This is a genomic window from Pseudovibrio sp. FO-BEG1 (genome assembly GCF_000236645.1).
Taxonomy (GTDB): Bacteria; Pseudomonadota; Alphaproteobacteria; order Rhizobiales; family Stappiaceae; genus Pseudovibrio.
The window spans coordinates 2,069,826-2,299,276 of sequence record NC_016642.1 but is presented as its reverse complement, the minus strand read 5'-3'; the positions used below and the strand labels follow the sequence as shown (position 1 = coordinate 2,299,276).

Below are 229,451 nucleotides of genomic sequence, written 5' to 3'. Positions count from 1 at the left end.
TTGCCTGTAGAAAACACCATTGGGAATTTTGAGAAGGAATGCACTTGCAAAAAAGGGAGCCCGGAGGCCCCCTTTGCAGATCGCTTAATGGGTCATCAGAACCGGGATCTTCATATCATGCAGCACCTTGCGCGTTGCCCCGCCAAACAGGTACTGGGCCAGACGGCTGTGACCATAGCCGCCCATCACCAGCATATCGGCATTGAGGCGGTCAACGGTGCTGAGCAGTGCTTCTGACACGGAACCGGAGACATTGCTCATCACTTCCAGATGAATGTTGACGCCGTGGCGCTCGAAGTAATTGCGAATATCCGTGAGTTCTGAGTGCTTTGGCTCGTCGTGCGGGGTGATCATCACAACGGATACGGTGTCTGCCGCCTGTAGCATGGACATGGAGGCATGCGCTGCGTTGGAGGCAGGACCGGACCCATCCCACGCCACAGCGATGTTCTTGGGTGCGAACGCTTTTTCATATGCATGCGGCACAATAAGTGTCGCGACACCAGTATCAAACACCATCGCCTCAATCATGGCAGAGCGCATGGGTTCCGGCTTGGCGGGATCATCCTGACGGATCACGGTGACGTCGCTCAAACGGCCCAGATGCATCAGCTCGTCAAACGTGCCTCCCAGAGTGATGTTGGTGGTGCGGGTTTCGCCTTCCACGCCAGATCCATCAAAGTGTTTTGCAAATCCTTCCAATGACTTATTGAGTAACTCGGCGGACTGCTCCTGCAAGCGCCGCTCATAGTCAGGTGGCATTGGCCCTGCCGTGCACAAGTAGTAGGAGGTCTCGTAGTTTGGGACCACACCAATCAGATAGGCATCTGTCAGTTTGGAGAGTTCAACGGCAACGCGGGCTGCGACCTGATCGCCAGTTGTGTCGGTAAGGGTGACGACTGTTTTGATAGACATATCTGAACCTCCAATTGACTCACTTCATGAAGCGCAGAATGCGAAAAGCTCCCACCTGTCGGTCGAGTTGCCTGAAATGCCCTTCCCGCCTCATACTGTGATAGTTGGACGCAAACAAACACAAGTAAATTGGGTGCTATACTTAGCTCATACCGAATTATTATAACCCTACGTACGCATTATAACCTTAAGTCAATCTATGGTAGACATAATACCTCAAAACAAAATCACGATAATTACATTTTGAATATTTGAAAGCTGGCACCGCACACCCGCCACAAAGAGCAAAGCGCTCGCGGGTACTCAACACAATCGACATAAATTGAAATTTATCTAGCCCATTGGCTTTGCGTTTCTTTTTCTAAAGCCGAGCATCGTTGTTGAGGGGAATAGAGATTTATCTATATTTCCAAAATGAGCTCGGACGAACCATTTGATCCTGCCATTCCGATCCCCGAACTCGAAAATCTGTTTGATGCGAGCATCCGGGTGTTTTTGCGGAATGGAATAGTAACGGCCACTATGGACGATGTGGCTGAAGCTGTTGGTGTATCTACGAAAACGCTCAATGCTGCGTTTGGGTCGAAGCGGGAGTTGGCGGTCTCTGCGCTGCGGTGGTACTACCTCAAATACAGCCAGCAAATGCAGTCGGTTATGGCGATGCATTCAGATGCGTACTCGGCGCTGCAAGGGGTGCTGATGGAGTTTACCGAGCTGTGCTGTGATGACCTGAAAGCCGAAAAAGGCCTTTTTTGGCCGACACTTGTGGACCTTGGCTACGTCGACGAGAGCCTCTGGGCGGAGTTTCAGAATCTGCAATTTGATTGGGAAGATCAGATCAGAGATAAACTGACTCAGTGTCAGGATGAGCTGAAGAACCCCGAGGACATCGAGATCCTGACCGCCTACTTTATTATGGTTTTCGAGGGCCTCTACGAACTCGTGAAATTCGGCACCCCACGCGAAAAACTCTTTGCATTGATTGAGGTTACGCTGGAAGTGCTGGGTAGCAGAATGAAGACCGGCGGGAAGTAATTCCCCTTTTTCCATCACCAAACCGCAAACAGCCCAATGGAGGCGCCGGTGGCGCCCCCATTTCAGTACACAGTGAGGAGTATATCTTTATTTTGAAGTGGCACTGAGGGCGTTGCCCAGGGCGAACACGGATGCGAACAGCAGGACGATATCTTTCAGCAGGAACTGTCCCGGAATAACAGAGATCGCCAGCACGCCAGTGTCAGGAATGAACACGCCCGGCGTGGAGAAGAAGAAGCTGAAGGTCACCAGGAATGTCGCGATTGCGCCCAGTGCGCCGTAGACCGCGAACTTTGGAGCGAAGAAGCGAGTAGCGAGTAACCCGGCGATGGTCAGCTCAGTAAGTCCGATGAGTTTGGACACAGCTCCTTCGGACAGGAATGTGTAAAGCCATCCAAGAAAGGGAGAATTCTCAACCAGTCCGCGAATTGCTCCAGCCTCATAGGCCGTAAACTTCATTCCGCCAAACCAGAGGAACACGAGAATAAGGGCCGCGAAGATTCCGTTTTTCGCGATGTCTGAGATCAAAGCACCCAGGGCGGCATTGTCTTCTGATTGTGTGGCAGTCGCGTGAGTAAGATCAGTCATATCAACCTCCTGTGTTGAATTTGGCAGTGTGTTGTGGCGGGTCTTGCCAGCCTGTGCGCTTAGGTATATGTATTACGGACCGATGTGTCCATAATGAATTACGGACTGATCGGTAACATTGTTGTGAGCGGGAATAGAGTGATGGCAAGACCTCGGGAATTTGACCCTAAAACTGCGTTGGACAGAATACAGAGAGCTTTTTGGGAAAAAGGCTACCACGGCACCTCCATGCAGGATCTGGAGAGGATAACCGAGCTGAAGAAGCAGTCACTCTACCGGGAATTTGGCAATAAAGACGCCATGTATGCGCGGGCGCTGAAGCTTTACCACGAACGGGACATCACCCATCTGGCACAGGTGATCTGTAAGGCACCGGACGCAAAGCAGCGCTTTGTGGATCTGTTTGAGGCTGTGCTGGAGCCAGTGCGCAATGGCGACCGCAGCGGTTGCTTCCTGTGCAACTCCGCCATTGAACACGCCCATGATGATCCGCAAATCCAGCTGAATGCGCAGGAGGGCATCAAGAGCACGCAAGACCTGTTCAACACCGCCCTCGCCGTCTCCGAGCCTTACAAAGGCGACGAAGCCCTGCGAAAACAAAAGGCCAACCTGCTCGCCGCCGGCTACTTCGGCCTGCGCGTCATGGTCCGCGGTGGCACTCCGCTGGAAGAGCTGGAAGAAACGGTCAGCGTGCTCGTCAGCACGATCTAAGCACAACGGTTTTGCTTAGCAGGCGAAGTAAGGTACGCGTTGCCCCCTCTATAATTTTAGGATTTTCAAATGGCTGGTTATGTTCTTCACCACTACAAAATTATCGACAGGTCCCGCATTGAGGAACTCGGCCCAAGATCCGTGCCAATTCTCGAAAAATATGGCGGTGAGTTGATCGTCGCAAGCCCGATGAAAGCCCTTGCGGATCCGACCCCTTATACGAATATGGTGATGTACAAGTTCGAGAGTTTTGAGGCCGCTCTGACCTTCTATAACTCAGAGGAAATGGTGGAACTCAGAAAGTTCAGCTGCCAGGTCATCGAGGGGTTTGCGACCGTCATTCCGGGTCACTCAGAAACCGAAGGTGTTGTGAAGTCGGGCTATTTCGCCAAAGAGGCCGCAAGCTGATCTTATGCCGCAGATGAAGCCCTGCTTCCCTGCATAAAAAGGCTGGCAAAGCACAGGTCCTCGCCAGCCGGATTTCTCATTAAGTTACAGCCTTATACGGACTGTACCTTGTACAGGAAGTCGTCGATCTGTTCGCGCAGGCCGATTACTTCTTCGCGGACGGAAGACGCTGTTTTGGAGACCAGATCAGAGGACTGGTTGGTCTTTTCAGCCGCTTGCGCCACCAGCACCATGTTTTCAGAAACGTTCTGTGTGCCCGTTGCAGCCTGATGCACGTTCTCGGTGATCTCTGCTGTGGCCGCGCCCTGCTGCTCCACAGAGGCCGCGATGTTGGAAGCGAACTCGTTGACCTGCCGGATGCTGGAAGTAATTTCCTGAATGGCTTCAACAGCATCCTTGGAAGAGCCCTGAATCTCAGCAATCTGCTGGGAGATCTCTTCAGTCGCCTTAGAGGTCTGACTCGCCAGCTCCTTCACTTCCGTTGCCACAACCGCAAAGCCCTTGCCCATCTCACCGGCGCGAGCCGCTTCAATGGTCGCGTTGAGCGCCAGCAGGTTGGTTTGCTCGGCGATGTCCTGAATGAGGTTCACCACCTCGCCAATGCGCTGCGCCGTGCCGTCCAGATCCATCACCTTGGCATTGGTTGCCTGTGCTGCATCGTTGGTCTGTGTGATCACCTTGTTGGTGCGGGCGATCTGCTGTGCAATCTCCTCAATGGAGGTGGAGAGCTCCTCAGAAGCCGAGGCCACAGTCTGCACGTTGGCAGTTGCTTCTTCTGAAGCGGCGGAAGTCGCGGTGGTCTGAACGTTGGTGTTCTCGGCGATGTTCGCCAGCTCTTTGGAGGTCTGCTCCAGCTCGTCAAAGCGGCTATGGATAACACCCAGAGCGGTTTCTGCGGTGCCGGAGAACTCCTCGATCAGCTTGGCCGCTTCCTTCTGGCGGTTGGCTTCACGCTCATGTTCCTTCTCCGCCTCAGACTGCAAGGTCTGGCGTTCTGAAACCGCAGTGACGAACACTTTCAAGGCGTTAGCCATCTGGCCGATTTCATCAGAGCGGTCTGTATACTGGACTTCGTCTTTCACATTGCCATCTGCCAGAGACTGCATCCTATGCGTCAGATTGACGATTGGGCGGGCAATGGAGTTGCCTATGAACCACAGGATGAGACAGCCGATAAGGCCGGAGCTCACTGCTGCAATCAGTGCCATATCGCGGGTGTAGCGCGCGCCTGCGCCCAGCTCATCCGTGGTGACGGACATGCCCGCAAACCAGAACTGATCGGTCGTACCCAGCTGGAATTTCTCCAGAATAAACAAGCGGTCACCGATTTCCTGCACGTTGGCCTTCTCGCGGACGCCATTCATGATGGTCTCGATCACCGGACGTACTTTCTTGCCCAGAACGTCGCGATCACTGTGGCTGACCCAGAGACCGCCTTCACTGACCACGGCCAGACGGCCTGTCTCATAGAAGTGCGCGGCGCTCATTTTCTCCTGCAGCTTGTCGAAATCCACGTCGATCACGACCACGCCAACAGGCTCTCCGCGGGCGTTCAGGATCGGGTCCAGAACGGAAGCGGAGAGGATGGTCTTGCCTTCAACATCAAAGGTGTAAGGCTCTGTTACGAACTGGCTTTTCTGCTGCATGGCCCGGCGCATGCGGCGCTGAACATCCGCACGGCCAATGTCTGCCGTCAGGGACTGGACGCTGCCGTTTTCCATATAGAAGTAAGGAACGAACTGGCCTGTATCAGAGGCGTACTTCTTGCCGATGTAATCCGCGTCCTTGCCTGCAACATCCGGTTGCAGGAAGACGGCGATGCCGAGAATGTCTGTTGTACCGCGCAAAGCTGCTTCGGTCATCTGGGCGATGTTGGTGCGGGATGCTTCTCCGGTGCTGATCTCAGCGCCGTAAGTATTTGCAAGCGTTGTGGAAATAACCTGCGACTCTTTTAAAAGATCCTGCGCAGTGACGGCCAGACCAGAGGCGACCGAGTTGAATAGAGCGCGGCTGTCTTCCTCAGCGGTTTGCATGCTGAGGTATGTCCCGATTGAAATTACGAGGGATGAGGCAACGAGAAGAACCGCTGCGGATGCGCTGACAATGCGATGACTTAGTTTCATTTTTTGCTTCGCCATACTGTAAAATTCAGTATGGGTTCCGCCATCTTCCACTCATATGACGCCGGATTCAACCACCGGAGGTTGATTACCGCTCTCCTTGCGTAAATACAACAATCACTATTATTATAGTTTTGTTAATATTTAACTGGATATTGCCCCACAATACATGTTATAGATAAGCTTAAGTCAGATATTATCTCTGATATAGAACCCATTTATTCGACAGTACTAAAATAAAACTACAACCACTATTAGGGATTATCCATAAGTGCATAATGCATATTTTGGAATTAATCTTTGAAAAAGTCGAATATACAGCAGCAATAGTACCTACATCTTCATCACGAGACCAACTTTCATCGGCCTTACGAAGACGCAGATCCGCGTCATTTGGGACTGGGGGGATAACTGCTGCACGTTCCACCGGCTTCCAAACGGGGATTGAAGGGGGAGTAATGTTTCCGCCCGTTTTTGCGTTGCTATGTTCAGCCACTAAGGCAAACGGAGCGAAGTTTCAAAACTCCACCCCGTTTTATCCAATCAATCCAGCAGGTTAGCCTTACGCAGGCACCTTCTCCTGTTTTGCGTTGTTTTGTGCGTTGCTAAGCGCTGTTTTGCGTCGCTCGCGCAGCTTCAACGCTTTTTCTGCATTGCCCGCACGCACGTGCCCAAACCCGCGAACTTTCACCGGCCAGCTCAGAAGATCATGTGCAGCTTTCTCTCCGGCCTCAGCAAGGTGAGTGCAGACGAGATCCATGTCCGCCTCATATGATGAGCGCAGTTCATTTGCGAGAACGCGCTCCTCATTGTTGCGGAACGGATCAAGGAACGATCCGCGCAGACCACGCAGGCTGGAGAGGAGGGAGAATAACTTCATCATCCACGGCCCGAATTCGGTCTTCACTGGTAGACCGGTCACCCGGTCCTTTCGTGCAAAGGGACCACCGCCGATGTGGAAGCGCACATTCAGATCGCCCTCGAAGCTGTCCGACAGGTTTTGCCTGAACTGCGGCTGAGTGAACAGGCGGGCGACCTCAAACTCGTCCTTATGCGCCAGAAGACGGAAATATTGCGTCGCGGCGGTGCGAAGTATCTGTTCGCCCGCTCCGGCTTTTTTCAGCGCCACCAGCCTCTGACGGTAAAGTTTGCCAAGGCTACCGCTCTGATAGTCTTTCAGGCGGTTCACCCGGTCCTCAATCAGCTCTTCCAGCGGAAGCGGTCGATCCAGCTTCACCACCTGCGCAACCGGTGCCCGTGCTTTGGCAACACGCTCCGGGTCCAGCACCATCAGGCGACCCCAGTTGAAGGCCTCGAAGTTCTTGTCACGCGCAACGCCGTTTAGCTCAATGGCCTGACGGATGGAGCCGAGCGTCACCGGAATGAGGCCACGCTGCCATGCAGCGCCGAACAACATCATGTTTGCCATCACCGCATCACCGCAGAGATCTTTCGCCGCCTGTGTGGTGTCGAAGTAGGCCAGCCGGTCACCAACCGCCTCTTGCAACCGCGCCTGCAGGTTGGGCGTGTTGATGTCCCAGTCCGGGTTCTTGGAAAAGTCGATGGTCGGCACTTCTTCCGTGTTCACCACCACCTGAGCAGAACCCTGGCGCAGGGTTGTCAGCGTCTCGTCACCTGCCGTCACCACCAAGTCGCAGCCAATCACCACATCCGCTTCGCCAACCGCCAGACGGGCGCTTTGCAAGCCATCGGCGGACTTGGCGATGCGCATATGCGTCATCACCGCCCCGTACTTTTGCGCAAGGCCCGTCAGGTCCAGGGTAGAAACACGGCTGCCATCCAGATGCGCGGCCATGGAGAGGATCGCGCCAATGGTGACGACGCCCGTGCCACCAATGCCCGTCACCAGCAGGCCAGTGGAGCCTTCAATCGCAGGCAGGTCTGGCTCCGCCAGAATCTCATCGCCCACGCTCTCCACCTGACGCTCCGCAGGTGTGGTCGCCTTCTTTGGTTCCGCTCCATGAATGGTCACGAAGCTGGGGCAGAAGCCTTCAACGCAGGAGAAATCCTTGTTGCAGCTGGACTGGTTGATCTGCCGTTTGCGACCTAGAGGCGTTTCTAGCGGCTCGATGGAAAGACAGCCCGACTTCTCACCGCAATCACCACAGCCCTCGCAGATCTCCGGGTGAATGTAGGTGCGAACTTTCGGGTCTTTCCACTTGCCGCGCTTGCGCAGGCGGCGGCGCTCTGTGGCGCAGGCCTGATCATAAATCAGCACCGTCACGCCCTGTATCTCGCGCAGATCCCGCTGCACCGCTTCCAGCTCTCGTCTGTGGTGCACCTCAACGCCCGCCGGAATGGACTGGGCTTCCACCCGCTCCACATCCTCTGTCACCACAACCACCTTCTTCACACCCTCATTGAGCGCAGCGGTGATCAGCTGCGGCACGGACTGCTCGCCATCCACCGGCTGTCCGCCGGTCATGGAAACAAAGCCGTTGACCAGCAGTTTGTAGGTCATGGTTGCATCAGCGGCCACGGCCTGTCGCATGGCCAGAAAGCCGGAGTGAAAGTAAGTGCCATCGCCCATGTTGGCGAACACATGCGGTTCATCGGTAAATGGCGCTTGCCCCACCCAGTGCATACCCTCACCGCCCATTTGGGAGGGAGCTTTGGTCTTCACCGGGTCGTTGAAATACGCAATGGTGTGGCAGCCAATACCCGCCAATGCGCGGCTGCCATCGGGCACTTTGGTGGAGGTGTTGTGCGGGCAACCGGAACAGAACGAGGGACGGCGCACCGGCCCCGGTTTCAGCTTGATCGGCACCGGCACTTTGGCCTTCAGCCCGTCGTCCTCCAGAAACTCTGCAATGGCGGAAGCCACCTGATTGGCTGCCAGCACGCCGGAGTTCGGCAGCAAGCCCTTGCCCTGTACCTTCAGCGATATATCCGCATCAAACAGGGTGGATTTCAGCTGCTCCTCAACAACGGGGCGCTTCTCTTCCACCACGAGGATTTTCTTGAGACCCTTCGAGAAGTTCTCGATAATCTTCGGGTCCAGCGGCCACACCATGCCGATCTTGAGAATGCGGATGCGGCGCTTTTCCGTTTCAAGGGACGTCAGCCCCAGCTCGTTCATGGCCTGACGCAGATCGGAGTAAGACTTGCCCGAGGCGATGATGCCCACGTCTGCCTCGTGCGCATCATGGGTGATCTGGTTGATGTTGTTGGCCTGCGCAAAGGCCAACGCACGCGGAATTTTCTCTTCCAGCAACCGCTTTTCCTGCTGCACCGGCAGGTCGATCTCGCGAATCCAGACACCGCCCTGTGGGTCTTTCAAGTCCGGCTTCACCACCTCAATGCGATCCAGATCCACCTCCACGCTGGAGGCGCTCTCCACCACATCGGTCACCAGCTTCATGCCCACCCAGCATCCGCTGTAGCGGCTCATCTCCACCGCCAGAATGCCGTAGTCCAGAATATCCTGCGGGTTGGCGGGGTAGAGCACCGGCATACCCGACGCGATCAGCATATGATCCGACTGGCCTGCCACGGTGGAGGACTTGGCCGCATGGTCATCCCCACACAGCGCCACCACACCGCCCTTGGGGTGCGTGCCGGCAAAGTTGGCATGGCGGAACGCATCGCCAGAACGGTCCACGCCCGGCGTTTTGCCGTACCAGAAGCCGACCACGCCATCCTTGTTGCGCATCTTCATGTTGCCCACGTGCTGTGAGCCCCAGATGGCCGTTGCCGCCAGATCCTCATTCACGCCCGGCTGGAACACGATGCTGTGCTTATCCAGATGCAACTGCGCCCGCCACAGCTCCATGTCGTAACGCCCCAGCGGAGAACCGCGGTAACCGGAGATAAAAGCACCCGTATTTAACCCCGCCAGCTCATCACGCATGCGCTGCTGCAACGGCAAGCGCACCAGCGCCTGATTGCCGGTGAGAAACACAACCCCGCTGGTCTGGGTGTATTTGTCATCCAGCGACGGCGCGTTATGGCGTTTTGACGGGGTCGGCTCGCTGCTTTTTTCTTCAGAAACCATCAGGTTACTCTCACAAATGTCTGGCGTTGCCGCAGGACGGCAGGAATTTATCTGCGAAGAAACGGGCCGATTTTTTGGAAAATTATTTTTGGAGCGTGGCCTACTCGCATTATTACGTAGACCCATACTGCATGAAATATCAGCGGATGTACAATAATCCCTTTGAATACAACAGATAACCAAACCGACCGCCCTGAAGCCTCTGATTTCCTTAGGACTTCAGCACTCCGCTACGGTAGTTTCACCTGAGCGCTGCGCACCTCCCCCAAGCGCAAAAAAATGGAGCCGTAATGGCCCCATTTCTCTTCGGAAACTCAAGCATTTGCTTAGCTGACCGCCTTACTGCGGCAGCAGGACGTCGCCTTTGCCGTTTTGGACGACCAACAGAATGCAGTCTTTTGGGCCGACGCAGGCATCGTCGTGGAACTCTTCACCCGGCTGCATCACGAAGGAGCCAACCGGCAGCACTTCTTTCTTGCCAGCGCGGGTGTGTTCCCACTGGCCCTGAATGGTGACCGCATAATAGGTGTTGGTGTGGCCGTGCTCAACCACGTGGAAACCACCTGGGATCTTCAGATACATACCGTATGGGCCAGTCTCGCGGTCGCCCCACAGCACGGAAAGGTGCAGTGGTGTGTTGCCAAACTGAGTCCACTCAATGTCTTTCAGCTGGGTCATGTGGTCTTCATCTCCCCCAGCAAACGCGGCGGTGGATAGGGCGATAAGGGCGGCGGCGCTAATGGCCTTCAGGGCTGTCTTGAACATGGAAATTCCTCGTAACTCTCTGTTTTTATGAGCGTAAAGCGATGCGCTTTTGATGTGAGACAGAGACTAGCGATTGCCCTGATCCTGCGAAATATGCATAGTTGCAGCGAACAAGGGCGGACATGCATATGAAACTGAGCGCAGACGATCTTCTGGTGATTATGCACCTGACACGCGAACGAACGCTGGAGAACGCAGCTCTCGCGCTTGGCAAGGACACGTCCTCTGTGTTTCGCGGTATCAAGCGCATTGAGGCCAAGGTGGGTGAGCCGCTGTTCACCCGCTCCCGCGCCGGTTTCAAGCCACTGCCGTTGGGTCTGGCGCTGTGTGAACAGGCCGAGCAGATCCACGCAGGCCTTTCTGCAGCTGACGCTTTGCTGGGCGGTGAAGACACCGGGCTTTCTGGCCCGCTGCGGGTGACGACCACGGACCTGCTGCTGCAAAGCGTGATCCACCCTCACCTTGCAGCATTTCGTGAGGCCCACCCCAACCTGCAGCTGGAGTTCAACGTCACCAACAATTTCGAGAACCTGAGCGAGCGCCGCTATGATGTGGCCCTGCGCCCCACCAGCCAACCGCCGGAAGATATGATCGGTATGAGGCTGGGCACCATCGATTACAAGCTGGTGGCTGCGCCGCACTATCTGGATACTTTGGGAGATGGATTGCCGGACTTTCAGGAGCTGACATGGCTGATCCCCGGTGACAGCTTACAGGCGCATCCGGCCACCGAGTGGTTTCGTGAAAAGGTGCCCTCACCGGCCAGCATGCTTCGCTATGACAGCATGGCGATGCTTGCCGGGGGCATCCGCAGTGGTCTGGGCGTCGGCATCTTGCCCGACATACCAACGCTTCTGGATGGCCTGCGAAATGTCGGTGAGCAGCCTGCCATCTATCAGACCGATCTCTGGCTGCTCTACCATCCCTCCAACCGCGGCAATCCAAGGATCACCGCGTTTGATGGATTTGTGCGCGGGGCGCTAGCCGCTTAGGTCAGAGCAGATCTGCGATCAGATTTCTCTTCACGCCCCATCTGCGGCTTTCCAGTGCTTTGCGGCTGTTTTTGGAAAGGTCGCCAGCCAGCACAAACCGGACATCTCTGGTCTTAACATCCTTGGCCGCGAGGCTTCGGGTCACTTTCCAGATAGTCTTGGCGTTGTAAGAGGTCCAGCTCAGGTAGTCGTAGGGCAGCACGATGTTCGCCGTGTTATCAGCCTGATACGCCACCACCACATCATGGTGCACTTCTACCTTCTTGATCTTGCTGCTTTCATGCAGACGGCCCAGCATCTCCACCTGCATCAGCGCAGCAAACGCTTGCGGGCGGGATTTCGCGCCAGAGGCGTGCTTCATGAGAGTATCAATACCTTCAAGGTCTTTCGCCTCTGTGGCGAGGCCGGTGAAGATGGTTTTCTCCGTTGGCGTGAAGTGCGCATTGAGCAAGAACGGTTCTGTGCTTTCCTTGGCAATGCCTGCTTTCGCCAGTCGTTCCCGGTTGATGTCGGCCATCGCTTCCGGATCTTTCAGCAGCGTCTTCTTCGTCAGGCTATCTGCTGTCTTCAGACCGCTGATGATGATGCTGCCCACGCCCGGCACAAAGCCCAATCCCTGATCCACGCCAAACTGACCAGCGGCGTGATAGTTGGCCAGCTCTGTCATTTCATCCCGCAGTGGGGTGAAGTGGGTGTACGGGTCCACCTTCATTTCAAAGGCAATTTTGCGGATGGCATCCGGACGGCCAAAGAAGCCGCTGATGAAGCCGTCTTCTTCCCGCTCAGCCGTTTCCTGCGGCATGTTTCCGCGTGTTTTCACAAAGGTCGCCGCTTTGCCCACGCCCTTGCGCACCGATTTCACCATGCCTTTGGCATTGCCATACACATTCTTGGCGGCGGTGACGGGGGCTGTCACCGTTGTGTAGACCGACTTGATTGGCGTGATAACGGCAGTGCCTGCACTCTTGGCAAAGGCAACTGCCTTGTTTCTTTCACGCAGAACAGCCAGCGCGTTCAGCTCGTGGATATGATCCTCCATGAACTGCCTGCCCTGCACCGTGTAAGCACCATCCTCGGTTTTAATCGCAAAGACCGCGAACCGGCCATTGCTGGGTGCGTCCTCACTGATGGTGTAGGTCTCGCTTTCCAGAGGGACGGAGAGAAGGTCAGCAGCGGCGAAGTATTTCGGCGGCTCCTCCAGCTTGCGAAACGCAGCAGGCATCTGCCCCGTTTGCTCTAACGAAACCTCATTGGTTGCAGCCTGATTGTGAGAGGGACTATCAAACAACCCATGCTTTGACTGATAACTGGAACAAGCAGAAACAGACAAAAACAACAGCAACGTGAACGGCTTTTTTGCAGATAACATAAGAACTCTTTGGCCCGGAGAGAAAGGTATATCAGCAGCAGAATTTCACAAAAACGGTAACGGCACGGTTATGCGGTAAGGTGTTGTAATATATATATTTATTCCGCTATCAACCATAGCCCCTGAAATGCAATTAGGCAGTACTTCAAAAATCGTACCCTCAGTTTCCGAAGCTTTCGCGAAAGAACTGTGCGCTCTAACATTTATCAGCGAAAACTCTGATTTTTTCATCACCTGCTTTCGGCGGTTTTAGAGACACAGCATGGAAATTGAACTGAACAGGTCAGAGCAAAAACATCAGGCCGCTCCCACCTCCTACGAAGCCTTGTCCGGACATGACAAAGCAACTTTGCGTGCGATGATAGAGGACCCGGCAGCGAGCCAGATCATTCCCAAGGGCTTTCCCAAAGATCGTTTCCTGAGCGAGATTTCTCTGCGCGGGTGGGCCAAGGTGGTTGACGTCGAACCTGAGCTAACAGCCAACGGTGCCTTTCGATGCTGGCAAATCACTGAAAAGGGGGCAAAGCGGCTGCCCAATTATCTGGTTGCCATTTCAGCCGCCAGAGTAAACTGCAGAATGCTTGAGAACAGTACAATCTTTCTCGCCGGTTTCGTGGCGAAGTTCTCTCTCTGCTATATCACTCTGCAAGCGCTGTTCGCTGTCTTAGGGTTTGTCGCAGGTAAACTGCAGATAGATCTCACAGGCCCTGCTGAGTATCTTTCTATCGCTGTCACCACAGTATCTCTCTTCGGGGCTCTTTACTTCTCTTCGCGACTTTGGATGTTTAGTGAACCAGAAGACACACGCCTCCAAAACATTGCCTATATTCAGTTCATCAAAGACAAAACCAAGATTATTTTGATCCTACTGGCGGGCTCTTTTCTCGCAGTTCATGGCAGTGTTGAGTTGTTCGCAGTAGTAACCGGTCTGAAAGCCGAGTTTGGCTCCCCGTACCGCTTGCTCATTCAATCAGCACTACTTTGTGTGCTCGCAATGATCTTCTTGCCCGGTATTCTTGATAAGCACCTGAGATACCAAGCAAAGAAACGCGCTGCAGCGCTTTAGCCCCCCCCTCACACCGCCAATATCATCTTCGCGCGGAAGGCCAGTCCGGCCTCTGTAGTGTCCTGATCCAGTTCGGCGCGGGCGCGGAGGACTTGGCCCTGGCGCAGGTCGAGCATCAAGCGGGCGCGTTCCAGGGAGGGGAAGTCGGCGGGCAGGTTGCCCCGCTCTTTTTCCTTCTCAAACCGGGATGCAAGGCGTTCATCCGCTCCGGTGATGGCATCCTGAAGACGCTCGGTGGTGCCTTCCACCTGACCCACTGTGGTTGAAACGCAGTTGCCGAGGAAGCAGCCTTTGCTGCCGCTCTCGTGGTTGCTGGCGTAATCGATGGTGGAGCGCATAAAGGCGATCACGGCCTTTTCGATATCCGGCTCACTCTCAAACGCCACCAGAGGTGCGCAGCCATCATCGTTGGAGTAGCGATCAATCGCCTCCAGATAGAGCTGATGCTTGTCGCCGAACACCGAATACAGGCTGGGGCTGTTGATGCCCATGGCGGAGGTGAGGTCCTTCATGGACGCTCCATCATAGCCTTTTTTCCAGAACACATTGATGGCGGCTTGCAGGGCTTCATCACGATTGAAGTTTCTTGGGCGTCCCATTTATTTTGTATCATCCATTACAAAACGATTGACTCTTGTTTGAAGTCCAGTTTAATAACGTTCATTACAAAACTCAAGGAGGCTTTTGTGAAACATACAGCATTGGCCGCGGGACAGGTGTTTCCGCAGCTGTCCGTCAAGTCTGTTGCGGGTGGTGAGCTGACGCTCGGCACGCCGGGACCAGACTTCGACTGGCAAATGATTGTGGTGTATCGCGGCGCCCACTGCCCGCTTTGCACCCGGTATCTGAAGCAGCTCAACGATATGCTGAGTGAGTTCCACCAGCTGAAGATCGAAGTGCTTGCGGTTTCCGCAGACAATCTGGACCGTGCACAACGCCAGTTGGCTGACGTGCAGCTAGAGTTCCCGGTTGGGTATGATCTGAGCATCGAGCAGATGCAGCAATTGGGCCTTTACATCTCCCAGCCTCGGTCTGCGCAGGAAGCGCCTTCCCCGTTCGCCGAGCCCGGTCTGTTTGTGGTGAATGACAAGCAGGAACTGCAGCTCGTGGACATTTCCAACGCGCCGTTCACTCGGCCAGATCTGACGGCGCTGATTGGTGGATTGGGGTTCATCCGCAACCCGGAGAACAACTATCCAATCCGCGGCACGTTTAAGTAAATCTGAGGCTTTTTGAGCGGTTTTCTGTAACCGTGCACCTCGTAAAACCCACATAACACAACGCCCCATAGGACGATCCAACTCAGCCACCACATGAGCTGAGAACCCTTGATCTCACCCTGATGACCGCGAAAACACGAAGAAAGACAAAGCAATGACTAAGGCGACGCACACAGTGGAAGCAATCCGCGCTGCAATGGACCACCTGATCGACCGCGCCACCAACTACGACATTGATGCGCTGCAGAGCATCTATCACGATGACTTCCACACCACCCTTGTTGCACCGGACAGCACCGTGACCACCTTCAACAAGCAGGAGTTTATCGAGCATTTCCGCAAGCAGGCGGATGCTGGCAAACACCAGCTGAACACGTGGGCCGAGTGGCATGATTTTCATATTCTCGGCGACACAGGCGTGTCCGTTCTCACCCGTAAACACAGCGGTATGAACAATCAGGAAATGAAGCTGCTCTGCAACATCGAATGGCGCTTCGAAGACGGCCGCTGGCAAGTTCTGCGCGAAGCCATCTTCATGCAACCGCTGGACAGCTGATACCGCGCCTTCCCTTCCAATGAGCGACTTAGGGGGCGTCCCCTAAGTCATCCCGTGGCGGAGTTGAGGTTCCTCCGCACTCTGGTCGCGCCGGAGCCTAAAGGCATGCGCTTTTGGTGGCGTCGCATACTCCCTGAACCTCACTGGAGAATTCTTATGAGCAATCGTTTGGCTAACAAGGTTGCCTTCATCACCGGAGGCAATAGTGGAATTGGGCTAGCCACCGCAAAAGCCTTCGCAGCTGAAGGCGCAAACGTCGTCATTCTGGCCCGCACGCAGGCGAAAGTAGATCAGGCCGTCGCCAAAATTGGTAAAAATGCAATGGGCGTTGTCGGTGACGTAGCCGATTTGCCCTCTCTGCGTAAAGCCTTTGAACAGGTCAAAGACGTCTACGGTCGGCTTGATGTTGTCTTCGCCAATGCTGGTGTTGCCCCGGCTACGCCACTGATTGAAACTGGCGCAGAACAGCTGGACCGGGTGTTTGACGTCAACTTCAAAGGCGCCTTCTTCACCGTGCAGTACGCACTGCCACTTCTGGCACCTGAGGCCTCTGTAGTTCTGGTTGGCTCCTGCATCAGTGAGATGGGCACAGCGGGCTACTCAGCCTATGCAGCCTCCAAAGCGGCAGTCCGCTCTCTGGCCCGTACTCTAACGCCGGATCTTTATGAGATTGGTGCACGCATCAACGTGCTCAGCCCCGGCCCTATTGATACGCCAGCGCTTTCTAATGGTGGGCTCACAGATGAGCAGGTGCAGGCCACCAATGAGGCCTTCGGCAACATGCTCCCTACTGGGCGGGTTGGGCAGCCAGAGGAAATGGCAGCCGTCGCCGTGTTCCTTGCCTCTTCAGAATCCTCATTCATGCGCGGCGCTGATGTGCAGGCGGATGGAGGCATGAACCAGATCAGACTGCCTCGCGCCTCCTGATCCCAGACACCATTCTTGCAATCAAAATTTGAAACCAACAGGAGACCCAAATGAACCCGTACACAATGACCCGCCGCAGTGTGATGCTGACTTTGGCCGCCACAGCTGCCAGCACCATGCTGCCGCCAATCAGTTTTGCAGGTGAACTCGCCACCATGAAGCTTGGTGGGTTGGAGCTTTCCACCTTCTCAGATGGTTACTTCAACCTGCCCAACAACTGGTTCGGAAATGCCAATGCTGAGACCCTTGCAGCAGCGGGCGATCCGGTGGTTGTTGGCGCCAATGTGTGGTTGATCCGCACAGGAAAACGGCTGGTACTGGTCGATACGGGATCTGGTGTTGTGTTTGCTGAAACAGACCCGAATGTCGGCAAGCTGGACGCTCTGCTCGCCGCGCAGGGCATCAAGCAGGATGAAATCACAGACATCGTCATCACCCACATGCATGCTGACCATATTGGCGGATTACTGGGTCCAGATGCAGGTGGGTTCTCTAATGCAAAAATCCATATGGCAGAGGCTGAATGGACATTCTGGACAGACCCCGCACTGGCAGAACGCGTTCCGGATGAAATGAAACCCCTCGTCGAAGTCGCCCAGGCGGTCGCAGCCCCAATCAAAGATCGCGTGACGACTTATCAGGGTGAAACAGACCTAGGGGATGGCCTGACACTTGTACCGCTTCCCGGCCATACACCAGGACACAGCGGTCTGCGCATTGCTGGTGGCGGGAAGGAACTCTGGATCATCGGCGATGCCATTATCTCGGAGGTTTTGCAGTTCAGGAACCCCGAGATTACTTACGGCCTCGACATCGATCCACAGCAAGCCGCCAAAACCCGAAAGGAGCTTCTCACCCGCCTTGCAGCAGATGGCGTTCCACTGGCAGCCACACACCTGAGCTACCCCGGCATGGGTCATGTGACTCAGGATGGCGATGGCTTCATCTTCAAACCGCTAAGCTAATTGCAAAGTTTGCGCCTCACTTTTGAGGCCATACCAACCCGCTGGCCCCTGCTCCCCAAGTGGAGGCCAGCGGGCGAGACAGGACGCTTTCACTCAGAAGCGTACTTTTGTGCCGAACTGGAAGACGTTTGACGCAATGCTGAAGCCATCTGCTTTGCTGTCCAGACGGGTATAGCTGGCGTTGAACGCGAGGTTTTCATTCACGAAATACTCGGAGGTCGCGCCGTAGGTGAACTCGTCTTTTTCACCCACATGAGCATAAGCCCCACGTAATCCGACGCCCAGCTTTTTGGTGGGGTAGTAGGTGGAGGCCAGCTCTAGCAGATAGCCGTCATCTTCCCGTTCCTGATCCAGATAACTGACAGCAAACCCAGCATCAAAGAACCGGTCTTCCCCAATCTCCTGAGCGTGGAAGTTGGAGAGGGTGTAGCGCGAGCTGTCACCATTGATGTCATCTTCAGTGCGCATGAAGCTAAGAGATACGATGGACGTCGGCGCAAAGTATTTGCCGACAGAACCGCCATACTGCACGGTTTTGCTATCAAAACTGGTGTCCAGATCTGTTTGCAAATATTTGGCATCAGCAAACCAGCCTGTTTCCTGATGGATGTAATTTCCGCGCAAGGTGAATGCATTCAGATCAAACGCGTCTCCTTTGGGCTTGTACTCGCCCAAACTGTAAGAGGCACTGACACTTGAGTTGCGGCCATAGAAGGCAGCAAGAGCGTATGGCCCCTGCCCGTAGTCCAACGGCGTCAGATAGTACGTCGCGCCGGCCTGTACACGGTAAGAGGTGGAATCTGGCGATACATTCTTGGAGAACTGCGTATCAGTGAAAGCCAGATTGAGGTTTGTCTCAAGGTTTTGAGCGGAGGCAGGCAGGGTGCTAGTTGCGAATAGAGCTGCCACGAGAGAAAGATAGGTTTTCATAGAAGTAACTCGAAAAACTGCAGCCTCCTATCTGAAGAAAGCTGCAGCGCAATTGAAAGTTTAGTTGAGTTTGCCAGCGTCGTAGACAATTTCACCGTCGATGATAGTGAGCAGGCTCTCTGTTTTCTCCAACTCCTCAGCCGGAGCCTCCAGAAGGTTTTGAGAAAGAACCGCAATATCCGCCAGCATACCCGGCTTGATCTGCCCTTTTTCATCCTCTTCCATCTCAGCGAACGCTGCGACTGAGGTGAACGCATCAATCACCTGTGCCCGTGTGATGGACTCATTCGGATCCAGCGGGTGGTTGATGGAGTAAGGGAACGCGGCATATGGGGTTTCAAGACCTTCCGTGCCGAAAGCAAGCGGGATACCAGCATCGATCAGAGAACGCAGTCTGAGGAAGTCGGTATCTTCGCCGTAGCGGATGTTGAAGATATCCTTGAGCACCAGATGATGCGGTTGCTGCACAACGATGATACCCAGCTCGGCAGCGCGTGGGATCAAGTCACCAACAATGCCGTCGCCATGTTCAATGCGCAGGCGCTTTTCAGGCCAACCGGTTTTGCTGACAGCTTCCATATTGTCCATCACGTTTTCCGCACAGCGGTCGCCATGGCAATGAAGCAGCAGTTGGTCGCGCCATTCCTCAGGATTGCTCAGCATCTTCTGCTGTTCAGCATCATCAAAGAAGATGCGTCCTTTCCAACCTGGCTTGTCCGCATAGTCTTTGCGAGTGGCTGCAACGCGCTCCATCGGCGTACCATCCAAAAACCACTTAGTGCCGCTGGCGGTGATGCGATCATTGCCAAACGGGTGCTTGTCGACATTTGCGGACTCGGAGATGTCACGCGCTTCCGGCGTAGTGGTCGGCATACGCATGTAGCGCACGCGGATTGGCGTTTCTGAGGCATTGAGCAGGCATAGGTAACGCTCAGGTGTCACAATCGGCATATCCTGAATGGAGGTTACACCCCATTTCAGCAGCTGCTCTGTTTGCTCCTTCAGCAGCTGGATCATCTGTTCATCAGACAGGTTCAGATCAAGCAGTTTGCGGCGCTACGGCCACTGAACGTACTCGTGGAACTTGCCGGTGATCTTGTCAGAAGCGGCTTCACGAATATGCCAGCCGCCCAGTGGGTCCGGAGCGTTTTCATCAACGCCAAAGATGTTCATGGCATTGGTGTTCATCACCTCACCATGGCTGAACCAGGTGGAGATATAAACCGGATGATTTGGCGCGATTTTATCCAGCGAGAAGCGATCGGCCTTCAAGTCCTCAATCACATCAACACCAGCAAGACCGAGGATCCACGTACCCTCTGGCACGTCATTGGTTGCTTTCTCAACCGCTTCCAGCACCTGCTCCCAGGTTGGCTCCCATGGCAGCTCAATCTGGTGACCAACCGGCGCGTTGGAGAAGGAGTGATAGTGGGCGTCATTCAGGCCCGGCACCACGAACTTGCCCTTCAGATCAATCTGCTGAGTGTTTGGCCCGGCCATTGCCAGAATGTCTTTTGTCGAGCCGACTGCCACAATCCGGTTGTCCTGAATAGCCACGGCCTCTGCATGCGGATTATCCGGCGAAGCGGTGTAGATCTGGCCGTTAGACAAGATCAGGCTTGGCGCTGTGCCGTCCTGTGCAAGCAGGCTGCCAGCTGTACCGATGCTGAGCGCTGTTGCCAAAGCAAGCGGTGCGATTACCTTTCGAGAGTTCATTATCATGTTCTCCATTTTCTTTTTGCTTTCCCTGCCACGACGGACTCCCAAAGGTGTCTGGTCAGTTTTAATTACGACCGTACTCTATTGTGGCATTTTAAGCGTTGTCTTGTGATGTTTCGACAAACACCAAAGATTTGAATTTGTTATCCTGTTGTGATGGCTAGGTTTTATCCGTGATCAGCACGGAGATACTGCTTCACCTGATGGTTCAGCTTGTCACCCTTCTCAAGAAGAATGAGGTTGAAGAGGAAGGCCACAGCAGACAGGGACGCAAAGCTGGCACCAAACCAGATAACCCAGTTGTAGTCTTCGGAATCGATCAGAAGCAGACCGGTTGGCATGAGCGCCGTTGCTCCCAATGCCAGGAGTAAGTGCGCCCAGACACTCAATCTCGCCTGCACGGCACCGCAGGTTCGGTAGTACAAACCAAAGATGCCATTGCTGAGCCAACCCAACAGCAGAAGATGAGCATGGACAGGCATGAACTCGTAGTCCCCTTCCAGCACCATGCCGCCAAGAGCGATACCAAGAACGCTTGAGATGGACGCCAACCCCAGAAAGCATATCGCGATTTTATTCATGTTCTTTCCTATGCGGATTTCTCGGGAATGTGTTGCAGCCTTGCTGTCCAGGGTCACGCTTGATACTAATCAGCAGAGCTGCTTATGAGTACATGTGTACTTAATAATCCTCTCAAAATCAAGTTTGGGCTGTTTGAGCGATGGTTACACGTGGCTAGATATAAAAAACTGGATAAAGACCAACTACTTGACGCGGCTGAAAAAGTGATCCGAGAACGCGGCGGTCATGCGCTTTCCATTCGCTCCGTTGCAGAGATGGCGGGGATTTCCAAAGGCGGCATCCAGTCCAACTTCGGCTCTCGTGATGCCTTGCTGGAAGGCCTGTTTGAGCGCTGGGGCAAAGACTTCGACTGGTACATTGAGAAGGCGCGCAAAGAAATGCCGGAAGGCACCAGCGAACTGAAAGCCTTTCTCCATGGCTCCAGAAACGTTCACCTTGAAAAGAGCGACCGCACGAAAGCACTGCTCATCCTGATGAGCGATTCCGCCGAGTATCGCCGTTTCTCTCAGGACTGGTTGGCCGAACGCATGCGCTTTATTGAGACAGACGCAGAAGACAGCCGAAATCAGCGGTTCTTCTTCGTGCTGAACGAAGCACTTCTGGCCCTCATGTCCATCGGCCTAATCTCCCTGCCCGAGCACCAGTGGGACGAAATCTTCGAAGATCTCGATAAGCTCGTGGGCGACAAAATCAAATAGGCGCGGGCTTCTCTGCGGCCTCTCCCAAGCCCGCCAGCTCACGCCCATATTGCCGGGAACCAATCACTGGCCTAGCATGATTGCCATGTTTTAATGCTGCACGAGCGTTGCGTTTTATTTGAGCAAAGCAATTTTGAAGATGAGAGACGGAATGAAGCAAGTAGATAAATACGACTGGAAAGGGTCCTGGAAGTACCATAGGGAAGAACTTATTTTATGGGCAGTAACTGCGTTATTCTATTATCTTTTTGTAAGCGAAGCAGACCCATCAAAATACAAAAGCATACTGTACTTTATGAGTGTTTTCCTTCCACCTTTTACAGCGGTCCGCATCATATTGTCTGCCAAAATGGGTCGACCGATAGACACTGTTTTCAGAAAATCCAAGAAGGATCATGAATCGGAATAGTCATCCAGCATCACATTGCGCAATGCGGGTTACTTGCCTAGCATCAAGGCTCTTTTTCCAGGCTGCACGAGCGCAGCACTCCATTTGAGCAAGGTATTTTGAAGATGAGTGACACCGGCATTTCACAGCTAACCGAGGCCTATGGCATCATTTTGTTTACGGAGAGGTTTGAGGCCTGCGTGGCGTTTTATAAGCGTACGCTGGGGCTCACAGTGATTGAACGCGCGCAGGAGCTGGTCAGCTTTCAGTTTGGCGGCTACCTGATGGTGGAACGTGGCGGGCATGGCAGTGAGGGGCAGAAGGCACGCAGCCAGAATCCATGCGTTCTGCGGTTCAACATGGATGATATCGACGCGGCCATCAACGTTCTGCGCGCCAAAGGCCTCGATGTGAAAGCACAAGTCTTCGATTGGGGCACTATCGCTTCCTTCACCGACCCGGACGGCAATCTGTGTGAGCTCAAGTCTCCGGCTCTCGTGGGCGCATAGCGCAGCCGCTCCCCGAAAGCGGTGGGCCATCGGGGATGTTTTCCGGCATCAGACAGCGCTTATTTCCAGTAGTTGTTGGCTGCTGCGATGGTGCTGAAGTGTTCGGCGACTGTTTGCGAGGCGGCGATGAGGGCCTCAGAGTCATACTCGTACATGAGGCGCATGGCAGAGCGGACTTCGGCGTCCGGCTGCATGAATTTGATGGCCATACGGGACAGTTTCACGGCGAGAGCATAGCCCTCTTCCGGGGTTGCGGTTTGCAGTGTTGGGAGCCAGTTCTCATCCATAATTCGCATCCTTGTGATTTGGCGATTTTGGAAGAGTCTGTCAGGCCAGAGACAAGCGCAATCTCCCCAATTTCCATTGGGATTTGTTGGAGGGGATCAATCAGTGAAACAGGCAGAAGCACAACGCTCCTGCCCGCTCAAATGTGCTGTTATTTGCCGGAAACCTGCTGATAAACAGTCGGCTGGCCGCCCGATGCTTTTGGCAGGGTGTAAACGGTGTAGTTGGTGTCCGCATCCGGCTCGCCCATGCCCAGAGAGCCCATTGGCATGCCCGGTACGCTCAGGCCCTTGATGTCAGGGCGTTCCGCCAGAACGCGCTTAACCGCTTCAAGTGGCACATGGCCTTCCATCACATAGCCATCCACCACAGCTGTGTGGCAACTCTGCATGTTTTCCGGAACGCCCACCTGACGCTTCACGGTGTCCAGATCTTCCGTATCGCGAACCGTGACGTTGAAGCCAGCATCCTCAAGCGCATCAGACCACTGGGAGCAGCATCCGCAGTAAGGAGATTTGTAGATGGTCAGGTCCTTGTCGCCCTCTGCATGGGCCGCGAAGGAGAATGCACCAGTGGTGAGAGCGGCTGCGAAAACGCCAGCCAGCAGGTTCTTTTTGGAGATCATTATCTATCCAATCCAGATTCTGTTTTTAATTTAGGATGTTACAGAAGGGTGCTGCTTACGCAGCCCATTGGATCGGAGGTCGGTCTATGGAAGATTGGTGCGCCGCCAGCAACCCATTCTGCGCAGGCACGTCTATCGACATGGCAGCGTACGCTGGTGAAGGTGCGGCACCATCTGGCGCAAGAACCATCGCGGCAATACAGGCAACAGCTGCGGCAGTGGCTTCGCTATCTTCCTCACAGCAGCAACATGGCATTTCCTGATTGGTCATCTGAGAAGACTGTTCCGCATGCACCATCACCATCTGCAGGGCATCCGCCGTTTGCTGTGCAGCCAGCGCCGTCGGCATGCTGGAAGCATGGGGCGCCGTTACAAACACAAGCAGCAAAATGGTCAATACGCGAAACATGCCCGCACCCTAGGCACACACTGCGGCAAGATCAAGTTAAACTGCTGTAATCTGATGTCGCAGGCAGACGCTGCGACACTTTGAGCCAATTTGTGCATTTCGCAGAAAAAGCGCTTGACCCCAACTTAACTTGAGGAAGTACCCAGTTGTCATCTCATCACAAGCGGGTGGAGGCTGTTCCCCCAAATCTGGCGCAACTCAGCGCTTTTGCCTCCCCCGAACAGGACTGGAGAAATGACATGAGTGAACCTAAAGCCGCCTACATGGTAGCCAGCAGCTTTATGCCGAAAGGCCATGGCTCAATTGATGCTTACGGTGAAAAAGCCGTTCCGCTTATTGAAGCTGCAGGCGGCGAGTGCATTGTTTTTGGTGGCCCGGACCAGCCATTTGAGCATCTGGAAGGCGTATGGAACACCAACGCACAGCTGACGCTCTTCCGCTTCCCAAGCATGGAAGCCCTCATGACATTCTGGAACTCACCTGAGTACCAGGAAATCAAACACCTCCGCACGGACGTAATCCCGCCGAACTTCACGATCGCCGTGGAATCCAGCATCTAGAAAGATGACAGCGCTCTGCCACCCCCAAGACACGGCAGAGCGCCCACCATCATGCGTGACGCATGGGCAACAGGCTTGCTTTATTTCGCTGAATAGCCGGGTTTTGCAGACAGGGATTAGATCAGCCGATAGTCTTCGAAGATTACTTCAGAGATTTTATCGATGCCCTTTTCACGCGCTATTTTGTTTTATCAGATCAGCCTCACCAGCTTTCAGTTTCCCCGCGCCATGCTGGGCGTGCTGTTTCCTTATCTCGTCACCGTCTACCTTGCCGAAAGTCCGGAGCGGGTCAGCTATGCTATGACAGCTTCCATGCTGCCCAACTTGTTTGTACTGCTGTTTGCTGGTGCTGCCGCTGATCGCCTGAACAAGCGCAGACTGTTGGTTTTGCTGCACATTGCCAATGCTCTGCCGGTATTCGGTTTGGTTTTGCTGTTGCACCTTGGCTGGGTTGGGTTTGAACAGCTGATCCTCTTTGCCCTGATCTCTGGCAGCATGCTGGCTTTCATCCAGCCGACGCTGGACGGCATGCTCAATCACATCTCCTCCCACAGCATCGGGCGCAGTGTAACACTCTCCGTTGGCATGCTCTATCTCGTTACGCTTGCAGGCTTTGCTCTGGCCAGCACGGTTGACTGGATCGGCCTTGTCCCATTACTCGCCGCGTCTGGTGTCCTCTTTCTCACAGGCATCATCACCAGCCTGCGCTTGCCGGACACCTCGACTTTGCCCAAAACAGACAGGCCCAGCATCTTTCATGAGATCCGGGAAGGGATCGGACTGGTGCTATCCTCCAAGACACTAAGATTACCAGTGCTTCTGATGAGCTCCGCAGGGCTTATTCTGGGTGGACCCTACGCCGTTCTGGTGCCACTCATCCTGCGGGATACCTATCAGGCGACTGGGTTTGAATTTGCTCTGGCCTTTGCCACCTTCATGATTGGCGGTGCCTGCTCCAGCGGTTTGCTGCTGAGAGTGGGAGCCATCCGAAACCCGGTGCCTCTGCTCATTGTGGGGTACAGCTTTGGCGGCTTTGCTCTACTATTTTGGGCTATCTCTCCACCTTACTGGGCTTTCCTGGCCAGCATCTTCTTCTGGGGCATTGGCGGTGGCATCTGCCTCAACATGAGCCGCACCATTTTGCAGGAGCAAGCGCCGTCCACCCACAAATCTCGCGTGCTCAGCGTCATGTATCTGGGTGATGAAGGCGGCGCACCTCTCGGCAGCCTGATGACCGGCGCCCTGATTTCCAACTTCACACTCTCCGCCGCCTCTGCCATCCCCGGCACCATGGTTCTCCTCATCTCCCTCCTCCTGCTGCTCGCCCTCAGCCTCCAACGCCGTGGTACGCAGGCAACACAGGATGTGGGTGGATAGGGGCAGCGCAGCATGTGCCTTGACTTCCCGTGCAAACCGCATAGTCTTTGCGGCATTCAAGACGTGAGGAGATAAAGCGATGAACAAGAACAGGACAATCTATTCGACCTGCCCTGTTTCTGTGAAAGTTCATCACCATGCCTTTGTCTATCTCCCTCAACCACATGTCTTGGGCGCTTCCTGACGGCACAGCCCTTTTTTCTGACCTCAACCTTCAATTTGCTCCGCACCGCACCGGCCTGATCGGTCGCAATGGAACGGGCAAAACAACTCTGCTGAACCTTATCAGCGGTGCGCTTACGCCTGTGTCTGGCTCAGTTTCCGTCAACGGCTCCATAGGCCTGCTGAAGCAGCAGCTGCAAAGCGGACCGCAGGAAACAGTGGCGGATCTGTTTGGCATCACCGATGCTCTGCACATTCTGCAAAAGGCAGAAGCGGGCACGGCCAGCATGGAAGAGCTGGCACAGGCTGACTGGACGCTGGAAAGCCGGGTGGAAACAGCCCTTGCCTCAATGGGATTGGAAATCGCAGCGGACCATCCCCTTACAGCCCTTTCCGGCGGTCAAATCACCCGTTGCCGCTTGGCAGCCCTCCAGTTTCACGATGCGGACTTTCTGCTGCTTGATGAACCCACCAACAATCTGGACGCTGATGGGCGGGAGGCTCTCGGGGCTTTTCTTGCCAAGTGGCGTAAAGGCGCGATCATCATCAGCCACGACCGCGCCTTGCTGGAGCAGATGGATTGCATCGTCGAGCTGACCACACTGGGAACTTCCGTTTTTGGTGGCAACTACAGCTTCTACAAGGCGCAGAAAGCACTTGAACTGGCAGCCGCTGAGCAGGATCTAGCATCCGCTGAAAAGCGCATCGGAGAGCTGAACCGCAAGATCCAGAGTGTGGCGGAACGTAAAGCCCGCAAGGATGGCGCCGGCCGCCGGGCCCGTGCCAAGCGTGACCAGCCCAAGATCCTCCTCAATGCCATGCGCAACAAGGCGGAAAACACACTCGGCGAAAACTCCGTTTTGGCAACCCGGTTGCGGGAAGACGCCGAGCAACAATCCAAAGCTGCCCGAGAAAAGATTGAGGTTTTGGAACCCCTCAGCATCACCATCGCCTCCTGCGGCATTGCCAATGGCCAACGGGTGCTGACAGCTGAAAGCCTGAGCATCGGCTACACGGTTGACCGTCCACTGCTGCAGGACTTTTCGATGGTCATCACCGGGCCAGAACGTGTCGCCATCAAAGGTGCCAATGGCTCTGGCAAAACCACCCTGCTGAAAACGCTGGTGGGTAACCTGCCACAGCTCTCTGGTACCAGTCAGCTCGATCCCTCTGCCCGCGTGCTGGATCAACACGTCAGTCTTCTAGACCCGGAGCTTTCAGTGCTGGAGAACTTCCGGCTGTTGAACCCGGAGCAGGATGAAAACACCTGCCGCGCTATCCTCGCCCGCTTTCTCTTCCGCGGAGAGGCCTCAACACAGCAGGTTAAAACCCTCAGCGGCGGCATGATGCTCCGCGCTGGCCTCGCCTGCGTTCTGGGCGCCGCCCAACCACCCAAACTGCTCATCCTGGACGAACCCACCAACCACCTCGACCTCACCGCCATTGAAGCCATAGAATCCGCCCTCACCACCTACAACGGCGCCCTCCTGGTGATCAGCCACGATGCAACGTTTCTGGAGAACATCGGGGTTACGCGAGAGGTGATGCTGGGGGAAACGGTGGGGGTTTAGTCCCAAACGAAAAAGCGGAGGCTCAACACCTCCGCTTTCCAAATGATTAGAACTTGTAGCTCACCGAGCTTTTGAAGTTTATGCCTTTATCTGGCGCAGCCCCGTCAGCGAAGTAAGGCCGGTAGTTTTTGTTGAACAGGTTCTCAATAGATGCCCGGGCTTCCAGCCCTGCGAACCGACCTTCCTGCGGTGTCCATGTCAGGAACACATCGTGGACGGCATAGCCCTTACTCGGACTGTAAAGGCTGGTGTAATTGTCGGGCACTTTAACCTGCTCATCGACGAAACGCCCTTTCCAACCAAACGCAATGTCCGCTTCTGGCACTTTATAGCCAAGGCTGAGGACCAGCTTGGTAGGTGCGACTTCAGACACATATTGATCAATTGACGCATCAACGTCCTTCAACGTTCCATCATGCTTGCCCTGCATTCTGGAGAAAGCAATGCTGCCGAAGAAACGTTCGCTATCGTAATAAAGCTCCGCTTCAAAACCCTGAGTATAGTAACCCGCGAGGTTGCCATAGGTTGGAACCGGATCATCATATTTCTTCGAGTTTTCACTCAGGAGACGGTAGATGTTATCGGAGACATCGTTTCGGTAAACTGCCACACGTGCCTTAACCGTGTCATTTTCAATCAAAACATTTTTGAATGTTGAAGCGACACCGATACGCTTGGCAGAAACACGCTCATTTTGCAGCTGCGTTGCTGTGGCACGGGTGCTGCCAACATCATAAAACTCATCAATCAGCGGCGCGCGCAACTTGTAAGCATAATCCCCGAAGAGTTTAATGTTAGGTGAGAGAGAGTAAACTGCGCTGATGCTTGGAGAGAACCCGAAACGCTCTACAGTGCCGTAATCGTGGTTCATAGCCGTGTTGTTATACTTTGATGCCAGATTGGCTTCACCCTTTGAGTGAATGTAGTCGTAGCGCAGGCCTGGTGTTAGTTCCAGCGCACCATAACCGAGCGTATATTCCCCCCAGGCAGACCAAATTGTCTGCGTCCCACTCGGGATGTTGTAGGGCTGTAGTCGGCCATCATTGTATTCAGGCCGGCCAACATAACTCTTCTTGAAAGCCATGCTGTCACGAATTTCATGACGCAGCTGCACGCCGTATTTCAATGTGTTTTCAAAAATACCCCAGTTGAAAACAGAAGTGTTTTTGAGATCCAACTTGTAGATGGAGTAATCCAACGTGCTGTCGTCACCGCCAACATAAAGGCCAGCACTGTAGTCAGGGTCAGTAACCGGGACGCGGCGTGTGTCGTGCTGCGCAGTTTTGGAGTATGACGCCTCAAACTCCAGATCAATCAGATCACTGTCAGGATTGTACTCATAGGTTCCACTGATTGACGTGTCTTTCATTTCACGATCAACGGCCTGCGTTTTCAGGTACTCATCAAAAGAACCGTACTTGTTCAGAGACCAGTCCGATACTGTGATCAAACCACGTCGAGCAGCCCAGGGTTTATAATCATCACTGTAAGAATGGATTCCGCTCAACTCGAAGAAGTGATCTTCCCGTTCAAGACTCGCCTTAAAGTGCCCGGTCAACAAGTTGCCCGCAGAAAGCGCAAGTTCTTCATCATTACCAGCGACAGAGTAGTCGTCGTTAGATCGATGGGTACCTGCGATCAAAATCTCAAACCCCTGCTCTTCAGAACGAGCATAGGTTGCTGCGGATTTCACCAGTTCATTGCCATTGGAAGCAAAACCGACTTTAGCAAAGGCACCATAAGACAGACCATCACGCAGCATATCTGAAGCAGCTTTTGTGGTCATTTCAACCGAACCACCAAACGCACCATACTTTTCAGGAGAAAAGGTGCCTTTGGTGATATCGATGACCTTCAGCAGTTCAGGGTCAATAAAGACGGAACCCTGCTGGTATTTTTCAAAGGACTTCTGAGCACCATCAATAGTGATTTCAATGTCTTCAGAGTCACCAAAACCCATTATGTTTATGGACTGTCCTTGCACACGACTGTTACCGATCAACTCAATGCCGGGAAGGCTGGAAAGCAAACCGGGGATCGTAGCAGACTGCGTGCGATCAATAAGGTCACTGCTGATCTCAGACTGAGCAATCGTGTCTTTGTTGTCCGTGGAGCCCGTCACCACAATCGGGTCCAGCGTTTCTGCATCTTCGCCGTCTTTTGTTTTACTGATTTGAGCTTGAGCAGAATGCACAGATAGAGAGAGGGTGCAGGCGACAAGCACAAAGGTGCTGCAAGCCTGCTCCATCTTTGGAGAGAACTTCATTATTTTACCGATGTTTATAGAAAGAGGTATTGGCTTGCGGCTGCCCTCTAACTATAAAACATGAGTTATATAATCAAGTTTTATTTTTGGAGTTTTGGATAAATTTTCTTCATCGTTTGCAATGCAAGGAAATCAATTCCCATTTCACCGCACCTACAACTGCATAAGTAGAATCTCAAATCAGCTCGCATTCCTTACCTCACAAATGCTTCACCTGCAGTGTTCCGCCCCAGCGGCTGTTGAGGTAGTCGGCGACGAGGGAGCGGTGGCATTCGTGGGGGAGGTTTTCGGAGCATAGGAGGCAGGCGTCATCGAACATGTCTGCCTTGAACTTGCTCTCCACTTTGCGCTCAGAAAGCAGGCCCATGAACCGGTCTTTGAAGATGGTCCAGTCACCCTTTTCTTTTTTGAAGGCCTTGAACATATCCTGATCCGGCGCCAGCAAGGGCTGATGCTCATAGCCTATGCCGCCAATGGCTTCCAGAAAGAAGGAGAGATCATTGGACTCGGCAAAGCCAGCCAACTGAGAGGTGTTGTTCAGCCGCACATCAATCACCTTCTTCACGCCCGCATCTCGTAGGCGACCGAAGAAGTTTTCTGCGGTGGTTTTGGTGAAGCCGATTGTGGTCAGGTTGCTCATGGTCGTCTCTCGGGCACAAAGTTCTCAGTATGGTTTAGTTCATCAGTAGCACGGGCGCCATGCTGGCGATCAAAAGCAGGGCCATGCCGATATTGAACACGGCAATCCGGTTGCCTTTCGCGAGCAAGTTTCGCAAGGCTGAGCCAGAAAGCGCCCATACGCTGATGCTGGGAATGTTCACCACGGCAAAGACGGCAATGAGCAACAACAGGCTGGTCATGTAGCTCTCTGCGCTGGTGTAGGAAACAGTCACAATCAGCGCAACCGCCCATGCTTTGGGGTTGAGCAACTGAAACAGAGACGCCTGCACAAAGGAGATGGGCTCTGCCATCTTTTCCGTTTCCCCTGACCCAAGCGCACGGCTGCGGCCAATCTTGAGCGCCAGCCACAAAACATAAGTAGCGCAAGCAACCCGTAATGCGGTGTAGAGCACCGGGAACTCAGCAAGCACTTGTCCAAGCCCAACGCCGACGCCAAACACCATGGAGAGAAACCCGAGGCTGATGCCAAACACCAATGGCAAAGACCGGCTGAACCCGAAGTTTGCACCCGAGGCCAGCAGCAGGAAGTTGCCCGGACCAGGTGAAATAGACATAACAAACGCAAAGCCCATCAGGGCGAGGGCACTTTCAAAGCTCATGGAAAACTCCTTTTTGTGACCCAAGCTTTGACAGGTTCGCGCCGCCAACATAATGTCCATGCATCTCTCTTTTTTATTCAAAACGCTCAATTACCATGGAACTGAATAGAAACGACATCCTCTCGGAGATCTTCACCGGACTGCGGATCTCAAGTGATACCTACTTCAGAACGCACTTTGCCGGAGACTTCTCCATCGCTATTCCGACAGAGCAACGACGCATCCGGTTTCACCTTGTCCTGCGTGGGTCCTGCTGGCTTTGCATGGAGGGTGAGCCGCCGGTGTTTCTGGAGGAAGGCGACGTGGCGCTGATCCCCAATGGCGCGGCGCAGATGATCAAATCAGACCCCGTTTTACCTTCGATTGGGCTGGGTGAACTGCTTGCAAGCGGTGCCTTGCGCGATGGGTGCCTGCATGTTGGCGAAGGAGCTGACATCACCTCCCTGCTCTGCGGTTTCTGCCGGTTTGATGAGGAGCTGGATCACCCCATTCTCTCCAGCCTACCCGCCTCTTTGAGGCTTCGCCTACAGGATCTGGGATCTGAGCCTTGGCTGGCTGCAACTCTCAAACTCCTTGCACTGGAAGCTAACTTCAACGGACAAGGATCCAGCGCGATCCTGAACCGGTTGATTGAGACCATCGTCATCCAAAGCACGCGAACACTCAGCGCCCGCCCCAGCGAAGATGCACAGGCTGGGTTCATTGCTGCCTTGGGAGATAAGTCCCTATCCCGCGCCATCACGGAGATCCACCGTGTGCCGGAACAGAACTGGCAAGTCACACATCTTGCAGAAATCGCGGGCATGTCACGGGCCAGCTTTGCCCGCCACTTCATCCGCCACGTTGGCAAGCCTCCCATGGAATACGTTCGCGACTGGCGTCTGATGCGCGCCCGCAGCCTGCTGACCGACACCAACCTCAGCAGCGAAGAAATCGCCACCCGCTGCGGCTACAACTCCCTGCCCTCATTCTCCAAACTCTTCAAAAAACGCTTTGGCATGGGGCCGGGCACGTTTCGGAGGAATGGTGGGAGAACTTAACTCCCAAACCGTACCTGAGCTTCTGAGACCACGAGGTCACGGAACCATTTGTGGGCGGGGGAGGTGCGGTTGCGGATGTGCCAGATGGCGCTGATGCCAACGTCAACGACAGGCACTGGGCATTTACAGGAGGCGAGGCCGGATTTTATGCCGCCGCAGATCAGCTTGCGGGGCATGGTGGCGATCAGGTCTGTGCCCGGCAGTGTGGCAGCAAGGGCGTTGAAGCTAGGGGCGGAGTAAACCGTTTGCCGCTTGTGGCCTAACTCAGCCAAAGCACGGTCGATAAACGTCACTTCATCAGCCGTCACGAGCATATTGGCGTGTGGGGCAGCGACATACTTCTCCAGCGTATCCGGCGCATCGCGGGTGATAGGGTCGTAAAAGACCACGAACTCATCATCAAACAAGGTCTGCGCCACGAACTCATGGGAGTCAGGCGGAGGTAGCGGCGTGAACAGCAGGTCGGCTTCTCCATCCACCAGTGAGGCCACCTCATGACGATGAGACAGACGGCAGCGGAGCGTGACGTTGGGCGCTTCTTTGCGTAGCCGCTTGATGACAGAGGGGATCAGCAGATTATGGTCTTCATCACGGCAATCGATCACGAAACGGTTGGTCGCAGTAGACGGATCAAAGCTGGAAGGCTCTCCAATCAGCGCTAGCGTATGCAGAAGTTCTTCAACCATGGGCATGAGCGCATCCATGCGCTCTGTCGGCACCACATTGCGACCAGCCTTGACGAACAGCGGATCTCCCAAAAGACCGCGCACACGCTCCAAACCATGACTGACGGTGGACTGGTTCACTCCCATCATCTGGGCAGCCTGCGTCACTGATCCGGTTTCATGGATCAACTTCAACATCATCAGAGCGCGGCCATCGAGACCCAAATAATTCATTTTCTGCATAGTTCTCATTAAATTAATGCATTTGAATTCATTAAGCCAGCCCCTCATGTTTCGGCAGAACACACACTCTCACTTTCAAAGGAACAAAAGATGCAGGATAAGAGAGTTTCTGTCGCTGTTGCGTATCACTCCGGTTTTGGTCACACCGAGACCCTGGCAAAATCCGTTGTAAACGGCATCAATGCCATTGAAGGCGCGGATGGCGTTTTGGTGGATGTCACTGGACTGAATAATGATTTCACCATTCTGGACAATGCAGACGCCATCATCTTCGGCTCACCAACCTATCTGGGCTCTGTCAGCGGGCCGTTTAAGATGTTCATGGATGCAACGGGACAGATCTGGATGCACCGCGGATGGCAGAACAAGCTGGCAGCGGGCTTTACGATTTCCGCCTCCCCAGCGGGTGACAAGCAGAGCACCATCATCCAGATGTCCGTTTTTGCTGCTCAGCATGGCATGGTCTGGGTGGGTGCCAACGATGAGCCGGGCAATAACTCCAGCACCAGCACCGCAGATTCCATCAACCGCCTCGGCGCGTATCAGGGCATGATGGCGCAGGCCAACGTGGATGAAGGACCAGAGGTAGCACCGCCGAATGCAGATCACCGCACGGCAGAATCCTTTGGCAAGCGTATTGCTGAAGCTTCCCTGCGCTGGGGCAAGGCACCGGCCACACCTGCGCCAGCACTGGAAGTGACCGTTTAAGCACCCCAATACCAACGTGAAAGTCGTCCCTCCAGCACCACGAGGCAGGAGGGAAAATCAACCCCAAAAACGGCTTTTGCAAACTGGCCCCTCACTCGTTGAGGGGCCTTCTCATCAGGCAGCCTGAAAATCGTGCAGAATCACATTGAAGCCTTCATCAACCGTTGGCGCTTCAAAGTATTTGGTGAACTGCTCAAACTGCTCTTCGCTCACCGTAAACTGATGTTCGCCGGCCTCATTGCGCACCCATAAACGCTCTTTACACACCTCATCAGGCACGGAGAGATAATGCAGCTCGTGGGCCACGTTGGCGGCTTCGAACAAGCTCTTCAGCCATTTGCGATTGCGCACCGTGTTGGCGGGAAAATCCAGCGCAACGGAAACACCATGCTGAAGCAGGCTGACGATGTGCGGACCAATCGCCTGCCGTACGCGGGCGGAATATTTGACATAATCTTCCAGCGATTTCAGCTCATCGGGAAAGAGCGTTGCGTTCCAGTGGTCCTCACTGATCAGCACTGCACGGTGGTCTTTCACCAGATGAGCCAGCAAAGTGGATTTACCAGAGGCAATCTTTCCGCACACCAGAAGCAGCTTTGTTTCCTGAGCAGTCATAATTACCTCCGTAAAATAAAATCAAAACTATAGGGCTATCATACCAAGATTCACCTCAGGTTGCACAATGCGACATAGCACCCCGAACGCGCGTGAGGCGGGCCCAATACCATCACGCAAGCTTGGCCATGCTGCGTTGAATCTCAGAGAGCCATTTCTTACGTTTGCTTTCCTTGCAGAACTTCACGTAAGTCAGGTTAATCCAGTTGCGGTTCTTCACGCCCATCTTCCAGAAAGTGCCGGTCAGCAGAGCTTTCTTGATCGCATTGCCGAAGATCAGGCGATAGGCGATGCTTGGGGTGTTCATGGTGGTAATCATGGTGATACCGCGCAGGCCGGAGAGTTTGCAGAGCATGCGGGTGCCGTGCTCGTTGTAGTCATAGGCAATACCGGGAAAGATCACCTTGTCGATGAACCCTTTGGTGAGCGCAGGCATCAGCTCCCACCAGATTGGGAAGATGAAGATGATATGCTCAGCCCGTTGCAGGCGCTCTTTGTAGTTCTGCACTTGCGGGTCCAGCAACTCTGCGGATTGTTGCGGTTGGGTTCTGGCAGAAACGAAGGCTTTCAGATCTTTCGATCTCATCACCGGATCAAACTCATCCTTGTCCAGATGGATCAGATCCACCTCATGATCATTGCTGAGCAGCCCTTTCATGACAGAACCGAGCACTGCGTTGCAGTAGCTGCCCTCATAAGGGTGATTGAAGACGATTAGGACGCGCATATTTAGCTCCTCTCTTGTTTTTTCGCAAAACTAGACTGGAGCAACAGCAAACCGCGTTATCCTTTGTTAACGCCTTTCATACTTTTTCCGAATGCGGCTGAGAGAAACCGGCGTGACACCCAGATAAGACGCGATGTAGTGCTGAGGCACTGTTTCAAAGAGCTTGGGATTGGACTTCACCAGCTCCTCATAGCGCTTTTGCGGGCTGAACCTGATCGTGTTGAGGAACAGACGCTGGTAGGATGCCAAACGAGCGATGAGAATATCAAAGGTGAGATTGCGGAACTCTGGGTTTTCATCAAGCGCTTTGAAAACGCAATCCTTTTCAACCACCTGAACAACTGTCGGCACCACAGCTTCAATGCCGAACTCACTGGCTTCAGCGTTTAGGAAGCTCTCAAACGACGCGACCATTTCCCCTTCCATGAAGAAGAACAGGGTGACGTCTTCGCCCTCCTCGTCAACGTAATAGAGACGCAGACATCCGGCTTCCACAAAGTGCAATTTCCGGCTCACCTCCCCCTGATCGAGCAGAGAGGCTTTTCGGCCCAACTCAACTCGCGTCACATCCGGGCGTAGGTACTCCATCAACTTATGTTGCAGCTCTTGCATGTTGGTTCCATTGGTCTTTTCGTAATCGGAATAGTGCTATTCCAACGATGCTTCTCGCAGATTGCCAGTCGTTTGACTCACCACTGGTCTTCATTACCAAAAATTCTACGGTCGCCAACTACGTATTTACACTTATTTATGACTGATAGGATTTCCGTCAAAATGCGCGGCGCTGGCGAGTGAAGCAATAGGTGATAGCCAATGGGCCAGCACATGATCGCTATCTTCCTTTGTCGAGGTACAAAAAACAATGGACGACGCTTCTGGTGGTCGACCGTGCACCGGTGAGGTCCTGCAACAGGAGCCTTGCCGATGATAGAGCTTCTTCTTGAGCCAGAGGTTTGGCTAATCTTTCTCACCCTGTTCGGACTAGAGCTGATTTTGGGCGTCGACAACGTCGTATTCATTTCCGTTCTGTGTGAACGCCTTCCCGTGCATCAACGTGCAATTGCCCGAAACCTTGGTATCGGTCTGGCCGTGCTTGCCCGTGTGGGTCTTGTGTTCTCCATCAGCTGGGTGATGTCGCTCACCTACTCACTGTTTCAGGTCAGCACCGTTGATATCAGCGGTCGAGACCTGATCCTGATCAGCGGTGGTGCCTTCCTACTGGCCAAGAGCGTGTCAGAGCTGAAGCACCTTCTGCTGGTGACTGAGACCGATCATGCCCCTCACCTGGCAAACGGTCTGACGGTTGTGCTGCTGCAGATCGTGGCGATGGACGCCGTGTTCTCCATGGACTCGGTGATCACCGCCGTTGGCCTGACGGATGACCTGCCCATCATGGTTGCGGCTATTCTGGCCTCAGCGGTTTTCATGGTGCTGATGGCAGGTGCGATCAACCGGCTGGTGACAAAGCACCCCGGCCTGAAAGCGCTGGCCCTGCTGTTCCTTGTTCTGCTTGGCGGTCTTCTTATGGCAGAAGGCTTCGAGATCCACATCAACAAGGGGTACGTCTACTTTGCGATGGCCTTTGGCTTGCTGTTGGAGATCATACACATTCAGCTGAGCAAGAAGATAAAAGCTGCTCAGGAACGCCGGAAGTCCAACATCCGGTATCTGAACAAGCCTTCAAGACCAGGCCGACTGGAAAACAGGCAAGCAAACCGCTTCGGCAGTTTAGTGAACCTATAGGGTTTGATCAGCATTTCTGCATAGGCAGAGCAGATGGAGACCGATAGAGAAGAAAGCTGCTGCTTTCATCTCAAGAAGAATCGGATCTCTGTCTGTGCTGGAATTACTCGCGATTTGCTTTATCGGTCTGCTCGGCGGTGTCGCCGTTGGCGTACAGGCGCCCATGGGCGGCGTTATGGGCCAACGGATTGGCGGTGCGGCAGCCAGCGTTATCATTCACGCAGGCGGCCTGGTCGCATCACTTGCGCTGCTGTTTGCGCGCAAAGGAGAGCAGATCAGCGAGTGGCGCACCATCCCGTGGTACATGCTGGCCAGCGGTGTCTTTGGCCTCATCCTCTACCTCACTATCACGCAGACCCTGCCGAAACTGGGCGCCACCTCTGCGGTGCTGCTGATCATCGTCGGGCAATTGCTCGCTGGCATGGTGATTGACCACTTTGGCCTTTTTGACCTGCCCATCCGCTCCATCGATCTCTCCCGCCTGCTCGCCGCTGTCCTGCTCATTGTCGGGGCCTACCTGATGGTGCGCTGAACAAAGGAACATCAGAAATGCAAAAAGTCGTCGTAACCGGAAGTTCTGGCCGCATAGGGTGCGCCATTGTCTCTGCTCTCACTCCCTCGTACGACGTTATCGGTGTTGACCGTATCGCCGGTTCTGCCACGAACTGCATCGCCGACATTTCTGATAGCTCCACCATGCAACGCCTCTGCCAGGGGGCTGTCGCGGTAATCCACTCAGCCGCACTGCACGCCCCTCACGTGGGTGCGTTTTCAGAGGAAGAGTTTCATCGCATCAACGTTGAAAGCACGGTCACTTTGGCCAAAGCAGCACGTGCCGAGGGCGTTGAGCGTTTTATCTTTACCAGCACCACAGCGCTTTATGGATATGCGAGTACACCCGCAGACGAAGCAGCCTGGATCACCGAGCAGACTGTTCCGCAACCCCGTACAATCTATCACCGCACCAAGCTGGAGGCTGAGGAGTGTTTGGCACCTTTGGCAAGCTCTGACTTCAAGGTGAGAGCACTGCGTATGTCACGCTGCTTCGGGGAAGAGCCAGCGCTCATGGCGGCTTACAGGCTGCATCGCGGGATCGACAAACGCGATGTCGCCACCGCCCACGTGGCCGCTCTCAGTGATGACGGCAAAAACTTTGACCGCTTCATCATCTCCGGCAAAACACCATTTCGCCCGGAGGATACGCAGGAGCTAAAAACCAACGCACCAGCCGTCATAGCCCGCAGAGCGCCGGAGGTTGTGCAGCTGTTTCAGTCTCATGGTTGGGCGCTTCCCCAATCAATCGACCGCATCTACGACCCCAGCTATGCCAAGCACGTGCTGAACTGGGAAAGCAAGCGCGACAGTTTTGATTTCGCTGCCACGCTCAACTCTGCCTGATCAGCTGTCGCTCAGACCAACACCCGTTCAGACCCTTCTGAGAGATGATAGATGCAGCCCTGCTTGCGGGGGAGTTGAAGCAACTCAAGTTGACTAAGGCCCAGATAAAGCCCACGAAGCACGATGGAAGTGATGCCATGTGTGACCACGATAGCCGGGCCGGTCAGCTCCTCCAGAAAATGCTGCACGCGACCTGAGATCGCCTCATAACTCTCCCCCTGCGGGCTTGCGAAATGCCAGAGACCACTCTCATAGTCCTCGCCTACCCGGCTCTTCACTTCCTGCTTGGTCAGCCCTTCCCAACCACCGAAGTTGATTTCCATCAGCCGGTCATCCAGCTTCTTCTCAATGGCAGAATCCAGCGCGATTTCAGAGGTATGCACTGTGCGCAACTGCGGGCTGACATACGCCGTGGTGAGCAACGCCTCAACACCTGAAAGCAGCTTGTTTTGCAGCTGTGCCTGCTCCCGACCCAGATCTGTGAGCGGTGAATTCTGGTGCCCCTGAAATTTGCCCGCCACGTTCCATTCTGTCTGGCCGTGACGAAGCACAAAGAGTTCCGGATAGTTTGTCAAAGGATCACCCAGTTCAAATCAAATAGACGAAGCCACGGATTGTGACGGCAACTGCCGGATGTGTCCAGTACAAAGCCAGTAAGCGTAAGCCTTGGGCAAGCCTAACTGCTAGTCTTAACTCATAGGGCTCTAGCTCTATGAAACTTCAATTGATTTTGATTAAAACCTGATATAGCAACTGAAAGCGTGCGCCATACCCGCATGACGAGTACTACGAACAAGCGTGTAAGCAAAAATGACAAGTGACAGTACAGCTCACATCGGCTCAGTAGAGGCAGTCGCCGCCACAGTGGCTATTATCGGTGGCAAGTGGAAGCCAATCCTGCTCTACCATCTCGTAACCGGCTCCAAGCGTTTTTCCGAATTGAAGAAGCTGATGCCCGGTGCCTCTGACAGAATGCTCACCCGCTCCCTAAGAGAGCTGGAAGAGCACTTCATCGTGCGCCGTGAGGTGTTTGCCGAAGTGCCGGTGCGCGTGGAATATTCGCTGACCAAAGATGGCATGTCGCTCATTCCGGTGCTCAATGCCCTGAGCGATTGGGGCCAGGCCCGCAATGGCAACAGCGACGAAGCCGCAGAGCCATCCTCCATCTTCGACGCATTGCTTCCAACATTTTCTGGGTAACGACATGAAGATTGCTTTTCTGGACCGCAGCACCATTGGACCAACCGTCCAAATCTCCAAACCATCTTTTGAGCATGAATGGGTGGAATACGACAACACCTCCCCTGACGAGGTGCTGGAGCGGCTGCAAGAGGTTCAGATCTGCATCACCAACAAGGTTCCGCTTTCTGCAGATGTACTAAAACAGCTGCCGGCCCTGAAGCTGGTCTGCATTGCAGCAACTGGCTACGACAAGGTAGACATCGCCACCTGTGATGAGCTGGGCATCGTCGTTTCCAACGTGCGCGGCTACGCGGTCAACACCGTGCCAGAACAGGCCTTCGCGCTGATCTTCGCTCTACGCCGCTCACTGGTTGGCTACCGGCAGGATGTAATCAACGGCGAATGGCAAAAGTCTGGTAAGTTCTGCTTCTTCCATCATCCGATCAAAGATCTGGCTGGCTCCCGCCTCGGCATCATCGGCTCTGGCACACTGGGCAAAGGCACTGCACGCATCGGTGAAGCACTGGGCATGGACGTGGTGTTCGCAGACCGCAAAGGCGCCAGTGAAGTTCGTCCGGGCTATACCGATTGGCAAGAGGTCATCACCACCAGCGATGTCATCTCCCTGCACACACCACTGACACCAGAAACCCGCGGTATGATCTCAACCGCAGAGTTTGAGGCCATGCAGCAAAAGCCGATCCTGATCAACACCTCTCGTGGTGGTCTGGTGGATGAGGCTGCTTTGGTGCAAGCGCTCGACAAACAGCAAATCGCAGCAGCTGGCTTCGACGTTCTGACCACAGAACCGCCCCAAGCCGACAACCCGTTGCTCAGTATTCTTGACCGACCAAATGTGATCGTCACGCCACACGTGGCATGGGCCTCTGAAGAGGCAATGCAGACCCTATGGGATCAGCTGATCTCTCATATGGAGAACTTCCAGAGTGGCAAACCAAGCAACGCAGTTGGGCGCATTGGCAGCTGAGCTTAGCTGGCTGCCATAACAATCCCAATGCCACCAAGTGAGACCAGAATACAGCCTGCGAGTTCGACAGGCGTGATCTTTTCGCGGAAGAACATCCAGGACGCGGCCAGAGTGAAAACCAGTTCAATCTGAGCCAGTGCGCGCACGTAAGCCACCTGCTGCAATGTCATCGCAGTGAACCAGCCAATGGAGCCCGCGATACCCGCCAGCCCTACCAGCCCGGAGAGCCTCCAGTTTCTGATAGCTGCGCGCAGCTCAGCCGGACAGCTCACCGTCATCCAGCTGCCCATGACCGCAGTTTGAAACGCCGTCACACACACCAGTGTAAACGCTGCCTGCAACAAGAATGACTCTGCTTCAACGGAGAGCGAAGCGGTGCGATAGAATGCTGCGGACGCACCAAAGAACGCTGCAGACGCCAACCCGATCAAGGCAGGTTTGCCAATCAACGTGGACAGAACCACCGAGCTTGACGGGCGCTCCTTGCCAAAGCTGATGAACAATACGCCGATAATACCAAGCACAATCGCGCCAATGCCAAGTGGTGTCAGTTGCTCACCCAGCAAGATGAACCCAAACATCGCCGCCTGAACTGGCTCCGTTTTGGAGTAAGCCGTGCCGACTGCAAAGTTGCGGTAGGAGAACAGGTGTACCAGCAAAAACGTTCCGAAGATTTGCGCCAGGCCACCCAAAGCAGCTGCCCAATAGAAGGTCGTCCCCACATCCGGAACTGCTTCGCCAGTGAGTTTGAGGATCACCGCCAGATAAAGCACGGCAATCGGAAAACCGAATCCGAAGCGAATGAAAGTCGCGCCGGTCGTTCCAATTTTGCCTTTCAGATGCTTCTGCAGCGCTGACCGCAGGTTCTGACTAAACGCCGCTGCGATCGTGATCGGAATCCAAAGTTCCATTTTGATAAATCCTCAACTCCACTCCCCAAGCATAGAGGAGACCGGCCTATACTCTCCATAGGTTTCTTGAAGCTGAACAGTTCACGAACTCATGTTCTATTGAGCAAAATAGAACAATTTTTCCGATCACATTTGAGTGTTTGGCACAGGTTGCAATAAATAAAGATAGATTTTACTTTCTAAATATGATCCATTGCAATGCGGGGGGATATTGTAATGAAACTGATCGTATTGGCCTTCTCGAACTTCATCGCATCCATAGCGATGGGCATCGCGCTAACCGTTGTGCCTTGGGAACTTTCGGAGTCTCTTGGGGGTGAGCGTGTCCTTGCTTTCACCGCAACGTATGCCACTGCCATCCTCATCGTTCTTGCCCCCATCTCCGGCAGGATCGTCGACAGATTCTCACGTCGCTCCACGTTGATGATGTGTATTGTGGTGATGGCTGTGGTTCTTCAGATTTCCTCAATCACCTATGGCAATGCGTTTCTGAAGATCGCCAGTTTGAGCGTGTTTTACTTCGCGTCTCAGGTCTTCTTCCTGTTCTTTTACAACGCACTGTCTGCCTTCATTCAGGAGGTGTTTAACGAGCAAGAACGCGGAAAGGTGAACGGCTGGATGCAGGTGGAAATGCAAGCCTCCACATTCGTGGTAGGCCTGCTGATGATCTACGCCGTAAAGAGCAGCGACTTCCAGTTCCTGCTGCAACTGAACAGCGGCCTGATGGTGATATCTGCACTGATGTTCTGCTTCATTCCCTACAAGAAGCAGGAAAGGCCAGCTCGTGCACGTGTCTCACGTCGTGTGTTCCGAACGATCTTGAAGCGGAAAGATCTCATTCTGCTTGGTGTCTGCGATAGCGTTTCTTTTGTATGCGTTATGATGCTCAACATCGTACACCCAATCTACCTCAACGCTGTACTTCAACTAGATGTTTCTGCGCTGGCCAAGCTCTCCATGTCTTATGGTCTGGGAGCTGCACTTTCTGGATTCTTAATTAGCCGTTTTATCACTACTCAGTCAGCCTTAATGGCCATCAGAGTTTGCCTCTCCATCTTCACCGTTGCACTCCTTACCATCAGCATTCTCCCAGCCATGCCAACCATACTTGTTGGTGTCTTTGTGTTGGGTGCTGCTGGATCAGCCAGCCGTGTTGCATTTAAAACATACGTAATGAGCATGGTTGAGAAGGATATTTTTGGCAGTTATCTCTCTGTCATCAGCTCCCTGACGTATATCCAGCGCACCCTGTTTGGCTTCCTGCTCTCCATGCTGATCGTTGGTTTCCCAGCCTCAAACTATTACTGGTTTGTTTTCGCGATCGGATGCTTCGGGCTCATTCTGTTACAAATACATGCCGTGCTTGCATCCACGCAAAAGCTGGAACTGAGTGAAGCGTGAGTTGCCCCTCACTCAACCGATGCCGCTTCATAAGCTTCAAGCTTTTCATGAATGCTTTGCTTGATATCATCGGGAGCAAAGCTGGCATCGAGAGCCATTCGCGAACTTGTAAGAAGGTCTTGTTCAGTCCAGTCGAAGGTGCGTACAACGCGCTCATGCTCTTCCGTCAGGGATACACCCGTCGTCGCGCGAGCGTCTGTGTTGAGGCTGAACTTCACACCAGCTTGTTTCAACTGCACCAGACTGTGGTCTTTCAGTTCTAAGAAGATATCCGTCTGGACATTACAGCTCGGGCAGACCTCCAGATGTATGCCATCTTTCACCAGTTTCTCCAGCACACGTGGGTCTTCTACTGAACGCACGCCGTGGCCGATACGACTGACTCCGAGTTTCTCCAGTGTCTCCAAAACGCTATCAGCACCGCGCGCTTCACCAGCATGGGCGATGGCATTGAGGCCAAGCGTGTTGGCTCGGCGGAACGCAGCAATGTGCTCATCCAGTGGGAAATTGGCTTCATCAGCTGCCAGATCCAACGCGACAACACCTTGTGTCTGATAACGGGCGACAAGATCGGCCACTTCATAGCTCTGTTCTTTGCAGAAATGGCGCAGAGTGCACAGAATCAGTCGGCAATAGATACCCTCCCGCTCACTGCTCTCAAACATCTGAGCAAGCACCGTTTCCACCACCTCTTCAGGCCGCAGACCATTTCGAGTGTGCAAGTGCGGGGCGAAGCGGATCTCTGCATAAAGCACGTTGTCTGCTGCAAGTTGACGGATCAAACCATCGACACTCACCTGCAAGGCCAACCTAGTTTGCATCAGCGCCAAAGCTGGATCGATACACTGCAGAAACTGCACCAGATCCTTGCACTTTTCAGGCGCAACAAACGCTTCTTTGTACTCAGCAAGTCTCATGCCTGGCTTTAGGAGAGAGGCGGTCTTGTAGTCGAGACTGCAGTCGATATGCGTATGCAGCTCCACCTTCGGCATTGAGCGCAACATATTTGTCATTTCAAAGCTTCCTGCAGCATTTGCCAGAAAATGGTTCTGTCAGCGGTCAACGCCACCTGCGTCGTTTTTGGCTCATCATTGCAATGCCTGTCTTTGAGGATCGTCAGGCCACGCGACGGGCCTTCCCCACACACCACTCTGACAGCGCAAGGCTTCACCTCAGTAATCACAGAAGGGTTCAATGCCGCTACCATGGTGATCGGGTCAGGCAAATCAAACCCTTCAACGCCCGAGGTTGAACTACAGAACTCGCGCAATACCTTTTGAGAGTTCACAGCGACCTTTGCTTTAGAGGTTCCGATAGCCAGCAGTTCCTCAGCATCAGTGTTGGAGATCCCAGCGTATTTGCGGGAGATGTCCCACCCCACCATCACCTTGAGAATAGCAGAGCGAAAGACCACATCCGCCGCTTCAGGATCAGCCCAGATGTTGAACTCAGAAACCGGCGTCACGTTGCCATAGCAATCACTGGTGCCGCCCATGATTGTCATTTTGGCAACATTGCAAGCAAACTCCGGGTCTAGTTTCAGCGCTAGAGCGATGTTGGTAAGCGGGCCAAGAGTGACCACCTCCAACTTACCTTGATGTTGGCGCGCAGCTTCTACCAAAACGACGGCTGCTGGGATGCCGGAAAGGTCGGCGCTGCCTAAATCCAGCCCGATATCCCCCATGCCATCCTCACCATGGATATGCTGCGCCGTTTCCAGCGTGCGGCACAACGGGCTTGCAGCGCCCTCGTGGATCAGAATCTCAAACTCACAGAGCCGAGCAGTGTAGGCAGCATTGCGAGAAGACATATGCACCGGCACGTTGCCAGCCACAGTGCTGATACCGGCCACCCGTTCTGGCGCCAGCGACAGGGCAATCATCAGTGCAACAGCATCATCAGATGCGGTATCCGTGTCGATCCAGAGCTTATTCAAGTTCGCCTCCTACTCTTTATGAGTTGAGTATTATGCTGCTATAAATTGCCTGATAATCGAATTTTTGGAGTTATGACTTGAGCTTTAGGAAAGTGAAACTACTTGGACGCCTGCCCTCTCTCCGCGCATTTGAAGCAACGGTGAGATGCGGAAACATAGCTGCAGCAGCCGATGAGCTGTGCGTAACGGAGGGTGCCGTCAGCAAACACATCAAAGCTCTGGAAGCCGAGTTGGGCGCAAAGCTGTTCACCCGCGTCTCTCGCAGAAATTTGCCGACACCCGTTGGAGAAAAGCTGTTTCAGGAAACCCGAGGTGCATTTGCGCTCTTACGGCAGGCGGAGCAGAGCTTTTCTCATGATCTTTCCAGCAAGCCCTTCGTGCTGGCAGCCCCGTCCACGAGCTTGCTACGCGTGATCATTCCAAACGCACATCTCATTCAGGCGGTAATCGGAGACAGACCCTTGCAGTTTGTGGCTGATGACACCCACCGCGGCACAGTGGACGCCTCCTATTCCCTCAGTCTGCGCGTTGAAGAGCTACCGGATGTACCGAATACAGTCTTCAAATTGGCCGATGAAGAGTTTGGTTTGGTGCTCTCTCCACTGCTGCTCTCGCCGGACTGCCCGAACCCAGCAGCAACGCTCACCAATTACAACTGCTTAATCCCTAAAGACCGCCCCCACATCTGGGAGAGTTGGGTGGCTGAAAGCGGCACAACGCTCGCACCTGCGGCCAACACAACGTACTTCGACGAGATGTATCTCGTCCTTCAAGGCGCTGAAGCTGGCCTCGGTCCTACCATTGCCCCGCGCCCCCTTGTGACAGAAGCCATAAAACACAACCGCCTCTGGGCCCCCTTCGGCTTCCAAAAACGCAAAGGCACCTACTTCACCATCGCTCCATTGGAAACAGATTTGGACCCGGACTTCCAACGTGTCAGTGAGGTGCTAAAGGGGATGTTTGCACAAGACTAACGTCTTCGCCTACTCCCCACGTGGGAATCGCTGTGCTTCCTCCAGTATGTTCAGATCCATGTGGTTGCGCATGTAGCGTTCGGAGGCTTTTTGGAGGGGTTGGTAGTCCCAAGGGTAGTAGCCGCCTTCGCGCAGAGCCTCGTAGACCACCCATCGACGGGCCTGACTGGCGCGGACATCGGCATCGAAGCGTTTCAGATCCCAGCGCTCTGCGACCTTCTTTCGGAACTCCTCCGCAATCTCTTGGTATTCAGGATCTTGTGCCAGATTGTGCAGTTCATGCGGGTCGGCTTCCAGATCGAACAACTGGTCCTCATCCAGCAGGCATTTGTTGAACTTCCAGCGATCTTCGCGCAGAGAAACCATAGGCGCATAAGACGCTTCAGCAGCGTACTCCATGGCTACAGGAGAGGTCCGCTGTTTCGCCTGGCCGAGCCCAACTAGAGTTTCTCCAGTCGTCCACGGCATCACCTCCTTCATGCTGATCCCTGCCAGATCGCAAAGGGTTGGACATACATCGATATTGCTGACAGGGGTGGAGATCGGGCCCGGCTGCATCTGAGGTGCGCAGATCATTAAGGGCACACGGGAAGAGCCCTCAAAGAAGGACATTTTGAACCACAGTCCGCGCTCGCCCAGCATATCTCCATGGTCTGAGACGAACAGAATGATTGCCTCCTGCCGCGTGCTTTCCAGCGCGGTCATCACCTCACCGATCTTGTCATCAATATAGGAGATATTGGCGAAGTAAGCCCGGCGTGACCGGCGAATGTCTTCCTCGGTAATGTCATAGGATCGCCAGTCGTTGGCATCGAAGATCCGCTTTGAATGGCTGTCATGCTCTTCATAGGGCATGGCCGGAACTTGCGGCAGCAGATGCTCACAGTCCTCATAGAGATCCCAATATTTCTTGCGCGCCACATAAGGGTCATGCGGATGCGTGAAAGAGACAGTCAGACACCAAGGTCTTTCATCCTTGCCTCGGGCCAGATCATAGACCTTACGTGTGGCGTGATAGGCGACCTCATCGTCATATTCCAGCTGATTGGTAATCTCGGCGACACCTGAGCCTGTCACCGACCCCATGTTGTGGTACCACCAGTCAATCCTCTCACCCGGCTTGCGATAGTCCGGCGTCCAACCGAAATCAGGCGGATAAACATCAGTAGTCAGCCGCTCCTCAAACCCGTGCAGCTGGTCTGGCCCGACAAAGTGCATCTTACCTGCCAGGCACGTCTGGTATCCGGCACGACGGAGGTGATGCGCATAGGTTGGCAGAGATGAGACAAACTCTGCGGCATTGTCATAAACGCCGGTCGCACTCGGCAACTGCCCGGACATGAACGAGGCCCGCCCCGGTGCACAAAGTGGAGAGGCGGTGTAAGCATTCTGGAAGCGGGTTGAGCGCTCCGCCAGTTTTTTAAGGTTCGGCGTGTGAAGCCACTCGGCAGGGCCATCTGGAAACAGGGTCCCATTCAACTGGTCCACCATGAAGATCAGGATATTCGGTTTACTCATAAGATTCCGGCTGCATTGCTGAGAAAGATTGCCGGCACACTTAAACCCATGCGCTCTTATTGCATCACACACTCTTTGAGCTGCGACGAGAACATGTAATAGGCCTTATGCTAAGGGGCTTCGTCAAGGTGGGTATCAGGAGGAGTGAGCTCTCCTATCGCGAGATAAACTCTGGCAACACAGCTTCAGTCAGCCACACGCCATTGTCGGACAGGAAAAATTCGATACCTTTTTGGTGCATTTGCTCTGCATTGATTGTCAGAACAATAGGCTTACCATGTCGTTGACCAACCTTGGTGGCGGTTTCCGTATCTTGAGAAAGGTGTACATGATGACGGGCCTGCGGTTTCAAACCTTGCTCGGAAATAGCAGACCAGTTGCGCTCTGCGGTGCCGTGATAAAGAGTTGCTGGTGGAGCAACTGGTTTCAGCTTCAAATCAACCTGAACTGAGTGCCCCTGATTGGCGCGAATACGGGTTTTGCCATCAGACAACTTAAAGCGCTGCTTATCGCTTTCAATCACGATCTGCTCAATCACTTCAGGTGTCAGGTCAACTTGAGGCCTGGCCTTCTCTATGAGTTCAGCAACACTAGCCCAACCTTCAGGGTCCAGCTGCAGTCCAATTTCCTGCGGTTTGTGCCTCAACACGAAACTGAGAAACTTGCTGATCTCGGTGCTCTTGTTTTTCTTATTCTTTGACATGGCTCTATAACTTCATACTGGCAATATTTTTGAACAATGGCTGCAAGCTAACGCAACACCAGACATTTTCCAAGCCACTCAACTTTCCGGTCTTTTTCTGCAGTTCAGTCCATGGTATTGCCATAGTCCTCTGACTAATCAGCGCTATTCATTGTTTGAGAGTTGAACGACTGCCGCATGCCGTTTCGTCTTGTGACATTGCTGAGAACTGCCCTGCTCATGTGCATCACCTTGATGCTCGTGTTTTCTGTCATGGGTCGTTCCACACCGTCGCATGATTTGAATGCACTTGCGCAGACGACCTATCAGCAGCACCTAGTCGCTGATGCGCATGAACATGATGTGGACCATAGCCACGACGCAGAATTTGCGGATGATCTGCAAATCTCTGGTCATCTGCACGGGCATAACTCCGCTGATCACTCTCATGAAGCACCCGCTGAGCCTGTTTTCACGCGCCTCGTGATTTCAGCAGTGACTGGCATACACATCGCGCAGCCTGTCAAAAGCCTGCGGTTTGATCTTGCCTCACGGTTGGAACGTCCTCCCCGTCCATTCCTTCTGTAGCACTATTCCCATAAACTACAGTTGGATTTTCCATGTACTTACATCTTCAGCGCGCAGGCGCTGAGCGGTGGACGTTAACGCGTCTTCTTCTGCTTTCCTGCATTCTTCTGCTGGTAATCACGTTGCCTGCAGCAGCCCACGGCATTGCGACCGGTGACAAGGGCTACATTCAAGAGATCTCCGGGATCAACATCATCCCCTTCATGTATCTGGGGGCCAAACATATGGTCACGGGGTATGATCACATCCTATTCCTGCTCGGGATCGTGTTCTTCCTCTACAAGACCAAAGACATCGGCGTTTATGTGAGCCTGTTCGCGATTGGCCACTCCACCACGATGCTGCTTGGGGTTTACTTCAACATCGGCATCAACGCCTACATCATCGACGCCATCATCGGCTTTTCGGTGGTCTACAAAGCGCTCGATAACATGGGGGCTTTTCGGGTCTGGTTTAAGTATCAACCCAACACCCGCCTCACCACGCTGGTCTTCGGGTTCTTTCATGGCTTTGGCCTGTCCACCAAGATCCTCGAGTATGAGATCTCGCCGGATGGATTGGTGCCAAACCTACTGGCCTTCAATGTGGGTGTCGAACTGGGCCAGTTACTGGCGCTGAGCGGCATTCTCATCGTTATGGGTTATTGGCGGCGCACGCAGACTTTCTGGCGCTACGCCTACTCCCTGAACACCACCATGATGACAGCAGGCTTTGCGCTGGTTGGATACCAGCTCACGGGCCTCATCCTATCTTTCTAATGTGAGGCACTATGTACAACACAACTCCACCCAAGCATTCTGACCTGCCATCTTCCGCGCAGTTGAAACGCTCCACCATCATTGCTGCTTTGTCTGCCCTTGTCCTTCTTGTCGTGGTGATCTTGCCCTCCGAGTATGGAGTGGACGCCACTGGCATGGGTCGCGTACTTGGCCTGACGGAAATGGGTGAGATCAAAACCCAGCTGGCAGAAGAAAGCGCCGCCGATGCAGCAGTAACAACAGCCTCTGCTCCTTCCACCGTCAATCAACCCGTAGCAGCTGACTCGCCGGAACTGACCAACCGCGTTGATGAGATTGAACGCAAGCTGGCTGAGGTGATGCTGAAGCAACAGCTGCGCGAGCGTGTTTCCACCACGCGTCGTCCCGCCGAAAACACGCCAACAGCTCCGGCACAGGCAGTTGCGACAACTCCCGTCGTTCAGGCTCCCACTCCAGCCCCAACGCCTGCACTCAAAAGCGATCAGGCCACAGTTCAGTTGGAGCCGGGTCAAGGCATTGAGATCAAGCTGGTGATGAAGGCAGGCAAGACAGCAACCTATCGTTGGACAGCCAACGGCAGTGTTTTGAATTACGACACCCACGGTGACGGAGGCGGTCGCTCCATATCCTACGTGAAAGGTCGTGGTGTGCCGCAGGATGAGGGAGAGCTCACGGCTGCATTTGATGGCAACCATGGTTGGTTCTGGCGCAACAGAACTGACAGCCCTGTCACTTTATCTCTGCAAACACGTGGAGAATATGAGTCGTTCAAACGAGTAAAGTAAGCGACTCACCAAGTTGACCTAATCGTCAATTCGGGTGGTTTTTCTGTAGTGCTCCGGCAAAATGCCTGAGAAACTGAAAAATCACCCGGGTTTTCCCCCAAAGCGCACAATATTCGGCGACAATCTGTCATGGGGTTCAATACCTATTACTTGAGGTAATACTGATATATGTGTCGCCAAAGCGCTTTGGTACAAATAATATTGCAACTAACCCGCACATTCCCCTCAGTCATTTTGTGATTTGTCATATGAGCGGATTTTAAATCGTTATAATCTCCTCAAATCACGCAGAAGTGCGCCTGCATCATATACGTATTCCTACTTATTTCATTCCAACGCGTTTCGATGCACTTTCCATTCAAATCTTTTTGCACCCGGTGAAAAGTTTTTCACTTGCAAGGTTTGCCGCCACCCTCGGCAAGCCTCATTCGGGGCCTTACAGCCAGCTATACCCCCTTTTAGCTGGTGCGTAACAACCGAACCACATGAGTAAAAGCGAAGCTCGTTCCCAGCTGTTATATTGCAGCGTTCCCTCCTCCCGGGCTTCGCTTTTTACTCACTCAACATGCGATCGGGAGACCTTTAAGGTGACGAAGCTGCGTCCAGGCGTCATTTTTGGCGAAGAATACAAAACCCTCATTCAGGCAGCACGCGAAGGGCAATACGCTCTTCCAGCAGTAAACGTAGTTGGCACCAACTCAATCAACGCAGTGCTCGAAGCTGCGGCAGCCAACAAATCCGACGTAATCGTACAGCTCTCAAACGGCGGCGCACAGTTCTACGCTGGTGCAGGCATGCCGGATAGCTTCCAGGCCCGTGTTCTTGGCGCAGTGTCTGCAGCCCAACACGTGCACCTGCTGGCAAAACACTACGGTGTTTGCGTTGTTCTGCACACAGACCATGCAAACCGTAAACTGGTGCCTTGGCTGGAAGCGCTTATCTCGCACGGTGAAGACTACTTCCGTGCGAATGGCCGTCCACTCTTTACTTCTCACATGCTGGACCTTTCAGAGGAAACTCTGGAACACAACCTGTCTGAAAGTGAGCGCCTGCTGAAGCGCATGGCTCCACTGCAGATGAGCCTTGAGATTGAACTGGGCTGCACCGGTGGTGAAGAAGATGGCGTTGGTTCTGATGAAGACATCGGAGCAGACAACCCGAAACTGTACACCCAGCCAGAAGATGTGCTGGAAGCGTACGACCGCCTCAACCCACTGGGTCACTTCTCTGTGGCTGCTTCCTTCGGCAACGTGCATGGCGTTTACAAGCCAGGCAATGTGAAGCTGCGCCCTGAGATTCTTCGTGAAAGCCAGAAACTGGTTCGCGAAACCCACAACCTGGGTGAAAACCCACTGCCACTCGTGTTCCACGGTGGTTCCGGCTCTGAAAAAGAGAAAATCGCGGAAAGCCTCGGCTATGGCGTGTTCAAAATGAACATCGACACCGACACGCAGTTCGCATTCTCTGAAAAAGCGGGCGCTTATGTGTTCGAAACGCCAAATGCGTTCAAACACCAGATCGACCCAGAGACCGGCACACCTTATAAGAAGGTCTACGATCCGCGCAAATTGCTGCGGGAAGGTGAACAAGGCATCATCACTCGTTTGACAGAAGCCTTTGACGACCTTCGCAGCGCTGGTAAATCTCTGGCGCAGTAAGAATGACCTCTCCGGCCACACGTTGGGGGTGTGGCCCGGACTTTAATGGAGTACAGGATGAAAGCGCTATTTATTGGCCAGTCCTATATTGACGTGACCTTTTTGTCAGAAACCATGCCGGAAGGTGATGAAAAGGCAATTGCGCAGGATTACGCTGTCAGCTTTGGTGGCAACGCTGTAACTGCAGCCTTCGTCTGCGCAAAACTGGGCATCGCCCCAGATCTGCTGTGCTCCATGGCAGATGATTGGCTGTCCCGCATGTTCCGCGATATGGCGGCCAAGTATTCCATTCCGATCCACGGTGCCAAGGTGAAGGAAAGCTCCCTTTCCTTCATCATGCCAAAAGACGGCAAACGTGCCATCGTACGCTGCCGTGACAACGACTTCCTGCATCCGTTCCCTGAACTGAACCTTGCTGGCTGTCAGGCATTGCACGTGGATGGTCACATCCCACATGCGGCTCTGCACTACGCAAAGCTATGCCGTAAGCACGGTATCCTCACCTCTCTGGATGGTGGTGCCGTTCGTGAGAACACCGAAGAGCTGCTCGACTACATTGATGTAGCGATCGTCTCCGAACTGTTCTGCGAGCAGCTCGGCAAATCACCAGAAGACACCCTTGAATACCTGCGTGCCAAAGGCGTGAAGGTGGGTGGTGTTACACAGGGTGAAGAAGGCCTGCTGTGGTACGAAGACAAGTGCCCAATCAAGCGCTTGCCTGCTCTGAAAGTTCCAAAGGAACGCGTCCTCGACACCAACGGTGCGGGTGATACCTTCCACGGCGCTTATGTGTACGGCTACCTGGCAGATCCTCAAGGTACTTGGGAAGACCATTTCAAACTGGCTCGTGCGGCTTCCGCACACGCCATTCAGTTCCTCGGCAACGAGGCCTCTCTGCCGACCGTTCTTGATCTGGACAACGTGCAGAAAAACTTTCCTGCGGGCGACTAATCTAGACGGCTTTGCCATTGGTGAAGCCATTTAGAGCCAAATAAAAACAATAAGAACGAACAATAACAATAATAGGCCCCACATCGGGCACATGTTCATGTGGCGCTCGCACACTCAAAAAGCCCCGTCTCTCCATGAGGCGGGGTTTTTATTTTCTCGCACGTGCTTTTTCTGAGCAGCGTTATCCCAAGTCGCCTACTGTCAGCTATACCCCCTCGATTCAGGCGGACCATAAACGATGGAAAGTCTTTGAAGGCGTAGATTTCCCGCAAGATGATACCACTGAGATTCAGGAAATCTCGGGCTTCTTATTCCTTAAATACAATAGCCCTAAATAATATTGGCTTTGTTTCACTAATATTCTTCGCCAGATCCTGAGAATATAAGTAAGCACATGATGAAGCCAGCTGATCACGAGCTTCTTTCACACGAACATAAATTGCTTACCACCAACTGCTCGCCTGACGCGACAGAACAATTTCTGCATGCCAACTCAACAGGTTCTGGCGGCAGTATTTAACTCAGTTTCTATTGCTTAAAACAGGGTTTATACTATGACTCATCTTAAATACTCATGTGCATTCATCGCGTTATTGGCGAGTGCAGGCATGGCACACGCGGGCACAATTACCATCACCACTGACGGCAGCGATGTGGTGACCCATTACACGGGCTCTTCAGACAATGCTACTACGGCCTATGATGAGACCACGGAAACCGAAATTGGCGAAAGTGCGAATGTAGACCGTATCTTTGCAAACGAGATCAACGGCAACGCGACAGACATTGCCAACAACAAGCAAATCATCAACGACTTTGAAAAACTGTTCGGCACCGTCCAGACAACAGCCCCAGCAGCGATCTCTGATGCGGTGAAAGACCCGCTGAAAAATGCAACTGGAACGCCGGTTGAAGACGTTCGCGCGATTGAAGGTGCGCTGAAAGACGGAACGACAGCCAAAACCGAATGGAAAGCCTATCTGGATCACGTGGAAGCCAAAGCGGCTGCCGGTGAAAAGATCACCATGGATGCCCCGACAGATCCGGTAGCAGATGACTTCACCAGTGGCGCTCTGCCGGTAGATATGGCCGCAGATCTGGCTGCACTTGGGACCGCTGTTGGTGATTACACCACAGAGCAACAGCCGCATGAAGACTACAGCGTATTCACCACAGCAAATGGTGCCAATGCATCTGGCCGCGCAACGGCTCAGGCGCTGGCGAATGGCGAAGGCCTGGCGAACGGTATTCTGGCTTCTTTCAACGCCGTTGATGCCAAAATCGGCGACATCAGCACACTGCCAAGCGACCTTCAGGCCCCAACGCCTGCAGACACCACAGTGGTATCTGCAGTCACCAAGCTGAACGAAAAAGTCGGTTCACTGGCTGATCTGAACTCAACCTTCACCGGAACAGCACGCAACAGCGTTGTTGCCGCTGTGAACAGCAATGCGGAGCGGATTACTGCTAACAGCGACGCCATCGCTAACAACAGCTCCCGCATCGTCTCATTGGAAGAAGATGTCGATGAACTGCAGGCAGGTGTCGCCATGGCGATCGCAATTGCCAACGCGCCAATCATTCAAGGCGGCTACAACGGCCTCTCCCTCTCAGGCGGCTTTGGTCACTTCAAAGGCAAGTCTGCGGGTTCCATGAAAGCTGCGTTCATGCCGATGGACAACATGGCAATCACCGCTTCTGTCGCAACAGACTTTGATGACAACGTCGCGGCCGGTGCTGGTTTGGGTTTCTCATTCTAATTTAGCAGGAGAGGCAAATGAGCCGACTTCTCACATTTCTCTGTGTCGCCTTCGCCATGGTTTTCCATGGCGGGGGTCTTCTCGCTCCTTCCGCCGCTCAAGCGAAAGAAGAATGGTCCGTGCAATGCAGTAGGCAGCAATGCCAGATGTATGCTGAGATCCGCCTGCAAAACGGAACGCTGTTCAACAACATCGCCTTCCGCAAACTCAGCGCGACTACATATGCTGGAATCGTAAAGCTGCCTTTGGGCATTCACATCCCGAGTGGCATCAACATCGGCATCGATCAGGCTGCTATTATTCAGGCCAAGTTGATCACCTGCAATCCGGATGGCTGCGAAGCTGCCTTTACTGCAAACCAGACGGTCGTCGACTTCCTCAAGCGCGGTGAAAAAATGTCCATCCTCGTGCGCAAGGCAGGCGACAGAAAGCAGTTGGCCCTCAACTACTCTTTGATGGGTTTCACCCGCAACTGGAACGAGTTCCACAAACGCATGGAAATCCTGATGCCGTAGCCGGATGGTCAAATGGATTTCTGAGAGAGAGTAAGCTACTGATAAGCCTAGGACCTGAGGGGAACTAGGCTGCTGTGACATACTCATTCAATACCGATAAATCCATTTCCATTCGCGACGAGACCGAGTTTCAGCGGTTTATTGGGTATGAGCTGGAGTTGTTTCCAGAAGAAGGCACGGCGATTTGTGCGTTGAATATCGACGCGAAGTACGCCAACCGCAGTGGGGTGGTTCATGGAGCAATCGTGACCATGTTGCTGGACAACGCCTGCGGAGCCTCATGCAGTGCCTCTGTCGATCCAACAGGAAAGCAGCCGTTTGTGACGCTGTCTCTGACCGTCAACTTCGTCGCCCCGGCAATCTGCAAGCGGTTGGTGGCCAAAGGCAAAGTGGTTGGTGGCGGCAAATCTACCCTGTTTGCTGAAGCAGAGTTGTTTGATGAGAAGAACCAGCTGATTGCCACGGCAACCGGCCCGTTCAAGCGCGCCCCGCAAAGAGAAGCGCGGCTTGATGATGTGTGAGCGCATGAAGCGGCTCGCCAGAGCCATCAGGACTTAGGGCTCACTCCTTCAAAGAACGTAGTTGTCAGCAACCTCGTGACTTCCTCAATGCTCGCCTCTCCTCTGGCGTTCATATCCCACGCAGTGAAGATGAGCATGTCGTAGGTGTTCATCACCCACCGTGTCGGCATGTCTTTGCGGATGTCACCATCTTGCTTGGCCTGCTCAATGGCCAGAATTGTCTCGTTTTCCATCATCGCATAACGAGGGTCTTTGCTCAGGACGCGTTCCCCTTCCACCCAGAAAGTCGAGAGAAAGCGCAGCTTGTTGGCCAGCGGCATCATTAGTTCCACGGCACGCAGCATGGCTTTTTTGCCGCGGAGGTTTTCGTTCTCCATCGGCATCAACGCGTTGACCAAATCATCAAAACTGACCGCCAGAATTTCCTCAATCAGCGCTTCACGAGAAGCAAAGTGTCTGTAAAGCGTGGCACGGCCAATTCCGGCAATCTCCGCTATTTCCGTGAGAGAAGCCGTTGGATTTACAGGCAGTTCGGCCAATCCAGCTTCAATCAGGGCACTGCGGGACTTAACAGCCCTTTTATCACGCAACAACATTTTTACCCTCATTTTATGAGACACACTTGTCTCACATATAAACATTATGATACACACTCGTCTCATAAATCAAGATCTGTGTGATCACGAGGCGTTCACTCAGCGATAACCGGTCATTTCATAGGCCTTCAACAAACTCTAAAATCTGCCTCATTTAACCTATTGCTCAGGAGCACTGAATGTCCAAGCGGATTGTGTGGTTGTCAGCAGCACTGGTGCTGCTGGGAGCTGTTGGTACCTATGTTCTTTCGCTCGAAGACACAAGTGATGTCGACATTGAAGAAAAAGAAGTTGCGCTGCCGGTTGTCAGCTATGTGACGGCCCAAGCAAACGACAATACCGGCCATATCTCTGTTTTCGCAGAAGTTCGCCCGCGCTGGACTGCTGATCTGAAAGCGCAGGTCTCCGGCAAATTGCTCTCAGTTGCTCCCCAGGCACTGGAAGGCAAGCAGGTTGCCAAAGGCGAAGCCATGGCACAGCTGGAAAAGCACACCTATGAAGCACAGCTGGAAGACGCCAGATACCAGCAGTCCACTGCCGAGTTCAATCTGAAGAAAAAGCAGAACAAGCACATTCTTGCGCTAAAAAACTGGCGTGCTGTGAACCCGCAGGAAGAGCCGCCGGAGATGGCCGTGCATATTCCTGAGTTACGCGTTGCTGAGAAAGCGCTGGAAGCTGCCATTCAGAAGGTGAAAGTCGCTCAGTATGATGTGAACGCGACCACCATCAAAGCTCCATTCAGCGGTTTTGTGACAAAGCGCCATGTCAGCATCGGCCAGAGCATTTCAGTGGGAGATACACTCTTCACCCTGCTCGACGCTGAGCAGCTGGACATCACCGTTTCGCTGGATAAAGACCAGTGGGACCTGCTGGAGAAGGCGTGGCAGGAATTTCCGGCCAAGATCTATAACTCCAGCAAGGAAATGGTTGGCCTTGCCAAAATCCAGCGCGGAGGTGGGTTTCTTGACCCTAAATCCCGCCGGTATCAGCTGTTTCTGGAGGTGGTCAACACACCTGAGACTTCCATTCTGCCAGGTGAGTTCGTCACCGTGGAGCTGCAAAGCCGAACCGTTCAAGACAGCCTGAAGCTGCCAGCAACGGCGCTAACACAGGAAGGCTTCATCTGGTTCCTGAACAACAAAGACGAACTGCAACGTTTTGAAGCTGACGTCATCTTCCGCGATGACACAGACATCATCGTTCATATGCCCGACGTTTTGCGCGATTTAGGTGAAAAACGCGTTGTTCAGTTGCCAATGGCTGCATTCCTGCCGGGTCAGCATGTTGCCCCAACACCAGCGGGGCACTAACCCATGACATGGCTCACAAACTGGTTCATCCGAAATCCGGTCGCTGCCAATCTCATTATGGCGTTCATCCTGCTTGTCGGGGTGTCCTCTCTTATGAACATCCGCATTGAAGGCTTCCCAAAGCTGCCGGCGGATACGGTGACGATCACCACTGTCTTGCCCAATGGCTACACCGAGCAGGTTGATAAGCAGATCACGCGCAAGGTGGAGAAGGCGCTTGAAGGGCTGGCCGGTGTCAAACACATCAGCTCACTCTCGCAGCCGGGGCTCTCGACTGTCTCTGTCAAGAAGACCAGCGACACCAAACTCAGCACACTGCTGGATGACATTCGCCTGAAAGTGGACGGCATCTATAATCTGCCGAAGAAAGCGGAGCGGCCTGTTATTGAAAAAGAGAGCATGGATATGCCTGCCATGTTTGTGCAGGTCTATGGAGATGCTGATTTCAAAACCTTGCAGCGCATTGCACGCCAACTGCGCAACAAGCTGCTGGCCAGCCCGGAAGTGTCCCGCCTGAAACAGTGGGGCCTACAAACTGAGCAGATCAAGATCGGGCTGGAGCCGTACACGCTTGAGCGCCTGAACCTGACGCCTGAGCAGGTGATGAACCGCATCCGCGCGTCATCCCTTTACTTCCCGGGTGGCACTCTGAAGACCGAGGGTGGCTACATCTCTTTGCGCGCTGACAGTCAGGCCTATTATAAAGCCGACTTCGAGCGTATTCCGATCATCGAATGGGAAGATGGTACCACGACAACTCTGGGCGATATCGCCACGGTAGAAGATGCGTTTGCTGACATTGATATGGAAGCCCGCTTCAACGGCAAAGAGTCTGTCGGGCTGGAAGTTCTGATTGGCCGCAAAGACAACCTTATTAATGTCTCTGAGGATGTGAAGAGCATCATCGCGGACTTCCGCAGCACACTGCCAAGCGGTGTAAAGGTGGATGTCTGGGGCAACTCCAGTGATTACATTGAGGATCGTCTCAGCCTTCTCAGCTCCAACGCCCTTCAGGGGCTGGCGCTTGTGCTGCTGATGTTGTCGCTGTTCCTCAACATGAAGCTGGCCTTCTGGGTTGCGATGGGGATCCCGATCTCGCTGGCTGGTGCGTTTGCTGTGGCCACCACGGGCTGGATCGACTACTCGCTCAACGACATCACCACGTTCGGCCTCATCATTGCCCTCGGTATCCTCGTGGATGATGCCGTGGTCGTGGGGGAAAGCGTTTTTGAACAACGTAAGCGCTATGCGAACCCGCTAAAGGGAACGGCTGAAGGCGTCCATAAAGTCGCTGTCGCCACCATCTTCGGTGTGCTGACAACAACGGCGGCCTTCTTCCCGATGCTGCTGATGAAGAGTGAGCTGGGCAAGATCCTCGGCAGCTTCTCCGGCATTGTTATTCTGGCGCTGCTGTTCTCCCTGTTTGAGAGTAAGTTCATTCTGCCAGCACACCTTGCTTACATCTCGTTGGAAGAGAAGAAGCAAAACATCTTCTCCCGGTCCTGGGGCAAGGTGCAGGGTGTGGCGCGTGGCGGCTTGTTCTGGTTCCGCGACACCATCTACTTCCCAACCCTCAAATGGGCGATCCGTCAACGTTATGCTGTTCTGGTCGGCTTCATTGCTGTGGCGGCGCTCGTATTTGGTCTCATGTGGAAGGGTAAGATCCATTCGGTGTTCTTCCCGGAAATTCCGGGACAGTACATCGTGGTGAATATGGAGATGGATCCGCGGGCTCCGTTCAATCTGACACAGAGCAACATCACGCTGATCGAAGACATGGCCCATGCGGTTGATCGGCGGTATGCCGAGGAACAGCCGGACGTGGGTGGCGTCATTCAGAACATCTTCCGCATCGTTTCAGACAGCACCAATGCGACCATTTACGCAGAGCTGCGCCCGTTGAAAGAACGCGGAGATGCAAAAACTGCTGACATTCTTCGCGAATGGCAGGACCGCACCGGTACTTTGGAAGGTGTTTCCAAACTCACCTTCTCGGGCTTTGAAGCGATCGGTGGTGGTTTCAAGATCCGTCTGTTTGGTGAAGACGCAGAACAACTGAAGCTGGCAAGTGCTGAGCTGATGGAACAGCTAGGCAAACGTGCAGGCGTCAGCAATCTGCGTGACACCTTTAAGGCAGGTCAACCAGAACTGCGCCTGACCGTAAAACCTGAAGCACGGCATCTCGGTTTTACCGCTGAGCGGCTCGCCAGTCAGGTTTCCAATCAGTTTGGTGGCGGTGAGGCACAGCGCATCCAACGTGGCAACTCAGAGGTCCGCGTCATTGTCCGGAACACACTGGACGCACGTGACGCCATTGAAGACCTGCTGCAATCCCGCTTGCGCAGTGCAAACGGGGATTGGGTCACCCTGCAATCTGTCGCCAACATCGAGGCACGATATGTGCCCGGGTTCGTGTACCGCAGAAACGGCGATCAGGTCGCCACTATCGAAGCTGACATCAACAAACAGATCGTTGCTCCTGCAGAGCTCGGTCAGGATATCTTCACCTCCGTTGTGCCCCAACTACAACAGAAGTATCCCGGCGTGAAAATTAAGCAGGGTGGCGAACTGGAGGAAATGGGTGAAGTGAAAGGCAACATGAACCGCGCCCTGATCATCACCTGTTTCCTCATCTTTGTCCTGTTGGCGATCCCATTGAAGTCCTACTTCAAGCCGCTGATCATTATGTCTGTGGTGCCATTCGGTGTTGTCGGGGCCATATTGGGCCACGCCATCATCGGCATCCCCTTCAGCATGATGTCCATCTTCGGCTTGTTGGCGCTGATCGGTGTGATCGTCAACGACTCCCTCGTCATGGTCACTCACTACCTTCATCTGCGTGAGGAGGGTGTCGAGCATATCGAGGCGACGGAGCGCAGTGGCATGGATCGCTTCCAGGCGATCTTCCTGACAACGGCGACAACCGTTGCTGGTCTGATGCCGCTGATGAGCGAAACCTCCGAGCAGGCCATGTACCTGATCCCGGCTGCTGTCTCCCTTGCTTACGGGGAGATTTTCGGAACGCTTATTACTTTGATCCTGATTCCAGTACTTGTCGCAATTGCGGAAGATATTCGCGTCTTTTTCTTCGGCAAACGCGATAAGGCATTGGAATATGCGCAAATGGAGCGAAAAGAGGCCCATGAGGCTGAGGAAAAGCAGGCGATTTTAGAAAAATCCCCAAAGAATAACGGAGATATAAAACCTGAGGGTTTCCCTCTGGAAAAAGCTTAAATGAACCTTACGATACGGCCTCCCCTAGCGGAGGCCGTTTTTTGTTAAGGACTTACCCTGCGAAATCTGCTATTTAACCCACTGTGAATCCGCAGAATTTCGCCGCTAAGTATATATTAGCGATTCCTCAAAGGTTAAATCTCACTATATTTGAATATACTAATATAGATTATATATTAGAAATGCATCATGCACTTATATATTGCGGAATATCAAAGAGAAAAAATCTACTAATTCAAAATTGATTGCACTCAATTTGTGCTTTTTACAATTCATCTAGGTTCCTGCGCGTACGAGCGGGCACGTATAACGTAACGGTGTCTGCTCCAATCAATAGCTGCCAAAAGCAGCTGTTAGACCGGAGTACGCAAATGGCTGGCATAAGCCAAAACACCCAGACTACCACTCCAGAAGTGAGCAAAGGTCGCGAGCGCGCAGCATTCTTGTTGCTGGCGGTTGTCCTGGCTCCAGTTCTGATGACTGCAGCGGTTGCCGGATATGGTTTCCTTATCTGGATGTCGCAGATCCTGCTTGGCCCACCATCATTCTAAGAGGTGACAGTGGCCAACCTTTCTCGCAGAGCATTCTTTACCCGTTTAAGCGCTAAACCAGAAGTGGCGAACCCATTTCGTCCGCCATGGACCAGCGAGCAGCGGATTGAAGACAAATGCACCGGTTGCTTTGAATGCGTCAAAGCCTGCCCGGAAGGCATTCTGTTCAGCGATGATAACCGGCCATTTCTGAAACCTGGTGTTGGCGAATGCACATTTTGTGAAGAGTGCGCAAAAGCGTGCCCTGAAGACGGTCTCTTCAACCTTTCAGAAGCACCCTGGAGACTTACAGCAGACTTAAAGCAAGAGGCCTGCTTGCTGCAGAAAGGCGTTTCCTGCCGGACCTGCACTGACTGCTGTGACCCAAGAGCTCTCCGGTTTGACCTGCGCACACCACCAGCAGGACAGATCCAACTGGACGCAGACCAGTGCAGCGGTTGCGGCGCTTGCCTCGTGGCCTGCCCAGTGGATGCCATCAGTTTGAACGACCAAAGCAACACGAGCCAGGAAAGCTTAGCAAATGCGTAATGCAACAGCCGTTGAGCGCGAAGAACCTGCCGGGGTCTGGCACATTTCCAGTGTGCTGATTCAGGCAATCCCGGAAAAACGGGAGCAGGTTTGCGCGGCCATCGAACAGATGCCTTCTGCTGAGATCGCGGATGTGCCTGACACCGAAAAGATTATCGTGACGTTGGAAACCACGAGCGAGCGCGACATCGCCAATGCGCTGACCGAGATCCAGAAAATGGATCACGTGATCACCGCATCACTCATTTTCCATCAGACCGACACCACCGACCTCAATTCAATTGTGATTTCTGATCAGGGTGACATTCAACCCGAGGGGACTTGCTCATGATTAAACTAACAAGACGCGCTGTCATCAAGGCGCAGGCCGTTGCAGCTGCAGCAGCCGCGGCCGGGGCAAGCCTTCCGGCACAAGCGTCTAACCTTGTTACCGACTCCAGCAAAACCGACCTGAAATGGTCTAAAGCTGCTTGTCGTTTCTGCGGCACCGGTTGTTCCATCATGGTGGCAACCAAAGGCGGCCGTGTTGTTGCAACACATGGTGACGCAAAAAGCCCGGTTAACCGCGGTCTGAACTGCGTAAAAGGCTACTTCCTTTCCAAGATCATGTACGGCAAGGACCGTCTTGAGCAGCCATTGCTGCGTAAGAAAGACGGCAAGTACGACAAAGAAGGCGAGTTCACTCCAGTATCCTGGGATGAAGCTTTCGACATCATGGCTGACAAAGCCAAAGAAGCGATCAAAAAGAACGGCCCTTACTCTGTAGGCATGTTCGGCTCAGGCCAGTGGACTGTTTGGGAAGGCTACGCAGCTGCAAAGCTCTGGAAAGCCGGCTTCCGCTCCAACACCATTGACCCGAACGCACGTCACTGCATGGCCTCTGCTGTGGGCGCATTCATGCGTACCTTCGGCATCGATGAGCCAATGGGCTGCTATGACGACTTTGAGAACGCAGACGCATTCGTGCTCTGGGGTTCCAACATGGCAGAAATGCACCCGGTTCTGTGGACCCGTCTGACTGACCGTCGTCTGTCCAACCCGGATGTTAAAGTTGCTGTTCTGTCCACTTACGAACACCGCAGCTTTGACCTTGCTGACATCCCAATGGTCTTCACCCCACAGACCGATCTCGTGATTGCGAACTTCATCGCAAACTACATCATCGAGAACGAAGCCGTGGACATGGACTTCGTCAGCAAGCACACCAACTTCCGTCTTGGCAACCAGGACATCGGTTACGGTCTGCGCCCTGAGCATCCACTGCAGAAAGCTGCGAAAAACGCAGACAAAGCAGGTGGTTCTAAAGAGATCTCCTTCGAAGAGTATGCTGAGTTCGTTAAGCCATACACTCTCGAATACGCTGAGAAGATGTCTGGTGTTCCTGCAAGCCGCTTGCTGGAACTGGCGAAACTTTACGCTGATCCAAACAAGAAGGTTATGTCCCTCTGGACCATGGGTGCGAACCAGCACACACGCGGTGTTTGGGTCAACCAGATGTTCTACAACATCCACCTGCTCACCGGTAAAATTTCCAAGCCAGGTTGCGGTCCATTCTCACTGACTGGTCAGCCATCCGCTTGTGGTACTGCACGTGAAGTTGGTACCTTCGCACACCGTCTGCCAGCAGACATGGTTGTGAAGAACCCTAAACACCGTGAAATTGCAGAGAAAATCTGGAAACTGCCAGAAGGCACAATTCCTGCAAAGCCTGGTTACCACGCTGTTCTGCAGTCCCGTATGCTTAAAGACGGCAAGCTGAACTTCTACTGGACCCAGGTCACCAACAACATGCAGGCTGGCCCGAACGTTGTTGAAGAAATCTACCCAGGTTGGAGAAACCCAGAAAACTTCGTCGTGGTTTCTGATCCATACCCAACCGTTTCTGCAATGGCTGCTGACTTGATCCTCCCAACCGCTATGTGGGTGGAAAAAGAAGGCGCATACGGTAACGCTGAGCGTCGTACCCAGTTCTGGAACCAGCTGGTAAACGCACCGGGTGAAGCAAAGTCTGACCTTTGGCAGACCGTTGAGTTCTCCAAGCGCTTCAAAGTTGAAGACGTTTGGCCTGAAGAACTGCTTGAAAAAGCGCCAGAATACCGCGGTAAGACACTGTTCGACGTCCTGTTCGCAAACGGCCAGGTTGACAAGTTCCCAGTGTCTCAGCTGAACCCTGATTACGAGAACCAGGAAGCAAAAGACTTCGGTTTCTACATTCAGAAAGGCCTGTTCGAAGAATACGCCACATTCGGTCGCGGCAAAGCGCACGATCTGGCAGACTTCGACACATACCATCAGGAGCGCGGTCTGCGCTGGCCTGTCGTAAACGGCAAAGAAACCCAGTGGCGCTTCCGCGAAGGTTCTGACCCGTACGTTGGCAAGGGCAAAGGCTACGAGTTCTACGGTCATAAAGACGGTAAGGCTCGCATCTTCGCACTGCCTTACGAAGCACCACCGGAAATGCCTGATGAAGAGTACGATTTCTGGCTCTGCACCGGTCGTGTGATCGAACACTGGCACACCGGCACCATGACCCAGCGCGTACCTGAGCTGTACAAAGCAGTTCCAGACGCTCTGTGCTACATGCACCCGGATGATGCGAAAGCAAAAGGCCTACGTCGTGGTTCTGAAGTGCGCGTGATCTCCCGCCGTGGCGAAATCACCACCCGCATTGAGACCCGTGGCCGTAACAAGCCGCCAAAAGGCCTCGTGTTTGTACCGTTCTTCGATGCAAGCCAGCTCATCAACAAGGTGACACTGGATGCAACCGATCCACTTTCTAAACAGACCGACTTCAAGAAGTGCGCGGTCAAGATCGTAGCCGTGTGAGGTACGCCATGAAACTTCTGAAACTTGTTGTAGCAAGCCTCTTTGCACTTTCAGTCCTCGGTGGAGCAAGCTCTTTTGCAGCTGACTCCATCAACGAACTGCGCAACGCGGACATCCTGACTCAGGATGCCGCACCGCGTATCCCGAAAGTCGTAAACAGCGACGAACGTCAGGTGCGTAACTACCCTGAGCAGCCACCTCTGATCCCGCACAAGATCGACGGCTACCAGATCGATAAGCGTCTGAACAAATGCATGACCTGCCACAGCCGTAAAGCGATTGAGCAGTCTCAGGCTCCAATGATCTCTATCACGCACTTCATGAACCGTGATAACCAGTTCCTGGCGTCTGTATCCCCTCGCCGCTTCTTCTGCACCCAGTGTCACGTGCCTCAGACCGAATCTAAGCCTTTGGTTGAGAACACATTCGTTGACGTTGATGAAGTGCTCAAAGGCGAAGCTAAGAAGTAGGAGCGCCAGGCATGATTTCAATTATCAAACGGTTCTGGCAGATCATCAGCAAACCTAGTGTCCATTACAGCCTCGGCTTTCTGACACTTGGCGGGTTTGTCGCCGGCATCATCTTCTGGGGTGGTTTCAACACCGCCCTGGAGGTCACCAACACAGAAGAATTCTGTATTGGTTGTCACGAGATGGAAAACACTGTTTATCAGGAACTCAAGACCACCATTCACTATACCAACCGGTCTGGTGTGCGTGCGACTTGCCCTGATTGTCACGTGCCTCATAACTGGACATCCAAGGTTGCCCGTAAGATTCAGGCATCCAAGGAAGTTTACGGTAAAATCTTTGGCACAATCAGCACGCCAGAGAAATTCGAGAGCAAGCGTCTTGAGCTTGCAAGCCATGAATGGGCTCGCTTCAAAGCCAACGACTCCCTCGAGTGCCGTAACTGTCACAGTGAAGAGTCCATGGACTTTACACGTCAGAGTGTGAGGGCTTCTGAACAGCACGAGAAATTCCTCGTAACCGGTGAGAAGACCTGTATCGACTGCCACAAAGGCATCGCACACAAGCTACCTGATCTGAGCCTGCTGAAAGAAGGTCACTAAGAGCACGGTTGTTTGATTGGTTACGGTCAAACACCTCAAACAGCTCTGGCAACAGAACTGGACATCAAAGCGTGAAGTGCAAGTGCACGTGGCGATATCCGGGGCCTGTCACCAGCTCAGATCCAAGAACCCTGCGGTTTGAAACCGCGGGGTTTTTCTTGTTCACACCTATTCCCATATTTTATCAATTAAAATTATAAGAAAATCACTCATCTCAGAATTTTCTGAAAAATACCCCAGAGTCACCTCATTTCCAGCCATTTTGTGAATGTTTACAAATATTAACCTTTGCAAGATCTGCCTGAATTTTTCTTGATAATTTCACCCTAGGGTTACTCCCCATATCCTTAGGGAACCTCCTCAGTTTCACGCAAGTGCTTTTTGACACTCCGGTAAAATACCAGCACCATATGCTTCTGGGAAATCGAGAATATTAGAACATTTAACATCTGCAAGTCATTGATTTTGCGGAACTAATAAACTCGTCTTCAGTTCAGACCGGCAAGCGACACGCCGTGCCTGACAGAATTTGGAACGGGTGACGCGCACGCGAGCTACACCCATCTGAAAGGACATAAGAAGATGAACGCATTGAAGCTTTCCGCTGCTGCCGTGGCCCTCATCGCAGGCATGAGCACCGCTCACGCCGCTAATATCACCGTATCTGACGGCACCGTAACCACCACCGGTGGCTCCGTCACCAGTGGCTCTGCAAGCGGTTCAACAACTGCTGGTCAGACCGGTACAGCAACCGGCATCACTGCAACCATAAGTGATATTAATGAGTCGGACCTCAGCAGTGCTCTTCAGGCGAAGATCAACGACTCCGTTGACGAGTCGGATCTGAGCTCTGCACTTGCAACAAAGATCAACGGCAAAGCTGACCAGAGCGCGCTTAATGCAGAAAAGCTGCGTATCGACGCAAATGCGTCTGCAATCAGCACAAACCTGAGCGATATTGCAACCAACAAAACCGCAATCGCTTCAAACAAAGCTGCACACGAGCTGAATGCAACTAACATCCAAACCAACGTTGACGACATCAAAACCAATGCGAATGCAATTGCAGTCAACCTGGCTTCCATCAACCAGAACACAACCAACATCGCCACCAACACCACCAATATCGCGTCTAATACCTCCCGCATCGGTGTGAATGAGTCAAACATCGCGACAAACACTGCAAACATTTCTTCCAACACCGATCGCATTGGTGTGAACGAGCAGAACATCGCGACAAACACCACCAACATCGCGACAAACGCTGCAAACATCTCTTCCAACACTGATCGCATCGTGTCACTGGAGAACGATGTTGATGAGCTGCGCAGCGGTGTGGCTATGGCAGTTGCAATTGCAAACGCGCCAGTCCTTCAGGGCGGCAAGCATGGCTTCTCCGTATCCGGCGGTTTTGGTCACTTCAAAGGCAAAGGCGCTTCTGCTCTGAAGGTTGCCTTCCTGCCAACCGAAAACATGGCCGTCACTGCATCTGTGGCAACAGACTTCAGCAACAACGTCACTGCTGGCGCTGGTCTGGGCTTCTCCTTCTAACGAGGATGTAGATCATGAAACCGATCTGGACCCTGCTGACAGCTGCGCTTCTCTTTTTCTTTCAGGGTGCAAGCGCGTACAGCACCACTGAGCCTTCCAATGAAGAGGACTGGTCTGTCAAATGCAGCAGCGACTTGTGCGAAGTCTACGCTGAGATCCGGCTTGATAACGGCGCTCTCATCAACTCCATCATGTTTCGCAAACTTGATAAGGATGTTTACGCCGCAATTCTCAAGCTGCCGCTCGGAATTCACATTCCCAGTGGAATCCAGATTGGTATCGATGATGATGCCTTGTTCGACGCAAAGCTGATCACCTGTCAGCCAGACGGGTGCGAGGCCGCCTTCAACGCCAACAAGGCCATCGTCAACTTCCTCAAACGCGGTAAAGCCATGTCCATCGTGGTCACCAAATCCAGCGACCGCAAAAAGCTAGCGCTGAACTACTCCCTGATCGGCTTTACCCGCAGCTGGGATGAGTTCACTAAACGCATGGCAGTGCTGCTGCCGGACGAGACAACTGGCTGATTTTGCCTGCCAAGACCCGTGGTTGAAGCCTTAAGCTTTGAGGTTTATATTGAGGAAGATAGGAATGGGAGGCTCTCGCCCCCCACTCCCGTCGCTAGACGACTTTAATAAGAGCTCGGAAAAGGATGATCAGTCGGTTCCGGGCTCTTGTCATGCTCAGCTTTAGCTTAAGCTTTATTGCAAGGTTCATCTAACGTACCACCTCCTTACCAGGCTTTGCTTCGATCGGAGTGCCTAACTCTCCGATTGCGCGGACTGACACGCACTGCTGCTTCGTAAGGAAGAGGCTGGAAAGAGCCTATCAAGCCGGGAATTTCATCGCGTCCCCCGATCCTCTCCCGCTCAAATTGCTTAGTGCATTCCCCGAGTAGATCTCATCAGCGTTTAACGCTTCCTTTTGCCTAACTTTGCTTGGCATTTGCCCGCTCACCATTGCGCAAACTAAGATTAGTTCAGTACCCGAGCACCAAACCAAAGCGGAGTTACCACCTCATCAGGAAGGTGACGCTATGACCGGCCACAAAGCAAAATCAGCCCATGTCGCAAGCATCGAAGCTTTCTACGCGGAAAAGCTTGCAGACACGAAAGGCAGGAACACCTTTCAGCAGGTTCTTGCGCCGGATTACGATGCTCAGAAGATCTCCGAGGACCTCCTTGGCTCCAGCTTTGGTTGCGGCAACCCACTGGCATTTTCTCAGATTAAAGAGGGAGAGACAGTGCTGGATTTAGGATCTGGTGCAGGGCTTGACCTGATCCTTGCAGCAGAGAAAACCGGGCCATCTGGCAAAGTAATCGGCATCGATGTCAGTGAAGATATGATCGCGCAGGCCAGAAGCAATTGCGACAAGCACGGCCTCCAGAATATCGAACTGCATCAGGGTGTTATAGAAGATCTCCCCTTCCCTGACAGCTCCATAGACTGGATCATCTCAAACTGCGTGATCAACCTATCCGCCGACAAAGCTGCAGTATTTGCAGAAGGTTATCGGGTACTCAAACCCGGTGGGCATCTCATGATTTCTGACATGATTGCAGAGGCTCTGCCTGACTGGATGCATTTGCATCAGGACCTTCTCTCCGCCTGCATTTCAGGCGCCGTGTCAGAGGCAGATTATCTTGAGCTTGCTCATCAGGCTGGGCTCACAGACTTGAAAATACTCGACCGCATGACTTATGAGGATGCTGCGTTGAAGCAGTTGATTGAGGAAGAGTTGCCGATCGCTCTGGATGAACTCTCCAAGCATCTGGATCTTTCCAAAGATGTGATGCTGACCAAGGCCGTGAACGAGCTTTCCGGGAAGGTGAAAACCATCAAGCTCTACGGTTCCAAGCCAACGGCATAACCCGCACTAAGCCCGCCTGCCCAGCACAACGTAATAGCCGACACCCAGCCCCATCAGCCCCAGCGCGATCAAGGCCGCGCCTACGTCATACGCAAAGCAGGAAGTGAGCGCTAAGAGTGAGAGTGCCAGCGTGACATAGGCCGTCCTCTGTCCGCCCGGTGCGTTGTAAGGCCGATGTAAATCAGCATGATTTCGCTTCAGCAAAATATAGCTGACACTTTGCAGCGCATAAGAGAGCGTCGCACCAATAACCGCGATGTTGATCATCAGCTCGCCCTTCCCCGTCAACGAGCAAATGAACCCGATCACGCCGGGAATGATCAGCGCCCAGTGTGGCACTTTTCGCGAGCTGATCGCTGACATGAAGCGTGGCAGATACCCTTCCCGCGACATGGCAAAGACCAGACGGCTGTAACCAAAGATGATGGAGAAGAAGGAGGCAATCAGCCCGGCAAGTCCAACCAGATTGACGAAATCTGCTAGAACAGAATCTTCCCCCAGCACGTGTTTTATTGCATCCACCAGTGGGGCGCCATAATAGCCGACTTCTTCGGAGGTCGCGGCGCCAGGGACAAACACGACAATCAAGAACGCGCTGATCAGCAGAAAGAGCATGGCCCCGATAATCCCACGCGGCAGATCCACAGCAGGGTCTTTGGCTTCCTCAGCTGCCAGCGGTACACCTTCTACAGCCAGAAACAACCACATCGCAAACGGAAACGCCGCCCAAACGGACACCGCATCAAACGCGAGAAGGTTCTGTTGTGCCGGTTCCGTGCTGTCAGCAACCACTAAATTGGCAAGGCTGAAGTGTGGGCCGAGGGTAATCAGAGTGATCGCGATGGCAAGCACCGCAAAGGCCGTCACCACCAGCATGAACCGAAGGGCTTCGCCAACACCAAGCAGATGCACTCCGATGAACAGAAGATAAAACACGGCGTAGACGACAGGTCCATTGATCCCTAGCAGCGCTTCAAGATACTGGCCGATGAAGATCACAATGGCCGCTGGTGCAATGGAGTATTCCAGCAAAACCGCTAGCGCCGTCGCAAAGCCTCCCGTATCGCCCATGACCTTCCGCGATATCCGGTAACCACCTGCAGCACTCGGCAAAGCCGCAGACATCTCCGCAAGGCACAGGACAAGGCAGAAGTACATGAGCCCCATCAGCGCCACGGCGATCAACATGCCGAACCAGCTTGTCACCGCGAACCCAAAGTTCCACCCTGCAAAACTACCCGAAATCACATAGGAAACCCCAAGCGTTGCCAGTAAAAACCAACCCGCTGCTCCTTTTTGAAGCTGAGAAGTCTCACCATCTTTCATAGAGAATGAAGCCTGCCACAAACGCTGAAATCAGCTGAACAGCATCAGCTTACCCCGCCACAACCAATGCCCGACACCCGCCAATTCTCTCGGACTGCACCATTAGCATCAGTTGGCGTATTGTTGACCCTTCTCGTCATTTCTGCATAAATTCCCATTATAGGGAATCTATTATGCATCGCTCTGCCTGTTGGGACGGGCACAAGCTAAGCTTGATGGGATAAACTTTGCACTGGGAGGGGCGAAGAGATGGCTAAGAAAGAGATTGTTCTCATCCATGGCACATGGGGGCATGCCAGCAACTGGGATGAGATGCGCGCAGAGTTGGAAGCACGCGGCTACACCGTGCACACGCCTATTCTGCGATATCATGATCTACCCGTTTGGGAAGGGGCGCTCAAACTCGGCACAGTGCGGCTGCTGGACTATGTGAATGATCTGGTGGACTTCGTGAAAACACTGGATGAGCCGCCAATTATCGGCGGGGTTTCCATGGGTGGCCTATTGGCTCAGCTCGTGGCTGCACGCGTTGAAAACAAAGGCCTTCTGCTGCTTTCGCCCGCACCAGCCTGGGGTATGTTCCCGTTCTACCCATCCATGCTGCGCACGTTTTACAAGCACTTCCTGCAATGGGGCTTCTGGCGCAAACCGCTCTACCCACATTGGGAGGAGTTCCGCTGGTCTGTGGTCAACGAGCAGACTGAGGAGAAGGCGAAAGAGTTCTTCTACTCCCTCAAGCTGGAATCTGGCCGCGCCTACATGGATATGGGCTTCTGGTTCCTTGATCCGCAGCGGTCATCCTGGGTTGATGTGGATGCTATCACCGTCCCTGTCCTCATCATTGGCGGCGCCAAAGACCGCGTCGTCGCCCCACGCATAGCCCGCGTCACCGCCAACCGCTACAAGAAAAACGGTAAGCTTGTGGTTCTGCCGGACTCCGATCACGTGATGATGGTCGGCAAAGAGCTCAAGAACACAATGCGCGAGTTTGATCAATGGGTTGCAGAGAACAACATCGTCCCGCAAATAGAAGAGCTGGAAGAGAACTGATCACACCTCAAGAGGCGGCAAGGTCGGCTAACAGCGTTTTCGCCAATGCCTTGTTTGCCTCGGTCAGAGCTGGCTGGAAGCCGATGTTGGTCATCCAGCCGCCACCGAATGAAAGTGACATGATCTGGAATGCTGTGTGCTCCAAACGGCTTTCGTCTGCTTGCGGTGCGATTTCACGAAGGAAGCCCGCAACGCTTTGGTGGAAGGCATCGTAGATGGATTTCACCGCAGGTCGGATCTGGTCATCATGCAGCGCTTCTGGCAGTAAAGCTGCGACCAGTCGCGTGCTTGGATGTGTGTTGAACTCTGAGCTGAACAGATACTCCAGCAGAATGCCCTGCAGATCGTCACTTTGCTGATCCCGCAGAAAGTCCAGTGCGTTTTCTTCAAAACGGGCAACAATCCGCTCCACCAGTGCCGCCACCAAGGCCTCGCGCTTGCCGACGTAGTGAAGCACCATGCGCCGGTCCATATCCGCCTGTTTGGCAACCACTTCCAGCGTCGCACCGCGCAAGCCATAGGCCTCAATGCATCGCTCAAAAGCATCGAGGATCCGGTTGGTGTTCTCTACCTTTAAGCTCTTACGCCCCACAGCCGCTTCCCATGCCCATCCGCACCTAACATCTTGCTGCACAGCATAAATCAGGAGGACTGATCGGCAAGTGGGCAAAGGGAGGTATTCGGGTAATATCCCTAACTGAACTTAGAGCCGCGTCCAGAACGGCTGGCGTGCTCTTACTTCTTCCAGTCGCGCTCGCAGTTCAGCAGCGAGTTCATCTTGATTTCGAGGTGGTATGCATCGCTCTTCATCCGGGATCTCAAAGAAACATAGCTGGTCTGGTCTCAGGCGTTTGTAAATGTAATCCCAAAGCTGATCATCGCTCATTGTGGCACACTTCAAAGCCAGAAAATGCTGATGCCACGGTGTGATACGAAACCATACTTCATCACACCTAATAGACGTATCTACATCTCGAAGCGCAAAGGCACGCCCTTGATCTTCAACCCATTCGAGTGCCGCAATCATATGATCCGTGATTTCCGGCGTCCAACGGTACATATCCTGCATTTTTTCGGCATAGCCACACTGCACTAACAGCTCCATCGTTGGCACCATTATCGTCGCAACATCAAATGGATCTAGTTCTGAGGAGAGATCCTCTCGATAATCCAGCATACAGCGCAGAAAGATCCGGAAGATTTCGTCTTTCTCTTTTAAGAGCTTTTCTGGATCGACCAGATCGAGGTGCTCTTTGATTTTTTCAAAAGGCACAATGACATTGAACGTGTTGTTGGTGACATCCTGAAGGACATCAAAACGTACCAACAACCAGCAAGCACTCGTGTAAGGTGCTTGACCGTAATCGTATATATCTTCAGCACCATCCTTTGCTTGAGGATCAACGAGAGATTCATGCAAAACGCGAGCAATTTGAAAACATAGGCTGGAGAGTAATTCTGCTTCAGATGCCATCGATCTTCCTCGTAGATACCTACTCCTTATCACACAAAAACCCCGTGGAGGGGATCCACGGGGTCTCTTCGCACTGCCTGATAAGGGGGGTTAATCAGGCAGGAGCTTGAGCTGTTTGGCGGGTACAGACGGAAGCGAGTTCCTCTTGCGCTTGATATTGCGAGAGGAACACCCGGCCAGAGAGCTCATCCAGAAAATGCGAGCGTTGCAGACGATCCATCACCGGGCCTTTCACCTCGGAAAGATGCAGCTGGATACCTGCGTCCTGCAGGCGATGGTTGATGGCTTCCAGAGACTCCAGTGCGCTGAAGTCCACCTCATTCACCGCAGAACATTGCAGCACCACATGCTTGAGGCAGTCATCATCCACCGCGCGGTCATAGATGTAATCCTCCAGAAAACGCGCGTTGGCGAAGTAGAGGCTCTCATCGATGCGGATGGTCAGCAGCTGCGGGCTGGTGAGCACCTCATGCCGATTGATGTTGCGGAAGTGCTCAGTCCCCGGCACCAGCCCAACCTCAGCAATGTGAGGCCGCGAGGTCTTGTAGAGGTAGAGCGCAATAGACAGGATCACACCCGCAGACACACCGGTTTCAACACCAAAGCCAAGCGTCAGCAGAATGGTTGCCGCCACCGCTGAGAAGTCTGACTTGGAGTAGCTCCAGCTGTGCTTGAGGATGCTGAAGTCCACCAAGGACAGCACAGCCACAATGATGGTTGCAGCCAATGTTGCCTTGGGTAGGAAGAAGATGAGAGGCGTGAGAGAAACAGCGGCGATAGCAAGGCCAACCGCAGTGTAAGCACCAGCTGCAGGTGTTTCCGCCCCTGCATCAAAGTTCACCACAGAACGGGCAAACCCGCCGGTTACTGGATAACCACCCGTGAAGGCCGCACCGATGTTGGCAGCGCCGAGGCCGATCAGCTCCTGATCCGGATCGATGCGCTGGCGCTTTTTGGCGGCCAGCGTTTGAGCAACAGAGACGGACTCAACAAAGCCGATGATGGAAATGAGCAGAGCTGGCACAAACAGGGCGCTGATCAGCTCGCTGGAGAAGCTCGGCATGGTCAGCGGTGGCAGGCTTTGGGGCACAGAACCGACGATCTTTACGCCGGACTGGTCGAGCCCAAAAATCCAGACAACAGCGGTTGTCACCACAACGGCGCCCACCGGGCCAGCTTTGGTGAGAACATCCGCAAGACGCGGCTTCAGCCCCATCTCCAGCAACATCGGTTTCATGCCCTTGCGCACCCAGAACAGGAACAGCGTGGCAGACACGCCAATCAGGAGCGTAGCCAGATTAACCTCGCCCAGATGCTCAAAGATGGACACCACAATCTCCACCAGCGTATGCCCCTTGGCATCAACGCCCAGAATATGCTTGAGCTGGCTGCTGGCGATCAGAACACCTGAGGCGGTGATGAATCCTGCGATCACTGGGTGGGAGAGGAAGTTGGCGAGAAAGCCGAGCTTGAACACGCCCATTAGCAGCAGAATGCCGCCAGAAAGCATGGCCAGCGTCAACGCGGCGATGGCGTAACCAGCTGTTCCGCTTTCTGCAATCTGGCCAATGGCAGCAGCAGTCATCAGGGAGACAACGGCCACAGGGCCAACGGCCAAAGCACGGCTGGTGCCGAAGATCGCGTAGAGAATAATCGGAAGGATAGATGCGTAGAGCCCCATTTCCGGCGGCAGACCGGCAAGCAGGGCGTAAGCAAGAGATTGCGGGATCAGCATGATCGTCACAATCACTGCAGCAATCATGTCATTGGAAAAACTGTCTTTATTATAGTTTCTGCCCCAATCGAAAACGGGCAGGTATCGCCGAAAGGCCGAGGAAAACATGGGTCTGCCTTCAAAGTGCTTTTGATTAATCCGGGGAAGTAGCTCCCCCGGATACATGATATTGATTCAGCAAAGGCCGCAATGCGTATTTTAGCTAGCGCTAACTTTCTCGGGCTTGATCATCCATTCCTTGCCGCGCAGCATCGCCCACCAATAGACCGGTGGCAGGATCTGCTCTTTCAGGATCCACGCAGCACGGGTTGGTTTGGTGCCATCCAACAGCCATGTTGGGAAGCTCGGCAGCAAGGTGCCGCCATACCCGAACTCAGCCAGAACGATTTTGCCGCGTTCCACTGTCAGCGGGCAGGAGCCATAGCCGTTGTACTGCGCAGATGATGTCTTGCCTTCCACATCGGCCACAAGGTTTTCTGCAACAATCGGTGCCTGCATGCGCGCAGCCGCAGCTGTCTTTGCATTGGGTGCGTTCATGACATCGCCCAGTGACCAGATGTTGGTGTAGGTCTTGTGGCGCAGGGTTATGTGGTCCACATCCACCCAGCCTGCCGCATCAGCCAGTGGCGATACACGGATGAAATCCGGTGCGGACTGTGGTGGGCAGACGTGGATCATGTCGAAGTCCACCTCCACCCGCTCAACCGGCGTATCCGGCTTGGCCACATCAAACCACGCTTTCTTCGCTGGCCCGTCGATGGCAACCAGATTGTTGAAGAAGTTGAGGTTTGCGCCGTACAGATCGATGTACTTCTCCAGCGCAGGCACGTATTCCTTCACGCCGAACAGAACACCACCAGCATTGTGGAACTGGATGTCGATGTTCTTCAACACACCTTGCTTGCGCCAGTAATCGCCTGAAAGATAAAGCGCCTTCTGCGGAGCACCAGCACATTTGATCGGCATCGGCGGCTGGGTGAAGATCGCACGGCCCTCTTTCATACCGCTGACCAGCTCCCAGGTGTAGGGTGCCAGATCATAGCGGTAGTTGGAGGTTACGCCGTGCTTGCCAAGCGTGGACACAAGACCTTCCACCTTGTGCCAGTCCAGCTTCAGACCGGGGCACACCACAAGGCGATCGTATTTCACGACACGGCAGCCATCCAGAATGACCGCATTGTCCTGCGGTTCAAACGCGGCCACCGCGGATTTGAGCCAGTGCACGCCTCGCGGTATCAGGGAACCCATGGTTTTGGCGGTCTGGGAGGCTTTGAAGACGCCACCGCCAACCATGGTCCAACCCGGCTGATAATAATGAATATCAGCAGGATCAATAACAGCGATATCAAGATCGCTCTTTCGGGATTTCAGGCTAGCTGCCACGGCGATGCCCGCAGCCCCACCACCAACAATCACAACGTCATAGGACGCATCCGCGCGATCTGTCGGGGTTCTGCCGCCATTGGCAATGCGGCGCACAACGCCTGCCATGTCATAGCCAGCAGATTTGGTCGCTGCCAGAATGTCGGCCACGGTCATCGTCTCAGCCTGACTGAGAGACCAAAGGGTGGCACAGCGCGTGCCAGTGCGGCAGTAAGCCAGCACAGGGCGTGGAATTTCATTCATCGCCTTGCCAAAGGCATCGGCATCTTCATCAGACACCTTACCGGAGATCACCGGCAGATAGCGAGTTTCCAAACCCAGCTTTTTCGCCGCTGCTTCAATCTCGTCAAACACCGGCTGGTCTGCACCTTCCCCATCCGGACGGTTACAAACGATACTGCGGAAGCCCAGGTCCGCAATCTTCTGAACGTCTTGCGCAGTGATCTGCGGACAGACAGAAAGTGATGAGCTGATACTTTTGATATGCATGATGTTTCCCCTCCTCACATCATCAGATCAAAGTGCGTTGACTGGCACTTTAAGCATTGGAACACCGTCCTCATCGGTCGGCACTTCACCTGCACGCATGTTCACCTGCAAGGAAGGAATGATCAGTTTCGGCACATCCAGCTGCGCATCACGTTCTGTACGGAACTTGATGAAGTCTTCGCGCGAATGGCCTTTGCCAACATGGATGTTGTGCTCTTTCTCATCACCAACGCTGGTTTCCCATGCGATGTCACGGCCATTGGGGCCGTAGTCGTGGCACATGAACAGACGCATTTCGTCTGGCAGTGTCAGTACTTTCTGAATGCTGTCATAAAGCGTTGCAGCATCCCCGCCCGGGAAGTCCGCACGGGCAGAACCACCATCCGGCATAAACAGGGTGTCACCTGCAAAAGCAGCGTTACCGATCACGTGCACCATACAGGCTGGTGTGTGGCCCGGCGTATGAATGGCAAATGCGGTCATGGTGCCGATCTGATAGCTGTCACCGTCCTTGAACAGCTTGTCAAACTGGCTTCCATCGCGCTGGAATTCAGTTCCTTCATTGAATACCTTGCCAAAGGTGTCCTGAACCACAGTGATGTGCTCACCAATGCCGATCTTACCGCCCAGCTTTTGCTGAATGTAAGGCGCAGCAGAAAGGTGATCTGCATGAACGTGGGTTTCAATCAACCACTCAACTGAGAGGTCGTTGTCCTGCACGTATTTGATAATTTCATCTGCATTGTCATAGGTGATGCGGCCCGCTGCGTAGTTGATATCCATGACGGAATCCACGATGGCAACGGACGACGAGGCAGGGTCTTTCACAACATAGCTGATCGTGTGTGTGGCCGGGTCAAAAAAGGCCTTCACTTCAGGCTCGACAGCCATGTTTACGGGGTAGTTAGTCATAACTTCCTCAATAAGTTAACATGTGCGCAGTGGCGGTCGATGGTACGTGCACCAAAGTTGTTTTCGTGTTCGACCGCCTGCACAGCCGCCTAAGCTTTTCTTATTATAATTTTTTGTCGGAAATCAGTTTGCGATCTCCGCGGGCAAGCTTAAACGCGGCAGGTTTTAATTCCGAAAATGGAGTAGAGCGGGCAAATCCGCACAACGGAAACCAGCAGCATTACGATGCCGACAATGATTGCGCCATAGAAGAAAAGTGGCTGCGCAAACAAAGAAATTGTGGTTGACAGCGGCAGTGCAATCAGCACGACACCGATGATAAAACGAAGAATGCGATCAATAGTTCCAACGTTAGCCGTCATAGTCTCGTCCTCCAGGTACGTGGCTCAACGGATAACGTTTCTTCGCGAAGGCTTCAGTGACGAAGTCACCAAACTCCGCCCCAATCGCTGCCTTTTTGTAGAAGCACCTTAAAAATCAACGCGAAATGCCTACAACTCATAATGCCAGCTGCCCATCCCAGAACAATCCGTAGGTTTCAGAGATCCGTTTTCTGGCTAGCATGGCGGCGAAGGGTGCATGCGCAACGCGCGCTGTGACCCGGAATGTGGGCCAGAAAGCAGTTGGGGTTCCAGTTGACCGAAGTTTCAGTAAAAAACCGCGAGCTTTACGCTCAACTTCATAGATCGAACCCTGGATACGGCACGTCCTCATCTTATCTGATGGACATCATCTTGCCATTAGCTGCAGACGCACAGGCAAAAACTATTCTCGATTATGGCTGCGGGAAAAGCTCGCTTGTTGACGACGTAGCGATGCTTCTTGAAAGCGAACCACATCGCTACGATCCATCCATTCCAGAGTATTCCAACAGTCCTCAGAGTAAGTTCGATCTTGTTCTGAATACCGATGTACTAGAACATGTGCCAGAAAGTGAATTGGATCGTGTTCTTGAGGACATCAGAGCGAAGTCAGACAAAGTTATCTTTCACATCCCAACGCTCTACGCCACAACGCTGCTCCCAGACGGTTCAAACGCTCACTGTACCGTACACCCTGCGCCATGGTGGCTCAACAAACTTGCAGAGCATTTTCCTTATGTTGAAGTCCTTCGGAGTACCACAAACGATCAGCAATTTTATGTCACTTGGCAACTATCTCAAAAAGGACGCCAAGATCTGAAAAGGGCCTATCGTCAACGAAGGCGGGCGAATTCACTCGAAAAGCGCAAACACCTTTTCCGGCTGCTATGGGTAAAGCTCTTTAATAACTTCACTTCGAAGCAACAGCTAAAAGATGATATCGCAGGCAAACGCATCGCTGTTGTCGGGAATGCTCGTTCCTTGAGCCAAAAACAATACGGCTCGGAGATTGACGCACATGACCTTGTTATTAGGCTAAACCGTGGGGCAATCCCTCACACAAGCAGCCATGGCCAGAAACTGTCCTGGGTTGCAAGCTGTATGAGCGTCCCCAAAAGCTTTGTTTACAGCAAGCAGGTGCAGCGGATTATTTGGACGCGCGCGACCAGTCGTTTCTCTCTTCCTCAGTGGCTGACAAAGCATACAGACATCGTCTATCTGATGCAAAAGTCAGAGCTGAAACGTTTCCTTGCCCGTACAACCGGAAAGACAAGTACTGGTTTTATGCTTCTTTGCCTACTGGAAGAGCTTGGCGGATATGATCAGATAGATATTTATGGTTTCGACTTTTTTGAAACTGCAACAAACACCAATCATATCGAGATAGACAAAGCACACCAAGATCATAATTATGAGCTAGAGAAAGAGTATCTCCAAAAGTGGATGGCCCGCGATCCGAGGGTTTCTCTTAAGAGCTAAGCGTCAGATCACGCCTTTGCCAGAACTTCCAGTCCTGAGCGATCGATGATTTCGATGGTGCCGCGGGATTGGGTGATCCAGTCGCGGCGTTGGAATTCTCGCAGTTGGCGGGAGACGACTTCGCGGGCGGTGCCCAGTTCGGCGGCCATTTGCTGGTGGGTGGTGGCGACCTGAGTGCCGCTGCCAGCAAGTTCCAGCAGTTTCTGGGCGAGACGGATATCCATGCGCTGGAAGGCGATTTCCTCAATCACCAGAAACAGGTCCGTGATGCGCTTGGAGTACGCGGAGAACACGAAACGGCGGAAGGTTTCGGATTGGGCAATGAGATCATCAAACACCATGCGCGGAATAGCGACCGCCTGTGTGTCCGTTTCCGCTATGCCTTCTGCGGAGTAATCTTCGTAGGCCAGCAGGCAGGCCGTCGTCAGCACGCAACTTTCGCCTGCATGCACGCGGTAGAGAATGATTTCACGTCCACCTTCAGAAAGTTGTTGGACACGAACGGATCCCGACAGCAAAAGCAGGAGGTTTTCCGGGGCCTTACCGGGGCCAAAGATGACGGTACCAGCGGGAACGGAAACGATGGTGCTGCGGTTGACCAGAATTTCTCTGATGTGATTTTCCAGTTTGGAAAGGCCTTGGAACCGATCGATCCAGTTGGCTGCAGCAGTTGTCATGATCCCCTCCCGAGACGCCCTCAAAAATGCGTGCTTCTTTGGCATAGTGCATAAAAGCGTTTAGCGCAATCGGGGCCTTTGACAGAAGAATAATCTAACGACCGACCTCAGGTAACTACTTTCAGGAATAAATTTTCAAACCGCCTATTCGGGACGCTCGCCAACAACTCCAAGCGCTTCTTCTGCAGAAAGGCGCTCTTCTGGTGAGAGCTTCAGCAGGCCTTTGATCGCACCCTTGATGTTTTCGGGCGTACCGTTCAGCCGTGCTTCCAGCTTTTCATCCAGTTCGGACTGGTCAGTGCTGCTGCCACTGCGGAACTCCTGCAGCTCTGCAATCAGCTCTTGTTGTGCGTTCTTGCCTGCTGCTGCAGCCACCAACACAAGGCCACCTGCCCAGGAATCCACTTTGGAGGAGAGTTCCGCGCCATCAACAAAACGCTCAGGGGGTTGGTTGTTGGGCGTGCCACCAATCTCCAGCTCAAAATGCTGGCCGTCCTCACAATCCGCAGCAACGCCTTCATGCGCCGTTGCACAGTCAAAGCTGGTGATCACCGGCGAGGTGTCTTCATCTTCACGGAACTGGATGGTGTCAGTGCTTAAATCCTGATGGAAGATGTTGCGCTTTTGAAGAAACGCGACGCCAGCAAGCAAGCCACCAGCAAAATCATTCAGCGGCTCTTCATCCATGCCTTTGTCTTCTGGCAGGCGATCATCCAGCGAGCCACCATTCAGCTTCTCGCGAATGACAAAAGGCTCGCCAAACTCGGTGAGGCCAGCGCCTTTCAGCTTCAGGATGTTTTCGCTGCCCGGCGCCTCATCAAACTCACCAAGCGCAGTGAGAATTTTGGCCTCATGCACCAGCAGTTCAGCACCCACAAAGGTTGGCGGAGAATCCGGTCCGGCAGCGTAAGCATTGGGGCGTTTGATCACCGCATTTTCCATATGCGGATAGTCCTGCACCACACCGGAGGCATCGTAGGACAGCACGTTTTCGGCATTGGCCGCACCGCCTGTAATAGGGGGGCTCACCTTACCGGTAACATCCACGGCATGCTCTTCAGAGATGCTGAACATGTTGCCATAAGGTTGTTTGCCACCATTGGTGTTGCCGGGCTGGAAAGCGGTGGGCACAGAGCTTGGCTCAATCACCATGCTGCCATCTGGCTTGCTCTGCACTCTGATTGGGCTGTCATCAGGAGGGGTTTCGCGAGGTTCACCGCGCACGCTGCCGCCCGCTCCGGAAGGATCCGGCGGAAGGTCGATACTGAGCACTTTGGCGACGGCGTTGAGCCACTGGTCATAGTCAGCCATTGTCACCTCCGGGAACTTCACCGGCCTTGCAAACCACTCGAGATCTCCTCTTCTCAGCCTGCCGTGAAGGGAAGTATCGTTGTTCGCCTATGCGCTGAAAAGCAAACAGCCAAAACAGCGTGTAAGCGGACCTACCAAAATCATGAGAATTGCAGCTACTGCTGCTGCTCCTCCGGCTGATCCTCAATCAACGCCAGTGCCTGTTCCGCAGTCATGCGCTCGTTGAGATCCACCTTCAGCAGTCCCTTGATCACCGCCTGAATGTTTGGCGGCACATTGGCGATGCGTTGATCAAGCAAGCCATCATAAAATTCCTGATCCCGCCGACCGTTGCGCTTTCTATAATCCTCAGTTTGCGCAAGAAACTGGTCCCGTCCCTGATTGCCAACTGCCGCCTGCAACAGCATGATCCCGCCGTTCCAGGAGTCAATTTTACCTGTCCTCTGGCCGTTTTCATCATAAACTTCCGGCGGCTGAATATCTGCAGAGCCGCCTCGTTTATAGCCAAAATCACGGCCATTTTCATGATCAGACGCAACACCTTCATGCGCGGAGGCCGTATCAAAGTCACTGATCACCGGTACAGTGCTCTCATTGTCACGAAACAGAATATTGTCCGGCTTCAAATCCTGATGGATGATGTTCCGTTTTTGCAAAAACGCCATGCCAGAGAGGACACCTTTTGCAAAATCATTCAGTTGCGGCTCTTCCAGTCCACGGTCATCAGGAATGCGATTAGACAGCGTGCCACCATTCATTTCTTCCATAATCAGGAATGGTTCGCCAAACTGCGAGATACCTGAGCCGCGATACTCGATGATGTTCTCAGCACCCTTCGCATCCTTAAAATACGAGAGCGCAGTGAGGATCTTGGTCTCATGAACAATCTGATCCGCACCGACAAAGTATAAGGAACCATCGTTCTGCTTCATCGCATGGCACCGCTTGATTACAGAGTCTTCGATATCTGGAAACTTCTGTAGGTAGCCTGTCGCCCCCGAGGCAAATACACTTTGCAGGCGCTCATGCCGGACCCGATTTGGCGGAGTGATCAGCCCTTCGATGTTCATCGAGTGCTGTGTTGGCTCATAAGTCACGTTATCGTGCTGGCCAAACCGGCGTTGACGCCTTGCTTTGATGGTTGCGGGCACAGACCTGTGATCAATCACCATGGTGCCATCATTTTTACGATCCACACGGATCGGGCTGTCCGCCTGTGGCATCTCATTGTAAACGCGAGGCTGATGCTCCCCATCACCCGGCTGCGGATCACGTTGATGCAGCTCGCGATGCTCGGGCAGCTCCAGTTCCTCAAACTCCTCATCCTCCATATCCTCCTGCTCGCCCGCCTCATAAGGTGGCGGAGGATCATAAGGAGGCGGGGCCTCAAACGGGATTTCCGGTTGCCGCAGATCTACACCACGTTGCTCTACACCCCGCTCAATATCGCGCTCATCCTCATCATCTCCAAGCGCCAGAAACTCACCGCGCTCTTCGATGACACGCCCCTGCTGATCATGCGTTGCCCGCTGCTCGATGCCTTCCTCGATGTTTTCCTGCTCTTCATCCTCAACGATGGCCATAAACTCGCCGCGCTCTTCCTCTGGCCCATCGACAATCATAGGCTCGACGTCATTGTCACCCTGAGGCGGGATCTCACCCAGACGAACATTCAGCGCACGCTCCACGGCATCCAGCCATTGCTCTTGCTCTGGCGGCAGGTTTTCCTGATTACCAGCGGGGTTTTGAGGTTGAGCAGGCACGGCGTTCCTCCCACAATCGGTCCTGAGAGACATATTGTGTCATGCTAAGAGAAACGCTTTCCGTTAAGTAATGCTTGTTTGAGTTTAGGTGTAAGCAGGCTTAGCTCAGCCCGCAAAATTGCAGTGTGCCCGTTTACTTTTGCTCAAGACCCATCAGCTTTCCACACCAGCCCCATGGCGCCCTTTGCCGTGGCTGAAAGCTGTTGCACCGGAAACAGTCTCTCCGCTGGAAATCACCGAAAGGCCGCGTCGCATTTCATTTTTGATGGCCTCAGCCTCTGTCATGTCCCACTGCTCAAACATGGAAAGCCGGTCGCTGCGCATGCACATTTGCGGAAACTGCGCGATGTGCGCGGCAAGCTCCTTTGCTTTAGCGAGCGCCTCACCATCTTCCACGAGCCGGTTGACGAGGCCAAAGGCAACCGCTTCTTCCCCACTCACACTGCGCCCTGTCAGGATCATATCTGCGGCACGGGACTGGCCGATCAGGCGAGGAAGACGAATGGTGCCCATATCAATCAGCGGCACTCCAAACCGGCGACAATAGACGCCAAACACTGCCGACTTTCCCGCCACACGCATATCCGCCCAAAGCGCCAGCTCCAGCCCGCCAGCCACCGCATGACCTTCAATGGCCGCAATCACGGGCTTTGAAAGTCGCATGCGGGAGGGACCCATCGGGGCAAAATCGCCCTCTTCTTTCAGGATGTTGAGGTTACCTTCGGAGATCGCTTTCAGGTCAGCGCCTGCACAGAATGTGCCTTCAGATCCAGTGAACACGGCAACGGAAAGGCTATCATCCTGATCAAAACGGGTGAAGGCATCCACCAGCAGCTGCGCCGTCTCTCCATCCACCGCATTGCGCCGCTCGGGTCTATCCAGCGTGATGATCGCCGTCGTCCCCTCAACCTCAAAATGAACTGCCATAATCCCCTCCCCTAAAATGCACGGAGAAGCCTAGCAGAACTTCACAAGCCCCGTCAGCCATTCAAAGGTGGAGTTCTAATCCTTCGGACGATTATGAGGAATTTGCTCTTTGGGTTTTCTTCGGAAAATGCGCCCAAGCACGACATCCAGTGTCTTCTCAAGAGCAAAGAAACCAGCACCTGCTGCCAGTATTATTAGGACAGGAAGGCGCGTGAGGGCGTAGATGCATTCCCCAATAAAGAGGAGCCAACCAAGCACACCTGTAACAATAAGCGTTTTACTCGGTCTCTTCTTTCCGCCATCGCTCTCCACCAGCTCTCCCCCTCTTCACCGCATAAATAATATTTGGCGAGTTAAGAGGAAATTACAAGCATAGGTAGATATGACATGCGATGCAGCGGGTGGTGCTGGGAGAAGTAGCATCTAGGAACTGGTATAGACACTTTTAAACCAAACTGTCTATACCAACCCTTTGTAGAACCCTCGGCGGTTTCAGAACTGCGCTCACCTGAGGCAAGCGCAGTCCAACGCATCTTACAAGCTGAAGGATGCCAGAGCGCTTGGAGAGGTCGCGTTGACCAGAGAGAAGGCCTGCTTAGCGAGCTCAGACTGTGTCAGTTGTGCTTTCTCCCGCGCCTGATCCACGTTCATGTCTTTTTCAACATTTGCGGCAGCCTCAGAGACGGCAGATTCTGCTGGCTGAGACAACCCAGCAATCTTCTCATCGCGGATCGTACCAATCTTGTTGTAAGCCTGATCAAGTGCACCTTGCCAGTTAGTAAAGGCTTCTCCCAGAACACTTACAACGCTCTCAGCATCATCGCCCTCAAGCATCTCGGAGAAATCAAAGGTAAGGATATTTACCCCGGCTAAACCTACATTTTCAGCAGCTTCCCCCTGAAGAACCCAAGTCTGCAAGCCAGTTAAGTCGTTTGGCTCACCATCCGTGCTACCTGGCAGAATATCTACCAGCGCGTTGAGAAGTTCTTCATCCTTGAGAAAGGGATTGGCTGGATTAAACTCGATGCCATTCGCAAGCAGGCCGTTGACGCCTTCCTGAAAATTTTCGAGCTGATCAGCAAGCTCTGAATAGTTTCCATTATTTTCCGCAAGTGATGCGTTCATCGCAGTAAATGCAGCGCGAACTGGAGCAAGCTCAAACTGAAGTTCCGCAGCATGATACTTGAGCGTCATCTCGGCCAGCACATTTCTGGTTTCTTCAGAAATCAGGCTATCCGAAGTTCCTTCACCTATTGCAACAGGCTTAAAGTCAATCCCTGTTGCATTCTCTCGAAGAATCTTGAGGCCCTCCTCCGCATCTTGCTGAACCGCAGAGGAGTTGGGTGTCTGCGTGGGGTTTTGCGCCTCAAAAAGCTGAACAATACTATTATTTAAACCAACAGAATTCATGTTTCTGTCCCTTTCTGAAAACAATGGGACATCTCGGCTAATCCGAGTCTGCAGAATAGCTTCATGCTCTTTCATCGAAAGTCTGCAGCAACCCTGATAACGAAATCCATTTCTAAGAAAACGACGTAATCAAAGGTGCAGGTATTCTATCACAATACATGCATCAATCACATGAATTCTAGTAAGTCATGCAATGCGTTACTTGAGAAAATCGATTCCAGACATACTGTGCCAAGCATTCAGTCACGGTATAGACATTTTCAAATAAGACTATCTATACCAACTCTTTGTAACGTCCTCAGAGCATCAGAACTGTGCTCGCTTGAGGCAAACGCAGTCCAACGCATCTTACAAGCTGAAGGACGCGAGAGCGCTTGGGGAGGTCGCGTTGACCAATGAGAAGACCTGTTTGGCGAGCTCAGTCTGAACGTGCTGTGCTTTCTCCCGCGCCTGCTCCACGTTTATGTCTTTTTCAATTTCCGCAGCAACTTCGGCATCAACAGGCCCCTCTGGCTGGGATAGCAACTCAATCTGAGCATCACGAGCAGAACCGATACTGTCGTAAACGTCCTCAAGCGCAGCGTTCCAGTTGATAAATGCATCTGCTAGAACGCTCACAGCGACATCAGCAGTATCACCAGCCAACAACTCTGAGAAATCAAAGGTGAGAACATTGATCCCTGCCATACCTGCTTCAGTCGCAGCATCCCCATTCAGGACCCAGCTCAGTATGTTCGTCTGATCGTTCGGCTCACCATCTGTGCTACCTGGAAGAATGCTCTCCAGCTTCTCGCGGATTTCATCATTTTCGAGATATGGGTTGTCAGGATTAAACTCGATGCCATCCGCAAGGATTGCCAGAACATTTTCCTGAAACTTAGAAAGCTGGTCAACAAAACCCGAATAGTCACCAGTTCTCTTTGCCATTTCGGCATATGACTTCATCAAAGTAGTCTCAAGGCGGAGAGGCATCAGCTCCATGCTGATCTCAGCAGCATCAAATATAAGCTTCTCTTCTGACCAGTCTCTCTCAAAAATCTCAGCATAAATCTTGTTTGCAGATTCTTCATCTAGGGACGCAGGCTCGAAGGTACCTTTAGCTGCGTCGACCCTAAAGCTCTTGAAGCTTTCATCCGCCTCAAAATAGGCTAAGGCCGAACTTGGGCGCTCAGCAGGCGTTTGTGTCTCAAAAAGCTGAACACTACTATTATTTAAACCAACAGAATTCATGTTTCTGTCCCTTTCTGGAAACAACGGGACATCTCGGCGAATCCGAGTCTGCAGAATAGCCTCATGCTCTTTCACTGAAAGTCTGCAGCAAACCTGATAACGAAACCTATTTCTAAGAAAACAACGCAATCAAAGGTGCAGGTATTCTATCACAATACATGCATTAATCACATGAATTCTCATAAGTCATGCAATGCGTTACTTGAGAAAATCGATTCCAGACATGCTACGCTGAGCATTCAATCACGGTATAGACATTTTCAAATCAAACTGTCTATACTACCCCAATGACAGATCTACCTCTCGCTTATCAAAACCTCGCTGCGGATTACATTCAGAAAACGCATGATGACAGCAGGGCTCTTCGGGGCTCGGTTTATCAGCAAGCGAAGGGGAATGTTGAGAACGTCTTCGTCAAAATGCCCGTGGGTGCCGGACGCAAGAGCCTCTATGTGGGGCCAGCTTTGCAGCCCGAAACACAGGCCAAAGTGGAGCGGATCAAACAGGCCAGCGAGCGTGCCCGTGCACGCCGTAAAGACCTGAGCGTGCTTAACAAAGTTGGCGTGCTTTCCACCCACAGTTATGCCGGGCGCGTGCTGGATGCCATGGCCTATCATGGTTTGTTCCGCAATGGCGCCATTCTGGTGGGCACGCTGGCTTATCAATGCTACCCGCTGCTGTTGGGCTGCACGCTGCCCTCTACTCAACTAGCGACGGACGATGCGGATCTGGTGGCAGCTTCACTGGCGATCAAAGCGGATGAAGGCATCGATATGCTCTCCATCCTGAAGGATGCAGACCCAACGTTTGAGCCTATTCCAGAGTTGGATGGGCGCGCTAAATCCTCACGTTTTCGCTCTGGCATCGGCTTTGTGGTGGATCTGCTCACCCCAACACGCAAGCGCGGCGAAAAGCAACCGCTGGAGCTGCAAGGGTTGGATGCGGGCGCTATGAGCCTGCAGTATCTGGCATGGCTGATCGACGATGCCTCCCCCGCAGCTCTGCCTTATGGCGCAGGCATTCCCGTGTTCGTGCCACGTCCGGCTCGTTACGCCGTGCACAAGCTCATCCTCTCACAAAAGCGGACGCATACAGCAACCAAAGTCACCAAAGATCTGGCACAGGCCAAGGCACTGATTGAGGTGCTGGAACAAGCCTGCCCCGGCCTGATCGGCGACGAACTTCTGGATGCCCAATCTCAGGGCAAACAAGGCTGGAGCGATCCCATCGCCAAAGCCCTCAAAGCCCTCTGGCCAGACGGCTCCTGGCGGGACCGCCCCGAATTTGAAGAGTTTGCCGAGGGTATTTAGCTGCTTCCCAACAACATTCCGGAGGGGCGGAAGACCGGTAGATTTCTTGAAGGGATTGGGAAGACAGGGTATATTAGAGAGACTAGGAGCGGGAAGCCTCAACTCCCCGCCCCAGTTGTTAGGTTAGTTTAATGATGGCCCGGAACCAGAGTACCAGTCTGTTTCGGGCCTTCCTTATTTTGAGTTTCAATTCAAACCTGACCGCCGCCTTCGTTGATCCGGCATTGCTGGTATTAGAGGCTCTCGTCAGTAAGCGGATCTTTGAGACAAAAGCCACTCGGCAACTTCGCTACGCCCAAATCTTTTGGCAGCATCATAAGCTGTCTTCCCTTGTTGGTCTGTCACCAACCGGTCGGCACCTGCCTCAATGAGCGTGCGTACATTGTCTAAAGAACCTGTCTGAGCTGCGAAAAACAACGGGGTTTTGCCGCGTTCTTCGGTTGCATTCACTTTTGCGCCGGCCTTAATGAGGATCCCGATGACTTTGGAGTTTTCTTCGTGACCGGCAGCATAGTGAAGAGCGGTCGTTCTTTTCTCATTGACTCCACCTGATTGGCCAACATTCACATCAACACCGCGGGAAATCAGCTCTTGCACCATAGCAACTGAGCGTTTTCTCCCAGCGATCATCATTGGTGTCCGCCCTGCAGCGTCAGGCTGGTTTACGTCTGCTCCGTAAGCAAGCAAAAGCTTAAAGATGTCGTAATGACCAAACGAAATTGCCCATTGCAGAGCAGTACAGCCAGCAGCATTCGTTTCATTGACAGCACTTCCTGCCACAAGCAGCCGCTCAACTTCTTCAATTTGATTTCTGACAACAGCAGCCATTAGCTCTGAGTTGATCTGGGAAGGCTTTATTTCAGATCGTATATGTTTTTCAGCTTTTTTGGCGCGACCTTCCGGGCTAAACGCTGAAAATGCCCAAAAGGACGCTACGCATCCATTCGGCGTAATCCGTGTCACGACCTTAATGCCAGGAGAAACCTGAACCGTGTACACTCTTGGAGCGTTTGGAGATGGGTTCTCAGCGGACGCCAATTTCAAAACCGTAAACATCGCAAGCGCGCTCACGAGCAAAAATCCAACTACTCGCATTTTCCTGCTTCTTAAAATTATCAAGAAAGATCGCATTTCTCGTAATTAACTGAAGCGTAGATGGAAACTAATCCGAGCGTGCATTCTGGTTTCTCTTACAAAGATAAGTTGCTCCACCTCACCCCGCCTCAGCAACGCTGGCGTGTTTTTGGAGGAAGGCGTGGAGGATTTGGTCGAACTCTTTGGGCTTTTCGATGTAGGCGGTGTGGCCGCAGTTGGGGATGGTGTGGCGCTCGGTGGTGCCGCCGGTTTGCTCATAAAAGTCGAGCGCGTTGGAGGTTTGGGTGACCATGGGCTGCGGCGGGAAGACGGCTTCTCCCGGCCAGCTGGGCAGGAAGCCCAGTTTGCCCAGTGAGCCGAGATCGAACATGGAGGCATCGGAGACCACCAGATCATCTGCCCCATGCACCCACAGCACGGGTGGTTTCACCGGAACCCGGCAGAAACCCAGCGGGTCAGCTTGCCGGTTGGGGGCGAGTGCGTTGATGCTGCCGAAGTTGCCCGGCGCAACGCCCGGCCAGTTGGCGGAGGGGATCACGTCCCCCGGATAGGATTTATCGCCGGTATGCTGGGCGAAAACGGTGGCCATATAGTCGGTGAGCCGCTTGGGCTGAAAGGGTGGTTTCCAGACAAACGTGTTCAGGATGTTGCGCGGAGAAAAGTCGCTGTCTGTGCTGGTATCCTGCGACATCAGCAGCTTCACGAACTCCGGGTTTACTGCTGCCGCGCCACTGCCTGCACCATCTTCAAAGCACGGCGTTCCATCGGCACGAGAGCAGCCGAAACCGTAGGGAGAAGATGGGCTTACCTGAGTGAGAGAAAGCACGCGCTGTGGGTAGTCGGCAAGGAACTGCCAGAGCACACCGCCGCCAAGGGAATGCCCCATCATATGCGCGGCTTTCACGCTCAGCTCATCCATCAGCGCGGCCAGATCATCCGAGAAATCCTTGGTGCCACGGGTGGCATCCACCAGAGCCGCAGGATCAGCGCCGCCATACCCGCGCAGGTCTGGCGCGATGGCGCGGAAGATGTTCGGCAGGCGCAGCATGGTTTCCTCAAACCATGTGGCAGCAGAAAGGTTGCCATGAACGAAGATGATCGGCACGCCATCCTCAGGACCGGAAAACAGAACCCGTGTTTTCAACCGAGCCGATTGAACAGTCTGCGCGTCCAGAAGTGTTGGAATCTCAATCATCTTCACCCCAAATCTTTGCACGCGTCTCGCTCAAAACTCAGATACTGACTGGGTTAAACACGCAGGTATCGCTTAAAGCAGTTTGGTTGCGGCCTCATAAAAGCAAACCGCCTCAAATATTTAAAATTTTAGAAATGATGGAGGGGGGGGATGCGCTGCTGTCAAGCTTATGAGGCGTGCAGACAAAGAGGAGGCTTTGCCTGCACGCACCGCAGAGCCTAATAGGCGTCGTGGTGGCGGACCCATGCCATGGGGTTGCCGGAGGTCGGCTCGTTGCGCCCCATCGGCGTCAGGTCCATTAAGGTGTACGCCGCGTTGGTGCTGTCGAGACCGCGGCTATAGGCGGAGTAGGTGTGATAGATCGTGCCATCCTCCCCTTTCGCAAACACGCTGACGCCCGGCATTTCATCATGAGGCGCTTTTTCCAACTGGCGGAAGTTGTAGATGATGGGCTCGTCTGCGGGCATATCCTCAGGAAAGCCCACATCAAAGTCTCGGTTGAACCCTGTGCCATTTGAGGAGACCCAGGTGAAGTCCCAGTCCATCCGCTCTTTGAATGGCGTGATCATGGACATGGGCGCACTGGAGACCACGGCAAAGGCGATATCCCGAGCGGCCAGATGCGGATCGAGGCCATTGAAGCCATCAGCCCAGAACGAGCAGCTAACGCAGCCCGCCTTCCATTTGGGGCCAAACATGAAGTGATAGATGATGAGTTGCTCGCGCCCCGCAAACAGATCTTCGAGGGATACCTCATCCTTATCACTCTGGAATACATAGGATGTTTCCAGCGGAACCCATGGCAGGGATTGGCGGAGGCGGGTGATCTCATCTTTTTTGCGGGTCAGTTCTTTTTCCTGCTCCAGCAAGGCTTTGCGGGCAGAAAGCCAGTCTTCTCGTGATGCAATCAGTGTCGGTTTCATTGCAGTCATCTCCTGTTAATGCGCTGGTTGCGGAGCTTGCCAATGGGTTGGCATGGTCGCGTCTACACGCGGGTCCTCGTTCAGCCGTGCTTTCCATGCCGCTACAAAGGGGTAGAGATCCGGCGGATAACCGAACCCGAGTGAGGCCATCAGGTCGGGCTTTGTCTCCACCGCCCGCTGGATGAGCCTGACTTCAGGAAACGCGATGGCATCTGCTGCGCTCGGTTCATCACCGCACAGATACGCCCTGCCATCGGAGAGGATGCCTTCCAGATAGCGACACTCTGCATGGGCGAGCTCAGCGGCGGTGTTCAACTGCTTCGCCGCGTCACTGCCTACCTGAGGCAGACTGCCATCTCCGGCAAACACGGGCACAAGCAGCTGCCGGTTGGCTTCACGCAGATAGTCGCAGCATTCCATGGTCAGCTGCCAAATCTCTGCAGCCGCCTCTGGCGAGTGTCCAAACAGCGGCTTTTCAGGATAAGCGCGATCGAGCCAGGCAAGGATCGCGATGGAATCCCGCAGCACACCATGGTCGCTGGTCAGCACGGGCACGGTTGCGCGTGGGTTGAGCACCGTGAATTCCGGTTGCTTATGTTCTTTTTCAGAGGCTTTTAAGTAAATGACGTCAGCAGAAAGTCCTTTAAAGGCGAGACCCAATAAAACCCGCCAGCCACGAGGAGCTCCACTGATCGTGTACAATGATAAAACCATCTTATTTCTCCCGTTTGCTATGGGGAGAAAGATAGACCTGTGGTATTATAGAGCAAGAAGGCAGTTTTTTCGTAGATAGTACGGAAAACAATACTATTGAGGACTTGTCCCCAATGATAATCGCAGAGAAAACAACTGAACCGGAATGCCAACCTACTGAAACTGAAGAGCTTTGCCCGATGCCGGACATCGCTCAGCTCATCGGCGCCAAGTGGAAACTGATTGTCCTGCAAATTTTGATTTTCAAGGGCACCAAGCGCTTCAACGAGCTGCGGCGGATGATTGACGGGGTAACCCAGACCATGCTGACCAGCCAACTTCGTGCCCTGGAGCGGGACGGTTTGGTGTCGCGGAAGATATACGCAGAGGTGCCTCCGCGCGTGGAATACTCCGCAACCGAGCGCGCCATCGCCCTGACAGATATGTTCCACGCCATGCACAAGTGGTGGGTGGAAACCGGAGAGCAGAAGTAAGCGGCGCGGATTACCCGGCTGTAGAAGAGTAATAAACTATCATACTGACAAGCGCTTAAAGCTGCCCAAACCAGCCGGTAGGAGATACCTGCCAGCAAATAAAGTTACATACTGATTGCAGCATATATGCTCTCAATAGCTATTTTTCGAGTATTAAAGATTCATACTGAAGAGCCCGTTGCGGACATCTACGTTGCTTCAGGGCAAACCCAGTCAGAGTAGAAGCTCAACTGAATGTTGATCTCGTTCAGAATGTTGCAAAGTAAGGTAATCATCGCTCGTTGGATACTTCTTGCTTTACTCAAACATCAAGCGTCAAAGATTGCTTGTAACAGTGCCCTGGAACGCTTAGCTTCGCTATTTAGGAGGCTACTTTCAGCAATTCTTATTCTATTAGTTCGTGGGGCCGGGGTTCTATGATTGATGATAAAAAAAAATTACGAGAAGATGCCATTGAGATAGGCGTATACGTCTTGATAATTGCGCTTGTGGTGTTTGCTGTCAGCTTTATATTTTTGCCGATTTTTGATCAGGCCGTAAGTTGGTTGAAGACTGGAACTATACCTGATCGCGATCTTTTCTGGTTTACTGCAAACGTAAGTTGCGCCGCCACAGGCGGTTATGCGCGTGGTTGGGAAGGCATGGATTTGTGTCGTCCAGACTCAATCTATTTTACAGATTGGGTAGGGGTAAATACTATTCTGAATTATGCTTTTGATGTTCACATCGCTATCGTAGCCGTAATTGGTGCAACATTGGTCTTGTGGGTAGCATTTGCTGTGTTTAATACACAATACGAGTAAATGTATAGATCTGCGAAAGATTGCCTACCAAGGTACTCGGATGAATCTATATGCAGACAACATCAATACTTTAGGGAACCAGACGAACGTCTGATTGGACCTTGTGTCAGCAACCACTCTCAATGGCCTGAGTTCTGTACTGCAGCGATTGGCAGCTGAGTCCGCACTTCAGTGGTAAAAGCGCACGATGCTGACAAGCAACTACAGGTCAACAGGCGTCATTCCAGTATGATAGTTTATTACCGAGTATGAATCTTTATTACTCAGTATGGCATTATATTATTCACCGACACCTGCGCCGCTCTTTGCTTTGGCCAGTTCCTGAATTTCCAGCAGCACCTTCACGGCCAGCTTGCGGCTGGTGACGCTCAGCTGCCGCTGCCATGCATCCTCATGGCGAGACCAGCGGAAGGCATGGTTCTTCAGAATGCGGCAGATATCCTCGCTTGGCTGCTCATCAAAAATAAACTGAATGCGATTGATGCGCGGTTGCTCTCTCACCACCAGCCCGGGCACACGAATGCTACTTGGTTCAATCTGTTGCTGTTGTTGCCGAGGGTTGTTCTGGGTCATTGCCTCGATCCTTTTTCAAATGCTTTGCCTCATCTCGCAAAAGCGGGTGTCAGCGGGCAGGCAGGATGGGATGCCCATATGCCCGCTGACGGCCTCTCCGCACCACCCGGCACAGGGGTGTGCTGCTGCGATCAGGTCAATCGGCGTGGGGATGCTGGAGAAGCTCAAGAACCCGGTTGGACCGGAGCTGCAGCTCATCATTGTGGCCAAGAATGGCTTGATTGATGGTCAGCAGCATGTCGTATTCCCGCGTGTGCTCCAGCCTGTTGGTCAGCACGATGTTGAGTGCCTCAACAAGGTTGTTCAGGTGACAGGAGGCAAGCTGCAGGCTTTCCAACTCCTGACAAAATGAGGAGCCTTCCTCTTTCAAAAAGTCCAGTTCCACCATGTACCTACCCCCTATACTTGTCGTTGAGCGGCTACTCCATTTTCTGGTTATGCCGCGAGTGCCTTCGGTATTTTGCAGGAGACACGCCAAACTGACGCGTGAATGCGCTGATGAAATTGTTGTAGTGGCGGTAGCCGATGTGCTGCGCGATTTTGGAGAGCGAGGCATCGCTCTGCTCAATGGTTTTGCGCGCAATCTCCAGCCGCTCATTGCGGTAGACCTCAAACACAGTGCCACCAAAAATTCGCTTGAAGCCGCTGTTCAGGCGTTTTTCGCCAAGGTTCACCTTGTACGCCAGCTCACTCAAAGACAGCGGCGTGCTGAGGCTACCCATCAGCAGCTTGTAGGCCCGTTGCACGCTCGCGACCTCGTATTCATTCAGGTTGCCACTGCTGGACACCTGATTACTGAGAAAGCTGGCCTTCAAGGCAATCAGTTGCAGCACCGCGCCTTCAATAAAAAGGCTGCGCATGGAACCCACCAGCGGGCTGCTGATGACGGAGCGCACCAGCCGCCGCATCTCAGGTGTGGGGCGAAACTCCAGCAGGCTGAACTCCTCGTCCCCCTCTTTCACAAAGGGCAAAAAAGTCGCCGGCAGATCCTTCTCCAACGCGCGCATCAGATACTCCTCCGAAATGGAGTAGGAGAGCATCTGCAGGTCTGTTCCACGGGCAATCTGAAACTTGGTTGTAGACGGTCCGTATTTGACTAGATTCGCTCTGTCGGCACTAAGTGAGAACTGCTCCACACCCGCTACAGTTGCAACCAGTGAACCTTGCAGGAGAAAGTTTCCTGATATTGTACATGCCTTGTTTCTGAAGGAAGTATAGCAAGCGCTAAAATCACGCTTTGGAAGTATTTTGGCAATTCTGACCTGAAGCTCTTGGCTATACTCTATATTACTTATTATCGCGGAAACATTTTCATTATTTACGTATATTGGGGCAGATGCATCAAAATACTTGCGAAAATGTCCGTCATTCAAATAGGACCCTTCTGATTGCATCTAAAATTCCAGTCATAACTATTCCAAAATTAAATTCATTATGCATTTATACCTAGCGCATATTTTTAGTATCAACTAAACAACCTGACTTAACCCCAATATTACCTTTGGGAATATTTTCAGCCTTTACGCATAGAAAAGTGGGGTCAAACGGCAAAAATGGGCAGCCGAACAGGTTCGCAGAAGCCTTAAAGCCCCTTGCGCCCGGCAGATGCCCATTCTCATTATCCTACTTAAAGCTCTGGCGGCTTTGATGTTTTGCGATTGCCACAACCATTTACAGCGGCACGCAAATACCAGAAATCAGGCGAGCTGAACCAGCTGGATCAGGTTTCCGCAGGTATCATCAAATACTGCAAGTTTTACTTCACCAAATGAAGTTGGGGCCTGAACAAAGGTAACGCCAAGATCTTGCAGGCGCTGGTGCTCTTTCTCCAGATCTTCCACGCTGAAAGAGGCCGCTGGAATGCCATCCGCCGCGAGCGCTTTTTTGAAGGGAGGAACCGCCGGATGGCTGCTTGGTTCCAGCAGCAGCTCGATGCTGTTTTCATCTTCTTTGCTGACAACCGTCAGCCAGCGGCTTTCGCCCAGAGGGATGTCGTGTTTTGTCTCAAAACCGAGCTTCTCCGTGTAGAACTCCAGCGCCTTTTGCTGATCATCGACAAAGACGCTTGTGACATAGATCTTCATTCATTCTCTCCAAACCTAGAGAGCCAGCCGAAACGCAACTCCGCCAATGGCTTGGTGTTCAACGAATGCAACTTCGTTGTTCCCTGCCACTCGATGGTGAGTACGCCCGCTGCCTCTAATGCTGAAAGGTGCCGCGAGAAGGCTTGCCTCGTTAAGTCGACACCGTATTCCTGTAAAACCCGAGTATGGATTTCGAAGAGCGATTGCCTGTCACGCCGGGACAATTCGTCAATTATGCGCCGCCGTGTGGGATCGCCAAGTGCTTTGAACAGTGCGTTAAGATGATCATCTGATGCAGTCATACGCCCTTATGCAACAATTACGTTGCATAGCCAAATGCAACTTTTCTGTTGCATAAAGCAGGCGCATCCAGATTCCGCTAGTTCGCTCCGGAACCCGCAGTGTAATTTTCTGGCAAAACCGCCATATTTCGCGATGTCTTAGGCTTTCAAAGCCTGCTGCATTGCGCGGTAGGATTGGGTTTGCAGGGCTTCGGGTGACAGGGAGAAAGTATCCGCCAGATCAGCAATCTCGCGCTCATACTCAGCAAGCTTGTCTGCATCATCTGTCATGATCGCCAGCTCAATAAAGCGACCAAGGCCGGGCACGTCATCGAGGGTCACGTGGAACTTGCCAAGGAAGTAGATATCGCGGTTCTTCTCAAACCGTTCGACTTCCTCAAAGCCCAGAGACACGATCATCTTGTGAGCCTGATCCGCCTCCGGCAGATCCATGGAAACGCAATTGTCCGGCCCCGGACCCTTGCTGATCCAGAGCGCACGGCCTGATGGACGCATGATACGCAGCACGTGTTGCTGATCGTTGTGAGCAAGGCGTCTGTCGGCAAGATCGTAGAAAATATCCTGCTCGGTGTTGCCAAGGGTGAAGGGCACCGCCCCGCGCGCTTCCAGCTGGCTGCGGATCACCTCAAGGTCGGCAACCGCATATTTGCGTTCCACCTCATAGGCTCCAACGAAGTGATCACCCGGATCACACAGCATGCCTTTGGTTTGCAGATCTGTTCCAGTCATCCCACACTCCCTCTGCTCAGGGGAGTATCCTTAAAAAGCAACAGGGGGAGACGCAAGACAGATAAAACACGAGAGCCACCGACACGTGGCTCCCGATGCAGATTTACAGCACAGACGTATACTGCGTGCCAACTCTGTAGCGCTTCATTTCAGCTTCCGTCATCCAATGCACATCTTCTGGCGGGGCGGCTTCCAGCGTGTACCAATAGAACTGCGGATCGATGCCGATGCTCTTGTAGTAGTTGAGGTATTTGTTGTGCTCTTCGTGTGACTTGGGCAGGTCCAGCGCGCTGAACTCATCAGAGGACCACGAATGCACGCCAATGCGCGCGCCCTTCACAACAACACGGGTTTTGCCTGCCAGGAAGAAATCCGTTCCACCAGAGGCGATGATGCCGTTGGAAGGAATTACGGTTGTCAGACCGCGCTCATGCACGATGCGGGCCGCTTCCAGATTGGCATAGTCATCATCAGACCCCGGCACATCCAGCATCACGATGCGCTTGATTTTCGGATACTTTTGCAGCGCCACCAGCAGGTCATCCGGTGTGGAGGTGCTGATCACCCCATTCATCACCAGCTCATCCCCCAGCCGATCAAACCGCGCAATCTCATAGTCATCTTCCACGGACCCACACGCCGCAACCACCAGCACAAGCAGCACTGCAGCAGGCCAACCAACAATCTTCTTCAAGAGCAGCATTCTATTCCTCTTCCTTATCGCCCTTCGTTTTTCACCCCCCACTTCTCACAGGTGCGATGAAGGCCGAGTGATCGGGCAGCGTTGGCTAAAGGCACCAGCATCAATGCGGCTCATTTGATTCAGAATGATCATTCTGATATAAGCTGATTCATGCCAAGAAAAGCCAATATCAGCACACAAGATTTAACCGACCGCGCACTGGAACATTTTTGGAAGAACGGCTTCCACGCCTCCTCCATGGATGATCTGGTGAAATCAACCGGTGCCACCCGTCACGCCATTTACGGCGCATTTGGCGGAAAAAAGCAGATGTTTCTGGCCTGCTTTCAGCGCTATCAGGATCTGGTCGTCTCCCCCGCATTCGTACAGGTGGAAGAGGACGACGCGACACTGGAGCAAGTTGCCAGTTACTTTGAAATTCAGATCACCCGCGCAGAAGAAACCGGCCTACCCGGACCCGGCTGCTTTGTTGCCAACTCCGCCACCGAAGTCGCCCCGCACGACACTGAGGTGCATGCCAAGGTGGACGCACACAACACCCGCCTGAAGCTGGGCTTCCTCAATGCGTTGAACAACGAGAAGCCAGATGTGCCTCCCGAGGAACTGGAGATGCTCGCAGGATTGCTGGTGGTGTTCACCAACGGTCTCTGGTCCACCTCTCGTCTCACCAAAGACGGCAAATTTCTACGCACAAGTGCAAACCAGTTTTTAGAGACAATCAGAACACGGATAACCGCCCCATGACCACGCTTGCCCTTTCAAACCCCAAACGGGCCTTTTGGCTTGCCGTGTTGCTCAACTTCCTCTGGATCAATGCTTCAGAAGTGTTTCGCTATTTTGCTTTTGTGATGCCGCTCATGCGCAGCGCACTGCCGCAAATCCATGATGTCGCGCCAATGAACCTGCCGGTGTTTATGGTGTGGGGCCTGTGGGACACAGTGCTTGTTTTCGCTGCAACCGGCCTCAGTTGGGTGCTGCTCGAGCGGTTCGGCCCAACCAACCGCAACGCACTTTACGCAGGCAGCGCAATCTGGGCCACGGTCTTCGTCATCCTCTGGCTCGGCCTCTGGAACATGAACCTCGCCCCAACCCAAGTCATCCTCATAGCCCTCCCCCTCGCCTGGCTGGAAATGATCATAGCCACCCTCATCGTCAGATGGGCGATGAGACGGGGGTAGTTGGCTGCTGTACATTTCCGCAGTACCCTGCCCGCCGGATTGTGGGAGAGTGTTGAGATGAAACAAATGACGGGGAGTTGTTTGTGTGGGGCGGTTCGGGTTGTGGCGTCTGGGGTGCCGGACAGGGTTGGGGTTTGCCACTGCATGGACTGTCGCAAGCACCATGGTGCAGTGTTTCATGCCTCGGCGATTTATCCGGAAGATGCTGTGAGCGTTGAAGGTGAGACCAGCAGCTATCAGGGCCGCTTCTTCTGCCCACGCTGCGGCTCATCCGTCTATTCCACCAGCGAAGGCGAGGTGGAGGTCCATCTGGGTATTTTGGACGAGCCCAACCAGCTGATCCCAACCTATGAGCTCTGGACCACCCGCCGCGAAAACTGGCTGCCGGAGTTTCCGGTCTCCAAGACCTATGAGAAGGATCGGGTTGAGGACTAAATCTGTTCCTCGCACCCTTCCCGTTCCATGAAGGCTGTCAGGCTGGTGTCTTCGTCGGCGATGAAGTGTTCGCCCGTGACGGTGAGCAGGGCGATGCGGTCGAAGCGGAAGGTGCGGAAGTCTTGGCGCAGTTCGCACCAGGCGGAGAACATCCAGCCGTCGGTCAGGTTCCAGATCACCAGTGGGCGCAGGCGGCGGGTTGAGGTGCTGCCACCTGCATTTGTGTAGGTTATCTCAACCACGTGCTGCTTGCGGATTGCCTCACGCAATACCCCAACATCAGCGGGCGCGCTGTTCTTGCCTTGCAGGCTGTAATAGGGTGCATCGGCCAGTTTGCGTTCTTCCGGCGCTGGCAGGCCTGCCTGAATTTTCGCCCGGACCTCCCGCGCTGCGCTCGCTAAGGCCGGATCGCCGGTATTTTCAACAAAGGCAAGGCCAACGGCTAGCGCATCGATCTGGTCATGGGTAAACGTGGTGTTGGGCAGATCAAACCCCGGCCTCAGCAGGTAACCAACACCGGCCTCCCCCTCAATGGGCATACCCGAGGCCTGCAAATGGGCGATATCGCGGTAGATGGTGCTGATGCTGACTTCAAGATGCTCGGCAAGCTCGTTAGCCCGGCTGACACCACGGGTGCGCATCTCGTTCACCAACCGGAAAAGTCTCTCAGCCCGCCGCATAACTCTCACTCACACCCAAATTCCTGCGCAGGCTACTCTGCCTCCATCGCGTAGAGCATAGCACAGCTTAAGCGCCTCGAAACTATGGACTTTCGAGGCGCAGCTGATGGTGTTGATCAATCCGCAGCGGTGGCTTCAATCTCAAACATCAGCGGGGGAATGGCGAGCCGCGTAACGCCAAGCAATGTCACAGGAGGCGCTGCCTGCACCGGACCAAAGCGGGCACCGAGCAGATCAAAATGCTTCATGGCCTCATCCACGTCGGTGGCGTAAATCCGCAGCTGGGTTATGTTGGCGAGGCCCATCTCCACAGCGCTGAGAACAGTCTCCAGATTATCCAGAGCAAGCGCAATCTGGCTGCGCATATCACCGGGATGCTGTGGGTTTCCCTCACCATCCACGGAGGTCTGGCCTGCGCAGACCACCTGCCGTTTGGTGCCCTCAATCACTTCCGCCTGATTGTACCCCAGCTTCAGCGACCACGCCCATGGATTCACAGCAGTTCTCTTCATAGGATTTTGCTCCCTCATCATGTTGTCAGAGAGCCCCTTAAAACCACAGGCCTCCTCTCACCGTTGTGAGAGGAGAGTTGGATGCTTCACAGTGAACTAAGGCGTATCTTTTCCAGCACGACGCCAATTATTGACGGCAATCTCAATATCTTCGCGAGTACGGCAGTGCCAAATCCGTTGAGTTTTCACTTTTTCCAGATGATCCAGTATCTTGCTTTGAAAGGTGGAACTGTTCCGAAGGCTGCGGAACGCGAACCGATACTGCTGAGCGGGCCAGTCAAAGTTCCCGGCTGGAAGTTCTGCCCGTGTCTTACCAAGGTTATGCCAAGGCCGAACCAACAAGCGCCAAGCCCGCAAAACCAAAGGTGGGTCGAGCCAGATAATGGCATCAGCTTTAGGAAGAGCCTGATCAAGCAGACTTGGGCCGCCCTCAAGTATCCAAGCCTCCTTTGCAATAACCTGCTCCAGATCCTGCTCAATGTCAGCCCTTGGCCGCTGTTGCCAATTACTGGTGAGCTTGATCTTGTCAAAAGAAATCAGCGGAATCTCCGGCCTCGCCGCACTTAGGCGAGCAGCCACAAAGCTTTTGCCAGCGCCATTGGCACCAGTAACGATCAACTTCTGCATCTGACACCACTCGAAGGCAAACAAGCAAGAGCCTAAGCGAGCCCTCCCAAGCGAGCAACGCCACTCATGTAAAACAAGAGACCGAGGTCAGATCACTTTCTTCAAAAGTAGCTTTACAATAATAATCAAGTTACTAAGAAGAAATACAAAATAAAACTATATACTCATTTTGATATTTAACTACACTAAAACTACACAACTGAGTATCTAAATTACCTCCAGATAATATATCGCATATTTAGTGATATGAACTCTGGAGCCCCATATGCCCAAACGTAAGATAACTCCGGCAGAGCAGACATGGGCTCAGAAAGTTTATAGCAGTCTCCAACTTAATTTCCCCGAGGAGCAGACTGATGGCACTGAGCAGGCATCAGAAGGCCTGCTTGACTTTGAGATAAAAGAGGCACTTCAAAGCAAATCTACCGTGACAGCACTTAAGGATGAACTTAATGCCGTTTTCACCCAAGATGTAGCAGGAAAGGTTACTGATCATTTTTTAGCGAAAAGGAGCACTATTCGAACACTGAAATTACTTGAAAAGGCCCTTAAGTCTCCAACTGAGATCTCCGGAAAAACCGTAAAAAAGCAAATGATCTTTTCGACGATGCCAAGGACTTTGGAGCCAGACTAACCATGGAGGTTTTCTTCGAAGGCAAGCCAGTACCAGAAGATCCTATAGAGGCTTCCAGGCAAATCACATCCAAAGTTATGAAATTGGCAGAAGATGCAGATGACGACGGCATTTCAAGTATTACCCGTTCACTCAATGTTCTGAGTAACGCCGACAATCCCGTCCTGAAGGAAGCAGTCGCTCTTTCACTAAAAGACGTTCATACCAACTTCGTGTATCCCAAAGATCAGAGAAGAAAAAACGCAGCACAAGGGGGCGAAGTTCCCCGCACACCTGGCGAAATCACCACGAACTTTCTCTCTCTGCTAAAAAAAGAAATGCAAAATCCGGATCTAGACCAAACAGCATCTATCGCATTGGGCAAAGTTGATGAAGTTGTAAGAAAACAGATTCTTGGCCATCAGCTGTCAGTGCCGGAAACACGGGATTTATTATACAAGTCAGCAAAAGAGCTAAAAGACAACGGCCTTGAGGAACTTGCAGCACGGGCGATAGAATTTTCCGTACAGATGGGAAAATCAGACGAGCAACCCCTGACAAGACTACACGATGCCGTTTACTCAAGGGTACTTGACAGCAACCTGGTTGCAGACCTTGTTCACAATCCCCCGCAGTCAGTTTTAGATGCCGGACACACAGCAAAGCTTGGCACACTCCAAACAGTTTCAGAACAGACACCCCGTGTCCAGCAAGATCTTGCCAAAAATCTTCAGTCGGCTCTGAAGCGCGATAAGAGGTTTTGGATAACTGAATGCCCGCAACTACAAAAACTGGCAGACTGCCCAGCAGAGGACGCATTTAAAAATTTACAAGATTTTCTGAGCGCTCCAACGACCAATGGTTACGAAGCCATCGCTGTCCCAATGTTAACGGTTAAGCTCTGTGTGAACCTTAATAGTATCCTCACCAATCAATGGCCTGAAGACCGCCCTCCAGTAAAAGAGGGAGAACAAGATCTGGTCAGCTTTATACATAAAGCGAACAAAGCTTATCAGTTGTTACAACGAGAATCTAATCGCAGAACAGCGCCAGGACATCTTTTCGGCACCAGTGAAGTATCAGATAAATTGCAGGCTGGAATTACACTCGATTACCAGCCTGGCGCTGTCACCTTTGAAGACGACCAAACTAAAGTCCCAAGCACGCATCCATCCCGACGCAATATCCCGGTGCTGGAAAAACCGTCGCAATCGCAGCTTAAAGCACTAAAACACGGAATACCGGTTGCCAGCGGTGTCTCGGGTTCAACAAACCTGAATCTGTTTTTCTTAAAGCACCTCATGGAGAACAGCGATAATGAGAATACAGTGCCAGACCCGAAAGATTACATGCTCCTCACCACCATGTTCCTGACCTATGACGGCGGACATGCAATTCATGAGGCACTATGGACCGGACAGTACCTGGATGGAGAGTTAGAGCTTAATCTTGGCTTAGAAAAGACCACTCCAGAGGGCGATCCATCTAATCCAACTGACTACGTGTCAGACCTCAATGATTTTATTGGCCTTTATGACGGAACAGAAACGGGCCAGGCTCTGGGGAGAGCAAAAGACCATGCACTCGACGCGACGGTAAATTATTTTGATGAACATAGCTACGCGGCAGAAAACGCCAAAGATAAAGCCTAGAGCACGTTCCATATGATGGGATTCAATGAAATGATAAGAATTCGCTCCGATAGTTATGTCAGAGTATGTAGCTTGAGTGCTAATGAACGCGACACGCTCTAGATCCCAAGGCTATGAGGAGCATCATGAGCAACATCGAAACACTCATAACCAATCTTGGCAAAAAAATTGGATTACCACATCTGAAATTAGATAAGGACGGAACTTGTTCACTTGATATTGAAGAGGAGTTCATCCTTACGATTGCCGCTAATAAACAAGATGAAATGATCTTGTTTGCTCATTTGCCTGATATTGAAACAGATAAGCGCCTGACTGGGTATCAACTCCTGCTTCAGGCCAATTTACTCGGCAAAGGCACCGGCAATGCAGCACTTGCAATGACTGAAGGCGATAACCAACCCGCTCTAAACTCAAGATTTTCAGCCTCAGAACTCGATTTCCAAATGTTTGAGGAAAGACTGGATGAGTTCATAAAACTCGTAAAACTTTGGAGCCTGACTATCAACTCCCTTAATACCTCTCAGCCTTAAAGTGAGGTGGTTCCGTTTGTTTGGACAGGTGAGCGCGTTTTATAAGTGGATCCGCTCCCCGATTACGCAGCAGCTTAAGTTATGCGCTGCGGGTGGTTGTAGTAAGGGCTTTGTCAATTTGTTGAAATTGGCGAGTTGAGTTAAGTGAAAACCACGTTTGATCTTGATGCTTTACCGCGCCTGAAAGACTACCGTTTTCCACGCAGTATCGTCGGCTACACCGTTTGGGCCTGTCATCGATTTGCGTTGAGCCTGCGCGATGTGGAAGCTTTGCGGTCAGGGCTAGCCGCAGCACGCCTCATCCAGCTGGATTGGTGGGCAAGGGACGGTGCCGTAAGAGCAGTATACGCAGCAGTCGCCGGGCAGAGGTTTCAGCAGGGTGCCGCAGCCTTTGCACTCATAAAACCATTGGCAGGCATCGGTGGGCATCACTTCGGTTTCGCGGTGGCCGCAATCCGGGCAAGTCACTGTGCTTTCAAGCATAACTGTTTTGGTCATGGCATCACATCAGGCTGATCAGGTGGTCGTTAATGACGGTTTCATTAAGCACGATAGCCCATGCCAGAGCCGTCACGATGGTGCTCAGCAGTAAATGTGTTTTCAGGCGGGCCACAGAGCCCCGGTGCACAGCAACACCCCACGCCAGCATCAACAACACGGAAGACGCCACCAGCACGAAGTAACTTGCAGCCGCAATCTTGCCGAACACCGCCAACCAGCTGCCGCCAAGCCCGGCCAGCATCAGCGCAATAGGCAGCACACAGCAAGTGGCAACACCCAGCGAGGTGAACGAGCCCGCATAGCTCATTTTGAGAAAGGTCTTCATTAGCAGATCCGTTTGTTCAGTTGAGAAGGTTCTGCCGCAGGCTTATAGATGCTGTAGTGGCTACAGGATCAAGGCGGGAGAGTTCACATGTTCGCGATTGGAGAAGCCTCAAAACGCAGCGGCGTTGCCATTGAAACGATCCGCTACTACGAGCGCGAAGGCATCGTTGCCAAACCAGCCCGCGGGGATAATGGGCGCCGCGCCTACTCCGAAAAGGAAATCGGTCACCTGCGCTTTATCAAACGCTGCCGGGATCTGGGCTTCACCATCAAAGACGCACAGGCGCTGCTCAGCCTCGGCGAGCAGCAGGACGAAAACTGTAAAATCGCTCATGATATGAGCAAAGCACATCTGGAATCTGTGCGTGAAAAAATCGAAAGCCTTCGCCAACTGGAAAAGGCGCTGGAGGAGCTGATGGGAAATTGCGAAAGCGGCAATGTGCAGTGTCCGCTGCTGGAAAATCTACACGCGGACTGACGCGACGGGCTGGCGAGGCTCGCCAAAACACAGCAACGCAGAAAAACGCAAAAGCGCGCAAACCAACGCACATTTCAACGCAAACGAGATATCCCCGTTGGGAGCGGGCGCTAAGCCGTTTCCAGCACTGCCGGGTCAGCCACCACAGCACGCAGCACCAGATCAGACACGCTGCGGGCAATTTCCTCAACGTCCTTGTCGGTTTGCTCGGGACGCGGGGAGTACCAGAAGCATGGGCCGTTCATCAAAATAATGATGGAATGCAAGGTGATGGAGACGGACTGATTGGCGAACACGCCAGCTTCTATGCCCTCTGTCAGCACCGCACGATACAAGTTCTCATAGGAGCGGCGCATTTCAATGATCTGCTCAATCATCTCCTTCTCATGCGGTTTCGCCGACCCACGGAAGAACATGCGCGTGTCTTCGCTGACAACACGGTGATAACTCAGGAATTTGAGAATGCGCAGCACATGGGCAAACGACATGGCGCGCAGCTTCTCCAGTGGGGGAATATCCTGCGCGGCGATTGGGCTAACCCGTTCCATCAGCAGGGAAACTGAGCGCAGGCGCACCGCATAAAGCAGTTCGCCCTTGGAGCGGAAATGGTGGTAGACACGGCCTTTCGTGGACCCCAGAAGACCGGCGATATCATCAATGGAAGCCACATCCGGCCCCATCTTCATGAAGCACTCGGCAGCAGCATCCAATATCTCCTGCTGAGACCGGCTCAAATCTTCAATCATTCCCGAATTCCCTCAAGCCCCGCGCAATCTTTCCTTTAGATACACAGGTTTACAGCATACGCCCAAAGCAAAACCGTAGCACACCTAACAAAATTGTGTACCAGAAAACCCTTTACCAAAAGCACCGGTAACTTGTATAAGTTCAACCTATGATAGATGGAATTGGCTCTTCATTTGCTGGACTTGCACGCCCCGCGTCTTACAACGCGGCCCAGCCTGCACGCGTAAACCAGCAGGAAACAACGCCTTTTTCCATTGAGCATGCGGTTCCGAAGGATTCGGTCACGATCACCAGCGACCTATCCGCCAACCCGGTTGCAGCCTCATCCTCCTCTGAAAAGTCCAAGAACGAAAACGGACAGCTTTCCGAAGGAGAACAGGAGCAGGTTCAAGAGCTTAAGACCCGCGACGCGGAAGTTCGCGCTCACGAGCAAGCCCACGCAGCAGCCGGCGGTGCATTCGCTGGCGCGCCAAGCTACACCGAAACCCGCGGCCCCGACGGCCACAGCTATGCCATTGGCGGCGAAGTCTCAATTGACTCCGCACCTATCTCCGGAGACCCGGAAGCCAGCATCGCAAAGCTGACCACCGTCATCGCAGCAGCCCTCGCACCCGCACAGCCATCCGGTCAGGATCAGGCCGTTGCAGCTCAGGCTCAAACCAACCTGGCACAAGCCTACACCGAGCTTCGTGAGAAGAACCTTGGCGGTGGCGAAGAGCAGAAAGCCAGCGAAGTCAGTGGCTTACAGTCTCTGCTGCAGGTTCAGGAATACCCTGAAACCGCCTCCGACCCATCCGCCCTGCTCCTCAACGCAACACAAGCTTACCAAGCTGCGGCGGTTTAGCGCTATCTGAGCAGTACTCAGTTTATTCCCGTAGTCTTTACACCTCTTGCGCGCAATAACTCCATGAAAACATGATATTTTCTTGGGCGCTTACCTATGCCTGCCAAGCAAAAGTGCATCACTGCCCACTAAAATTTTTTCATAGAGTCACAAGAGAGATAAGTAAAAGTCATTGACACGTATTTTGTACTAGCCTAAGGCGGAAATGCACTTAGCGTCACTAGAGTTTGCTGTGAAACTGACAAAAGCCAAAGCGACTGTATTAGCTGCACTGTTTGTGTTGATGCAGCTTGTTGCACCTCCCGGAATGATGGTTTCCGGAGGAGAGGACGGCTTTGAGATTGTCATCTGCACTGCGCAAGGTATGCAAACCGTACTCCTTGACGAGCATGGCAACGAAATCCAGCAAACTGAAGAGCAGGAAGCCTACGACAATTGCGCGTTCGGCAATGTTGTTGCCAAGGCACTCAGCGCTTCCTCTCACACAGAGTTCGACGCTTCTCCCCTTCCTATTGATGTGGTTACGCTTCCGACAAGTATTGCACTTACGGATACGACCGTGCGCATCGCTGCGCCCAGAGCACCTCCCGTCCAAGCATAATTTGGTTTGTCCCGGCCTTTCTTAGTTTGGCTAATATGCTGACATAAAAGGGCTATTTTCTCAAAGGACATTCTGGCTCCGTCATGCAAACCCATGGCAACCAAAGGCTTTCTGCAGGCTGCTTGCAGAAAAGCCAGTGCCACAATTGCATGCATCGGACCGGCAGGACGATGCTCCTGCCACTCGCTTATCCCCTCAATCTCAGCAGTGGCTGAGGTTGGCTCTGATGGCTCATCAAGCGCAAGGTGCACTCACTTGGCTTTGAAACCAACAACCGTATTGGTCTGCTGGCTCGCAACATGGTTTGTGATCCTGCAGCTTATCGCGCCGCCCGGCATGATGCCGCGCGCCGGTACGGATGGTTTTGAAATCACGATCTGCACATCGCAAGGTCTTCAGCAGATTTTCATCGAGACCTCTGATGAAGACGAAAAGCAAAAAGATAATCAGAACAATATGTTCTGTATGTTTTCATTTGCTTCGCTGAAGTCGCCTGATACTGCTTCTCAGAGCATCTTCGTCCTTGAACCTGCAAAGCCGAAGCGTGTCTTCGCCCCCAACGAGGTGGGGCATTATACAATTCCACGGCGAAGCCATGCTCCGCGAGCGCCTCCGGTCTTTCTCTGATTTTCGCAAGATTACAGACAAAGATTGGAATTGAAATGAACAAGTTCAAACAACTACTTAGCATCAGCGGTATTCTGGCAGCGTCGCTTCCTGCTCTGGTTTCTGGCGTCTCCACAGTGCACGCGGAAGACATCCAGCAGCTGCGCATTGCAGTGAAAAAAGACCGCTACAGCGTGGACCCGAAGAAGTTCAACTTCACCACCCGCCGTCCAGCCGGGCAGATCGTGGAAACTGCTGTAAAGCCAGACGAAAACTTCATTCCGCAGGGCGTTCTGTTTGAAACCTGGGACTACAAAGACGGCGTCTACAGCATCAAACTGCGCGAAGGCATCACGTTCCATGACGGACAAACCTTTGATGCAAAAGCCGCAATCGACGCGTTGAAGCTGTACGATCAGGGCCGCTCTGACTTCCTGCAGATCGATCAGGAGAGCTTTGACCAGACCGGGCCTTATACCTTCACCTTCAAGTCCGAGATCAACTCTTCTCTCGTCATCGAAAACATGACCCACCGTGGAGCCTCCTTGTTCTCCATCCATGGTGACCGCGCAGATAATCCAATCGGAACGGGCCCGTACCTGCTGGACAACTATCAACCAAAGCAATCCATCAGCATGAAGCGCAATGATGCTTACTGGGGTGAGAAGCCAAAGGTTGAGAACATCACCTATCACTTCATTGCTGATGATCAGGTTCGTTTGCTGGCATTGCAGAACAAGGAAGTCGACATCGTAGCCGAGGTGACACCTCAGATGCTGCTGAGCCTGCCAAAGGACGGTTCTGTTGTCGTGCACGAATCCCGTCCGATCCGTTACGTGGCTCTGCTGACAAACCTACACGGCAAGGCGCCTTACGACACGCTGAAAGACAAACGCGTCCGAGAAGCGCTGGCTTACGCCATCAACCGCGAGCAGCTCGCTCAGGTGCTGTTCAACGGCAAAGGTGTTGTTGCAAAAGGCATTTTGCCAAACTGGATGTTTGGTCTTGGCGATGATCACGTCGACGGCTTTGACTACAACATCCAGAAAGCAGAGGCTTTGCTGGATGAAGCTGGCTGGAACAAAGGCAGTGATGGCATGCGCAACAAAGACGGCAAAGCACTGAAGCTGCGCCTTGTTGCGGCGTATCCAAACGTTTCCAGCGTTCGCCCTATGCCAGAGCTTCTAGAGCAGATGTTCCGCACTATCGGCATCGATATTGAGCTGGTTCAGGTAGATGATTCAGGCGTTTACGACGATACCTATCTGGCAACCGGTGAAGCGGATCTGTACATGGAGTTTGCCTCCAACAACAACGCAGACCCAACCTACCTGCTGTACAACCTGTTCCACTCCAAAACCCCGTGGGGCTACCAGTATACCGCACCGGGTGGCAAGCTGGACACCATTCTGGACAATGCCCGTCAAGCGCAGAGCCGCGAAGAAGTCATTGAACTTGTTCGAGAAGCGCACCGCGAAATCGTGCAGACCAAACTGGCTGCTATTCCAATCCTGATGGTGCCGAACTTCAACCTGTCCCGTCCGGGCCTGAAGGTTCCTATGTTCGAGCACGCTGACTGGATCGACTACGGTCAGGTTACTCAGACCAAATAAGAGATGCGCAGCACAGGCCATCGCAATGCGGTGCTCTGTGCTGCCTTTTCACGAAAGATAAGCAAATGAAGCAGTTTGTTTTCAAGCGCACGCTTTCGGGAATACCAACTCTGCTTGGCATGACCCTGATTGGTTTTCTGATCATCGGACTCACCCCCGGCGATCCGATCGAGATGGAACTACGCCGTCTGGGCGTGGCGTTTTCTGCTGAGCAAGTGGATGCCCTGCGCGCAGAGTACGGGCTCGATAAGCCACTGATCCAACGTTATTTTATCTGGCTGATGGATCTCTTCCGTTTGGATCTGGGCACATCCATCGCGTCGGGCCGACCCGTACTGGAGCTGTTTAAAGAGCACTTGCCCATTACAGCAACACTGTCCGTTCTGGCCTTCGTCAGCTCACTGACTCTGTCGCTGGTGCTTGGCACCGTCACGGCTGTTTCGCAGCGCACATCGCTCTCCACCAGCCTTTACGTGCTGACCATGTTTCTGGTCTCCGTGCCATCCTTCTGGCTGGCGCTGTTTCTGCTTGCAGTGTTTGCGTTGGGTCTTGGGTGGTTCAAGCTACTTCAGTTCGGCAATGCGCAGGACCTGATCTTACCCGTTATTACGCTGGCGCTTGGCAATGCCGCTGTGATGAGCCGATTGGTGAGAGAGCGGATCATTGCAGTGATGAGCGAGGATTACATTCGTCTTGCCATCACTAAGGGTCTGTCCCGCCGCGCAATTTTGGGTCGCCATGTGCTGAAATCCATTCTGCCGCCCCTCGTCACCAACTGGGCCATCTCGTTCGGCTCGCTGCTTGGCGGCTCGGTAATTATCGAAAATATCTTCAACTTGCCGGGGCTTGGTCAACTAGCTCTGCAGGCCATCGCAGAGCGGGACTTCGCAATTTTGCAGGCGTATCTGCTGTTTATGGGACTGGTGTTCTTTCTGGCGAACTTCCTAGCAGACCTAACAAATCACTGGCTCATGCCTCAACTCAAGGAGGATGACCATGGCTTACGTTGAGAGTGCTAGATCCCTCCCTCTTTCGCGGGTTACAGACCTCTTCAGAGGCAAAACCACGTTTCTACTGGGCGGTCTCTTCCTATGCGTCTTCATCACTCTCGCTCTGGGTGGAGAAGCTTTTGCCCCACACCCACCCAACCAGATTGACCTGCTTCACCGCCTCAGCGCACCTAACTTGACCTATCCGCTTGGAACAGACCATCTGGGCCGCTGTATCCTCTCCCGCCTGATGGCTGGCACGGCACTTTCTCTAGGCACAGCGCTCACAACAGCCGGGCTTATCCTCGCTATCGCGCTGCCTGTCGGCCTGCTCTCCGCCCTCTGCAAAGGCTGGGTTGATGCGGTTTTGATGCGGATTGCGGATATTTTCCTTGCGTTTCCCATGCTGGTGTTTGCCCTCGCAATCATCGGCTATCTGGGTGCATCTCTGACCTCCGCCGTCATCGGCGTTGCTCTGGCTTGGTGGCCAAGTCTGGCGCGTTTAGTGCGAACCCTCACGCTGGACGCTGCTTCCAAAGAATACGTGCTTGCCTCCCGTCAATGCGGGCAGAAGCCTTTGAGTATCATAGCAAAACACATCCTCCCGCAAATCTTGCCACCTTTGCTCGTGGTCCTCTCGCTGGAGATGGCAGGCCTCCTATTGGTGCTCTCCTCCCTCAGCTTCCTCGGTTTCGGCGCACAGCCACCAGCTGCGGAATGGGGAGCGATGCTCAACGAGGCACGGCCTTTCTTTGCTGAGCGTCCAAGCGTGGTGCTGGCACCCGGCATTGTCATCATCCTCGCCGTTCTCAGCTTCAATCTGGTGGGTGAAGGCATCCGTTTTCAGCTGGACAAGAGGAAACCCTACAGATGGTAGAAACACCCCTTCTTCAGGTCCAAGACCTCAGTATTGCCAATGCTGCCCAGAACAACGAGCCACTGGTTGAAGGCGTGAGCTTTGAGCTTACTGAAAGCCAACGCTTAGGTCTTATAGGCAAATCTGGCTGTGGTAAGTCTCTGACTTGCCACGCAATTACCGGAGCATTGCGAGCTCCTCTTGAAGCAACGAGAGGCTCGATCTGCTTTCAGGGCAAAGACCTGTTGCAGATGCAGCAGGCTGAGAAACAGCGGATCAGAGGCACGGGCATCTTCTGCATCTTCCAAAGCCCCGGCAACGCCTTGCACCCCAGCCTGACCGTTGAGAGACAACTATTGGAAACCGCAGGTAACGTCTCGCTGCTCGGGCAAGACGCCCACAATGCAATCTGTCAGGCATTGGAAGCAGTCTCTCTCCCCAAGCATTGCCTGAAGCAATACCCCAATGCCCTCAGCGGTGGCATGAAGCAGCGGATGATGATGGCTATGGCCTTGATTTTAAAGCCAACCATCCTGATAGCCGATGAACCAACTACCGGCCTTGATGTTATCACCGAGCATGAGACCTTGCAGGCCCTCGATGTTGTCCAACAGGAAACCGGTTCCGCTCTGCTCTTCGTCAGCCACGACCTGCGCATTGTTCGCCAAACCTGTACCTCCGTGCTGGTGATGGATGCCGGCAGGATCGTCGACGCGTGCGATCTAAACCAACCCGTCGCGCCGGACTGCCACCGCGCCACTGCCGAAATCACAAGAGCTATGGAAAGGCTTCAACTATGACCATGGAAGCGAGACATCTCTCCATTGCATATGGCGACAATCAGGTGCTCTCCGAAGTCAGCCTGACCCTGCATCCCTCGCGCGCCACGGGCTTGGTCGGGCGCTCGGGCTGCGGAAAATCTACGCTGGCCAAGGCCATGACAGGGATCATCCTCGCACCGCAAGATGCCCTGTTTCACAACAACCAGATCTTCTTTCCCGACCTCAGCAAAACTGGAAATATCATCCACTACATGTGGCAGGACCCGCTGGCCGCACTCAGCCCATTCCTGAGCGCGCTGGACCTAATTTGTGAGCCACTGAAAGCCATCCATAAGCTGCCTAAAGCTGCGCGGCAAAGGCAGGCCCGTGAGCTGCTCCACATGGTTGGTCTGGAAGATACCTGCGCCGCCAAACGCCCCCACCAGCTTTCTGGCGGACAATGCCAACGCATTGCACTGGCACGCGCTTTGGCCGTGAAGCCCAAGTTTCTGGTGTTGGATGAACCGCTTTCCGCACTGGATCTGGTCACTCAGGAGCAGATCACATCCCTTCTGCGCAAGGTGCGCGCAGAAATGAACATGGGCATCCTCATCATCTCCCACGACCTGCAAACCCTGGCAAAGTTGGCAGACGATATCGCGGTCATGGATGGCGGCAGGATCGTGGAACACAAGGCGACGGAGGAGTTCTTCGCTGCTCCTGAGCATCCGCTTTCTCGCCGGTTTGTCGAGATCTCAAGATATTCCGCCCCAGCAGCTTAGGCATTGAAATTTTTCAATAAACTGTGCTGCCCTGCGACAAAACACTCCGCTAGTCTCTGGCGAAACCTATTTCGCCAGTTTGTATTTTGGATTGAGCATGCCCCTTCTGGAACAGAGTGACATTGAACAGATCAGCCGAGACGCCCAGCTTGGCAAACTCAGAAGGAACAAGGTGCTCTACAACGCTCTCCCACAACGACAGCAGGAGAGCATTCTGCTCGGATCTGGGCTCGTCGGTGTGATGCTGTTCCAGACAAACGACAGGACGCTGCAGCTGGCTTTGGGACGAGCGGATGTCTACAACGTGAACCCCGAAGTGACGGCCCACCGCAAACCACTCGGGTACTGTAAACTCACCTTCTCCAGCATAATCAAAGGCGTAGAGTTACGGCTTGATCTTGCCTCTGGCATCCTCTCAGGCACGTTGGAGCTGGAAGAGGAGGACATCACCCTCACTTGCTTCTGCCACGCTTTAAGCGACAGCATCATCCTTGATGTGAAGCAGGTCGTGACTAGTTCCACACTCACCTATCATCCAATCGAAAACCCGCAGTCCTCCCGCACCCGAAACTCACACCCGCACGACAACGGACCGTTTGAGCCAGCAGACGTTCGGTCCTACGCAGATGATATTGGCGCGTACACAAGCACGACCTATCGTGAGCGTGGTATGAAGGCTGGAGAGGTGATCGTTTCAACTTCCACTCAGCGGCATCACCAAAGCCTCCGGCATTTCTGCTGTATAGAGTACGATCGCTACAACAACGAGCAACTTGCGGAAGCTGCCCGCGCCAACCTTCAGGCAGCACTAAACGAACCCTTTGAAACACAAAGGCAATCCCATGAGGACGAGTGGTCGGAGTACGCCAGCAGAACGCTGATTTCACTGCCGGACGAGGAGCTTGAGTCCTATGTTGATTTCCAGTTCTACAAGCTCCGCTGCCTCACCCGCCCGAATGGTGCGCTGATTGATCTGCAAGGCGTTTGGTTTGATCCGACAACCCCGTGGCCCGGCGTCTGGCACAATCTCAACTCCCAGCTTACCTACTGGATCTGCGCGTATGGCAATCGCTCTGATCTGATGAAACCACTCATTCGCCAGTTAGAGGAACATGAGCATCAACTGGCAAAAATGGGTGGAAAGACAGGGGGTTATAATCTTTACACCGTCACCAATGCGGACTTCTGCCAACCAGGACCAAAACCAACGCCAATCGCACCCTTCACCGAAGGTGCTGGCATTGCGGATGGTACGGCCTACCACACACAAAACGTGCAGGATGCCACGCTTGGGAACTTCCTCTGGCTCGTCCATAACCTGTGGCTCTCAGCCTCATATGAAGACGATCAGGATACGCTTCACACAGTCGTTAAACACTTCTTGAAAAAGGGAATTCAGTTCTACCGGCATCATTTCATCTATTCACCCGATGGTTCAATCCATCTGCCAGAAACGTTCTCGCCAGAATACAAATCTGCCCGCAATTGCAACTATGACCTTGCCGTGCTGAAGTGGGCAATCTCCACCTATCTGGCCCTTGAGCCTGACACAGAAGAAAGGCTGGAATACGCTGAGATTCTAGGGCGATTGGTGGACTATCCCTACTCAGAGGAGACTGGGTATCTGATTGGTCAGGATGTTAGCCTAACTGACGCGCACCGGCATTACAGCCACTTGCTGATGGCCTATCCGTTTTACCTGCGCAATGCGGATCAAGAGGGCGAGAAGGAACGTATTCGCAAGTCTGTCGATCACTGGCAGAGCTTCTCAAAGTCACCTCATGAACCGCACGAGAAGTTGGTTGGCTACTCCTTTACCGGTGCAGCTTCACTCTACGCCGCCATTGGCGAAGGCGACCTTGCCCATGAGTATTTGCGGGCGTTTCTGGATACGGGTGCAGGCGGACGCATGCATCTGACCAACACACAATATTATGAACACGCCGGAGTTGACGCGACCACGGTGGAAGTTCCTCTCACAGGAGCAACGGCGGCCATAGACATGCTACTACAAAGCTGGGGCGGTAAGATCCGCGTGTTCCCGGCAATCCCACAAGGTTGGAAAGATGCCTCATTCTTCAATCTGCCAGCCCACGGCGGGTATCTGGTCAGCGCTGTGCTGCGTGACGGTGTGCTTGCCTTCCTTTCTGTAAAAGCAAAAAAAACGTGCGAGTTTACTTTGCAGTCTAAGTTTCTTCCCGAAGAATTGCGTAACACCAGCATTCATTTGGCGGCAGGTAAAACTTACGCTTGGGCAACACAAAAATTTGATCTTGCTTCTTTCCTTAAAGAAGAACAGTCCAAAATCAGGCTCTCCAAGCAAGGAATCGTAATTCCACCTAAAAAATAGGATATTTATTAAAATATTTTCATAGTAATATTTTGATATACCACTGAGGAACTACTTATTCTCATCCCGTAAACATTGCAATGCGTCGAGATTCCCGATCTCACGCAATAAATATTTCATGGCTGGATCATTGAGGAGTGAGCCGCCGTGAGATGGGGGGAGAATTTGATGAAGAGCGTTACACTCACGTCGATTGCTGCTTTGACGCTGCCGTTTTTGGCCGCCAATAGCTGGGCCTATAATGAGGCGCCAATGCTCAAGCAGCTGGTCGAAGCCGGCCAATTGCCACCGGTTGAAGAGCGCCTGCCGAAAAATCCACGCGTCATCCCGGTCTACGACAGCATCGGCACCTATGGCGGTGTCCTAAAGCGTGCCTTCAAAGGCCCAAGCGACCGCTGGGGACCAACCAAGCTCATGGAAGAGCGTGTGGTGGAAACCTACATGGACGGCGAGAAGAACCTGTCTCTGGTTCCGGGCTGGATCGGCGAATACTCCGTGAGTGAAGACGCCCGCGAGTTCACCTTCAAAATCCGCGAAGGCCTGCGCTGGTCTGATGGCGCTCCTGTCACCACTCGTGACGTGCGCTTCTGGTATGAGGACGTGTTCCTCAACGAAGACCTGATGCCATCCATCAAGGCGCTGTACACCTCCAACGGTGTGCCAATGAAGTTATCTTTCGCCGACGATTACACATTCACCGTTTCCTTTGAGAAGCCATACCCGCTGTTCCTGACCGTTCTGGCTAAGGAGAGCACCGGTCGTCCGGGTCTTGATCGTCCGGGCTTCATCGAGCCGTTCCACTACCTCAAAGACTATCACCCAACTTACGCTGATCCAGCCAAGCTGGACGCGGCCATTTCCAAGCATGGCGCTAAGAAATGGACTGATCTTTGGGATTCCAAAGGCCAGATTCAGGCATGGTGGTTCAACCCGGATATGCCGGTCCTGACCGCATGGCGCGTGAAAACACCGCCACCATCTGACACTGTGGTGATGGAGCGCAACCCTTACTATTACGGTGTCGATGCAGAAGGAAATCAGCTTCCTTACATTGACCAGATCGAGCACCGCCTGTTCCAGGACCCGGAAGCCATCAACTTCATGGCCATTCAGGGCGAAATCGACCTTCAGAACCGCCACATCAACGTGGCCGACTTCACGCTCCTCAAAGAGAACGAAGCCAAGGGCGACTACACCATTGAGAAATGGACCAAAGCACTGACTTGGACCATTATGCCGAACCTGAACTCAGCTGATGCAACCAAACAGGCTTTGTTTGAGGACATTCGCTTCCGCGAAGCGCTTAACGTCTCCGTGGATCGCGAAACCATCAACGAGCTGGCGTTCTCCGGCCTTGGTGAAGCCCGTCAGGCCTCTCCGATCTCTGGTTCTCCATTCTACGATGAAGCCGCTGAAAGCCGCTGGACAGAGTATGATCCAGAGCGGGCTGCTGTTTTGCTCGACGAGATCGGCCTGACAGAACGCGATTCCGATGGATTCCGTCTGATGCCGGATGGCCGCCGCCTCAGCTTCGTGCTGGAAACCCGCTGGGACATTCAGGGCGAGCTACTGGAAGTGGTGCGAACTTACTGGCAGGACATGGGCATCGAGGTTCTGGTCCGCATTATCGACCGGACTTTGTTCCAGCAGCATGTTGAAACCGCAGACTTCGACATGATCCTTGACACGTTCGATCGCTCTTCCGTCATCACCGCTGATCCGGTTCGTTTCCTGGGCCGCGGCGGCTTTGCGCAGAACTACTTCAACTGGTGGTACTCCAACGGCAAGTCCGGTGAAGAGCCACCGAAGGATCACGCAATCCGCGATGTTTGGGCGGCTTGGGATTCAGCACAGACTGCAACAAGTCTGGAAGAAGCAAATGCCTATGCAAAACAGATGGTTGACGTTCACACTAAGAACGTTTGGCACATTGGACTGGTGGGCGAAACACCAGCAATCTACGTGCGCAAGAACAATCTGAAGAACTTCCCTGCGGGGTTTGTCCATGACGACGCGCTACGCGGCGTTGGCCTCGCATACCCGCAGCAGCTCTACTTTGAGAAGTAAGCACCTCAACTGAGCTCTGCGTAACATGCCCGCCTAACCCGAATTAGGCGGGCATTGTTGTTTTGAGAGACGCCCTCACGCCTTTTCAGGCTTCCAGTCCGGTTGAGTTTCAAAAATCGCCGTGGTTTCTGGCAGAGTGTCCCAATGCTGCTTGTCGCGGTTGAAGATGACGACTTGCACTTCCAGATCTTCAGCGTTGTCCATGGATCCGAGTGGCAACGTCATGTGATCTGGCGCGTTAGTGTTGCGGCCATAGATTGGGCTTCCGCAGTTTGGGCAGAACGCTTTGGTGACCTGCGAACCGTTGGCGGAGGTGTAGACATATTCTCCCAGGTCGCCGGAGATGTTTACCTGATCCACACGGAACATAGCGCCGACTGAATGGCCGGTTCCGCTGGTTCTGCGGCACTCTTCACAGTGGCACTGCGCGGTGACCACCGGGTCGCCATCAATCTTGTAAGATACCGCCCCACACATACAACGCCCGGATCGTTTCATTGCTTACTCCACCAGTTCGCCAATCACCTCACAGGCCATGGTGGCGATGAGAGGAACGGCTTTGCGCATCATATCAGCAGCTTCGGGATTCGAGGCATTGCCCGCTTCTGCACGCGCCACAACCCCTTGAATAATAGCCGCTAATCGGAACATGGAGAACGCCAGATAGAACTCCCAGTTCTCAATTTCGTTGAGCCCTCGACGCATACAGTACTGGCGCACGTACTCCTCTTCAAGCGGAATGCCGAGCGCAACGCGGTCCAGTCCAGCAAGGCCGCGCAGGCCTTTGAAGGACGGCAAGCGCCACTGCATGCACTGATAGGCAAGGTCGGCCAGCGGATGGCCAAGAGTGGAGAGTTCCCAATCCAGCACTGCAACAATGCGTGGTTCTGTGGGATGGAAGATCAGGTTGTCGAGCCGGTAATCCCCGTGAACCAGAGAGGAAGAACCATCATCTTCCACCATATTGGCTTCCAGCCACTCCATCAGGCGGTTCATGGCTGGAATGCTGACGGTCTCGGAAGCCTTGTACTGCTTAATCCAGCGCCCCGTTTGCCGCGCGAAGTAGTTGCCCGGCTTGCCGTAGTCCATCAAACCAACAGCATTGGGAGAAACGTCATGCAGCGCTGCAAGCACGCGGTTCATCTCCGCAAAGATCGCCATACGCTCTTCGTTTGAACACTCTGGCAATGCCGGGTCCCAGAAGATACGCCCCTCAACGTATTCCATAACGAAGAACATGGTACCAATTGGAGAATCATCCTCCGACAGATGATAGACCCTGGGCACCGGCACATCACTGTCTGCCAGCGCGGCCATCACCTGATACTCACGATCCACCATATGTGCGGACTTCAGCAGGTTTCCCGGAGGCTTGGCGCGCATGACGTAAGTCTTGTCGGAGGTCACCAGTTTGTAGGTCGGATTGGATTGCCCGCCCGGAAACTTCTCAATTTCCAGAAGCTCACCAAACTCCGGCACGTGTTGCTGCAGATAAGCCTGAAGCGCTGGTTTTTCCAATGTATGCAAGGCGTTCGTCATGGGCTCCCCTCCTCCATGAAACATCCACTAGCCTGACGGTCCTCCGTCCCGTGAACAGTCAGGCTCTCACTTTGCTCTGTATCAGGCGTTGGCCATTGCCTTCACCAGCTTGGCAACACCCTCCATGGCGCTATTGACTGGCTCCGCATCCGTGCGATCTGCAATCCGGCCCCAGTTGGCAGCGATTGCCTCTGGTGTGCGATCACCCTCCGCCAGATGAATGCCTTGCGTTTCCACCATTTCAGCCAGTGTGTAGGTGCCAGCAGCAGCTACAAGCACTTTGCGGGTTGGCGCAGCCTGAGAGCACAGGAACACAACAGCGGGTGTGATGTTTTCTGGCGCCAGCATCTTCAGCGTGCCAGCATCCATGATGGTTTCGGTCATACGCGTGCCCGCAGACGGTGCGATGCAGTTTACGTGAATGTTGCTCTTTGCACCTTCAAGGCCGAGCGTGTTCATCATGCCCCACAGGCCTGCTTTTGCCGCGCCGTAGTTCGCCTGACCGAAGTTGCCATAGATACCAGATGGAGAGGTGGTCATGATGATACGACCATAGCCTTGCTCTTTCATCACGTTCCAGACAGCCTTGGTGCAGAGTGCCGCACCATTGAGGTGCACATCTACCACCTTGTTCCAATTGGCCATTTCCATTTTGGCAAAGGACTTATCGCGCAGAATGCCAGCGTTGTTGATGAGAATGTCAACGCGGCCAAAGGCTTCAATAGCTTCTGCCACCATCGCATTGACCGCAGCTTCATCAGTTACATCTGCAGCATTCGCTATTGCTCTGCCACCAGCTGCCTTGATCTCTTCAACAACCGTCTCCGCCGCTGTTGCGGAAGAGCCGGAGCCATCAACCGAGCCGCCCAGATCGTTCACCACCACGGCAGCACCGCGCGCAGCAAGCTCCAACGCGTACAAACGGCCAAGCCCACCGCCGGCACCTGTGATTATCGCTACCTGACCGGCAAAATTCATCGTGTCCTGCGTCATGCAGCTACCTCCTCAAAAAACGTCATTGTCAGCCATTGTGCGACCAACGCAGGGCTTTCGACACCCTCAATCTCAATTGAAAGACCAAACTCCTGGAGGATCTGTCCATCTCCCTTGCGGGTCAGACCATCCAGAGTGAAACGTCCCCGAATGCGTTTACCAGTGGCGACGGGATGCAAAAAGCGGATTTTATTGAAACCATAGTTGATGCCCATGGTCCGCCCTTTCACATCCGGCAGAGATTCGATGGCAAACTTGCTGGCGAGCGAAAGCGTAAGGAACCCATGGGCGATGGTGCCTCCAAAAGGCGTTTCCGCCTTAGCACGCTCGGGATCCATATGGATGAACTGCTCATCAAACGTCAGTTTGCCGAAGGTGGAGATCATCTCCTGATCCACTTCCACCCAGTCAGACAAGCCAATCTGCTGGCCAACACGGGCCTCTAGTTCTTCTACTGTCAGTTCCACAGGGCTTCTCCCTATCCAAACAGGTTTGTGCCAGTGGCAACGTGAATGCCGCCATCCAGTGGGATCACCTCACCCGTGACGTAAGATCCGCCCTTGCCACACAGGAACAGTGTTGCACCTGCAATATCGTCCGGGTGGCCGATGCGCCCAAGAGGAACACCTTTGCCGACATGAGCCGCTTTCTCGTCCGTATCCGTCGCAAACGCTGTCATGTTGGATTGGAACGGCCCCGGTGCGAAGCCATTGAACGTAATGTGCTCATGCGCCAGCTCCTTGGCGAGAATACGCGTCAGCTGGTGCACTGCGGCTTTAGACGCGGAGTAAGAATAAGCGCCGTCCCCGATTGGGGTGGAACCCATTACGGAACCGAGATTGATCACACGAGCCGGATCTTCCGGACGCCCGCTGGCTTTCAGTTCTGGCAGCAACGTTTGGGTCAAATGGAACAGGCCCGCCACGTTCACATCCATCACCCGTTTCCACGCGAAGTATGGGAAAGAGCCCAGTGGCTCGCCCCAGGTGATGCCAGCGTTGTTGACCAGAATGTCCAGCTTCGGGCTCCGCTCACGCACTGCCTCAGCCAGTGCAAGCACACCTTCCTCAGAGCCCACATCCCCCTGAAATGCTTCAACAGATCCGGCAGCTTCCGGATTGTTGGCTTTCAGGTTTGCATTGATTTTTTCCGCGGTTGTCTCAACCACATCCAGCTTGCGAGAGCAGATGAAGACGCGTGCTCCGCCTTCTGCCAGCGCTGTTGCAACCATGCGGCCAATGCCAGTGCCACCGCCTGTCACCAGCGCCGTTTTGCCAGCAACACCAAACAGTTCCTCAAGATATCCCATGAAGACACCCTACCTCCCATAGTGTTCTTCGAGCTGCCACCGCATCTCCTGTGACCTGACTGTAGCGCATCCTCAACCGAAAACCGGTACCCATTATTTAGGGGGATGCAACCTTAAACCAATGGTCAAGCGTGCTCCTCGCCGCGTGCAGTTGACAACATACTCACTAGTATGTTTCCGTATATCAAGAGTTGTAAAGCAAAATTTTTAGCAGATATCTTTTGTCTCTCCAGCCTTGGATCCTGATTGTGCGTGGGAGCTCATGATCACACATCCTATTGATATTAAGCGGATTTTTCCCGCAGCGGCGAAGGGATAAAAGAGCTCAAATGTCTTGGGAGGGTCATTGATGAGCGACACTTTATTAGCCGAACGTCCAGCTATGGACCTTGGGGTGAGCACACGTGTGGCACCGCTGATTGAACAAGTGCGCGCCATGGTTCGCGATGAAATCATGCCCCTTGAAGATGAGTTTCACGATGAGATTCCCGTGGGCGACCGCTGGCAGCATACTCCGCGGCAGACAGAGATTCTGGAAGGCCTGAAGGCAAGCGCACGCGCCAAAGGCCTCTGGAATTTCTGGCTGACGGACTCTGAGCGTGGTTATGGCCTCAGCACCGTTGAATACGCTTATCTGGCAGAAGAGATGGGCAAGTCCCCCCTCGCACCAGAGGTGTTCAACTGCAACGCTCCAGACACCGGCAATATGGAAGTGTTTGAGCGCTATGGTTCTGACGCCATGAAGGAAACATGGCTTAAACGCATGCTCAACGGCGAAATCCGCTCTGCCTATCTGATGACAGAGCCGGATCACGGCTCCTCTGACGCCACCAACATCCGCATGTCCTGCGTGCGTGATGGCGATCATTATGTGCTGAACGGCGAGAAATGGTGGTCTTCCGGTGCGGGCGATCCACGCTGTGCTGTTTACATCACCATGGTTTACACCCCAACAGACGGAAACAAGCACCAGCAGCATTCCATGATCGTGGTGGACGCCAACACGCCGGGCATCACCAAGCTGCGCCCGATGCAGGTGTTTGGGCATGACCATGCACCACACGGTCACCTGCATTTGCGGTTTGAGGATGTGCGTGTACCGGTTGAGAACCTGCTTCTGGAAGAAGGACGCGGGTTTGAAGTTGCACAAAATCGCCTTGGGCCGGGCCGCATCCACCACTGTATGCGTGCAATTGGGCAGGCAGAACAAGCACTTGAGCTGATGTGTAAGCGCTCTATCAATCGCGAGGCCTTCGGTAAGCAGCTTTACAAGCTGGGTGCCAACTTCGACATCATCGCTGAATGCCGTATGGAAATTGAGCAGGCCCGCCTCCTCTGCCTGAAAGCCGCATGGATGATGGATAATGCGTCTGCCCGTGAAGCTGCGTTCTGGATCAGCCAGATCAAGGTGGTCGCGCCGCGAATGTCTCTGAAGGTCACTGACGAAGCCATGCAGATGTTTGGCGGTCAGGGCATTTCGCAGGACACCCCATTGGCAAACAACTGGATGAACCTGCGAACCTTACGCTTTGCAGATGGACCGGATGCCGTGCACCGCAACTTCATTGGCCGCTCCGAGCTGCGCAAACACACTCAGGAAAAAATCTGATACGGCAGGAGAGCCAAGGCTCTCCTTTTCTTTGCATCTGCACTCCAAAACAGGGAGAACGCAATGACATCACTTGATGAATTCCGCATGGAAACAAGGGCTTGGCTGGAAGAGAACTGCCCTCAGGACATGCGAAAAGCTGTCACCACCGAAGAAGACATCTGTTGGGGTGGCCGCAACTGGACCTTCAAATCTGAAGCGCAAAAGAAGTGGCTGGAGCGAATGGCCGAGCGCGGCTGGACCGTGCCAAGCTGGCCGAAAGAATACGGCGGAGGCGGTCTGAGCGGAGATGAAGTCAAGATCCTCAAGGAAGAGATGAAGCGCATCGACGCCATGTCTCCGCTGGAAAGCTTCGGCATCTGGATGCTTGGCCCTGCATTGCTGAAATACGGCTCCCACGAGCAGAAACTGCAGCACTTACCCAAGATCGCCCGCGGTGAAATCCGTTGGTGTCAGGGCTACTCCGAACCGGGTTCAGGCTCCGATCTTGCCTCCGTCCAAACCAAGGGCGTGGACATGGGCGATCACTTCCTCGTCTCCGGCCAGAAGATCTGGACGTCCTACGCTGACAAAGCTGACTGGATTTTTGCGCTGGTGCGTACAGAACCAGATGCGAAGAAGCACAAGGGCATCTCGTTCCTGCTGTTTGATATGACCAGCGAGGGTGTTTCCACCAAGCCGATCCGTTTGATTTCCGGCAGTTCTCCGTTCTGCGAAACCTTCTTCGATGAAGTGAAGGTGCCTATGGAGAACGTGGTCGACGAGCGCGGCAACGGCTGGACAATCGCCAAGTACTTGCTGACACACGAACGTGAGATGGTCAGCAATCTGGATGCGATCTTTGGCGGTTCTGCGGGGCTGTATGAAACCGCCGTGGAATCGATTGGTCTGGATGAAACAGGCCGATTGGATGATCCGCTGCTTCGTGCAGATATTGGCGACTTCCTCATCGATGAGATGGCTCTGACCGCACATCTGGCTGCTGCAAAGGACTTTCACCGCGCTGGCAACCAGCTGGGCGCTCGTTCTGCGGAGCTAAAGTATCTTGGCACCGAACTGAACAAACGCCGCCAGAGCCTCGTTGTACAGGCTGGAGGGCTGGAAGCGCTGTCTGGGCCAGAAGAGAACAACGGCATCGGCAATCAGTCAGCTTCTTGGCTACGCTCCAAGGGCAACAGCATTGAGGGCGGTACCTCCGAGATCATGCTTTCCATCATTTCAAAGGCAGTTCTGCGTCTGCCATCACTGGGTTAAGGAGAGAAAACATGGAACTTTTCAGCTCTGAAGAAACCCTTTTGAAGGACTCCGCCGCTGGCTTCATGTCAGAAAACGCTCCAGTACAGGCGCTGCGTGATCTGCGTGACCAGAAAGAAGCCCTCGGCTTCAATCAGGAGCTCCATAAAACTCTGGCCGAGATGGGATGGTTCGGCATGCTTCTGCCGGAAGACGCTGGTGGCTATGATTTCGGTCACCGTGCAGCTGGCCTTGTGGCGGAAGAAATGGGCCGCAACCTCACCGCATCTCCGTTCCTCTCAACCGCTGTTTTGAGCGCAATAGCCCTGCGTCAGGCAGGAGGCGAGCATCTGAGCGAATGGGGGCCGAAGATCGCGGCTGGCGAAGCTGTCATGGCTCTGGCAATTGATGAAGGCGCAAAACACAACCCTTCTCGCATCAAGGCAACTGCAGAACCAGATGGGAACGGCTTCATCCTCAACGCCAGAAAACGCGCAGTGTTTGATGGTTACAATGCAGATCGCCTGATCGTAGTTGCAAAGAGCGGAGATGAGACTGCCCTCTTCCTCGTCGATCCAAGCGCTGCTGAAGTAGAAGTTGAGCGCAATGCCATGCTGGACAGCCGCAATGCGGCGAACATTCAGATCACCAACCTGCATCTGGACGGCAAGGATCTGCTTTGCCCGCTCGACAAAGGTGCCGAGGTGCTGGAAGCCACGCTCCAGTCTGGCCGAGCAATCTCTGCCTCAGAACAACTTGGAGTTGCCAGAGAGGTTGCAGAGCGCACAACAGCTTATCTGAATGAGCGCAAGCAATTTGGTGTTCCAATCGGCATGTTTCAGGCACTTCAGCACAGAATGGCCGACCTTTACTGCCAGATCGAAGAAACAGCATCTCTCATCTCTGCCGCGCTTAGATCGATAGATACAACCTCAGATAGTGCAGAGGAGCTCACTCGAGCAGCAAAAGCCAAGGTTGCTAAGGTTTCACGACTGGCGACAGAAGAAGCGGTGCAGATGCATGGTGGAATCGGTATGACCGATGAAGTTGATGTCGGATTGTTTATGAAACGCGACCGAGTGTTAACAGAGATGCTCGGTGATAGCGCTCACCATATAGACTTTCTGCTAAAAAGACGGGGTCTTTAACTGAATAATCCGTATTTCTACTTGTGATTATTTCTAAAGTAACTTCATAATCGCAGTTATCTGGTCCACCCCTTTGGATCAGCGAGAGCCAGTCCGCAACAGCATTGCCCGGTGTTGCAGACTGGCTCTCTCTTTTTTGGCTAACCAAATCAACTCTTCAGATCTTCATTCCAGGCATGTTGAGAGAGGATGTATTTCCCCCATCCACGGCCAATGCCTGCCCCGTAATGAAGCTGGCATCCTTACTGGCAAGAAATGCAATTGTCGCTGCAACTTCAGCAGGATCGCCGTGTCGACGCAGCTCTGCGCGAGAGCCGAGCTTGTCCTCTTTGCCCACACTGCGGGCGTGATCAAACACCGGTTTTGTCATGCCGGTTTCGATGAGACCGGGACAAACCGCATTCACACGCACCCCATGTTCACCAAAATCACAGGCCGATGTCATCGTGAAATTGATGAGCGCCGCTTTGGATGCGCTATAGGCATTTCCGCCTGCGCCAGCGCGAATCCCCGCAACCGACGCAGTATTCACAATTGAACCACGACCAGAAGCTTTGAGCTGTTCGCGGGTGTACTTGGTGAATAGCATCGCACCCAGTACATTCACCTCGTAAACCTTGAGCCAGTCGCCGAAGTCTTCATGGCTACCGCCCCAAGAACCTTCGCAGATAACGCCGGCATTGTTGCAAAGAATGCTGATGCCGCCAAAGGTGTTCTCAACGGCCTCCACGCAGGTTTCAACGGCCCCCTCATCAGCTACATCCACGACGTAAATGCGCGCCCGGCAGCCTTCAGGAAGCAGTGAGGCGGTTTCATCCAGCCCTTCCTCGTTACGGTCCACTAATGCAACAGCAGCACCTTCTTCGGCCAGCCGAATGGCGGTTGCACGCCCGATGCCGCTGCCTGCACCTGTGATCAGCGCTGTTTCTCCTGCAAATCTGGGTTGCATCGTCAAGTCCTCCCCGTTTCCAGAACAACTTTGCCAACCACGCGCCTTTCCATCAAGTCTCGAAGCGCCTGAGGCGCTTCTTCAAGCGAATAGCTCTTACTAACAGTTGGCTTGAGTTTGCCCTCCTGCAGCCATTTAAACAGCTCTGAGAAGTTATTCTGATCGTTCGATGGCTCTCTCATACGGAACGCGCCCCAGAACACTCCCATGACCGAGCACCCTTTGAGCAAAGGCAGGTTGGTCGGGATCGAAGGGATATCGCCAGCAGCAAAGCCTACAACCAGTGCGCGACCGTTCCAGGCTGTCGATCTCAGCGCCTGTTCAAAAAGATCACCACCAACCGGATCATAAACCACATCAACGCCTGCCTTGCCGACAATCTCTTTCAGGCGCTCCCTCAGATCCTGCGTGGAGTAGTTGATCAGCTCATCCGCCCCAGCTTTGCGCGCTGCTTCCAGCTTTTCAGCAGAACTGGCGGCTGCAATCACTTTGGCACCCATAATCTTGCCAATTTCAACCGCTGTCAGTCCAACACCACCGCCAGCACCAAGTACAAGCAGCGTCTCTCCCGGCTGCAACTGAGCCCGTTGCTTCAGAGCGTGCATAGATGTGCCGTATGTCATCGTAAAGCCAGCAGCGACTTGCGCTGACATGGTTTCCGGCCGCTTCATAACAGCAGATGCATCCACCACAACCTCTTCGGCATATCCGCCCTGCTGCAGCAGAAGCGCCATGACGGGGTCACCAGGCGCGAAGTCCGTCACACCTTCACCAACCACTTCAATTCTACCGGCGACCTCCCCGCCTGGCACGAATGGCATTGGTGGCTTGATTTGATACTTACCCGCAATAACCAGTGTATCCGGAAAGTTGACGCCAGCAGCTTCCACTACGATCCGCACTTGTCCTTTCTTTGGCTCTTTGCGTTCAACATCTTCAACACGCAACGCTTCCGGTGGACCGTATTCCGAACAGACAACAGCACGCATGATTTCCCTCCCAAATCAGAACATACTCATGAGTATGTTACGGAAACGCAGTGAGCGCAACCACAACGCTAGTGTAACTCCCCTCCCCTGCACTCAAGACGCACCAAATTTGAGCAAGCAGCTTCGTAATCAGGAAACCACGGTTTGCGGAAGCTCCCTGCTCTCTCATCATCCGTTTACACGCTCTGGCGAGAATAGGTCAGTTAAGCACGTGCAGAGCATGGAAAGACCTGATGGCTGAACAGGATAAGCCCAATCTTGCTGATGAGTTCAAACGCCTGGAAAGCTCACCTGAAGGGCTGACAGGTTCCACCGCATCCAACAGGCTGAAACTGTACGGCCCCAATGCGCTGGAAGAGAAGAAAACCAGCAAGCTGGTCCAACTGCTGCTGACGTTCTGGGGGCCAATCCCGTGGCTCATCGAAATCGCAGCGATCCTTTCCGCAATCATTGAGCACTGGGCCGATTTCACCATCATCCTGTTCATGCTGGTTCTGAACTCCGGCATCGAGTTCGTTCAAAGCAGCAAAGCCGCCGATGCACTGGCAGCGCTGAAATCATCCATGGCGTTGAAAGCACGCGTGAAGCGAGATGGGAAGTGGGCTGACATTCCCGCAACCGACATTGTGCCCGGCGACATCATCAATCTGGAAAACGGAGACATCATTCCCGCTGACTGCATTTTGGAGAGTGGGCCGTACCTTGCTGTCGATCAGGCTGCACTCACAGGCGAGTCTCTTCCAGTCGACAAACAAGTAGGGGATGTGGCTTATTCAGGATCCATCATCAAACAAGGCACAATGCAGGCGCTGGTGACAGCGACGGGTGGCAATACATTCTTCGGCAACACAGCCAAGCTCGTTCAGTCCGCTGGTAACATCTCGCACTTCCAGAAAAGTGTTCTTGGCATCGGCAAGTTCCTTATTCTCGGTACGGCTTTGCTTGCTGCGCTCATCATCGTCAAACAACTCTATCTTCAACAAAGCATTCTCGACATCATCGAGCTGGTGCTCGTGCTGGTCATCGCCTCAATCCCCGTCGCCATGCCAGCCGTACTTTCTGTCACCATGGCCCTTGGTGCACTCACTCTTTCCAAAAAGAAAGCCATCGTCTCTCATCTGCAGGCCATTGAAGAACTCGCAGGCGTGAATGTGCTGTGCTCAGACAAAACGGGGACACTCACCAAGAACGAACTCACTTTGGGCGAGCCGGTTCTGTTTGATGCTGCGAGTGAAAAAGAACTGGTGGTGATGGCTGCGCTGGCCTCCAGCACAATCGAGAAGGACGTGATCGACCACCTGATTGTCAGCAAGGCAGAGCGGGGCATTCTGGAACTCTACAAGCAGAACACCTTCACACCGTTTGATCCTGTCAGCAAGAGAACCGAGGCAGGCGTCTCAGGACCACGCGGGGCATTCAAAGTGATCAAAGGTGCTCCTCAAGTGGTGATCGATCTCTGTGCCAACGCACCTGAAGAAAAGGCTGCGGCCAGCAAAGCCGTGCATGAGTTCGCAGCGAAGGGACTACGCGCACTCGGTATCGCCAAAACCAACGAGCAACACGAGCTGCGACTGCTGGGCATTCTCTCACTCTACGATCCGCCACGCGATGACTCCAAAGCGGTGATTGAAGAAACCCAGAATGCGGGCATCACCGTGAAGATGGTGACAGGTGATGATGTTGCCATCGGCAGGGAGATTGCAGGACAGCTGGGTCTGGGCACATCACTGGAAAGCGCAAGCCAGGTCTTTTCCGAAAACAAGGACATGGACAATCTGCCGGCCAACATCCGCGAGGAGATCGTCAACGCAGACGGCTTTGCCCGTGTCTTCCCGGAACACAAATACGGCATCGTAAAAGCGCTCCAGCAATCCGGCGACTACGTTGCCATGACAGGAGACGGCGTAAACGATGCTCCCGCTTTAAAGCAGGCCGACGTGGGCATAGCTGTTTCAGGCGCAACAGATGCTGCCCGTTCCGCAGCTGATCTGATCCTCACGCTGCCGGGTCTTTCCATCATTACAGACGCGGTGATCGAAGCACGCAAGATCTTCGCGCGCATGATCAGCTACGTGGACTACCGCGTGGCGATGACTATCAACCTGATGGTGTTCGTTTCCGCCAGCGTGCTGTTGCTGGAAGAGGTGCCTTTGACAGCCATCATGATTGTTATGCTGGCACTCCTCGATGACATTCCGATCATCACCATTGCCTACGACAACACCGAGGCCGCACCTGCACCGATGGAATGGCAACTCGGAAACATGTTGCGTACGGCAACTGTGCTCGGACTCATATCCGTTGTCGAGAATTTTATCCTCATGATGGCCGCGCGGCATTGGCTGGATGTACCAGCTGCAGAATTGCAGAGCGTCATGTTCCTGCAGCTGGTTGTGGCAGGACATTTGCTCCTGTTCGTCTGCAGGCATGATCACTGGTTCTGGCAAGCACCACGCCCATCCGCTAAATTGCTCATGGCAATTATCACGACACAGTTGCTCGCAGTTGTCATCTGTCGATCTGGCTTTCTCGTTCCCGCAATCAGTTGGGAGTTGATCGGCATTGTCTGGGCTCAGGCGATCCTCTGGATGTTCGTTCTGAACGTTGCCCGAAAGCTCTGCCGCTAAAAGATGTAAGGGGTACTCTTTCGCTCCTCCAGCAGACAGATTAGATATAGAGCATTGTCAGCAACCGGAGTTGGCGCGTGCCGAGCTTACCCCTTCCCTTTTTCACCGCACTGTTTCTGTGTTTCATCCTGCTTCGCCTTGTTGCCGGGTATGGACGCAAACTGCCACCAATGCTTCTGGTGACGATCTGCCTCTATGCTCTGCAATCCGTTCTTCTTGGCATCAAGTGGGGCATGGGTGGATTGCCATCATGGTCAACCGCTGGATTGGCACTTCTGCTTCCCCCAACGACCTGGCTTTCCTTTCTGCAACTCACCAACCGGTTTTCTAGAAAGGCCATTGGCTGGACAGCAGGTGCAACAGCGGCTTCTTTTGGCGTTCTTGTAGTAGCGCCTAACTTCAACATTCCCAGTCTGATCGACTTAACCAGTGTTGCCGTCTATCTCGGATATGGTGCGCTCTTCTTCAGGTCAGCAACCGTGAAGCAATGGGAGTGGACCAGCCATCTGCCGCTCGACCAGATGTTCCCGGCACGCCAAGCCCAGCTCATCGCCGGCGCAGTGTTCTCAACCTCAGCTCTTGTCGATCTGGCTGTCGCCTCTGATTTCGCCCTGAACCGAGGCAGCCATGCTGCGACCATTGTGGGTACCGCGAACCTAGTGATGCTGGTTGCGCTGATCACACTTGTGGTTCTGATGAGCCGGAAGCCATCCGTCGCGCAGCAACCCGTAGTGCAGATTGAAGCGGAGAAGGTCTCGGCCACACCGGAGCAAGTTGAGCTGGTGGACGCGCTAGACCAACTGATGCGGAGTGAAAATCTCTATCGTGATGAGAACCTGTCTCTCGACAAGCTGGCTCGGAAACTGCGTGTCCCAGCCCGGCAGATTTCGACAGCTGTCAACACAGTGCGGGAGATCAACCTGCCTCAATATACCAACGGGTTTCGTGTGGCGGAGGCCTGTCTTCTTCTGGAGACGACAGACACTCCGATCACCGCAATCATTTATGAAGTTGGCTTCACCACCAAGTCCAACTTCAATCGCGAATTCCAACGTGTGACGGGAAAGAGCCCAAGCACCTGGCGGAAAGAGAGCAGGACTTCTGGTGTCACTGAGCCAGCCTAAAAGATCTCTCGCAAGATATCTGTGGCGTGCCTCCAACCACGCATGACACCTACGTTGGAGATCAGCTTTTCGACATTGATGCGGATGTTCTCTTTAGGAACATCCGCCGGGAATTTGAGATAGACAGCTGCCATCTCACCATCTAGATTGAAGCTGGAAACATCTCCCTTGAAGTAGATTACAGACTTATCGGCAGAGACTGAAAACTCTCCAAACCGACCCACAAAGTCACCCGCCAACTTATCCATTTCAACGCTGACATCCATAGGTCTCGGCAGTCTCAAAACTGCTGAGGGGTCACACCAACCGAGGAGCCAGGAGCCTCTTCGTTTGAAGTGAATGTCCAAGCTACCATCTTCTTGATGGGTCGCTTCAGCCGTCAGATCACATCCACGGGCATCGCTGGTTTCGAGTTGGATCTGCCCCTCTGAACTGCTTGCTCCGTTAATCCGAAGTCCCAAATTGCTACCTGTAATTCTGACTTTTTCTACCTGCTGAGACGAGAGCGTCTGAGTGCTTTCGCTTCCCGTTGAGACCGTCGCGTATGCCGCGACTGCTATCACTGCGATCGCTATAAGTATCTTTGTGCCGTTGCTGGTTGCCATCTGCAAACTCCTTGATTTCCTGCTGAAACCATGGAAGTTCGGAAGATAGGTCGCGACCTAGATCTTGAAATAGGACCTAAAACACGTCCTGAAACACCATCAAGGACCTACTCATTCCTTGATGAGCAGAGGCGCAGCAGTCTCTTTGATGGTTGGAGGAAATGGGCAGGCGTGACGAGCCTCCCGATCCAAATGAGCGCAAATCAGCTCCGTCGTTGCAAGTAGTTTTTGCGTTTCCGCGTTATACATTTCATGCAGGATATAGAGCGTCTTCTCATGAATATCCGTCAGCCCGGACCTGCAAAAAAGGAGATCTCCAGCCAAAGCTTCCGCGTGGTATTTCGTGGTTTGCTGTACCGCTGCCATGCCCCGATTATGCTCTCTGAAGTATGCTGAAGTTAGCCCGACAAGAGAGAACAGATGCCAGTTGGCTTCGTCAAATTTCTCCGTGTACCACTGCACATTCATGTGCCCCATGTGGTCCAACTGATAGGGATAGACGACGCCTCGATAGGTCTCGATCATGGTAATTTCCAGTGGTGACGGAGCAGAAAAATCACTCCTTCACCCACTCCCAAGCCTTGTCCAGATTTGCCATATCGAAGTGCTTTTCGCCTATGCCAAGCATCGCTGCGAAGGGACTATCCATCGCCACAAGCCACTCCCAGATCTTTCGATCAGAGACAATTGCAATCCGGTGAAAGCTCTTTGCATGGGTCATCGCCCACTTCAAATCTTCGTATCCAGCCTCGATACCCCAGTGAGCTTTTTCATTCAAAATCACCAGAACGCTGACCTTGGCATGCTTGTCCAGCACCTCTTCTACCTGAGAAATCAGGTTCAATTCTTCGGTGATATCGACCTTTCCATCGACCTCAAACCCGAGCACATTCTCAGAACTTTCAGGAAGTTTTGTGATCATTCTGGCACCTCTTTCGTTGGCCGGAATAGTACTCGAACTCCACCTTCTATCCTGTTTCAGAGGCCTCGTAGTTTCGAGATAATTTGGAAATCACCTGCCAACTGAAAAGTTGACAGCTGTCCACTTTTATAAAAGTGTAACGGTTTCACCACGTCTGTCAGGTCTGAGACAGTTGATTACAATTGAAATTTGAAACCGAAAGCTGCACTCCCCATTGTAGTGATGCCTAATATACACCAAGGAGATCACTATGTTTCATCAGGCTGGAATGCACGGATTCCACTTCTTCCCGTTCCCAATCGTACTCATACTATTGCTCATAACCGGCTTTCTGATCGCACGTTCCTATGGCTACTTTGGCTGTTCAAGCCCAGCAAAAACGACCGAACCTGAGCAACCAAAATCGTCAAATTCCGAAGCACTGGACATCCTAAGTAGACGTTTCGCGAAGGGTGAAATTGATGAAGAAGAGTACCAAAAGCGGTCTCAGGTCCTTCGTCTAAACCTGTAGATTGATGGTTCATCGGCGCTCAGAGCTGCTAAATCAGAGCGCCGTTCTCTCTGTTTTGCATCATGTTGTCAGCTGACAACTCATGGTCAGGGTGTCTCAGAAAGATGGAACAGCCACTGTAAGAACCATTGTTGGCTGCAACAGATGAGGCCTTTCTCGATCTCATTCCGTCTTCAGGCTTCTTGCCCAACAGTCATTCAGAAGCTGCTTGTCTGCAGGTTCCGCACTATCACCTTCCCCAAGACAGCAAAGCACGCTCCCTAGGCGGTGGTATTTGCAACAATGTTTGCATCAGGATCGCCACAACTCTTGTTAAAGTGTAATCACTCAGAACTGCCAAAATGGAACCAATATTGTACGGAGTTGTGCTTCCATCTATCAGCGCATAGAAAACCAACGTTGTTTCAGAGGGTTGAACTGTCACTCGATGATTACCGCAGTCGCAGTTTAATATCACTTACCGGGCTCGACGACATTTCGTTACATCTGATTCCTTGCTGAAAATGTTGGACTGGGCCAGTGTTTGAACAAGGTTGAAAGCGGACACCGCAGTCGCAATCGACCGCACACTGCTGATCTCCCACGTAACCCCAACACCGCGAAATCAGCAGTGTGCACCACCACTTACTGCAAAACCACTCGGGCTATCATGTCTTACCTTCGCGCACTTTGGAACTCGCCGTATACATTCTGGTTTATTCTAGCTCTGCCAGGACTTCCCATCATTGGCGGGCTACTTCGTGAAGGCGAAAAACTGGAGCACCTGCTCCATCCTTCCGGAGAATTTGCAGCGCGTTTTCTCATACTCAGCTTGATGATCACCCCACTGATGTTCCTGACAAATGGGCAACGTTGGGTGCGTTGGCTGCTGGCACGGCGTCGTTACATTGGTGTTGCCGCTGGCTGTTACGCCGCGCTTCACCTTGCCATCTATCTTCTCGACAAAGGTTCACTTGGCCCCATCCTTGAAGATCTCGTCAAAATCGGCATCTGGACGGGCTGGCTTGCCTCACTAATATTCATTCCTTTGACGATCACGAGCAATGACTGGTCCATCTCCAAATTCGGCAGAAGTTGGAAGAGCCTTCAAAAACTAGCTTATCCAGCCGCGGCGTTAGTGCTGGCTCACTGGATCCTGTTGGACTTTAAAATCGGCCCGGCTCTGGTCCATTTCACGCCACTCATTTTGCTGCAGGCTTATAGATACGTGCACGTCACCAATAAGAGAAAAGAGAGAAAACTCACCGCCCACGCTTAATCCCAAGCAAGCACCAAACTCACCCACCTTCTTGCCTCAGAAGGTGGGTTTTCTTTGCTCTCCTTTTGTAGTGAGGACAGCCTCTCCTTTCAGAGGTAATCTAACGCAATGGAGGAGGGACCATTTATGACAGAAACAGATTTTCCAAAGATTGAGAGCGCAAGCCTTAAGCATCCAACAGCACTAAACCTTTCATTACCAGACCCACTACCCGATGACATTCAAGAGCTTTTCGGGAAATGCCAAAGCAAGCTCGGGCTAATTCCAAACGTATTGATCGCCTTTGCACACCGACCAGACAAACTCCGTGCTTTTTCTCAGATGTACAATCAGCTGATGCTTGGGGAGTCCGGCGTCTCCAAACTAGAGAGGGAGATGATTGCGGTGACCGTGTCTTCCATCAACTCCTGTTGGTACTGTCAAGTTGCTCATGGAGCTGCTGTTCGTGAGTACTCCAACAAACCTGAACTGGGGGAAGCGATGGTGATGAACTATCGCTATGCCGATCTTACCGAGAAGCAACGGATCATGCTCGACTTCGCAACCAAGGTGGCAAAGTCCTCCTCAGAGATAGGGGAGGGGGATCGCCAGCAACTTCGCGATGCAGGTTTCAGCGACGAAGACATCTGGGACATTTGTGAGGTCGCGGCATTCTTCTCCATGTCCAATCGCATGGCCTCTGCAACGGGTATGCAACCAAATCCTGAATATCACTCAACTGCCCGTTAAGGCGAGTAGGGGAGGGGCTCCATAGCTGTCAACTTGGCGCAGAAAAAGTTGACAGCTGTCAACACAGAAACCTCTTGCCAAGCATCCAATGCGAGAGTATATCGTTTATCGACGATATACGGAATCAACGATGACAGATACCACCTGTGTAACCGAATTTGCACCTACTTCTCTGAATGAAGAGGAAGAAGAAAAACTAGCCTTGCAAGCGAAAGCGCTAGCACACCCGGCGCGCGTTCGCCTTCTCAAGATCATGGCAGCTCAACCAGGTTGCGTCGGTGGTGATCTCGTCAACTCTATCGGACTCGCACAATCGACCGTGTCCGAACATCTTCGAATTCTTAAGGATGCAGGCTTCATACTGGCAGAGGTCCAGCGTCCGCGCGTTTGCTACTCAGTCAACCGAGCCGAACTGAAAAGCTTCAACTACCTTTTTGAGAGCAACTTTAAGATCTAAAATTTGCCAGAGTACATCGTCTATCGACGATAGACAGGAGAAATTATGGGTACTTTCGAACGCTACCTCTCAGTCTGGGTAGGTCTTGCGATGGCACTGGGAGTAGGGGCGGGGCTCATTCAACCGGGTCTGTTTCAGACGATCGGGGATCTACAGGTAGGTGGCATCAACCTTGTCATCGCCATTCTCATCTGGTTGATGATCTACCCAATGATGGTACAGGTCGAATTCACTGAAGTTCGCAATTGCTTCGTGAAACCAAAAGGCCTGATCGTAACGCTTGCCATGAACTGGCTGGTCAAGCCGTTTACTATGGCAGCACTGTCCGTGCTGTTCATGCGTCATCTGTTTGCACCGTTCATCCCAGCTGAACTTGCTGATCAGTACATCGCCGGTATGATCTTGCTTGGCGTCGCACCGTGTACCGCTATGGTGTTTGTCTGGTCTTATCTTACAAAGGGTAATGCAAGTTACACCGTTGCGCAGGTCGCGACCAATGACTTGATCATGATCTTCGCATTTGCACCGATCGCGGCGTTCTTGCTGGATGTGTCAAACATCATCGTACCGTGGGATGTTCTGCTCGTTTCAACCGCACTCTTTGTTGCGCTACCATTGGGGGCAGGGTGGTTGACCCGCATCGCGCTTAAAGACAAAGAGCACCTTTCTTCTTTCAGCGCTGGCATGAAACCATTCTCTATCGCAGGTCTGGTTGGAACCGTGTTCATTCTGTTCGGCCTTCAGGCCAACAACATCATCGCGTCTCCAGCAGACATCGTGTTGATTGCGATCCCACTGTTGATCCAGACCGTGCTGATTTTCTACGTGACTTACTTCTGGATGAGGAAATGGCGTCAGCCGCATAATGTTGCAGCACCGGGTGCAATGATCGGCGCTTCCAACTTCTTTGAGTTGGCGGTCGCTGTAGCAATCAGCCTGTTCGGTGTCACATCAGGTGCAGCCCTGGCAACGATTGTTGGTGTACTGGTTGAAGTTCCGGTGATGCTGGCTCTGGTTTCCTACGCCAATCGAACTCGCGGGCAGTTCTTCAATGAAGGACAGAACTCTACGACAACCGCACATTCAAACACGTAAGTTTAAAGGGCAGGGGGGTGATCTCCTGCCTTTTGCCTCTCTTGGAATCTGAATTTTCTCTGAGTATGCTCATTATCTATTGGATCAATTATTTTATGAGCTACTTATGCATCCCAACAATATTCCCGTCCTCACCAACGGTGTCTCCGTTTTTCTTCTCGATTTAGATGAAAAAAATCCGCAGGTCCTGCTTATGCGCCGGGCCGATACGCTGCTTGGTGCGTGGTGTCAGGTCGCTGGTAAAATCGAGCCGAATGAAAGCGGTTGGGAAGCCGCACTGCGGGAAGTGAAAGAGGAGACTGGCGTGCTCCTTGATGAGCTCTGGTCTGCAGATCTCTGCGAGGAATTCTATGTTCCGGAAAAGAACATCATCCAGAAACTTCCCGTGTTCGTTTCCTTCATTTCCAGCGAAACGCCAATCACCATCAATGAAGAGCACGATGCCTATCAGTGGTTTTCATTCGACGATGCTATGGAGCTGTTCAGCTTTCCCGGTCAGCGCCGCATTCTTGAATATCTACACGCAGAGTTCATAGCGCGAAAAGCTAGCCCTCATCTTCGGATCGACTTATCTGGACGACGGGATACAGAAGCGAACGGTATTGAAGAAACAGCAGATTGAATAGAGCCAGGATTACCGCTCTTGGCATTATTAGGATCCAAAGTTACTCTGGCTTTTTGAATGTTTTCGAAGAACCATTATGTCAAAAGTTCCTATCTTCTGTAATGCCGCGGCTGTGTTCCTGATTGACAAGATTATTGAAGAACCTCAGGTTCTGCTATTGCGCCGCACCAAACCACCTGTTCATACCTGGAGCCCGATTTCTGGAGGCATTGAAAGAGATGAAACAGCCTGGCAAGCCATGATCCGCGAAGCACAAGAAGAGACCGGCATAATTCTCGAGGACCTCTGGTCTGCTGATGCAGATATCCGCTTTTACGTTCCTGAACAGAACAGGTTCTCCATTCTTCCAGTCTTTGTCTCACATGTCTCGCGTAATACCCCTGTCACTCTCAACGAAGAACACGATGCATTCCAGTGGTTCTCGTTTCCCGAGGCAAAAGCACTTGTTAGTTTTCCGGGCCAGCGCCAAATGTTGGATCTGATCGAAGACGAGTTCATCAACCGCACCCCAACGCCCCACCTGCGGATCAATCTGTCGACGCCGCAGGAAACAAAAGCTCCCGATCTTTACGCGAGAGCCAGCCCGTAAAGTGATTTGTGCAGGGCGAGTTTACCGTCTTTTGCCCGGTCAACACAGGCGCGGAAGTAACCAGCTGGTCTGGAGATGCCTTCCGGATCGCGCAGGGTCTTTTCAACGGTGACCACCAAAACAGCGGCGGCCATTTTCTCGCCCAGTGTCAGGATCGCCTGTTTCCAGCCATCCTCCGACAAACCGATGGCCAATCGCAACTGTTCGGCGCTTTGCAGCAAGTCGAACCAACTGGAGAAGGGCATACCCAGAATTTCCTGGGTTTGTGCCGTTGCACTGTCGATCAAACCAATGGAAATAGCCGATAAATGCTCACTTAAACCGTTATCCATCTGGGTTTCTTGCTGAGATTGCAGTTGAGCTGTACCGCTGGATTTGGCAGAGAATTTGCTTGATTGGTCTTTTTCAAGAGCAATATTCTGAGCTTCGTTAGAAGCGAAGTTAGTGTTTGAGTAGCCATCGTAAGATGGCTGCCGTTGTTTACTATTTATGAGAGTTAGAGGGGTTGTAATATTATAAGGGGTGACAACAATGTCATGGTCGCCTGACATTTCAGTAGTTTCATCTGAATTATCAGCTGTTTGAGTCTCCCCTACTTGTGCCGCAGCCAGATCACCAATCACAACTTCATAGAGCTCAGAAATCTTTTCCGCGCGCTCCACAACCATCATTGGCGTGTCCATGAGTACTGTCAGTTCCTGAAAATAGATCTCACAATCCACTCCATCGCTCTGACCAGTACGGCAAGCATCAACAATTGCACGGGACAACCGGTTCACGGTCCGCTTCGCTTCTTGCTCAGCACGCAGTCTTGCCTGGAAGGCGTCTCCAATCTGCTTGATTTCCGCAACGCGCTGGCGTGCCGGTGAAAAGTCAAAACCATACCCGCGATCGATCTCGCCACTTGCATCATTGCGGTAGATGAAGCGTCGGCCCGTGGAACTGTCACGATAGGCAAGGATACCCGCTTCAACCAACCGCTTGAGCGCGCGGATCACAGTACGGGTCGAACGGCACACATACTCTGCCAGCTTTTCGTTAGAGATTGCCACCAGCGGCCGGCGGTCCTGTTTCCAGTCATCAGCTCGTGTCAGACCGATCAGGATATCCAGAATATGATAGGCAGTTCCGTCAATCCCCATGGCTGGGGCTGCCTTTTTAAGAGTGATTGCCACCTCGGCCTTTGTTGTTTTGACGATGTCATTCGCCATAGCCAGTCGCTGGCTTTCCAACATGCCGGGTGTCATTTTGCGGAAGGACGCAACACCGGTGCTTTGCATAGCAAACCCATTCACCGAGGGAAAACCCAAGGTGTTATCCAAGTAAGATTGGGGATTGAGCGCCCGAAAAAGCAAAAATGCGCCACAAAGGGTTTCAAGAAAGCATTGCTTACTTGATTCGCAGGGTGCGTTCGTCGTAGGATGATCGTGCTAAAGATGGTCCACGACGAGTATTATTACTCTCTTGGGCGACGATTTTGGGGCCTTGCTGATTGCCGTCAGCAGGGCCTTTCGTCATTCAGGGGCTACACCATCAGGCATCCTCCCCCTTCGTCTCTTCATACTTGGCAATCAACCCCGGCAGTTCCTTCAGCAAAAACGAGCTGAAATCGCTCTGCGTTTTGCTATCAACGGAAAACACGGTTGCTTTGCCTGTGTGCTTGACCAGCACATGCTTGTTTCCAAGCCATTCAGAACTATTTGCTTTGCGCGTATGCGCTGCGACCGGGATTTCCCCCGCAGACTGAGCAGAGCTTGCTTCTGTCTCAGCAGGTGTTTCCTGCAATAACTGCAGCACTTCGCTGAAGCGTTCATCACTGTGCAGCTCAGTGAAGGAATCCAGAGCAAACAGTGAGGTCACTGCCTTCTCGTGGTTTGATGCCAGTCTTCCATCTTCAAAGAAGCTGGCCATCTCCTCCCACCTAGGGCGGCCGATCTTCGGAGCAGGACCGATCACGCGCAAAAACTCCTCAGGCATGGTTGCCGCCAGCTTGCGAAGTTTGGAAACGAGTGACTTGTCTTTGCCGATCGCTTTCACAATCAGCGTCTGCGGATAATCCTGGGCCAGACGATAAACGAAGAGACAGGTTTCAATGAAACTCAGGTCTTTACGCTCATGGTTTTCCTGACCCTGAGCAACCAGCAGCTCTTCATCGGAAAGCTCTTTGATCACACCGCGGACAGGTTTGCCCAACGCGCGACAGGCCTTCCAACGACGGTGGCCGTAAGCGATCTGATAGACACCGCTTTCACCAGGGGCAGGGCGCACCAGAATAGGCACCTGCTGTCCGGTTTCAGCAATGGATTCTTTAAGCGCTTCAAAGGCAGGGTCAAACGCAACTTCCATGCGGTCTGCCACAAAAGAAGGCTGAACCTGTTCCGGATCCAGCTCAACCACGTTCACAGAAGACGCCATTTGTGTGTTCAGCGTTTTCAGCTCTTCACGCAGCCTGTCGCGTTCGTCCTTGATCAGATTGATCTCGGCAGCGCCAATAGCTCCGGAAGACAAGCGCGGGCGCGGGGCTGTTGCATCTGCAACCATGCCTGCCATGCCGCCGCCTGAAAACAGCGTATCGAGTGCGTTTTTCCGGTCCTTAGCTTTGTTCATAGTGGTCGTCCCCAAGAGCCACGGAGGAGATCTTCAATTTCCCGGTTCACGGAATCCATGGATTCAAGCGCACGCTTCAGCGTTTCGCGGCCAATGGCTCCCGGCTCCAGCTCATAAAGCGATTTCTTTTCAAGGCCCGCATTGGCAACCGCAGTGGATTCCAACGCCGGCGCAGTCAGCACATCCTCACCAAACAAGGCGCGGAGCAAGCCAACAACGCGGGTTTGCGGGCTGTCGTTTGGATTGTGGCGCGTCACGAGGAACCGCATCCAATCCAGGTTCATTTCGCCGCCATTGTTCTCAATCACTGCCATCAGATCAGAGCTCATGCCAAGGAACTGGTTACAGCTCGCAAGATCCAGCATCTGCGGGTGCAGCGTGATGAGCAATCCGGTGGATGCAAACAGAGCCCCCAGAGTGAGGAAGCCAAGCTGTGGCGGACAGTCGATTACTACAACATCATAGCGATCATCAACTTCAGCTAGGACATTGCGAATACGGCGGAAAAAGATGTTCTCGCCTGTAGAGGCACCGGATGCGATCGCTGTTGGCACAATGTGCTCAAACTCAGCCAGCTCAAGGTTGGCCGGGATAAGATCCAGATTGTCAAAATAGGTTGGGCGCACCACTTCGTTCAACGAACGGCGACCTTCATCATAACGCAGGGCGCCAAACAAGGTGCAGTTCGGCTCAACGTCAAACTCTGGCTGCACACCAAACATGGCAGAAAGAGAGGCCTGCGGATCAAGGTCAATCGCGAGCACGCGATAGCCGCGCAAGGCCAGATAATGCGCCAAGTGGGTGCTGGTGGTGGTTTTTGCTGAGCCGCCTTTAAAGTTGGCGCAGGAAATCACCTGCAGCTTCTCGCCTTCACGGCGGTGCGGCAGGATATTGACCGCTTCATCGCCTTTTTTGCGCGCAGCCAGCACTTCGCGGATCGCGTTGATTTGCTCCAGCGTATAACTGCGACGGCCATTGGCGAGGCGGGTCGGGGTAGGGCCTTCTCCATCCAGATCCAACTGGCGGATTGTGCTTTCAGAAACCCCGATAAGACGTGCAACGTCGACGGAAGAAAAGGCGCGCAGAGCTTTGTGTGCTTCAGGCGGATAAAGTTCTTGCCTTAAGCGGTGCAGCTGGCCAGAAAGGAGCTGAGAATAACGGGAGATCTTCTCAGACGGAGTTTCCTCGCGCAAAAGAGTGTTGTTGCCGTATTCCACTTCGTTTAGCCCTCAAACGGTTCTAGTCATCTACAAACGGAAAGTGCGCCCATATGGCCCGTGTTTGCGTCGAAAGGGTAACTGACCTGTAGTTCAGTTCAATCCCTTTTTGGTTAACTCCCGTTAACTCCTGTGACCATTCACCGGATTACCGATAATTTCATCAGTAATTTCAATAGGATGGACTTATGCAGAGGCGTCAAAACGATGCGTGCATAAAATCGACGAAACAACCATTCTATTTCTGAAGAAACATATTCGCCCCTCAGATCACTCCGACTCACACTCCCTCCCGTTGATTCTCTTGTTCTGAACACGAGATATAACACCGCTCACAGCAGGGGGGATAAGTTTGCGCAGCTGAGGTGATAAACTGAGCTCATAGCTGAAAGAAAACGGCCCCAGCAACTGGACAATGTTTTGGAAGAAGGTCAAATTCCATAGTCATTTACTGCTAATTTTTAGAACGTTGAATTGCCTATGAATATTCCTGAGCTCAAACCACACTACACATTTCCCAAGCTAACAACCAATGCAAGCGACAAGGCGTTCGCGTTTGAAGCAAAGCGGGCTGCCATGGGACCTTACATCGTTTCGCGTTGGGGCTGGGACGAAGACTTTCAGTGGCAGATGCACTTACAACGCTATGACGAGAAACCTTTTTTCGAAATTAGAAAAGAAGGTGACCGCCTTGGAACAGTATCCTTCCAGATTTTGACTGATCACGCGACATTTGGTGAGTTCTATCTGTTTCCTGATTTTCAAAGGCAGGGGATTGGATCAAAAATACTGGCACACTGCCTGGCGGTTGCTGACAAATTGCAGCTGCCAGTAAGGCTGGAGCATTTGCATTGGAATCCTGTCGGCTCCCTCTATCGCCGACATGGTTTTAGAGAAACGGGGCAATCAGAAATACATTGCTTTATGGAACGCCCTGCGAAGGTCTGTTCATGAATGAATTTCTCAAGCAGATGCATGCGAAAACTGATCTCTCACCCGATTCCACAATTTGAACTCAGTTGGCGCGCCTACCAACTTGCATCGTAGCAGAAGCAAGGTCAGGAAGTGATAAACTGAGCAATCTATCACCTTTTACAGGGTGGATTGAGCAAGCATTTGTGAGATTTGAGCGGAGTTGCGGCTAATAGTTTCTCCCGTTTATATGGCGGGAAGAAAACCAGCAGAGTATAGTTGAGAATATTTTATTAAAATAGCGGATAAACTCTACTTCAACGCAACGAACTCTAAGTAAGTCCGATTCATATGCTGCATGAATAAGAAAGCACATGAAAAATTTTGCAAAAATAATCGATAATCTAGCATCTTTTTCCATCAAACGAGCTCGTTTTATTGGAAAGTTATGTCAGACCTACGCAATTTCATTGCTTTTATAGTTCAGATATTGTTTTACAATTGAGGGAACAAACTGGCCAGATCATATTGCAATTTAACTTGGCCGGATAACAAAGCTGAAGACCTAGTTTCCATAGCTAAGAAGAGAAACGCCAAATTGCATAGATAATAATTGTAAGGCAGATAACTTTGAAAATAGAGGATACCTTAGAAAGAGCCGTAACATCGGTCACTGCACAAAACGTCCCGTCATCCGCCTCTCTAATAGACAGGGCCTATGCGCACCTGCGGGCGGCAATCCTGTCTGGCCAATTGGAGCCGGGCAGTAAGCTGCGCATTCGCGAGATGTGCAGCACTTTTGATGTTGGACCAACACCTGTACGAGAAGCGCTTTCCCGTCTGGTTTCTCAGGGACTTGTTGCCACTCAATCGCACAAGGGATTTTATATTCCAGAACTTTCTCAAAAAGAGTTTCAGGATATCGTTGAGCAGCGCCGCCTTTTGGAAAGCGCGACGGTGAGAACCGCCGTTGAAAAGGGCGACGCACAATGGCGTGACCGCGTGCTGGACGCTTACCATGCATTGCAGGAGATTGAACGCACGTGGCAGGCATCACGGCGTGATTTCTGGAATGAGTGGGAAGAAGCCAACCGCGTGTTTCATATGACGCTGGTGGAAGGTGCCGGCTCCAGTTGGGCAAGCCGTTTCCTTCACATGCTTCATGACCAGTGCACCCGCTACCGCGCAGCCATGCGCCGTGCCGGTTTCATCTCTGAAGGCGTACAGGACGATCACACTCAGCTGATCACCGCTGTGCGGACAGGAGATGGAGCTCTGGCTGAACAGACGATCAAAGCACATATTGATCGCCTACCAGCATTGTGCATGCCATCTTAACACATTGATTTACAAAATTTATTGCCGGTGAGAGGCTTAGTCTCCCACCGCAATAGCTGCAGCGGCTTTCAGCGCGATCTTTGCAGGTGAGCGCAAACGCAGCCAGGTTTGGTGTGCATCCGCCTCCGCTGTCACATCCGCATATCCCATCGCTTCATAAAACTTCAAAGCGGACTGATTGATCCGGTCCACCTTCAGCTCATGCGCGCAGCCGTAGTGCTCCAGCAGAAACTGCAGGGCCTGACGACCAAAGCCACGTTTGTGGTGGGTGTAGCGGATGTAGAGGGAATGCAGGAAGTGCTCCGGCGTGTAATAGCCGATGAAGCCGACGATCTCACCCTCGCACCTTAACACCCAGACATCTTCGTCTTCAATCAGGCTCTGAAACTGATCTGCATGGATGAAGCGTGTGTGGTCGTAGGCAAAGGTGCGGCTTGCCACGTCTGCGTATAGCGCGGCAAGCTCATTATGTTCTTCAGCGGTGTAGGGCGAAATCTGCAGCACAGGCACCCGTTTATTGACCGTCGAGGCACTCTGGCGGCAGAACGTCGGTTTTATTCTGAGAATCCAGGAAATGATCAAAGCTGTGATCGCCCGGCTGGCCCTCAACCTGCTCATAAGCAGCGCGGGATTGGGACACCATGGCTTCCTGGAACTTCATGCGCTCTGATGACAGCGGCATGGCTTTCAGATGATCGGTCTGGTTCTGAGACAGCTCCGCAATAAAGCCGGTGTAAGAGCCTTTCTGCTTCACACCTTTCAGGATCTGCGCAGATGGCGTCATGTCCGGATTATCCAGCTTCTCAGCCTGTGCGTTGACCGCATCGGTGTGGCCGGTGCAACCGTAGACGTCGTCCATGATCTCAGCGGTCACGCGCATTTCGTCGAGCACCTTGTGGCCCGCAGCGCGGAGCTCCAGACCACCATCGCCATAAGCTGGCAACACCAGATTCGGCAGACGACCCTGCCACGCCACCATGCGCTGCTGATCGTTGAGCGCCTGCTGTTCAGCAGAGGTGATACAGGCGGAAGGTGCCAGCGTCATGTGGGTGAGGAATGCGTTGAGGAAGTGCGCCTGCTGCTCACAAATGCCGATTGGATTCAACGGGTTAATGTCAAGAGAACGCAGTTCGATGTACTCAACGCCACGGCGACAGAGCGCAGCAATCGGGCGTTCACCTTCTTCCGTGTTGCGTTTCGGACGTGCAGAACCATACAGCTCGTTCTCAAGCTGCAGCTGGTGCGTGTTAATCTGCTTGTAGTCACCCTCTTCAGCAACACCAATCTGCTCGTACTGGCGCACGGATGTGGCCAAAGCGCCGCGCAGGCCTTCGATGTAATCGCAAAGGGAGTTGTAGTGAATGTCCAGCTCGCTCTGCACCACGCTGGTGTAACCCAGATCGCTCATGCGCAGAGAGGTGGCGTATTCACCGAAATAGGTGTCGTCGCCCAGCATAGACAGGGTTGGATGAGCGGATGGCAGGTAGCTCTTATCAACCGCAGGGGAGGCGCCAAACAGATACAGCATCAGCCAGCCATGGCGCTGCAGGTTACGGATCAGACCCAGATATCCTGCACTGCGGAAGTCCTGAAGGCTGCTGCCGGAGGTACACTGCTCGTGGAACGCATGCCACAAACCATCGGAGATGGAGAAGTTGTAGTGAATACCAGAGATCGTCTGCATCCGCTTGCCATAGCGATGCGCCAATCCCTTACGGTAAAGTGTCTTGATCTGCGCGGCGTTGGAGCTGCCGTACTCAGCGATGCGAATGGTCTCATCACTGGTAATTGCCGGCGGCATGGAGGCGTTCCACAGGTACTCACCTGCTTCCGTCTTGCGCGCAGCAAAGGCCTGCAGTTCTTTCAGGAACTCGAGGCTTTCCTTAACTGAGTGCGCAGCAGGGGTGATGAACTCCAGCTGAGCTTCAGAGAAATCTGTCGTGATGAACTTGTGCGTTAGCGTCTTGCCCAGAGCGTCCGGGTGGTCACGCAATGACATAAAGCCATCTCTGCCAACACGCAGAGCTTCTTTTTCGATCCCCACGCGGAGTTCTGCAAGACCTTTGCGAACAGCGCTATTTTCCAACAGCTTCAGCGTGGCTTCACCTAATTTTGTCATTCTCGTTCCGTTAATCTGCGCAAAACGGTTATATGGGCTCAAAATATCCTAGCAAACCGCAGGGCTTACTCTCTGACATAGATACTTTGTAAATTCATGGATGCAAGAGTACAAAACCTGTCGAATTTTCCTTAGTGTTTTATGCGCAACTCCTATCATTAATGCGTGAACCAAGATCAATTCGAGAATAAAATTAAACTGAGAAAATGAAGAAATTCACTGCCTGACGTTCAACACATCAGCAATATGTATTCCTGAACACCCCTCAATAATCAAAAAATATATACTTAATAGGGACTGCGGAACACTCAGCCCTAAACTGCTGATTTTGCCTAAAAAGTCCTGACTACTCTTCAGACAAGAAGATACATAGGCTCGAACAACAAGCAGACATACCCCGAAATACAGTGCTCTGAGCTGATAAAAAACACGGCATTTACTCAGTCAGCTCACAAAGTTCGTGTGCATTTTGAACACTCTAACGGATATTTCGAACGCCGTGCGTTCTCTGGGGAAGCTTAAATCCTTCCGTGTAACCAGTACTCAGCTTCTACTGTTTGCAAAGTTTAAGCTGAACACATCTCAAGAGCATCGGCCTCACATAGGCCCTCTCAAGCAGCCTCATTCCATCAAGCATATTTGGAGGAAACCGCAGGTCTGCCTGCAAAATCTTCAGTGGATCGCGTTTGGGATAACTTCGCCCCTTTCGGCTCACCACCAGCTGCTCCTCACCATTCCTGAGGCAATCGGCAAAATAGCCTCAGCAAATCTGATGGATGTCTTCGCAAACTGCGGATCGTTAGGGTCTTCACAACGACCTGATGAGGACACTGATTTGCAAAGCAAGCTCTCCCTGTGCGTTCTCGCCTTCACGCTTCCCGTTCTGGCCAGTTGCGTTTCTGATGAAGAGCGCATCCCGCAGGCGTATTCTCCTACCGTGGAGATTCCGCAGGGAGCCACGCTGATCACCGTCAACACCACACCAGATGGCGCCTTCTGCTATTTGCAGGGCTATCGGTCTTCTATCTTCGTGAAGCACACGCCCGGACCGATGGTTGTGCCTGCCGGGTTTGAAAACAAAAACCTCATCTGCGAGCTGAAAGGCTTCAAGACAACGCGTGGTGCTGTATTGCCCGGCCCACCACCGCCGGATGGAGACAAGATCATCATCCAGCGCGTGTTCATTCCGGTGGGTGTGAATGATCCCAACTCCAGCCCCGCAGGTGCCATCGTACCGGATGGCTTCGTCGGCACCTATCGCCGCTAACCCAGCACTGCTTCATACCGGGCTTTGAAGTTGGAGCTAAGATAGTTCATCAGCTCCCGCACCCGGTGGAGCTGGTGCCGTGTTGGCGGGCTCACCAACCACAGCGGGGTTGTTTGCTTCCAGCCGGAAAGCATTTCCGTCAGCTCTCCGCGCTTGATCGGCGCATCGGTGTAAACATCTGCAAGCCGCGCAATACCAAGGCCCGCAACAGCAGCCTGACACATGACGCGGCCATTGGAGATCTGAAAGCCTTTCTCCGCCTGCACCACGATGCGTTCCTGGCCTCGCGTGAAGATCCATTCCTGCACGCTGCCAGAGATAAATGGCAGGCCTTTCAGATCAGACGGGTGCCGGATTTTGGAGTGAGCTGCTACAAAAGAAGGGGAGGCCACATAGCGGGTGGTGATGGTGTGCAGTTTGCGGGCGATCAAGGTGCTGTCCTCCAGATCTCCCATGCGCAGCACAAGGTCGAAATCCGTCTCCAGCAAATCCTCCCGGATACTGGAGAAATCCAGCTTCACTTCGATCCCCGGATTGGCCTGCTGATACTCAATCACCAGCGGTGCGATGAGCTCCTCCCCAATCAACCCGCCAACGGCATTCATGCGGATTGGTCCAGTCAGACTGTCCGTCGCCTGCGACGCCAGATCAGAGGCATCCTCAATCTGCTTCACACCCGCACGGCACATTTCGTAGTAGCGTTCACCGATCTCTGTCAGGCGCAGTTTACGGGTGGTGCGGTAGAGCAGCTGAACGTCCAGGTGTTCCTCCAACTGGCTGACCTGCTGACTTAAACTCGCTTTTGAAAGACCTGTTTCATCAGAAGCTAAGGTAAAACTGCCATGTTCCGCCACGGCCAGAAACGAGCGCAGACCATTCCAGTAGATATTGTTCATTTCAGCCTAACAATTATTTTGAATTACCCTCATTTATCAGCATGATCATTTTTGTACAATCGCCGCAACACAACGCAAGTCCATCTTGCTCAAGAAAAAGCTAACTAGGCAGGAAAACAAAATGACAAAGCCACTTATCATTATCACTGGCGCAAGTTCCGGCATTGGTGCAGCGATTGCGAAGTCTTTCAGCGCAGCTGGCCATCCTCTTCTTCTGCTGGCACGTCGCGTTGAGCAGATGGAAGCTCTGGGTCTTCCAAACACTCTGTGCCGCGGCGTTGACGTCACTGATCGTGATCAGCTGATCGCTGCTGTTAAAGAAGCTGAAGACAAGTTTGGTCCGGCAGACGCTATCGTCAACAACGCTGGCTGCATGCTGCTGGGTGATCTGTCTGTGCAGGATCCTTCTGAATGGGATCGGATGATCGACCTGAACGTGAAGGGTGTTCTGAATGGCATCCACGCTGTTCTGCCAGGCATGAAAGCACGTAAGGGCGGTTCCATCATCAACGTCAGCTCCATCGCTGGCCGCAAAACCTTCCCAGCACACGCAGCATACTGCGGCACCAAATTCGCAGTTCACGCCATCAGCGAAAACCTGCGTGAAGAAGTGGCCGCGGACAACGTGCGTGTCATGACCATCGCTCCAGGTGCTGTGCAGACTGAGCTGCTGTCCCACACCACTTCTCAGGAAATCATTGATGGTTACGAGCAGTGGAAGAAAGAAATGGGCGGCGTGCTGGACCCACAGAACGTAGCAGACACCGTGCTGTTCGTTTACCAGCAGCCACAGAACGTCAACATCCGCGAAGTTCTGCTCGCAGCAACTGGTCAGCCTGCATAAGGTTGAGTTAGACAGTTTAAGCAAGAAGCCGGCTCATCCCCCAGAGCCGGCTTTTTTTTTGCGATAACGATGCTTGTTAGGCCAGTTCAGCAATCTTCTGATTGGCTTTGCTCAGGCCCGCTTCAGCGGCTTGTGGCCCCATAGCCAGCCCTTTCGCATAGATGAACTCAATATCTGTGATGCCCATCAGACCCAGAGCGGATTTGAGGTAAGCCGTTGCCAGATCATGGGCAGTGCCAAGGAAGTTTCCTCCTTGCGTGATCGCCACATAACACTTTTTGCCTTCCAGCAAGCCAACCGGGCCGGTTTCTGTAAACTGAAAGGTCTGCCCTGCGCGGGTCACGTAGTCGATCCATGACTTGAGCGTGGACGGGATCATCAGATTGTACATTGGCGCGCCAAGCACAATGAAGTCGGCCTCCTTCAGCTCAGAAACCAACGTATCAGACAGCGCCAGGGCCGCTTGTTGTGCGGGCGTAACAGCAGCGCTTGGATCATAAAAGCATTGAAAAAGGCTGTGTTCCAGATGCGGGATCGGATCTTTGCTCAGCTCGCGTTTGATGTGCCGCATGCCCGCAAAACGAGAGAGCAGGCTTTCTGCCATTTTATCGGAAAGCTGCGAGGATTGAGAGTCTGTTTCCAGCATACTTGTGTTGATCTGCAACAGAGTTTTCATGTGCTTAGTCTCTTTCAAAAAATCAGGAGCGCTCCATCTCGTCATGGAGGCATGCCCATTGATTAATTTCATTTGCAGATGATACAAAGTTAGTTACTACCGCTTTTATCAATAGATTGGATGCAGCTTGCCAAGCATCGAGCAACTGAAAATGTTCATCGCCGCCGCTGAATCCGGCAGTTTTTCTGCGGCGGGGAGAACACTGGGCAAAGGCCAGTCAGCCGTAAGCACGGGGATCGTGAATCTGGAGGTGGATCTGGGGTTCGAGCTTTTCGATCGCACCACCCGCAAGCCTCAACTCACCGAAAACGGTGAACGCATGCTGACCTACGCCCGCGCGGTGCTGATGCAGGTCGAGAACATGACCACCGCAGCCGACAGCATCTTTTCAGGCGAAGAAACCAGTGTTCGGGTCATGCTGGATGATGCATTGATGCTGCCCTCGCTCAGTCAGGCTCTGATTGAGTTTGGCGAGAAGTTTCCGGCAACGCGGATCGATCTGCTCTCTGGTGTCAGTCCGGACATCCCCGGCATAGTGGCACAAGATCAGGCGGATATCGGACTGATGTTCTCTGGCGGCAGCGTGCAAAAAGGGGTGGAGCAGGTTTTCATCGGTAATCTGCCGTTTGTCTCCGTTTGCGTGCCTAACCATCCGCTCACCAAGTTGACCGAGATTGGCGCAAATGAGCTGCTGTCTCATCGCCAACTTCTGCTGCGTAGTCCGCAAGGCAGCGTGCTTGCTCAGTTTCCGGAGCTTTCAACTCAAGTCTGGCACGCAACCAGCTTCCACGCTCTTCGCGAACTGGTGATGCAAGGGGTTGGCTGGGCGTATCTTCCAGAACATCTGGTGAGCACAGCCATTGCTTCCGGCCAGTTGGCACGCCTGAACTTGCGGTTTGAGCACAAGCTCTGGAGCCCCCCAGTAGAATGTATCAAGCTCAAACACGCCCGCATGGGCCCTGCCGTTTCATGGCTGTTTGACAGTATCAAGAACGTATTGTCTTGAGTGTCGCGCTTACTGGTTCTCTAACTCAACTGTTTCCTGCTTGGTCAGATGACGTGCGATGGATTGAAACAGGGCGATTGATTTCATCTTCACCATCTCCTTATCCCGCTGATAGGACGGATAGGTGGAGGTTTTGGCGATCACCACGTTGCGGGCAGGGTTGATGTAGAGGAACTGTCCGTGAATGCCGATGGCGGTGAAGTCACCATGATCAGATTCAAGCGGCAGCCACCACTGGTACTTATAGCCAAGCGGAGAGGGGCTCTGCGGATTATCATAGCCCGGCATCAGGCGCGGTTCATCCGGCGTCACTGAAGTTTTGATCCACTCTTCTGAAACGATACGCTCACCCTTGTGGTTGGTACCGCCTCTGGCCAGCACCATGCCAACCCGCAGCATATCACGCAGGCGAATGTTCACCCCGCCGAAGACCACTGGTTGACCGGCCTGATCCACCATAAGTTCGGCAGAGGATTCAGCTCCTATTTTGGACCAGAGCTTTTCGTTGAACCATTCCTGATAGGGCTTGCCTGTCGCCCCGCGTAGCACCCAGCCGACCACATGGGTATCGATAGAGGAGTAGCGGTTGTACGTTCCCGGCTCCAGCTCCCGTGGAACATCCTTAGTGAACTCATCCTGCGAGCCAAGCAGGATCGCAACGACGGACTGCACGATATCGGAGTTTAGATCAGCGTAGTTCTCATTCCAGCGCACACCGGAGGACATCTCCAGCACATCTTTCAAGCGTACGCCATCATAGGCTGTGCCCTTCAGCTCCGGCACATACTTGACCACCTGATCCTCAACGCTGTCGATATAGCCTTCATCCATCGCCACACCCACAAGGATCGAGGCCATGGACTTGGAAACGGACATCTGGATCGCATGAGTCTCAGCTGAGTTGCCGCGATCATAGTACTCATGGATCAGCTTACCATTGTGCATGATGGCAAGGCCGGTGGTGTGGGAATCCAAAATGTAGTCCGCTGTCGAAGCCGCTTCGCCTTTGTACATAAAGGTCGCCGGCATCGGAGACGCCTGATACTGCCGCGGCAGCTGATAGGTCTCTTCTGGCGCTTCAACGGAGATGCTCGGATATTCAACGTAAAGAGAGCGGAACTTCTGATCGATGTTCTCAGGTTTAAATGCATCCGCATAGGCCATCACGGCACGGATCTCTGCAATGTCCTGTCGGAAGTAAAATGCGCCAGCAGCAAGCAGCACGACAACAGCCAGAACACCCCAGCCAATCTTCTTTAACATGATGTCCCCCCAAGATCGCGGTGAGAGGTTAACCCCTCCAGAGCGAGCCCAAAGCTTACGCATGGGTTAAAGACTTGTAAAGCGAGGAAGCTGCAACAAAAAAGCGATGTATTACCCAATTAAACGCAATTAAAACATAAGAACTCACATAGTCTTTGCCGGTCTCCTGTTTAATGGTTGCAGCCTTCATTTTCTCCGATTGGTGGGAGTATTTGTCATGCAGTCAAAAACAACAGTCTCTCTTATTGCACTGAGTTTCCTTGTGATTTCATCCGGCGCCGGTTTTACGCAGATTAATAACTTCGCTGAGGACCCAACCGCCAACGCGGATGCCAACCCGCTGAAGTCCGAATACCCTGACATCATCAGCCCGGTCTCCGATTGCCCTGGCATTGCTGAGAAATACCAATCCGGCGGCGCTGGCGCTGATCCGCTCGGTTATCCGCCCAACTTCGGTTTCGGCGATATGTCCGCCGCTGATCAGGAAGCCTGCATCAAGGAAATCAATAAGGACGGTAACATCAACGAGAAGCAGGAAACGGAAGAAGAAAACAACATCCTGCAGAACTAACTCATTGTTATTGCAAAGGAAGGAAGATCTCGACAAGGAGGTCTTCTGGCGCTGTATTCGTCGGGCTGTTCAGAAAAACCTCATAGCACGGCTGGTCCGCCGCCTCTTCTCCCGAGGTTGGTAGCCAAACACCGTAAAGATAATGAAACGCGCCTCTCAGCCCGGCATACGGGCCTTTGTGCTTTAACACCGCACAACGACCACTGGGGATAACCAGAGGCTCAAGCCCTTCCGTATTCGCAAAGTTCTGCGGAACAACGGCCCCCACATGGGAGCGTAACTCATCCAGCGGCACAATAGAGGGATCATCATAATAGATCCCGACAATCGGCCCACACTTGCGGATAACACCCCGCGACGACAACATCGCCGCCAGCTTGCTGAACACCACCCCCATCTCAAAGTACGACCCACGATGAAACAATGCCTGCAGGCTTCGTTCCGGAACCTCTTTGATTTCAACGGGATGCATGGAAAAGATGCTCTCTTTTTCCGTTTCCAGCGTTGGCGCAGCATACTTGCTTTCACGAAACTGCCCCGGCGCCATGCCATACTCACCTTTAAACGCACGGGAAAAACTCTGCGCACTGGGGTAACCGTATTGCTCGGCAATCTCTGTAATCGGTTGTTTTGATTGAATAAGATCCAACGCAGCCCGGTTCAGCCTGATCCGCCGAATAGAGGTCGCCAGCGTTTCTCCCCGCATGCTTTGAAACACCCGGTGCCAGTGAAACCGCGACATGCAGGCAACATCTGCCAGAGCGTCCAGACTCAGATCCCCATCCAGATTGTTGTAGATGTACTCAAGAACGCGCAGCATCCTCTTTTCATAGGCTGCTTTGTTCTGCTCCGGTTTCACTCTCAACGTCCCCCGTCAGTCGCCGTTAACTCCCTTACATCACAGAGGGACTGAACATATCTTGCTATTTTATCCCCGAAACATGCATGTAACTCCGACTCGCTCGCAAAACCACGTGATCGATATCCCGCGAGACAACTTGAGTATTTTCACCTATTGCTGCAATTGGCCTGCAGCTCACCTTACACGCTTTCTTCTTAAAACTGACAGTTCTTTGAGCCTGGACGGTGACTTAGTCACTTTCACGAGCAAATTTCTGAAATTTTACTTATAAAACGGTTGCTTTTGGGACCTTGGCTCGGATAAAGCGAAGGCAACAATTGGCCAAGTATCGGGCTCTGGCCTAATCAAAACAATCTAAGGATTGCACATGACCGACGCAGCGTTGGCCCCAGCTCCTGTGCTTGATCAGGAAGCTAAAACCGAATTTCCTATCCCAGCAAACGTTTTTGCTGAGAAAGTAGTGTCCGTACAGCACTACACCGACCGCCTGTTCAAATTCCGCATCACGCGCCCAGCTTCTTTCCGTTTCCGTTCTGGCGAGTTCGTCATGATCGGCCTGCCAAACGCTGAAAAGCCGGTTTTCCGCGCTTACTCCGTGGCAAGCCCTTCCTGGGACGAAGAGCTGGAGTTCTTCTCCATTAAAGTGCCAAACGGTCCACTGACCGAGCACCTGCAGAAGATTCAGCCGGGCGACACTGTTCTTATGCGCAAAAAGCCAACCGGTACTCTTGTGAATGATGCCCTGATCCCAGGTAAGCGTCTTTACATGTTCTCCACCGGCACCGGCGTTGCGCCTTTCGCTTCTCTGATCCGTGATCCGGAAACCTATGAGAAGTTTGAAGAAGTTATCCTGACCCAGACCTGCCGCGAAGTGAACGAACTCACCTACGCGAAAGAACTGGTTGAAGAAGTGATTAACGATCCGCTCGTTGGTGAACTTGCTGCTGGCAAACTGCGCCTGCACACTGCAGCAACCCGTGAGCCCTATCCATGTCAGGAGCGCATCACGACTCTCATCGAGAATGGTAAGCTCTTTGAAGACCTGGGTGTTCCGCGTCTTGATCCGGCAGTTGACCGTGGCATGATCTGTGGTTCCATGGAAATGATCAACGACACCAAGGCGATCCTCGAAAAACATGGCCTTGAAGAAGGTTCCAACGCGTCTCCTTCCACCTTTGTGGTTGAGCGCGCATTTGTCGGTTAATCCTTCGACACATCTGATTTTGAGAAGCCCGCTGTCATTTCAGCGGGCTTTTCTTTTGCCTGTACGTCGAAACTCAAGCGTCTTCTGGCACTTTCATCGCATTCTCCAGCACCTGATTGAAGCGGTGTAGCGCGCCTTCAAATCGGCCAAAGGTCAGATACTCGTTGGCACCGCTGGCAAAACCTTGCTGAATTTCTTCACCTAACTCGAAGTCTTCCTTCAAGGTAGTGATCGTGATCGCCTGATTGCGCATCCAATGTTTCTGCATTTCTTCCGTTTGCGGAGCTGAGATCGGAACCAATGTTGCTAACCGAACACGAGTGCGGTCCACCGCAAGCGGTTCCAGGTGAACCCAGACCACATGATCCTGCTGGACAAGCAATTGAGTTCCAGGGAAGATTGAATAAATGATATTGGCATGCTCGCGGATGTTCCATGTCTCTCGCGGTTGATCGCACAGCTCAAACAGAGTGATGCGCGGCAGAACGGACCGCATGTTGTCTCCCAGCATCTGATAGCTGGAGAGATTATCCGGAAAATAGGGGCCGATGGTTTTGCGGTGGGCAACCCGGAAATGATATGCCTCGATCCCACCTTCAATGAGCGTCTTCCAATTGGCTGCTATTTCAAAGGTTTCTTCGACAGCAATCCTATGATCCGCCAAATCAAGCCAGTTCAAGTCTTCACTGAGAGGAGCAAGTGAGTTCTGGATTTCTCCTAGATCTGAACTGGAACTATCGGCGATCACCCACACAAAACCATAGGCTTCATGAACCGGCAGTTCTTTCAGAGCATGCTGGGATCGATCCAGATCCGGAAAGCCTTGGCTCTCCTGAGGAACGGCGATCAGCTCTCCCTGATTTGACCATGTCCACGCATGGTAAGGGCAGGAGAACCGCTTTTTGCAGCCAGCTTCATCCCGTACCAGCTTGGCACCCCTGTGACGACATACATTGAGGAACGCGTGCGCCTGACCATCCGCATCACGCACTAAAAGAACTGGCAGGCCTGACACAGTTCGGCTCAGGAACGCATTGTTCTCAGCAAGTTCGAAGGATTGAACAGCCGCTACTGGTTTGCTGCGAAACAAACCTTTCATTTCATCCGCAAACCGATCCGGGCAACTGTAACGCTCTATTGGCGATCGCGTGACATCCTCATCCAGAAACTTGCTGTTTTCAGCATCCAACCCAAGCAGCTCTGCAATCAGGCCAATTTCCTCATCCCGCGTCATGGCACTCTCCTCACTTACCAATCGGTAAGTATAAACTTACCACTTGGTAAGTTGTCAAGTTCAGGCTATACGAAGAGGATAGGGAGAGTGATTTGGATCAGCACACCGACAACCCAAAAACACGTTACATCTCAACAGCCACCAGTGTTTTTGCGGAAAAGGGATACAACGCGGCAAGCCTAGCAGACGTTGCAAATCAGCTTGGCGTAACAAAGCAAGCACTGCTGCATTTCTTCGGCTCCAAAGCAGCGCTCTATGAAGAAGTGCTGAAAGCCCTTTCGAACCGTTTGCTGTCTTCCATTCAAAACGTAGAAGGGGCATCACCGGAAGAACAGCTGCGCAGCTTCTTTCTGCAACTCTCTACCGCATCTCTTGAAAAGCCTGCAGATACCCAACTGGTTCTTCGCGCGCTTTTAGACGCGCAAGTGTCCAGCGAGAGTTGGCCATTAAAGCCATTCCTCGATGCATTGGGAGCTTTGGCGCATAAGACGAAACGGTGGTCTCAAGCCTCTGACGCCGAGCTATTCTGCTGGATTTATCAGCTCATTGGCTCAATCCAACATTTCGCGATCTCACAAGTCACGCTCAAAGGAATGTATGGCGCTGAGGCATTCGACGTGCTGCGAGAGACACACTCGGCTCAGCTTCGTGCAGCTCTCGCAGATTTGGAGAAAGATCCAGGCTAACTGTTAAGTTCAAGCTGTTCGTGGATCTGCGCAATCTCATCTTTCCATTTCACCTGAAGGTGAGGCGACTGCCTGTTTGGGCGTCGTGCAAGATCTGCTTCCATCAGCTCTTCCAGCTCAATCAACCGCTCAAGCAACTCATCTTCAGAGGAAGCGGCCTCAGCCGCAACCAACTCTTCGCGCTCTAGCTTTACAGGCGCTTCTTGTTCGGCGGTAACCTTGATTGGCTTCACCTGAGTTTCTGCAATCAGCGCGTAGGCAGCATCCACATCGTTGACTTCCTGCAATCGACCGTTTTGAACCACCCAGAACCGGTTACAAGTCGCTTCCACCAGATGGCGATCATGCGAGACAAGCAGGAATGAACCGCCAAACGATTGAAGCTGATGGGAAAGTTCATTGCGGCCGTAAAGATCAAGGTGGTTGGTTGGTTCATCCAGCATCATCAGGTTGGCTTGCACTTGAGACAGCGAAACAAGCAACAAGCGCGCACGCTCCCCACCACTGAGTTTTGAAACCTTCTGCTGCAACTGATTGTACTTGAAACCAGCCGCAATAATGGTCTTCTCACAATCTGGCACACGCAGGTCTACACCAAGTGCTTCACCAACAGCCACCATCCCCTCAACGAGATTGGACTCACCCGGTAACTGTTGAAGCGTTTGATCATAAAACGCAATCCGGCAGCGCGGATGAACGCGAACCTCGCCGTCATCGCTCTGTCGCTTCTCCCAACAGCAGCGCAGCAGGCTGGACTTACCGGTTCCGTTTGCACCCATCACGGCGATCCGGTCTCCCGGTCGAACAGCGATATCATCGATACGATAGAGGAATACGTCAGCCACTGGCGGCGTCACATCCAGATCTTTCAGCTGTACCAGCCGATCGGCTTGAATGGTCTCACCAGCAATGGACAGGTTCCATGGATAGGCCTCAACGGCCTCCGTCTGGTCGCCCTTCATGCGGTCAACCATCTTCTCCATGGACTTTGCCTTGCGCGACAAGTCTTCGTTGTCGAAGGTGCGGCCCCATTCTGCAATGCGTTTGGCACTTGCTTCGACCCGCTTGATCTCCTTATCCTCAGCCTCACGCCGCGCAATCCGCGCTTTTGTCAGAACCTCATGTTCTTCAAGGGCTTTTGTGCAAGGCAGATCAAACGCGTGGAGCTTGCGGTCTTGAAGGATCCACGTGCGATTGGTGACAGAATCCAGCAGTGTGGCATCGTGCGAAATCATCAGGAAGCTGCCCTTCCAGGATTTCAGGAAGCTCTCCAGCCACATAATTGTCGGCAGATCCAGATGGTTGCTTGGCTCATCGAGAAGCAGCAGGTTGGGCTCGGTCATCAACGCACGAGCCAACATCAGACGCGTCATCTGCCCACCGCTGAGATCTTTACAGAGCACTTCAGACTGATGGGGCTCAAACCCCATTTCCGGCAGGATCACCTCCACCTTCCAATCCATCCAGTCCCGCTTGTCATTTGGCAGGGCATCGCGCACAGCTTCAGCAAGGCTGAGGTCTAATAGATGCTTAGGAAGATGCTGCTCCACGCAGGAAACGACAGCAGCGCGGGAGACAGAAATACTGCCTTCGCTCGGCTCGCCACGGCCAGCAAGGATGTTCAGAAACGTAGACTTGCCACAACCGTTGTGCCCGACAAGACCGATGCGATCACCCGCATTCAGTCCGAAGGAAAGGTTCTCAAACAGCACACGTTCAGGCGACTGCTGCCACAGGCCACTGCCGGTTATCAATGGATTGCCACTGGACTTCGCCACAGGACCGTGCCTCCCAACACACAAACAAACACTCAGAAAGGGATTAGAGAAAAACCGCAGGGCTTCCAAGAGCACACGAGGTGTAATGCAGCAAGGGCACCTCAACTTACGAGAGCACAGAGGTTTTCACGTCACACATTTCGATGAAAAACAGTGAAAATCCCTTGAATAACCGAGGCAAACACGGGGATTTCCCTCACATGCATATTGCAGGAATAATCTACATTACAGCAAAGCATATCAGCGCATTCGCGTTGAACGTTCCCCGAAATGAAAGACCTGAACCTGAGATGACGACTTCTGCTCACCTGCCTGCATCCAACTGGAACATGGGTATGCTTTTCTGCGTAGCTGCTTGTGTCTTTGCACTGACCACCACAATTGGCCTTGCTTATCTTGTAAACCCGAACCCAACTTCAAAATTGCACCTGGCAAAGTCAGAGGTTTCTCATTGCAGCGTGGCTGGTGCCATTGCGGTGATGGGCTCACGCGGTGAATGGAACTGCCTCGCGGCCCAATAAGGTGCTGAAAGAGCTCGTTATTTTGTGTTTTGCTCTTTCATCTCGTTGTAGGCTTTTGTGAAACCCGTGGCAGAGAAGTTGATACCGACCTTCTTGCCAGCTCGGGACATCATGATAAAGCGCCCTTGCTCCGTTGCCGCTTTCATAGCCTTGATGAAGGCATCTTCTGTCTTACCTTCGATAATACAACCCTGCGCGGTACAGCGAGTGACACGGGCAACGGCCTGATAATCTCCCACATTTACGCCAACGCCCGGCGCAAGCAGAAAGTCCAGCGGCAGTACGTACTGCACGATGTCAGCATTGTCTTTCGGATTATGGCTGAGCGTCATCTGCATTATGGTTTGGCCGCTTTCGTTATGCACCACGCGCTGCTTGATCTGGCAGCTCATGCCATTCACTGCGGGGTCATAACACTCCAACATCCAATCCCCATGCTGCTGTCTGCTGACTTTAGGGCTGCTTTGAACAGCAGCCTCCGATTTTGCGGCAGTTTGAGCAGTGCCTGATGTGGGCTCAAGAATTGCAACAGCTCCCATCGCAAGAGCTGCAATTGTACAAATGGGAAAACCGAAAATCTTCATTTCAATATCTTGCTTACAACTATAACGATAGGACTGAGTTATCTATCTCACCATTCCAAATCTGTTGCAATATTGGAGATTTGCAGGAGAGTTCTCGTGTAGTGGCTCCTTGCTTTTCAAAGGAATTTAGTATGACCAAGTCCGGAAAAATTAATTACATCGAGCTTCCAGCTGCTGATCTGGAAGCCGCAAAAGCGTTTTATGGCAATGCATTAGGTTGGAAGTTTGAGGACTACGGACCAGAGTATGCCGCATTCAACGATGGCGACTTTGATGGCGGCTTCTACAAGGCCGATATGTCATCTTCAGCTGCAAGCGGTGCGGCTCTTGTTGTGCTCTATGCAGAAGATCTGGAAGGATTGCAGGCAAAGCTTGAAAAAAACGGCGCCAAGATCTGCCGTAAGATCTTTTCCTTCCCAGGTGGACGCCGGTTCCATTTTCTTGATCCAAACAACAACGAGCTGGCTGTCTGGTCTGACAAGTAAGAAGAGAGCACTCAGCTCTCCCCTTCAAAGTACTACACTTGCTGCACTCTGAGCAGAAACTGCTCTGTTTGCTTGTTCAGTTGATCGATATGCTCTGAGATATCGTCAGCACTACGTTGCAGCTCTTCTGCCTGCGTGCGGGTTTCGCCCGCCGCATTAGCAACCATCTCAAAGTTTGCCGTTGCAGCCTCTGTTCCCTGAGCAGAGGCTTGCGAGCTACGGCTGATTTCTTCTGTCGAAGACTGCTGTTGCTCAACCGAGCAGCTGATCGCCGTCATGTAGCTGACAACTTGCTCAACCTCCTCACCAATCCGCTCCAGCGAAGCAACGTTGCTTTCTGTGCGGCTGGAAGCCGAGAGCACGTGCGCTTCCAGCTCCTCAGCAGCTTTTTCCGTCTGCTCCGCCAGATCCTTCACCTCTGTGGCCACCACGGCAAAGCCAGCTCCATGAGCGCCCGCACGTGCCGCTTCTATGGTCGCGTTCAGCGCCAGCAACTTCGTCTTGTTTGAGATGCCTTTGATTTGCTCCAAAAACTCGCTGACATCCAAGTTCAGCTTTTGCAGCACGACAGCATCTTCCTGACAGTTAGCCGCCGTTGCCTTTGTGTTGCCAACGAAGCTCACGGTACGGTTGACCTGATCGCGGATCTCCTGAATAGAAGCCGTCAGCTCCTCAGACGCTGCCGCCACACTTTGCACGCTGGCTGAAGCCTGCTGTGCGCCTGTGGTGGCTGAGATCGCACCTTCCTCGGAGTTCTGCGCAAACTGGCGGAAGGAGAGGGCGGTGCCGCGCATTCTTTCAGCTAGGCTGTTCAGCACACCGACGGCACTGGAGTATGTGTTGCGGAAGTCCTCCACGGCGTTCATAACAAGCTTCTCACGTTCAAGATTAGCTTCGTAGTTCTCGCGCGTTTCAGCTTCCATTTGCTGTTGCTGCTCAGCTTGGTCCCGGAACTTGGTCAACGCACGGGAGACGTCACCCAGCTCGTCCTGTGAGTTGTTGTAGACACTCTCAAAATTCAGATTGCCGCTGGATAGCTTCAGCAGGCTGGAACACAGCCAATCTACAGCCGCAGCGACACGTTTACCCAGCAAAAGCCCTATGATCAGGGAACCAAACAGCAGAGGTCCGAGGATCAGGAGGGGTTTCGAAATCGCCTCTTCCAGGTTCATGAACAGTTTGCTTTTCTGCACGCCTGTGCCGATCACCCATTCCCACTCCGGGAAACTCTCAACATAGCTGAGCTTTGGGTTCGCCTCCCCATGCTCGTTGATGTAGTTGTAGGTGACATAACCGCTGCCGTTTTGCTTGGCAGCATCCACCATCTCCAGAACAAACGGCTTTCCGTCTCCATCCTTGGTGTTGCGTTGGTTCGCGCCAAGGAACGAGGCATTGAACGGGTGCATGACGCCGTCGTAGTCATAGCTGAAAATGAAGACGTATTCTTTGCCGTCGTAACGCAGCGCTTTGAGAGCTGCTGATGCCGCAGCCTGAGCCTCCTCACGGGTAAGCGTGCCGTCTACCTCACGTTTATAATACTGCCGAGTAATTGAATTTGCTGCAGTAATAATCGACGTCAGTTCACGGTTCTTAGCCGTGAGCAAGCTCTGGTAAAGCACATAGGATTGAAACGCTGTACCGATTAAGAAACATAGAAATAAGATTCCAAGAGCACCCCAAATTCTCGCCCTAAGGGTGCGTGGCACAAAAGAGGCCATCGCTAGCTCCGCCCAATATCAATAATCACATTTGAAATTACATCTCTGATATTGTTTGGTAATTAACGAAATAGACGCAGCCGAAATGCCGTAATTTGCTTTATATATTCCCGCTTACCCCATTCAGATATATTAGTTAAATTTCTAATAGATTTATTAATTATGTTGAGAGAACCTTCAATCAGCATTTTCTAATAAATAAAATACTTTAAAACCCATGCATAAATTCAGATGTGTGTTATGAGAGTGGGAATGAAATAGTTTTCTTCAGGCTTTGGGTGAAGTAGTGAAAACCCTTTATGCTTGAAACGATGCACCCACAACTAAAACTATTCTAATGATAATTTACACGTAAAAGTTGTTGATAAATTGATTGAGCAAGCGGGCCCTCAGCAAATCCTTCTCCAGCTAACCATCGGACTGCTCTGAAGGCTTACCTCTATTATTTGTGGGGGTGATTTTGGGGATTCACCCTGCTCAGCGAATAAGCGTAGCTTCCAAGCGCAATCCAGATTTTCAGGAGATTCGCGTGCGGACCGCCAAACCATCAGAAATTGGTTCTTTCAGCCCCCTTATTTCGAAAGGAGCATCTGTCGGAGTTCTTGTTGCATCTGCAGCTTTACTCGCCGCATGCCAATCCAACGTATTTGGGCCGGATCCTTCCAAACCACCTTCCGACGCCTATGTGGTTTCCATTGAAACCAAGCCGGCAGGCGCACAGTGCGTTCTAGATGGCTTTGCAGAAAATCTGCACGTGAAGAGCCCCGGCCAACTGGTTATTCCTGAGGAATACAAAGACGCACAGATCGTGTGTACCAAAGAAGGTCACGAAGAAGTTCGTGACGACTGGTATCCCGGCTCAGACGTAGAAATGCCGGCTGTCTCCTGGGTAAGAACACTTCCGAAAAAGAAATAGTCGGCAATCCAATTAACATTTGTGGGCGCTTAAGCGCTGACTTCTGCGGAGATCGTGTTAGAGGACGCGATTTTCTCTGCTTTCTGCACCCGTGCGCCAAGAACCACCAGAACCAGCGCGATCCCGCCAAACACGCAGAATGCGAAGGACAGCGGCAGCAGGGTCTGATCATAAAAACGACCAACCAACACAGAAAGAATGAGCGCGATAAACGTGGTCGACGCACCAATCAGCGTGGCAGCCAAGCCAGCGATATGGCCAAGAGGCTCCATAGACATGGCGTTGAGATTGCCGTTCAACATTGGCTGACAGAAGAACGCAAAAGACAGATAGGTCATGAACAGCCACAGAGCAGGAGTGCTATCGACAAAAAGCAGATACAGTGCAAAGGCAAGGCTGGCGACAATCTGGATGCCAAGCGCGGCGCGACACATATTCTGCAATCCAATGCGACGCACGATGCGACCATTCACGATGGATGCCATACCGAACACCACTGCAATTCCGGAGAAGTACAGCGGGAAAGTCTCATGCACGTCGTAGATGTCAGCAAACATCGGCTGCGCAGTGCTGAGATAAGTCATCATGGTGCCGAACACGAAGCCAGAGGCAGCTGTATAAAGCAGGGTCGCCTTGTGGCTGACGACTTCCTCTAGGCCTTGCCAAAGCACTTTCGGCGTAATCGTGCGGCGGTTCTCCGGCTTTAGCGTTTCAGGCTGGCGAACTGCGAGCCAGATACATCCAACAGAAGCCATGATCAGCATGATAACAAAGATCGCACGCCATCCCGCAGCAAACAGAATACCCTGACCGATCAACGGTGCTAATGTTGGCACAATAATAAACACAGCTGTTACGAAGGACAGGATACGGGCCATCTCCGCGCCAACATACTTGTCGCGGATAATCGCCATCACCACTGTCCGGTGTGCACTGGCTCCAATACCTTGCAGCAGCCTTCCAAACAACATCATGGGAAGAGATGTTGCCGTGGCTGCGAGAACAGCTCCAAGCGCAAACACCACTGAGCCTGCATAAACAGCAGGTTTGCGACCAAAGCGGTCTGATACCGGACCAAAGAAAAACTGCCCGACGCTGAGCCCAAGAAACAGCGCAGAAATAATGAACTGAACGTTGTTTGAGTTTTCAAGCTGCAGATCTTCTCCGATGACCGTAAAAGCAGGCAGCACTGCATCAATAGAGAGTGCAGTCAGGCTGGTCAGCGTGGCCATGAGGGCAACAAATTCGACCGTTCCCAGGCTCGCACCTGCGGTTTTCGGAGAGTCCGACATCTGGATATTCCTGTTTCATCCCGGCTATTTTGCAGGTTCAGTCTAAAACCCAGAGCACAGGACCTACCGTGATCACGGCATAATCTGTGGGAGCAATATCTCTCACCTATCAGGCAACAAATATGAAATCAAGAAATGAGATGAGTTGAAACCAATGAACCGCTTTGACGTGTTCCAGCTGAATTTTCGGTTAGGGGCATTGGCACGTTCTGCAAAACCTTAAGAAGACACTAGGATTCTTGATGCTATTACTCTCCCATATTTTGGGGGCATCATGATTTTGATTGAGCGATTTCGAGGCGCACTTCTCACTGCAGTGCTGGGTGGGCTGGTCTTTACACTTCTGGCAGCTATTGCGTTTCGGTTGCTAGGCGAACAACCAGAAAGCAACTCCTATGCTTTGTTAGCGGAGGCATTCTTGCAGGGCCGGTTTGATGCTGCACGTTGTTTTGATCTGGATTGCGCACTCTTTGAAGAAAAGATCTTCGTTATTTTTCCGCCTGTTCCTGCGCTAATCGCACTGCCGTTTGTAGCTATCTTTGGTGTCAGCTTTCATCATTTCATTGCACTAGGCATTCTGTGTTTCGTCATAACCGGGTTGGTTTGGTGGCAGATCACTCGGCAATATCAGGCGGACTATCGTCTTGCTCTTCTGCTAGTTGCTGCCTTCCTGTTTGCGACACCGCTGCAGTATGTGGTGCTTCGGTCTGACGGGGTCTGGTTCTTCGCTCAAGCGGTCGCGGCCATGTTGACGTCACTTGCCATCTGGTCTGCGCTGGTGAAGCGGAACGCGTGGTTGGTTGGCTTGTTCATTGGCCTTGCATTCCTGACGCGGCAGATGAGTATCCTTTACATGCCGTTCTTCTTTGTCCTGATGACCCCACCTGACAGATCCATCTTTGCGGTTAACTCAGAGAGCATCAAGCGATTGCTCAAACTGGCTATTTTCCCGGCCATCGCTATCGGCATTTACTTCGCTTACAACTACGCGCGCTTCGGCGATCCAATGCAGACGGGCTATGCCTATATTTTCCCGCCGGAGTGGGATGCGCTTGGAGATCCTGCTGCGGAATGGATCGAGGACAGGGTCCAGGAGCTTGGCCTATTCCATAGAGATTATCTGCTCTTCAACCTGATGCACTTTTTCGTACAAGGGCCTGACATAGAGTTCTCGGGTAAATACCTGACCGAGATGAGTGGTTTTGGAGACAAAGGCATCGCACTCTTTATCGGTGCGCCATTCCTGCTTTATTTCTTTCTGGCCAAATGGGATCGGGAGTATCTCTTTGCAGCACTCACAATTGCACTTATCGCTGGTGTGACACTGTTCTATCACTCCAACGGCTTCTCGCAGTATTCCGTCCAGCGCTACGTGTTGGATTGGCTACCACTTATGATGCTGTTTGTGGTGAGAACCGTTCAACGCGACAATCTTGGTATCTTTGCACTTCTGGTGGTGCAGGCACTGTTCCTGAACGTGGCCATGCAAGCACTGGCTTTTGTCGCCAACGCCTAACGGAAGGTGATCACCTTGTGACCAAGGTAGTTGGTGACAGCGCCAACAGCGATCGCAAAACCATGGGCAAGCGCTTGAGCAATAAAGAGAGGGAGTGCTGTTCGCAGCACTTCATTCAAGCCAACTGATAATCCAAGCACGATTACAGCAGAGAACAGGTTCACTCCTAGAAAGATGAGAGCCTGCCGTCTGACGCTCTCAGGCTTCTCTGCCCTGACAAACACAAAGTGCTTATAGAGTGTGTAACCAACGCTCATGCCGATGAAGTAAGCCAGCAGGACTGCCAGCCAGAACGGTAGAAAGACGGAAAGGCCAATCCGCAATAGCCAGTTCACGAAGGCAGCAAAACCGCCTGCAAACAGAAAGCGGACGATCTGGCGAAACTCTGGGTTCGTGTCATAGGAGGATTTGAGCGCCGCAAGGCGTGCAGCAACCATCAGAGCAAGTAGCCTCCAAACCAAGCGCTTATAAACATCAAACCGAGAACACCTCCAAGCATCAGACTTTGCCGATCTTTCAAAGCAAAGACCACCGGATCGTCATTCAGTTCCAATCGCTGGCATATAAGCCAGACACGCCCCAGCCAGAGGAACAGGATCGGCGGCATACCCCATAAAAGGACAGGTGCTGAATAGAAGTCGGCGCTGAATGCCTCATTAGTCAGATAAAGCACCATAACCAGCGTCGCCGCCAATCCACTCGCCGCACCAAGAGCCAGCAGAACAGGGAGATCCTTATTCTGATACCCCCGACCAGACATTTCACCATTGGTGCCAGCCTCCACATGGCGGCCCAGCTCAGTGTGTCTCTTTGCCAGTGACAACGAGAGGAACAGGTACATGGAGAAGACAAAGAGCCAGGGGGAGGGTGGAACATCAACGAGCGTAACACCAATGCCAAGCCGCATGGTGAAGAGCATTGCGAGGACTGCTGTATCAAGAAGAGGCACGCGCTTCAAATAGAACGAGTAAGCAACCGTTGAGACGAGATAACAGAAGCATCCCAACACGACGAATGGCCCCAAAGCAGCAGCGATACCGAAGCTCAGGAGCAGTCCGACTGGAATGGCGAATATAGCGTGGGCGATCTTCAACTTGCCAGACGCCAAAGGTCGGGACTTTTTGCTCCAATGCTGACGATCAGCTTCGAGGTCCCAAAGATCGTTAAGCAAGTAAGTCGAGCTGGCCAAAATGCCGAGCGCGACAAAGCCAAGGAAAGCACTTCCCCAGGCTGCTGGGTTCAGAGCCTGTCCCCCCAAGATGAGAGGAATGAAAAGCAGCGAATTCTTTGCCCATTGGTGAAGGCGCAGGCTTTTCAGAAAGGGCTGCCAGAAACCATCTGGCCGGGCGAAAGTCGTTTCAACCGCACCACACTCCTCAGCCTTTTGAGAGAACGAGCTGGAGGGATGGACAATCAGCGACTGTACTGCCTTCTTAAACACGGGAAGATCCGAGAGACTATCACCTGCGTATGCAAAGCCTTCTGGAAAACGGGTCTTAAGATAATCCGCCTTGTTTTCCGCCTTCAGATTGATCTTGCCATTGCTTGCATGCACTTCTTCGACAAAGCCGAGTCGATCAGCAATTGCGAGCGCTAATAGCTCATCAGCTGCCGTCGCCATGTGAACCTTACGCCCTTTTGCCGCTTCCGCCCGCGCGTAGGCAACAACATCCTCATTCAAGGGGAGATTATCGATTTTTAAATCTACCCGGATCGCCAGCTGTTGCTTAACATAGGCTCTCCCACGGAAAAGCCACTGCAAAACGATGAATAAATTCAATGGGTTTGATTTTAGGAACAGAATGAGCGCTTCGAAAAAGCAATCTGTTCTTATCAGCGTGTGATCAAGATCTAATATGAGCGGAGGTTGTAATTCAGGATCCGCTGCCCTGTGAACTCTCTGAATTTCTTCCATATGCCCCACCCGAAGACTCTGCCCTACAAAGAGTATGGGTTATGAATACCTAACTAATTACTCGCAATTTTGGTTAATAGTCATTCTGATTGATTCAGATATTTTTCTTTGGAAATTTTATTGGTCGCAAAACTACCTAAAAAGCTTTGAAAAGCTAGGAATGTGCAAGCTTCCTAGCCTATCGTTCTAACTAGATTTCCCCCAGGATATGATGCAGCGGGCATTTCTTGCGAAGAATACAATTGAATAAGATAAAAACTACGTTAGAGTGCGTACCGGGATATGCGTATCTGCCAGCAGCGAGGGGAACTGAGCATAAAGCCACTCGTGGGGAGCTGCTAAACGGCGAAATAATTTCTATTTTGCGTTGCTCTCAGGAAAATATGCAATTTTTTGGGTTTGCCCTTCAATTGAGGTGAACTCCAGATCCTATTGAGAAATGTATCCAAGTCGGCGCTGTTGGGGAACAGGCGACCGATGTAGTGAGGAGATTCCTAGATGAAATTCAGCAAAAGCTCTCTTTTGGCGAGCGTAGTAGGCACCGCATTGCTCTCTACCTCTGCATTTGCTGCGGGTGTTCATCCAGAAACAGGCGAGAAGCTCGCTGACGACCAGACTTTCACTTACCGTATTCTTGACGAGCACTCTTCTTTTGACCCACAGGTCAACGAAGACGTATCCGGCTCCGAGATTGCACGTAACCTGTTTGAAGGTCTGTACAACCAGGATAACCTCGGCAACCTGGTACCAGGTGTTGCACTGAGCCACACCGTTTCTGATGACAAGCTGACATACACCTTCAAACTGCGCGACAACGCAAAGTGGTCTGATGGTAAGCCTGTAACAGCTGGCGACTTCGTATTCGCATGGCGCCGCCTTGCAAGCCCAGAACTGGCTTCTCCGTACCAGTGGTACGCTGAGCTGATGTCTGTAGAAAATGCTGATGCAATCGTTAAAGGCGAAATGAAGCCTGAAGAGCTGGGCATCAAAGCTATCGACGATCACACTCTCGAAGTTAAGCTGACCAAACCTTTGCCTTACTTCGCAGCAATGACCACTCACTCCAGCACTTTCCCATCCCCTTCCTGGGCGATCGAAGCACATGGTGCTGAGTGGACAAAGCCAGAGAATATCGTTTCCAACGGTGCATACAAGCTCGTGAAGCACGTTCCGCAGGAAACTGCTATCATGGAACGTAACACCAACTACTGGGACAACGACGCGACCATCATCGACAAGGTTGAAACCCTTGTAATCAACGATGAAAACATCGCTCTGACCCGTTACTTGGCAGGTGAAACCGACCGTACTGAAGTTCCAGCTGGTCAGTTCCCACGTCTTCAGAAAGAGTACCCAGATCAGGCAGTGGTCTTCCCACGTCTCTGCTCTTACTACTACACCTTCAACCTGTCCGATTCCGGTCCGGAAGAGTTCAAGGACGTTCGTGTACGTAAGGCTCTGGCATACGCTCTTGACCGTCGCGTAATCACCGACGCTGTACTTCAGGGTGGTCAGTTCCAGGCTTACACCTTCACTCCTGCAGTAACCGCTGGCTTCGACGTACCAAAAGTTGACTTTGCTGGTTGGTCTCAGGCTGAGCGTGATGCAAAAGCTAAAGAACTGATGGAAGCTGCTGGCTTTACCAAAGACAACCCACTTGAGTTCGATCTGGTGTACAACACTTCTGAAGGTCATAAGAAAATCGCTATCGCGATGACCCAGATGTGGAAGCAGAAGCTCGGCGTTAAAGTCAACATGAACAACATGGAATGGAAGACATTCCTGAATGAGCGTGGCAACCAGAACTTCGAGCTTGCTCGTGGCGCATGGTGCGGTGACTACAACGAAGCTTCTACCTTCCTTGATCTGATGGACTCCGAGTCCGGCTACAACGACGGTAAGTTTGTTAACGCAGAAGTTGACGAACTGCTGGAAGGCGCGAAGTCTGCAGCTGATCCTCAGCCAAACTACACCCGTGTAGAAGAGATCATGGCAGCTGAAATGCCAATCATTCCGATCTACCACTACACCAACGTTTACATGATGAACGCACAGTTGAAGAACTGGCCAATCAAAAACGCTGAGCAGAACTGGTACGCGAAAAACCTCTACAAGGTTGCGAAGTAATTCAGCAATCAAGAACACCGGTGTTTCTGACACCGGTGTTTTTGCATGTTTTTGTTGCTGAAACACCCGTTCTTCATACGAGACACTAATAACAATGCTCAGCTACATCCTACGAAGAGTGGCGATTGCAATTCCTACATTGCTGCTGCTCATAGTCATCTCATTCCTGCTCATGCATGCGGCACCCGGCGGCCCATTCACATCCGAGCGCCCGCTCCCACCTGCGGTTCTTGCAAACATTGAGGCCAAGTACGGCCTTAACAATCCAATATACGTTCAGATCATCAACTATATTGGTGGAATCATTACGGAATTCGACTTCGGCCCATCCTTTAAGTACAAGGACCGGAGCGTGAACGACATCATTGCAAATGGCTTCCCGGTCACTTTGACCTACGGCTTCCTGTCATTCGCTGTGGCTGTCCTTGTTGGAGGCGCGCTTGGTATCGCAGCAGCGCTCAAACAGAACAGCTGGCTTGACTACTTTGCAGTTGGTGTTTCTATCGGCGCACAGGTACTGCCTAACTTCGTTATGGCACCAATCCTCGTTCTCACCTTCACCCTGTGGCTTGGCTGGTTGCCAGGCGGTGGCTGGAACGACGGCCAGTGGAACCACTTGATCCTGCCTGTGATCGCGCTTTCGACCAGTTATATGGCATCTGTCGCCCGTTTGACCCGCTCTTCCATGCTGGAAGTGCTGCACACAAACTTCATTCGCACAGCGATGGCGAAAGGCCTGCCGTACAGGGTTATCATCTTCAAGCACGCCCTCAAGCCTGCTCTGCTGCCAGTCATGTCCTATCTCGGTCCTGCGTTCGTTTCCATGATCACAGGTTCCGTTATCATCGACATGTACTTCTCCACTGGTGGTATTGGTCAGTTCTACGTGAACTCCGCACTCAACCGAGACTATGCAGTGATGATGGGTATCACCATCCTCGTTGGCGGTCTCACCATTCTCTTCAATCTCATTGTCGACATCCTGTATGCATGGGTCGACCCGAAGATTAGATACTGAGGGCTGAGCACATGATGGTAGATGTTCAAAAAATGGAGCAGCTGGCAGAGAATCTGGCTGCTCAGGATGAAGTGCAAGGTCGTTCGCTCTTCGCAGATGCGCGCCGCCGCTTCCTCAAAAACAAAGCTGCTCTTGTCAGCCTGATCATTCTCATTGGCGTTCTCGCGTTTTCCACCTTCGGTCATTTGATCGCCGCGTGGTCTAACGAAGAAATCGACTGGGGTGTTCTGGGTCAGATTGCAGAGCTTGGTGCTCCAAGCATTGAAAACGGCCACTATTTTGGTGCTGACGAACTTGGCCGTGATCTGTTCGCGCGTGTTGTTCAGGGTACCCAGATCTCTCTGATGGTTGGCGTTATCGGCGCTTTGATCGCAGTGGTCGTTGGTACTCTTTATGGCGCGATCGCTGGCTACACTGGCGGCAAGGTCGACAACGTGATGATGCGTATCGTCGATATTCTGCAGTCCATCCCTTACATGTTCGTTCTGATCCTTCTGCTGGTTGTGTTCGGACGTTCCATCTTCATGCTCTTCGTGGGTATCGGCCTGATTTCCTGGCTGGACATGTCCCGTATTGCACGCGGTCAGACCCTGACGCTGAAGAACAAGGAGTTCGTGGAAGCTGCTATCGCGACAGGCGTAAAGCCAATCACGATCGTTCTTCGTCACATCGTACCGAACCTGCTGGGTGTTGTTGTTGTGTACGCGACTCTTCTGGTTCCACAGATGATCCTGACCGAGAGCTTCATTTCCTTCCTTGGTCTGGGTGTTCAGGAGCCGAACACCAGCTGGGGTGCATTGATCGCTGAAGGCGCGGGAACCATGCAGTATGGCACTTTGTGGCAGCTGGCATTCCCAATGTTCTTCTTCATCATCACTCTGTTCAGCTTTTTCTTTATCGGCGACGGTCTGCGCGATGCGCTTGACCCTAAAGACCGGTAGGAGGTGAAAACGTGGCACTTCTGGATATCCAAAACCTACGGATCACCTACGACACTCCTGACGGATTGGTAGAAGCCGTAAGAAACGTAAACCTGACGATCGACAAGGGCGAAACTCTTGCGATCGTGGGTGAATCTGGATCTGGTAAAAGCCAGACCGCCTTCGCGACTATGGGGCTTCTGCCGCACAACGCGCAGGTTTCCGGATCAATCAAGTATCAGGGACAGGAAGTTATTGGCCTTTCTCATGAGGAGATGAACAAGCTTCGCTCCAATGAGATCGCCATGATCTTTCAGGATCCGATGACCTCCCTGAACCCTTACCTGCGTATTTCAGACCAGATGGCTGAGACGCTGATCTACAACTCGCCAGACGGCAAGCGCATGAAGAAAAAAGATGCGATTGCTGAATGTGTGCGTATGCTGGAAGCGGTGAAGATCCCGAATGCGAAGAACCGCATTCACCTTTACCCGCACGAGTTCTCCGGTGGTATGCGCCAGCGTGTGATGATCGCGATGTCTCTGCTCTGCCGTCCGAAGCTGCTGATTGCGGATGAGCCGACAACGGCACTCGACGTGACTGTTCAGGCGCGCATCATGGATCTTCTGGTGGAACTTCAGGAAGAGTTCCACATGGCGATTGTTCTGATCACCCATAACCTTGGCATCGTGGCAGGCTCCTGTGAGCGCACCATGGTGATGTACAAGGGTGAGGTGATGGAGCAAGGCTCTACCGTTGATATCTTCGGCAAGCCAAGCCATCCATACACCAAGGGTCTGCTGAGTGCTGTTCCTCGTCTGGATCAGGACGAGGACCGCTTGATGACGCTGGACCGCAGCTTTGAATCCCAAATGGCGGAGGGCTAATTTTGAGCACGAAAGAGCCAATCTTATCCGTTCGCGACATGCGGGTGGAATTCAAAATCAAGAAGCAAAACGCTCTGCCTTGGCATCAGCCAGACATTCTGCGCGCGGTTAAAGGTGTTTCCTTTGATCTGGCAGAAGGTGAAACCCTCGGTATCGTGGGTGAATCCGGCTGTGGTAAGTCAACACTCGCCCGTGCGATCATTCGCATGATCCCGTCTCAGGGCGGCGAAGTGTTCTGGCAGGGCCGCGACCTGATGAAGATGAACGAGAAGGAACTGCTGGGTATCCGTAAGGAAATCCAGATGATCTTCCAGGATCCTCTCGCGTCTTTGAACCCACGTTTGACAGCCGGCCAGATCATTGCTGAACCGCTGAAGACACACTTCCCACAAACCTCAAAGGACGAAGTTAAAAAACGCGTTCGTGAGCTTATGGAGAAGGTGGGTCTGTCTGCCCGCATGATCAACCGCTATCCGCATGAGTTCTCTGGCGGTCAGTGTCAGCGTATCGGTATCGCCCGTGCGTTGATCACCAACCCGAAGATGATCATCTGTGATGAGCCGGTGTCTGCGCTCGATGTGTCTGTTCAGGCGCAGGTGGTGAACCTGCTGATGGATCTGCAGCAAGAACTGGGTCTGTCCCTGCTGTTTATTGCGCACGACCTCAGCGTGGTGAAGCACATCAGTAACCGCATCATGGTTCTGGAGTTCGGTGACATCGCAGAAATCGGCGATGCGCACGATGTGATCCACAACCCGCAGAGCCCTTACACCAAAGAGCTCATCAACGCGGTACCGATCCCGGATCCAATTGCGGAGCGTAAGCGCATTGCAGAGCGCCGCGCGGCGGAAGCAAACGCCTAAAACACAATTATGTATCAATGATACAACAGACGGCGGAGCAAAGGCTCCGCCGTTTTTTTATGCTTTGCAATTGAAAAGACACGCTGCCAAAGTGCAGCTCCATTCCATTTCTCTGCCCCTCAAGGCCATCATTATGCGCGAAATACATAAAGGCTCCTGCCTGTGCGGGACCGTTCAGTTTGAGATTCAAGCCACTTTCAAGAAGTTCTTCTTTTGCCATTGCAGCCATTGCCGAAAGGGAACCGGTTCAGCTCATGGTTCAAATCTCTTTGCATTCGATGCTGATTTCACCTGCAGCGCTGGGGAAGAAGCTATTAAGTCCTACAATGTACCGTCCAGCCGCCATCGCAGAAGTTTCTGCGAGAGCTGCGGCTCTCCGGTTCCAACATATGACCGCGAGAACAGCTTTATCGTCGTTCCGGCAGGATCCTTAGACACACCGGTGTCAGCGGAACCAACAGCGCACATCTTCATGGGCAGCAAAGCCAACTGGGATGAGAAGCTGGAAGACGTGGCCAAGTTCGACGAGTTACCCAAGTAGCCTCAGGCTTTCTTCGTGGCCTGTTCCACTTGCAGGCCGCGCTGTTTCCAGTCCATCCAGAACTTCAGGCCCATACCCACCAGCAATCCCCAGAACGCGGCCCCGATGCCGAAGAAGGACAGGCCTGATGCGGTGATCAGGAACGTCAGGATCGCGGGCTCTCTGGCTTCAGCCTCTTTCAGCATGCCTTGTACCGAGACGGTCAACGTACCAATCAGCGCCAATCCAGCCACGCCGCCAATCAGAATGCGCGGTGCTAGTTCGACAACTCCAACGAAACCGGCTGAAAACACGCCAAACACAATATAGACAACGCCAGCGACTACTGCGGACCAGTAGCGCTTGGCCGGATCTTTGTGCGCATCTTCATTGGCGCAGATCGCAGCTGTAATGGCCGCCAGACTGATCCCGTGTCCTCCAAACGGTGCGCTGAGGACGGAGCCTACGCCAGTCCAACTGAACAACGGGCCAGGAACCGGCTGATAGCCAAAGGACCGTAGGATGGAGACGCCGGGAATATTCTGCGAAGCCATGGTCACGATGTAAATCGGGATGCCAATGCCGATGAGCGCTGCCCAGGAAAACTCTGGCATAACGAAAACAGGGGCCTGAACCACCTCCAGCGATCCAAGAGCCGAAGTATCCGCATGGAAGTACAGCACCACAAGAAATGCCAGCAAAGCTGCCGGAACCGCGAGAAGCTTGTTGATCTGGCCGGCGATAAACCATGCAATCACAACGGGCAGGGCAAGAGCAGGGATCTCGGCGATGGCCTCGAACGGAACCAGACACAGCGGCAGGATAACGCCTGCCAGCATCGCCTGTGCAAGCGTGACCGGGATAAGCCCTACAATGCGCCCCAGAGGCTTCCAGAGACCTGTGATGACCACAAGCACGCCAGCAAATACGAACGCCCCCACAGCCGCCGCAAAACCGCCCTCAGGCAACCCTGAGGTCGCCAGCAGAGCTGCACTTGGCGTGGACCATGCCACAGAGATCGGAATACGCTTCCAAAGGCTGAAGACGATACCACACAGGCCCATGGCGATTGCGAGCGCCATCAATCCTGACGTCGCTTGCTCAGCAGTGGCGCCAACACCGCTCAGACCGTGCAAAACAATAGCAAAAGAACTGGCAAAACCAACGAATGCGGAGAGGATGCCAGCGCTGGTGGCGCTAGCCGAAAAGGAGGAATTCATTAGAGCCCTGCAACATAGTGTTGGCGTGAACCTCTCAAGATTGGGGAACAGAGAAGTCACGCGAGGCGTGAGGAAATCTACGTACAATGCTAACAGCCATGCCGCTGTGAGCAAGTCTTCAACCAGCACATTTATTTGAAATTTGCTCAACAAAAGCGTGCAGAGCAGCATCTCTTTGAAAACACTCCCAATTATCGGTGGAGGTTTTTCAATATTTACCTCGCAAGGCAGGCTGATAGGCTTTTCCCAACTCTGACAATATTGCGGATTGGCCTCATGTTCTCACTTGATGATCGGCGCAGAATTCTTGTGACAGGTGGATCCGGTTTTCTCGGCTCCTATCTCAGTGAGAAGCTTTTGGAAGCAGGGCATGAAGTGCTGTGTCTGGACAACTTCTTCACTGGCACCCGCATGAATGTGGAGCACCTGCTGGACCACAAGCGGTTTGAGCTTCTGCGCCACGATGTGTGTCAGCCGCTGTTTGTGGAGGTTGACGAGATCTATAACCTCGCCTGCCCGGCCTCTCCCGTGCATTACCAATTTGACCCTGTGCAGACCACCAAGACCAGTGTGCTTGGTGCGATCAACATGCTGGGGCTTGCTAAGCGGGTGAAAGCCAAGATCCTGCAGGCCTCGACCTCAGAAATTTACGGTGACCCGCAGGTTCATCCGCAGCCAGAAGAGTACTGGGGGAATGTGAACCCCATCGGCGTACGCTCTTGTTATGACGAGGGAAAACGTTGCGCCGAGACGCTATTTTACGATTATTACCGGCAAAACAACATCAACATCCGGGTGATGCGCATCTTCAATACTTACGGACCGCGCATGCACCCCAATGATGGGCGCGTGGTGTCCAACTTCATCATGCAAGCGCTGATGAACAAGCCGATCACGCTTTACGGCGATGGCATGCAAACCCGGTCCTTCTGCTATCGCGATGATCTGGTAGATGGCATGATCAAGCTGATGAACGCGCCGGATCATATCTCCATGCCGATCAATATTGGTAATCCCAAGGAGTTCACCATCAAGCAGCTTGCTGAGCTTGTGCTGGAGCTAACCGGGTCCAAGTCCCGGATCATCAGAGAGCCACTTCCTCAGGATGATCCGCTCCAGCGCAAACCTGATATCACCCGCGCCAGAGATTATCTGGGGTGGCGGCCAACCACAGAACTGCGGGAGGGGCTGGGCAAGACGATCCACTACTTTGAGCAGCTTCTCTCCAAGCATGGAGAAGCCGAGGCCGTGAAGCTGATCCCAGCCGAGTAGAAGGCATTACCAGTCCATTGGATGGTGATCGCTGAAGAAGCCACCGTTTGGTCCGGCTTCCGGCAGCGTCGCCAACCAAATAGCTGTTTCAGCGCCTTGTTCAGGTGTGCGTGTCGCTGCGCTGCCGCCCATGCGGGTTTGCACCCAGCCGGGACACATGGAGTTGATCTTGACGCAAGACGGCAGTTCGCGGGAAAGCGCTAGTGTCAACGCGTTCAGCGCGGCTTTGGCAACGCCGTAAGCGCCGGGTCCGCCTAGTCCTTCTGCGAATGAGCCCCATTCAGAGCTCATATTTACAATCCGTCCGTATTGCCGGTCGATCATGGAGGGCGCTGCGCGTCGTATCATGTGATAGGGACCATGCACCATCACCTGCATGCTCTGTTCAAACTGGCGCGGATTTTCAAGCATAGGCTCTTCGTAAAGCACACCAGCGTTGTTCACCAGAACGTCGATAACCCCAATATCGTCATAGGCTTGTTCAATAGAGCGCAGGTCGGCCACATCCAGCTGCACATGCCCACAGCCGATCTCTTTGGCCGCTTCAGCACCTGCTTCTGCGTTGCGCGAGCCGATGATGACCTCAAGGCCTTCTTTCTTCAATCCTTTCGCGATGGCATACCCAATGCCTCTGTTACCACCGGTAATCAACGCACGTCTGGCCATCTGGCACCTCTGCTGCAGTTCTTGTTTGGCGTCACTTAATTTAGAAAGTGATTCATTTTTATATTATCATCAAGGTTCACTGGTTGGGAAGCTATCCGGCTCTTTTCCCTCTTCAATGTCATAGGCAAAGCGGAAGGGTTCAGGATTAAAGTACTCACGGTAATACTGAATTTTGCCATGGGGCACGTGGAACAAACCGCCATAGATCTGATTGTACTCCCGCCCAGTCGTCAGAATCTCCACTTCTCCAGTAAACTCCGCAAACACCCATTCCGGCGACATCATGGGGTAGAACTTGAGGTTGGAGGTGAAATCCGCTTCTCCCGCATTCTCCGGCCAAGCGCTGTAGTGTTTGATGAGGTTGTTCTTACCTTCCACCACATCAGGAAAACCATCGGGTGAGTAAGGCATATCCTGCACGGCTTTTTCTGACCAAACGTCTGCCAGTGCGTCCATATCCTTGTTTTCCAGGGCCTTTAAAAACCGAACAACAGCAGCCTGTGCCTTGCGGCGTTTTACGAACGGAGGAGGGTGACCTTTTGCGCGGTCTTTCGCTGCCTCTACAATGTCTCCATTGCCGTTTTCTGTTTTCAAAACAAAGCGTTGCTTGAAGATGCGCCAGTGGTTGCTGCGTTTGTGCAAGCGGAACTGGTAGAGGCCTTCCACCTCCCAAACCTTCTCACCCAGATAAAGCTGCCCAACCACAGAGCAAGTGGTGATCGCGATGCCTTCCTCAATGCGTACGTTGAAGTCAGCAAGGGAATGACGAACAAGATCGAAACCCGGCAGCAAACCAGCCCAGTCCATCAGCTGCTGCTCCCGTGTCTTCTTATGCGCGGTGCCGCCGAACAAGGAGCTGTAATCCATCTCCACATGATCACTGTAGAGCGTGGCAAGGCTCTCATAATCCCCCCGATCAAAACAGTTGACCACGCCTTCAATAACCGAGGTTATGGCGGCGACATCCTTGGCCAGTTCAAGTTCGGAGGGGTCACTCATGGAAGATCCTGCTCACATCGTTGAAAGGAAGTGCTCGGCTACAGCTTCCAATGCGCGATCAATGGGTTGGGCCTTATCGTAGAAGTCAAACTGCGTCACATCCTCAAACCAAAGCGTCGTCGCTCTGTCGCCCATCCGCCGTGCAAACTCCCTTGCGCCTTTCGGGATGGCCGCTGCCTCGCTGTGCACGATCAGGGTTGGCTGGTTCTGCTTCTCAGCAGTGTGCACACCATCAAACGTCAGCCATGCTTCCCAGGAGGCCAGGTTGAATTTGTTATCGAATTCAGGGATCAGGCCGCGATCTTCCTCGGTGTAGTACTCCACATCGAACATCAGTGCCGTGTCATCCACTTTGCTGGCTGCTACGATGTAGCGAGGTTCTTCGTGGGTCAGAGCATCCCGACCGACCTTGAGCAATTCGCTGACGCCTTCCGCGCCACCGTAAACCTCTGAAACAATTTCGGAATTATGCAGCCACGGCGCGACCAAGGCCAGCGAATGCACGTGCCTGTTTCCGCCAGTAGCTGCACTCATATACCCCGCAGATGCACAGATGCCGAGGCCGCAGATCCTGTCGGGGTCCACATCCGGACAGCGGCCCATGAAGTCGATCGCCGCGCGGATGTCGTCCGTTTTGCGGGCCGGGTCCTCCAGATATTTGGTCTTGCCATCATGAGCGGAAAGCCCCCAGCCGCGGAAGTCAAAAGCAAGCGCTACAAACCCGCGCATGGCCAGTTCTGAGGCATAAAGTCCGGACATTTGCTCCTTCACGGAAGTCCATGCGCCCGTCACCACAACGCCGGGAAGTTTGCCAAAAGGTGGTCGTTTCTTAGGAAGATAGAGATCCCCGTGCAGCTTCTCGCCGTGGCACTCAAACTCCACCTGCCGCACTTCCACCTTGTCCAGATTGCTCTCAAGTTTCTTCCGCTCAGGCATGTATCGATCCTTGGTTCTGCGCACCGTTATTGGCGCATAAGATCGCCCGTTGACTGGAAAAATGCCTTTAACAGGCAACATGGGCTTGTCCGCATCGTAAAAACGTGACTGCAGAGACAAAGCAAAATCGCTTAAACTCCTAGCAGACAGAAGGAAGACGCTGGGTAATGACCGCAATACATTGATTGTAGATTAGAATTATCTAAATTATATATTGCTTTCTTAGCCGGCTACTCCCATATATGCCCTGTTGCAAAGGCGAGGCCCGAGATGAACGAGAAAGTTGCACATTGGAACGCGGTGTATGATGCCCGCCAGGAAGAGCAGCTGACATGGTATGAAAACCAGCCAACGCTGTCTTATCAACTCGTTATCAGCTATCTCAAGCTGGGCCAGAGCTTTATTGATGTGGGCGGTGGCGCCTCCAAGCTGACGAGCATTTTGCATGCCGCAGGCTATGGCCCGCTTGCAGTTCTGGACATCTCCTCAGTGGTGCTGGAAGCCGGGAAAGAGCGTCTGGGCGGCGTGGCCGATGATGTGGAGTGGATCGCAGCAGACGTTACCAAGTGGTCGCCAGAGAGCACCTATCAGGTTTGGCATGACCGTGCGGTCTTTCACTTCCTCACCAACGAACAGGACCAAAAAGCCTATATAGATGCGTTGGTTAAGTCCGTTCCTGTTGGTGGTATTGCCATCATTTCCACCTTTGCCGAAGATGGACCGGAGAAGTGTTCCGGCCTTCCTGTGCAGCGCTATTCTTCCCAGTCCCTAAACGAGAAACTGGAAGCACTTGCGCCGGGTGTTTTTGAGCAGATTGCAACGCAGGAACACACCCATATTACGCCGAAGAAAAACCAGCAAAAATTCCAGACAAGCGTGTTCAAGCGCGTAGCGTAATATGTAAAAGACCGACTTGAGCACTACGTAACTCATTATTAAAACAGCCGAATTCAGCAAGCGCTCGATCTTTATCAGAATTCATAGATGCCGATTTACCATCATCTTGGCAAAGTGTTGTTCCATCATGGGTTTCTAATCAGACTGCTTGCTCACACACAAAAGTAGCAGGCGTAGACGTGGAAAAGAGGCAGGTTATGAGTGACACGGACAGCACCCATGCAGGGTATTCAGAGAACTCTCCAGCCCCAGTCTCCAAGTCAGCAATTCTGGAAGCCGCAATCTGCTGCTTTGAAAAATTCGGTTATTTTGAAACCACTTACGCAGATATCGCAGCCAACGCCGGCCTGAAGGTTAAGGACGTCACGAGCATCTTTCCAACCAAGGATGAAGTGCTCGCGGAGTACATCACCACCTATGAAGACGACCTGCGCATGCAGCTGGAGGGGCATGAAGACCCTGATGCCACACAGCTGCAACAGATCTACTACATCTGCAAGACATCGCTGATTTTCCTGCGAACTCATAAGGTTATCACCGCGATCTGGTTTGAGTTCTATCGCCACAACGTGGCCAAGGTGGTTCTGCGCCGGTTCTTCGGGCAGATCAAAGCCCGCCTTGCCAAGCTGGTGCGAGAAGGCATTGAGCAGGGAACCATCAAGAAGAAGAACGAGCAGGATGTGGTGGAAGCCATCATCGCGCTTGTGGAAGGTACGCTGATCATTTCGCGGTTGGAGGAGTCTACTGACTTTGAGCAGCGCTTCGACAACTCGTGGGCGATCATGGAAGAGGGGCTGCGGGCATAACTGCGCCCCGGCCCAAGCCATCAGCACGCACAACCTCAGGCTTATCCCCGCCTGACATTTCCCGTCATGAAGTCAATGTGAAGAGACGTCATCAGGGATAATGCGAAGGGTACTAGACGACCGGTCTATTTTTAATTAAAACACTCCTTATGAAGATGAAGAAGAGTGAAGCCACCCGTCAACACATCTTGGAAACCGGTCGTAAGTTGATAGCAGAGCAGGGTTTTTCCAGCATGGGCCTGAGCGTACTGCTGAAAACTGCCGGAGTTCCGAAAGGCTCGTTTTATCATTACTTCGAATCCAAAGAGCACTTCGGTTGCGTATTGGTTCAGCAATACCTAGATGAGTATATGAAGGGCTTGGACGCGCTGTTTGAAACAGACGCGCTGAACATGCGAGAAAAGCTGTTCCAGTACTGGCACCTCTGGGAGAACTACCAGCATTCAGAGGATGCATCCAAGCACTGCTTGATCGTGAAGCTGAGCGCCGAGATCGCAGACATTTCTGAAGATATGAGAGAACTGCTGGCCCGAATGACCGCACAAGTCGAACGGCGTCTTGGAGACGTTATCGAAGCGGGTGTTCAGGAAGGATCCATCGCTCCAAAACTGAATGCAAGAATGACAGCACAGATGCTCTACCAGATGTGGCTGGGTGCCAGCCTCATCGGGAAGGTCACAAGAGAAAAAACACCACTCCAGAAAGCACTGGAGGTCACTGAAATCATGCTGCCTGCTGCATAACGCCATCAACCCGTAAGAACCAAACGCCAGTCCAAAATCTAAGGTGAAGATATGAAAGTCTTCTATGAATCAGACACTAAAGCAGAGAACGGACGCTCCGGTAGCCCGACGTTGAGCGACGAAGCTGCGAAAATTCGAGTGACCCCGCCAGGAGTGGAGGGGCCAGGTGTAACGCCGGAGGAGCTCTTTGCCGTGGGCTATGCCTCCTGCTTTGAACACTCCCTGAAAATGGTCTCCGGCCATAAGGAATATCCGCTCAACACCGTCGAGGTGCGTGCCGAAGGCAATGTCATCGAGAAGGACGAAGGCGGTTTTGTGCTAGACATTGATCTGCATCTTGAGTTCTCCGGTCTCACCCGTGAGCAGGCTGAGGATGTGATCCACACAGCCCATACGCTTTGCCCGTACTCCAACGCCATTTGTGGCAATGTGGATGTGCGCGTGTTCACCAAATTGAACTCATAAAATCAATAAAAACAAAGCATTACTATCATTAATTGAGGAACCTGAAATGCCGCAGAATACAGAAGTAAACCGCCAGATTGTGCTGGCGGAACGTCCTGTCGGGGCTCCGACATCTCAGAATTTCCGCCTGGAAGATGCTGCGATCCCAACGCAGGGTGAGGGCGAGATGCTGCTGCGTACGGTTTATCTCTCGCTCGACCCTTACATGCGTGGCCGCATGAGTGATGCCAAATCCTATGCTGACCCGGTGGAGATTGGCGCTCCAATGGTGGGCGGCACTGTGTCTGTGGTGGTGAAATCCAACCTGAAGGGCTTTGCAGAAGGCGACTGGGTGGTGAGCCTGGGTGGTTGGCAGGACTACTCAATTTCCAATGGCGAGATGGTGTTCAACCTCGGCAAAGAGCCAGCAATGCCATCGTGGGCGCTTGGCATTATGGGCATGCCGGGCTTCACAGCCTATGCAGGTCTTCTGGAAATCGGCGAACCGAAAGAGGGTGAAACCATTGCTGTTGCAGCAGCAACCGGCCCTGTTGGCGCAACCGTTGGCCAGATCGGCAAGATCAAGGGCTGCCGTGTTGTTGGCATCGCGGGCGGCGCTGAAAAGTGCAAGCACGCCGTAGACAATCTGGGCTTTGATGTTTGCCTCGACCGCAACTCCCCGACCTTTGCGCAGGACCTGAAAGACGCGTGCCCGGACGGAATTGACGTTTATTTTGAAAACGTTGGCGGTGCTGTGTTTGATGCGGTTCTGCCGCTGCTCAACCCACATGCACGTATTCCGCTGTGCGGCCTGATCTCCCAGTACAACGCAACAAGCCTGCCGGATGGTCCGGACCGGATCGGCATGCTGATGGGCACTTTGCTGGTCAAAAAGATCCGCATGCAGGGCTTCATCATCTTCGACAGTTTCCCAAATCTTTACCCTAAGTTCGCAGCGGATATGCAGCAGTGGATCGCGCAGGGTAAAGTGAAGTACCGCGAGCAAATGGTAGATGGTTTGGAGAATGCCCCGGACGCATTCATGGGCCTCCTCGAAGGGAAGAACTTCGGCAAAGTTGTCGTAAAAGTCGGCGACTAACCTCTAAACAAGAACAACAAAAACAACACCAACATCAGTGCCTTCGGGCACTGGTGACTACTCCCCCTATGCCTGCTGAAAGGTAGATCACAATGAACGTGCTAATGGTCCTCACATCCCACGACAAGCTGGGCAACACAGGCGAGAAAACCGGCTTCTGGCTGGAAGAACTCGCGGCACCTTATTACGTCTTCAAAGACGCTGGCGCGACAATCACTCTGGCCTCTCCTGCAGGTGGCCAGCCACCGCTGGACCCAAAAAGCGACCTGCCAGACTTCCAGACACCGGCTACCGATCGCTTCAAGGCAGACAGCGCCGCCAATGAAGCTCTGGCAAACACTGTGAAGCTGGAGAGCGTTTCCGCTGATGCATTTGATGCCGTATTCTATCCGGGCGGTCACGGCCCGCTTTGGGATCTGGTGGACAATGCTGCCTCTATCTCATTGATTGAACAGTTGAACTCAGCGAGCAAACCCGTTGGTGTCGTCTGTCATGCGTCCGCTGCTCTGGTCAACGTCAAGGCTGCGGATGGCTCTGCACTGGTGAAAGGCAAAAAGGTCACCGGCTTTTCCAACACGGAAGAAGACGCTGTTCAACTGACTGATGTTGTACCACTGCTGGTGGAAGATGCCTTGCAGGAAAAAGGCGCACTCTACGAGAAAGGCCCAGACTGGGGTTCCTTCATTCTGGAAGATGGCAATCTCATCTCCGGTCAGAACCCGGCGTCCTCAGAAGCCGCTGCCAACGCCGTTCTGGCCCGCCTGCGCTAACACAGCAAACCTACAAAGTTCCAAAGCCGGTGCAGACTTATGCTCTGCATCGGCTTTTTTTATGCCGCTTTCAGGAGGGGTATAAAGTTCGCCATTTCTCTTTGCGTTGTTATGTGCGTTGGTTTGCGTTCTTTTGGGTTTTTGTGCGTTCCTATGTGAAATCAGAGCTGATCACGCGGTCTGCATTACTCCCAGCAGAACTTTGACCACGGCCTCCATTTTTTCCGAGTAGTCTTGCGCGTCTGAGCAGGAGACAAACACCCCCTTGGCCGCCATCACCAACACCATGGTTGTCTTCGCCGGGGTAGGGGAGAGATGCCTGCTTTCGATGAATTTTTCTAAGCGTTGCTCGAAGCGGTCGATGGGCGTTTCCATGCTGGAAGCCATCAGCTGCATGCCGCCTTCCAGTATCTCGGTCCCATGTGGTGATTGACGCACCATGGGCACATGATCACCACCCCAACGGTCAAACGCTTCCAGCACAGAATCTAGCGGCACCTCTGCTGGCGCGTTATCCAACACGGCAATCGCGGTGTCGTTCACCTCGGTCATATACTCCAGCAGCGCCCAGTCGCGCACCCGGTCCTTGGTCTTGAACCGGTTGTACAGCGTCTGCCGAGTGCACCCGACAGCCTCTGCCAGATTACCCATGGTCGCTTTCTGAATCCCGTAGTGACTGAGCAGCTCGACCACGGGCTTGTAGTTGATCATCGATGCCATTTGACTCTTTTTACATTTTTTATATAACTTGTCAAAATTGAGTGACAAGAATCTTTGGTCGGATGCGTCCGGTTAAGGGAAAAGGAGAGTACCCATGAAACGCTACCGTGTCGGTTATATCGCAATGCCCGGGTTCAACGAATCCGAACTTGGCGAAATGCAGGCTGTTCTGGGCTGTCATCCACTCAACCGAAGCTCAATCATCGCGCCTTCCAAAACACCTGTAACCGGCCAACATGGCATGACCCTTGTGCCCAATGCCGACTTTCAGGACCGCACCCCGCTGGATGTGTTGGTCATTCCTGATATTCCTGAGGCAGCTCAGGATGATCCGGCACTTCATGCCTTTCTGACAGATCAATGCGCCCGTGTTTCGCACGTTGTGGCATCCAGTGGCGGTGTCGTTGCCCTTGCCAAGGCGGATGTGTTGGAGAGTAAAGCGGCAACAGCGGATGATCATGGTACTGCACTGCTGGCAGAATACGGCGCAAAGCCGGTGTTTGAGCGCAGAGCTATGGTGGATGGCAAGTTCCACACCGCAGGCCATTCCACCGGCATGATCGAAGCCGCCTTCATGGTGCTGGAGAAACTACGCGGCACCCGCTTTGCCAGATTTGCAGAGCTGACACTGGAATACGATCCCCACTGCCAGTACACCGCCCACACGCCAAGCAGGCTGGTGGATCTGGCAGATTGCGATGCTCCAACCATCGCAATGGCACTGCCCTCAGGTTGTTATTTGCCAGACTACCTGGGGGCGGTGGAGGTGTTGAGTGCGTTCCCCAACTCAACACTTCATGTGGTCTCCCATGATAAAACACCGGTGCAATGTCTTCTTGGTCCAAAGGTGGTGCCAACCACCAGCTTTGAAGACTGCCCACAAGTTGATTTTGTCATCATGGGCGCTACACAACCGTTTCTGCTGAAAGATAAGCAGTTATTGGATTTTATCCGTCGGCAGGAGCCAAATGCCAAAGGCATGATCTCCGTATGTGCAGGCACGCTGGTTTATGCCACTGCTGGTCTGCTGAACGGCAGAACCGCCACCTCCAACTATCACCACACCCCGCTGCTGGATAAGCTGGGCGCCAAATCAAGCGGCACCGAAGTGGCTTATGACGGCAAGTTCTACAGCGCAGGCCCGGCCATCGGCTCCTATGAGGTGGCCTTGAGAGCGGTGCAGGATGTTTATGGCAAAGACGTTGCCCACCACATTGAACAACAGGTACTGCAATTCGCGCCCAATCCGGTGTTCAACGTGGGTTCACCTGAAAAGGCTGGCAAACTCATGGCGCTCTTTGGCAAGTACCTGTTTTCTCCCTCACTACCGCTCTACCTCGCCACAGGCCGCAAAGGAGCCAAATACGTCGCCTCAAAGACATAAGCCGAAGCTGAGAGCCAATAAAAACAATTGATTAGCTTCTGACGGTTCCCCCTTCGCAAGAAGCAAACAGCGCGCAGTTGGCCTGACTGAGGACTGCGTGCCTGAGCCTTCCTGTGCCGTTTCTCTGTCAGAGCACACCATTCACACTGAAAGTAACTCTATGAAAAAGCTTAGTTTATCCCTCCTCTCACTCACCATGATCGCCGCTTCCTCCGGCGCTTTTGCGCACGCAACGCTGGAACAGAAAGAGGCGGAGGTCGGCAGCACCTACAAGGGCGTGATCCGCATTGGCCACGGCTGCGACGGCCAGCCAACACTCAAGGTACGCGTTGAAATTCCTGAAGGCGTGGTGTCCGTCAAACCGATGCCCAAAGCGGGATGGAAACTGGAAACCCAAACCGGCCCGTATGCCAAGAGCTACGAATACTACGGCAGAACCCTCAAGGAAGGCGTCAGGCAGATCACCTGGACCGGCACTCTGCAGCACGAGCACTACGACGAGTTCGTCTTCCGCGGCAAACTGCACAAAACGCTGGCTCCCGGCCAAACGCTCTACTTCAAAACCACACAGGAATGCGCTGATGGCGAGAACGCATGGGTCGAAATCCCAGCCGAGGGCCAGAACAGCCACGACCTGAAACGCCCAGCCCCCGGCGTGCACCTGACCAAACCCTCCGAACATTCCCACTAAACCGGTAGGCTTTCATAGCCGGACCACACCGCTGGCGGAACAGGCCCGGGCAGTCGCGTTTAGCCTTTCCCCAGCCGCATGCTGGAGCCCCAAGCCAAGCTCCAGCATGCAATCTGTTTGTAGTGATCAGAACTTGTAGGACATGCGGCCGAAGAAGGCTGTGTCAGTTGTGTCTTCGCCGTACTCGCCAAGGACGCCAACAGATGCCCCGAAGTTGCCTTTGGTGTAGTCCAGTGAGGCTGAAACGCGGGCCAGTGTCTGGTCCACGTCATTGGTCACGTATACGACACCGTTTGCGCCGGACCGCAGGATATCTTCAAAGCCACCATCACCGAGGATCTGACGCAGGCCAGCGCGAACGTTGGCCTTCAACTCACCCTCTTCGAACTCGTAGGTGCCCGTCCAGCCAAGGGACGCATCCACGGAGAACTGGTGGTTGCTGACCGCATCATAGCGAACATCCGGTGCGTTCTGATTATCTACAGAGAATGCCCCACGGGAGTGCCAGAGATGGCTGAGGCCAACTTCCGGTGTGAAGGTGTTGTTGCCATGCTCCCAGATGTATTGTGCTGCGACACGGGTCAGCAGGTTCTGACTGGTGTAGCTTTCTTTGGCTTGAACAGAGCTGTCCTTGTAGGTGTTGCTTGTGTGATAGAAGGTGCTTTGCGCACTAAAGAGCACACCATCCATACGGTACGCGCCCTGAACGCCAAACCCGTAGGTGTTCACGCTCTCCTTGGCCTGATCATAAACACCATCAAACTCCAGCGCGCTGTGTCCATAAAAAGCGTTGGCGCCGATAATCAGTTCAGGAGAAATGACACGGTTGTAGCCCGTCAGAACGCCAGTTGTGTGGGCAGAGTAACCAAGCTCCTCAAAACCGTTGCTCTGGTAAAGATGCAGAGGAGCTGCGTAAAACACACCGTACTGCTCAACCGGCTGTTTCACACCTGCCATATCCGCAACAGCCTTTGCAGCGTCTGATGTCGGCTGTCCGTCATAGGAAAGCAGCAGGCCTTCACTCTCGGCAGCTTCCTGCCCAAGCATCAGATCATTCAGCAACCGTGCACCAACGCGCTGCGTCGCATCAATCACGCCGCGCTGCTGCTGCGCAACCAACTGTGGGCTGGAAACCTTCGGCGCGTATCTGAAGATGATCTGCTGATCCTTGGTGTTCCAGCTACTCTCCACCGCTTCAGCACTCCAACCATAGCCAACAATGCCATCTGCATTGAGCGCGGTGAACTGCTGTACGTCCTTACCGGCAACAAGATCCGGCACTACATAGGCCTCATTGACCTTTGTGCTGTTGGAATGATGGACGTGAAGTGTCGCACTGTCGAAGGTCACCTTGGCCGGATCATCAGCTTGAATGGTACCGCCGAAGTTTTCCTCCATATCGTCCTGGAAGAGAATACCGTAGGAGGTCACAGTCAACGCATTGGATCCGGCATGCACCTGATAGGTTTCAGACCCCGCACCACCGGTCGCCGATGCCAGGATCAAACCGCTGTTGTCGAGCGTTGCGTCACCCTTGAGCACCACACCATACGCAATGGCTTTGTCCTGAACACCATTTGCAGTGCCAGCAACCGCCTTTACATCAATGAGGTTTGAGTTGGTAAAATCACCTTCGATGCCGTAGCGCGTTGTGCCTTCGACATAGCCGATACCGAAAGCGCGTGCGCCACCATTGGCTTGAGCAGCATCACCGCTCTCAGCCTTACCGCCAGTGGCACGCACAAAAATGGTTCCGGTGTTCGCTTCGGCATCTCCTTTGACCCCGACAGCAAGGCCTTCTGCATTGGCGGTCTTATTCGCTTGCGTTTTTGCTGACTTTCCAACCGCCAGCGCTTCGATCAGCCCCTTATTCTCACCGCCAAGCGAGCCATCAAGACCCGTTACATCTGCGTAGCCATAAGCTGGGCCACCAACAGAACTCGCGGTTCCACCAGTACCGAGTGCCCTGACAACACCCAGATTATCGGGCTGCTCACCTGCGCCAGTATCTCTGATGCCAAGGTAGACACCGATAGCCTCTGCTGAGGCACTGGCACTGCCTGAACCGTGCGCTATTGCGGTTCCGCCTCGAGTCTCAGCGAAAACGGTTCCTGTATTAGAACCCTCAATGCGGCCAAAGAGGCCCATGACACGAGTATAGGAAGATGCGTTCCCGCTCCCTTTAGCTTCAGCTGTGCCGCCATATCCGAGGGCAATCAGAGAGCCTGAGTTCTCTCCTTCCACCCCATTGTTGACGGCATACACATTTGCCGTGGCCTCAGCTGAAAGTGCTCCTTTAGCCGTTGCTTTTCCGGCAACACCGCGTGCATATACAGTGCCACTATTGCTGCCTCTTATGTAATTATTGACGCCCACAGCACTGGCAATTGCATCAGCCCCGTCGCCGGTGGTTCCATCACTCTCTGCAGTTCCAGCAAGCGCTTCAATACGGATGACACCTGAGTTGGTGCCTTGGAGCGTATTTTCAACGCCAAACGCAGTTGCGTTCGCATTCGCACGAAGACCAGAAGCGGCTCCGGCACGCGCGATTACATCAATCTCACCCGAATTTTCGCCATTCAGGTTAGCTTTTGTGCCGGACGCGATCGCAGATGCATCGACATATCCGTTTTCCGAGGTTGCTTTTGCACCTTCTCCGGCAGCCCTCACAAAAATGAGGCCGCTGTTCGCTCCAATGTACCCCTTTACACCAGCTGCAAGTGTTGCCGAGTTCGCGGTTCCGTTGCCAACAGTCTCAGACTGACCGGCGCTTGCAAACACATTTATCCGGCCCGTATTCTCAGCCTGTAGGTTTCCCTGAACGCCAAAGGCATCAGCTGCGGCATTGGCTTCTCCTCCAGCGGATTTTGCCGTGACAGTTCGGTTGTCAGCATCGACAAGAATAGAACCGCTATTCGCATCAATGGAACCATTCACACCGACTGCCAGCGCCTTAGAGTTTGCAGTGGCACTGCCATCGGTTTTTGACAGGCCAGCTCTTGCGACCACATCAATCAAACCGGTGTTGCTTGTCTGAAGGTCTCCATAAAGGCCATAGGCATCAGCCGCTGCCTTGGCTTCTCCACTTGCTGTGATCGCACTGGCATTTCTGTTGTCGGCAAGAACAAGAATGGAACCACTGTTCGCGTCCGCATACCCTTTCACACCAATGGCCAGGGCATATACATCAACATTTCCTGCGCTTTCAGAGGTGGCCTGCCCACCTTTTGAAATAATGTCGATCAGGCCCTTATTCTCGCCTTCCAGATCTTCATCAATGCCCGTAATGTCAGCATCTGCGTAGGCGATGCCTGTGCCTGTTTTCGCGGTTCCGGCGTAGCCTTCTGCTTTGATGGTACCTACGTTGTCGCTCTTAATACTGAGGTAGGTGCCAAAACCTTCGACGCTTGCATCTGCATTGCCGCTGCCAAGAGCTGTGGCAGTACCCGCCTGAGCAAAACTGGAGAGTGTCCCCAGATTGTCGCCTATCAGTCGGTCATCAATGGCCTTCACATTCACCTTTACACTGGCTTTACCACTACCCGATGTGACGGCATTTTGACTGGTGCCTTTGACAGAAATTGCTCCGAGATTGTCCTTTTCCAGAGTGCCTTCAACACCATCAATTGTAATCGCAGCGGTTGCACCTGAATTTGCACCGGTACTGCTATCCGCACTTCCGCCGCGGACATCAACCGAGATATTGCCCGTATTGTCTCCGGTGATATCGTAGCGAACACCGCGTATTGTTACTTCCGCTGTCGCTCCTGCACCGGAGGCTTCACCGCCAACGACTTCGACCTGCAGTTCCCCTGAGTAGTTAGAAAGAGGTCCTGTGATGACCTGAGTATTCAGAGATGCATCATTGGGAGCGCTGTTGGGTACGGTAATATTCACCGTCTGCGCCGCGGCTGGTACGACCAAAACACTGCTTAAAACGAGCGCGCATACGGAAACACTGCTCAAACTGCGAGATTTAAAAGTCACGGCCCCACCCCAACTGTAATTATTCGTATTTTTATCGATAATTATAGTTGCAGGCGTCACACATCAAGGCGGACGCTTGGTCATCCACGCTTATATTAGATATTGCGTATAGTAGGATGTACTTGAATAAACTACCACTCAGGGTTTTGTCGCAGATCGTCATTCGCGCGAAAACACGTCCAAAACCTTGACATTTGGCGCTATAATCATAATATAATGACATATGGCACTTCCAGTGTTTTGTTGGTTGGATGAGAGGGACAATGCCTAGTCTTCGAAAGATTGAGCAGCCTTTAGCGCCTGGTGGACCTAAGTTCACGGAGGAAGAGGTCCATGCCATGCAGCGGGCCGTGATCAACCTGTTTGATCGCTGGCAGTTGACTGATGAGCAAGCCACCTTGTTGCTGGGCGACATTGCCAAGCGTACCTATCAACGCTGGAAGACCAAGCATTATGGCCGCGTGAGTGTTGACCTTGCCGCGCGCCTTTCCAACCTTCTCGGCATTCATAAAGCCCTGCGTTTGTTGTTCAGCGATCCGAACCGCGGATATGGCTGGGTGAAGCGGCCTAACACGGATTTCGGCGGAAAAACTGCTCTTGAGATTATGCTGGGCGGGCAATTGACTGATTTGATGCGCGTGCGCAGATATCTTGATGCGCAGCGAGGCAACTGGTGACCACGTTAACTCTGGTGGAGACGGACCTGAAAGCTCCAGAAACACATGTCAGTTGGCCCCAATATTATCGTCTGGTCAACTCGGCTTACCCACCCATAGATTTGTTTGAAGACATTGCTGATCCGGCAGACTGGGAGTTGCTGGCCGCTGCTGAAAGCCGCACAAACCCACGCCTAGCAGTGACCATAGGCAATCTGGATCTTGTGCCCGTAGAGCGCCGTGTGAGTGGGACTGGCGCGTCTTACCTGATGGCTCCGTTCACCCATGCTTCTCCAGACAGAGCAGGGCGCTTTCATGATGGAACCTATGGCGCGTTTTACGCAGCCAAGTCCTTTGAAACTGCGCTCTTTGAGACCGTCCACCACACCGGAAACTTTTATGCTGCCACACAGGAGGCTCCCGGCTGGATTGCGCAGATGCGTGAGCTGATTGGCAGTGTGGATGCAAAACTCGCGGACGTTACAGATCCCCGCTTTGATGTGCTTCTGCACCCCGATGATTACTCCGCCTCTCAGAATTTCGCGCGCAAACTGCTGGAAGATGGTGGCGACGGCATTCTTTACCCCAGCGTGCGCGATGAAGGCGGTATGTGTATCGCGGCCTTCTATCCGGATGTGATTGAAGCCCCTGTTCAGGCGCGTCATTTCAGTTACCACTGGAGCGGAGAGGCGATTGACATGATCAAAGATCTGAATTCCGGCGAAGTTTTTGAGATAGCCGATTAGGCCTGCCAGAACGCATCACACTCACAACTGAAATCAGGTGATAGCACGTACCTCAACAGCAAGCGCTGCGCAGGTTTCGGCGGCTAGCATCACGCCAATTGATTTTTAAAGGATAGTGATTGTGAGCATTTTCGGTGGAGGCGGGTCCTCCTACAGCATTTCCAATTACAGCGTCGCCAAGTTTGTGAGCAGTGGCACCACATCATTCGCGGCGCGCGCGACACAAATCGCGCAACCGAAGGATGATGATTCAGAGAAGAACTCCACCAAGGTGGACGTGACATCCATGCCGGACAATGCCGTTGATGCACGGGCAAAACTGACTGAGCGCTATGGCGATCTGGACACCACTTCTGCCAAGTACAAGGACGACATCGAGGCGTTTCGCAAAGAGATCTTTGACGATCTGAAGTTTGATCGCGCTACGCTCTTTCAGATCGCTAGCAACGACAACGGTTACTTCTCTAAAGAAGAGATCAAAGCCGCTGAGCTCGTGATGGAAGAGCAGCTGGAAGAAGCCCTCAACAAGGGCGATCCGGATGCAGAGCCAACTGCTGATAACTACCTGTCGCTTCTGGAGTATCTTGAAAAGGAAAGCTCAGAGGAAGAAAAGGCAACCTTCGAGTGGGCGGTCAACAAGGCGAGTGCACAGGCCAATTACAAACGGCTTTCAAATGGCAAGGAAAGTGATCTTTTCTCTGATGACCCGGTCGTCAGCCTGCTGACTAAAGCTCATGAAGACCTGTTTGATGCGCAGAAAACCAATCCGGACGCTAAGCTGGAGTCCATGTCTGCCTACGATTCCGCCCAGTATCAATGGGAGCGGAACAACAACACTTACGACGCCTACACCTCCCCAGATGCATGGTGGAAGTAGAACCTATCTGGTCCCTGCCTCAAGGATTGGCAGGGATCACATATCACCTAAGCTAAACCTTCCAGTGCAACGCCACCGCGCTCGAGTTCAGCCGGCGAAAGTCGCTTGTTCCTCAGAAGGTGCTGAATGACGTAGGCGACGGAGAGAGCATCGTCTAAGGCGTCGTGTCCTCTTAAGGGAGGATGTTCCAGCTCGAAGTAATCTGCAAGATCATTACTGCGAGTCCGTTTGATATCCTCGTAAGGCATGCCTGCTGCGAGCATGAGCTTGCAGGCATTGTCAAACTGATGCGCGGGTATGGAGGGCTGGATGCCAGCGATATAGCAGCTGATCGCCATCATGTTCAGCTCATCTTTGCCCCAGGACCAGAGCGTGGCGCCATCGGCAAACGCGTTCAGCTGATCGTTGGCCTCCTGCAATGAAATGCCTTCGCTATCAATCGTCTCTTGGGTGATTCCCGTGAGCTTGCAGAAGAACGGATCAAGCTTGTACCTGTCGCCATAGCGATCGACTGGATTGATATGAACTCTGAACGTATCGACAAACTCAAAGCTGCCATCAAGCGATAATTTTACCGCTCCAATCTGGGCGATAACCGGGTCAGGATCATACGGACCACACCAGAATCTGCGCTGAGCCCCTTCGGCTATAAGGAACTCACAATCAAAGACTATTGCTGTTTTCATGAATGCCCCACTACAGTAATTCTGCGGGTTCGCCACTCCATAATCAAAGCTGGCTCTGATCCTATTGGCATTCAGAAACCACCACAACAGGACTGCGCAGAAAATGCAGTGAGTTGGCCTGCGCCCTCAATTATCATGCAGCACCCCATCCATCTGCACACACAAAAATGGCCCGGCGATGAACCGGGCCATTTTCTTGAAAACTGTGTTTTCTGTTATTCAGCAGGTGCTTCTTCTGCGCCTTCTGGTTCGCCGTCTTCGGAGAAGAACTCCTTGGTCAGCTTGAAGACAATCGGGCTGAGAAGTGCCAGCGCGATGAGGTTTGGAATAGCCATCATTGCGTTGAGCGTATCAGCCAACAGCCAGATGAAGCTGAGCTCTGCAGTCGCACCGAAGTAGATCGCAGCAACCCAGAGGATGCGGTATGGCTTCAGAGCACGAGGGCCGAAGAAGAAGCCAATGCACTTCTCACCGTAGAAGCTCCAGCCCAGGATGGTGGTGAACGCGAACACGGAGAGTGAGATCGCGATGATGTAACCACCAACGCCCGGCAGAGATGTTTCGAATGCCAGAGAAGTGAGCGCTGCACCGGAGGAACCGGAAGTCCACACGCCAGATGCCACAATCGCAAGACCAGTGATGGTACATACGATGATGGTGTCGATGAACGTGCCGAGCATCGCGATCAGACCCTGGTTTACAGGGCTCTTGGTTTCAGCAACCGCGTGAGCGATTGGTGCAGAACCCAGACCAGCTTCGTTGGAGAAGACGCCGCGCGCAACACCAAAGCGGATAGCCGCCCACACAGCAGCCCCAGCAAAGCCACCTTCAGCAGCAGTTGAGGTGAATGCCTGAGCGAAGACCAGCTGCAGAGCAGAACCGATGGAATCGATGTTCAGGATCAGAACAACCAGACCAGCAGTAATGTAAGCAACAGCCATGAATGGAACCAGCTTACCAGCAACGTTACCAATGCGAGTTACCCCTCCCAGAATAACTGCAGCGGTCAGCACCATCAGAATAACTGCGGTTGCCTGTGCCGGAATAGCGAAGTTCTCGTTCAGAACGTTCGCAACACTGTTGGCCTGTACGCCGTTGCCGATGCCGAACGCAGCAACTGCGCCAAACGCGGCAAAGGTTGGAGCAAGCCAGTACCACTTACGGCCCAGACCGTTTTTGATGTAGTACATTGGACCGCCAACATAGTTGCCAGCGTTGTCACGCTCACGGTATTTCACCGCACAAACGGCTTCTGCATACTTGGTGGCCATGCCCACAAGAGCGGTCATCCACATCCAGAAGAGTGCGCCAGGTCCGCCGAGGAACACTGCAGTCGCTACGCCTGCGATGTTACCGGTCCCGATTGTTGCTGAAAGAGAAGTCATCAGCGCATTGAAGGGGCTGATTTCGCCACCACCTGCGCCTTGTCGACCTTTCCAGAGCAGGCTAAAGCCCGTGCCCAACTTAAAGATGGGCATTAGTTTGAGTCCGATCTGGAGGAAAAGTCCAACCCCGAGAATGGCTATAAGCATCACAGGGCCCCAAACGATAGAATTAATTTCGCCTAGGATATTCGTCATTGTTTCCATGGTTAGCCTCCCACCATGATTTTTATTATGATTTAGCTTACATCCTCAGCATGCATAGGGAATACATGTACAATAGAACTATTTCAAAGTTTTTTGCTATATATCAATGACTTATTGCGTGAGATAGTGGGTTACCTATGGTAATCACGAAAATTTTTGGTGAAAAATTCCCGCCTAACGGGAAGAAAATATCGATTTCAACCGACCAGCCGGTACAAAAACGCAAAATTCATCCCCCATTTTGTAATTTATGAGCACATTCTCATTAACTAAGATAAGGGTATCCGCGTATTCCGTTAAGGGAAGGGGATTATTCTACTTGGTAGATTTGCTCACTAAGATACTCATCAGTTAATTAACCTTTGAGATGTCTACATAGTATCCCGTAAACTCGACGACAACTTCATCGCTGTGAAACTTCTCCGGAATGTCAAATGAAAGCACTTGCCCAGGCTTCAAAATTAAATCCTGAGCAACCAGCAAATTTTCTTTTTTTGTGACTAATTTGATTGTTTTTATAAATGAAATCTCAGGCTCCTTCTCAACAAGTTCAAATGATCGCGTACCCCTTGGAAAGTTAACTTTTTCGGTTAACTCCTTACTTTCATCAGTAGCATTTCTCAAAATTCGTCCATGCAATACCTTTTTACCGTGAGCATTGGTAAAGTAAACAAATGGACACGAGCCTGCATCAAACCCCGCTTCAGTAAACAAAGCATGTTTCGGCGTCTCACGAACTGGATAATATGTTTCCGCTACTTGAAGTTGGTTCAGTTTTAGAGCCTCTTTAAAATAGTAAGTCTGCGTGACAGGCGTGCGCCCTGGTGGGCGATAAGCTTCAGGTGCTTTAATTACGTTAAAAGCACTATTTTCAGCCTCAAAAATTATATCACTCGGAAACCCGTTAACCTGCTCCTGCACCAGAAGCGGTTTCTGTAAGCTCTTTTTAAATTTCGGATCTTCAAGAAATGGAGTATCCAAATCGTATCTTAACTCTATGCGCAGCGGGATTATTAGAGTCTCATTTCTTTTTAAAGCAGGTATGTTTATCTCTTCCTGCCTCTTTTCATTGTAAGCAAGATTGTTCCTTAGCCCAGCATGGCTGTCAGCTATGTATTCCACACCCTTAATTTTTAACGAAGGTCCCATTGCCTCTATAGAAGCGACAAGCACAAAAACTTTGCGAGGTACAGCCATAATAATCAATCCAGATGCCCCAGAGAAACAAGGTTCATCAGTATCTGGATACAAATCTAGCGATAATTTTTTAATCAAGAAGTCGTCAGGCCAACTCAAGGAAGTAAAATAACTTATCGCATTGAAAGACTCATTAATGGAATCAAAATCTTCAATAGCAATCACGCTATTGTAGCGGTAATTCTCCTTAATCAGACGATTGTATCTACTCTCCTGCAGATATATATTAGCAAGACGAGATACTGTTGACCAATATGCATCGAACTCTTGCTTGCTGATTGCTTTAGACATACTAACACACGACAAAGCAGCTAGATCGGCCGTAGCTTTGTCAACTCTGTGGTTTCTAATTCTCCCATAGTCTTTAAATGAGTAATAACTGTTCCAACCACCTGGCCATTGTTTACTAGAGAAAACAGTTTGATAAGCATCAGGATCAGGCCAAATGAGTGGCTCTTGCCCTAAGAATATGGGAATATTGTTTAGATAAGCGTTGTCTCCATCATCATCAGGTTCAGCATAGAAAAGATGACTCCCAGCTTCACTTTGCTTGCCTCCTAGCGAACGTACTGCCAAGCCGCCCTCAAAATGAGTTTTTGGATGATAACGAGTATAAGGCACGGAGAACTGTTTAGTTATCGAATTGATTTCCTTAGCAACTGAATTCGACCATATCTTGGGAGAGGAGCCCACAAGCTTCTTTATTTTTTCAACTCCCGCACCTTCCTTAATAATTGTGTATGTATCAATATCTAACCAAAAGTATCTAACCCTAAATGAGTCCTCCGGTTTTGGAGGTAAACACTCTAAATAAATACCACCTTCATATTCCTGTCCATATTGTTCAATAATTATTTTGTTATCTACACAATTACCATCACCAATCACAATATTACTCGAAAATGCCGGTGTAGTAACAAAAACAATTACAGAGAAAACAAATGCCAGACTTTTCATTACCGCTCCAATTACTTAGTCACGCCAGTAATATTCCAATCTCCAATGACTATATTCAATTCTCCATCTCCAAGAATGGCAATTATTGCAACAGTCCAAATACAAAAAACAATAAACATCAGAAGAAAGAAAGTTAACCACCTATTCAATCGAGAAAAAATATCTAAGTTTAATAACTGTTTATTCACTAGGTAGATCACCCCTAAAGCAATTCCCGTTACTCCGGCAATCTCTCCAAGTTTCAAAAGAGCGCTCATTAACTACGTTCCTGACTCAAGAGTTATCTACCCTTACGTTACATATAATACTTTATCCCATCAATCCTCCCTGTAGATCTCATTTTCCGCAAAATCCCAGAAGCGGGTGACGGCGCTGTTGGTGGGGGTCGTTGGCAGGCGGGTTAGGAAGAGACTGCGCGGGGCAGGGGGATCAAGAGGCAGGGCCATCACACCTTCCAGATGCTCAGGCAGAGCCAGTTCCGCGATGATGGAACAGGCAAGGCCAGATCGCACGACGGCCAGAATAGATGTGATCTGCTGAATGGAGTGATCCACGCGCGGTTCTGTATCTGAGCGGCTGAACCATTTACGCACCAGAGGCTCACTGCCGCCCTTGGTCATAATAAAGGGCTGGCGCTGAAAGTCCTCCGCCGTCATCTGAGGCGGCAAATCCATATCACGAGCAACAATGCCGACAAGCCGGTCACAGGCGATGGGGATGCTCTCGAACTCTTCGTCTCCATCCAGACCCGGCACAACGGCCACATCTACCTCTCCACGGCGCAGTGCGGCGATAATCTCCTGATCCTGCGCCTCTCGCAGTTCCAGCGCGATGCCGGGATAGAGGCGGGAGAAGCGTTTCATAACATTTGGTAGCAGGCGCGTGGAGGCGGAGGGGCCGGAGGAACCAATGCGAACACGGCCTCCTTTGTTCTGGCGCAGGTCATTGATGCGGGCCAGTGCGTTTTCTTCGGCTGCTTGCACGCTCAAGGCATATTGGACGATCAGGTCGCCCTCATCCGTCAACTGCACCGGCTGTGCCCCGCGACGCAGCACCTTCACCCCAAGCCGCTTCTCCAGTTCCGCGATGGACTGACTGACAGCGGACTGACTGACACCCAACCGATGCGCCGTTTTGGTGACGGAGCCAACGGCCTGCACCAGAGGCAGAGCACGCACGGCCAGTTCCGGCAGGCGGGTTGCGAAATTGTTGGGTCCATCAGGTTTGGTCATAGGCTGCCATCACACATCATAAGCTCAGCTTATTATCTTATCTGTCCTCATTAGCCTAAGACATAGCGACAGGAAAGACCAGCCAAACCGTGAGGAGAGAGCGTATGGGGATCGCGATGGCATTGCTGCCAAGTCTGGGCTTGCTGGCTTTGGGCGGCGTGTTTGGCAAACGTCTGGATCAGACAGTGTGGCGCGGCATTGATACGCTGAACTTTCAGCTGCTGTTTCCGGCACTGATGTTTTCAGCAGCGGCGGCCCGGCCCATCAATCTGGATGATGCAGCCATCATCGGATTGGGCGTTTGGGGTATTTTGGGCGTCGGGCTGCTGTTGGGGTGGTTGCTGCGCCCGTTTGGTCCGGATCGGTTTCTGGATTTTGCCGCTGGCTGGCAAACAGCATGGCGGTTCAACACAGCAATCGGGTTTGTGGCCATCAACGCGCTGGACGCGGACAGCGCTTCCCTGATGGCCATTGCCATTGGCTTTGCGGTGCCAATGGCGAACCTGATGGCTGTGACAGCTCTTTCCATGGGCAAAGGTCTTCGTCTGCGCAAGGCGGTTGGAAAGGTGGCTCTCAATCCATTCTTTCTGGCCGCCCTTGGCGGTGTTGCGGTGGGCTTGAGTGGGTATCCGCTTCCCTCAGTCCTTTCGGAAGGTCTCAATCAACTGGCTCTGGCCGCCATCCCCCTAGCATTGTTGGCGATTGGAGCGACACTTGATTGGCAGGGACTGATGAAGCTGGATATCTATACCGGCGGGCTGAACTCCATCAAACTGCTGGCCTTGCCCTGCATCGCCTGGTTTGTGGTGCACAGCTTTGCCATTCCAAAAGAACAGGCATCCGTGCTGGTGTTGTTCGCAGCTTTGCCCACCGCTTCAGCCGCCCATGTGCTGGCCGCTGCCTTTGGTGCTGATTGCCGACAGCCTGCAACGCTGATTGCCCAGTCCACTTTACTTTCCTGCATCAGCCTGCCGCTTTGGATTGCGCTGCAGACCAGCATGTAAAAGGGCCCTGCGGTAAACCGCAGAGCCCAGCCATTAGATAAGGAAGGTTTATAAGGTCAGAGCATGGGAGGCTCTGTTAAGCGGCTTGTTTAAAAGCCGTAGGCTTGAATTCCAGAACCCAGCAAGCTTCCAGCTTGTTTCTCTTCCATGGCAGGAAGGAGCGGACACGGTACTTCACCTGGCGAAGTTCCAGATAGTCCGGCAAGCTTGCACCGGGGCCGGCAGACTTTTGAATAAGCTCTGCCCAATCCCGTGCCAACTTGGTGGGTTCTTCAACGACTGGCATTCCGTCGCTGTTTTCACCGGTAGGTTTGGAGATCAGCTGTTTATAGACGGATGGGTTCAGCAGAGCCTTCAGCGCACCACTCAAACCATGCAGGTCTTCACCAAAGGCCTGATCTTCTTCATCTGCGATGTTACCGGCGTTTTCCTTGTCTCGTTCTGTTGGTTCGTTCAGCACAACACTGTTTGCTTCCGTGGTGCCATGTTCAACTTCCTTGACGACCACGTTGTACTGATCCTTCTTACCGCCTTCCATTGGCGTGATTTCAACGCGGAACATGGCAGACCAAGGCTGTTCCTTTGCCCATCTCAGGATCTTGCGGATGCTTGTGCCATTGCTCATCTTGGCCATGACTTCCTGCATTGCGTGGTCTTGCAAGCTGCTGATTGCATCATGCGCGTTACCATAGCTTTGCAGCAGGCCATCACCCTTGGAGCTGAGGAAGTCATCCAGATGGCTCCGCTTGCCCTGAATGTCATCGTTCTTCTTCGTCTGGTCTTCCCGCAAATCGGACATGTTCAATGCCAGATCTCCAAGATCACCCGCGATGGCTCGTGGCAGGTTGTTGATCAGGTTCACTTCCGCAACTGTGTCGGAGGTTGGTTTCTGTTCAACCACCCAGGCGGTCTTCACGGTATCGGTGTTCGAGAAGAAGCCCTTCTTGATGTCGTGATAGCGCACCTGCTTCAAAGTCATGTAGTCGGGCAGCTGATCGCTGATGTCCCGGCCACCTTCCTGCGCGCGGGCAAGGGTTTCACCCCAGTTCATTGCCAGATCACTTGGCTTTTCGACAAATGGGATATCGTCATTGCTGGCTTCACCCGTGGCCTTGCTGGTCAGGGCGGCCATCATTTCCGGTGAGCGCAAACCGTTGAAGATGAGCTCAGGATTGTACATGAGCTTTTCTTTTGAAAGGTTCCGCTGTGCCAGATCGGTGTTTTCGTCGATATCAAGACCATCGGTATCTTCGTTCTGCGGACTGTTGTCGCGCAGCTCGGCTTCAATGTTGAAGTAGTCACCCTTGGTGGTGATGTCGATATCAACCAGCTTTGCCCATGGCTGAGTTTCAACCCACTTCATGGTCTTGCGAGGACTGTTTGTCTGGGCGAGGTGGTCGTTGACCATATTCCTTGCCATCTTTGCAAGGCCGGAAGCGGCGTTCAGTGCACGATCGTTCTGTTCGGCGAGTTCATCAACGGCGGAGTTGACGGTTTCGCCAAAGCTGATGGCGGACTGTACATCATTGGTGGTGTTCAGGGCCATACCCAGCTGCCGTGCAACAGCCATGCGGTATTCAATAACTTCCTGTTCTATTTCTTCCAGCTTTTGTCGTTCACTGTCAGAAACGGCATTTTCCTTCGCATTATCGATGGTATCGCTCATGGCCTTACCAAAGGCATGCTGGCGATACAGTTCATTGACGTCTTTCACGAGGGAGTTGCCGAGCTTGACCATGTTCTGACTCATGAACACCAGCATTTCGCGGTGTGCCGGGGTCAGCTGCTTAGGATTGGAGTTAGCTGCATTTTGCAGGAACTCGGTGAAGCGAGGATCATCAGCCTGAGTGTCAAAGATCTCCTTGGTGACACTCCGAGATTCATCCTTTAGGTCTTTCTTCAGATCACGAGTGAACTGCTGCTTGACCATTTCATCAGCTTTTTCCTGAGGCATACCCAGAACATCTTTCACATGATGCTCCCATTTGGCAGCTGCAGGGTCAGCATAAGCTGTGGCAAGCGGATCTTTTAAGAAGGCTTCCCTCTTCTGCTGGAAGTCACGTAATCGGCCCAGTTGCTCGCGAAGTGTTTCGGATTGTGGGAGGCCAATTTCCTCAAAGACAGCATGGACAGGACTAGGCTTGGAGCCATTTTGTCGTTCTGGAGGAGGAGTGTCGACGACGACATAGTCGCTCAAATCCGGTTCAGCAGTGCCATTGCGCTGGTCATGAGTGCCATTCACGCCGTTGGCCTGCTCGTTTGAGGCTTGCGCTGTCAGATTGGTTTCATCCCCTTCTTCCTCGGGGAAGTTCCAATGCATGTTTTGGTAAACAGCCTTGGCCCAATCGTGTTGTTCAGCATTCAACTTATTTACAGGCATGACACGTCTCCTGCTAACTAAGTTTTGTTATTGGCTAATAAAGTTGTGCTCCTCCTATCCGTTTATTTTAAGGCATGTAATCGACTTTAGTATAATAAGTTAAGACTGATTAAACCGCTCTGCTCAAATGCGATCGAGATCTTCATTTAGATCCGATTGGGCGATCACATTTTCCCAAAAACATCAATCACATCCGCTGATAGCGCAATCACAGACGCATTGCCCTATTCTCCTGATTTCAGCGGCCAGACCCCTCAAATTTGCCTCTCATTTGAGGGGCTGAAACTGCCTGTTTGCAATGAAACCTGCTTAGGATCTGCCGAAACCGGAACAACTGGACCATCACGGATGTTGTATCTGACGTCACGCATGCGATTTTCTGATCTGAGTGAGCAGCAGGTTCTTGCCCTTGCCATCTCCTCAGAAGAAGACGACGCCCGCATCTACCGCGGCTTTGCAGCCAGATTACATGAAGACTATCCGGGTACAGCGGCCATCTTCTCAGAAATGGCGAATGAAGAAGACCAACACCGCATCTCCTTAATCGAACTGCATCAGAAACGCTTTGGCGACACCATTCCTCTGATCCGCCGCGAGCATGTCTCCGGCTTTTATGCCCGCAAACCCACGTGGCTCTCAGCTCATCTGACCCTCGACCAGATCCGCCACATCTCCGAGAACATGGAGACTGCCTCGCGGACCTTCTATGAGAATGCGGAGAAGAGAAGCACGGATGCAGATACACGGCGCTTGCTGGGAGATCTGGCGGCTGTCGAAGCAAGCCATCAGGACAAAGCCCGGTTCCTGACACAGTCCCACATGGAGACGGAAGCAGAGAGCGAGGATGAGACCGCCCATCGCAAGCTGGTGCTGACACTCATTCAGCCGGGTCTCGCCGGATTGATGGATGGTTCAGTCTCCACGCTCGCCCCCGTGTTCGCCACCGCCTTTGCAACGGGCAACACATGGACCACATTTCTGGTCGGCCTTGCCGCCTCAATCGGGGCAGGGATTTCCATGGGCTTTACGGAAGCAGTCTCTGATGACGGGCAGATCTCTGGGCGCGGCCCCCCCACACTGCGCGGGTTGGCCTCCGGGGTGATGACGGCCATTGGCGGGCTGGGGCACACCATCCCCTATCTCATCAGCGAGTTCTGGATAGCCACGTCCATCGCGTTCTTTGTCGTGGCTGTCGAGCTCTGTGCCATCGCGTGGATACAGAGCAAATACATGGAAACGCCGCTCTTGCGGGCGACGTTTCAGGTTGTCCTTGGCGGCTCACTGGTGTTTGCCGCAGGCGTGCTCATCGGCGGGGGTTAGCTGCCCTGCTTTACAGGGACGCCCCACCTTCCTCGAACACATGCAGGAACTCGCGGTTGACTGAAACCGGCAACATATCCCCTTCACGCACAGTGATGGAGTGGTCCACCCGCATGGTCAGCGGATCAGAGGAGAAGCTGGTTTGCAGGTAGGCGAGGGACTCTGACCCCAGCTCTTCAACCAGTTCCACCTTCGCGGAAAAATCACAAGCTTCTGTATCAGAGATACGCATGTGCTCCGGACGAATGCCAAGCGTGATCGCCCCATTGGCATGGGCCTTCTGCGCATCGGTGATGTTGAAACCATCCAGCTGGATCGCACCTTGCTGCGCGGTTGCTCCGATGAAGTTCATGGATGGAGCCCCAAGGAACCCGGCCACGAACTTGTTGGCTGGCCGCTCATACAGATCAATCGGGCGGCCAACCTGCTCAATCACACCGTGGTTGAACACCACAATCCGGTCCGCAAGGGTCATAGCCTCGGTCTGGTCGTGGGTCACATAGATGATCGTCGCACCAAGACGCTTGTGCAGGCGGGCAATCTCCAGACGCATCTGCACGCGCAGGGCTGCATCCAGATTGGAGAGCGGCTCATCAAACAGGAACACCTGCGGATTACGGATGATCGCACGACCAATGGCCACGCGCTGACGCTGACCACCAGAAAGCTGACGCGGGAAGCGCTCCAGCAGGTGCGTGATCTGCAGCGTATCGGCCACTTCATTCACACGGCGCTTCACCTCATCCTTTGGCGTTTTGCCAAGGCGCAGACCAAAGCTGATGTTGTCCGCAACACTCATATGCGGAAACAGCGCGTAGGACTGGAACACCATCGCAATTTCACGCTTGGACGGATGGGCGCGGGTTACATCCTTGTCCGCGATGGAGATCTGGCCGGACGTGACTTCCTCCAGACCAGAGATCATGCGCAGCATGGTGGACTTGCCACAGCCGGACGGGCCAACAAAGACGATGAACTCACCCTTTTCGACCTCAAGATCCACCCCATGGATGACCTCATGTTGGCCGTATGACTTCTTGATGTTTTTCAGTGACAAACTACTCATAATGTCCCCGATTATCCTTTCACGGCACCCATGGTCATGCCTTTGATGAAGTAGCGCTGGAAGAACAGGAATACGATCAGCGTTGGCAGGCTGGCGATCAGCGACATAGCGCCCTGAATGCCCCAGGCAACGGAGTATTGGCCCTTCATGAACACGAGCCCCAGCATGATGGTGCGCTTCTCATCCGACTGGGTGAAGATCAGCGGCCAGAGGAAATCGTTCCAGATCCAGGTGAATTGAAGCGTCGCCAGCACCGCAATGGCTGGCAGGCTGATGGGCAGTGCAATCTTGGTCAGCACCTGCCATTCACTGGCACCTTCCAGAATTGCCGCTTCGCGCAGTGGGTTCGGCACGGTGGCAAAGAAGTTGCGCATCAGCAGGGTACAGATTGGGATACCCAGCGCCGTGTGCACAATGATCATCGGCCACAGCGTATCGATCAGCCCCATCAGGTTGAACAGACGGAACAGCGGGATCAGGATCACCTGCGGCGGGAAGAACATGCCCGACACCACCAGCAGAAACACCAAGTCACTGCCCTTGAACGGAAGCTTGGCAAACACGTACCCCGCAAGCACACCAAGCGCGATGGAAAACGCCGTTGCCGGTGCTGCCACGAGGAACGTGTTGAGCATGTAGCCATGCACGGCCGGATTGCTCAGCACCTCAACATAGTTGCCCCAGTACATGCTACTTGGGATCGCCCAAAGATCCCCCAGCGCGATGTCTCGCGTGGTTTTGACGGAAGAGAGCAGCACGCCAAAGGTTGGCGCAAGAAAAAGGATTGCCAGCGTAAACAGGCAGATGAAGATGACAACAGGCCACGGATTGAACCGCTTCGGCGCAACATAATCGCCGCTGGTGCTGCCCAGAGTAGCCGTATCAGCCATAGATCTCGTCCACCTTTTTAAGCTGTTTGAAATAGAGGCGAATGATGGTCAGCGCGACGAGGAACAGCACGACGGAAATGGCGCTGCCATAGCCCATCAGGTACTTCTTGAAGCTCTCGTTATACATGTGCATGGCCAGCGTATCGGAGCTGTTGAACGGCCCGCCGCCAGTCATGATGTACAGAATATCAAAGCCCTTCAGCGAGTTGATCACGCTCAGCGCAACAACAACCACCGTGGCTGGTGTCAGCAAGGGAAGGATAACGTGGCGAATGCGCTGCCACGTGGTCGCGCCTTCCAGCTCACACACTTCCAGCAGGTCACCCGGGATAGCCGTCAGGCCCGCAAGGTAGATCACCATGGACAGGCCGGTTGCCTGCCAGGACCAGGCCACTATGACCGAGTAAAGCGCGCTGTCCGGTTTCGCCAGCCATGCGTAGTTGAAACGATCGTTGGTGACGTACTCGATGATAGTGTTCAAAAGGCCCCAGTCCGGCTGGTAAATCCAGACCCAGACCTGACCAACCACCACGGCAGACAGACAAATTGGCAGATAGAAGATGGTTTTGAAGATCGGGCCACCGGGCACATGACTGTCGATGAGCAGCGCCAGCGAGAGGCCAAGAACAGTTGGAAGCACCACCGCGATAGCCATCCAGATAATCGTATTTATTGCCGCAGACATGAAGAGGCGATCGGAAAACAGCTTTCCGAAATTCTCAAAGCCAACGAAATCATAGGTGTCACTGAAACCGTTCCAGTTGGTAAAGCCGTAATAAAACGAGCTTAGGAGCGGCCAGATGATGATCAGCGCGAAAACGCTGAGGGGGAGCGCCAAAAGGGCAACGCGCCAGAATGTGTTGCTTTGATTCATACCCGTCTCAGAAAAAGCCTGCCTCAGATGTGCGCATATCCTGCTGCAAGACCAGCGATATGCTCGATGTTATAGAGGCAAGCCGACCGCAAACCAGTTGCGACCGGCTCTGTTTGGATTGTGATGTTTACTCGGCAAATGCGCTTGCAGCGCTGGCCTGAGTTTCATCCAGAATGGTATCCACGTTGGATGGGTCATCCATGAAGCGAGCGAACATGGACAAGCCAACTTCCGCCACTGGTGGAGGCGTGGACAGGTCGTAGTTGAACGCGAAGGTCTGCGCTGCATCGATGGTATCGAGCGCTTTGAGCATCACAGCGTTGTAGTTGGACTTTGCAACATTCACGTTAGCAGACAGAGCGCCCTGAATGTTGGCCCACTTGGCCTGCGCTTCCGGATCGGACACCAGATACTCAAGCAGCTGCTCAGCACCTTCCGGGTTCTTCGCATTTGCGGAGATCACCAGACCGTCAACCGGACCAACCACAGCGTTAGGTACACCAGCTGTCACTTCCGGGAATGGGTAGAAGTCATAGTCTTCACCCGGCTTCAGGCCGATGGAGTTCCAGTAACCGGTGATCCATGTGCCCATCAGGGTCATGGCTGCATCACCGCGGGCAACCTTGTCAGAGGCATCTGTCCAGCTGTCTGCGTTTGCATTTTCAACAAAATAGCCTTTGTCGACCATGCTCTTCCAAAGATCCATCGCCTTTTTAACTTCAGGATCGGCATAAGAGGCTGTGCCGTTCATGAGCTTCGCGCGGTAGTCAGGGCCCGCGGTGCGAAGGATCAGATAGTCAAACCAGAACTGAGCAGGCCAGCGGTTCTTGGAACCCAGCGCGATAGGGGTCACGCCGTTTGCCTTCAGCTTCTCACAGGCTGCGAGGAACTCTTCCCAGGTTTTAGGAGCTTCGGTGATGCCAGCCTTTTCCATAACAGCTTTGTTAAAGAACAGACCGGAGTAGTGGTAGCCGAATGGCACCAGATAACGCTTGCCGTCATACTTGGTTGCACCGTCCGCAACAGACTTGGCAACAACATTATCCAGACCAGCTTTGTCCCACATGCCGTCGATTGGACGCAGATCACCTGCATCAATGACGAACTGCGTGCGCGCACCAGCCCAATAAGAGAAGACGTCTGGCAGTGCGTTGCCCGCCGCACGCACCAGAATGCCGGTTTTGAAGTCTTCGTGACCGATTGGGCTGTCTTTCACAGTGATGCCGGATTTGGCTTTGAAGCCATCCAGAATCTCTTTCAGGCCTTTCTGGCCCAGCTCACCGGTGAAGTAGTGAGAAATGGTGACTTCGTCTGCTGCAAATGATGGAACCATGGATGCTGTCGCCATAACAGGCGCAAGCACCGCAGCAAGCAAAAGTTGCCTTCTGCGCTTATTCATATTTCAATCCCCTCCCAAGAGTTTGCATATGTTTTACAAAATCATTTCATCAATAAGTTGCCATATGTGCAACAAAACTGAATATACGTCCCATTTCGCCGCGCATTTCGCAAAATGTCAAGCTTATTTTGTACAAAAATACGTATACGGCCTCTTGCGCTCCTGTAAAACCTGTGTCAATTCTGAAGCCAGACGCAGGAATCTTGTTGCCCTATGTTTAACTTTGTGTAATTAGTTGTCCATATTTCAACTTATTCCAGCGTGTTAGTGGAGATTGACGTTGCGCCTTTTACAATCGCTATCCCGTGGACTTCAGACACTCGACTATCTTGTTGAGCAGGCTAAACCTTTGCGGCTTACGGATATCGCGAGTTACCTTGGTGTCGACAAGTCCAATGCGACGCACATTCTGCGTACTTTGGTTGCATGCGGTTACGCTACGCAAGGGACTGACCGGCGCTACGCAGCAAGCGAAAAAATGACCAGTTCCCAAGGATCTGGACCAACAGCGGAGGCAATTGTCGCAACACGGCAGCAGTGGCAACCTGTCCTGAAACAGCTCACACGCGAGACGGGAGAGTGCTCGCATATGGCTGTTCTGGCCAGTTCGCAGGTCTGGTATGTGGATAAAATCGATTCTGAGCTCCCGCTCAAGGTCGATCACCCCATCGGCTCTCTTGGACCACTGCACTGCACCGCCCTTGGCAAGGCCTTTCTGGCCTTTGGTGATGCAGAGGCAGAGCAGGAGCTGAAGCAGTTCACCCCTGCAACCCTGACCGACCATAAGGCACTGGCAGCCGAAATCTCCAAAAGCAGAGATCGCGGATACGCGATTGACGACGAAGAATTTACCTCCGGCATCCGCTGCGTGGCGGGACCGGTTTTTGATGAGCATGGGGTGATGATCGCCGCGATCGGCGTGTCAGGACCGACAGTTCGAATTAATGACAAGCGATTTGAGGAGCTCGGTGCGCTTGTCGAGAAAATGTGTTTTATGAGGGAGTAAGGGATGGGGAACCAGCCGGTTCGCGTTGCCATTCTGGGCACAGGTCGCATTTCGGATTTGCATGCCATTGAGTATAAGCAGAACCCGAAAGGCAATATTGTTGCCTTGTGTGATCGAAACGTAAAGCAGGCCCAGTCTCAGGCAGAGGCATGGGGCATTGATGACCCGATCATCAGTGACGACTATAAAGAGATTCTGGCCCGCCCGGATATCGATCTGGTCGAGATTCTGCTGCCACACCATTTGCATTTGCAAGCCGCGCTGGACGCGATCAATGCTGGCAAAATGGTCTCTCTGCAAAAGCCCATGTGCATGAACATGGAAGAGGCCAACACGCTGGTAGAGGCCGTTGACGGCTATGATCGCCCTTTCAAGATCTTCGAAAACTTCATCTTCCATCCTCCTGTCTTAAAAGCCAAAGAACTGGTGGATGCAGGTGCGATTGGAGACCCGATTTCCATCCGCATCAAATCCAATCCGGGCAAAAGTAAAACCGCCTGGAAGGTGCCAGCAGCTGCCAATGCGTGGCGGCAGATGAAAGACATGGCTGGCGGTGGTCCGCTGGTGTTTGACGACGGCCACCACAAGTTCGCCCTTGCCTGGCACTTTATGGGCATGCCATCGGACGTCCATGCCTTCATTGGCCAGACCGAGGTGTTCAAAGGCATCTATCTGGACGCTCCGTCCATGGTGTCCTTCCGCTTCCCGGGCAACAAAATCGGCAATCTGGAGGTGGTTTACTCCCCTGAGCTGGAGATTGCGACCAAGCATTACGCGCAGGATGACCGTGTAGAGATCACCGGAACGCAAGGCGTTCTCTGGATCAACTGCGGCCACGGTTCCATTGGAGATCCGGCCCCGCTGGTGCATTACCGCGAAGGCAACGTCACTGAGTACCGCGATATTTATGCGGGCTGGGAGCAGAGCTTCGTCAACTCCACACGCCATTACCTTGATGCAATCACCGAGGGCGGCGACCCCATTCTGACAGCGCGGCAGGGCCGTGATGTCTTAAGCTTTGCGCTGGCGGCAGAAGAATCTGCACGTACAGGCCAGACAATCAGCTTCTAAGCAGCGGGAGTACAGACATGTCTTTATCTGTTCCCACCAGCATGCAAGAGCGAGCCAACTGGCTGAAAAGTCAGGGCGGTCTGGATGCCGCCATCGCCAATGGTCATTTTGCCGAGCAGGTGACCATGACGCTCTCTGAAGCGCTGGTTCTGGGCCTGATGCGGCAAGGCGTCACCAAGTATCTGGCAATCTTCGGCCACGGCTCCACAGAGCTGGGTGAGGTGCTGCGCATCTATGAGGATGCTGGTCTTGTACGCACATGGCAGTTCCGTAATGAGGTGGAAATGGCCCACGCCGGCACAGCGCTGCGCTGGGTTTATGGCGAGGTGTGCGCGGTGGTGACTTCCATCGGCCCCGGCGCTTTACAGGCCATGGCTGGGTCACTGGCAGCTGCCTCCAACGGCATAGGCCTCTATCACATCTATGGTGATGAGACGACCTATGGCGAAGGCTATAACATGCAGCAGGTGCCAAAGCCGCAGCAGGGTCTGTTCCAGCAGATCACCTCGGCTATGTCACAAGCCTATACGCTGCACACGCCAGAAGCTCTGCGCAATGCTCTGCGTATGGGGGCCAGCTGCGTCTATCATCCGTTCAAAGCTGCGCCGTTCTACCTGAACCTGCCTTTGAACACGCAGCCTCAAAAATTGGATATCCGGCTGGACAGCCTGCCGACTATTCCAACTTATGAGCCAACCATTCCAGCAGCGGATCATAACCTGCTGGAAGCCGTGGAACTGCTGAAGTCCACCGGTAAAGTCGCCATCAAAGCAGGTGGCGGTTCTCGCCCATTTGCTTCGCAAGTTCGTGCGCTGGCTGAAGCTTCTGGTGCAGTAGTCGTCGAAGCTCCGGGTTCACTGGGCATCCTGCCAGATTCCCACCCCCAGAACATGCATGTAGGGGGTTCCAAAGGTTCCATCAGCGGTAACTATGCCATGCAGGAGGCTGAGCTTCTGGTTGCTATTGGTTCCCGCGCTGTTTGCCAGAGCGACTGCTCCGGCATGGGCTGGCCCAAAGCCAAACACGTCATCAACATCAACGCCGATCCAGTGGATGTGCAGCACTACGCCCACACCACGGCTTTGAACGGCGACATTGGTGAGGTGGTCAAACTGCTGCTTTCAGAGCTCTCCAAAGGCGGTGTCAGCAACAAAGCTGAGTGGTTGAAAGGCTGTGCTGCCAAGAAGGGCGAGTGGACTGCCTTCAAAGCAGACCGCTATGCCGCAGGCGCGATTGATGACCCGGTCTGGCATCGCGGGGTGATGACCCAGCCTCAGGCCATCAAAGCGGCAGCAGATTTCTGCAAGAAGCACGATGCCATCAAGTTCTTTGACGCAGGCGATGTTCAGGCCAATGGCTTTCAGGTGGTGGAAGATGACCGTGTTGGTGAAACCATCACAGAAACCGGCGCCTCTTACATGGGCTTTGCCGTCTCCGCTCTCATTGCAGGCGGCGTGGCGGAGGAGGGCAGATATTCTGTCGCCTTCACCGGTGATGGTTCCTTCATGATGAACCCGCAGGTGCTGATTGATGGTGTGGAGCATGGTGTGCATGGCACGGTTATCATCTTCGACAACCGCCGCATGGCCGCCATCAGCCACCTTCAGCTCGCCCAATACGGCAACGACTACCGCACCAATGACGGCGTGGCTGTCGATTACATCGCCATGGCCGATGCGGTCGAGGGTGTGCTGGCTATTTCTGGTGGTCACAGCGCCGAAGATCTGAGCGAAGCTCTTGAGAAAGCCAGAGCACATAATGGCCTCAGTGTGGTTCATGTGCCGGTTTATCACGGCGAAAACCCGATTGGCGGCATGGGCGCTTATGGCAACTGGAACGTTGGCAACTGGTGCGATGACGTTCAGGACAAATATTTGAAAATGAGCATTTAATCATGACAGATGCGAAACTTCTTATTGGTGGAAAGTGGGTGGCTGCCAGCACTGGTGACACCCGCGATGTGCATAGCCCGGTCACAGGCAAAACCATCGGCACCATTGCCGCAGCCAGCGCAGACGACATTGCCACTGCGCTGAAGCTGGCAAAGAACACCTTCCCGAAATGGGCAGCGGTTCCAGCATGGGAACGCGCCAAGGTTCTGCGCAAAGCCGCAGACCTGATCCGCGAACGCACTCAAGACATTGCCCGCGTAATGAGCACGGAAACCGGCAAGCCACTGGCGGAAGCTGTTGGCGAAACCGGAGCAGCGGCAGACCAGTTTGAGTGGCAGGCGGAAGAGGCCAAGCGTATCTACGGCCAGACCATTCCGGGTCGCAACGCAGATGAGCGCCTGACAGTCAACTACCAGCCAGTTGGCCCATCTCTGGCGCTCTCCGCCTGGAACTTCCCAGCACTCCTGCCAGCCCGCAAAATCGCGGCAGCTCTGGCGGCTGGGTGTACGGTTATTGCGCGTCCAGCTTCAGAAGCGGCTGGCCCATGTTTTGCCATTGGTCAGGCGCTGATGGATGCAGGCCTGATGCCGGGGGCTCTGGCGATCCTGACAGGTGACAGCCGCACGCTTGCGCCTGCATTGATCAACGCATCAGAGATCCGCAAGGTATCGCTCACCGGTTCCGTACCAGTGGGCAAGGATGTGATGCGCCAGTGCGCAGATGGCATGAAGAAAGTCACCATGGAGCTGGGCGGTCATGCCCCTGTGGTCATCCATAAGGACTTTGACACAATTGCTGCAGCCCAGAAGCTGGCCGCCACCAAGTTCCGCAATTGCGGGCAGGTTTGCATTTCGCCAAGCCGCTTCTATGTGCACTCTTCCATCGCACAGGAGTTTGCCGAAGAGTTCGCCCGCTATGCCAAATCTCTCGTGGTGGGTGATGGCTTGGAAGAGGGCGTCACGACTGGTCCGCTCATTCGCCAACGTGCCGTCGACCATGCACTGCGCCTGACAGAAGATGCCATCGCCAAGGGTGCTGAGTTGCTCACAGGTGGCAACCAGCCAGATAACTTGCCAGAGGGCAGCTTCCTTGAGCCGACGGTTCTGATGAATGTACCGGACGATGCTGCGATCATGACTGAGGAGCCATTCGCTCCGGTCGCCCCGATCTCCACCTTTGATGATGTGGAAGATGTAATTGAACGCGCCAACAACACGCCCTTTGGTCTGGCGGCCTATGTGTTCTCCTATGACAGCGCTTTGGCACTCAAAACCGCTGATCGGCTGGAAGCGGGCATGGTCGGCATCAACGAGACGCTTCTTGCAACCGCAGAAGCACCGTTTGGCGGCAACAAGGAAAGTGGCTTTGGCCGTGAAGGCGGCTCACTCGGCATCATGGATTACCTCGTCCCGAAATACACCCGCCACCTGCTAATCTCCCGAGAGATCTGATGAGCAAAAAAGTACAGGGGCTGGAAAACGGCCTGACAAACTATGGCGACAAGGGCTTTGCCCGCTACCTGCGCCGTTCCTTCGCCAAGTCCATGGGCTACACGGATGCCAGCCTCGACAAACCAATCGTCGGCATCTGCTACACCGAAAGCGGTTTTAACAACTGCCATAGACATTTCCCCGAGATGCTGGAAGCCATCAAACGCGGCGTACTTGCCTCCGGGGCGCTGCCGGTGCCGTTCCCGATCATGTCTCTGGGCGAGGTGTTCTTGAGCCCGACCTCCATGGTCTATCGCAACATGATGGCCATGGCCGTGGAAGAGATGATCACCGCACAGCCAATGGATTCAGTTGTGCTGATGGGCGGCTGCGACAAGACCGTTCCCGCTTTGCTGATGGGTGCTGCTTCTGCTGGCAAACCGGCCACCATGGTTGTGGCTGGCCCCATGATGACTGGTCGTCACAAAGGCGAGCGCCTCGGCGCTTGCACCGACTGCCGCCGCTTCTGGGCGCAATACCGCGCGGGCACCGTGGATGAGCCGGAGATCAACCAGATCGAAGGCCGACTGGCGACCACTGCGGGCACCTGCGCCGTGATGGGCACCGCCAGTTCCATGGCCGTTATTGCTGAAACCCTTGGCATGATCTTGCCGGGGTCAGCAGGTATTCCCGCAGTCCACGCAGACCGGCTGCGCAACTCTGAAGAGACAGGCGTTGTCGCAGCCAAAATGGCTCTTTCAGAAAACGCCCTGACACCAGACAAAATCATGACCCGTGAAGCGGTCGAGAATGCCCTTCGCGTTCTGCTTGCTGTATCCGGTTCCACCAACGCGATCATCCACCTGACCGCTGTTGCTGGTCGCCTTGGCATCGACATCTCGCTGGACCGTATGAATCAGCTTTCCGATGAAACACCGGTTGTCGTGGACCTGAAGCCAGTTGGACAGGGATACATGGAAGACTTCCATAGTGCTGGCGGTTTGGATGGTGTTCTGGATGCGATCAAGGACAAGGTCCATCGCAGCCCAATCAACATTGAGGGAGTAAGCCTTGGTGAGCGTCTGGATGCGCCAAAGGCTGACCCGATCGATCACAACGTGATCCGCACCGCCGATAATCCGGTTGACCCTCAAGGCGGCCTGATTGCATTGACAGGTTCATTGGCACCCGAAGGCGCAATCCTGAAACGCGCCGCAGCAACGCCTGAACTGCTGGAGCATGAGGGCAGGGCGGTTGTATTCTCGTCTCTGGAAGATCTCGCCAATCGAATTGATGACCCTGATCTGGACATCAACGCCGATGACGTGATGGTGTTGCAGAACGCAGGTCCACGCAGCCCATCGGGCATGCCGGAGGCTGGGTATCTGCCAATTCCGAAAAAACTGGCCCGTGCTGGCGTGAAGGATATGGTCCGCATCTCCGATGCCCGCATGAGCGGCACTGCATTCGGCACCATCGTTCTGCATGTGACGCCGGAAGCGGATCTCGGCGGACCATTGGCTCTGGTACAGAACGGTGACCGCATCCGCCTGTCTGCTCAAAACAAGAGCATCGACCTGCTGGTTCCTGAGGAAGAATTGGAGCGTCGCCGCGCGGCCTTCACTTCCCCAAACCCGGAACCAGCCCGCGGCTACAAGCAGCTGTATCACAACACAGTTCTGCCAGCGACAAAGGGCTGCGACTTCGACTTCCTGCAGAAAGTCTGAGGCATCTATCAAAACAAGTGAGCAGGGAAATCTCTGCTCACATTCACTCACCGAGCCTTAAGCAGGTTCCACGTGTTTAGCAGTGCTTGCAATGGTCCGCAGGTTGCTCACTTCCGGAGATGTGGGCGAGGCCGCTGATGGCAGACGAACACCCGGCAGCGTACACACATCCAGCATTTCCTTCACCACCCCGCTGAAGCGGATCCACTCGACCACATCGCCAGTATCCAGATTAACAATCTGCACACCGCACCACGGATCAGCATCCCGTTTCTTCAACTCATCATCCAGCGGCAGGCCTTTGAACGATCCATCGCGCGGAAGCGAGAGCCCAACGATGGCATGTCCATTGTGGAACGAAAGCCCGCGCGCGAACCCAGGCAGGAAGCAAACCTCCTGAAATGCTCCGCTCGCCGTATCCACCCAGCCAAGATGGCCTGTACCTGAGTTCACCACCCACAACTTGCCCTGATGCCAGCGTGGGGAGTGAGGCATGGAGAGGTTTTCTGTCACCACCTCATTACTGCGCACATCGATGATGCAGCCCCCGAGATCCCGTCGATCTCGCCAACCATTGACCACATCCGCGCGGCTCACCATGGTCACATAGGCCGGTCTACCTCCACGAAGCGCTATGCCATTGAGGTGACACCGATCTTCCGCCGCAAGTTTTGAGATGAAGTCCGGTGCCCACCAAGGGGCGAAGGAATGTACCGGATGCAAGGTAGACAGGCAGGAGTACATAGTGTTGGCAAAGACGATGCTGTCATCCTTCAGTTTCACAATATCATGGATGTCCAGATCACCGGTCGTATGCGCAACACGGGGCACATAGTACTTATCTGCATCACCAATGCGCTGGTTCTCTTCAAGAATGTTCTCAAAGCGAATGACTTGATTGGCGGTTGCGAGGATCAATGTCTGCGGTTCAGCCCACAAACCCATGGCGCGATTTGTGCCCACCGCATGAAAGTGAATGCCGCCACTGGGTTTCACGCCCACCAGAAAAAGTTGTCCGGTCTGATAAGAAGAAAGCGCCAACGATACCTGTTGGGTACTGAGCCATGTTGCCAATCCACGTGAGCAGGCAATATCACCTGGCCCCAACCGAACCGACGTTTCCGTTGCCTGGCCTGCTTGTTCTGATGCAGCGCTCATCTCATCCCCTTATGCATTGCGAGCTTAAGCAACTATAAGGGCTTTGAGCTGCCCAAACCTCAGGCAAATCTTGGGGTTAGACATGTTTGAGCATCAGAACCTGATGGTGAAATCCAGCTCGATCACATGGATCGTCGCGTTGTCACCAAACTGGCCATTGTACTCCGCATTCAGGAAGAGGTTTTCCGTCGCCCGCGCATCAATCCCTGCTTCTAGTTCAAAGGCATCTTGTGAGATGGGAGCGCCATCCACGCCGAAGGCCGTGCTGCCACCGAAGGCCAGCAGCGCCGACGGATCGACATCCCCGTAGGCATGTCGCCAACTGAGAGATGCGTTGACGTTGATCCAATCAAGAACGTTGTAAGCACCCCTCACACCCAGATTGGTGAAGGTGCTGTCAAAACTGCCGCCTTGTTTCGTGAGCGCTGCAATGCCGCCATCCTCAGTAAAACCGTCTGTGCGCACGTCGATGTAAGACACACCAAAGAATGGCTCAAACACAAAGGCATCAATCAATGGAAACTCGTAGTTTGCCTCCGCATAGAACTGCCAGCCGCGTCCGTTGTAGCTGCTGTGCTCCCGCTCATCGATCGTAGAGAAATCAACCGTCCTTGCCCCTTCAAGGAAGTGCCAGTTATAGATACCGGCCAGAACAAAGCCCACGTCCTTCACATCAGTCTCACCATAAATCCCTATGGACCATGTGGTCGCTGATCCGCTGGACGAGCGCGCATCCTGCTTCACATTGGTGCGTCCGTATCCGCCCAGAACACCTGCCAGGAAGTTATCATCAAACTCCCTATCATACCCGAAGAGCAAGCCGCCCAGACTGTTGTCCAGTGAAGCTGTATCGCTTGTGCTGAAGGTGTTGGACCACGCCCCATAGCCAATGCCCCACAGACCGTTGCGACGCTCTTTTTCAGGGTCAAGCGGATCCTGTTCAGGCGCGAGAGACGCTGAGATCGCACCAAGAGAAGCATCGGCATTCCGTATACGGTTGTTGATCAACGCCATGCGGCGGTAATTGTTTTCAACGAGCGCCCCTTGAATGGAAGCGTAGATCTCGCCGGAAAGATCATCATAGGCCGCTTGCGCCTCTGCTCCATTGGAAAGCCCCAGCACGGCCTGCGGCAAGGGGTCTGAAAGCGGCAGACTGTCCAACCCAACACAGGCGACGGAGCGCTGGTTTTCATTGCCTGCCAAACCGCAGAAGTTGTTGGCCAGCGCTGTTGCCGTCAGCGTGACGGCCGTCGCTCCATAGTTCAGCTCCCAGTCGATAAACAAGGTATCGACCACACTATCAAACGTTCCCGTTACACCTCCTGCTGCATCCACAATGGTGAACGCACCAACCGGCGCAAATGTTGCCCCACTGGTTTGCACTACACCACCATTCAATGTGGCTGTGCCGGAGATATCCAGTGTGTCACTCGCCGTCATATCCGCATTGAAGGTGACCATGTAGGTCGACGAGGCCTCATTTTGAAAATCACCGGTAATATCCGTTTCCTGAATGCTGGCATCCCCGCCAGGCGAGAGAATCCCGGCATTTGTCAGCAGATTGCCCGCGCCCAGAATGACTTCAGCCCCGGAATTAAATCGCGCGCCACTTAAGTTGTTAAAGGCGTTGGTCCCGGCATCAAGATCGATGCCATTGGTGGAGGTCAACGTGCCGGAGTTATTGATCGTATCATCCCCGGCACCACCTTTAATGTCGTCTACAACGCCCGAGATGGCGTTGGTGCCGGTAAGCGTGAAGGTGGTATCGCCAACTGTCTGAATGTTGATACCAAACGACTGCGCATTGATGGTGCTGTTGGTCAGGTTGACCTGAAAGGTACTTGCAGGTGCAAGGCCATCTGAAATAAGCATCCCATCCGAGCTCGCTCCATTAGCATTGATCGTTCCGCTGTGGGTTACAGTGGCGGTGCTTTCTGAATACACCATAATGCCGTGTGCTGAGTTGCCGCTTGTTGTAATTGTGCCGCTCTGGTCAATCGTGACGGCCCCAATGCCGCGAGCACGTGCAAAAATACCGCGCGAGTCGTTACCGGCGGTGGTCAGCGTTCCAACATGCGTGATGCTAACATCTCCTGTCCCATCAGAACGTGCAAACAAGGCTGTACTTGATGTATCCAATGTATCGACATTGCCGGTCTGAGAGATGGTTATGGCACCAGTACTGCCACCTTGCGTGGTGGCGTAAATCCCTTGAGCATACATGTTGCCAGTAGTGGTGATATCACCGGTATGGGTGATCGTAATCTCTTGAGACAAAACAACTTCAATGCCCCGGCTGTAATAGCCGTCCGTTGTAATATCGCCGCTCTGGGTAATCGTCACTGCATCAGCATCCCTCACCTCAACACCAGAGGCATACTGACTTATTGTCTGAATATCACCGGTGTGTGTGAGGGAAACGTTCCCGCCATCTGGGTCTATCTCAATTGCATTTCGGCCATCTGTTGCGATGAAAAAATCACCGGTATCACTGTTGATCGTGATGTTGCCATTGGAATCAAACTGAATGCCCGGCAGAAAGAAGGAGGGCGTGATATTGCTCGTCACGTCTTCAATAATCAGTGTGGTATAGGCTCCTCCCGCGCCACCCTGAACATCCACCCCAACGGACAAATCACCGGAACACGTCACCGTCGTCCCACTGATCTGGCATTGTGGCTGCGGGGAGACTGATTGCGCTCTTGTGGGAACAGTGGTTGCAATTGGCAAGGCGATAAGCGCGGTGGAGAGGAGGAGGGACTGGTAGAGCCTGCTGGAAGATACCACTCGCTGTGACTTTACTGATGTGACGGTGCCGCGCATTTAAACCCTCAGACTACAGAACTAAGGCACTTAAACTTCTCGAAATACGCCGAGCACAAAACTCTACCCGCCAAATCGTGCAATGTATGCCGGGCAGTTACGCTTGGATCGCTCAGACAGGCTCGACGGCTGGCTCACCGCTGAGCACAGGCCAAACGATTCCAAAAACAAAGAGTTAACGTCTAGGCTGACCATGCATCTGGCAGGTCGCAATCTTTGAAAATTGAGGGCACAGGTTCAGTTGGATTCAACTGACGAGGCGAAGTCGAGATTCTGATTGAATCACGTTGTCGATCTTGTCGTTTTACGCATGCAGCACGCACTTCAATGTCAGCATTAAAATCAGGAAAGCGAATCCATCGCGTGAACTTCAAAACCGGATAAGCGTATAACATCCTATAGAAACAAGGAGTTTTCCAGTTTCAGTGGAAAGCTAGCTAAACTTCACTTCACATATCGGTGAGGGTACCCAATCAAAACAATCGATAAAGCATTCATTAACGCCTCTTCAGCTAGGGGATCTCCCTTATATTTGCTTAGGGGAGAGCATTGTGTCGTTTCTAGGAAGAGTTGTAGGCAGTCTGTCTGCTGCCATTGTGTTGGGGCTCACCGGATCTCCTCTGAGTGCTGCAGACATTAATTCACTCAAAGAACAGTACCGCCGACCACTGGAAATCCCGTTTCCAGACAGCGCGCCTTACTCACCACAGATGGCGACACTCGGCAAAATGCTGTTCTTTGATCCGCGCCTGTCTGGCAACAAAAACATCAACTGCGTCAGCTGCCATAACCCATCGTTCGGCTACGAGGTTCCGGTGCCCACCGCTGTTGGGTCCGCCAACACGCATCTGGGACGGCAAGCGCCCACCGTGCTGAACGCTGCCTGGGTCGCGCCGATGTTCTGGGATGGCCGCGCTGAAACGCTGGAAGAGCAGGCCGCCGGCCCAATCACCAATCCGGAAGAGATGGACGGCAAGTTCGAGACCATCGTTGAGGTCCTGGATGAAATTCCGGGCTACAACAAATGGTTCCGCTCTGTGTTCCCGAATGAAGGGATCACGCGTGACACCGTGCTCACAGCCATCGCAACATATGAACGCACCGTGGTTTCCGGTTGGGCGCCGTTTGATCGCTGGGTCGAAGGCGAAGAAGGGGCAATCTCGGCCTCTGCCAAACGTGGGTTTGAGTTGTTCAACGACAAAGCCAATTGCGCGCCGTGCCACTCCGGTTGGAACTTCACCGACAACAAGTTCCACGACATCGGCACACCGACAGAAGACATTGGTCGCGGGCTTTATGAGGAAGACAATCCGAAAGCCCAGTTTGCCTTCAAAACTCCGGGCCTGCGCAATCTGACCTACCGCGCCCCGTTTACCCATAATGGCAGCATTCCTGATCTGGAAACCATGATCGCCCACTACAACGCTGGCGGCATCGAGCGCCCTTCCCGATCCGAGCATGTGCGTCCGCTGGACCTGTCTGAGCAGGAAGTGGAAGACCTCAAGAACTTCCTCGTTTCGCTGACCGCTGAGCGCACCGAAACGCCAATGCCAACGCTGCCGAACTAAGGGCCGGAATCCATGACCATTCGCTACAAAATCTTTATTCCGATCCTCAGCCTCATCATCGTTGCAATGGCCCTGATGGCTTTCCTCGTCTGGCAGGCCGCAGAAGGCCGCGAAAACCTTGGCCGCGTCACACTGAAGGCACTAGAAGCACAGCGGCTTTCCTTCACCATCGTGAATGACTTTGAGCACGCTAAGGAGGTTGTTGATACAGCACTGGCTATGACGACCTTCATTGAGCCAGAAGAGTTCCGCCGCGAGTTCAACGACATCAACGCGTCTTTGGGTATGGATATTGAGCAGACGCTTGATGTGGCGCTCAATGATGAGATGCGCCAGGCCGTTACCTCCGCGCAAACTGCCTTTAAAAACTGGAGCAAGGACGCTGCAATCCTGCTCGGCATTACACCATCCCGCATGATCCCAACCAAAGAGAAGATTGAGCGCCACAATCAGGCTCTGCGCGGCTCTATCAATGCGATTGTGTCTTCCACCGTCTCTGCCAGTCAATCCGCTCTGGCGCAGGCCAATGCGGATGCACGCCGGGTGAACATCATCTCCCTCAGCTTCGCGTTGGTTGTTGGCCTTGCCGGTCTTGGCTTTGCTCTGTGGCTTGCGAATGGTCTCAGCAAGCCGATCGTAACACTGACCTCTAAGATGGGTGAGCTTGCTTCCGGTGCCGTGGATGTAGACCTCAATCTGGCTGCCCGTAAAGATGAGATCGGCAAGATGCAGGATGCGGTGATTGTGTTCCGCGAAAACGCCATCGCCCGCCGCGATCTGGAAGAACAAGCAAAAACAGAACGCTCCCGCGAGTTGACCCGCCAACAGAAGAAGGAAGAGGTCGTCGAGCAGTTCCGTGTGGTTCTGGAGCGAAACGTTTCCATGCTTTCCAACCAGTCTATGGAAATGCGCAGCTCTTCTGAACGTTTGTTTGACGTGGCCAATCAGGCAACCCAGCAGGCAAACAGTGCTGGCGAAGCCTCCGCGAGCGCCTCACAAAACGTGGAGACAGTGGCTGCAGCAGCGGAAGAACTGGCTGTTTCTATCCAAAAAATCTCAAACCAGTCCACACGCGCCAACACACTGGTGGCATCGACTTCTCAGATCGCACAGAACACGGACAATGAGGTCATCGCACTGGCCAAGTCTGCTGAACAGATCGGCACTGTACTCAACCTGATCCGTGACATCGCCGAGCAGACCAACCTGCTGGCTCTGAACGCGACTATTGAAGCGGCACGCGCAGGTGATGCAGGCAAGGGCTTTGCTGTGGTGGCGACCGAGGTGAAGACACTGGCAAGCCAGACTGCCCATGCAACTGAGGAAATCTCGGCACAGATCAACGGCATCCAGAGTTCAACCCGGAGCACGGTAGAGGCCATTGGTTCCATTACCGCAGCTGTGAAGGAGATCAGCGAGCTGACTTCATCCATTTCCGATGCAGTTGAACAACAGCAGATGGCGACAGCAGAAATCGCAGAAGCTGTTCAGGCAGCGTCTGATGGAACCGCCAAAGCAGCCAGCAATGTTGTTTCCGTGAGCGGTGCCATCAACGAGACCACCAGTGAGGCAGGCGCTGCCAACCAGTCTTCCGCTCTGCTGGAGCAGGTCACCAACGACCTTTCAGCGGAAGTCGACAGCTTCCTCGTCCGCATCGCAGAAGAAGAAACCACGCTTCAGACAGCTTCAGCTTAAGAAGCTTGAGATCAACCGGGCTGTCCACTGAGACAGCTCGGGCACTTTTCAGACATCCCCTTCCGCACCCAAAACCCAAAATCCACCTGTGTTACAAATCTGTACATTTTTTGGGTTGCGTGAACTTCATATTAGAATATTAGAAAGTAATAACTAACAAGTCACAGCAGAGGTGGTCCTGTGACCCATCACAATGCGCCAAACAAAGATTTGCCTTTGGAAGATACTGGCATTTCTTCTATTTCTGGTAAGTCACGCAAAGGCTTACCGTTTAAGCGGATCATTCTGCTCATCCCTGTTTTCATCGCCATCATGTTCACTGGTGGCGTCATGGGCATGTACTTCCAACCCGCTGGCCTACGCCTGTTCTATGAAATGACAGGCCTTGAACCGGGAGGGGGAAGTGATCAGAAAATCGCTGTTCCCATCAATACAACCGTTACACCCGAAGACATCAAAGCGCTGGAAGCTGGTGCTGTCGTCGCGCTTGGCAAATTGATCCCCCGGGACGGCGTGTCAACAATCGCTCTGCCATTCGGTGCGGGAGATGCCCGCATAGCAGACCTTCCCGTTTCAGTCGGGGATTGGGTTGAGAAGGGCACCATCCTGGCATCCCTCGACAACCGCCCCTCTCTGGAGGCAAGCGTTGAAGCAGCAAAAGCTGAGGTTGCAGTTTCTGAAGCCTCACTCAGCCAAGTTCAGCTTTCCATCAAAGCCAGTCAGGTTGAGAACGAAGCAGATCTGAACCGTGCCAAAACCAATGCGGATCTGGCACGCGCCGAACTGGAACGCACGAAGTCCCTGTTTGCCCGCAAGGTTGTAACGGAGGCTCAACTGGATCGCGCAAAGGCGGAGGCAGAAAGTGCACTGCTGGATGTGGCCCGCAAAGAAGCAACGCTCAAGCGATACAGCAGTACGGCGGATATCTCTCAGGCAGATGTGGAGCTCGCCAAGCGCAAGCTTCAATCCGCTCAGATCGCTCTGCGTACAGCTGAGGTTAATCTGGAAAAATCCATCGTTCGTGCCCCCTTTGATGGCACAGTTCTTGACCTCCTAGTGCAACCCGGCGAGCGACCATCTTCTGCAGGCCTGATCGAGTTCGGCAACACTCGTGAGATGACCGCTGAGATGGAAATCTACCAGAACCAGATCGGACGCCTGAACATAGGTGATGCCGTGGTGTTGCGGGCCGAAGCTCTGGCGCAGGAACTGCGTGGGTCATTGACCGAGATCGGTCTGATTGTCGGACGCCAGAACATCATCAGCGTAGATCCAGCTGCAAACACCGATGCACGTGTAGTGACTGTGGTCGTTACACTGGATGAGACATCCTCTGAATTAGCAGCAAACCTGACCAATCTGGAAATCCTTGGCTACTTTCAGTCTGCATCTGAGAGGGACACCAAGTGACCCGCTTTCTCACATGGCTGCTGGGCCGTTTGCCCATAGGCTGGTTGCAGCTGACACACAATAAAGGGCGCTTCGCTGCGGCTCTGGCGGGTGTTGCCTTCGCCAACGTGCTGGTGTTCGTGCAGCTCGGCATGATGGGCGCGCTGACTGGCTCTACACTACAGCCCTACGAGCTGTTTGAGGCGGATATTCTCATCTCTGCTTCCGATGCCAAATCTCTGACTGAAGGCGGTAACGTTGCACGAGTGCATATGCTGCAAGCACTGACGGTGCCGGAGGTGGCTTCAGCTGCACCAGTTTACATCACCAAAGTCGACTGGCGTGTGCAGGAAGATCAGATTGCGGGTTTGCAGCTGGTGGGTCTTCCTATTGAAGCCATCGACTTTATGGCGCCTGTGCTTCGTCCTCAGTTCCTACAGTTAGCTTTACCGGATACGGCGCTGGTTGACCGTAAGACACGAGGCGGGACGGAGGAGTTCTTCAACTCGCTCTCACCGGAAACACCCGCAATCTTTGAAATGAACAACCGCCAGATCAAATTGATCGGCACCTTGCAGATTGGTGCTGGTTTTAGTGCCGACGGCAATCTGGTTATGTCCGACCAAAGCGTCCTGCGCCTGTCCCCTTCACGCAGTTCTGGCGCACCGGACCATATCCTGCTGAAAGTGCAATCCGGCGCTTCCGTTGAGCGGGCAGTGGAGCTGCTGAAGCAGGTACTGCCGACAGATACGCTGAAAATCAGAAGCTTTGCCAAGGCGGCGGCAGATGAGCAAGCCTACCAGACCTCAGAAAAGCCCGTTGGCATCATCTTTGGATTTGGCACCATCATTGGCGTGCTTGTAGGGATCGTCATTGTTTATCAGGTTCTGAGCACCGATGTGGCAGATCATCTGAAAGAATACGCCACCTTCAAAGCTATGGGTTTCAGCCAGGGTTTCTTCCTCGGCATCATCTTTGAAGAAGCCATGATCCTTGCCGTGCTTGGGTTCTTCCCCGGCGCACTGGCAGCAACGGGCATTTACAAAATGCTGGCCCTTAAGTCCGGGCTACCCGTGGGATTAACACTGGCTCGTGCGCTGATCGTGTTTGTTGGCACACTCGCGGCCTGCGCCCTTTCCGGAACCATCGCAACACGCCGATTGGCACATGCTGATCCCGCAGATCTGTTCTAGGGGGCTGCATGACATACACACCACACGCCCCGATCAGCGTTTCTGGCCTCAGCCATTGGTTTGGTGAAGGGGAAGCGCGTAAACAGGCGATCTTTGACGTCAACTTTGAAATCGAAAAAGGCAGCCTGACTGTGCTGATGGGGCCATCAGGTTCTGGCAAGACCACACTGCTCACTCTGATGGGCTGCCTGCGTGACGTACAAAAGGGTCAGCTTTCCTTACTCGGTCATGAGCTGCATGGCGCGGATGAGACCATGAAGATCATGCTGCGCCGCCGCCTTGGGTTTATCTTTCAGGCCCACAATCTACATGAAAGCCTGACAGCAACACAAAACGTGCTGATGGGCCTTCAGGTGCACCAGAGCGGAGTGAAGGCAACCGTGGATGCAGCGCAGCAGGAAAAAGCAGCCCGGCACATGCTGAGTTTGCTGGGATTGGAAGACCGGCTCGACTATCTGCCAGCTCACCTTTCCGGCGGCCAAAAACAACGCGTTGCTATTGCGCGTGCACTGGTTTCCTCACCGGATATCGTGTTCGCAGATGAACCCACAGCAGCGCTGGACAAAGACACAGGCCTGACAGTCGTCGAGTTGCTGAAGGAGCTGGGCGATAAGCGTGGCATTACCACCGTAATGGTCACCCATGACAACCGTATCCTGCAGCTGGCGGACCGTATTCTCACCATGGATGAAGGGCATCTGGTTGAGGAGGCTGTGCCCGCATGATCTCACTAACCAAGACATGCAGGTGTCCGTTACACCTTGCGACAAACTATTACAACATTCCCATTGAAGCGTTGTTTTGCTCATCTATTCTCAGCAAAGACAAGCACAAACGCAGCTTATACGGGCATATACATAGATACAGCAGGAATACATAAGAGATCCGATCTGATCTTCAATCAGATGAGAAATCTATATTTCCAATAAGACAAACAAAACCAACCAAACCTCATCAATTACTTTCCAATCACCAAACACGGAGAAATCCATGCGTAAACTATTGATCACCGCACTGGTCGCCATGACTGCAACAACGGCTTATGCAGCCGATGCCAACAAGGAAGATGTGGTCGACGCACGCCGCGCTTACTTTACTCTGCTTGGACACGACATGGGCGCACTGGCAGCGATGGCCAAAGGCGAAGTTGAATACAGCGCCGAGAAAGCAAAAGCAGCTGCAGGCAACATGATGACAGTTGCAAGCTACAACGCAGCAGGCCTTTACATGCCAGGCACCTCAAACGCTGACCTGCCAGGCAAAACCCGTGCTCGTCCAGTGATCTGGGAAGACATGGCTGGCTATCAGGCCAAAGGAAAAGACTTCTATCAGGCACTTGTTGCACTCAACGAAGTCGCTGGCGAAGGCCGTCCTGCACTGGGCAAAGCACTCGGCCAACTGGGCGGCACTTGCAAAGGTTGCCACAAAGAATTCCGCGCAAAGGACTTTTAAGAAATGACGACTGCGAGCACTGATCATCCTTTGGAAACGCAGGAGAAAAAAGGCACCCGTATCTGGGATCTGCCGCTGCGCCTGTTCCACTGGCTCTTTGCAGGCTGTGTGGCTGCCGCGTGGGGTTTGGGCAAGTTCGGGCCTGACGTGATGACGCTGCACTTCTGGTTTGGCTATGCAGTGCTCGCGCTCATTGCGTTCCGTCTGATTTGGGGTTTCATCGGGTCAGAGACAGCCCGTTTCTCAAGCTTCATTTATAGCCCCAAAGCACTGTTCTGTTACATCGCCAAACTGCCAAAACGGCAGGCAAGCAACTGGAAGGGACACAACCCGCTTGGCGGCCTGTTCGTTTTCCTATTGCTGGGCGTCATCGGAGCACAGGCGGCGCTTGGATTGTTCGTGGATCCGGAAGACTACATCAATGTAGGGCCATTCGCTTCATGGGTGGGCATCGACAGCGCCCGCACCGCATTGGCGTCGCATGGCATTCTGGCTCGCGCGACGCTTATTCTGGTGATCCTGCATGTGGCAGCTATCTTCTTCTACCGTTTCTGGAAGAGGGAAGACCTCGTCATACCAATGATTACAGGTCATCGGAAAGCCAAGTGATCAACGCAAATTTTCAGGCCGGAGCGGAAACATCTGCTCCGGCTTTTCATGACTAAGTCGCCTCTGTTTCTCGCGCTTGAGCCGTGCGTTTGATCAGAGGCTCTTCGATCGGGTTCATCTCCATCATCCACGGCTTGTAGTTCATCTCAGGATTATCCGCTCGCTTGAACACACTTGGATGGACATGCGGCTGCCCACGCTCTCTGGCGTTCAGGTCCAACCTCGGCCACACACGCTGCTTCACTTTGTAGATGTACTCAAAAATACCCTCACGCGGGTTATGGATGGTGCCGGTTTCATCCGGGTTCATCCTAGCAATCACCGCTTTACGACTGCCTTCGTGAATACGCAATCCATTGCGCTCTGCATGCCCCAGCATCCAGTTGAAGGTGATGTCAGAGAGACGGGAATCCTCATAACCACCCCCAACATCCGTATGCACACCTGCAAACCACGTCTGCTGCATAATCTGGTTGGGAGCTGTACTTTCATTCCACAAAACGGGATGGAACACCTCACGCTCGTCATCAATGGAGAGCGCGTGGTAGGCATTCTTCACCGCGGCGGGCAAAGTCAGGTCGTGGAACTCATGCTTGAAGCCGGGGAGTTTGTTGATGGCAGCTGAAAGTGGCTTCCATGGCAGGCCGAGCGCCGCAACGGTGTCCCACACGCCGATAAACTCAATCTCCGCCCACATGTTGTGGTGCTTTTCACGAAACTCCTGCGCCTTGGCCTTCCTCAAATGGCCATCACTGATCTGATAGATTTTGTAGGCTTGGTCGATCAGCTCGGGGCGGGATTTCGGTAGGATGCCAAACATCTCAATAAAACCTGCAAGGCTGCGCACGGTGGTGGCGCCACGGCTAAAGCCAAACAGAAAAATCTTATCCTTCGCCTGATAGTTCTCGAAAATGAACTGGTAGCATTCCTTCAGGTTCTTGCTGATGCCAAATCCCGTGGCATTGCCCAAAAACCGCGTAAGGCGAGAGCGATGGGCTTTGGTCCCCAGACCACGATCGTAAAACAACACCTGTCGCTTGGTTCTGTTTTCGCAGATTTTGAAGAGCTTATAGACGTTCGTGTCCGGACCATCGCCACCCTCCTGACCGGTCCCGTCTGAAAACACCACTATGTTCTTCGCCATCGCCACCTCCCAAAACTGCAGGGCCACATAAACCTAACGAGCAATCGCAGGTAAGTACAGCTTATGCGGGCATCCGCACCTCATGCACCCCGCATATTCTCATGATCCAGACGTAAAGAAGCCCGGAGAGGGGGATCTCCGGGCTTCTGCTAGAGAAGAGAGGGTTCGGATGGAGGTGGCCGTCCTAGCCCTTATGCTTCTGGCAAAAAGGCCAGCCCCTCTTCTTTCAGGTGGATGAAGGCTTCTGTGCCTGTTGGAACCACAGTTGCGCTCAGGTTGTGATCAATGGCGAACAGCTTGCCCATACCAGTGTTGAGGGAGTACTGGATCTGGTTGCCGAGATAAGCTGCATAGGAGACGCCAGCAGCAATACCATTGGTCGCATTCTGAGATACGGAGATTCCTTCCGGACGGATCGCCAGCTTTCCCTGCTGACATGCCGGACCGGAGTAAGGCAGAACAACAGTTGCCCCACCAACATTCAGCGAAACGGTGCCTTTGCCGAAACCTGCAATCTCACAGTCCACCACGTTTGCGTCACCAATAAAGTCAGCGATAAACGCTGAGTTTGGCTGGTTGTAGAGCTCACGTGGGGTGCCGGATTGCGCAATCTCTGCTTTGTTCATCACGATGATACGGTCAGAAACCGCCATTGCTTCTTCCTGATCGTGCGTCACATAGACAGCGGTCAGACCAAGCTTCTGCTGGATCTCGCGGATCTCTTCACGCACGTGACGACGCAGCTTCGCATCAAGGTTAGAGAGTGGCTCATCCAACAGCAGAACTTCTGGCTCCAGAACCACAGCGCGGGCAACTGCCACACGCTGCTGCTGACCACCCGAAAGCTCAGATGGAAGGCGCTCGCCGTAACCAGCCAGACCAACCATTGCCAAACCTTCTTCCGCTTTGGCTTTGGCTTCCTTAGCGGGCACCTTGTTGACGCGCAGACCATAAGACACGTTGTCGACAACGCTCATGTGCGGGAACAAGGCGTAGGACTGGAACACCATGGAGACATTGCGGTATGTCGCTGTCAGGTGAGTGACATCCTTGCCGCCGATGTAGATGGTGCCTTCAGTGGCGGCTTCCAGACCTGCGATAAGACGCAGGGTGGTGGTTTTACCGCAACCACTTGGTCCCAGCAGAGTGACAAGCTCACCCTGCTGAATATCCAGATTGAGAGGCTTCAGTGCGGTGACAGAACCGTATTTTTTGACAACATCCCGGAACTGTACAGAGCCTGCTTTTTGCATAATAGACATGATTTACTCCAGAAACTCTAGGATTAAGCTGAAGCCAGCTCTTTGTTCTTGTTTGAAGTTTGCAGACGGTTCTGACGACGCAGCTTGCGCTGACCAATGACGAGTTGCAGCAGCAAGATTGCCACGAGCATGGTGATGATCAGCACGGAGGAGTACGCAATAGCGATGCCATACTCACCATGCTCAACACGGCCCACGATGAACGAGGTTGCCATATTGTGGCGTGCGCTCACCAGGAAGATCACCGCACTCACAGATGTGATGGCGCGAACAAAGCTGTAAGCCAATGCTGCGAGGATCGCTGGTCCCATCAGAGGCAGGATCACCTTGCGAACAGTAGTAAAGCTGTTTGCTCCAAGGGTGATGGACGCTTCATCGAGGCTCTTATCAAGCTGAGACATAGCCGCGATACCACCACGGACACCCACTGGCATGTTGCGGAACACGAATACGATGATCAGGATGATGCTGGTGCCGGTCAGCTCGATTGGTGGTGTGTTGAAGGCCATGATGTAAGCCACACCAATCACAGTGCCCGGAATAGCAAAGCTGAGCATTGTGCTGAATTCGAACATGTTCTTGCCTGCAAACTTCTGGCGCACCAGCAGATACGCGGTGAGCAGACCAACCACAGCAGTCAAAGGAGCTGCGATGGTGGAGATGGTCAGCGTGGTGAAGTAGCTGTCCCAAGCCACACCTGTCCAGCGAATGCCGTTGTTGAAGCTGACGGAGAACGCACGGATGTAGTGATCCAGCGTAAAGGTGTTGTCGTAACCCCAAAGCTTCACGAAGCTACCAAACACAATCATGGAGTAGACAACTGCAGTGAACGCTGCCCAAGGAAGCGCGAAGCCGTAACACGCCCATTTCAGAGCCGGGTTCAGCGGAGAATGCTGACCAGAGTCGGCCTTACCGGTGACAGTTGCGTAGGACTTCTTGCCGAGCCAGAGACGCTGCGCGATGAAGGCAGACAGAGTGAGCATGAGCAGCACGACAGCGAGGACAGCTGCACGGGATGGATCAGCCACAGCACCCACAATCGCGAAGTAGATCTCGGTAGACAGGACGTTGTAGTTGCCGCCCAGAACCAACGGGTTGCCGAAGTCGGCGATACTTTCAATGAAGCCCAGCAGGAAGGCATTTGCCAGACCCGGGCGCATTAAAGGCCATGTAACGTTCTTAAAAGTTTGCCACTGGGTTGCGTTCAGCGTCTGAGAGGCTTCTTCCATAGACGGGCTGACGCCCTCAACCACGCCAATCAGAACAAGGAACGCGATCGGCGTAAAGGAAAGCAGCTGCGCGAGATAAATGCCGGAGAAGCCGTAGAGCCACCGGCTCTTGGAGATGTCGAACATCTCATGCAGCACATCTGTCACAACACCAGCACGGCCGAACATAAGGATCAGCGCAAGACCAATCACAAAGGGAGGAGTGATGATTGGAATGATGGTGA

224 protein-coding genes and 2 pseudogenes (1 of these 226 only partly in view) are annotated in these 229,451 nt (G+C 53.1%); 121 read left to right on the top strand and 105 right to left on the bottom strand.

All coding sequences use genetic code 11. The features are described from left to right. Positions 1–84: 84 nt before the first annotated feature. The gene (locus tag PSE_RS10560; protein WP_014284838.1) at positions 85–915 is read right to left on the bottom strand and encodes a universal stress protein; all 831 of its coding nucleotides are present in this window, start codon (positions 913–915) and stop codon (positions 85–87) included. A 414-nt stretch (positions 916–1,329) separates the two neighbouring features. Here PSE_RS10560 and PSE_RS10555 point away from each other — a divergent pair, with 414 nt between their 5' ends. Further along, positions 1,330–1,950, top strand: coding sequence for a TetR/AcrR family transcriptional regulator (locus tag PSE_RS10555; RefSeq protein ID WP_008549339.1), 621 nt, complete (start codon positions 1,330–1,332; stop codon positions 1,948–1,950). 87 nt (positions 1,951–2,037) lie between these two features. On the opposite strand, the gene PSE_RS10550 is transcribed toward PSE_RS10555, so the two are convergent. Further along, positions 2,038–2,538 carry a DUF417 family protein gene (locus PSE_RS10550; RefSeq protein ID WP_014284837.1) on the bottom strand — a complete coding sequence of 167 codons (501 nt, stop codon included), beginning with the start codon at positions 2,536–2,538 and terminating at the stop codon, positions 2,038–2,040. 141 nt (positions 2,539–2,679) lie between these two features. On the opposite strand from PSE_RS10550, the gene PSE_RS10545 reads away from it, so the two are divergent. Both PSE_RS10545 and PSE_RS10540 read left to right on the top strand, forming a co-directional pair. Next, the gene (locus tag PSE_RS10545) at positions 2,680–3,249 is read left to right on the top strand and encodes a TetR/AcrR family transcriptional regulator (RefSeq protein WP_041768309.1); all 570 of its coding nucleotides are present in this window, start codon (positions 2,680–2,682) and stop codon (positions 3,247–3,249) included. A gap of 69 nt (positions 3,250–3,318) precedes the next feature. After that, positions 3,319–3,657, top strand: coding sequence for a DUF1330 domain-containing protein (locus PSE_RS10540; RefSeq protein ID WP_014284835.1), 339 nt, complete (start codon positions 3,319–3,321; stop codon positions 3,655–3,657). Positions 3,658–3,749: 92 nt separating this feature from the next. On the opposite strand, the gene PSE_RS10535 is transcribed toward PSE_RS10540, so the two are convergent. The 3 genes from PSE_RS10535 to PSE_RS10525 form a co-directional block, all read right to left on the bottom strand. Then, a complete protein-coding gene (locus PSE_RS10535) occupies positions 3,750–5,780 on the bottom strand; it encodes a methyl-accepting chemotaxis protein (protein WP_037036769.1) in 2,031 nt (676 codons plus the stop codon). A 559-nt stretch (positions 5,781–6,339) separates the two neighbouring features. Continuing rightward, positions 6,340–9,792: an indolepyruvate ferredoxin oxidoreductase family protein gene (locus PSE_RS10530; RefSeq protein ID WP_014284833.1), complete on the bottom strand. Its 3,453-nt coding sequence runs from the start codon at positions 9,790–9,792 to the stop codon at positions 6,340–6,342. 339 nt (positions 9,793–10,131) lie between these two features. Then, entirely contained in the window at positions 10,132–10,557 is a 426-nt protein-coding gene (locus tag PSE_RS10525) for a cupin domain-containing protein (RefSeq protein ID WP_014284832.1), read from the bottom strand. A 128-nt stretch (positions 10,558–10,685) separates the two neighbouring features. Here PSE_RS10525 and PSE_RS10520 point away from each other — a divergent pair, with 128 nt between their 5' ends. Beyond that, positions 10,686–11,549, top strand: coding sequence for a LysR family transcriptional regulator (locus PSE_RS10520; protein ID WP_208998144.1), 864 nt, complete (start codon positions 10,686–10,688; stop codon positions 11,547–11,549). A gap of 1 nt (position 11,550) precedes the next feature. Here PSE_RS10520 and PSE_RS10515 read toward each other — a convergent pair whose 3' ends face one another. After that, a complete protein-coding gene (locus PSE_RS10515; RefSeq protein WP_014284830.1) occupies positions 11,551–12,918 on the bottom strand; it encodes a hypothetical protein in 1,368 nt (455 codons plus the stop codon). Positions 12,919–13,180: 262 nt separating this feature from the next. Here PSE_RS10515 and PSE_RS10510 point away from each other — a divergent pair, with 262 nt between their 5' ends. Next, positions 13,181–13,984, top strand: a complete 804-nt coding sequence (locus PSE_RS10510) for a hypothetical protein (protein ID WP_014284829.1) — start codon at positions 13,181–13,183, stop codon at positions 13,982–13,984. Between the two features lie 8 nt (positions 13,985–13,992). Here the strand turns inward: PSE_RS10510 and PSE_RS10505 are convergent, their stop codons facing one another. Then, entirely contained in the window at positions 13,993–14,583 is a 591-nt protein-coding gene (locus tag PSE_RS10505) for a TetR/AcrR family transcriptional regulator (protein ID WP_014284828.1), read from the bottom strand. An 87-nt stretch (positions 14,584–14,670) separates the two neighbouring features. Between PSE_RS10505 and PSE_RS10500 the strand changes: the two genes are divergently transcribed. The 4 genes from PSE_RS10500 (at position 14,671) to PSE_RS10485 (ending at position 17,652) form a co-directional block, all read left to right on the top strand. Beyond that, complete coding sequence (locus PSE_RS10500; RefSeq protein WP_041768308.1) at positions 14,671–15,204, top strand: redoxin domain-containing protein; 534 nt, start codon at positions 14,671–14,673, stop codon at positions 15,202–15,204. A 154-nt stretch (positions 15,205–15,358) separates the two neighbouring features. Beyond that, positions 15,359–15,760 (top strand): nuclear transport factor 2 family protein, encoded by a 402-nt coding sequence (locus tag PSE_RS10495; RefSeq protein ID WP_208998143.1) that lies wholly within the window; start codon positions 15,359–15,361, stop codon positions 15,758–15,760. A 156-nt stretch (positions 15,761–15,916) separates the two neighbouring features. Then, complete coding sequence (locus PSE_RS10490) at positions 15,917–16,687, top strand: SDR family oxidoreductase (RefSeq protein WP_041768307.1); 771 nt, start codon at positions 15,917–15,919, stop codon at positions 16,685–16,687. Positions 16,688–16,737: 50 nt separating this feature from the next. Further along, positions 16,738–17,652 carry an MBL fold metallo-hydrolase gene (locus PSE_RS10485; protein ID WP_148266128.1) on the top strand — a complete coding sequence of 305 codons (915 nt, stop codon included), beginning with the start codon at positions 16,738–16,740 and terminating at the stop codon, positions 17,650–17,652. Positions 17,653–17,745: 93 nt separating this feature from the next. Here the strand turns inward: PSE_RS10485 and PSE_RS10480 are convergent, their stop codons facing one another. From PSE_RS10480 to PSE_RS10465, 3 genes and pseudogenes are all read right to left on the bottom strand, one after another. Then, entirely contained in the window at positions 17,746–18,582 is an 837-nt protein-coding gene (locus PSE_RS10480) for a putative porin (protein ID WP_014284823.1), read from the bottom strand. Positions 18,583–18,642: 60 nt separating this feature from the next. Then, positions 18,643–20,082, bottom strand: a pseudogene (locus PSE_RS10475) (amidohydrolase). Between the two features lie 386 nt (positions 20,083–20,468). Then, on the bottom strand, positions 20,469–20,882 hold the full coding sequence (locus PSE_RS10465; RefSeq protein WP_041768305.1) for a hypothetical protein: 414 nt from the start codon (positions 20,880–20,882) through the stop codon (positions 20,469–20,471). 150 nt (positions 20,883–21,032) lie between these two features. On the opposite strand from PSE_RS10465, the gene PSE_RS10460 reads away from it, so the two are divergent. Both PSE_RS10460 and PSE_RS10450 read left to right on the top strand, forming a co-directional pair. Then, on the top strand, positions 21,033–21,581 hold the full coding sequence (locus PSE_RS10460) for a TetR/AcrR family transcriptional regulator (RefSeq protein WP_014284819.1): 549 nt from the start codon (positions 21,033–21,035) through the stop codon (positions 21,579–21,581). A 513-nt stretch (positions 21,582–22,094) separates the two neighbouring features. Further along, positions 22,095–22,478 carry a VOC family protein gene (locus PSE_RS10450; RefSeq protein ID WP_014284818.1) on the top strand — a complete coding sequence of 128 codons (384 nt, stop codon included), beginning with the start codon at positions 22,095–22,097 and terminating at the stop codon, positions 22,476–22,478. A 59-nt stretch (positions 22,479–22,537) separates the two neighbouring features. On the opposite strand, the gene PSE_RS10445 is transcribed toward PSE_RS10450, so the two are convergent. The 3 genes from PSE_RS10445 to PSE_RS10435 form a co-directional block, all read right to left on the bottom strand. Further along, positions 22,538–22,765, bottom strand: a complete 228-nt coding sequence (locus PSE_RS10445; RefSeq protein WP_008549435.1) for a hexameric tyrosine-coordinated heme protein — start codon at positions 22,763–22,765, stop codon at positions 22,538–22,540. Between the two features lie 149 nt (positions 22,766–22,914). Next, positions 22,915–23,388 carry a DUF411 domain-containing protein gene (locus PSE_RS10440; RefSeq protein WP_014284816.1) on the bottom strand — a complete coding sequence of 158 codons (474 nt, stop codon included), beginning with the start codon at positions 23,386–23,388 and terminating at the stop codon, positions 22,915–22,917. Positions 23,389–23,443: 55 nt separating this feature from the next. Then, a complete protein-coding gene (locus tag PSE_RS10435) occupies positions 23,444–23,797 on the bottom strand; it encodes a hypothetical protein (protein ID WP_208998142.1) in 354 nt (117 codons plus the stop codon). Between the two features lie 239 nt (positions 23,798–24,036). Between PSE_RS10435 and PSE_RS10430 the strand changes: the two genes are divergently transcribed. The 3 genes from PSE_RS10430 (at position 24,037) to PSE_RS10420 (ending at position 27,467) form a co-directional block, all read left to right on the top strand. Next, positions 24,037–24,357 carry a DUF1330 domain-containing protein gene (locus PSE_RS10430; protein WP_014284814.1) on the top strand — a complete coding sequence of 107 codons (321 nt, stop codon included), beginning with the start codon at positions 24,037–24,039 and terminating at the stop codon, positions 24,355–24,357. A gap of 162 nt (positions 24,358–24,519) precedes the next feature. After that, on the top strand, positions 24,520–25,734 hold the full coding sequence (locus PSE_RS10425) for an MFS transporter (RefSeq protein WP_014284813.1): 1,215 nt from the start codon (positions 24,520–24,522) through the stop codon (positions 25,732–25,734). Positions 25,735–25,871: 137 nt separating this feature from the next. Then, positions 25,872–27,467: an ABC-F family ATP-binding cassette domain-containing protein gene (locus PSE_RS10420; protein ID WP_014284812.1), complete on the top strand. Its 1,596-nt coding sequence runs from the start codon at positions 25,872–25,874 to the stop codon at positions 27,465–27,467. A gap of 46 nt (positions 27,468–27,513) precedes the next feature. Here PSE_RS10420 and PSE_RS10415 read toward each other — a convergent pair whose 3' ends face one another. The 3 genes from PSE_RS10415 to PSE_RS10405 all read right to left on the bottom strand — a co-directional run bounded on the left by PSE_RS10415 (position 27,514) and on the right by PSE_RS10405 (position 31,013). Then, positions 27,514–29,733 (bottom strand): TonB-dependent receptor domain-containing protein, encoded by a 2,220-nt coding sequence (locus PSE_RS10415; protein ID WP_014284811.1) that lies wholly within the window; start codon positions 29,731–29,733, stop codon positions 27,514–27,516. A 199-nt stretch (positions 29,734–29,932) separates the two neighbouring features. Beyond that, on the bottom strand, positions 29,933–30,373 hold the full coding sequence (locus PSE_RS10410) for a DUF488 family protein (RefSeq protein WP_014284810.1): 441 nt from the start codon (positions 30,371–30,373) through the stop codon (positions 29,933–29,935). A 34-nt stretch (positions 30,374–30,407) separates the two neighbouring features. Further along, positions 30,408–31,013: a LysE family translocator gene (locus PSE_RS10405; RefSeq protein ID WP_041768952.1), complete on the bottom strand. Its 606-nt coding sequence runs from the start codon at positions 31,011–31,013 to the stop codon at positions 30,408–30,410. 95 nt (positions 31,014–31,108) lie between these two features. Between PSE_RS10405 and PSE_RS10400 the strand changes: the two genes are divergently transcribed. Further along, positions 31,109–32,053: an AraC family transcriptional regulator gene (locus PSE_RS10400; protein WP_014284808.1), complete on the top strand. Its 945-nt coding sequence runs from the start codon at positions 31,109–31,111 to the stop codon at positions 32,051–32,053. Here PSE_RS10400 and PSE_RS10395 read toward each other — a convergent pair. Further along, a complete protein-coding gene (locus PSE_RS10395; protein ID WP_208998141.1) occupies positions 32,050–32,952 on the bottom strand; it encodes a LysR family transcriptional regulator in 903 nt (300 codons plus the stop codon). The genes PSE_RS10400 and PSE_RS10395 overlap by 4 nt on opposite strands. Positions 32,953–33,051: 99 nt before the next feature. Here PSE_RS10395 and PSE_RS10390 point away from each other — a divergent pair, with 99 nt between their 5' ends. Continuing rightward, the gene (locus tag PSE_RS10390) at positions 33,052–33,669 is read left to right on the top strand and encodes a flavodoxin family protein (protein WP_014284806.1); all 618 of its coding nucleotides are present in this window, start codon (positions 33,052–33,054) and stop codon (positions 33,667–33,669) included. 114 nt (positions 33,670–33,783) lie between these two features. Here the strand turns inward: PSE_RS10390 and PSE_RS10385 are convergent, their stop codons facing one another. The 3 genes from PSE_RS10385 to PSE_RS10375 form a co-directional block, all read right to left on the bottom strand. Beyond that, positions 33,784–34,284 carry an ATP-binding protein gene (locus PSE_RS10385; RefSeq protein ID WP_014284805.1) on the bottom strand — a complete coding sequence of 167 codons (501 nt, stop codon included), beginning with the start codon at positions 34,282–34,284 and terminating at the stop codon, positions 33,784–33,786. A 112-nt stretch (positions 34,285–34,396) separates the two neighbouring features. Next, positions 34,397–35,011: an NAD(P)H-dependent oxidoreductase gene (locus tag PSE_RS10380; RefSeq protein ID WP_014284804.1), complete on the bottom strand. Its 615-nt coding sequence runs from the start codon at positions 35,009–35,011 to the stop codon at positions 34,397–34,399. 66 nt (positions 35,012–35,077) lie between these two features. After that, a complete protein-coding gene (locus PSE_RS10375; protein ID WP_014284803.1) occupies positions 35,078–35,623 on the bottom strand; it encodes a Crp/Fnr family transcriptional regulator in 546 nt (181 codons plus the stop codon). A 312-nt stretch (positions 35,624–35,935) separates the two neighbouring features. Between PSE_RS10375 and PSE_RS10370 the strand changes: the two genes are divergently transcribed. The 3 genes from PSE_RS10370 to PSE_RS10360 all read left to right on the top strand — a co-directional run bounded on the left by PSE_RS10370 (position 35,936) and on the right by PSE_RS10360 (position 38,152). After that, positions 35,936–36,754: a TerC family protein gene (locus PSE_RS10370; protein WP_014284802.1), complete on the top strand. Its 819-nt coding sequence runs from the start codon at positions 35,936–35,938 to the stop codon at positions 36,752–36,754. A 94-nt stretch (positions 36,755–36,848) separates the two neighbouring features. After that, positions 36,849–37,286: a DMT family transporter gene (locus PSE_RS10365; protein ID WP_014284801.1), complete on the top strand. Its 438-nt coding sequence runs from the start codon at positions 36,849–36,851 to the stop codon at positions 37,284–37,286. Positions 37,287–37,303: 17 nt separating this feature from the next. Continuing rightward, positions 37,304–38,152 (top strand): NAD(P)-dependent oxidoreductase, encoded by an 849-nt coding sequence (locus PSE_RS10360; protein WP_041768300.1) that lies wholly within the window; start codon positions 37,304–37,306, stop codon positions 38,150–38,152. 11 nt (positions 38,153–38,163) lie between these two features. Here PSE_RS10360 and PSE_RS10355 read toward each other — a convergent pair whose 3' ends face one another. Further along, on the bottom strand, positions 38,164–38,727 hold the full coding sequence (locus tag PSE_RS10355; protein WP_014284798.1) for a histidine phosphatase family protein: 564 nt from the start codon (positions 38,725–38,727) through the stop codon (positions 38,164–38,166). A gap of 235 nt (positions 38,728–38,962) precedes the next feature. Here PSE_RS10355 and PSE_RS10350 point away from each other — a divergent pair, with 235 nt between their 5' ends. Together PSE_RS10350 and PSE_RS10345 are read left to right on the top strand one after the other, a co-directional pair. Continuing rightward, positions 38,963–39,352, top strand: coding sequence for a helix-turn-helix domain-containing protein (locus tag PSE_RS10350; protein ID WP_014284797.1), 390 nt, complete (start codon positions 38,963–38,965; stop codon positions 39,350–39,352). Between the two features lie 4 nt (positions 39,353–39,356). Beyond that, positions 39,357–40,322 (top strand): D-2-hydroxyacid dehydrogenase, encoded by a 966-nt coding sequence (locus tag PSE_RS10345; protein ID WP_014284796.1) that lies wholly within the window; start codon positions 39,357–39,359, stop codon positions 40,320–40,322. A gap of 2 nt (positions 40,323–40,324) precedes the next feature. Here the strand turns inward: PSE_RS10345 and PSE_RS10340 are convergent, their stop codons facing one another. After that, a complete protein-coding gene (locus PSE_RS10340; RefSeq protein ID WP_014284795.1) occupies positions 40,325–41,233 on the bottom strand; it encodes a DMT family transporter in 909 nt (302 codons plus the stop codon). A gap of 216 nt (positions 41,234–41,449) precedes the next feature. On the opposite strand from PSE_RS10340, the gene PSE_RS10335 reads away from it, so the two are divergent. Then, positions 41,450–42,634 (top strand): MFS transporter, encoded by a 1,185-nt coding sequence (locus PSE_RS10335; protein ID WP_014284794.1) that lies wholly within the window; start codon positions 41,450–41,452, stop codon positions 42,632–42,634. Between the two features lie 8 nt (positions 42,635–42,642). On the opposite strand, the gene add is transcribed toward PSE_RS10335, so the two are convergent. After that, positions 42,643–43,647 (bottom strand): adenosine deaminase, encoded by a 1,005-nt coding sequence (gene add / locus PSE_RS10330; RefSeq protein ID WP_041768298.1) that lies wholly within the window; start codon positions 43,645–43,647, stop codon positions 42,643–42,645. Then, entirely contained in the window at positions 43,644–44,570 is a 927-nt protein-coding gene (locus PSE_RS10325; RefSeq protein WP_014284792.1) for a nucleoside hydrolase, read from the bottom strand. The genes add and PSE_RS10325 overlap by 4 nt, the downstream gene beginning before the upstream one ends. 77 nt (positions 44,571–44,647) lie before the next feature. On the opposite strand from PSE_RS10325, the gene PSE_RS10320 reads away from it, so the two are divergent. Beyond that, the gene (locus PSE_RS10320; RefSeq protein ID WP_208998140.1) at positions 44,648–45,544 is read left to right on the top strand and encodes a LysR family transcriptional regulator; all 897 of its coding nucleotides are present in this window, start codon (positions 44,648–44,650) and stop codon (positions 45,542–45,544) included. A 9-nt stretch (positions 45,545–45,553) separates the two neighbouring features. Here the strand turns inward: PSE_RS10320 and betC are convergent, their stop codons facing one another. Both betC and PSE_RS10310 read right to left on the bottom strand, forming a co-directional pair. After that, positions 45,554–47,062, bottom strand: coding sequence for a choline-sulfatase (gene betC / locus PSE_RS10315; RefSeq protein WP_014284790.1), 1,509 nt, complete (start codon positions 47,060–47,062; stop codon positions 45,554–45,556). A gap of 154 nt (positions 47,063–47,216) precedes the next feature. Further along, entirely contained in the window at positions 47,217–47,765 is a 549-nt protein-coding gene (locus PSE_RS10310) for an RNA 2'-phosphotransferase (RefSeq protein WP_014284789.1), read from the bottom strand. A 177-nt stretch (positions 47,766–47,942) separates the two neighbouring features. Here PSE_RS10310 and PSE_RS10305 point away from each other — a divergent pair, with 177 nt between their 5' ends. From PSE_RS10305 to PSE_RS10265, 8 genes are all read left to right on the top strand, one after another. Further along, positions 47,943–48,332, top strand: coding sequence for a hypothetical protein (locus tag PSE_RS10305; protein ID WP_208998139.1), 390 nt, complete (start codon positions 47,943–47,945; stop codon positions 48,330–48,332). Between the two features lie 32 nt (positions 48,333–48,364). Beyond that, entirely contained in the window at positions 48,365–49,090 is a 726-nt protein-coding gene (locus tag PSE_RS10300; protein ID WP_014284787.1) for a HupE/UreJ family protein, read from the top strand. Between the two features lie 11 nt (positions 49,091–49,101). Beyond that, positions 49,102–49,875: a hypothetical protein gene (locus tag PSE_RS10295; RefSeq protein WP_014284786.1), complete on the top strand. Its 774-nt coding sequence runs from the start codon at positions 49,102–49,104 to the stop codon at positions 49,873–49,875. Positions 49,876–50,462: 587 nt separating this feature from the next. Continuing rightward, entirely contained in the window at positions 50,463–51,533 is a 1,071-nt protein-coding gene (gene fbaA, locus PSE_RS10290) for a class II fructose-bisphosphate aldolase (RefSeq protein WP_008549066.1), read from the top strand. 57 nt (positions 51,534–51,590) lie between these two features. Beyond that, positions 51,591–52,484 carry a sugar kinase gene (locus tag PSE_RS10285; protein WP_014284785.1) on the top strand — a complete coding sequence of 298 codons (894 nt, stop codon included), beginning with the start codon at positions 51,591–51,593 and terminating at the stop codon, positions 52,482–52,484. 554 nt (positions 52,485–53,038) lie between these two features. Beyond that, positions 53,039–54,244, top strand: coding sequence for a YadA C-terminal domain-containing protein (locus PSE_RS10275; RefSeq protein ID WP_041768293.1), 1,206 nt, complete (start codon positions 53,039–53,041; stop codon positions 54,242–54,244). A 17-nt stretch (positions 54,245–54,261) separates the two neighbouring features. Continuing rightward, positions 54,262–54,759, top strand: a complete 498-nt coding sequence (locus tag PSE_RS10270) for an invasion associated locus B family protein (RefSeq protein WP_208990281.1) — start codon at positions 54,262–54,264, stop codon at positions 54,757–54,759. Positions 54,760–54,833: 74 nt separating this feature from the next. After that, complete coding sequence (locus tag PSE_RS10265; RefSeq protein ID WP_014284781.1) at positions 54,834–55,280, top strand: PaaI family thioesterase; 447 nt, start codon at positions 54,834–54,836, stop codon at positions 55,278–55,280. A 26-nt stretch (positions 55,281–55,306) separates the two neighbouring features. On the opposite strand, the gene PSE_RS10260 is transcribed toward PSE_RS10265, so the two are convergent. Further along, entirely contained in the window at positions 55,307–55,876 is a 570-nt protein-coding gene (locus tag PSE_RS10260; protein WP_014284780.1) for a TetR/AcrR family transcriptional regulator, read from the bottom strand. Positions 55,877–56,055: 179 nt separating this feature from the next. Between PSE_RS10260 and PSE_RS10255 the strand changes: the two genes are divergently transcribed. The 11 genes from PSE_RS10255 (at position 56,056) to PSE_RS10205 (ending at position 68,818) form a co-directional block, all read left to right on the top strand. Continuing rightward, the gene (locus tag PSE_RS10255; protein ID WP_014284779.1) at positions 56,056–57,186 is read left to right on the top strand and encodes an efflux RND transporter periplasmic adaptor subunit; all 1,131 of its coding nucleotides are present in this window, start codon (positions 56,056–56,058) and stop codon (positions 57,184–57,186) included. A 3-nt stretch (positions 57,187–57,189) separates the two neighbouring features. Continuing rightward, complete coding sequence (locus PSE_RS10250) at positions 57,190–60,420, top strand: efflux RND transporter permease subunit (RefSeq protein WP_014284778.1); 3,231 nt, start codon at positions 57,190–57,192, stop codon at positions 60,418–60,420. 371 nt (positions 60,421–60,791) lie between these two features. Further along, the gene (locus tag PSE_RS10245; RefSeq protein ID WP_008548957.1) at positions 60,792–60,971 is read left to right on the top strand and encodes a periplasmic nitrate reductase, NapE protein; all 180 of its coding nucleotides are present in this window, start codon (positions 60,792–60,794) and stop codon (positions 60,969–60,971) included. Between the two features lie 9 nt (positions 60,972–60,980). Beyond that, positions 60,981–61,499 carry a ferredoxin-type protein NapF gene (locus PSE_RS10240; protein ID WP_014284776.1) on the top strand — a complete coding sequence of 173 codons (519 nt, stop codon included), beginning with the start codon at positions 60,981–60,983 and terminating at the stop codon, positions 61,497–61,499. After that, positions 61,492–61,830 (top strand): chaperone NapD, encoded by a 339-nt coding sequence (locus PSE_RS10235; protein WP_014284775.1) that lies wholly within the window; start codon positions 61,492–61,494, stop codon positions 61,828–61,830. Before PSE_RS10240 ends, PSE_RS10235 begins: the two co-directional genes overlap by 8 nt. Further along, positions 61,827–64,325, top strand: a complete 2,499-nt coding sequence (gene napA / locus PSE_RS10230; RefSeq protein WP_008548986.1) for a nitrate reductase catalytic subunit NapA — start codon at positions 61,827–61,829, stop codon at positions 64,323–64,325. The genes PSE_RS10235 and napA overlap by 4 nt, the downstream gene beginning before the upstream one ends. 8 nt (positions 64,326–64,333) lie before the next feature. Beyond that, entirely contained in the window at positions 64,334–64,795 is a 462-nt protein-coding gene (locus PSE_RS10225; protein ID WP_008549041.1) for a nitrate reductase cytochrome c-type subunit, read from the top strand. A gap of 11 nt (positions 64,796–64,806) precedes the next feature. Then, the gene (locus tag PSE_RS10220) at positions 64,807–65,397 is read left to right on the top strand and encodes a cytochrome c3 family protein (protein ID WP_008549330.1); all 591 of its coding nucleotides are present in this window, start codon (positions 64,807–64,809) and stop codon (positions 65,395–65,397) included. A 582-nt stretch (positions 65,398–65,979) separates the two neighbouring features. Beyond that, positions 65,980–66,948: a YadA-like family protein gene (locus PSE_RS10215; protein ID WP_014284774.1), complete on the top strand. Its 969-nt coding sequence runs from the start codon at positions 65,980–65,982 to the stop codon at positions 66,946–66,948. Between the two features lie 14 nt (positions 66,949–66,962). Beyond that, a complete protein-coding gene (locus PSE_RS10210; protein WP_014284773.1) occupies positions 66,963–67,475 on the top strand; it encodes an invasion associated locus B family protein in 513 nt (170 codons plus the stop codon). A 509-nt stretch (positions 67,476–67,984) separates the two neighbouring features. Then, positions 67,985–68,818, top strand: a complete 834-nt coding sequence (locus tag PSE_RS10205; protein WP_014284772.1) for a methyltransferase domain-containing protein — start codon at positions 67,985–67,987, stop codon at positions 68,816–68,818. Positions 68,819–68,824: 6 nt separating this feature from the next. Here the strand turns inward: PSE_RS10205 and eat are convergent, their stop codons facing one another. Next, entirely contained in the window at positions 68,825–70,144 is a 1,320-nt protein-coding gene (gene eat, locus PSE_RS10200) for an ethanolamine permease (protein ID WP_014284771.1), read from the bottom strand. A gap of 249 nt (positions 70,145–70,393) precedes the next feature. On the opposite strand from eat, the gene PSE_RS10195 reads away from it, so the two are divergent. Beyond that, positions 70,394–71,194, top strand: a complete 801-nt coding sequence (locus tag PSE_RS10195) for a carboxylesterase (RefSeq protein WP_014284770.1) — start codon at positions 70,394–70,396, stop codon at positions 71,192–71,194. Positions 71,195–71,201: 7 nt separating this feature from the next. Here PSE_RS10195 and PSE_RS10190 read toward each other — a convergent pair whose 3' ends face one another. The 6 genes from PSE_RS10190 to PSE_RS10165 form a co-directional block, all read right to left on the bottom strand. Then, positions 71,202–71,786, bottom strand: a complete 585-nt coding sequence (locus tag PSE_RS10190) for a TetR/AcrR family transcriptional regulator (RefSeq protein ID WP_208998138.1) — start codon at positions 71,784–71,786, stop codon at positions 71,202–71,204. Positions 71,787–71,897: 111 nt separating this feature from the next. After that, complete coding sequence (locus PSE_RS10185) at positions 71,898–72,668, bottom strand: hypothetical protein (protein ID WP_014284768.1); 771 nt, start codon at positions 72,666–72,668, stop codon at positions 71,898–71,900. A gap of 94 nt (positions 72,669–72,762) precedes the next feature. Next, the gene (locus PSE_RS10180; RefSeq protein ID WP_041768290.1) at positions 72,763–74,511 is read right to left on the bottom strand and encodes a SulP family inorganic anion transporter; all 1,749 of its coding nucleotides are present in this window, start codon (positions 74,509–74,511) and stop codon (positions 72,763–72,765) included. Between the two features lie 90 nt (positions 74,512–74,601). Beyond that, on the bottom strand, positions 74,602–76,275 hold the full coding sequence (locus PSE_RS10175; protein ID WP_014284766.1) for a bifunctional protein tyrosine phosphatase family protein/NAD(P)/FAD-dependent oxidoreductase: 1,674 nt from the start codon (positions 76,273–76,275) through the stop codon (positions 74,602–74,604). Positions 76,276–76,302: 27 nt separating this feature from the next. After that, a complete protein-coding gene (locus tag PSE_RS10170; RefSeq protein ID WP_041768288.1) occupies positions 76,303–77,187 on the bottom strand; it encodes an MBL fold metallo-hydrolase in 885 nt (294 codons plus the stop codon). Between the two features lie 149 nt (positions 77,188–77,336). Continuing rightward, positions 77,337–77,549 (bottom strand): DUF2892 domain-containing protein, encoded by a 213-nt coding sequence (locus PSE_RS10165; RefSeq protein WP_008549161.1) that lies wholly within the window; start codon positions 77,547–77,549, stop codon positions 77,337–77,339. Positions 77,550–77,822: 273 nt separating this feature from the next. Between PSE_RS10165 and PSE_RS10160 the strand changes: the two genes are divergently transcribed. Next, entirely contained in the window at positions 77,823–79,028 is a 1,206-nt protein-coding gene (locus PSE_RS10160) for a glycosyltransferase family 29 protein (protein ID WP_208998137.1), read from the top strand. Between the two features lie 8 nt (positions 79,029–79,036). On the opposite strand, the gene PSE_RS10155 is transcribed toward PSE_RS10160, so the two are convergent. The 7 genes from PSE_RS10155 to PSE_RS10125 all read right to left on the bottom strand — a co-directional run bounded on the left by PSE_RS10155 (position 79,037) and on the right by PSE_RS10125 (position 86,346). Then, positions 79,037–79,705: a Crp/Fnr family transcriptional regulator gene (locus tag PSE_RS10155; RefSeq protein ID WP_014284763.1), complete on the bottom strand. Its 669-nt coding sequence runs from the start codon at positions 79,703–79,705 to the stop codon at positions 79,037–79,039. Positions 79,706–79,849: 144 nt separating this feature from the next. Then, positions 79,850–81,016 carry a protein kinase gene (locus tag PSE_RS10150; RefSeq protein WP_008549180.1) on the bottom strand — a complete coding sequence of 389 codons (1,167 nt, stop codon included), beginning with the start codon at positions 81,014–81,016 and terminating at the stop codon, positions 79,850–79,852. A 155-nt stretch (positions 81,017–81,171) separates the two neighbouring features. Then, entirely contained in the window at positions 81,172–82,779 is a 1,608-nt protein-coding gene (locus PSE_RS10145; RefSeq protein WP_014284761.1) for a protein kinase, read from the bottom strand. Between the two features lie 153 nt (positions 82,780–82,932). Then, positions 82,933–83,706 (bottom strand): crotonase/enoyl-CoA hydratase family protein, encoded by a 774-nt coding sequence (locus PSE_RS10140; RefSeq protein ID WP_014284760.1) that lies wholly within the window; start codon positions 83,704–83,706, stop codon positions 82,933–82,935. A gap of 75 nt (positions 83,707–83,781) precedes the next feature. Continuing rightward, a complete protein-coding gene (locus PSE_RS10135; RefSeq protein WP_041768286.1) occupies positions 83,782–84,018 on the bottom strand; it encodes a hypothetical protein in 237 nt (78 codons plus the stop codon). Between the two features lie 222 nt (positions 84,019–84,240). Further along, entirely contained in the window at positions 84,241–85,116 is an 876-nt protein-coding gene (locus PSE_RS10130) for a hypothetical protein (protein ID WP_014284758.1), read from the bottom strand. Positions 85,117–85,464: 348 nt separating this feature from the next. After that, complete coding sequence (locus PSE_RS10125) at positions 85,465–86,346, bottom strand: hypothetical protein (protein ID WP_014284757.1); 882 nt, start codon at positions 86,344–86,346, stop codon at positions 85,465–85,467. Positions 86,347–86,633: 287 nt separating this feature from the next. Between PSE_RS10125 and PSE_RS10120 the strand changes: the two genes are divergently transcribed. Then, the gene (locus tag PSE_RS10120) at positions 86,634–87,656 is read left to right on the top strand and encodes a GSU2403 family nucleotidyltransferase fold protein (RefSeq protein WP_014284756.1); all 1,023 of its coding nucleotides are present in this window, start codon (positions 86,634–86,636) and stop codon (positions 87,654–87,656) included. Between the two features lie 246 nt (positions 87,657–87,902). Here PSE_RS10120 and PSE_RS26670 read toward each other — a convergent pair whose 3' ends face one another. From PSE_RS26670 to PSE_RS10100, 4 genes are all read right to left on the bottom strand, one after another. Next, the gene (locus PSE_RS26670; protein ID WP_158309185.1) at positions 87,903–88,727 is read right to left on the bottom strand and encodes an ankyrin repeat domain-containing protein; all 825 of its coding nucleotides are present in this window, start codon (positions 88,725–88,727) and stop codon (positions 87,903–87,905) included. Positions 88,728–88,869: 142 nt separating this feature from the next. After that, complete coding sequence (locus tag PSE_RS10110) at positions 88,870–89,946, bottom strand: alpha/beta fold hydrolase (RefSeq protein ID WP_041768284.1); 1,077 nt, start codon at positions 89,944–89,946, stop codon at positions 88,870–88,872. 218 nt (positions 89,947–90,164) lie between these two features. Beyond that, positions 90,165–90,869 (bottom strand): DUF899 family protein, encoded by a 705-nt coding sequence (locus tag PSE_RS10105; protein ID WP_041768282.1) that lies wholly within the window; start codon positions 90,867–90,869, stop codon positions 90,165–90,167. A 15-nt stretch (positions 90,870–90,884) separates the two neighbouring features. Further along, positions 90,885–91,583: a glutathione S-transferase family protein gene (locus tag PSE_RS10100; protein WP_208998136.1), complete on the bottom strand. Its 699-nt coding sequence runs from the start codon at positions 91,581–91,583 to the stop codon at positions 90,885–90,887. A gap of 113 nt (positions 91,584–91,696) precedes the next feature. Between PSE_RS10100 and PSE_RS10095 the strand changes: the two genes are divergently transcribed. Together PSE_RS10095 and PSE_RS10085 are read left to right on the top strand one after the other, a co-directional pair. Continuing rightward, the gene (locus tag PSE_RS10095) at positions 91,697–92,056 is read left to right on the top strand and encodes a helix-turn-helix domain-containing protein (RefSeq protein WP_014284750.1); all 360 of its coding nucleotides are present in this window, start codon (positions 91,697–91,699) and stop codon (positions 92,054–92,056) included. A gap of 416 nt (positions 92,057–92,472) precedes the next feature. Beyond that, on the top strand, positions 92,473–92,859 hold the full coding sequence (locus tag PSE_RS10085) for a hypothetical protein (RefSeq protein WP_041768278.1): 387 nt from the start codon (positions 92,473–92,475) through the stop codon (positions 92,857–92,859). A gap of 279 nt (positions 92,860–93,138) precedes the next feature. On the opposite strand, the gene PSE_RS10080 is transcribed toward PSE_RS10085, so the two are convergent. The 7 genes from PSE_RS10080 to PSE_RS10050 form a co-directional block, all read right to left on the bottom strand. Further along, the gene (locus tag PSE_RS10080; RefSeq protein ID WP_014284749.1) at positions 93,139–93,432 is read right to left on the bottom strand and encodes a hypothetical protein; all 294 of its coding nucleotides are present in this window, start codon (positions 93,430–93,432) and stop codon (positions 93,139–93,141) included. Between the two features lie 136 nt (positions 93,433–93,568). Then, on the bottom strand, positions 93,569–93,820 hold the full coding sequence (locus PSE_RS10075) for a hypothetical protein (protein WP_014284748.1): 252 nt from the start codon (positions 93,818–93,820) through the stop codon (positions 93,569–93,571). Between the two features lie 31 nt (positions 93,821–93,851). Next, positions 93,852–94,439, bottom strand: a complete 588-nt coding sequence (locus PSE_RS10070; protein ID WP_208998135.1) for a helix-turn-helix transcriptional regulator — start codon at positions 94,437–94,439, stop codon at positions 93,852–93,854. A gap of 690 nt (positions 94,440–95,129) precedes the next feature. Beyond that, positions 95,130–95,516, bottom strand: coding sequence for a VOC family protein (locus PSE_RS10065; RefSeq protein ID WP_008548964.1), 387 nt, complete (start codon positions 95,514–95,516; stop codon positions 95,130–95,132). Then, positions 95,513–95,818 (bottom strand): helix-turn-helix transcriptional regulator, encoded by a 306-nt coding sequence (locus PSE_RS10060; protein WP_041768276.1) that lies wholly within the window; start codon positions 95,816–95,818, stop codon positions 95,513–95,515. The genes PSE_RS10065 and PSE_RS10060 overlap by 4 nt, the downstream gene beginning before the upstream one ends. A gap of 138 nt (positions 95,819–95,956) precedes the next feature. Further along, on the bottom strand, positions 95,957–96,547 hold the full coding sequence (gene cyaB / locus PSE_RS10055) for a class IV adenylate cyclase (protein ID WP_014284746.1): 591 nt from the start codon (positions 96,545–96,547) through the stop codon (positions 95,957–95,959). Between the two features lie 103 nt (positions 96,548–96,650). After that, positions 96,651–97,250, bottom strand: coding sequence for an alpha/beta hydrolase (locus tag PSE_RS10050; RefSeq protein WP_014284745.1), 600 nt, complete (start codon positions 97,248–97,250; stop codon positions 96,651–96,653). A gap of 150 nt (positions 97,251–97,400) precedes the next feature. Between PSE_RS10050 and PSE_RS10045 the strand changes: the two genes are divergently transcribed. Genes PSE_RS10045 through PSE_RS10035 form a run of 3 tightly spaced genes read left to right on the top strand, consistent with a single transcriptional unit; the run spans position 97,401 to position 98,863 of the window. Then, positions 97,401–97,994 carry a TetR/AcrR family transcriptional regulator gene (locus tag PSE_RS10045; protein ID WP_014284744.1) on the top strand — a complete coding sequence of 198 codons (594 nt, stop codon included), beginning with the start codon at positions 97,401–97,403 and terminating at the stop codon, positions 97,992–97,994. Then, positions 97,991–98,428, top strand: coding sequence for a hypothetical protein (locus PSE_RS10040; protein WP_014284743.1), 438 nt, complete (start codon positions 97,991–97,993; stop codon positions 98,426–98,428). The genes PSE_RS10045 and PSE_RS10040 overlap by 4 nt, the downstream gene beginning before the upstream one ends. A 57-nt stretch (positions 98,429–98,485) precedes the next feature. After that, entirely contained in the window at positions 98,486–98,863 is a 378-nt protein-coding gene (locus PSE_RS10035) for a GFA family protein (protein WP_041768273.1), read from the top strand. Here the strand turns inward: PSE_RS10035 and PSE_RS10030 are convergent. The 3 genes from PSE_RS10030 to PSE_RS10020 form a co-directional block, all read right to left on the bottom strand. Beyond that, positions 98,860–99,543 (bottom strand): YafY family protein, encoded by a 684-nt coding sequence (locus PSE_RS10030; RefSeq protein WP_041768271.1) that lies wholly within the window; start codon positions 99,541–99,543, stop codon positions 98,860–98,862. The genes PSE_RS10035 and PSE_RS10030 overlap by 4 nt on opposite strands. A 116-nt stretch (positions 99,544–99,659) precedes the next feature. Continuing rightward, entirely contained in the window at positions 99,660–100,055 is a 396-nt protein-coding gene (locus PSE_RS10025; RefSeq protein ID WP_041768269.1) for a RidA family protein, read from the bottom strand. A gap of 96 nt (positions 100,056–100,151) precedes the next feature. Beyond that, the gene (locus PSE_RS10020; protein ID WP_014284739.1) at positions 100,152–100,682 is read right to left on the bottom strand and encodes a DNA topology modulation protein FlaR; all 531 of its coding nucleotides are present in this window, start codon (positions 100,680–100,682) and stop codon (positions 100,152–100,154) included. Positions 100,683–100,947: 265 nt separating this feature from the next. On the opposite strand from PSE_RS10020, the gene PSE_RS26665 reads away from it, so the two are divergent. The 4 genes and pseudogenes from PSE_RS26665 to PSE_RS27650 all read left to right on the top strand — a co-directional run. Further along, the gene (locus PSE_RS26665) at positions 100,948–101,316 is read left to right on the top strand and encodes a hypothetical protein (RefSeq protein ID WP_051125900.1); all 369 of its coding nucleotides are present in this window, start codon (positions 100,948–100,950) and stop codon (positions 101,314–101,316) included. A 2-nt stretch (positions 101,317–101,318) separates the two neighbouring features. Next, complete coding sequence (locus tag PSE_RS10015; protein WP_014284738.1) at positions 101,319–102,947, top strand: hypothetical protein; 1,629 nt, start codon at positions 101,319–101,321, stop codon at positions 102,945–102,947. A 125-nt stretch (positions 102,948–103,072) separates the two neighbouring features. Then, a complete protein-coding gene (locus PSE_RS10010; protein ID WP_014284737.1) occupies positions 103,073–103,480 on the top strand; it encodes a type III secretion system chaperone in 408 nt (135 codons plus the stop codon). A 144-nt stretch (positions 103,481–103,624) separates the two neighbouring features. Beyond that, positions 103,625–103,753: pseudogene (locus PSE_RS27650) on the top strand (IS6 family transposase); the annotation flags it as partial. 9 nt (positions 103,754–103,762) lie between these two features. On the opposite strand, the gene PSE_RS27645 reads toward PSE_RS27650, so the two are convergent. Continuing rightward, positions 103,763–103,978 carry a GDCCVxC domain-containing (seleno)protein gene (locus PSE_RS27645; protein ID WP_083841623.1) on the bottom strand — a complete coding sequence of 72 codons (216 nt, stop codon included), beginning with the start codon at positions 103,976–103,978 and terminating at the stop codon, positions 103,763–103,765. 4 nt (positions 103,979–103,982) lie between these two features. Further along, positions 103,983–104,306 (bottom strand): hypothetical protein, encoded by a 324-nt coding sequence (locus tag PSE_RS10000; RefSeq protein WP_014284735.1) that lies wholly within the window; start codon positions 104,304–104,306, stop codon positions 103,983–103,985. Positions 104,307–104,393: 87 nt separating this feature from the next. On the opposite strand from PSE_RS10000, the gene PSE_RS09995 reads away from it, so the two are divergent. Then, on the top strand, positions 104,394–104,783 hold the full coding sequence (locus PSE_RS09995; protein ID WP_014284734.1) for a helix-turn-helix domain-containing protein: 390 nt from the start codon (positions 104,394–104,396) through the stop codon (positions 104,781–104,783). Positions 104,784–104,893: 110 nt separating this feature from the next. Here the strand turns inward: PSE_RS09995 and PSE_RS09990 are convergent, their stop codons facing one another. Continuing rightward, a complete protein-coding gene (locus PSE_RS09990) occupies positions 104,894–105,529 on the bottom strand; it encodes a TetR/AcrR family transcriptional regulator (RefSeq protein ID WP_014284733.1) in 636 nt (211 codons plus the stop codon). Between the two features lie 149 nt (positions 105,530–105,678). On the opposite strand from PSE_RS09990, the gene PSE_RS09985 reads away from it, so the two are divergent. The 10 genes from PSE_RS09985 (at position 105,679) to PSE_RS09940 (ending at position 116,999) form a co-directional block, all read left to right on the top strand. Continuing rightward, a complete protein-coding gene (locus PSE_RS09985; RefSeq protein ID WP_014284732.1) occupies positions 105,679–106,374 on the top strand; it encodes a putative metalloprotease CJM1_0395 family protein in 696 nt (231 codons plus the stop codon). 232 nt (positions 106,375–106,606) lie between these two features. Then, positions 106,607–106,975, top strand: coding sequence for a DUF2946 family protein (locus PSE_RS09980; RefSeq protein WP_014284731.1), 369 nt, complete (start codon positions 106,607–106,609; stop codon positions 106,973–106,975). Between the two features lie 255 nt (positions 106,976–107,230). Beyond that, positions 107,231–107,602, top strand: coding sequence for a DUF2946 family protein (locus tag PSE_RS26655; protein WP_014284730.1), 372 nt, complete (start codon positions 107,231–107,233; stop codon positions 107,600–107,602). Between the two features lie 35 nt (positions 107,603–107,637). Beyond that, a complete protein-coding gene (locus PSE_RS09970; protein WP_014284729.1) occupies positions 107,638–109,194 on the top strand; it encodes an ABC transporter substrate-binding protein in 1,557 nt (518 codons plus the stop codon). Between the two features lie 65 nt (positions 109,195–109,259). Then, a complete protein-coding gene (locus PSE_RS09965; protein ID WP_014284728.1) occupies positions 109,260–110,204 on the top strand; it encodes an ABC transporter permease in 945 nt (314 codons plus the stop codon). Next, positions 110,191–111,060 carry an ABC transporter permease gene (locus PSE_RS09960; protein WP_014284727.1) on the top strand — a complete coding sequence of 290 codons (870 nt, stop codon included), beginning with the start codon at positions 110,191–110,193 and terminating at the stop codon, positions 111,058–111,060. The genes PSE_RS09965 and PSE_RS09960 overlap by 14 nt, the downstream gene beginning before the upstream one ends. Beyond that, positions 111,054–111,839: a dipeptide/oligopeptide/nickel ABC transporter ATP-binding protein gene (locus PSE_RS09955; protein ID WP_014284726.1), complete on the top strand. Its 786-nt coding sequence runs from the start codon at positions 111,054–111,056 to the stop codon at positions 111,837–111,839. Before PSE_RS09960 ends, PSE_RS09955 begins: the two co-directional genes overlap by 7 nt. Further along, a complete protein-coding gene (locus PSE_RS09950; protein ID WP_014284725.1) occupies positions 111,836–112,582 on the top strand; it encodes an ABC transporter ATP-binding protein in 747 nt (248 codons plus the stop codon). The genes PSE_RS09955 and PSE_RS09950 overlap by 4 nt, the downstream gene beginning before the upstream one ends. 97 nt (positions 112,583–112,679) lie before the next feature. Continuing rightward, positions 112,680–114,932, top strand: a complete 2,253-nt coding sequence (locus PSE_RS09945) for a hypothetical protein (RefSeq protein ID WP_083841559.1) — start codon at positions 112,680–112,682, stop codon at positions 114,930–114,932. 168 nt (positions 114,933–115,100) lie between these two features. Then, the gene (locus PSE_RS09940; protein WP_014284722.1) at positions 115,101–116,999 is read left to right on the top strand and encodes an ABC transporter substrate-binding protein; all 1,899 of its coding nucleotides are present in this window, start codon (positions 115,101–115,103) and stop codon (positions 116,997–116,999) included. Between the two features lie 75 nt (positions 117,000–117,074). Here the strand turns inward: PSE_RS09940 and PSE_RS09935 are convergent, their stop codons facing one another. From PSE_RS09935 to PSE_RS09915, 5 genes are all read right to left on the bottom strand, one after another. Beyond that, positions 117,075–117,497 (bottom strand): GFA family protein, encoded by a 423-nt coding sequence (locus PSE_RS09935; RefSeq protein ID WP_208998133.1) that lies wholly within the window; start codon positions 117,495–117,497, stop codon positions 117,075–117,077. A 3-nt stretch (positions 117,498–117,500) separates the two neighbouring features. Beyond that, the gene (locus PSE_RS09930; RefSeq protein WP_014284720.1) at positions 117,501–118,538 is read right to left on the bottom strand and encodes a phosphotransferase; all 1,038 of its coding nucleotides are present in this window, start codon (positions 118,536–118,538) and stop codon (positions 117,501–117,503) included. A gap of 81 nt (positions 118,539–118,619) precedes the next feature. Further along, positions 118,620–119,531 (bottom strand): SDR family NAD(P)-dependent oxidoreductase, encoded by a 912-nt coding sequence (locus tag PSE_RS09925; protein ID WP_014284719.1) that lies wholly within the window; start codon positions 119,529–119,531, stop codon positions 118,620–118,622. After that, positions 119,528–119,998, bottom strand: coding sequence for a MaoC family dehydratase (locus tag PSE_RS09920; protein WP_014284718.1), 471 nt, complete (start codon positions 119,996–119,998; stop codon positions 119,528–119,530). Before PSE_RS09920 ends, PSE_RS09925 begins: the two co-directional genes overlap by 4 nt. Before the next feature lie 11 nt (positions 119,999–120,009). Further along, positions 120,010–120,840: an SDR family oxidoreductase gene (locus PSE_RS09915; RefSeq protein WP_014284717.1), complete on the bottom strand. Its 831-nt coding sequence runs from the start codon at positions 120,838–120,840 to the stop codon at positions 120,010–120,012. Positions 120,841–121,189: 349 nt separating this feature from the next. Here PSE_RS09915 and PSE_RS09910 point away from each other — a divergent pair, with 349 nt between their 5' ends. The 3 genes from PSE_RS09910 to PSE_RS09900 all read left to right on the top strand — a co-directional run bounded on the left by PSE_RS09910 (position 121,190) and on the right by PSE_RS09900 (position 124,830). Beyond that, the gene (locus tag PSE_RS09910; RefSeq protein WP_244421372.1) at positions 121,190–122,449 is read left to right on the top strand and encodes an acyl-CoA dehydrogenase family protein; all 1,260 of its coding nucleotides are present in this window, start codon (positions 121,190–121,192) and stop codon (positions 122,447–122,449) included. A gap of 63 nt (positions 122,450–122,512) precedes the next feature. Continuing rightward, positions 122,513–123,703 carry an acyl-CoA dehydrogenase family protein gene (locus PSE_RS09905; RefSeq protein WP_014284715.1) on the top strand — a complete coding sequence of 397 codons (1,191 nt, stop codon included), beginning with the start codon at positions 122,513–122,515 and terminating at the stop codon, positions 123,701–123,703. Between the two features lie 11 nt (positions 123,704–123,714). Further along, on the top strand, positions 123,715–124,830 hold the full coding sequence (locus tag PSE_RS09900) for an acyl-CoA dehydrogenase family protein (RefSeq protein ID WP_014284714.1): 1,116 nt from the start codon (positions 123,715–123,717) through the stop codon (positions 124,828–124,830). Between the two features lie 157 nt (positions 124,831–124,987). Here PSE_RS09900 and PSE_RS09895 read toward each other — a convergent pair whose 3' ends face one another. Next, the gene (locus PSE_RS09895) at positions 124,988–125,779 is read right to left on the bottom strand and encodes an SDR family NAD(P)-dependent oxidoreductase (RefSeq protein WP_014284713.1); all 792 of its coding nucleotides are present in this window, start codon (positions 125,777–125,779) and stop codon (positions 124,988–124,990) included. A 2-nt stretch (positions 125,780–125,781) separates the two neighbouring features. Then, on the bottom strand, positions 125,782–126,768 hold the full coding sequence (locus PSE_RS09890) for an NADPH:quinone oxidoreductase family protein (RefSeq protein ID WP_014284712.1): 987 nt from the start codon (positions 126,766–126,768) through the stop codon (positions 125,782–125,784). A 233-nt stretch (positions 126,769–127,001) separates the two neighbouring features. Between PSE_RS09890 and PSE_RS09885 the strand changes: the two genes are divergently transcribed. Further along, positions 127,002–129,395 (top strand): plasma-membrane proton-efflux P-type ATPase, encoded by a 2,394-nt coding sequence (locus tag PSE_RS09885; protein WP_014284711.1) that lies wholly within the window; start codon positions 127,002–127,004, stop codon positions 129,393–129,395. 77 nt (positions 129,396–129,472) lie between these two features. Beyond that, a complete protein-coding gene (locus PSE_RS09880) occupies positions 129,473–130,519 on the top strand; it encodes an AraC family transcriptional regulator (RefSeq protein WP_014284710.1) in 1,047 nt (348 codons plus the stop codon). Here PSE_RS09880 and PSE_RS09875 read toward each other — a convergent pair. The 3 genes from PSE_RS09875 to PSE_RS09865 form a co-directional block, all read right to left on the bottom strand. Then, entirely contained in the window at positions 130,516–131,124 is a 609-nt protein-coding gene (locus PSE_RS09875; protein ID WP_041768266.1) for a hypothetical protein, read from the bottom strand. The genes PSE_RS09880 and PSE_RS09875 overlap by 4 nt on opposite strands. A gap of 111 nt (positions 131,125–131,235) precedes the next feature. Further along, the gene (locus PSE_RS09870; RefSeq protein WP_014284707.1) at positions 131,236–131,649 is read right to left on the bottom strand and encodes a thioesterase family protein; all 414 of its coding nucleotides are present in this window, start codon (positions 131,647–131,649) and stop codon (positions 131,236–131,238) included. Between the two features lie 31 nt (positions 131,650–131,680). Beyond that, positions 131,681–132,046, bottom strand: coding sequence for an STAS/SEC14 domain-containing protein (locus PSE_RS09865; RefSeq protein WP_014284706.1), 366 nt, complete (start codon positions 132,044–132,046; stop codon positions 131,681–131,683). A 250-nt stretch (positions 132,047–132,296) separates the two neighbouring features. Between PSE_RS09865 and PSE_RS09860 the strand changes: the two genes are divergently transcribed. The 7 genes from PSE_RS09860 (at position 132,297) to PSE_RS09830 (ending at position 137,310) form a co-directional block, all read left to right on the top strand. Continuing rightward, complete coding sequence (locus tag PSE_RS09860) at positions 132,297–132,557, top strand: SHOCT domain-containing protein (protein ID WP_014284705.1); 261 nt, start codon at positions 132,297–132,299, stop codon at positions 132,555–132,557. Between the two features lie 649 nt (positions 132,558–133,206). Then, entirely contained in the window at positions 133,207–133,815 is a 609-nt protein-coding gene (locus tag PSE_RS09855; protein WP_014284703.1) for a sulfite oxidase heme-binding subunit YedZ, read from the top strand. A gap of 126 nt (positions 133,816–133,941) precedes the next feature. After that, complete coding sequence (locus PSE_RS09850; RefSeq protein ID WP_014284702.1) at positions 133,942–134,544, top strand: peroxidase-related enzyme; 603 nt, start codon at positions 133,942–133,944, stop codon at positions 134,542–134,544. 130 nt (positions 134,545–134,674) lie between these two features. Next, complete coding sequence (locus PSE_RS09845) at positions 134,675–135,001, top strand: helix-turn-helix transcriptional regulator (RefSeq protein WP_014284701.1); 327 nt, start codon at positions 134,675–134,677, stop codon at positions 134,999–135,001. Between the two features lie 45 nt (positions 135,002–135,046). Further along, a complete protein-coding gene (gene arsB, locus PSE_RS09840) occupies positions 135,047–136,096 on the top strand; it encodes an ACR3 family arsenite efflux transporter (RefSeq protein ID WP_014284700.1) in 1,050 nt (349 codons plus the stop codon). A 106-nt stretch (positions 136,097–136,202) separates the two neighbouring features. Then, complete coding sequence (locus PSE_RS09835; RefSeq protein WP_014284699.1) at positions 136,203–136,718, top strand: NUDIX pyrophosphatase; 516 nt, start codon at positions 136,203–136,205, stop codon at positions 136,716–136,718. A gap of 79 nt (positions 136,719–136,797) precedes the next feature. After that, complete coding sequence (locus PSE_RS09830; RefSeq protein WP_041768263.1) at positions 136,798–137,310, top strand: NUDIX pyrophosphatase; 513 nt, start codon at positions 136,798–136,800, stop codon at positions 137,308–137,310. On the opposite strand, the gene repC is transcribed toward PSE_RS09830, so the two are convergent. From repC to repA, 3 genes are all read right to left on the bottom strand, one after another. Beyond that, entirely contained in the window at positions 137,289–138,590 is a 1,302-nt protein-coding gene (gene repC, locus PSE_RS09825) for a plasmid replication protein RepC (protein ID WP_014284697.1), read from the bottom strand. The genes PSE_RS09830 and repC overlap by 22 nt on opposite strands. A 253-nt stretch (positions 138,591–138,843) precedes the next feature. Beyond that, positions 138,844–139,917: a plasmid partitioning protein RepB gene (gene repB / locus PSE_RS09820; RefSeq protein ID WP_014284696.1), complete on the bottom strand. Its 1,074-nt coding sequence runs from the start codon at positions 139,915–139,917 to the stop codon at positions 138,844–138,846. Further along, positions 139,914–141,134: a plasmid partitioning protein RepA gene (gene repA / locus PSE_RS09815; protein ID WP_014284695.1), complete on the bottom strand. Its 1,221-nt coding sequence runs from the start codon at positions 141,132–141,134 to the stop codon at positions 139,914–139,916. Before repA ends, repB begins: the two co-directional genes overlap by 4 nt. 480 nt (positions 141,135–141,614) lie before the next feature. On the opposite strand from repA, the gene PSE_RS09810 reads away from it, so the two are divergent. Further along, positions 141,615–142,088: a GNAT family N-acetyltransferase gene (locus PSE_RS09810; protein ID WP_014284694.1), complete on the top strand. Its 474-nt coding sequence runs from the start codon at positions 141,615–141,617 to the stop codon at positions 142,086–142,088. Positions 142,089–142,676: 588 nt separating this feature from the next. After that, positions 142,677–143,384, top strand: a complete 708-nt coding sequence (locus PSE_RS09805) for a GntR family transcriptional regulator (protein ID WP_208609185.1) — start codon at positions 142,677–142,679, stop codon at positions 143,382–143,384. 36 nt (positions 143,385–143,420) lie between these two features. Here PSE_RS09805 and PSE_RS09800 read toward each other — a convergent pair whose 3' ends face one another. Both PSE_RS09800 and gshA read right to left on the bottom strand, forming a co-directional pair. Further along, a complete protein-coding gene (locus PSE_RS09800; protein ID WP_148266125.1) occupies positions 143,421–143,888 on the bottom strand; it encodes a GNAT family N-acetyltransferase in 468 nt (155 codons plus the stop codon). Positions 143,889–143,898: 10 nt separating this feature from the next. Then, a complete protein-coding gene (gene gshA / locus PSE_RS09795; RefSeq protein ID WP_014284692.1) occupies positions 143,899–145,503 on the bottom strand; it encodes a glutamate--cysteine ligase in 1,605 nt (534 codons plus the stop codon). A 772-nt stretch (positions 145,504–146,275) separates the two neighbouring features. Between gshA and PSE_RS09790 the strand changes: the two genes are divergently transcribed. Continuing rightward, positions 146,276–146,770 (top strand): hypothetical protein, encoded by a 495-nt coding sequence (locus PSE_RS09790; RefSeq protein WP_148266124.1) that lies wholly within the window; start codon positions 146,276–146,278, stop codon positions 146,768–146,770. On the opposite strand, the gene PSE_RS09785 is transcribed toward PSE_RS09790, so the two are convergent. Continuing rightward, the gene (locus tag PSE_RS09785) at positions 146,767–147,666 is read right to left on the bottom strand and encodes a LysR family transcriptional regulator (protein WP_014284690.1); all 900 of its coding nucleotides are present in this window, start codon (positions 147,664–147,666) and stop codon (positions 146,767–146,769) included. The two genes, PSE_RS09790 and PSE_RS09785, sit on opposite strands and share 4 nt — an antisense overlap. A gap of 121 nt (positions 147,667–147,787) precedes the next feature. Between PSE_RS09785 and PSE_RS09780 the strand changes: the two genes are divergently transcribed. Continuing rightward, positions 147,788–148,510: an SDR family oxidoreductase gene (locus PSE_RS09780; RefSeq protein ID WP_041768257.1), complete on the top strand. Its 723-nt coding sequence runs from the start codon at positions 147,788–147,790 to the stop codon at positions 148,508–148,510. A 76-nt stretch (positions 148,511–148,586) separates the two neighbouring features. Here the strand turns inward: PSE_RS09780 and PSE_RS09775 are convergent, their stop codons facing one another. Next, a complete protein-coding gene (locus PSE_RS09775) occupies positions 148,587–149,186 on the bottom strand; it encodes an FMN-dependent NADH-azoreductase (protein WP_014284688.1) in 600 nt (199 codons plus the stop codon). A gap of 127 nt (positions 149,187–149,313) precedes the next feature. Between PSE_RS09775 and PSE_RS09770 the strand changes: the two genes are divergently transcribed. Next, entirely contained in the window at positions 149,314–150,192 is an 879-nt protein-coding gene (locus tag PSE_RS09770; RefSeq protein ID WP_014284687.1) for a LysR family transcriptional regulator, read from the top strand. Positions 150,193–150,201: 9 nt separating this feature from the next. On the opposite strand, the gene PSE_RS09765 is transcribed toward PSE_RS09770, so the two are convergent. Further along, positions 150,202–151,455 carry a serine hydrolase gene (locus tag PSE_RS09765; RefSeq protein ID WP_014284686.1) on the bottom strand — a complete coding sequence of 418 codons (1,254 nt, stop codon included), beginning with the start codon at positions 151,453–151,455 and terminating at the stop codon, positions 150,202–150,204. A 217-nt stretch (positions 151,456–151,672) separates the two neighbouring features. Between PSE_RS09765 and PSE_RS09760 the strand changes: the two genes are divergently transcribed. After that, positions 151,673–152,026, top strand: a complete 354-nt coding sequence (locus tag PSE_RS09760; protein ID WP_008548958.1) for a hypothetical protein — start codon at positions 151,673–151,675, stop codon at positions 152,024–152,026. Between the two features lie 7 nt (positions 152,027–152,033). Here PSE_RS09760 and PSE_RS09755 read toward each other — a convergent pair whose 3' ends face one another. Then, complete coding sequence (locus PSE_RS09755; RefSeq protein WP_014284684.1) at positions 152,034–152,885, bottom strand: GyrI-like domain-containing protein; 852 nt, start codon at positions 152,883–152,885, stop codon at positions 152,034–152,036. A gap of 370 nt (positions 152,886–153,255) precedes the next feature. Here PSE_RS09755 and PSE_RS09750 point away from each other — a divergent pair, with 370 nt between their 5' ends. Then, positions 153,256–154,092, top strand: coding sequence for a ferredoxin--NADP reductase (locus PSE_RS09750; RefSeq protein WP_008549111.1), 837 nt, complete (start codon positions 153,256–153,258; stop codon positions 154,090–154,092). A 73-nt stretch (positions 154,093–154,165) separates the two neighbouring features. Here PSE_RS09750 and PSE_RS09745 read toward each other — a convergent pair whose 3' ends face one another. Continuing rightward, the gene (locus PSE_RS09745; protein ID WP_014284683.1) at positions 154,166–155,326 is read right to left on the bottom strand and encodes an SRPBCC family protein; all 1,161 of its coding nucleotides are present in this window, start codon (positions 155,324–155,326) and stop codon (positions 154,166–154,168) included. 92 nt (positions 155,327–155,418) lie between these two features. On the opposite strand from PSE_RS09745, the gene PSE_RS09740 reads away from it, so the two are divergent. Then, positions 155,419–156,012, top strand: a complete 594-nt coding sequence (locus PSE_RS09740; protein WP_014284682.1) for a TetR/AcrR family transcriptional regulator — start codon at positions 155,419–155,421, stop codon at positions 156,010–156,012. Here PSE_RS09740 and PSE_RS09735 read toward each other — a convergent pair. Beyond that, complete coding sequence (locus PSE_RS09735) at positions 156,009–157,790, bottom strand: ABC-F family ATP-binding cassette domain-containing protein (protein ID WP_014284681.1); 1,782 nt, start codon at positions 157,788–157,790, stop codon at positions 156,009–156,011. The two genes, PSE_RS09740 and PSE_RS09735, sit on opposite strands and share 4 nt — an antisense overlap. Before the next feature lie 290 nt (positions 157,791–158,080). Between PSE_RS09735 and PSE_RS09730 the strand changes: the two genes are divergently transcribed. After that, complete coding sequence (locus tag PSE_RS09730) at positions 158,081–158,311, top strand: hypothetical protein (RefSeq protein ID WP_014284680.1); 231 nt, start codon at positions 158,081–158,083, stop codon at positions 158,309–158,311. A 17-nt stretch (positions 158,312–158,328) separates the two neighbouring features. On the opposite strand, the gene PSE_RS09725 is transcribed toward PSE_RS09730, so the two are convergent. Then, a complete protein-coding gene (locus tag PSE_RS09725) occupies positions 158,329–158,895 on the bottom strand; it encodes an invasion associated locus B family protein (protein ID WP_014284679.1) in 567 nt (188 codons plus the stop codon). Positions 158,896–159,026: 131 nt separating this feature from the next. On the opposite strand from PSE_RS09725, the gene PSE_RS09720 reads away from it, so the two are divergent. Beyond that, positions 159,027–159,380 carry a VOC family protein gene (locus PSE_RS09720; RefSeq protein WP_014284678.1) on the top strand — a complete coding sequence of 118 codons (354 nt, stop codon included), beginning with the start codon at positions 159,027–159,029 and terminating at the stop codon, positions 159,378–159,380. Between the two features lie 32 nt (positions 159,381–159,412). Here PSE_RS09720 and PSE_RS09715 read toward each other — a convergent pair whose 3' ends face one another. Further along, entirely contained in the window at positions 159,413–160,984 is a 1,572-nt protein-coding gene (locus PSE_RS09715; protein WP_208998132.1) for a cache domain-containing protein, read from the bottom strand. A gap of 643 nt (positions 160,985–161,627) precedes the next feature. Here PSE_RS09715 and PSE_RS09710 point away from each other — a divergent pair. After that, positions 161,628–162,014: a hypothetical protein gene (locus PSE_RS09710; RefSeq protein WP_148266123.1), complete on the top strand. Its 387-nt coding sequence runs from the start codon at positions 161,628–161,630 to the stop codon at positions 162,012–162,014. Between the two features lie 29 nt (positions 162,015–162,043). On the opposite strand, the gene PSE_RS09705 is transcribed toward PSE_RS09710, so the two are convergent. Continuing rightward, positions 162,044–163,306 (bottom strand): multidrug effflux MFS transporter, encoded by a 1,263-nt coding sequence (locus PSE_RS09705; RefSeq protein WP_041768250.1) that lies wholly within the window; start codon positions 163,304–163,306, stop codon positions 162,044–162,046. Positions 163,307–163,580: 274 nt separating this feature from the next. Between PSE_RS09705 and PSE_RS09700 the strand changes: the two genes are divergently transcribed. After that, complete coding sequence (locus PSE_RS09700; protein ID WP_014284674.1) at positions 163,581–164,822, top strand: glycosyltransferase family 39 protein; 1,242 nt, start codon at positions 163,581–163,583, stop codon at positions 164,820–164,822. On the opposite strand, the gene PSE_RS09695 is transcribed toward PSE_RS09700, so the two are convergent. Both PSE_RS09695 and PSE_RS09690 read right to left on the bottom strand, forming a co-directional pair. Further along, positions 164,819–165,259 carry a GtrA family protein gene (locus PSE_RS09695; protein WP_008549032.1) on the bottom strand — a complete coding sequence of 147 codons (441 nt, stop codon included), beginning with the start codon at positions 165,257–165,259 and terminating at the stop codon, positions 164,819–164,821. The two genes, PSE_RS09700 and PSE_RS09695, sit on opposite strands and share 4 nt — an antisense overlap. Then, the gene (locus PSE_RS09690; protein WP_041768248.1) at positions 165,259–166,737 is read right to left on the bottom strand and encodes a UbiA family prenyltransferase; all 1,479 of its coding nucleotides are present in this window, start codon (positions 166,735–166,737) and stop codon (positions 165,259–165,261) included. Before PSE_RS09690 ends, PSE_RS09695 begins: the two co-directional genes overlap by 1 nt. A gap of 498 nt (positions 166,738–167,235) precedes the next feature. On the opposite strand from PSE_RS09690, the gene PSE_RS09685 reads away from it, so the two are divergent. The 6 genes from PSE_RS09685 to PSE_RS09660 all read left to right on the top strand — a co-directional run bounded on the left by PSE_RS09685 (position 167,236) and on the right by PSE_RS09660 (position 173,093). After that, on the top strand, positions 167,236–168,864 hold the full coding sequence (locus tag PSE_RS09685) for a peptide ABC transporter substrate-binding protein (RefSeq protein WP_014284672.1): 1,629 nt from the start codon (positions 167,236–167,238) through the stop codon (positions 168,862–168,864). A gap of 94 nt (positions 168,865–168,958) precedes the next feature. Continuing rightward, entirely contained in the window at positions 168,959–169,882 is a 924-nt protein-coding gene (gene oppB / locus PSE_RS09680; RefSeq protein WP_037036634.1) for an oligopeptide ABC transporter permease OppB, read from the top strand. Positions 169,883–169,893: 11 nt separating this feature from the next. Beyond that, entirely contained in the window at positions 169,894–170,823 is a 930-nt protein-coding gene (locus tag PSE_RS09675) for an ABC transporter permease subunit (RefSeq protein WP_193384391.1), read from the top strand. Positions 170,824–170,834: 11 nt separating this feature from the next. Continuing rightward, entirely contained in the window at positions 170,835–171,689 is an 855-nt protein-coding gene (locus PSE_RS09670; protein ID WP_008549061.1) for an ATP-binding cassette domain-containing protein, read from the top strand. Between the two features lie 2 nt (positions 171,690–171,691). Further along, positions 171,692–172,552, top strand: a complete 861-nt coding sequence (locus tag PSE_RS09665; protein WP_008549003.1) for an ATP-binding cassette domain-containing protein — start codon at positions 171,692–171,694, stop codon at positions 172,550–172,552. Positions 172,553–172,685: 133 nt separating this feature from the next. Next, a complete protein-coding gene (locus tag PSE_RS09660) occupies positions 172,686–173,093 on the top strand; it encodes a GFA family protein (RefSeq protein ID WP_041768943.1) in 408 nt (135 codons plus the stop codon). A 2-nt stretch (positions 173,094–173,095) separates the two neighbouring features. Here the strand turns inward: PSE_RS09660 and PSE_RS09655 are convergent, their stop codons facing one another. After that, positions 173,096–174,292: a benzoate/H(+) symporter BenE family transporter gene (locus tag PSE_RS09655; protein WP_014284669.1), complete on the bottom strand. Its 1,197-nt coding sequence runs from the start codon at positions 174,290–174,292 to the stop codon at positions 173,096–173,098. Between the two features lie 276 nt (positions 174,293–174,568). Between PSE_RS09655 and PSE_RS09650 the strand changes: the two genes are divergently transcribed. Continuing rightward, the gene (locus PSE_RS09650) at positions 174,569–175,564 is read left to right on the top strand and encodes a UDP-glucuronic acid decarboxylase family protein (RefSeq protein ID WP_041768246.1); all 996 of its coding nucleotides are present in this window, start codon (positions 174,569–174,571) and stop codon (positions 175,562–175,564) included. 6 nt (positions 175,565–175,570) lie between these two features. Here PSE_RS09650 and PSE_RS09645 read toward each other — a convergent pair whose 3' ends face one another. The 3 genes from PSE_RS09645 to PSE_RS09635 form a co-directional block, all read right to left on the bottom strand. Further along, positions 175,571–176,230, bottom strand: coding sequence for an SDR family NAD(P)-dependent oxidoreductase (locus PSE_RS09645; RefSeq protein ID WP_014284667.1), 660 nt, complete (start codon positions 176,228–176,230; stop codon positions 175,571–175,573). Positions 176,231–176,299: 69 nt separating this feature from the next. Beyond that, a complete protein-coding gene (locus tag PSE_RS09640) occupies positions 176,300–177,229 on the bottom strand; it encodes a nuclear transport factor 2 family protein (RefSeq protein WP_014284666.1) in 930 nt (309 codons plus the stop codon). Positions 177,230–177,241: 12 nt separating this feature from the next. Beyond that, the gene (locus tag PSE_RS09635; RefSeq protein WP_014284665.1) at positions 177,242–178,165 is read right to left on the bottom strand and encodes an alpha/beta hydrolase; all 924 of its coding nucleotides are present in this window, start codon (positions 178,163–178,165) and stop codon (positions 177,242–177,244) included. 270 nt (positions 178,166–178,435) lie between these two features. Here PSE_RS09635 and PSE_RS09630 point away from each other — a divergent pair, with 270 nt between their 5' ends. The 6 genes from PSE_RS09630 (at position 178,436) to PSE_RS09605 (ending at position 182,924) form a co-directional block, all read left to right on the top strand. Beyond that, positions 178,436–179,062, top strand: a complete 627-nt coding sequence (locus tag PSE_RS09630) for a trans-aconitate 2-methyltransferase (RefSeq protein WP_014284664.1) — start codon at positions 178,436–178,438, stop codon at positions 179,060–179,062. Between the two features lie 197 nt (positions 179,063–179,259). Further along, positions 179,260–179,868: a TetR/AcrR family transcriptional regulator gene (locus PSE_RS09625; protein ID WP_008549459.1), complete on the top strand. Its 609-nt coding sequence runs from the start codon at positions 179,260–179,262 to the stop codon at positions 179,866–179,868. Between the two features lie 149 nt (positions 179,869–180,017). Then, on the top strand, positions 180,018–180,611 hold the full coding sequence (locus PSE_RS09620) for a TetR/AcrR family transcriptional regulator (RefSeq protein ID WP_014284662.1): 594 nt from the start codon (positions 180,018–180,020) through the stop codon (positions 180,609–180,611). A gap of 51 nt (positions 180,612–180,662) precedes the next feature. Further along, positions 180,663–181,076, top strand: a complete 414-nt coding sequence (locus PSE_RS09615) for an Ohr family peroxiredoxin (protein ID WP_041768244.1) — start codon at positions 180,663–180,665, stop codon at positions 181,074–181,076. Between the two features lie 46 nt (positions 181,077–181,122). Beyond that, a complete protein-coding gene (locus tag PSE_RS09610) occupies positions 181,123–182,154 on the top strand; it encodes an NADP-dependent oxidoreductase (protein ID WP_014284660.1) in 1,032 nt (343 codons plus the stop codon). A gap of 92 nt (positions 182,155–182,246) precedes the next feature. Then, positions 182,247–182,924: a type 1 glutamine amidotransferase domain-containing protein gene (locus tag PSE_RS09605; protein ID WP_041768242.1), complete on the top strand. Its 678-nt coding sequence runs from the start codon at positions 182,247–182,249 to the stop codon at positions 182,922–182,924. 171 nt (positions 182,925–183,095) lie between these two features. Here the strand turns inward: PSE_RS09605 and PSE_RS09600 are convergent, their stop codons facing one another. Next, a complete protein-coding gene (locus PSE_RS09600; RefSeq protein WP_208998131.1) occupies positions 183,096–183,644 on the bottom strand; it encodes a TetR/AcrR family transcriptional regulator in 549 nt (182 codons plus the stop codon). 94 nt (positions 183,645–183,738) lie between these two features. Between PSE_RS09600 and PSE_RS09595 the strand changes: the two genes are divergently transcribed. Both PSE_RS09595 and PSE_RS09590 read left to right on the top strand, forming a co-directional pair. Beyond that, on the top strand, positions 183,739–185,028 hold the full coding sequence (locus PSE_RS09595) for a DJ-1/PfpI family protein (RefSeq protein WP_014284657.1): 1,290 nt from the start codon (positions 183,739–183,741) through the stop codon (positions 185,026–185,028). A gap of 160 nt (positions 185,029–185,188) precedes the next feature. After that, complete coding sequence (locus tag PSE_RS09590) at positions 185,189–185,719, top strand: YcnI family protein (protein WP_014284656.1); 531 nt, start codon at positions 185,189–185,191, stop codon at positions 185,717–185,719. Between the two features lie 126 nt (positions 185,720–185,845). On the opposite strand, the gene PSE_RS09585 is transcribed toward PSE_RS09590, so the two are convergent. Then, positions 185,846–189,616 carry an autotransporter domain-containing protein gene (locus tag PSE_RS09585; protein ID WP_014284655.1) on the bottom strand — a complete coding sequence of 1,257 codons (3,771 nt, stop codon included), beginning with the start codon at positions 189,614–189,616 and terminating at the stop codon, positions 185,846–185,848. Positions 189,617–190,044: 428 nt separating this feature from the next. Here PSE_RS09585 and PSE_RS09580 point away from each other — a divergent pair, with 428 nt between their 5' ends. The 3 genes from PSE_RS09580 (at position 190,045) to PSE_RS09570 (ending at position 191,985) form a co-directional block, all read left to right on the top strand. After that, positions 190,045–190,383: an MbcA/ParS/Xre antitoxin family protein gene (locus PSE_RS09580; RefSeq protein WP_008548976.1), complete on the top strand. Its 339-nt coding sequence runs from the start codon at positions 190,045–190,047 to the stop codon at positions 190,381–190,383. Continuing rightward, positions 190,380–191,108 (top strand): RES family NAD+ phosphorylase, encoded by a 729-nt coding sequence (locus PSE_RS09575; protein ID WP_148266122.1) that lies wholly within the window; start codon positions 190,380–190,382, stop codon positions 191,106–191,108. Before PSE_RS09580 ends, PSE_RS09575 begins: the two co-directional genes overlap by 4 nt. Before the next feature lie 121 nt (positions 191,109–191,229). Continuing rightward, positions 191,230–191,985: a hypothetical protein gene (locus PSE_RS09570; RefSeq protein WP_148266121.1), complete on the top strand. Its 756-nt coding sequence runs from the start codon at positions 191,230–191,232 to the stop codon at positions 191,983–191,985. Positions 191,986–192,032: 47 nt separating this feature from the next. Here the strand turns inward: PSE_RS09570 and PSE_RS09565 are convergent, their stop codons facing one another. The 5 genes from PSE_RS09565 to PSE_RS09545 all read right to left on the bottom strand — a co-directional run bounded on the left by PSE_RS09565 (position 192,033) and on the right by PSE_RS09545 (position 197,646). Then, positions 192,033–192,671, bottom strand: coding sequence for a 3'-5' exonuclease (locus tag PSE_RS09565; protein WP_014284652.1), 639 nt, complete (start codon positions 192,669–192,671; stop codon positions 192,033–192,035). Between the two features lie 215 nt (positions 192,672–192,886). Beyond that, a complete protein-coding gene (locus PSE_RS09560) occupies positions 192,887–194,203 on the bottom strand; it encodes a sodium:alanine symporter family protein (RefSeq protein ID WP_244271882.1) in 1,317 nt (438 codons plus the stop codon). A gap of 408 nt (positions 194,204–194,611) precedes the next feature. Continuing rightward, positions 194,612–196,414 carry a hypothetical protein gene (locus PSE_RS09555; protein ID WP_014284650.1) on the bottom strand — a complete coding sequence of 601 codons (1,803 nt, stop codon included), beginning with the start codon at positions 196,412–196,414 and terminating at the stop codon, positions 194,612–194,614. Positions 196,415–196,425: 11 nt separating this feature from the next. Continuing rightward, positions 196,426–196,671, bottom strand: a complete 246-nt coding sequence (locus PSE_RS09550) for a hypothetical protein (protein WP_041768236.1) — start codon at positions 196,669–196,671, stop codon at positions 196,426–196,428. Between the two features lie 60 nt (positions 196,672–196,731). After that, complete coding sequence (locus PSE_RS09545) at positions 196,732–197,646, bottom strand: LysR family transcriptional regulator (protein ID WP_014284649.1); 915 nt, start codon at positions 197,644–197,646, stop codon at positions 196,732–196,734. Positions 197,647–197,750: 104 nt separating this feature from the next. On the opposite strand from PSE_RS09545, the gene PSE_RS09540 reads away from it, so the two are divergent. Then, on the top strand, positions 197,751–198,650 hold the full coding sequence (locus PSE_RS09540) for an AEC family transporter (RefSeq protein WP_014284648.1): 900 nt from the start codon (positions 197,751–197,753) through the stop codon (positions 198,648–198,650). A gap of 76 nt (positions 198,651–198,726) precedes the next feature. On the opposite strand, the gene PSE_RS09535 is transcribed toward PSE_RS09540, so the two are convergent. Then, positions 198,727–201,030, bottom strand: coding sequence for a hypothetical protein (locus PSE_RS09535; protein WP_014284647.1), 2,304 nt, complete (start codon positions 201,028–201,030; stop codon positions 198,727–198,729). 369 nt (positions 201,031–201,399) lie between these two features. Between PSE_RS09535 and mbfA the strand changes: the two genes are divergently transcribed. Next, complete coding sequence (gene mbfA, locus PSE_RS09530) at positions 201,400–202,350, top strand: iron exporter MbfA (RefSeq protein WP_008549342.1); 951 nt, start codon at positions 201,400–201,402, stop codon at positions 202,348–202,350. Positions 202,351–202,360: 10 nt separating this feature from the next. On the opposite strand, the gene PSE_RS09525 is transcribed toward mbfA, so the two are convergent. From PSE_RS09525 to PSE_RS09510, 4 genes are all read right to left on the bottom strand, one after another. Further along, positions 202,361–203,416: an ABC transporter ATP-binding protein gene (locus PSE_RS09525; RefSeq protein ID WP_014284645.1), complete on the bottom strand. Its 1,056-nt coding sequence runs from the start codon at positions 203,414–203,416 to the stop codon at positions 202,361–202,363. 11 nt (positions 203,417–203,427) lie between these two features. Further along, positions 203,428–204,306, bottom strand: a complete 879-nt coding sequence (locus PSE_RS09520) for a carbohydrate ABC transporter permease (protein WP_008548945.1) — start codon at positions 204,304–204,306, stop codon at positions 203,428–203,430. After that, on the bottom strand, positions 204,299–205,180 hold the full coding sequence (locus PSE_RS09515; RefSeq protein ID WP_014284644.1) for a carbohydrate ABC transporter permease: 882 nt from the start codon (positions 205,178–205,180) through the stop codon (positions 204,299–204,301). The genes PSE_RS09520 and PSE_RS09515 overlap by 8 nt, the downstream gene beginning before the upstream one ends. A 127-nt stretch (positions 205,181–205,307) precedes the next feature. Beyond that, positions 205,308–206,579 (bottom strand): ABC transporter substrate-binding protein, encoded by a 1,272-nt coding sequence (locus tag PSE_RS09510; protein WP_014284643.1) that lies wholly within the window; start codon positions 206,577–206,579, stop codon positions 205,308–205,310. Between the two features lie 280 nt (positions 206,580–206,859). Here PSE_RS09510 and PSE_RS09505 point away from each other — a divergent pair, with 280 nt between their 5' ends. The 5 genes from PSE_RS09505 to PSE_RS09485 are packed head-to-tail and all read left to right on the top strand — an operon-like array spanning position 206,860 to position 213,705. Next, positions 206,860–207,585 (top strand): IclR family transcriptional regulator, encoded by a 726-nt coding sequence (locus PSE_RS09505; RefSeq protein WP_014284642.1) that lies wholly within the window; start codon positions 206,860–206,862, stop codon positions 207,583–207,585. A gap of 3 nt (positions 207,586–207,588) precedes the next feature. Next, positions 207,589–208,656 carry a Gfo/Idh/MocA family protein gene (locus PSE_RS09500; RefSeq protein ID WP_014284641.1) on the top strand — a complete coding sequence of 356 codons (1,068 nt, stop codon included), beginning with the start codon at positions 207,589–207,591 and terminating at the stop codon, positions 208,654–208,656. Positions 208,657–208,673: 17 nt separating this feature from the next. After that, positions 208,674–210,548 carry a thiamine pyrophosphate-binding protein gene (locus PSE_RS09495; RefSeq protein ID WP_014284640.1) on the top strand — a complete coding sequence of 625 codons (1,875 nt, stop codon included), beginning with the start codon at positions 208,674–208,676 and terminating at the stop codon, positions 210,546–210,548. Positions 210,549–210,550: 2 nt separating this feature from the next. Then, positions 210,551–211,999, top strand: a complete 1,449-nt coding sequence (locus PSE_RS09490; protein ID WP_014284639.1) for an NAD-dependent succinate-semialdehyde dehydrogenase — start codon at positions 210,551–210,553, stop codon at positions 211,997–211,999. Beyond that, positions 211,999–213,705 (top strand): dihydroxy-acid dehydratase, encoded by a 1,707-nt coding sequence (locus PSE_RS09485; protein WP_014284638.1) that lies wholly within the window; start codon positions 211,999–212,001, stop codon positions 213,703–213,705. Before PSE_RS09490 ends, PSE_RS09485 begins: the two co-directional genes overlap by 1 nt. Before the next feature lie 57 nt (positions 213,706–213,762). On the opposite strand, the gene PSE_RS09480 is transcribed toward PSE_RS09485, so the two are convergent. Together PSE_RS09480 and PSE_RS09475 are read right to left on the bottom strand one after the other, a co-directional pair. Then, positions 213,763–214,863, bottom strand: a complete 1,101-nt coding sequence (locus PSE_RS09480) for a TIGR03032 family protein (protein ID WP_041768232.1) — start codon at positions 214,861–214,863, stop codon at positions 213,763–213,765. Positions 214,864–214,956: 93 nt separating this feature from the next. Then, on the bottom strand, positions 214,957–217,686 hold the full coding sequence (locus PSE_RS09475) for an autotransporter outer membrane beta-barrel domain-containing protein (protein ID WP_208998130.1): 2,730 nt from the start codon (positions 217,684–217,686) through the stop codon (positions 214,957–214,959). Between the two features lie 551 nt (positions 217,687–218,237). Here PSE_RS09475 and PSE_RS09470 point away from each other — a divergent pair. The 7 genes from PSE_RS09470 (at position 218,238) to PSE_RS09440 (ending at position 225,592) form a co-directional block, all read left to right on the top strand. Beyond that, positions 218,238–219,254, top strand: coding sequence for a cytochrome-c peroxidase (locus tag PSE_RS09470; RefSeq protein ID WP_371260858.1), 1,017 nt, complete (start codon positions 218,238–218,240; stop codon positions 219,252–219,254). A gap of 12 nt (positions 219,255–219,266) precedes the next feature. Further along, positions 219,267–220,949 carry a methyl-accepting chemotaxis protein gene (locus PSE_RS09465; protein WP_014284634.1) on the top strand — a complete coding sequence of 561 codons (1,683 nt, stop codon included), beginning with the start codon at positions 219,267–219,269 and terminating at the stop codon, positions 220,947–220,949. A 180-nt stretch (positions 220,950–221,129) separates the two neighbouring features. Continuing rightward, on the top strand, positions 221,130–222,359 hold the full coding sequence (locus PSE_RS09460) for an HlyD family efflux transporter periplasmic adaptor subunit (protein WP_014284633.1): 1,230 nt from the start codon (positions 221,130–221,132) through the stop codon (positions 222,357–222,359). Beyond that, entirely contained in the window at positions 222,356–223,531 is a 1,176-nt protein-coding gene (locus PSE_RS09455) for an FtsX-like permease family protein (protein WP_014284632.1), read from the top strand. The genes PSE_RS09460 and PSE_RS09455 overlap by 4 nt, the downstream gene beginning before the upstream one ends. An 8-nt stretch (positions 223,532–223,539) precedes the next feature. Further along, a complete protein-coding gene (locus tag PSE_RS09450; protein WP_014284631.1) occupies positions 223,540–224,256 on the top strand; it encodes an ATP-binding cassette domain-containing protein in 717 nt (238 codons plus the stop codon). A 265-nt stretch (positions 224,257–224,521) separates the two neighbouring features. Continuing rightward, positions 224,522–224,983 carry a cytochrome c gene (locus PSE_RS09445; protein ID WP_008549133.1) on the top strand — a complete coding sequence of 154 codons (462 nt, stop codon included), beginning with the start codon at positions 224,522–224,524 and terminating at the stop codon, positions 224,981–224,983. A gap of 3 nt (positions 224,984–224,986) precedes the next feature. Next, positions 224,987–225,592, top strand: coding sequence for a cytochrome b/b6 domain-containing protein (locus PSE_RS09440; RefSeq protein WP_014284628.1), 606 nt, complete (start codon positions 224,987–224,989; stop codon positions 225,590–225,592). A gap of 52 nt (positions 225,593–225,644) precedes the next feature. Here PSE_RS09440 and PSE_RS09435 read toward each other — a convergent pair whose 3' ends face one another. From PSE_RS09435 to PSE_RS09425, 3 genes are all read right to left on the bottom strand, one after another. Continuing rightward, positions 225,645–226,736 carry a DUF2235 domain-containing protein gene (locus PSE_RS09435; protein WP_041768229.1) on the bottom strand — a complete coding sequence of 364 codons (1,092 nt, stop codon included), beginning with the start codon at positions 226,734–226,736 and terminating at the stop codon, positions 225,645–225,647. 191 nt (positions 226,737–226,927) lie between these two features. Continuing rightward, positions 226,928–227,998 (bottom strand): ABC transporter ATP-binding protein, encoded by a 1,071-nt coding sequence (locus tag PSE_RS09430; RefSeq protein WP_041768228.1) that lies wholly within the window; start codon positions 227,996–227,998, stop codon positions 226,928–226,930. A gap of 23 nt (positions 227,999–228,021) precedes the next feature. Then, positions 228,022–229,451, bottom strand: the 3' portion of a protein-coding gene (locus PSE_RS09425; protein ID WP_041768941.1) for an iron ABC transporter permease. Its footprint extends 778 nt past the window's final position; only the last 1,430 of its 2,208 coding nucleotides appear in the window; the start codon falls outside the window, past its right edge; its stop codon occupies positions 228,022–228,024.

What these genes read in the sequence shown, in the direction of transcription:
- PSE_RS10560 (WP_014284838.1), bottom strand. Translation starts at nt 915, where the DNA reads ATGTCTATCAAAACAGTCGTCACCCTTACCGACACAACTGGCGATCAG.
- PSE_RS10555 (WP_008549339.1), top strand. Translation starts at nt 1,330, where the DNA reads ATGAGCTCGGACGAACCATTTGATCCTGCCATTCCGATCCCCGAACTC.
- PSE_RS10550 (WP_014284837.1), bottom strand. Translation starts at nt 2,538, where the DNA reads ATGACTGATCTTACTCACGCGACTGCCACACAATCAGAAGACAATGCC.
- PSE_RS10545 (WP_041768309.1), top strand. Translation starts at nt 2,680, where the DNA reads ATGGCAAGACCTCGGGAATTTGACCCTAAAACTGCGTTGGACAGAATA.
- PSE_RS10540 (WP_014284835.1), top strand. Translation starts at nt 3,319, where the DNA reads ATGGCTGGTTATGTTCTTCACCACTACAAAATTATCGACAGGTCCCGC.
- PSE_RS10535 (WP_037036769.1), bottom strand. Translation starts at nt 5,780, where the DNA reads ATGAAACTAAGTCATCGCATTGTCAGCGCATCCGCAGCGGTTCTTCTC.
- PSE_RS10530 (WP_014284833.1), bottom strand. Translation starts at nt 9,792, where the DNA reads ATGGTTTCTGAAGAAAAAAGCAGCGAGCCGACCCCGTCAAAACGCCAT.
- PSE_RS10525 (WP_014284832.1), bottom strand. Translation starts at nt 10,557, where the DNA reads ATGTTCAAGACAGCCCTGAAGGCCATTAGCGCCGCCGCCCTTATCGCC.
- PSE_RS10520 (WP_208998144.1), top strand. Translation starts at nt 10,686, where the DNA reads ATGAAACTGAGCGCAGACGATCTTCTGGTGATTATGCACCTGACACGC.
- PSE_RS10515 (WP_014284830.1), bottom strand. Translation starts at nt 12,918, where the DNA reads ATGTTATCTGCAAAAAAGCCGTTCACGTTGCTGTTGTTTTTGTCTGTT.
- PSE_RS10510 (WP_014284829.1), top strand. Translation starts at nt 13,181, where the DNA reads ATGGAAATTGAACTGAACAGGTCAGAGCAAAAACATCAGGCCGCTCCC.
- PSE_RS10505 (WP_014284828.1), bottom strand. Translation starts at nt 14,583, where the DNA reads ATGGGACGCCCAAGAAACTTCAATCGTGATGAAGCCCTGCAAGCCGCC.
- PSE_RS10495 (WP_208998143.1), top strand. Translation starts at nt 15,359, where the DNA reads ATGACTAAGGCGACGCACACAGTGGAAGCAATCCGCGCTGCAATGGAC.
- PSE_RS10490 (WP_041768307.1), top strand. Translation starts at nt 15,917, where the DNA reads ATGAGCAATCGTTTGGCTAACAAGGTTGCCTTCATCACCGGAGGCAAT.
- PSE_RS10485 (WP_148266128.1), top strand. Translation starts at nt 16,738, where the DNA reads ATGAACCCGTACACAATGACCCGCCGCAGTGTGATGCTGACTTTGGCC.
- PSE_RS10480 (WP_014284823.1), bottom strand. Translation starts at nt 18,582, where the DNA reads ATGAAAACCTATCTTTCTCTCGTGGCAGCTCTATTCGCAACTAGCACC.
- PSE_RS10465 (WP_041768305.1), bottom strand. Translation starts at nt 20,882, where the DNA reads ATGAATAAAATCGCGATATGCTTTCTGGGGTTGGCGTCCATCTCAAGC.
- PSE_RS10450 (WP_014284818.1), top strand. Translation starts at nt 22,095, where the DNA reads ATGAGTGACACCGGCATTTCACAGCTAACCGAGGCCTATGGCATCATT.
- PSE_RS10445 (WP_008549435.1), bottom strand. Translation starts at nt 22,765, where the DNA reads ATGGATGAGAACTGGCTCCCAACACTGCAAACCGCAACCCCGGAAGAG.
- PSE_RS10440 (WP_014284816.1), bottom strand. Translation starts at nt 23,388, where the DNA reads ATGATCTCCAAAAAGAACCTGCTGGCTGGCGTTTTCGCAGCCGCTCTC.
- PSE_RS10435 (WP_208998142.1), bottom strand. Translation starts at nt 23,797, where the DNA reads ATGTTTCGCGTATTGACCATTTTGCTGCTTGTGTTTGTAACGGCGCCC.
- PSE_RS10430 (WP_014284814.1), top strand. Translation starts at nt 24,037, where the DNA reads ATGAGTGAACCTAAAGCCGCCTACATGGTAGCCAGCAGCTTTATGCCG.
- PSE_RS10425 (WP_014284813.1), top strand. Translation starts at nt 24,520, where the DNA reads ATGCCCTTTTCACGCGCTATTTTGTTTTATCAGATCAGCCTCACCAGC.
- PSE_RS10420 (WP_014284812.1), top strand. Translation starts at nt 25,872, where the DNA reads ATGCCTTTGTCTATCTCCCTCAACCACATGTCTTGGGCGCTTCCTGAC.
- PSE_RS10415 (WP_014284811.1), bottom strand. Translation starts at nt 29,733, where the DNA reads ATGAAGTTCTCTCCAAAGATGGAGCAGGCTTGCAGCACCTTTGTGCTT.
- PSE_RS10410 (WP_014284810.1), bottom strand. Translation starts at nt 30,373, where the DNA reads ATGAGCAACCTGACCACAATCGGCTTCACCAAAACCACCGCAGAAAAC.
- PSE_RS10405 (WP_041768952.1), bottom strand. Translation starts at nt 31,013, where the DNA reads ATGAGCTTTGAAAGTGCCCTCGCCCTGATGGGCTTTGCGTTTGTTATG.
- PSE_RS10400 (WP_014284808.1), top strand. Translation starts at nt 31,109, where the DNA reads ATGGAACTGAATAGAAACGACATCCTCTCGGAGATCTTCACCGGACTG.
- PSE_RS10395 (WP_208998141.1), bottom strand. Translation starts at nt 32,952, where the DNA reads ATGAATTATTTGGGTCTCGATGGCCGCGCTCTGATGATGTTGAAGTTG.
- PSE_RS10390 (WP_014284806.1), top strand. Translation starts at nt 33,052, where the DNA reads ATGCAGGATAAGAGAGTTTCTGTCGCTGTTGCGTATCACTCCGGTTTT.
- PSE_RS10385 (WP_014284805.1), bottom strand. Translation starts at nt 34,284, where the DNA reads ATGACTGCTCAGGAAACAAAGCTGCTTCTGGTGTGCGGAAAGATTGCC.
- PSE_RS10380 (WP_014284804.1), bottom strand. Translation starts at nt 35,011, where the DNA reads ATGCGCGTCCTAATCGTCTTCAATCACCCTTATGAGGGCAGCTACTGC.
- PSE_RS10375 (WP_014284803.1), bottom strand. Translation starts at nt 35,623, where the DNA reads ATGCAAGAGCTGCAACATAAGTTGATGGAGTACCTACGCCCGGATGTG.
- PSE_RS10370 (WP_014284802.1), top strand. Translation starts at nt 35,936, where the DNA reads ATGATAGAGCTTCTTCTTGAGCCAGAGGTTTGGCTAATCTTTCTCACC.
- PSE_RS10360 (WP_041768300.1), top strand. Translation starts at nt 37,304, where the DNA reads ATGCAAAAAGTCGTCGTAACCGGAAGTTCTGGCCGCATAGGGTGCGCC.
- PSE_RS10350 (WP_014284797.1), top strand. Translation starts at nt 38,963, where the DNA reads ATGACAAGTGACAGTACAGCTCACATCGGCTCAGTAGAGGCAGTCGCC.
- PSE_RS10345 (WP_014284796.1), top strand. Translation starts at nt 39,357, where the DNA reads ATGAAGATTGCTTTTCTGGACCGCAGCACCATTGGACCAACCGTCCAA.
- PSE_RS10340 (WP_014284795.1), bottom strand. Translation starts at nt 41,233, where the DNA reads ATGGAACTTTGGATTCCGATCACGATCGCAGCGGCGTTTAGTCAGAAC.
- PSE_RS10335 (WP_014284794.1), top strand. Translation starts at nt 41,450, where the DNA reads ATGAAACTGATCGTATTGGCCTTCTCGAACTTCATCGCATCCATAGCG.
- add (WP_041768298.1), bottom strand. Translation starts at nt 43,647, where the DNA reads ATGACAAATATGTTGCGCTCAATGCCGAAGGTGGAGCTGCATACGCAT.
- betC (WP_014284790.1), bottom strand. Translation starts at nt 47,062, where the DNA reads ATGAGTAAACCGAATATCCTGATCTTCATGGTGGACCAGTTGAATGGG.
- PSE_RS10310 (WP_014284789.1), bottom strand. Translation starts at nt 47,765, where the DNA reads ATGTCAAAGAATAAGAAAAACAAGAGCACCGAGATCAGCAAGTTTCTC.
- PSE_RS10305 (WP_208998139.1), top strand. Translation starts at nt 47,943, where the DNA reads ATGCCGTTTCGTCTTGTGACATTGCTGAGAACTGCCCTGCTCATGTGC.
- PSE_RS10300 (WP_014284787.1), top strand. Translation starts at nt 48,365, where the DNA reads ATGTACTTACATCTTCAGCGCGCAGGCGCTGAGCGGTGGACGTTAACG.
- PSE_RS10295 (WP_014284786.1), top strand. Translation starts at nt 49,102, where the DNA reads ATGTACAACACAACTCCACCCAAGCATTCTGACCTGCCATCTTCCGCG.
- PSE_RS10285 (WP_014284785.1), top strand. Translation starts at nt 51,591, where the DNA reads ATGAAAGCGCTATTTATTGGCCAGTCCTATATTGACGTGACCTTTTTG.
- PSE_RS10275 (WP_041768293.1), top strand. Translation starts at nt 53,039, where the DNA reads ATGACTCATCTTAAATACTCATGTGCATTCATCGCGTTATTGGCGAGT.
- PSE_RS10270 (WP_208990281.1), top strand. Translation starts at nt 54,262, where the DNA reads ATGAGCCGACTTCTCACATTTCTCTGTGTCGCCTTCGCCATGGTTTTC.
- PSE_RS10260 (WP_014284780.1), bottom strand. Translation starts at nt 55,876, where the DNA reads ATGTTGTTGCGTGATAAAAGGGCTGTTAAGTCCCGCAGTGCCCTGATT.
- PSE_RS10255 (WP_014284779.1), top strand. Translation starts at nt 56,056, where the DNA reads ATGTCCAAGCGGATTGTGTGGTTGTCAGCAGCACTGGTGCTGCTGGGA.
- PSE_RS10250 (WP_014284778.1), top strand. Translation starts at nt 57,190, where the DNA reads ATGACATGGCTCACAAACTGGTTCATCCGAAATCCGGTCGCTGCCAAT.
- PSE_RS10245 (WP_008548957.1), top strand. Translation starts at nt 60,792, where the DNA reads ATGGCTGGCATAAGCCAAAACACCCAGACTACCACTCCAGAAGTGAGC.
- PSE_RS10235 (WP_014284775.1), top strand. Translation starts at nt 61,492, where the DNA reads ATGCGTAATGCAACAGCCGTTGAGCGCGAAGAACCTGCCGGGGTCTGG.
- napA (WP_008548986.1), top strand. Translation starts at nt 61,827, where the DNA reads ATGATTAAACTAACAAGACGCGCTGTCATCAAGGCGCAGGCCGTTGCA.
- PSE_RS10225 (WP_008549041.1), top strand. Translation starts at nt 64,334, where the DNA reads ATGAAACTTCTGAAACTTGTTGTAGCAAGCCTCTTTGCACTTTCAGTC.
- PSE_RS10220 (WP_008549330.1), top strand. Translation starts at nt 64,807, where the DNA reads ATGATTTCAATTATCAAACGGTTCTGGCAGATCATCAGCAAACCTAGT.
- PSE_RS10215 (WP_014284774.1), top strand. Translation starts at nt 65,980, where the DNA reads ATGAACGCATTGAAGCTTTCCGCTGCTGCCGTGGCCCTCATCGCAGGC.
- PSE_RS10210 (WP_014284773.1), top strand. Translation starts at nt 66,963, where the DNA reads ATGAAACCGATCTGGACCCTGCTGACAGCTGCGCTTCTCTTTTTCTTT.
- PSE_RS10205 (WP_014284772.1), top strand. Translation starts at nt 67,985, where the DNA reads ATGACCGGCCACAAAGCAAAATCAGCCCATGTCGCAAGCATCGAAGCT.
- eat (WP_014284771.1), bottom strand. Translation starts at nt 70,144, where the DNA reads ATGAAAGATGGTGAGACTTCTCAGCTTCAAAAAGGAGCAGCGGGTTGG.
- PSE_RS10195 (WP_014284770.1), top strand. Translation starts at nt 70,394, where the DNA reads ATGGCTAAGAAAGAGATTGTTCTCATCCATGGCACATGGGGGCATGCC.
- PSE_RS10185 (WP_014284768.1), bottom strand. Translation starts at nt 72,668, where the DNA reads ATGGCATCTGAAGCAGAATTACTCTCCAGCCTATGTTTTCAAATTGCT.
- PSE_RS10180 (WP_041768290.1), bottom strand. Translation starts at nt 74,511, where the DNA reads ATGTTTTCCTCGGCCTTTCGGCGATACCTGCCCGTTTTCGATTGGGGC.
- PSE_RS10175 (WP_014284766.1), bottom strand. Translation starts at nt 76,275, where the DNA reads ATGCATATCAAAAGTATCAGCTCATCACTTTCTGTCTGTCCGCAGATC.
- PSE_RS10170 (WP_041768288.1), bottom strand. Translation starts at nt 77,187, where the DNA reads ATGACTAACTACCCCGTAAACATGGCTGTCGAGCCTGAAGTGAAGGCC.
- PSE_RS10165 (WP_008549161.1), bottom strand. Translation starts at nt 77,549, where the DNA reads ATGACGGCTAACGTTGGAACTATTGATCGCATTCTTCGTTTTATCATC.
- PSE_RS10155 (WP_014284763.1), bottom strand. Translation starts at nt 79,705, where the DNA reads ATGACAACTGCTGCAGCCAACTGGATCGATCGGTTCCAAGGCCTTTCC.
- PSE_RS10150 (WP_008549180.1), bottom strand. Translation starts at nt 81,016, where the DNA reads ATGGCTGACTATGACCAGTGGCTCAACGCCGTCGCCAAAGTGCTCAGT.
- PSE_RS10140 (WP_014284760.1), bottom strand. Translation starts at nt 83,706, where the DNA reads ATGGCAGTTCATTTTGAGGTTGAGGGGACGACGGCGATCATCACGCTG.
- PSE_RS10130 (WP_014284758.1), bottom strand. Translation starts at nt 85,116, where the DNA reads ATGAATTCTGTTGGTTTAAATAATAGTATTGTTCAGCTTTTTGAGGCG.
- PSE_RS10125 (WP_014284757.1), bottom strand. Translation starts at nt 86,346, where the DNA reads ATGAATTCTGTTGGTTTAAATAATAGTAGTGTTCAGCTTTTTGAGACA.
- PSE_RS10120 (WP_014284756.1), top strand. Translation starts at nt 86,634, where the DNA reads ATGACAGATCTACCTCTCGCTTATCAAAACCTCGCTGCGGATTACATT.
- PSE_RS10110 (WP_041768284.1), bottom strand. Translation starts at nt 89,946, where the DNA reads ATGATTGAGATTCCAACACTTCTGGACGCGCAGACTGTTCAATCGGCT.
- PSE_RS10105 (WP_041768282.1), bottom strand. Translation starts at nt 90,869, where the DNA reads ATGAAACCGACACTGATTGCATCACGAGAAGACTGGCTTTCTGCCCGC.
- PSE_RS10100 (WP_208998136.1), bottom strand. Translation starts at nt 91,583, where the DNA reads ATGGTTTTATCATTGTACACGATCAGTGGAGCTCCTCGTGGCTGGCGG.
- PSE_RS10095 (WP_014284750.1), top strand. Translation starts at nt 91,697, where the DNA reads ATGATAATCGCAGAGAAAACAACTGAACCGGAATGCCAACCTACTGAA.
- PSE_RS10085 (WP_041768278.1), top strand. Translation starts at nt 92,473, where the DNA reads ATGATTGATGATAAAAAAAAATTACGAGAAGATGCCATTGAGATAGGC.
- PSE_RS10080 (WP_014284749.1), bottom strand. Translation starts at nt 93,432, where the DNA reads ATGACCCAGAACAACCCTCGGCAACAACAGCAACAGATTGAACCAAGT.
- PSE_RS10075 (WP_014284748.1), bottom strand. Translation starts at nt 93,820, where the DNA reads ATGGTGGAACTGGACTTTTTGAAAGAGGAAGGCTCCTCATTTTGTCAG.
- PSE_RS10070 (WP_208998135.1), bottom strand. Translation starts at nt 94,439, where the DNA reads ATGCGCGCGTTGGAGAAGGATCTGCCGGCGACTTTTTTGCCCTTTGTG.
- PSE_RS10065 (WP_008548964.1), bottom strand. Translation starts at nt 95,516, where the DNA reads ATGAAGATCTATGTCACAAGCGTCTTTGTCGATGATCAGCAAAAGGCG.
- PSE_RS10060 (WP_041768276.1), bottom strand. Translation starts at nt 95,818, where the DNA reads ATGACTGCATCAGATGATCATCTTAACGCACTGTTCAAAGCACTTGGC.
- cyaB (WP_014284746.1), bottom strand. Translation starts at nt 96,547, where the DNA reads ATGACTGGAACAGATCTGCAAACCAAAGGCATGCTGTGTGATCCGGGT.
- PSE_RS10050 (WP_014284745.1), bottom strand. Translation starts at nt 97,250, where the DNA reads ATGCTGCTCTTGAAGAAGATTGTTGGTTGGCCTGCTGCAGTGCTGCTT.
- PSE_RS10045 (WP_014284744.1), top strand. Translation starts at nt 97,401, where the DNA reads ATGCCAAGAAAAGCCAATATCAGCACACAAGATTTAACCGACCGCGCA.
- PSE_RS10040 (WP_014284743.1), top strand. Translation starts at nt 97,991, where the DNA reads ATGACCACGCTTGCCCTTTCAAACCCCAAACGGGCCTTTTGGCTTGCC.
- PSE_RS10035 (WP_041768273.1), top strand. Translation starts at nt 98,486, where the DNA reads ATGAAACAAATGACGGGGAGTTGTTTGTGTGGGGCGGTTCGGGTTGTG.
- PSE_RS10030 (WP_041768271.1), bottom strand. Translation starts at nt 99,543, where the DNA reads ATGCGGCGGGCTGAGAGACTTTTCCGGTTGGTGAACGAGATGCGCACC.
- PSE_RS10025 (WP_041768269.1), bottom strand. Translation starts at nt 100,055, where the DNA reads ATGAAGAGAACTGCTGTGAATCCATGGGCGTGGTCGCTGAAGCTGGGG.
- PSE_RS10020 (WP_014284739.1), bottom strand. Translation starts at nt 100,682, where the DNA reads ATGCAGAAGTTGATCGTTACTGGTGCCAATGGCGCTGGCAAAAGCTTT.
- PSE_RS26665 (WP_051125900.1), top strand. Translation starts at nt 100,948, where the DNA reads ATGCCCAAACGTAAGATAACTCCGGCAGAGCAGACATGGGCTCAGAAA.
- PSE_RS10015 (WP_014284738.1), top strand. Translation starts at nt 101,319, where the DNA reads ATGGAGGTTTTCTTCGAAGGCAAGCCAGTACCAGAAGATCCTATAGAG.
- PSE_RS10010 (WP_014284737.1), top strand. Translation starts at nt 103,073, where the DNA reads ATGAGCAACATCGAAACACTCATAACCAATCTTGGCAAAAAAATTGGA.
- PSE_RS27645 (WP_083841623.1), bottom strand. Translation starts at nt 103,978, where the DNA reads ATGACCAAAACAGTTATGCTTGAAAGCACAGTGACTTGCCCGGATTGC.
- PSE_RS10000 (WP_014284735.1), bottom strand. Translation starts at nt 104,306, where the DNA reads ATGAAGACCTTTCTCAAAATGAGCTATGCGGGCTCGTTCACCTCGCTG.
- PSE_RS09995 (WP_014284734.1), top strand. Translation starts at nt 104,394, where the DNA reads ATGTTCGCGATTGGAGAAGCCTCAAAACGCAGCGGCGTTGCCATTGAA.
- PSE_RS09990 (WP_014284733.1), bottom strand. Translation starts at nt 105,529, where the DNA reads ATGATTGAAGATTTGAGCCGGTCTCAGCAGGAGATATTGGATGCTGCT.
- PSE_RS09985 (WP_014284732.1), top strand. Translation starts at nt 105,679, where the DNA reads ATGATAGATGGAATTGGCTCTTCATTTGCTGGACTTGCACGCCCCGCG.
- PSE_RS09970 (WP_014284729.1), top strand. Translation starts at nt 107,638, where the DNA reads ATGAACAAGTTCAAACAACTACTTAGCATCAGCGGTATTCTGGCAGCG.
- PSE_RS09965 (WP_014284728.1), top strand. Translation starts at nt 109,260, where the DNA reads ATGAAGCAGTTTGTTTTCAAGCGCACGCTTTCGGGAATACCAACTCTG.
- PSE_RS09960 (WP_014284727.1), top strand. Translation starts at nt 110,191, where the DNA reads ATGGCTTACGTTGAGAGTGCTAGATCCCTCCCTCTTTCGCGGGTTACA.
- PSE_RS09955 (WP_014284726.1), top strand. Translation starts at nt 111,054, where the DNA reads ATGGTAGAAACACCCCTTCTTCAGGTCCAAGACCTCAGTATTGCCAAT.
- PSE_RS09950 (WP_014284725.1), top strand. Translation starts at nt 111,836, where the DNA reads ATGACCATGGAAGCGAGACATCTCTCCATTGCATATGGCGACAATCAG.
- PSE_RS09945 (WP_083841559.1), top strand. Translation starts at nt 112,680, where the DNA reads ATGCCCCTTCTGGAACAGAGTGACATTGAACAGATCAGCCGAGACGCC.
- PSE_RS09940 (WP_014284722.1), top strand. Translation starts at nt 115,101, where the DNA reads ATGAAGAGCGTTACACTCACGTCGATTGCTGCTTTGACGCTGCCGTTT.
- PSE_RS09935 (WP_208998133.1), bottom strand. Translation starts at nt 117,497, where the DNA reads ATGAAACGATCCGGGCGTTGTATGTGTGGGGCGGTATCTTACAAGATT.
- PSE_RS09930 (WP_014284720.1), bottom strand. Translation starts at nt 118,538, where the DNA reads ATGACGAACGCCTTGCATACATTGGAAAAACCAGCGCTTCAGGCTTAT.
- PSE_RS09925 (WP_014284719.1), bottom strand. Translation starts at nt 119,531, where the DNA reads ATGACGCAGGACACGATGAATTTTGCCGGTCAGGTAGCGATAATCACA.
- PSE_RS09915 (WP_014284717.1), bottom strand. Translation starts at nt 120,840, where the DNA reads ATGGGATATCTTGAGGAACTGTTTGGTGTTGCTGGCAAAACGGCGCTG.
- PSE_RS09910 (WP_244421372.1), top strand. Translation starts at nt 121,190, where the DNA reads ATGAGCGACACTTTATTAGCCGAACGTCCAGCTATGGACCTTGGGGTG.
- PSE_RS09905 (WP_014284715.1), top strand. Translation starts at nt 122,513, where the DNA reads ATGACATCACTTGATGAATTCCGCATGGAAACAAGGGCTTGGCTGGAA.
- PSE_RS09900 (WP_014284714.1), top strand. Translation starts at nt 123,715, where the DNA reads ATGGAACTTTTCAGCTCTGAAGAAACCCTTTTGAAGGACTCCGCCGCT.
- PSE_RS09895 (WP_014284713.1), bottom strand. Translation starts at nt 125,779, where the DNA reads ATGCAACCCAGATTTGCAGGAGAAACAGCGCTGATCACAGGTGCAGGC.
- PSE_RS09890 (WP_014284712.1), bottom strand. Translation starts at nt 126,768, where the DNA reads ATGCGTGCTGTTGTCTGTTCGGAATACGGTCCACCGGAAGCGTTGCGT.
- PSE_RS09885 (WP_014284711.1), top strand. Translation starts at nt 127,002, where the DNA reads ATGGCTGAACAGGATAAGCCCAATCTTGCTGATGAGTTCAAACGCCTG.
- PSE_RS09875 (WP_041768266.1), bottom strand. Translation starts at nt 131,124, where the DNA reads ATGGCAACCAGCAACGGCACAAAGATACTTATAGCGATCGCAGTGATA.
- PSE_RS09870 (WP_014284707.1), bottom strand. Translation starts at nt 131,649, where the DNA reads ATGATCGAGACCTATCGAGGCGTCGTCTATCCCTATCAGTTGGACCAC.
- PSE_RS09865 (WP_014284706.1), bottom strand. Translation starts at nt 132,046, where the DNA reads ATGATCACAAAACTTCCTGAAAGTTCTGAGAATGTGCTCGGGTTTGAG.
- PSE_RS09860 (WP_014284705.1), top strand. Translation starts at nt 132,297, where the DNA reads ATGTTTCATCAGGCTGGAATGCACGGATTCCACTTCTTCCCGTTCCCA.
- PSE_RS09855 (WP_014284703.1), top strand. Translation starts at nt 133,207, where the DNA reads ATGTCTTACCTTCGCGCACTTTGGAACTCGCCGTATACATTCTGGTTT.
- PSE_RS09850 (WP_014284702.1), top strand. Translation starts at nt 133,942, where the DNA reads ATGACAGAAACAGATTTTCCAAAGATTGAGAGCGCAAGCCTTAAGCAT.
- PSE_RS09845 (WP_014284701.1), top strand. Translation starts at nt 134,675, where the DNA reads ATGACAGATACCACCTGTGTAACCGAATTTGCACCTACTTCTCTGAAT.
- arsB (WP_014284700.1), top strand. Translation starts at nt 135,047, where the DNA reads ATGGGTACTTTCGAACGCTACCTCTCAGTCTGGGTAGGTCTTGCGATG.
- PSE_RS09835 (WP_014284699.1), top strand. Translation starts at nt 136,203, where the DNA reads ATGCATCCCAACAATATTCCCGTCCTCACCAACGGTGTCTCCGTTTTT.
- PSE_RS09830 (WP_041768263.1), top strand. Translation starts at nt 136,798, where the DNA reads ATGTCAAAAGTTCCTATCTTCTGTAATGCCGCGGCTGTGTTCCTGATT.
- repC (WP_014284697.1), bottom strand. Translation starts at nt 138,590, where the DNA reads ATGCAAAGCACCGGTGTTGCGTCCTTCCGCAAAATGACACCCGGCATG.
- repB (WP_014284696.1), bottom strand. Translation starts at nt 139,917, where the DNA reads ATGAACAAAGCTAAGGACCGGAAAAACGCACTCGATACGCTGTTTTCA.
- PSE_RS09810 (WP_014284694.1), top strand. Translation starts at nt 141,615, where the DNA reads ATGAATATTCCTGAGCTCAAACCACACTACACATTTCCCAAGCTAACA.
- gshA (WP_014284692.1), bottom strand. Translation starts at nt 145,503, where the DNA reads ATGACAAAATTAGGTGAAGCCACGCTGAAGCTGTTGGAAAATAGCGCT.
- PSE_RS09790 (WP_148266124.1), top strand. Translation starts at nt 146,276, where the DNA reads ATGGATGTCTTCGCAAACTGCGGATCGTTAGGGTCTTCACAACGACCT.
- PSE_RS09785 (WP_014284690.1), bottom strand. Translation starts at nt 147,666, where the DNA reads ATGAACAATATCTACTGGAATGGTCTGCGCTCGTTTCTGGCCGTGGCG.
- PSE_RS09780 (WP_041768257.1), top strand. Translation starts at nt 147,788, where the DNA reads ATGACAAAGCCACTTATCATTATCACTGGCGCAAGTTCCGGCATTGGT.
- PSE_RS09775 (WP_014284688.1), bottom strand. Translation starts at nt 149,186, where the DNA reads ATGAAAACTCTGTTGCAGATCAACACAAGTATGCTGGAAACAGACTCT.
- PSE_RS09765 (WP_014284686.1), bottom strand. Translation starts at nt 151,455, where the DNA reads ATGTTAAAGAAGATTGGCTGGGGTGTTCTGGCTGTTGTCGTGCTGCTT.
- PSE_RS09760 (WP_008548958.1), top strand. Translation starts at nt 151,673, where the DNA reads ATGCAGTCAAAAACAACAGTCTCTCTTATTGCACTGAGTTTCCTTGTG.
- PSE_RS09750 (WP_008549111.1), top strand. Translation starts at nt 153,256, where the DNA reads ATGACCGACGCAGCGTTGGCCCCAGCTCCTGTGCTTGATCAGGAAGCT.
- PSE_RS09745 (WP_014284683.1), bottom strand. Translation starts at nt 155,326, where the DNA reads ATGACGCGGGATGAGGAAATTGGCCTGATTGCAGAGCTGCTTGGGTTG.
- PSE_RS09730 (WP_014284680.1), top strand. Translation starts at nt 158,081, where the DNA reads ATGACGACTTCTGCTCACCTGCCTGCATCCAACTGGAACATGGGTATG.
- PSE_RS09725 (WP_014284679.1), bottom strand. Translation starts at nt 158,895, where the DNA reads ATGAAGATTTTCGGTTTTCCCATTTGTACAATTGCAGCTCTTGCGATG.
- PSE_RS09720 (WP_014284678.1), top strand. Translation starts at nt 159,027, where the DNA reads ATGACCAAGTCCGGAAAAATTAATTACATCGAGCTTCCAGCTGCTGAT.
- PSE_RS09705 (WP_041768250.1), bottom strand. Translation starts at nt 163,306, where the DNA reads ATGTCGGACTCTCCGAAAACCGCAGGTGCGAGCCTGGGAACGGTCGAA.
- PSE_RS09700 (WP_014284674.1), top strand. Translation starts at nt 163,581, where the DNA reads ATGATTTTGATTGAGCGATTTCGAGGCGCACTTCTCACTGCAGTGCTG.
- PSE_RS09695 (WP_008549032.1), bottom strand. Translation starts at nt 165,259, where the DNA reads ATGGTTGCTGCACGCCTTGCGGCGCTCAAATCCTCCTATGACACGAAC.
- PSE_RS09690 (WP_041768248.1), bottom strand. Translation starts at nt 166,737, where the DNA reads ATGGAAGAAATTCAGAGAGTTCACAGGGCAGCGGATCCTGAATTACAA.
- PSE_RS09685 (WP_014284672.1), top strand. Translation starts at nt 167,236, where the DNA reads ATGAAATTCAGCAAAAGCTCTCTTTTGGCGAGCGTAGTAGGCACCGCA.
- oppB (WP_037036634.1), top strand. Translation starts at nt 168,959, where the DNA reads ATGCTCAGCTACATCCTACGAAGAGTGGCGATTGCAATTCCTACATTG.
- PSE_RS09675 (WP_193384391.1), top strand. Translation starts at nt 169,894, where the DNA reads ATGATGGTAGATGTTCAAAAAATGGAGCAGCTGGCAGAGAATCTGGCT.
- PSE_RS09660 (WP_041768943.1), top strand. Translation starts at nt 172,686, where the DNA reads ATGCGCGAAATACATAAAGGCTCCTGCCTGTGCGGGACCGTTCAGTTT.
- PSE_RS09655 (WP_014284669.1), bottom strand. Translation starts at nt 174,292, where the DNA reads ATGAATTCCTCCTTTTCGGCTAGCGCCACCAGCGCTGGCATCCTCTCC.
- PSE_RS09650 (WP_041768246.1), top strand. Translation starts at nt 174,569, where the DNA reads ATGTTCTCACTTGATGATCGGCGCAGAATTCTTGTGACAGGTGGATCC.
- PSE_RS09645 (WP_014284667.1), bottom strand. Translation starts at nt 176,230, where the DNA reads ATGGCCAGACGTGCGTTGATTACCGGTGGTAACAGAGGCATTGGGTAT.
- PSE_RS09640 (WP_014284666.1), bottom strand. Translation starts at nt 177,229, where the DNA reads ATGAGTGACCCCTCCGAACTTGAACTGGCCAAGGATGTCGCCGCCATA.
- PSE_RS09635 (WP_014284665.1), bottom strand. Translation starts at nt 178,165, where the DNA reads ATGCCTGAGCGGAAGAAACTTGAGAGCAATCTGGACAAGGTGGAAGTG.
- PSE_RS09630 (WP_014284664.1), top strand. Translation starts at nt 178,436, where the DNA reads ATGAACGAGAAAGTTGCACATTGGAACGCGGTGTATGATGCCCGCCAG.
- PSE_RS09625 (WP_008549459.1), top strand. Translation starts at nt 179,260, where the DNA reads ATGAGTGACACGGACAGCACCCATGCAGGGTATTCAGAGAACTCTCCA.
- PSE_RS09620 (WP_014284662.1), top strand. Translation starts at nt 180,018, where the DNA reads ATGAAGATGAAGAAGAGTGAAGCCACCCGTCAACACATCTTGGAAACC.
- PSE_RS09615 (WP_041768244.1), top strand. Translation starts at nt 180,663, where the DNA reads ATGAAAGTCTTCTATGAATCAGACACTAAAGCAGAGAACGGACGCTCC.
- PSE_RS09610 (WP_014284660.1), top strand. Translation starts at nt 181,123, where the DNA reads ATGCCGCAGAATACAGAAGTAAACCGCCAGATTGTGCTGGCGGAACGT.
- PSE_RS09605 (WP_041768242.1), top strand. Translation starts at nt 182,247, where the DNA reads ATGAACGTGCTAATGGTCCTCACATCCCACGACAAGCTGGGCAACACA.
- PSE_RS09600 (WP_208998131.1), bottom strand. Translation starts at nt 183,644, where the DNA reads ATGGCATCGATGATCAACTACAAGCCCGTGGTCGAGCTGCTCAGTCAC.
- PSE_RS09595 (WP_014284657.1), top strand. Translation starts at nt 183,739, where the DNA reads ATGAAACGCTACCGTGTCGGTTATATCGCAATGCCCGGGTTCAACGAA.
- PSE_RS09590 (WP_014284656.1), top strand. Translation starts at nt 185,189, where the DNA reads ATGAAAAAGCTTAGTTTATCCCTCCTCTCACTCACCATGATCGCCGCT.
- PSE_RS09580 (WP_008548976.1), top strand. Translation starts at nt 190,045, where the DNA reads ATGCAGCGGGCCGTGATCAACCTGTTTGATCGCTGGCAGTTGACTGAT.
- PSE_RS09565 (WP_014284652.1), bottom strand. Translation starts at nt 192,671, where the DNA reads ATGAAAACAGCAATAGTCTTTGATTGTGAGTTCCTTATAGCCGAAGGG.
- PSE_RS09560 (WP_244271882.1), bottom strand. Translation starts at nt 194,203, where the DNA reads ATGCTTATAGCCATTCTCGGGGTTGGACTTTTCCTCCAGATCGGACTC.
- PSE_RS09555 (WP_014284650.1), bottom strand. Translation starts at nt 196,414, where the DNA reads ATGAAAAGTCTGGCATTTGTTTTCTCTGTAATTGTTTTTGTTACTACA.
- PSE_RS09550 (WP_041768236.1), bottom strand. Translation starts at nt 196,671, where the DNA reads ATGAGCGCTCTTTTGAAACTTGGAGAGATTGCCGGAGTAACGGGAATT.
- PSE_RS09545 (WP_014284649.1), bottom strand. Translation starts at nt 197,646, where the DNA reads ATGACCAAACCTGATGGACCCAACAATTTCGCAACCCGCCTGCCGGAA.
- PSE_RS09540 (WP_014284648.1), top strand. Translation starts at nt 197,751, where the DNA reads ATGGGGATCGCGATGGCATTGCTGCCAAGTCTGGGCTTGCTGGCTTTG.
- PSE_RS09535 (WP_014284647.1), bottom strand. Translation starts at nt 201,030, where the DNA reads ATGCCTGTAAATAAGTTGAATGCTGAACAACACGATTGGGCCAAGGCT.
- mbfA (WP_008549342.1), top strand. Translation starts at nt 201,400, where the DNA reads ATGCGATTTTCTGATCTGAGTGAGCAGCAGGTTCTTGCCCTTGCCATC.
- PSE_RS09525 (WP_014284645.1), bottom strand. Translation starts at nt 203,416, where the DNA reads ATGAGTAGTTTGTCACTGAAAAACATCAAGAAGTCATACGGCCAACAT.
- PSE_RS09520 (WP_008548945.1), bottom strand. Translation starts at nt 204,306, where the DNA reads ATGGCTGATACGGCTACTCTGGGCAGCACCAGCGGCGATTATGTTGCG.
- PSE_RS09515 (WP_014284644.1), bottom strand. Translation starts at nt 205,180, where the DNA reads ATGAATCAAAGCAACACATTCTGGCGCGTTGCCCTTTTGGCGCTCCCC.
- PSE_RS09510 (WP_014284643.1), bottom strand. Translation starts at nt 206,579, where the DNA reads ATGAATAAGCGCAGAAGGCAACTTTTGCTTGCTGCGGTGCTTGCGCCT.
- PSE_RS09500 (WP_014284641.1), top strand. Translation starts at nt 207,589, where the DNA reads ATGGGGAACCAGCCGGTTCGCGTTGCCATTCTGGGCACAGGTCGCATT.
- PSE_RS09495 (WP_014284640.1), top strand. Translation starts at nt 208,674, where the DNA reads ATGTCTTTATCTGTTCCCACCAGCATGCAAGAGCGAGCCAACTGGCTG.
- PSE_RS09490 (WP_014284639.1), top strand. Translation starts at nt 210,551, where the DNA reads ATGACAGATGCGAAACTTCTTATTGGTGGAAAGTGGGTGGCTGCCAGC.
- PSE_RS09485 (WP_014284638.1), top strand. Translation starts at nt 211,999, where the DNA reads ATGAGCAAAAAAGTACAGGGGCTGGAAAACGGCCTGACAAACTATGGC.
- PSE_RS09480 (WP_041768232.1), bottom strand. Translation starts at nt 214,863, where the DNA reads ATGAGCGCTGCATCAGAACAAGCAGGCCAGGCAACGGAAACGTCGGTT.
- PSE_RS09475 (WP_208998130.1), bottom strand. Translation starts at nt 217,686, where the DNA reads ATGCGCGGCACCGTCACATCAGTAAAGTCACAGCGAGTGGTATCTTCC.
- PSE_RS09465 (WP_014284634.1), top strand. Translation starts at nt 219,267, where the DNA reads ATGACCATTCGCTACAAAATCTTTATTCCGATCCTCAGCCTCATCATC.
- PSE_RS09450 (WP_014284631.1), top strand. Translation starts at nt 223,540, where the DNA reads ATGACATACACACCACACGCCCCGATCAGCGTTTCTGGCCTCAGCCAT.
- PSE_RS09445 (WP_008549133.1), top strand. Translation starts at nt 224,522, where the DNA reads ATGCGTAAACTATTGATCACCGCACTGGTCGCCATGACTGCAACAACG.
- PSE_RS09440 (WP_014284628.1), top strand. Translation starts at nt 224,987, where the DNA reads ATGACGACTGCGAGCACTGATCATCCTTTGGAAACGCAGGAGAAAAAA.
- PSE_RS09435 (WP_041768229.1), bottom strand. Translation starts at nt 226,736, where the DNA reads ATGGCGAAGAACATAGTGGTGTTTTCAGACGGGACCGGTCAGGAGGGT.
- PSE_RS09430 (WP_041768228.1), bottom strand. Translation starts at nt 227,998, where the DNA reads ATGTCTATTATGCAAAAAGCAGGCTCTGTACAGTTCCGGGATGTTGTC.